Below are 228,806 nucleotides of genomic sequence, written 5' to 3' on the forward strand. Positions count from 1 at the left end.
TCACGAAGACGCCGATGAACAGCGAATACTGCGCGCCATAGATCAGGCGGGACAGGATGTCGCGGCCGACAGGATCGGTGCCGAGCAGATAGGACGGGTTGCCGCCCTCGGCCCAGGCCGGCGGAAGCAGCGCGAAATCGCGATACTGCTCGAACGGCGAATGCGGGGCGATGAACGACGCGAAGATCGCCACGATGACGAGGGCGACGAAAATGATGAGGCCCAGAACGGCGCCGCGATTTTCGGAAAAGTAGAACCAGAACTCGCGGAGCATCTGGCGGCGCATCGCGGCGCTGGAAACCGGCTCGGCGATCTTGGTAACAGTGGTATCGGCCACGGGATTTTCTCCTTCTTGGTGCCGGTTCAGTGTCGGATTCTGGGGTTGATCAGGCCGTAGAGCAGATCAACGACGAGATTGACGAACATGATGATGGCCGCGATCAGGAGCAGGCCGCCCTGGATGACGGCGTAGTCGCGGCGGAAGACGCTGTCGACCATCCATTTGCCGATGCCCGGCCAGGAGAAGATCGTCTCGGTCAGGATGGCGCCGGCGAGCATGACGCCGATCTGCAGGCCGATCGTGGTGATGACCGGGATCATGGCGTTGCGCAGCGCATGGATGCCGACGACACGGAAGGGCGAGAGGCCCTTGGCGCGGGCGGTGCGGACGTAGTCTTCCGAAAGCACTTCCAGCATGGCGGAGCGCGTCTGGCGGGCGATGACGGCGAGCGGAATGGTCGCAAGCACGATCGACGGCAGCGCAAGATGGCTGATCGCCGAGGCGAAGGCACCCTTCTGTCCCGACAGCAGCGAGTCGATCAGCATGAAGCCGGTGACCGGCGGGAAGAAGAACATCAGCGAGATGCGGCCGGAAACCGGGAACCATTGCAGGGTGCCGGAGAAGAGGATGATCAGCAGCAGGCCCCACCAGAAGATCGGCATCGAATAACCGACAAGCGCGATGCCCATCAGTCCCTGGTCGAAGATCGAGCCGCGCTTGATCGCGGCGATCACGCCGGCCGGAATGCCGAGCGCGATGGCGATGACGATGGCACAGAAGGAAAGTTCGACGGTCGCCGGAAACAGCGCCCAGAACTGGTCGAGGATCGGCTTCTTGGACACGATCGACGAGCCGAAATCGCCGGTCAGCACGCCGCCGAGATAATCGAAATACTGGGTGACCAGCGGCCGGTCCAAACCGAGCTGGGCGCTGATCTGGGCATGCCGCTCCGGCGACATGACGCGTTCGCCGGAAAGAAGTGCAACCGGATCACCCGGCAGAAGTCGGATAAATGAAAAAGCAATGATCGAGACCCCGATGAAAGTCGGGATCAACACGGCGATACGCCGCAACAGGAAGCCAAACATTCGAAACCTTCGTGGTTTTTGGTTCGTGGCCGATTCACGGTTTTGTCAAGCCATGAAGGCGGCAATCGTGGCGTCTGCGCCAAATTTTGGCGTCTCATAAGAAAATGCCGCGGGAAACGCAACGCGTCCCGCGGCAAAATCGTCGTGAAGCAGAAATTACTGCGCGATATCGACCGCTTCGAAGGTGAAGTCGCCGAGCGGGCTCTGGGTAAAGCCGGTCACGCCCTTGCGCATCGGAACGACGGCGAGGGAGTGATCGATGGTTGCCCAGGGAGCGTCCTTCTTGAAGACCGCCTGAGCCTGTTCGTAGAGCTTGGTACGCTCGGCCAGGTCGGAAACGACTTTGGCCTTCTTCACCAGTTCGTCGAATTCCTTGTTGCACCACTGGGCGCGGTTGTTGCCGCCGACGGCGTCGCAGCCGAGCAGCGTGTCAAGGAAGTTGTCCGGGTCGCCATTGTCGCCGGTCCAGCCCATGATGGCGGCGCCGTCACGGTTCTTGTCCTTCGAACGCTGCAGGTATTCGGCCCATTCGAAGGAGACGATCTCGACCTTGACGCCGATCTTGGCGAAATCGTCCTGGATGATTTCGGCAGCGCGGCGGGCGTTCAGCATGTAGGGACGCGAAACCGGCATCGCCCAGACCTTCATGGAAAGATCCTTGACGCCTGCGTCGGCGAGCATCTTCTTAGCCGCTTCGAGGTCGTACGTGTCGTCCTGGGTGGCCTTGCTGTAGGACCACATGGTCGGCGGGATCGGGTTGACGGCGGGTGTCGCCATGCCCTGGAAGACGGCATCGACGATCGCCTTCTTGTTGATCGCCTTGTTCAGCGCCTTGCGGACTTCGACCTTGTCGAACGGAGCCTTGGTCGTGTTGTAGGCAAGGTAGGCGACGTTCAGGCCTTCCTGCTCCAGAACCTGGAGGTTCGGATCAGCCTTCATCGCCTTCACGTCGGCGGCGTTCGGATAGGGCATCAGGTGGCATTCGCCGGCTTTCAGCTTCTGGTAACGAACGGCGGCGTCGGTGGTGATCGCGAAGACGAGATCGTCGATCTTCGGAGCCTTGCCCCAGAAATCGGCGTTCTTCTTGTAGCGGATGACCGCGTCCTGCTGGTAGCCGACGAAGGTGAACGGGCCGGTGCCGACCGGCATCTGGTTCAGCTGTTCCTTCTTGCCGGCCTTCTCGAGGCTGTCGGCATATTCCTTCGACAGGATCGAAGCGAACGGCATTGCGACGTTGGCGAGGAACGGTGCTTCCGGACGGTTGAGGGTGACCTTGACCGTCAGGTCGTCGACCTTCTCGATCGACTTGATCAGCTTCGGAAAGCCCATGCCATCGGCATATTCCCAGGTCGCGCCGGAAATGTACTTGTTCCAGGCATTCTTTTCGTCGATCTGGCGGCCGAGCGAGAAGACGATGTCGTCGGCGTTCAGATTGCGGGTCGGCTTGAAGAAGTCGGTCGTCTGGAACTTGACGTTCGGACGCAGCTTGAAGGTGTAGACGGTGCCGTCAGCGGAAATTTCCCAGCTCTGGGCAAGGGCGGCTTCCGGCTGGGTCGTGCCCGGCTTGAACTCGAGCAGGCGATTGTAGATCGGATGCGCCGATGCGTCGAAGGTCGTGCCGGCGGTATAGATGCCGGGATCGAAGCCTTCCGGAGAACCTTCCGAGCAATATACGAAGGTCTTGGCGCTGGCGGCGCTTGCGAAGAATGTTGCCGACAGCAGCGCTGCGGCAAGGGTGAGTTTGTATTTCATATGGATCTCCCGATGACCTGTGGCCGGCTTATGTGCCGTGCCCGGTGGATGTCTTCAGCTGGAATGGCGCGTATATAGCGCCCAACGACTGGTATTCCCGTGTTCACCTCCTGGCCGGCGATATTTCGCTGCGGCCGGCCTCAAAATGCGTTTCTCCTGGCGGGTCTGCTCCGGCCTTCAGGCCGGGCACGCCCTTGTTCCTTGATTCCGATCAACGGCTGCCGCCGTATCGAATTTCTCGCCCGCTTTATTTTTTAGAAAATTTTCCACAAAATCGGCAAAATTCCCGTGCATTTTTATTCTTTTAGGCTCGTTTCATAGATTTGCCTGCGGGCCATGGCGCGGGAGCATACCGATTATGATCCGGTTGTCGAGATGCTAACATTCGCGTGCCATTCACATCCGCATTCCTTTCGCCCAATCCCTCAGCACAGCCTACTTTTGCTGCAATGCCGCATTGCCATCGGCCAGGAATTGGGTACGGTTCGGGCCTTCCGACCAGCATAGATCTATCGAGGCAACGGTTTCATGACGACAGGCAATTCCAATCTCCCGCTCGTTTGGGATTTCATCGACCGCAAAAAAGAGGTCTTCACGGTACTCGCGGACCGCGTTTGGGAGACGCCGGAAACCTGCTACATGGAGACGCTTTCGGCTGCCGCGCATCGCGAAATGCTGGAGGCGCAGGGCTTCAAGATCACCGAGAACGTCGCCGGCATTCCGACCGCACTGATCGGCGAGGCGGGCGAGGGCGGTCCGGTGATCGCCTTCCTCGGAGAATATGATGCGCTGGCGGGCCTCAGCCAGAAGGCTGGCGTCACCCGGCATGACCCGACGACATCAGGCGCGAACGGTCATGGCTGCGGCCACAATCTTCTCGGTTCCGCATCGCTGCTGGCGGCGACCGCGCTGAAAGACTGGCTGGAGAAGACCGGCACGCCCGGCCGGGTGCGTTATTACGGCTGCCCGGCGGAAGAGGGCGGTGCCGCCAAGGCGTTCATGGTGCGGGCCGGTGCCTTCGAGGATGTCGACATCGCAATCAGCTGGCATCCGAGCAATTTCGCCGGCGTGCAGCGGGAGACTTCGCTTGCCAACTGCCGGATCGACTTCACGTTCGCGGGCCGCGCCGCCCATGCGTCCGCGGTGCCGGAACTTGGCCGCAGCGCGCTCGATGCCGTCGAACTGATGAGCGTCGGTGTCAATTATATGCGCGAGCACATGCCGTCCGAAAGCCGCATCCATTATGCGGTCCTGGATAGCGGCGGCATTTCGCCGAACGTCGTGCAGGCGCATGCCAAGGTGCGCTATGTCGTCCGTTCCGCAGATCTTCCCGGGCTTTTCACGCTGATCGAGCGGGTCAAGAAGGTTGCCGAAGGTGCGGCGCTGATGACCGAGACCAAGGTCGAGAGCACGATCCTGGCCGGCGTTTCCAACCTCGTCGTCAACACACCGCTGATGGACGTCATGCAGGATGTCTGGGACAGCATGGGTCCGCCGCCGTTCGACGCCGCGGATATCGAATTTGCCGAGCAGATCCGTGCCACGCTGACGCCGGAAGACATTGCCGCAAGCTGGAACCAGGAGCGCCTGGAGCAGCGGGATATTCCGCTTGCCGATTTCATCCTGCCGCCGCACACCGAAAACCGCCAGATGGGCGGATCGACGGATGTCGGCGATGTCAGCTGGGTCGTGCCGACCGTGCAGGCTTATGGCGCGACGCTCGCCGTCGGCACCCAGCTTCACACCTGGCAAGTGGTTGCGCAGGGCAAGAGCCCACTTGCCCACAAGGGCATGGTCTCGGTCGCCAAGGCGATGGCCGCGACGGGGCTCGCCGCCATGACCAGCGATCAACTCCGCGAGGCGGCCTGGGCCGATCTCAAGAAGCGGCGCAAGGGACAGGATTACAAAAGCCCTATCCCGGCCGGCGCCGAACCTCCGGTCGCGGCAATGACGCTGAAATGACCAAATAAACTGATCGACGCGTCAACTATTTTGAACGGTCGGCGTCTCTGAAAACGGCGATTTGGGCTGTCCAATATCGCCGTTTCCGCCTATGAAATTTATGCGCCGTTGCGTGTCTCACAGGAGGTCCGTCGTGACTATTCAGCCCAATTCCATCGAAGCCCGGGACAAGGCTTACCAGCTCCACTCCTACACCAATGCCCGCGCGCTGGAGCGTGACGGTTCGCTGGTGATCGACCGCGGCGAGGGCATCTATGTCTACGACGTCAACGGCAACAAATATATCGAGGGCATGGCCGGCCTCTGGAGCGTCGGGGTCGGTTTCGGCGAAAGCCGGCTCGTCGAAGCGGCCGCGAAGCAGATGGCGAAGCTCCCCTATTACCATACCTTCACCCTCCGCAGTCACGGTCCGTCGATCGATCTTGCTGAGAAGCTGATCCAGATGGCGCCGGTGCCGATGTCGAAGGCCTATTTCACCAATTCCGGTTCCGAAGCCAATGATACGGCGATGAAGATGGTCTGGTATCGTTCGAACGCGCTCGGCAAGCCGGAAAAGAAGAAGATCATTTCGCGCATCAAAGGCTATCACGGCGTGACGATCGCCAGCGCCAGCCTCACCGGCCTGCCGAACAACCACCGCTCGTTCGACCTGCCGCTGGCCGGCGTCTTCCACACGACCTGCCCGCATTACCGCGCCCTCAGCGAAGAAAACGAGACGGAGACGGCCTTCGTCGAACGCTGCGCCAAGGACCTCGAAGACCTGATCCTCAAGGAAGGTCCAGAGACGGTCGCCGCCTTCATCGGCGAGCCGGTCATGGGCGCTGGCGGCGTCATCGTTCCGCCGGCCGGTTACTGGGATGCGATCCAGAAGGTGCTCAGGAAATACGACATCCTGCTGATCGCCGACGAGGTGATCTGCGGCTTCGGGCGCACCGGAGAGATGTTCGGCACCACGACCTATTCCCTGCAGCCGGATATCATGACGCTGTCGAAGCAGATTTCGTCGTCCTATCAGCCGATCTCGGCGCTGCTGATCAACGAGAACGTCTACGGACCGCTTGCCGATGAATCGGCAAAGATCGGCACGTTCGGTCATGGTGTGACCGCGGCCGGCCATCCGGTCGCCGCAGCAGTTGCGCTCGAAAACCTGGCGATCATCGAAGAGCGCGATCTAGTGGGCAATGTCCGGGCGCTGGCGCCGAAGTTCCAGAGCCGGCTGAAGGCGCTGGAAAGCCATCCGCTGGCGATCGAAGCCCGCGGCGTCGGCCTCATCGGCGCCCTCGAACTGAAGCCACGCGACGGTTTCGCGGCCGGCCAGCTCGGTCCAAAGCTGCTGGCGATCATGCTCGAAAAAGGCCTGATCTCGCGGGCGATCGGCGACTCGCTGGCGCTCTGCCCGCCAATGATCATCAACGAGCAACAAATCGATACGATCTTCGACACGTTCGAAGCCTCGCTCGAAGTCTTCGCGAAGCAGCTCGCGGCCTGATATCCTCCCGGAGCCGCGCTAACCTATTGGTGCGGCTCCGATTGCGCTTGGGCCATGCGCGCCTATATTGCTCGCCATGCTGGATGTCATCGAACCCTATTGGCCGCATATCCTCTTCGTTTTGTCGGTCCTGATGGGGGCCGCAGCTGCGATTCACGCGGCGATGACCAAGGAAGAGGTCCGCTCCGCGATCGGCTGGGTCGGCGTCATCGTTCTGTCTCCGATCGTCGGCGCGCTGCTTTATCTTGTCGCCGGGATAAATCGCATCCGCCGTTCGGTGATCAGCGATCGCCGGGCGCTACTGCAGGGGGAAATCCGGGCGCATGTGGTTTCCTACGACGCGACCAACGACCTGATCATCGAGGAATTCGGGCATCGCTTCCGGGCGATGAAGACGCTCGGCGACCGGGTGACGCGCCACCGGCTGACGACCGGCAATACGATCGTCGCGCTCGATACCGGCGACGAAGCCTATGGGGCGATGCTGAAGGCGATCGCCAAGGCGAAACGCAGCCTCATCCTCGAGACCTATATCTTCGACCGGGACAGGATCGGTACCCGGTTTGCGGATGCGCTGACTGCCGCGGTCAAGCGCGGCGTCGAAGTGCGTGTGCTGATCGATGCGGTCGGCGCCCGATATTCGGTGCCGAGCGTGCTCGGCACGCTCAGAGAGGGCGGGATCACGGCCGATGTCTTCAATGGCAACGTCATCATGGGGCTGCGGCTGCCTTATGCGAACCTGCGCACCCATCGGAAGATCCTGGTCATCGACGGGCGGGTGGCGTTTACCGGCGGCATGAATATCCGCGAAGGTTTTTCGAGCGAATTCAGCGGCAACAACTGTTCGTTCGACACGCATTTCAAGGTAACCGGGCCGGTCGTCGCCGACCTGTTCGCGATCGCCGCCGCCGATTGGCGATATGCGGCCGACGAGGCATTGGAGGGCGAGGCCTGGGCGCTGCAGGCGCCGGAGACGAACCCCGGTTCGCCTGTCGTCATGCGCGCCGTTTCCTCCGGCCCCGACCGCAGCGTCGAGACCAACCACAAGATGCTGATGGGCGCGTTTTCCGTGGCGCGTTCCTCGATCCGCATCGTATCGCCTTATTTCCTGCCGGACCGCGAACTGATCACCGCGCTCGTCACCGCCGCCCGGCGCGGGGTTGAGGTCGATATCGTCGTGCCGACCGCCAACAATCTCGTCCTGGTCGACCGGGCGATGACCGCGCAGTTCGACCAGATGCTGAAGAATTACTGCCGGATCTGGCGGGCGTCCGGGCCGTTCAACCATTCCAAGCTTCTGGTGGTCGACGGGCGCTGGGCCTATGTCGGCTCATCGAACCTCGATCCGCGATCACTCCGGCTCAATTTCGAGGTCGATCTCGAAGTTCTGGATTGTCCCTTCGCGGAAGCGTTGGAACGAAGGATAGATCTGGCGATTTCTTCCGCAACCGAAGTGACGCTCGATGGGTTGATGGCAAGACCCTTCCTCGTGCGCCTCATCGAACGGGTGTTCTGGCTGGGGTCCCCCTATCTCTAGTTGCTGGATAGATAGGCAGCTTGCCTTATAGATTTCATTGATCGGCGAATAGTCAAAAGAACCATGCGGGAAAAACGCCCCAATCTTCCGAAAAGCATTCTGGCTTCCATCCGGGCTCGAAGGAACCGCGGTGCCGGAACGCATGAGGAGCGAGAACGCGGACACGGCATGCTGATCGCTTCCTACAACGTGCACAAATGCGTCGGCATCGACGGAAAGTTCGATCCCGCCCGCACCAGCCACGTGATCCGGGAAATCGGTGCCGATGTGATCGCGCTGCAGGAGGCGGACTCCCGGTTCGGCGAGCGGCGTGGCCTCCTCGATCTTGCCTGGATGGAGCGGGAGACGGGTCTTTTCCCGGTGCCCGTCTCGGGTGTCGCCAAGGCGCATGGCTGGCATGGCAACGTTGTTTTCTTCCGCGAAGGTCTCGTGCGCGACGTCCACCAGGTCAAGCTGCCGGGGCTCGAGCCGCGGGGCGCTCTGATCACCGAACTGGAGCTCAAGGACGGCAGTGCGTTCCGGATCATCGCCGCCCATCTCGGCCTGCTCAACCGTTCGCGGCAGCAGCAGGCCCGTATGATCCTCGATATCCTGCGCTCGCGTGACGAGCAGCCGACCGTGCTCATGGGCGATCTCAACGAATGGCGGCTTGGTGACCGCTCCTCCCTGAATACGCTCGCGACCGTGTTCGGTCTCCCGGCTGCGGTGCCGAGCTTTCCGTCGCGCCTGCCTGTCCTGGCGCTCGACCGCATCATGGCGAACCAGCCCGGGCTGATCGATGCCGTCGAAACCCATGACAGCCCGCTTGCGCGGCTTGCTTCCGATCACCTGCCCATCAAGGCGGTGGTGAAGCTCGGTTCCCTGCCGTTGTCTCAAGGGACGGAAGCCGGCTGAGCCGATCCTTTTCCGGCCTTTACCGAAACGGAAACCGCCGATAGGTTTGTGGCCTCACCGCCTCGCCCTCCGAATGGAATTTCCCGCATGACCGATATCGCCATGATCGAAGCCGCCCGTGTCCGTCTCGATGGCCACGTGCGCCGCACCCCGCTGCTGTCTTCGCCCTTTCTCGACGACATCGCCGGGCGGCGTATCTTCGTGAAGCCGGAATGCCTGCAGCACACGGGTTCGTTCAAGTTTCGCGGCGCCTGGTCGGCGATTTCGGCACTGTCGCCCGACGTCCGGGCCAAGGGCGTGATCGCTTTCTCCTCGGGCAACCATGCTCAAGGCGTGGCGCTGGCGGCGAGGATGCATGGCATCCCGAGCGTGATCATTATGCCGTCCGATGCGCCGCGCATCAAAATCGAGAATACCCGCGCTTATGGCGCGGATGTCGTGCTCTATGACCGCCTCAACGAGGATCGCGATGTGATCGGCGCGCGGCTGTCGCAGGAGCGCGGCCTGACGCTGATCAGGCCGTTCGACGAGCCGCTGGTGATCGCCGGCCAGGGCACGACCGGGCTCGAAATCGCCGAACAGGCCAAGGAGGAAAGAATAGAGAAGGCCGATGTGCTGGTGCCGACCGGCGGCGGCGGCTTCATTTCCGGCGTTGCGCTGGCCTTGAACGCCAAGGCCCCTGGGTTTCTCGTGCACCCTTGCGAGCCGCAAGGCTTTGACGACGTGACGCGCTCGCTGGCTTCCGGACGGATCGAGCGCAATGCCACCCAGGGCGGTTCGCTCTGCGATGCGATCGTCACGCCGCAGCCCGGCAACATCACCTTCCCGATCATGTCGAAGCTCTGCGGCGCAGGTCTCGTGGTGACCGACGATGAAGCGTTGCATGCGGTGGCGCTTGCCTTCAGCCGGCTGAAGATCGTTGTCGAACCCGGCGGGGCGGTGGCATTGGCGGCCGCTCTTTTCCATGGCGAGACGCTGGGCGATACGGTGATTGCCGTCTGCTCGGGCGGCAATATCGACCCGGATATCTTCCGTCTGGCGCTGGATCGTTTTGGCGCCTGAAGGGCTCGCGAGGGGCCTGGGTATAATAAACCGTTAAACACCCGGAAGGGCCGTTAAGAAAAAAGGATTTTCTACGGAACTGGTGGCAGGTTGGAACATTATCTCTATCGGCTTGGTAGAGATAAGCTAGGATAGGTTAAACGTCCGAAAAGGGCGAAAGCAGAACCCGGGAGACATCCAATGCGTCATATAGAGCATCAGACACGGTCTTTCCCAGTCCGCAGCGCCGCGGGCAAATGGCAGTGGGCGGCGCATACCGCCCTGGTGACGGCAGCGTTCATCTTTGTCGGCGCTGTCACGCTCGGCCTTTTCCCCTGAGCCTTTCAGGTTTCGCCTTTTCAAATCGGGCTTGGTTCTCCCAAGACCGAAACACCTCCCGCGCTTGCCGCTCGGGAGGTGTTTTCGTTTCGGGCTTATCTCGTCGGAAGATAGGCTTCGGCAAGCTCTACCCAGAAGCTGGTTCCGATCGGCAGCGCGTCGTCGTTGAAGTCGAAACGGGGGTGGTGCAGCGGCGGATCGCTGTCGGTGCGCCTGGTGCCGAGCAGGAAATAGGTGCCCGGCCGCTCCGCCAGCATATAGGCGAAGTCCTCGGCACCCATGGACGGGCGGGGCAGATCGATGACCTTGTCCTCGCCGACGACGCGGCGGGCGAGGTCGCGGACGAAATCCGTTTCCGCCTTGTGATTGATGGTCGCCTCGTAACCCCGCTTGTAATCGAGCGTGACGCTCATGCCGTAACTGGCGGCCTGGCCTTCGGCGACCATCCGGATGCGCCTTTCCAACTCGTTGCGGACGTCCGGATCGAAGGAGCGGATGGTGAGCAGCATTTCCGCCCGCTCCGGAATGACGTTGCTCGCCATGCCGGCATGGAAGGCGCCGACGGTGATCACCATCTGGTCGAGCGGGTGGATGTTGCGCGAGGCGATCGTCTGCAGCGCCATGATGATGCTCGCGCCGCAGACGATCGGATCCGACGTATCCTGCGGCTCGGCGCCATGGCCGCCGCGGCCATTGACCGTGATGCGGCATTCGTCGACCGCCGCCATCATCGGGCCTTCCTTTACGCCGATCTGGCCGAAGGGCAGGCTGGGGTCGTTGTGCAGCCCGAACACGGCATCGCAGGGGAAACGCTCGAAGAGGCCGTCCTCGATCATCAACCGGGCGCCGCCGAAATTTTCCTCCGCCGGCTGGAAGATCAGGTGGATCGTGCCATCGAAATTCCTCCTCTCGGCAAGGATCCTAGCCGCACCCAGCAACATCGCGGTGTGGCCGTCATGGCCGCAGGCGTGCATCAGGCCTTTGTTCCTGCTGGCATATTCGGCGCCGGTTTCCTCCTCGATCGGCAGCGCATCCATATCGGCACGGATGCCGATCGACCGGCCGCCGGTGCCGTTCTTCAAGGTGGCGACAACGCCCGTCTTGCCGAGGCCGCGGGTGACTTCGTATCCGAGACCGATGAGCTGAGCGGCGACGAAATCGGATGTGTTGAACTCCGACAGGCCGAGTTCCGGATGTTGATGAAGGTAACGGCGAGTGGCCACCACTTCGGCCATATAGTTGGAAAACTGGATCGTCATCGTTCAAAACACCGAAGGTTCGATTGGACCGGTCGCGGGCACGACGAGATCGCCCTTGCGTCCACGATGAATATCAGCCGGGCCTCCGGAAGGTAAACCCTTGCCGATTAAATTTCGCCGTTCCCGCTACCGCAAGGCGCTCGGAGAGGCCCGCCGCGCCGGCTCGAAATTCATCGCGTTATCAATGGGGTGCTTCCGTTCAGGTTCCATTCAGGCGAGCCTCGATAGAGCCGGAACATGTGTCAATCCGCAGGAAGTGAGCAATAGATTTCAGTCAGTCGTTTGCAATATCCGGACTGCTCTCTATTTCCCATCCTCGCGGGTTTGCATCCGGCTGGTCACCATAATCCAAATGATGACTGGCGCTTCCGATGCAGGCCGAGTAAGGCGAGGCCGACAAACCCTTAAAGTTTTCAGCAGAAGCCCGTATCCATGTCATTTCACACTCCGCCGTCAGCTTCCTCGCGCGAAACCGAAGCCAAGCAGATCGATCATAACGACTCGATCCGCTCGACCTATTTCAACATCGATGCATTGCGGGAATGCGGCGAGAAACTCGGCAAGGAGGGCACGCCCAGCCTGCCGGGCTTGATGGCGTTCGAGTTCTTCAAGCGGCACGAGGAGAACGAGAAGGAAATCCTTCGGGTCTACCGGGCGACGGCTACCGATGTCGATGCCGGCGCCTCGATTACGCCCGCCGCCGAATGGCTGCTCGACAACTATTACATCGTCGAAGAGGCGATCCAGGAAGTCCGCCGCGACTTCCCGAAGAAATTCTTCCGCCAGTTGCCGACGATGACGGTCGGCGGCCAGGAATTGCCGCGCGTCCTGGCGCTCGCCTGGCTCTATGTCGCCCATACCCACAGCAGCATTTCCCGCGAAGCGCTGGCCTCCATGGTCCAGGGTTTCCAGGTCAAGGAACCGCTCGAGATCGGTGAACTCTGGGCGCTGCCCTCGTTCATCCGTTTCGTGCTGATCGAGAACCTGCGCCGCATCGCCACCCGTGTCGACCGCTCGCGCAACATGCGCCGCCGCGCCAACGAGACGGCCGACGAGATCATCCGCCTCAATAACGAGGAGGCGAGCGCCGATGTCCTGAAGGGCATCGAGAACCTGACGAACGACAACACGTTTACGGCGCAGTTCCTCTATCGCCTTCGCAATGCCTCACAGACCTCGGGTTTTGCCGTCGCCTGGCTGGAGCAGCGTCTCGAACAGGCGGGCACCGGCGTCGAAGAGGTGATGCTCGCCGAACAGAACCGTCTGTCGTCCGGCAACGTGACGATGGGCAACATCATCAAGAGCCTGCGCGAGATCGACGACACGGAGTGGAGCGTCTGGTTCGAAGACGTTTCGCAGATCGACAAGATCTTCCGGGAGCGCACCGATTACCAGGCGCTCGATTTCGGTTCGCGTAACGCCTATCGCAACCGTATCGAACAGATCGCCCGCCGCTCCCGCAAGAGCGAGGCCGAGGTGGCGGAAGCCGCCATCCAGCTCGCCGAAAAGGCGTCTGCGGAAGAAAATGCCGATCCGCGCGAGACCAATGTCGGCGCTTTCGTCGTCGGCCGCCGCCGCCGCGAACTGGAAGCGGCAGTCGGCTACGATCTGCTGTTCGTCCAGAGATTTGTCCGCCTCGTCCGCCGCCTCAACTGGTTTGCGATCGCCGGCCCGGTCATCCTGATCACCGTTCTCGCCATGGCGATTGCCGGCTGGTTCCTGGTGCAGGCGGATATTCCGCTGCCGGTCGTCTTCTGCTTCCTGCTGATGTTTGCACTGCCGGCTTCCGAAGGCGCGACCGGCCTGTTCAATACGCTGGTGACCTATGTGGTGAGGCCAGCCCGGCTGGTCGGCTACGAGTTCAAGGAGGGCATTCCGGAAGCGGCAAGAACGCTGGTTGCCGTACCCTGCCTGATCACCGATCGCGATACCGTGGACGAACTCGTCCGCAACCTCGAGGTCCATTATCTCGCCAATCACCACGGTGAAATCTACTTCTCTCTGCTCAGCGACTGGCGCGACAGCAAGTTCGAAGAGACCGATACCGACCTCGAAATCCTCGACTATGCGAAGCGCGAGATCGCAGCGCTCAACGCCAAGTATGGGGAGGATGACAAGGCGCGCTTCTATCTGCTGCATCGCCGCCGCCTATTCAATCCCGCCGAAGGCGCATGGATGGGCTGGGAGCGCAAGCGCGGCAAGCTGCATGAGCTCAACATGTTGCTGCGCGGTGATCGCGACACCAGCTATCTTCCGGGTGCCAATATCGTTCCGCCGGACGTCCAATACGTCATGACGCTCGATGCCGATACGCGCCTGATGCGCGATGCGGTGACCAAGCTCGTCGGCAAGATGCACCATCCGATCAACCAGCCGGTGCTCGATCCGAAAACCAATCGCGTCATCCATGGTTATGGTCTGATGCAGCCGCGCGTGACGCCGTCGCTGACGACCGGCAAGGAAGCCTCGGTCTTCCAGCGCGTCTTCTCCGTCGGCCGCGGCCTCGACCCTTACGTCTTCACCGTCTCCGACGTCTACCAGGACCTGACCGGCGAAGGCAGCTTCACCGGCAAGGGCCTCTATCACGTCGATGCCTTCGAGGCCTCGCTCAAGGGCCGGATCGACGAGAATTCGGTTCTCTCGCATGACCTTCTCGAAGGTTCGTTCGCACGCTGCGCTCTCGTGACCGACGTGGAACTGGTCGAAGACTTTCCGGTCCGCTACGAGGTCGAGGTTTCGCGTCAGCATCGCTGGGCTCGTGGCGACTGGCAGCTCCTGCCCTACATCCTTGATCCGAAGCGGGGCGTGACTGCGCTTGGCCGCTGGAAGATGATCGACAACCTGCGCCGGTCGCTGACCCCGATCGCCTGGTTCTTCGCTTCCGTGCTCGGCTGGTACTTCATGGATCCGCTCGGCGCGCTGATCTGGCAGATCCTGCTGATCTTCTCGCTGTTCGTCGCTCCGACCCTCAGCCTCGTCACCGGCCTGCTGCCGAGCTCCACCGATATCGTTCCCGGCGCGCATTTCTATTCCGTCTGGTCGGACATGCGTTCCGCCAATGCGCAGGTCGCCCTCCGCGTCGTCTTCATCGCGGATTCCGCCTGCATCATGACCGATGCGATCGCCCGGTCTCTCTACCGCCTGTTCTTCAGCCGCAAGCTGATGCTGGAATGGCGCACCGCCGCCTCGATCCAGTCGAGCGCGCAAGGGAGCCCGCAGGATTATTACAAGACGATGTGGCATGCGCCGGCAATCGCCGTGCTCAGCATCATCCTGTCGGCCATGCCGGGCGACAATGCATTCCTGGTCGGTATTCCGTTCGCCGTGCTGTGGATCTTCTCGCCGCTCGTTGCCTGGTATGTCAGCCAGTCGGCCGAGACCGAAGACCGGCTGTTCGTGCCGGAACCCGTGTCTATCGAACTGCGCAAGATCGCCCGCCGCACCTGGCGGTATTTCGAGACCTTCGTGACCGCGGAGCAGAACTACCTGCCGCCGGACAATTTCCAGGAGAGGCCGAACCCGGTCATCGCCAAGCGCACGTCGCCGACCAATATCGGCGTCTACCTGCTGTCGACGATCTCGGCGCGGCATTTCGGCTGGATCAGCTTCACCGACACGATCGAGCGCATCGAGCAGACGATCTCTGCGGTTGAAAGAGCCGACAAGTTCCGCGGCCACATGTACAACTGGTATCATACCGATACCCTGCAGCCGCTGATGCCGCGCTACGTCTCGTCGGTCGACAGCGGCAACTTCGCCGGCCATCTGATCGCCATCTCGTCGGCGTTGCGCATCTGGGCCGAGGCCCCTTCCGCCCATCTTCAGGGCAATCTTGACGGCATCGGCGACGTCTGCGGCATTCTGGCGGAAACGCTGAAGGCTCTGCCGGACGACCGCAAGACCGTGCGCCCGCTGCGTCGCCGTCTGGAGGAGCGTATCGCCGGCTTCGGCAATGCGCTTGCCGCGGTCAAGCGCGAGCATGAATTCGCGTCGATCCGGATCATCAACCTCGCCGTGCTTGCCCGCGACATCCAGAAGCTCGCGGTCAACCTCGATCAGGAAGTCCGTTCGACACAGAGCGACGAAGTTACCCGCTGGTCGGCATCTCTCGTCGCCGCCTGCGAGGCGCATATCGCCGATAGCGTCTTCGACAATGCCAATATCGAATCGCTGCGGGAGCGGCTCGGCGTGTTGCGCGACCGAACCCGCCGCCTCGCTTTCGCGATGGATTTCAGCTTCCTGTTCCGCAAGGAGCGTCGTCTTCTGTCGATCGGCTATCGTGTCGAAACCAACGAGATCGACGAAGCCTGCTATGACCTCCTCGCATCCGAAGCGCGTCTGACCAGCCTGTTCGGGATCGCCAAGGGCGACCTGCCGACCGAGCACTGGTACAAGCTCGGCCGCCAGGTGGTGCCGATCGGTGCGCGCGGCGCGCTGGTCTCCTGGTCCGGCTCGATGTTCGAATACCTCATGCCGCCGCTCGTCATGCAGGAGCGCCAGGGGGGCATCCTCAACCAGACCAACAATCTGATCGTCAAGGAACAGATGAATCATGGCCGCCGCCTCGGCACGCCATGGGGTATCTCGGAAGCGGCATTCAACGCTCTCGACCATCAGATGTATTATCAATATTCGAACTTCGGGGTACCGACGCTCGGCCTCAAGCGCGGTCTCGGGCAAAACGCCGTCATCGCTCCCTATGCGTCGATCCTGGCCAGCCAGTACGATCCGATCGCTGCCTCTGAAAACCTGACCGAACTGCGCTCGCTCGGAGCGCTTGGGGTGTTCGGTTTCTACGATGCGGTGGATTTCACGCCGACCCGCGTGCCGGAAGGCAAGCGCTGCGCGGTGGTGTTCAACTATTATGCCCACCACCACGGCATGTCGATCGCCGCAATCGCCAACGTCGTGATGAACGGCCTGCTGCGCGAACTCTTCCATTCCGACCCGACCATCGAGGCCGCCGAACTGCTGCTGCAGGAAAAGGCGCCGCGCGATATTCCGGTGATGAGCGCCAAGCACGAAGAAACCCCCGGCAAGGGTCAGGGCGAACTGTTGCGTTCGGAAATCCGCACCATCACCAACCCGGCCACCAAGGACCGGGAGCTGGCGCTGCTCTCCAACGGTCATTACTCGGTCATGCTCACCGCGACCGGCTCGGGATATTCCCGCTGGAATGGACTGTCTGTCGCCCGCTGGAAGCCCGACCCGACCGAAGATCGCTGGGGCCAGTTCTTGTTCCTGCGCGACACCACGAACGGCGAATGGTGGTCCGCCACTGCCGAGCCGCGTCGTATCGAAGGTGAAAAGACCAGGGCGATCTTCTCCGACGAACGGGCTGAATTCCACAAGACGATCGGCGACCTCACGAGCACGGTTGAATGCATCGTCGCCAGCGAACACGATGCCGAAGGCCGCCGCCTGACGCTGCTCAACATGGGTACCGAGGATCGCTTCATCGAAGTGACCTCCTATATGGAACCCGTGCTGACCACCGAGGACGACGACAACGCCCACCCGGTCTTCCAGCGGATGTTCGTCCGCACCGAAATCGGCCGCCGCGGCGACGTCATCCGCGCGTGGCGCAACAAGCGCGCGCCGAACGAGCCGGACATGATCATCGCCCATCTGGCGGCCGACAATGCCGGTTCGGCTCGCCCGACCGAATTCGAGACCGACCGCCGCAAGTTCCTCGGCCGCGGCCGCACGCTTTCGGAAGCTGCAGCCTTCGATCCCGGCGCGACGCTGTCGGGTACCGACGGCTTCACGCTCGATCCCATCCTGTCGCTGCGCCGCGTCGTGCGGGTGCCGGCCGGCAAGAAGGTGAGCGTCATCTTCTGGACGATCGCAGCGCCCAAGCGCGAGGAGCTCGACCAGGCGATCGAACGCTATCGCCATCCGGATGCCTTCCAGACCGAGCTCACGCAGGCCTGGACGCGCACGCAGGTACAGATGCGCCATCTCGGCGTCTCGTCGCAGGATGCGGCGGCGTTCCAGCACCTGGCGCGCTACCTCATCTATCCGGACATGCAGCTTCGCGCCGACCAGGCGACCATACACGCGGGCATGCAGCCGCAATCGTCGCTCTGGCCGTCGTCGGTTTCCGGCGACTTCCCGATCTTCACGCTGCGCATCAACGACGACAACGACATGCCGGTCGCCAAGGAGGCGATGAGCGCCCAGGAATATCTGCGCTCGCGCGGCGTCGTCACCGACCTCGTGATCTTCAACGAGCGGGCGGCTTCCTATGCGCAGGAAATGCAGCAGGCGCTGGAACATCTCTCAGAGAGTTCCCGCCGCCTCAGCCAGCAGGAGGGCCAGCGCCAGCACGTCTTCTCGCTGCGCCGCGACATCATGGACGACGAGGGTTCGGAAGGCTTGATCGCCGCATCCCGCGTGGTTCTGCATGCCCGCAACGGCAAGATCAGCGACCAGCTCAACCGCACGGCGACGATCTTCGCGCCGCCGAAGGATCAGCAGATCGAGATCGACCGTCGCCCGCTGCTGAACGGCGAGATCTTCCAGCCTCCGGCTCCGATCGAGGCACCGGCGGATCTCGACTTCTGGAACGGTTTCGGCGGTTTCACCAAGGACGGCAGCGAGTATGTTGTGCGCCTGCACGGCGGCCAGTCGACGCCGCAGCCGTGGATCAACATCATCTCCAACGACAAGTTCGGCTTCCACATTTCGGCGGAAGGCTCAGGCTTCACCTGGGCCAAGAACTCCCGCGACTATCAGCTGACGACCTGGACCAACGACATGGTCATCAACCGTCCCGGCGAGGCGTTCTACGTCGCCGACCGGGACAGTGGTGCGGTCATGACCCCGTTTGCGGTTCTGTCGCGCAAGCCGGAAGTCAAGTTTGAAACCCGCCACGGCCTTGGCTACTCCGTCTTCTCGAGCGAAGAAGAAGGCCTGAAGATCAAGCTGACCCAGACGGTCGACCGGACACGGGCCGCAAAGCTCTCGTCCATCCTCGTCCATAACGGCGGCTCGGAAACACGCAGGCTGCGTATCTACGGTTATGTGGAATGGCTGCTCGGCGCCAATCCGGCCCGGTCCATCCCGTTCATCCTCTCCAGCCGAGACGAGGAGACGGGAACACTTTTCGCCACCAACTCCTACAGCATCGACTACCGCCGTTTTGCCTTCATGGGCATGAAGGAGACGCCGGTCGGCTTCACGGCGAGCCGCCGCGAATTCATCGGCCGCTTTGGTTCGGTCCAGATGCCGGCGGCGGTGATGTCCGCTTCGGCGCTGAGCAACGCCCTCGATCTCGACGGCGATCCCTGCGCGGCACTCGCCTACGACATCGAGCTCGCGCCGGGCGAAGAGCGGACGGTCACCTTCTATCTCGGCGATGCCGATACCAAGGAAGAGGCTCAGGCGCTGGTCGCCCAGCTGCGCGGCGAGGAGTTCGCTCCGATCCTTGCGGCGAACCGTGACTTCTGGACCGGCTTCACCGGCCGCCTGAAGATCTCGACGCCGGACAAGTCGCTCGACAACATGGTCAACCACTGGCTGCCCTACCAGGCGCTCGGCTGCCGCATCATGGCCCGCACCGCCTTCTACCAGGCATCCGGCGCCTTCGGTTTCCGCGACCAGCTGCAGGACACGTTGGCTTTCCTGGTGCACGAGCCGTCGCTCGCCCGCCGCCAGATCGTCAATGCAGCCTCGCGGCAATTCAAGGAAGGCGACGTGCTGCACTGGTGGCTGCCCGGCTCCGGCGCCGGTGTCCGGACGATGATCTCCGACGACGTCGTCTGGCTCGCCTACGGTATCCACCAGTATGTCTCGGTGACCGGCGATGCATCGCTGCTCGACGAGGAACTGGCGTTCATCGACGGTCCAGTGCTCGAAAAGAACAAGCACGACTCCTTCTTCCAGCCGACGGTGTCGACCGATACCGCAACTGTCTACGAGCATGCGGCAAGGGCGCTGGACCTGGCGATCACGCGCACTGGCGACAAGGGCCTGCCGCTCATCCTCGGCGGCGACTGGAACGACGGCATGAACCGCGTCGGCATCGGCGGCCGCGGCATGAGCGTCTGGCTCGGCTGGTTCCTGGCCGCGGCACTGCGCAACTTCCTGCCCTATGCGGAGGCCCGTAAGGACAAGAAGCGCATCCAGCGCTGGACCGACCATATCGAAACGCTGAAGCAGGCGCTCGAAAAGGCCGGCTGGGACGGCACCTACTACCGGCGCGGTTATTTCGACGATGGTTCTGCGCTCGGCTCGAGCACCAGCGACGAATGCCGCATCGACTCGCTTGCCCAGTCCTGGAGCGTGCTCTCGGGCGAAGGCGATCCGGAACGCGCCGCCCAGGCGATGGATGCGGTGCTTGAAAAACTGGTCGACAGCCAAGCCGGCATCATCCGCCTGTTCACGCCGCCGTTCCAGGATACCCGCAAGGACCCGGGCTATATCAAGGCCTATCCGCCGGGTGTTCGTGAAAACGGCGGCCAGTATACCCATGCGGCGATCTGGGTCGTGCTGGCGCTGGCAGCGCTGAAGCGGGGCGACGACGCCTGGAAGTGCTTCCAGATGCTGAACCCGATCAACCACGCGCTCGACCAGGACGCGGCCGAGACCTATCGCGTCGAACCTTATGTGGTCGCGGCCGATGTCTATGGTCACGGTTCCCATACCGGCCGCGGCGGCTGGACCTGGTATACGGGTTCTGCGGGCTGGCTCTATCGTGCGGCCACCGAGGGCATCCTTGGCATCCGCCGCCAGGGCGACCGGCTGTTCGTCAACCCGGCACTGCCGACCGACTGGAATGGCTTTACCGCCGAACTGACCATCGACGACACGGTGCACAAGATCACTGTCGAGGGCGACAAGGTCACGATCGACGGTCAGGCGGTCAATGAAACGGAAGGTTTCCTTCTCGACGGAACCGCTGCGAAGCGACTGCCGGAACCGGCCGATAGCTGAGACCTCCGATCATCGGAAACCGACAAAAGAAAACCCGCCGCCATGCGAATGGCGGCGGGTTTTTTCGTTGGGCTTCGGGATCGACCGGTCAGGCGGGCTGCGCCTCCGATGTCGTGTGATCCTTCGCTTCGTCGTCGGTCAGGATGCCGCTTGCCTTCAGCAGCGAGGCAAAACGTCCGCCGCTCTCGCTGAGTTCGTCATAGCTGCCCATCTCGGCGACGCGGCCGTTCTCGAGGAAGATCACCTTGTTCGCATCGCGAACGGTCGAAAGCCGGTGGGCGATGATGAAGGTGGTGCGGTTCTCGCGAAGGCGGTCGATGGCCGTCTTGACGCGAGCCTCGGTCTCGACGTCCAGCGCACTGGTCGCCTCGTCGAGGACAAGGATCGGCGCATTCTTGAGGATGGCGCGGGCAATGGCGATGCGCTGGCGCTCGCCGCCGGACAAGCGGTTGCCGCGCTCGCCGACAGGCGTCTCATAGCCGTTCAGCCGGGTTTCGATGAACTCGGCGGCCGCGGCGGCTTCCGCCGCCTTGGCGATTTCCTCTTCGCTCGCCCCTTCGCGGCCGAGGCGGATGTTTTCGCTGATCGACCGGTTCAGGAGACCGGCGTCCTGGAAGACGGTGGCAATGGAATGGCGCAGCGATTTCCGCGTTACCTTGCCGATATCGACGCCATCGATGAGGATCTTGCCTTCCTGGGGATCGTAGACACGCTGCAGGAGGTTGATAAGCGTCGTCTTTCCGGCACCGGTCGGGCCCACGATGGCAACCGTCTCCCCGGCTTTTGCGGTGAAGGAAACGTTGTGGACGCCCTGGCTCGTACTGGCGAAACCGAAGGAGACGTCGCGGAATTCCACCTCGCCGCGAACCTCGCCGAGGTCGGCAGCATCGGCCGGCTCGGCACGCTCTTCGACGGAATCCTCAAGGGTGAAGAAGTCTTCGAGCTTGGCGCGCGCTTCGAAAATCTGGGTCGCGAACTGGCGCAGCAGATCGAGACGGCCGATCAGCAGGTTGGCGAAGCCGATGAAAGCCACGACATCGCCGACCCGAATTTCACCCCGCTGGACCAGAAGCGTACCGATGACGAGGATGACGCCCATAGATACTGTCGAGGCAGTACGGTTGAGCGCGCCCGCCAAGGCCCACCAGTCGAGCACCGGATATTGGGCTGCGAGCAGATCTTTAGTATAGTCCTTGAGCGCCAGGGTCTCGGCTTCGATGCGGTTATAGCTGTGCAGCACCGACACGTTGCTGATCGCGTCGCTCACATGCGAGAAGACAGTGTGGTAATGGTTCTCGACCGAGGCTTGGCCCTCTTTGGTGCGGTTCATCACCGTAACGCCGATGATCCAGTAGAGGATGCTCAGCACCAAAAGGACGAGGCTGAGTCGCCAATCCATGGAGATTGCGGTCGGGATCAGCAGAACAAGCGCCACTGCGGTGGCGAGGTGAGTGCGCATGAATTCGAGCCACAGGCCGAACAGGCTCTCTGCGGCACGCAGCAGGGTATGCAGCGCATTGGAGGTGCCGCGGGTGTGGTGCCAGGCAAGCGGCATGGAGATGATGCGTCCGAAAGCCTCGGTCAGCAGCGACGCGCGTCGGCCATGGGCGAGCCTGTCGGCCTCGCGGGAGACAAGCACGTAGGCGACGGTATTGAAGACGCCGAAACCGGCCCATAAAATCAAGACCGGAGTAACAGTACCGCCGGATGAAATGGCGTCGATGATGCGGCCGAACAGGATCGGTTCGGCAATGGTGATGACGGCCAGCACGATATTGGCGACGACGACGGCACCGACGCGCCATTTGTTCTTGGCCAGATATCTGAGAGCTCGTGCGTAAACCTGGAACAGCGTCAACTGGCGCAACCTTTTTCATGTGGAGCCGCCATGGCAGCGGCATCGGTAATCTAATGATCGTAAACGGCAATTCCGCGACGGATGCCGGAGATAATACCCTTCTGCCAGAAATGTTTCATGGAGGGCAAGACTTCCCGTATTCGGTGTCTCGAACCAGCTCACAGCTTCTCACAGAAAGCCGTCAAGGGCTAGATTTCGCGGTATACCTTCAACGAATGATAACTATGCTAATCGATTGTGAATAAGGGAAGTCACTGAAATTTAATACAAAGAAAAGAAGCGCCCGGAAAGAGCGCGGCGGGAGCAAGTCGTGAACATTCAGCTGGTCGTGCAACTCTTGGTACTCGTTGGGGAAGTCAAGACCGAGGCGGAGCTGACGGCTCAGCTCGAATCCCTGCTGAAAGCCTATGGTTTTGAATATTACGGACTGGTTATCCGGCCACGCTCTCACCAGGGGCCGGCAGGCTTGTCCCTCGCCGAACGCTGGCCGGAAGGCTGGCAAGAAATCTACGAGAGCCGCAAATACGTGCTGGTCGACCCGACCATCCGGATGCTCAGCATCGCGCAAAGACACTTCCGCTGGCGGGACGCGGCCCTCAGGCTCCGCAACGATCCGCACCGGCAGCGCATGCAGCGGATGATGCAGGAGGGGATGCGTTACGGTCTCCAGGACGGCTACATGTTTCCGATCCATGGCCGCAACGGCTTGCTCGGCAACATGACCATCGGCGGGCGCCCCGTGGATCTTTCGCCCGCTGAAACGGCGCTGTTCGATGCCGCCGCCAAGAGGACGTTCTGGCGCTTTCTGGAGCTGCGCGGGCAGGCAGAAGAACTGGAAGCTGTCGCAAAAGTGGACACCCAGCTTACCCGCCGCGAGATGGAAGTCATCGTGCTGCTGGCTGAGGGCCTGACCTCCAACGAGATTGCAAAGTCGCTCGATATCTCCAGTCACACGGTCGACTGGTACATCAACGGGCTTCAGGAGAAGCTGCGCGCCAAGAACCGCCAGCATGTCGTCGCTTCGACGTTCCGCCTCGGTCTCGTCACCTAGAAACCAGCCCCCATTCGTCCGACATAAATTTGTCATCCGGCCTTCCGATAAATTGCGCTTGCTTGATTAAGACGATACTGATTTCTTTGCAGTGCAGCATTTTTCTCGATGGCGCGTGGGGAGATCCGTCTTGTCGATTTCGAAGATACTGGTTGCCAATCGTTCGGAGATCGCCATTCGCGTCTTCCGTGCCGCCAACGAGCTTGGCATCAAAACCGTTGCGATCTGGGCGGAGGAGGACAAGCTCTCGCTGCATCGGTTCAAGGCCGACGAGAGTTATCAGGTCGGTCGCGGCCCGCATCTTTCCAAGGATATGGGGCCGATCGAGAGCTATCTGTCCATTCCCGAAGTGATCCGCGTCGCCAAGCTTTCCGGCGCCGATGCCATCCATCCGGGATACGGCCTTTTGTCGGAAAGCCCGGAATTCGTCGAGGCGTGCAACGAGGCAGGCATCATCTTCATCGGCCCGCGGCCGGATACAATGCGCCAGCTCGGCAACAAGGTTGCGGCCCGCAATCTCGCCATCTCGGTCGGCGTGCCGGTAGTGCCGGCAACGGAGCCGCTGCCGGACGATATGGCGGTCGTTGCGAAGATGGCCGAGGAAATCGGTTATCCGGTGATGCTGAAAGCGTCCTGGGGCGGCGGTGGGCGCGGCATGCGCGCCATCCGCGATCCGAAGGATCTGGCCAAGGAAGTCGTGGAAGCCAAGCGCGAGGCGATGGCTGCCTTCGGCAAGGACGAAGTCTATCTCGAAAAGCTGGTCGAGCGTGCCCGCCACGTGGAGAGCCAGGTGCTCGGCGATACGCACGGCAATGTCGTGCACCTCTTCGAGCGCGACTGTTCGATCCAGCGCCGTAACCAGAAGGTCGTCGAACGCGCGCCCGCACCCTATCTGTCGGAAGAGCAGCGGGCCGAGCTTGCCGCCTATTCGCTGAAGATCGCGGCGGCGACCAATTATGTCGGTGCCGGCACGGTCGAGTACCTGATGGATGCCGATACCGGCAAATTCTACTTCATCGAGGTGAACCCGCGCATTCAGGTCGAACACACGGTGACCGAAGTCGTCACCGGCATCGACATCGTCAAGGCGCAGATCCATATCCTCGAAGGTTTTGCGATCGGCACGCCCGAATCCGGCGTACCGGCCCAGGAAGACATCCGCCTCCACGGCCACGCGCTGCAATGCCGGATCACCACCGAGGATCCGGAACATAATTTCATCCCGGATTACGGCCGCATCACCGCCTACCGCTCGGCGGCCGGTTTCGGCATCCGTCTCGACGGCGGCACGGCCTATTCGGGCGCGGTGATCACCCGTTATTACGATCCGCTGCTGGTCAAGGTGACGGCCGCCGGCTCGACGCCGCAGGAAGCGATCAGCCGGATGGATCGTGCGCTGCGCGAATTCCGCATCCGCGGCGTGGCGACCAATCTCACCTTCCTCGAAGCGATCATCGGCCACCCGAAATTCCGCGACAACACCTATACGACGCGGTTCATCGATACGACGCCGGAACTGTTCGAGCAGGTGAAGCGGCAGGACCGCGCCACCAAGCTCTTGACCTACCTCGCCGACGTCACCGTCAACGGCCATCCGGAAACCAAAGGCCGGCCGGTGCCATCCGAACATAGCGCCAAACCGGTGCTGCCTTATATCAACGGTCCGGTCCCGGACGGGACCAAGCAGCTTCTCGATACGCTCGGCCCGAAAAAGTTCGGCGAATGGATGCGCAACGAAAAGCGCGTGCTGATGACCGACACCACGATGCGCGACGGTCATCAGTCGCTGCTGGCCACCCGCATGCGCACCTATGACATCGCGCGGGTCGCCGGCGTCTATGCGCGGGCGCTGCCGAACCTGTTCTCGCTGGAATGCTGGGGCGGCGCGACCTTCGACGTCTCCATGCGCTTCCTCACCGAAGACCCGTGGGAGCGCCTGGCGATGATCCGCGAGGGTGCACCGAACCTGCTTCTGCAGATGCTGCTGCGCGGCGCCAACGGCGTCGGCTACAAGAACTATCCCGACAACGTCGTCAAATTTTTCGTTGCCCAGGCCGCCAGGGGCGGCATCGACCTCTTCCGTGTCTTCGACTGCCTCAACTGGGTCGAGAACATGCGCGTCTCGATGGATGCGATCAACGAAGAGAACAGGCTCTGCGAGGCGGCGATCTGCTATACGGGCGATCTCTTGAATTCGGCGCGCCCCAAATACGACCTCAAATATTACGTTTCCCTGGCCGAGGAGCTGGAGAAGGCGGGCGCCCATATCATCGCGCTGAAGGACATGGCCGGCCTCTTGAAGCCGGCTGCGGCGCGGGTGCTGTTCAAGGCGCTGCGCGAGGCGACCTCGTTGCCGATCCATTTCCACACCCACGACACGTCCGGCATTTCGGCCGCGACCGTGCTTGCCGCGGTGGACGCGGGCGTCGACGCGGTCGACGCGGCAATGGATGCGGTGTCCGGCAATACGTCCCAGCCCTGCCTCGGCTCGATCGTCGAAGCGCTGTCCGGCTCCGAGCGCGACCCGGGCCTTGATCCGGAGTGGATCCGCCGTATCTCCTTCTATTGGGAAGCGGTGCGCGGCCAGTATGCGGCCTTCGAAAGCGACCTCAAGGGGCCGGCCTCGGAAGTCTATCTGCATGAAATGCCGGGCGGCCAGTTCACCAACCTCAAGGAACAGGCCCGCTCGCTCGGGCTTGAAACCCGCTGGCACAAGGTCGCCCAGACCTATGCGGACGTCAACAAGATGTTAGGCGACATCGTCAAGGTGACGCCGTCGTCCAAGGTGGTCGGCGACATGGCGCTGATGATGGTCTCCCAGGACCTCACTGTCGCCGACGTCGAAAACCCGGCGAAGGATATCGCCTTCCCGGATTCGGTCGTATCGATGCTGAAGGGCGATCTCGGCCAGCCCCCCGGCGGTTGGCCGCAGGCGCTGCAGAAAAAGGCGCTGAAGGGCGAGACGCCCTACACGGCCGTGCCCGGCTCGCTTCTACCCCCGGCGGATCTCGCCGCGGAGCGCAAGGTCATCGAGGACAAGCTGGAGCGCAAGATCGACGATTTCGAGTTCGCTTCCTACCTGATGTATCCGAAGGTGTTTACCGATTTTGCGCTGGCTTCGGACACTTACGGCCCGGTCTCCGTTCTGCCGACACACGCCTATTTCTACGGTCTCAACGACGGCGAGGAACTGTTTGCCGACATCGAGCGTGGCAAGACGCTGGTTGTCGTCAACCAGGCGATGAGCGGCACGGATGCGCAGGGCATGGTCACCGTGTTCTTCGAACTCAACGGCCAGCCGCGCCGCATCAAGGTGCCGGATAGGGCGCATGGCGCTTCCGGCAGTGCGGTGCGCCGCAAGGCCGACATCGGCAATGCCGCTCATCTCGGCGCGCCGATGCCGGGCGTCATTTCCCGCGTCTTCGCGACAACCGGCCAGGCGGTCAAGGCCGGCGACGTGCTGCTGTCGATCGAGGCGATGAAGATGGAAACCGCGCTGCATGCGGAAAAAGACGGCACGGTGGCCGAAGTCCTCGTCAAGGCCGGCGACCAGATCGACGCCAAGGATCTGCTGATCGTTTATGGCGGCTGAGTACAGCCGCTTTTCCCGGCTACCCGGACTTTCTGGCCGAGTCCTTCGCAGAAAATGATCATCAGGCCGGCGCAATTGTTCAGGATTGCGCCTGGGCCTCGTGCTGGCCGGCGGCGAATGGCATGGTGCGAACATTTTTCCGCGTTGCAGGTTTCGCCTCGATACAATTTGTGAGAGGGAGGGTTTCTTCGCGGCGTTGCAAATTCAATCGATTTAAATATGTTCGCGACGATCGAAAGGAACCTATCCATGGACAGTCGCGCACCCTCAAACGCTTCCTCCAGCTCCCGAGCTTTCTTCACCCGCGAAAGGGCGGGCGTGTCGCTGCTCTTCCTGATGAACGGCTTCATGATCGGCGCCTGGGCACCGAAAATCCCGGAATTTGCGAGCCGCCTGGGCTTGAGCGAAAGCTCGCTCGGATTGATGATCCTGACGTTCGGTCTCGGATCGCTGCTGATGATGCCGATTGCCGGCAGCCAGATCGCCCGCTTCGGATCGAGCCAGGTCGCCAAGTACACCTCGGTGCTCTTGACGCCGACATTGCTCCTTCTCACCTGGGTCGGCAGCATCTGGTCCGGCGCTGTGGCAATCTTCCTGTTCGGCGGCCTGATCGGGGCCATGGACGTGGCGATGAATGCCAATGCCGTGTCGGTCGAGAAAAGCATGCGCCGGGCGATCATGTCGTCCTGCCACGCCTTCTGGAGCCTCGGCGGTTTGATCGGCTCGTCGACGGGCGGTTTCCTGATCGAACATATCGGTGTTTCCGCGCATGCCATCCTGGTCACGGTGCTGGCCGCGGTGATGATCATTGCTGCCTGGCCGACCGTTTTGCATGATGCGCCGCATCCGGACGAAGCCAAGCACGGCGGAAGCCGCCTGCCGCTTTCGCCGCTGCCGTGGCTGATCGGCATCATGGCGCTGTTCTGCATGATCCCGGAAGGCGCGATCCTCGATTGGGGTGCGCTTTACCTCCGCAATGAGTTGGCGGCTTCCGTCACCCTCTCCGGCTTCGCGTTCGCTGCGTTCTCGCTTACCATGGCGGCGATGCGTTTTGCCGGCGACCTGATCCGCGACCGTTTTGGCGCGGTCAAGACGCTGCGGGTCTGCGCCGTCATCTCGATCTTCGGCCTCTTGCTGATCGGCTTTGCCCAGAATGCACCGATGGCGATCGCCGGTTTTGCGCTGACGGGCATCGGCATTTCCAATATCGTGCCGATCGCGTTTTCGGCGGCTGGCAACCTGCCGGGAATGGCGGCCGGCGTCGGCCTCTCGGTGGTCACGACCATGGGCTATTCCGGCATCCTGGTCGCTCCATCGGCGATCGGCTTCATCGCCGAACACACGGGGCTGGCGGCGATCTTTGCAGGGCTTTCGGCGCTCATCATCGTGGTGCTGGTCCTCTCGCCCTTGGCCAGACATGCCGACACGGCGCATCATTAGGTGCGTCAGCCTGCCGGGCTGGAACGGGAAAGGCCTGTGCTATAAAGTGAGTGTCGCGGCGGTTGACAAGCCGCGAGCCATACGCCACCTGAAAGGCGCTTCATTCCCAAGGCGACGAGACTTCCGATGACCGCACCCATCGATTACGATCCGAAACCGCGCCGCGCCACGGTCGCCGTCGATGTCGGCGGGGTCATCGTCGGCGGAGGTGCGCCTGTCGTCGTGCAGTCGATGACCAATACGGACACGGCCGATATCGACGCAACGGTCGCCCAGGTCGCGGCGCTCCACAAGGCAGGCTCCGAGCTGGTGCGCATCACCGTCGACCGCGACGAGAGTGCTGCCGCGGTGCCAAAAATCCGCGAGCGGCTGCTGCGTCTCGGCATGGACGTGCCGCTGATCGGCGACTTCCATTATATCGGCCATAAGCTGCTCGCCGACCATCCGGCCTGCGCCGAGGCGCTGGCAAAATATCGCATCAATCCCGGCAATGTCGGTTTCAAGGACAAGAAGGACAAGCAGTTCGCCGACATCATCGAGATGGCGATCCGCTACGACAAGCCTGTGCGCATCGGGGTCAACTGGGGTTCGCTCGACCAGGACCTGCTGACCACACTGATGGACCGCAACGCGGCAGACGGTTCGCCGCTGTCGGCCCGCCAGGTCATGCATGAGGCGATCGTCCAGTCGGCGCTGATTTCCGCCGAGCTCGCCGAGCAGATCGGCCTGCCGCGCAACCGCATCATCCTGTCGGCCAAGGTCAGCCAGGTGCAGGACCTGATCGCCGTCTATTCGATGCTCACAGAGCGCTCCAACCATGCGCTGCATCTCGGCCTCACCGAGGCCGGCATGGGCTCCAAGGGCATCGTCGCCTCGTCGGCTGCGATGGGCTACGTGCTGCAGCACGGGATCGGCGACACGATCCGCGTTTCGCTGACGCCGGAGCCGAACGGCGACCGTACCCGTGAAGTGCAGGTGGCGCAGGAACTGCTGCAGGTCATGGGTTTTCGCCAGTTCGTTCCCGTCGTCGCCGCCTGTCCGGGCTGCGGGCGGACGACCTCAACGGTGTTCCAGGAGCTCGCTCAGAACATCCAGAACGACCTGCGCAAGAACATGCCGGTCTGGCGCGAGAAATATCCGGGCGTCGAAGCGCTCAACGTCGCGGTGATGGGCTGCATCGTCAACGGTCCGGGCGAGAGCAAACATGCCGACATCGGCATTTCGTTGCCGGGGACCGGGGAAACGCCGGCTGCCCCTGTGTTCATCGACGGCAAGAAGGCGCTGACCTTGCGCGGCGTGAACATCGCCGCCGATTTCGAGAAGCTGGTCATCGACTATATCGAGCAGCGTTTCGGCCAACGCACGGCCGCTGAGTAAATCATGAGCCGATACTGGTCGCCGATCGTCAGCCGGCTTTCGCCCTATGTCGCGGGCGAGCAGCCTCGTATCCAGAACCTCGTCAAGCTCAATACCAACGAAAACCCCTACGGGCCTTCTCCGAAGGCCATCGCCGCAGTCCAAGCGGCGGCGGATGATGCCCTGCGGCTTTATCCAGATCCATCGGCAACCGCATTGCGCGAAGCGATCGCTGTACGTTTCGGCGTGCAATCGGATCAGGTCTTTGTCGGCAACGGTTCGGACGAGGTGCTGGCGCACACGTTCCAGGCGCTCTTGAAGCATGACAAGCCGCTGCTCTACCCGGACATCACCTACAGCTTCTATCCGACCTATAGCCGGCTCTACGATATCGACGTCGTCGAAATCCCGCTCGATGAAGGCTTCCGGATCAAGCTTTCCGACTACGACCGGCCCTGCGGCGCGATCATCATTCCGAACCCGAATGCGCCGACCGGAATCGGCCTTGCTCTCCCGGAAATCGAGGCCCTGGTTGTCGCGCATCCCGACGTACCGGTCGTGGTGGACGAAGCCTATATCGATTTCGGCGGCGAGACGGCTACGAGCCTCATTGCCCGCTATCCAAATCTCCTCGTCATCCAGACGCTGTCGAAATCCCGTTCGCTGGCTGGGATGCGCGTCGGTTTCGCGCTCGGCCAGCGGCATCTGATCGATGCCCTGGAACGGGTGAAGGACAGTTTCAATTCCTACCCACTCGACCGGCTGGCTCAGGTTGCCGCGACGGCTGCGATCAAGGATGTCGCATGGTTCGAGACCTGCCGGCAGAAGATCATCGCGACGCGCGACCGCGTCAGCGGCGAATTGCAGGCGATGGGTTTCGATGTACTGCCGTCGCAGGCGAACTTCGTCTTCGCCAGGCATCCGGCTCTATCGGGCGCCGCAGTCTATTCGGCCTTGCGGGCCGAGGGCGTGCTGGTGCGCCACTGGAACAAGCCGCGCATAAACGACTATCTGCGCATCTCGATCGGCACGGATGCCGAATGTGACCGGCTGCTGGACGTCTTGAAGACCCTGCCCGCCGCCGGCTGATCGCGGCTCTTCTTTCGCTGCATCGGATCTCTTTGCGGGGTGTCTTGATCGGCCCGGTTCCGGCCGTCCTTGTGGTCAATGACGAAGATATGCCGGCCTCCTCGCTATTGCCGCAATTCATGGTAAATGAGGTTGCACCACTGACGACGGGGACATCGATTTACATGCTCAAGAAAATTGCAATCGTCGCACTTTGCGCGACCTATCTTTCCGCCTGCACCACGACCGACCCCTATACTGGGGAACAGAAGATTTCCAACACCACCGGCGGCGCCGCCATAGGTGCCGGCCTTGGCGCACTTGCCGGCGGCTTGACCGGCGGACGCCATGCGGGCCGCAATGCGCTGATCGGTGCCGGTATCGGCGCGCTCGCCGGTGGCGGCATCGGCGCCTACATGGACAATCAGGAAGCAGAACTGCGCGCCCAGCTGCAGGGCACCGGCGTTTCCGTGACCCGCGTCGGCGACCGCATCATCCTCAACATGCCGTCGAACATCACATTTGCCACGGATCAGGACCAGGTCATCCCGCCGTTCTACCGGACGCTGGATTCCGTCGCGATCGTGCTGAACAAGTTCAACCGCACCCTGATCGACGTCAACGGCCATACGGACTCGACCGGCAGCTTGCAGCATAACCAGGCTCTTTCCGAGCGTCGCGCCGCTTCTGTTGCCAACTATCTCGGCAGCCGCGGCGTGGATCAGCGGCGCATGTCGACGATGGGTTTTGGGCCGTCGCAGCCGGTCGCCACGAACGCGAGCCCGGACGGCCGCGCCCAGAACCGCCGCGTCGAAGTGGCGATCGCGCCGATCACCCAGGGCTGATCAAGAAAATCGGATGAAGAAGGCGAGCCGCTCAGATGCGGCTCGTCAGCAGCTTCAGGCCGGCGACGCTATAGAAAACCGCCATCGTGCCTTCGACCCAGCGTCGTGCGGCCTTGTAGCCGCGCAGCGCATGGGATGTCGAAAACACCATCGCATAGGTCGTGAAGATCAGCAGGCTCGAGCTCATGCAGACGCCGATGATCAAAAGGATCGCCGAGGTCGGCGCATTTTCCGGCAGGCCGAGCGAAATGATCGCCAGCCATGCAAAGATAGCCTTCGGATTGGTGACGTGGACCGCGTAGCCGCGCAGCCAGAGCTGGCGGGCGGTGTAGTTGGTTTTCGCATTGCCGAGAGCGACCTTGGAATCCGGCAGGCGCGCGGATTTGTAGGCCTTCCAGGCCAGATAGATCAGGTAGATCCCGCCGAGCACCTTCATGATCTCCAGCGCGATCGCATAGTTGCGCAGCAAAGCCGCGAGACCGAGAGCCGCGGCGGTCGCCCAGGTGAGAGAACCGCTGGCGATGCCGAGCGCGGTGATCAGGCCGGCGCGGCGGCCTTGGGAGATCGAGGTGCCGATGATCGCGAAATTGGCCGGGCCGGGGCTCGCGACGTTGATGACATAGGCGACGTAGGCCGGCCACATGTAGGGCAGATAGCTGAGGGCGTCCGGCATTCTCGTTTCCTATCCCTGTTTAGTTTTCCCGGCTGGCGATGAAGCGCGCCGTCTCCTGCAGAACGGACGCCTTTTCGCCGTAGGGCGCAAGCAGTTCCACGGCCTCGGCCGTCAAAGCATCCAGCCGGTCCTCCGCCCAGGTTATGCCATGCAGGGCCACGAGTGTGCCCTTGCCGCGGCCGGCGTCCTTGCCGGTTGCCTTGCCCATGGTTTCGGCATCCGAAGTCAGGTCGAGCAGATCGTCGGCGAGCTGGAAGGCAAGACCGATCTTCTGGCCGAAGAGCCGCAGCCGCTGGCGATGTTCCGGCTCAGAGCCGGCGATGATCGCGCCCGCCTCGCAGGCAAACCGCAGCAGCGCACCTGTTTTCATCGCCTGCAATGTGGTGATCCCGATCTCGTCGGGCGGCGATTTTTCCGCGGCGAGATCGAGCGCCTGGCCGCCCGCCATACCCCCCGGTCCGGCGGCGCGGGCAAGCGACAGGACGAGTTCCGTTTTCAGCCGGTCGGCCAGCATGGTTTCCGGCGCGGCGATGATGTCGAAGGCATAGGTCAGCAGGCTGTCGCCGGCAAGGATGGCGGTCGCTTCGTCGAAAGCCTTGTGGACGGTCGGCTGGCCACGGCGCAGGTCGTCGTCGTCCATGGCGGGCAGGTCGTCGTGGATCAGTGAATAACAATGCAGGCACTCGAGCGCAACGCCGACCCGAAGTGCCACATCGGCCGGGCCACCAAGCAGGGCCGCACTCTCGCGGACGAGAAAGGGCCTCAGCCGTTTCCCGCCGTTCAGCGATCCGTGCCGCATGGCGGCCATCAGATGCGCCGGGCGGGTCGTCTCGTCGGAAAGAGGGGTATCGGACAGGAGAGACGAAAGCAGTGCTCCCGTCTCGGCGGCGCTCTGCCGCAGGCGTATTTCGAATGCCGTTTTCGCGTCCGTCATGGCCGCTGTTTGGCATGCCGATGGTTGGCTGGCAACGGCGATTCACCCAGACATGCGAAGTTTTCGGCGCCGGACTCGCCTTGGCCACGTTGAGCGGTTATGAAACTCAAAACGAGGGACGAGTGGGATATTGGACTTCACACCCGAACAGCAGGTGCAGGAGGAGGAGCCCGTGAGGGCCGGCTGGAGACGGCGCCCGGTTTCGGGCAATCTGATCCGCCGGATCGTGCTGATCGCGATCGCGCTGGTGGTGTTGCCCTATCTGTTGATCTTCGTCTACGCGCTTCCGTTCACCCGCCCCGTTTCGACACTGATGTTATCGGAACTGGCGCTGTTTCATGGATACGACCGGCGCTGGGTGAGCCTCGACCAGATCTCGCCCAATCTCGTCCGTTCGGTGATGATGTCCGAAGACGGCCAGTTCTGTTTTCATGGTGGCGTGGATTGGAACCAGATGCGCGGCGTGGTCGAGGATGCGCTCGACGGCGAGGCGACACGGGGCGCCAGCACCATTCCGATGCAGACCGCCAAGAACCTGTTCCTCTGGAACGGCCGCTCGTTCATCCGCAAGGGGCTGGAGCTGCCGCTGGCGCTCGGCGCAGACCTCGTCTGGTCGAAACGCCGGATGATGGAGATTTATTTGAACATCGCCGAATGGGGGCCGGGCATCTATGGTGCGGAAGCGGCGGCGCAATATCATTTCAAGGTGCCGGCCTCGAAACTGAGCGCCCGGCAGGCGGCACTTCTGGCCGTAGCACTTCCCAATCCGATCACGCGGGTCGCCAGCAAACCGAGCCGCGGCGTTCAGCAACTGGCCGTGCTCGTCGAGCGCCGGGCGCGGGGATCCGGCGATTACATCAAATGCATTTATGATTGAGGTCTATCGATTTCATTGGTCGTCTCCTGGCAAGGCCATTATGAGGCTCATAAACCAACCGGAGAGTGGCCCATGGAAAAGCTTACCCTTTATATCGGCAACAAGAATTATTCCTCTTGGTCCTTCCGCCCCTGGATTGCGCTGACGGCGGCCGGCATTCCCTTCGAGGAAGTGCTGATCCCCTTCGATTTTCCGGCCGGCAATCCGAAATTCAAGACGATCTCGCCGACCGGCAAGGTGCCGGTGCTGCACCAGGGCGATATCCGCGTTTGGGAATCGCTTTCGATCATTGAATACGCCGCTGAGCTTTTTCCGGACAAGGGCATCTGGCCGAAGGCTGCCGCCGACCGCGCGGTGGCGCGTTCCGTCTCGACGGAGATGATTTCCGGCTTCGGCGCGCTGCGCAACGCCTGTCCGATGAACATGCGCCGTCCGAAGGCGAGGCTCGCTGTCGCCGACGGCGTGATGGACGATGTCGCTCGCATCGAGACGATCTGGCGCGAGCTCCGGGCAAAATCCGGCGGCCCCTTCCTGTTCGGTGTATTCTCCGGAGCGGATGCGATGTTCGCGCCGGTCGTCAGCCGTTTCGACGTCTACGATCTCACGACGGATCCGGAAACGCTCGCTTATATCGCGGCAATGAAATCGCATCCGGCTTGGCTCAAGTGGCAGGACGCAGCCCTTGCCGAAACCTGGATCGTGCCGGAAGACGAAGTTTGAGCGGGAATTCCGAAAAAATAGGCTTGGGGACTGGTCAAAGCCCTGGGGGGCATGTATAAGCCGCCCAAATTTCCGAGATCGAGACATGTCCAATCGGCCTCAGTTCCGGCCGGGGATTATGTTTTGCACGCAAGTGGAGTAACGAAAATGGCTGTACCGAAGAGAAAAACGAGCCCGTCGAAGCGCGGTATGCGCCGCTCCGCAGACGCACTCAAGGCTCCGACCTATATCGAAGACAAGAACTCCGGCGAACTGCGCCGTCCGCACCATGTCGATCTGAAGACCGGCATGTATCGCGGTCGTCAGGTTCTGACGCCGAAGGAAAGCGCATAAGCGTTCCTGACTTCTATTGCATCAAAGGTCGGCTCTGCCGGCCTTTTTTGTTGCGCGAAGACTTGGTTTGCTGCGCTGAAGACTTGCGAAAGCAAGGCAAGCACGTACAGTCCGGCCATATCGAATGGAGTCCGAGACCATGCTTGCCGCATTGCCGCTGATGATCATCCCGTTCATTCTCTACAATCTCGCCATGCTCGGCATTCTGGGCGGCGGCGGGGTTGGGTCGCTCGGCACCGTCATCAGCTCGCTTCAGATGCTGTCGGGTGCCGTCTGGACCATGACGCTCGGCGACGTGATCATCGTCGTCTCGCTGGTCTTCCTGTTCGTGGAAATCCTGAAAGCCAGCCGCAATGGCCGCGGCTCGCTGATCAACCACATGCTGTCGATGCTGGTTTTCATCGCCTATCTGGTCGAATTTCTGCTGGTGCGGGATGCCGCGACGCAGATTTTCTTCATCCTGATGACGATCACCTTCGTCGACGTCATCGGCGGCTTTGCGGTAGCAATCCGTTCGGCCGGCCGCGACGTGTCGATCGGGCTCTGACGGCCCATCCAGATTTTAAAGATTGTCGAGGCGGCTCTGCAGGTTGCGGAGCTGTTCCTTCAACTCGTCGATGTCCTTGGCGTCGGTCTTCTTGGCGGCAGGTGCCTGGGGCTGGCCCGCAAACGGCGAGAACATCTGCATGGCCTGACGGAACATGTCCGTGTTGCGGCGCACTTGTTCTTCCATCATCTGGATCGGCATCTGCAGGTTCTTGCTGAGCGGCGTATCGCCGAAGGCGCGGGTCATCTGTTCGCGCATCTGAACCTGCTGGTCCGTAAAAGCCTTCATCGAGTGTTCGAGAAAGGTTGGCACCACCATCTGCATCTGGTCGCCGTAGTAGGAAATCAGCTGTCTCAGGAACGAAATCGGCAGCAGCGTGTTGCCGGTCTTGGATTCCTGCTCGAAAATGATCTGCGTCAGAACCGAATGGGTGATGTCATCGCCGCTCTTGGCGTCCTGAACGGTGAATTCCTCGCCCTTCTTCACCATCTTCGCCAGGTCTTCCAGCGTCACGTAAGTGCTGGTGCCCGTGTTGTAGAGGCGCCTGTTGGCATATTTCTTGATTATGATTTCGCCTTCGGTCTTCGCCATGATTGCCTCCTGCTCCCGTCAATATGGTTTGGTCACTATCGATTGGCATGCTTCTCCCAACAGGAATGTAAGCCTAAATGACGAGGACTTACAAACGATTTGTGCGGCGCGGTGATTGCTTTGTTGCGCAGCAAACCCGTGAAATCTAACGGGCATTTTCGAAACGCCCGATGGGTTGGCAGCGGCGTTCGGCTGCCGTTTGACTCTCGGCTCAAGCTTTGCCAGTCTCGCAGACAAATAACGGATAAGAGGAAACGTCCATGACCAATCCATCTATCGTGATCGCAGCCGCAGGCCGTACCGCGGTTGGCTCCTTCAACGGCGGCTTTGCCAATGTGCCGGCCCATGAGCTGGGTGCGGCGGCGATCAAGGGTGCGCTCGCGCGCGCCGGCGTCGAGGCGGCGGAAGTGGACGAGGTCATCCTCGGCCAGGTCCTGCCGGCGGGCGAGGGCCAAAACCCGGCCCGACAGGCGGCCATGAAGGCCGGCGTGCCGAAGGAAGCCACCGCCTGGGGCGTTAACCAGCTCTGCGGCTCGGGCCTGCGCGCCGTCGCACTCGGCATGCAGCAGATCGCGCTTGGCGACGCCAAGATCATCGTTGCCGGCGGCCAGGAATCGATGTCCATGGCGCCGCATTGCGCGCACCTTCGCGGCGGCGTGAAGATGGGCGACTTCAAGATGATCGACACGATGGTCAAGGACGGCCTGACCGACGCGTTCTACGGCTACCACATGGGCATCACCGCGGAAAACATCGCCCGCCAGTGGCAGCTCTCCCGCGAAGAGCAGGACCAGTTCGCCGTCTCCTCCCAGAACAAGGCGGAAGCTGCGCAGAATGCCGGCCGCTTCAAGGACGAGATCATCCCCTACATCATCCAGACACGGAAGGGTGACGTGACCGTCGAGAACGACGAATACATCCGTGCCGGCGCGACGCTCGATTCGATGGCCAAGCTGCGTCCCGCCTTTGACAAGGAAGGCACCGTGACCGCCGGCAATGCGTCCGGCCTCAACGACGGCGCGGCGGCTGCCGTGCTGATGACGGAAGCCGAAGCCGCCCGCCGCGGCATCACGCCGATGGTTCGCATCGTTTCCTGGGCGACCGCCGGCGTCGATCCGCAGATCATGGGCACCGGCCCGATCCCGGCTTCCCGCAAGGCGCTCGAAAAGGCAGGCTGGAAGGTCGGCGATCTCGATCTCATCGAGGCCAATGAAGCCTTTGCTGCGCAATCCTGCGCCGTCGTCAAGGATCTGGGTTTCGATTCGTCGATCGTCAACGTCAATGGCGGCGCAATCGCGATCGGCCATCCGATCGGCGCGTCGGGTGCCCGCATCCTCAACACGCTCCTCTTCGAGATGAAGCGCCGCGGCGCCAAGAAGGGTCTTGCTACTCTGTGCATCGGCGGCGGCATGGGCGTCGCCATGTGCCTTGAGGCCATGTGATATTTTAGAAGATTGTGGATAATCCCGCCGGCGTTGCAAAACTTCGTGGCGGGACTATCTCCCCGATGAAAGCATGTCAAAATAGGTAAGTATCCGGTCACACAGAAGGATCGGATCACAACGCAAAAGGGGACGGCCGCATGAGCAGGGTTGCATTGGTTTCGGGAGGAACGCGTGGGATCGGGGCAGCCATCTCCGTCGCGTTGAAGGCGGCAGGTTATCGTGTCGCGGCAAATTTTGCGGGCAATGAGGAAAAGGCGAAAGCCTTCCACGACGAGACCGGGATTCCGGTGTTCAAGTGGGATGTCTCCAGCTATCAGGCCTGCGTCGATGGCATCGCAAAAGTGGAGGCCGAACTCGGCCCGATTGAGGTGCTCGTCAACAATGCCGGCATTACGCGTGACGGCATGTTCCACAAGATGACGCCTGAACAGTGGAACGAGGTGATCGGGACCAACCTGACCGGCCTGTTCAACATGACCCATCCCGTCTGGAATGGCATGCGCGACCGCGGGTTCGGCCGGGTCGTCAACATTTCGTCCATCAACGGCCAGAAGGGCCAGATGGGCCAGGTGAACTATTCGGCGGCCAAGGCCGGCGATCTCGGCTTTACCAAGGCACTGGCGCAGGAAGGTGCTGCAAAGAACATCACCGTCAATGCCATCTGCCCCGGCTATATCGCCACCGAAATGGTGCGGGCGGTGCCGGAAAAGGTGCTGAACGAGCGGATCATTCCGCTGATCCCGGTCGGGCGCCTCGGCGAACCGGAAGAGATTGCCCGCTGCGTCGTCTTCCTTGCCTCCGATGATGCCGGTTTCATCACTGGCTCGACGCTGACGGCGAATGGCGGCCAATTCTTCGCCAGCTGATTTGCGGCATTAACTTTTGAGCGGGTTTCGGCGCATAATGCTGCGCCGAAATGGCTTATCCATATGGTTAACGAGTTGTTTTTCCACGAGATGTTGCGGTGAACAAAGCGGGAAACAGGCGATGTCGCCGATTCGTCGGCGATTCGTTCCGCCTTTGGCCAAAGGTTAACGCCGACAGTCTCCTGGAGGCAAAACAAAACCGGCGCCGATTGTTCGGGCGCCGGTCCTGAGGGACTGGATTATAGTCCGCGATTAGCGGCAACGGGCCTCATAGCGGCGGCCGTAACGGTCGCGATAGATGCAGTATCCGCGGCGCTCCGAGGAGTGACCGATTGCAGCGCCGACAAGACCGCCGGCGACTGCGCCGACTGCTGCGCCACCCCAGCTGTTCGACACTGCGCCACCAATGACGGCACCGGTGCCGGCACCGATCGCCGTGCCGCGTTCAGTCGCGGTGCAGGAGGCGAGCGTGCCGATCATGCAGCCCGCAATCAAGATCTTCTTCATCATGTTAGTTTTCCCTTCCCTTGGTACACACGGCTACGCCGCTTTTAAATCCTGCCCATCAGCAGCAGGATAATGATGATAAGGACTACAAGGCCCAATCCGCCCGACGGACCATAGCCCCAGCCCCGGCTATATCCCCAATTCGGCAAGGCGCCAATGAGCAGCAGAATGAGGATAACGAGCAATACGGTTCCGAGCATGATCTTCTACTCCGCTAGACAATCCGAGATGGATTTGGCGAGGAAACGTAGCGCCGCGATTTTTGTTCCATGGCTTGCAAACGTGTGCTCTCACATGTGGTTAAAGTGCGTTAGCCAATGTTAATGGCACCTGAACGATTCGCTTTTGAGGTTTCTACCACGACGATTTTCTTGCGGGTCTCTCGCGGTGACACCTACCATATCTTGTGAGAACAAATGGCGAAGACATGGATGTCTGTGATTCGTCGGTGATTCGTTCCGCCTTTGGCCTGAATCTTAATTCCGTGCTCGAAGGAGCGTGGGACGGCCTGAATCGATTGATAAAACGTTAACCATATCAATGGATTGACTCTTCCGATTCTTCGTGAAAGCGCAGCTTCGGGATGAATCCTTCGGTTGCATGCACCCAATCCTGATGCAGATTCAGGATGTCGTGGGGAAGGCGAGAGTCGCATCAACATATAGCGGTGAACAAAAGCTGAATCTTCTTGAGTCTGCGATTCGTCTCCGATTCGTTCGCGTCTGTTCCTTTGCATTTAAAATTCGAATCGCCGAGCCTCGATTTGCCGCCTTCAGCGATCGTCCTTCGGCCGCAAAAGCCATTCTTGAGGCTTGCGTTTGCCCGCCGAGATCGCCATGTGTTGCGTGGCTTTGAGTTTTGGGTGAAGACGCCAAACTCCGAGCCTTATGTGATGCATGGAACCAGGCTTTGAATTTCCAGCCCATGATCCTCAGCGGGCGCGGCGTCACCGCCGTCCTCGGACCCACCAATACCGGCAAGACCCATTATGCCATTGAGCGAATGGTGGCGCATGGTACCGGCGTGATCGGCTTGCCGCTCCGGCTGCTGGCGCGCGAGGTCTACACGCGTCTTGTCGAAAAGGTTGGCCTCTCCCAGGTGGCGCTGGTCACCGGCGAGGAAAAGATCACTCCGCCGAATGCACGCTTCTCCGTCTGCACCGTCGAGGCCATGCCGCGCGAGACGAAAGCCTCTTTCGTGGCGATCGACGAAGTGCAGCTCGCCGGCGATCTCGAGCGCGGCCATATCTTCACCGACCGAATCCTGCACCTGCGCGGGCGCGATGAAACGCTGCTCCTGGGGGCTGCGACCATGCGGCCGATCCTCGAGAGGCTTCTGCCGGGAATAACCATCGTCGAGCGGCCGCGCCTCTCGCAGCTCTTTTATGCGGGCCAGAAAAAGATCACCCGCCTGCCGCAGCGTTCTGCGATCGTGGCGTTTTCGGCCGACGAGGTTTATGCGATCGCCGAGCTCATTCGCCGTCAGCGCGGCGGCGCGGCGGTGGTGCTCGGGGCACTCAGCCCCCGCACCCGCAATGCGCAGGTCGGCCTCTACCAGTCCGGCGACGTCGAATATCTCGTCGCGACGGATGCGATCGGCATGGGTCTCAACCTCGATGTCGATCACGTGGCGTTCGCCCAGGATCGCAAATTCGACGGTTACCAGTTCCGCAGCCTCAATCCGGCCGAGCTTGCGCAGATCGCCGGACGCGCCGGGCGGCATGTGCGGGATGGGACATTCGGCGTGACCGGCCAGGTCGCGCCTTTCGAAGACGAGTTGGTCGAGCGAATCGAAAGCCACCACTTCGATCCGGTCAAAGTGCTGCAGTGGCGGTCGAAAAACCTCGATTTTTCGTCGCTCAAAGCCCTGCGGGAAAGCCTGGATGCTGCGCCGACCCTTCTGGGCTTGACGCGGGCGCTTCCTGCGACCGACAGCCAAGCCTTTGATTATCTTTCGCGTTATCCCGAAATCAAGGACATAGCGACCACCCCGCAGCGGGTCGAAAAACTCTGGGAGGCCTGTGCCCTGCCAGACTACCGACGAATTGCGCCGGCGCAGCACGCCGACCTTATTTCGACTCTTTTTTCCGATCTTGTGCGCTTCGGGACGGTGAACGAAGAATTCATGGCGGAACAGGTCCGCCGCGCCGACCGCACCGATGGTGAAATCGACACATTGTCGGCCCGCATAGCGCAGATCCGGACCTGGACCTACGTCTCTAATCGCCCTGGTTGGCTTGCCGATCCGACACACTGGCAAGAAAAGACACGGGAAATAGAGGATAGGTTATCGGACGCGCTACATGAAAGGTTGACGAAACGCTTTGTTGATCGCAGGACATCTGTGCTCATGAAGCGCCTGAGAGAGAATGCGATGCTGGAAGCTGAAATCAGTGTGAATGGCGATGTCTTTGTAGAGGGACATCACGTCGGGCAATTGGCCGGTTTCCGGTTCACGCCCGTTTCGGGAACCGAGGGGCCCGACGCCAAGGCGGTGCAAGGTGCCGCCCAGAAAGCGCTGGCGCTCGAATTCGAGGCGCGGGCGGCAAGGCTTTATGCATCGGGCAATAACGACCTGGCGGTCGGATCCGATGGTTTCGTGCGCTGGCTCGGCGAGCCTATCGCCCGTCTTGCGGCGAGCGACCATGTCATGCGTCCGCGCGTCATCCTGCTTGCCGACGAGCAGCTGACCGGTCATGCCCGCGAACATGTGCTCGCCCGTCTCGAGCGTTTCGTCAATCATCACATCGCGACGGTTTTGAAGCCGCTCGACGATCTGTCGCGTGCTGAAGACCTTCAGGGCCTCGCCAAGGGGCTCGCCTTCCAGCTCGTCGAAAACCTCGGCGTGCTGTTCAGGCGCGACGTGGCCGACGACGTGAAGTCGCTCGATCAGGATGCGCGCGCTTCGATGCGTCGCTACGGCATCCGTTTCGGCGCCTATCACGTGTTCATGCCCCTGCTTCTGAAGCCGGCACCGGCCGAGCTCATCACGCTGCTCTGGGCGCTGGGGAACGACGGTCTCGACAAGCCCGGCTATGGCGATCTCATTCCGGCTCTGGCCGCGGGGCGCACGTCGGTCGTCGCCGATCCGACATTCGAGAGGATGTTCTACAAACTCGCGGGTTTCCGTTTCCTCGGCAAGCGCGCCGTGCGTATCGACATTCTGGAGCGCCTTGCCGATCTCATCCGTCCGCTCCTGCAGTGGAAACCTGGCTCGACGCCGCGTCCGGAAGGCGCGTATGACGGGCGCCGCTTCACGGCCACGACCGCCATGCTCTCCATTCTCGGCGCTACGCCGGACGATATGGAAGAAATCCTCAAGGGTCTCGGGTATCGGGCCGACGCCGTGAAGGCGGAAGAGGCACAGGCATTTCTCGCAGGCCACGATGCAAGTTCCGTGAACGCCGCGGCTGCTCCGGCTTCGGCAGGAGATGCACCGGAAGTCTCCGAAACAGATGACGCCGATGCGAGTGACGCTCCGGTCGAGACTGCAACGGAAGCCGCTCCGGCCGAAAATGCGACGGAAACAGCTCCCATCGAGGCCGTGGCCGAGGCTGCGCCGGCTGAGACGGCTACCGCAGAACCGGTTGCTTCGGAAGAAGCTCCCGCGGAGCAGGCTCCGGCTGGCGACGTGACCGACGAGGCAAAGTCTGCCGAGGCTGGAGAGCCGAAGCCGGTCCTGTTGTGGCGCCCGGGCGGCGGCCGTGAAAACAACCAGCGTGGCGGACGTCCGCAACACGGCGATCGTCGTGGTCACGGCGGCCAACGCAATAACGCCCCTGGCGAGGCGGGTCAGCCGGCCCAGGGTCGTCGTGATGACCGTCGCGACAACGGCGGCGAGCGGCGTGAGGCACGTCCGAACGGCGAACGCAGCGGGGGTGACCGCAGGGACGGCAGCAAGCCGAACCGCGACAACAATCGCCGGCCGGACAACAATAACAACAGCAGCAATAACAATAACCGCGGGGGCGATCGCCCGAACCGTGGGGAGCGCCACGAAGGCGGTCCTCGCCCGGACCGCAACGACCGCGGCAAAGGGCCGCAGCCGGCTCGCTTCGAGGCAAAGCCGCCACGCAAGGAAAAGCCGCTCGATCCGGATTCGCCCTTTGCAAAGCTTGCAGCTCTCAAGGAGCAGATGAAGAAGTAAGGCCCATGACGGAAAAACAGCCACAATCCGGTTCGCGCCAGCGCATCGACAAGTGGCTGTTTTTTGCCCGCATGGCAAAGTCCCGGTCGATTGCCCAGGATCTCATCCGCTCCAACCACGTGCGGGTGAACGGCGATCTGGTGTCCCAGCCGAGCTCCCAGGTGAAGCCGGGTGACCGCATCGATCTCAAGCTTGAGCGTCGCGATCTCGTGCTGGTGGTGAAGACCGGCGGGGAGAGGCGAGGGCCTTTCGAGGAGGCTCGGCTGCTCTATGAAGATCTCAGTCCTCCTCCCGAAGAGACCAAAAGGCTGACGCTGTTCGAACAGGCGCAGCGCGCGCAGGGAAGCGGGCGACCGACCAAGAAGGAGCGCCGGGAGACCGATCGGCTGTTTCCGGGGATCGACGCGGACCTAGATTAGAAAAAACGACCCGCTACGTTTGGGTTTTCAGCACGGATATCCTTGCTAAGCAAAGCCAAAGGCTTTACCTGACTGTCGAAAAGCCGGATCGCCTACCTCCTGTCATTTTCGCAGTTGGGTTTTCGCCTCTCCCGGCTTTCCGGTGTGCCGGCGCTCCTCATCCGTCGACGTGCCGCTGATCCGCGATGGTTCCTGGAGTGCCGCATGACGTATGTCGTGACCGACAATTGTATCCGCTGCAAATATACCGACTGCGTCGAGGTCTGCCCGGTCGACTGTTTTTATGAAGGTGAAAACTTCCTCGTCATCCATCCCGACGAGTGCATCGACTGCGGCGTCTGCGAACCGGAATGTCCTGCCGAGGCGATCAAGCCGGATACGGAACCGGGTCTCGACAAATGGCTCAAGATCAATACGGAATTCGCTCAGATGTGGCCCAACATCACGGTCAAGCGCGACGCGCTGCCCGAGGCCAAAGAGATGGATGGGGTCGCCAACAAATACGAGCAGTATTTCTCAGCCGAACCCGGCAAGGGCGATTGAGATTTGCCGTGACGGCATGGCTCGGAGCCGTTTCGAATCGCTTTGCCTTTTTGTTGGGCAGAGCGTGGATAAAGCGCTCTGTGCACGTGCAAAAGCAAATTATTGATTTCCGCACTTTTTTGTGGTAGACAACAAGAACTGTTCCACAAGGCGGCACGTGTGTGCCCAAAAAACATCACGAAAGCAACAGACCACCCAAAGCGCGGTTTCCGTGACATTGCAACGCTTGAATGTTGTCGGTCGCAGTTCGCGAAGGGGTGTTTTTTCGCTCGCGTTGGTCGGACCAGTATGGAGTGACCCGACGGTTTCCCCCGTCTCATCCGGGCCTGACAGACCCGGTTCCCCCGACCCGACAACGGGTGAGTAACAGGGAGTTTGTGAAACGAATGACGACTCAGCAGAAAAAGACTTCTCCCGCACGCCAGGGCTTCAAGACTGGTGAATCGATTGTATACCCCGCTCATGGCGTAGGCACTATCTCTGCGATTGAAGAGCAGGAAGTTGCCGGCATGAAGCTCGAGCTTTTCGTAATCGATTTCGAAAAGGACAAGATGCGCCTCAAGGTGCCGGTCGCAAAGGCCGTCAGCATCGGCATGCGCAAGCTGTCCGAAACGGATTTTGTCGAACGCGCTCTCAAGGTTGTTCAAGGCAAGGCCCGCGTGAAGCGCACCATGTGGTCGCGCCGCGCCCAGGAATATGATGCAAAGATCAATTCCGGCGATCTGATTTCGATCGCGGAAGTGGTTCGCGACCTCTATCGCGCCGAAAACCAGCCGGAACAATCCTATTCCGAGCGCCAGCTTTACGAAGCTGCCCTCGACCGCATGGCTCGTGAAATCGCTGCCGTGAACAAGATGTCCGAAACTGAAGCCGTCCGCCTTATCGAGGTCAATCTCGCCAAGGGCCCCAAGCGCGGCAAGAACGTCGAGGAAGATGAGGCGCAGGAAGAAGCGGCCTGATCATCCCACCATAATTCTCTCAAAAACCCGGCCTTCGAGCCGGGTTTTTTATTGGAACTTTTTGCCTGCCTCCGCGTTAACCCGCCGGAACGGCGAACTGATGTGCGTCGGTTTGCGTTCGGACAGCTAAGTGCGGGGCGGAAGATCGGTCTATCGAGCCGATGTGAATCCCCGGCAGAACTCAAGACGAGGGGAGCAAAGGCGGCAGGAATATCACCCATCATCGTTCGGGCTTGTCGCGTGCACGGTGTTTTCGGTTTGTGCCTCGCTGTCTTTGTCGGATCAGACCGTTCACGGAGAACACCATGACAGCCATGTCCGCAGACCGCACGATGATCAAGATAGCAATGTCCGCTCCATATCTCGCCCGGGAGGAGGAGCGCGATCTGGCGGTCCGCTGGAAGGACGATCAGGACCAGGATGCCCGAAACCAGATTGCCCTTGCGCATATGCGTCTGGTTATCGCCATGGCTTCGAAGTTTCGTGGCTTCGGTTTGCCGATGAGCGACCTCGTACAGGAAGGCTATGTAGGGCTGCTCGAAGCGGCGGCAAGGTTTGAACCGGCTCGCGATGTGCGTTTTTCCACTTATGCCAGCTGGTGGATCCGCGCTTCGATGCAGGATTATATTCTTCGGAACTGGTCGATCGTGCGGGGCGGCACCAGTTCGGCGCAGAAAGCGCTGTTCTTCAATCTCCGCCGGCTGCGCGCCAAGCTCGCCCGCGGCGATTCCAATCTCACTGCCCGTGCCATTCACGAAGAGATCGCAGTGGCGCTCGGCGTCAGCGTCGCCGATGTCCAGACCATGGATGCCCGGCTTTCCGGCAATGATTCTTCGCTGCAGGCGCCGTCGATCGCCGGCGATGCGGATAGCGGCGAACGGCTCGACATGCTTGCCAGCGCCGAGCCGCTGCCGGACGAACAGGTCTCCGGGATGATCGACGGCGAGCGCCGCCTGAAATGGCTGCAGGGCGCGCTCACCAAGCTCAACGACAGGGAGAAGAAGATTATCCGCGCTCGGCGTCTGACCGACGATGGCGCGACGCTCGAAGCGTTAGGGGCGGAGCTCGGTATCTCCAAGGAACGCGTGCGGCAGATCGAAAGCCGGGCGATCGAAAAGCTCAAGTCGGCGCTGGTTTCAGCCAATCCGCAGATGGCTGCGGCCGCCTGCTAAGGCGACCTCTCACCCTCATTCCGCGATGATCTTGAACTTCTGGCCGGGCGAGATCGTCGCGCCGACCGGCAATGCATTAATCAGCTTGAAAAGATCGAGCTTGCGATCCGTACCCATCATGCGGGCCGAAAGCGAAGCGACGGTATCGTCCTTGGTCGCTGTGACGATCCGTATCCTCAGCGGCTTCAATGCTGCTATTTCCTGAGGTGTCATTTTGCGGAAGGTCGAGCGCAACGTTTCGGCGGCCGTCGCGAGTGCCGGGCTTCCTTTCGGTACTGCCGTCAGGAAACGGAAAATCTGAGTGTCGACGCGGATGACGGTCACGTCGAAATCCCAGCGTTCGGCGGAAGCCCGCGCGGTCGCCGCGGGCATGCCATTCACCTGGATCTCGCGCACCGTTTCCGGCTGCAGGCCGGCGACCCAGCCGCTCGTCAGATAATTCGACAGGTTATCGTTATCGCCGGCGGCGACGCCGTCGAAACGGATCGCCGTCTCGCCAGGGCCGGTCGCGAGGACTGCTTCCACCTTGTTGTCGATACGGAAATCCGGCGGCACGTCGAAACGGATGCCAAGGTTACCGTGCATAAAAGTCTGGCCGCGGACATAACCTTCCTGCGGGCTGTCGCCGTAAAGCAGGCCATCGATGCCGGCGATGTAATAATCGCGGCCCTTGTCGCCGACGGTGCCTTCCTGACCGAAATTACGGGCATGGCGGCGGGCAAGATCGACACGCTGGGCGGAGTTCGGGTGGCTCGACAGGAAGTCGAGGCTCTGGTCGTTGTCCGGGTCGACCGCAGAATAGCGGGCATAGGCCGCCATCGAATCCAGGAAACGTGCCGCGGCATAGGGGTCGTAACCGGCTTCGCCGAGCATCCGCACGCCGATCACATCGGCCTGCAGTTCCTGCTGGCGCGAGAAGGCGGCGAGCCTGAGCTTGCCGCGGGCAAGCGCCTGTTTCCCGGCAAGATCGCTGGAGAGGACTTCGGCGACGACGCGGCTCGCAATCACTTCCGCCTCTTCGCGGCGCTGGCGTTCGATGCCGTGGTTTGCAGTGACGTGGCCCATCTCATGGGAAAGCACGGCCGCGACTTCCGATGCATCATTGGCAAGCGCCAGAAGGCCGCGCGTCACGTAGAGATAACCGCCCGGCAGCGCGAAAGCGTTGATCGCCGGCGAATTCAGGATGGTGATGCGGAAGGACTGGTTGGGGTTTTCCGAAACTGCCGTCAGCGCGCCGGCAATGCGGGCGACCAGCCGCTCGGTCTTGGCGTCGCGATATTCGCCGCCGTAGCTTGCGACGATACGCGGATGCTCGCGCGCCCCCATCTGAGCCCGCGGATCGTTCTTCTGTACCTCGTCGACGATCTGTGGCGAGTCGGAGGGAGAGACATTCGGAGTATAGGCCTGATCGAAGAGCGACTGGCAGCCGGAAAGGACCGCACCGCTGAACAGCAGGGCGCCCACGGTCCGCCAACCGGGCAGCGCACGGACAATCGTCCAGACAGCCGGGATCGCCGTGTCGCGCCTCATCGTCCTCGTCTTCCGCACCATCATTCCCAAGGTCCGCCATCCAGCTTGGCTGAGGTCCTCTCGATCCAAGCTGGCTCCTTCTCTATGTCGCTTAGCGATTTTCGCGTCGAATGCACAGATGCTCTTATTGAAATATGCCTTGCTGGTGCGTTTGCAATGAAAATCCCCGCTGCCTTTCCGCGATGCCATCGTGGCACGTCCAAATTGTGGCGAGTTCTATAACGGTCCGGCAGCGCTCGTCGCCAAACGTGATCACGAAAATAGTGACTTGCAAATTGCAAGTTACATATGCCACAAGGCTGCGTCTCGCCGGGGAAGAAACCCATGAAACGAACAGGTCCTATCGATACCGGATGCCCGGTGTTGCGCAGTCTCAAACACGTCGGCGAGGTCTGGAGCTTCCTGATCCTGCGCGATGCACTGGCAGGTGCAACACGTTTCGACGAATTCCAGCGCAACCTCGATATTGCCCCGAACATCCTGACCAGCCGGCTGAAGTCGCTCGTCGAATCCGGGCTGATGGAACGGCGGCGCTATTCCGAACGGCCGCCGCGGGACGAATACCACCTCACGCAGCGCGGCCGCAACTTCAAGCCTGTGGTGCAGGCGCTGCTTGTCTTCGGAAACCAGCATTTCGCGCCGGAGGGCGAAAGCGTGGTGATCGTCAACAGGGAGACCGGCGAGCAGGCCGAACCGGTGATGATCGACCGCCGCAGCGGCCGGCCGCTGAGCGATCCGGTCTTCACCAGCGTGGCCGGCCCGGCGGCGAGCGAGCGCATCCGCCGTCGTTATCGATCCGTGAACCAGTTATTGCCACATAGAGAGGCTGATCGATGAGTGCCGTGACCACCGAAGCCGTCGAGGCGGCGCCTACCTTCGACGACGCCACCGCGGCGCCGATCAATCCGCGGACCCGGGAGCTGCTGCAGGATCCGATCCTGCCGATGCTGATCCGGCTCGCATGGCCGAATATCCTGATCATGCTCGCCCAGGCCTCGACCGGTCTCATCGAAACCTGGTGGGTTTCGCATATGGGCACCGCGGCGCTGGCGGGCATGGCCCTCGTCTTTCCGGCCGTGATGCTGATGCAGATGATGTCTGCCGGCGGTTTCGGCGGGGCGATCTCGTCTGCCATCGCCCGTGCGCTCGGCAGCGGCCGGCGCGGGGATGCCGACCTGCTTGCCTGGCATGCCGTCGTCGTCAATGTCCTGCTCGGACTGCTGTTTTCGGCGATCATGCTCGCCTATGGCCGGCCGATCTATCGGGCGCTCGGCGGCGAGGGGCCGGAACTCGAGGCGGCCCTCATCTATTCCAACGTGGTATTCGGCGGCATGATCTTCGTCTGGCTGATGAACGGCCTGGCGAGCGTGGTGCGCGGCACGGGCAATATGCTGTTCCCGGCGCTGGTTACCTGTGTCGGTGCCGCACTCCTCGTGCCCGTATCGCCGCTTCTCATTTTCGGCTTCGGTCCGTTCCAGGGGCTCGGCATCGCCGGCGGCGGTCTGGCCCTGGTGCTCTACAGTTTCGGCAGCACCGCGGTGCTTGCCTGGTACATCCTCTCCGGCCGCAATCTCGTGCGCTTCGGCGTCGGTCCGCTCCGCTGGACGATGTTCCGGGATATCGTCCGCCTCGGCGCTGCCGCGGCGATCAATTCCGTTCTCACCAATGTGACCATCGGCATCGCCACGGCTCTGGTCGCGACCAAGGCGGGTGTTTCGGCAGTGGCTGGGTTCGGTACCGGCGCGAGGCTCGAATATCTGCTGATTCCGGTAATCTTCGGCATCGGTGCGCCGATGGTGGCGCTTGTTGGCACCAACATGGGCGCCGGCCAGAAAGACCGGGCGATGCGCATCGCGTTCACCGGTGCTGCGATCGCTTTCGTCATCACCGAAGTGATCGGCCTGATCGCGGCGATCTTCCCCGTCGCGTGGATTTCGCTGTTCAGCGAGGAGCATGGAGCGATAGATGCGGGAGTCGCCTATCTGCAGATCGTCGGGCCGGTTTATGGTTTCTTCGGCGGCGGGCTGGCGCTCTATTTCGCCTCTCAAGGCGCGGGCCAGCTACTCTGGCCACTTGCCTGCGGTTTTCTGAGACTCGCCATTGCAGGTCTCGGGGGCTGGCTGGCGCTGGAATTTACCGGATCGCTCAACGGTTTGTTCTTCGCGCTGGCAGTTGGTCTGGTTGCCTATGGCGGGATCCTGTTCCTCGCCATCCGCTCCGGTGTCTGGTTCCGCGGAAAGGCCGCCTGATCAGCCGGAAAGAAATTCGGCGAGTGCGGGAATATCGCGCCGGGCGAGGAATTCCTCGGCCGGCGCCTGCAGCAGGATCTGGCCGTGGTCGATGAAGATCGCATGGTCGGCCAATCGGCCCACCTCATCCGGGTCGTGGGTCACGATCAGCACCGTATTGCCCGTCTCGCGATGCAGGTCGATGAGCAGGCTGGCCATCGAAAGCCGGAGGCCGGGATCGAGTGCGGCGAATGGCTCATCCATCAGCAGAACCGGTTTTTTGCGCACCAGAGCCCGGGCGAACGCGGCACGCTGCCTTTCGCCGCCGGAAAGCGTCCCCGGCGTCCGTTTTTCAAAGCCGCTCAAGCCCACGCGTTCCAGCGCCTGCGATATCGCGGCCCGGTCACTGCCGGAAAGCTTCAGCGACGGGCTGATGCCGAGGCCGATATTGGTGGCGAGGTTCAGATGGGCGAAGAGGTTATTATCCTGAAAGACCAGCGATACGGGACGCTCGGAGGGATGTTTCTCCGTCACGTCCTCGCCGGCGATCAGGATACGGCCGCGATCGGGCGTCCCGAAGCCGGCAACGAGGTTGAGGAAGGTCGATTTGCCGGAGCCGGATGGGCCGGTAATCGCCGTCACGGCGCCGGCTGGCAAAGCACAGTCGAGGTGGAGTTCCTTGGTGCCGAGCTTCAACTCAACCTTGTCCAGCGTGATGCCGTCAGTCATGGCTCGTTTCCTTGCGGCCAGCCGTGCCGATCATCGTCAGCGCCAGGCAGATGATGCCGAGGATGAGCGCCAGTCCGTCCGCGTCATTGGTTCGATAGCTGGATAGCCGGCTATAGACAAGCCAGGGGAGGGTGGTGAGCTCGCTGGAGCCGAACAGCGCCACCGCGCCGAGATCGCCCAGCGACAGCGCCATGGCGAAGGACAGCGCCGTCAGCAGCGGCCTTGCCAGAACCGGCAGGTCGATCCTCCATGCCCGTGAAAAGCCGGAGAGGCCGAGGCTTGCCGACAGCCTGCCTGTCCGCTTGCGGTGTGTTTCGACGGCCGGGGCCAAAACGCGCATCACGAAGGGAAGCGCCATCAGCATGTTGATGATCGCCACCAGTGCCGGGGCGAAGCGCGCCACATCGCCGAACGGGCGCAGCATCAGGAACCAGCCGGTACCGAGCACGACCGGCGGAACGAGCAGCACCAGCGAGGACATCCCACCCAAGGACAGGGAAAACGCCCTGGCAGTTCCGGCGGGCCTCTTCATGTCGGCTATTGCCCCGCGTCCGGCAATGATAGCCAGGGAGGTCAGGACGGCAAGCAGGCCTGCGGAAAGCGCGATCGTGAAACTGGTCCAGGCGGCGCGCAGGAAGGCGGGGCTGGTGGCGAGGCTCCAGAGATTGGCCTGGGCGCCGGCACCGACGATCGAGGCAAGCGGCAGGATCAGGAATATCGTTGCAAGCAGGATAGACAGCACATCCCAAAGCCGTGCGGGCAAGGTCCGGCCATCGAACCGGCGTGTCGCCCGGCCGGCCGTGATGCCAGCGTCGTCAGGGGCTGGAAAAAGCGAAATCCCAATCAGGATCAGCGCCGTAATGCCGATCTGCAGCAGCGACAGCGCTATGGCGCGGGGCGGATCGAAATCGAAACGCAGCGACTGGTAGATCGCCACTTCGAGCGTGGTCGCAGCCGGCCCGCCGCCGAGCACCAGGACGAGCGTGAAGCTCGTGGCGCACAACATGAAGATCAGGCCGGCAATGCCGGGGATGACGCGGCGGGCCGCCGGCCACTCGATGAAACGGAAAACAGAGAAGGGCTTCATCCCGAGGCTGGAGGAGAGCAGCCAGTATTCCGCCGGCAGGCGCTCCAGCGCGGCAAGCAGCAGCCGCGCGGCGAGCGGCAGGTTGAAGAACACATGTGCCAGCAATATGCCGGAAAGCCCATAAATGCTGACCGGCTGTTCGAAACCAAGCTTCAATAGTAGGCTGTTCATCACCCCTTGCCGGCCCCAGATGCCGATCAGGCCGAGCGCGCCGATCAGCACCGGCAGGCCCATCGGCAATGCCATGAGCCGGATGACCCATACACGGCCAGGAAAGCGCGGGCGGCGGGCAAGCGCGAGTGCGACGGGAAGGGCGAAGACGACCGATAGCAGCGTCGAAAGAACCGCCTGCAGCAGGGTGAAGTGCAGGATCCGCCAGGTATAGGCGGTGAACAGCCGGCTTTGGGTGTTGCCGGCGTCCCAGGAGAGAAGGGCGGCAACCGCGATGCCGACGAAGAGGGCGATGCCGGCGAGGCTCAGCAGCCCCCAGCCTATCCCGCGTCTCCGCTCGGCCCTCGTCAGCATCGGATCAGTTCAGGCTCATGGCGGTCAGCCACTCGTCGATCCAGGCCTGCCGGTTCTTGGCCACCTCCTCCGACCCCATCAGGAAAGTTTTCGTTGGCTGCACCAGTTTGTTGAACGCATCCGGTAGCGGCTGGGAGGTCTTGACGGCCGGCATCATCCAGTTGGTGGTCGGGATGACGTCCTGGAAGGCCGGCGAGACCATGAACTTCAGGAACTGTTTCGCCAGGTCCTTTTCATTCGCCCCCTTCAGCATGCCGGCGACCTCGATCTGGATATAGTGGCCTTCGGAGAAGGAGGCGGCCTGATAGCGGTCCGTCTTCTCCTCGACCATGTGATAGGCGGGCGAGGTCGTGTAGGAAAATACCATCGGCACTTCGCCCTTGGTGAACAGGCCATAGGCCTCCGACCAGCCGGGCGTGACGGTGAGCACGCGTTTCCTGAGCTTCGCCCAAGCCTCTGGCGCCTGGTCACCATAGACCGATTTCACCCACAGCAGCAGGCCGAGACCGGGGGTCGAGGTGCGCGGGTCCTCGATGGCGATCTTCTGCGCCGGATCGCCGTCCACCAGTTCCTTGAGGCTTTTCGGCGGGTTCTTCATCGCCTGCATATCGTAGACAACGGCGAAATGGCCGTAATCGTAGGGGATGAACGTGTCGTCGCTGTAATTGCCGGGGACCTTGGCGGCCGAGACGTCGAGCCCGTGCGGCTCGAACAGACCGGTCGCCTTCGCCTCGGAGATCAGGTTGGTATCGAGGCCGAGCGCGATATCGGCCTCGGTGCCTTTGCCTTCCAGCTTCAGCCGCGTGAGAAGTGCCACGCCATCGGCGACACCGACGAAATTGAGCTTGCAGGCGCAGGTCTTTTCGAACGCCTCTTTCACCTTGGGACCCGGGCTCCAATCGGAGATGAAGCTCTCGTAGGTGTAGACGGTCAGCGTCTTTTGCTGCGCTTCGGCCGGCGCGGAAAGGGAAAGGGCGGCAGCGGCCGCGAATATTGAAAGAATGGTCCCACGCATCAGCGTCTCCTCGTTTGGTGACAAAGGGGAATAGGCGCTGATGAAGAGCCGTCTAATCCCTCCGCCGGTGTTAACCGGATCAGGTTCCGCGGGTTGGCCAGAGGCCTCTCAGCCGCACGAAAACGTGCGGCACCCCGTTAGAGCAGGATCAGATTTAGCGGCGAGGCGAATGGCTGGCAAGAGGCGGTCTGCGGCCGGCTCAAGGCGCATTCGGCGGGAGCACCATGGCTCAGTGGTTTTGCGGAAACACTTTCAGTTCACGCGGGACGATGGCCATGCCGCCGAGCCGGTTGGCGACGGCGTAGTCGATCGTCTTCTCGACTACGTCAGGCATAACCGGTTTGGTGAGGACGCCGAGCGAGCCTTTGACACCGTCCTCCACATCCTCCGGATTACCGGTCATGAAGACGACGGTGATGCCATATTGCTCGGCAAGCTCCCGGCCGATCTCCGGACCGGTCCGGCCGTCCGAAAGATTGACGTCGACCAGGGCGATATCGGCATAGGCGGCGAGCGCCAGGGCATGTTTGCGGGCATTGGCAAAACCGGCGACTTTCAGGCCCATGGCTTCGATCGTCTCGGCAACATCGAGCGCGATCAGAAACTCGTCTTCGACAATCATAACTCTTTGATTCATCGCCTCAGTGGCCAGCCGACGACGCGTAACATTTGTCAGCATTGGATGTCCCCATTCGGTTGATCGGTTCCTGGCAGGCCGATCCGTCCCCGGGACATTTCGACCACTACTCACACCCCAGAACGCCCCGGGACATCATATGTTCCGCTCCGCGACAAATATTTTTTCAGCTAACTATCTGTTAAGCTTAACAAATCGCAAACTAGCCTTCAATTTCCTCACGCAGCATCTCAAGTTCCAGCCATTCTTCTTCCATTTTGCTGATACTTTGGCGCAGCTTTTCCATCTCCGCAGCCAGCGTGTTGAAGGCGGCGGGATCCTTGGTGAAGAGGTTGGGATCGGCCATTTTCTTCTCGCGGGCGGCGATCTCGGCCTCGGCCTTCGCCATTTCCTTAGGCAGGTTCTCGAGCGCGAATTTCTGCTTGAAGGAAAGCTTGCCTTTGCCCTTGGGCGTGCCGGAAACCGATGCCGCGGTATCGGTTTTTGCCCTGTCAGCTTTTTCCGTGCGGCGCCTTTCCTCCAGCGCACCCTTCCGCTGCGCCAGCATATCCGTGTAGCCGCCGGCATATTCGATCCAGCGGCCGTCCGGAGCGTCCGGATTTGCGGGCGCGATGGTAGAGGTCACGGTGCGGTCGAGAAAGTCGCGGTCGTGGCTCACGAGGATGACGGTGCCGGTATAGCCGGCGACGATTTCCTGCAGCAGGTCCAGCGTCTCGATGTCGAGGTCGTTGGTCGGTTCGTCCAGTATCAGGAGGTTGGAAGGCCGCGCCATGATGCGGGCGAGCATCAGCCGGGCGCGCTCGCCGCCCGACAGGTTCTTGATCGGCGTCCTGATCTGCTCCGGCTGGAACAGGAAGTCCTTCATGTAACCTGCGACATGCCGCTGCTCGCCGTTGACAAGCAGCGTCTCGCCGCGGCCATCCGTCAGATAGTGGGACAGGGTGTCCTCGGGGTCCAGGTCTTCGCGCTTCTGGTCGAGCGTTGCAATTTCCAGGTTGGTGCCGAGCTTGACGGTGCCGGTGTCGGGCGCCAGCTGGCCGGTCAGCATTTTCAGGAGCGTGGTCTTGCCGGCGCCGTTCGGGCCGACGAGACCGATGCAGTCGCCGCGATGCACGCGGATCGAGAACGGCGCGACGATGATCCGCTCGTCGTAGCTCTTGGTGATGTTTTCGGCCTCGATGACCAGCTTGCCGGATTCACGGCCTTCGCTGACGCTCGCCTGCACCGTGCCCTGCGGTCCCTTGTGGCCGCGGTAATTGCCGCGCATCGTCTGCAACTCGCCGAGGCGGCGCATGTTGCGCTTGCGGCGGGCGGTCACGCCGTAGCGCAGCCAGTGTTCCTCGCGCTCGATCGCCTTGCCGAGCTTGTGCTGCTCCAGCTCTTCCGCCTCCAATACCTCGTCGCGCCAGGCTTCGAATTCGCCGAAACCGCGGTTGAGACGTCGTGATGTACCGCGGTCGAGCCAGACCGTGGCGTTCGAGACCTTTTCGAGGAAACGACGGTCATGCGAGATCACCACGAGCGCGCTTCTCGTCTTGCGCAACTCGTCTTCCAGCCATTCGATAGTCGGCAGGTCAAGGTGGTTGGTGGGCTCGTCGAGCATCAGGATGTCCGGCTCGGGCGCCATGACCCGGGCAAGTGCTGCGCGTCGGGATTCTCCGCCGGAGAGCGTGTTCGGGTGTTCCTGGCCGGTGAGGCCCAGATGTTCGAGCAGGTAGGTGACGCGATAGGGATCGTCGCCCGGGCCGAGGCCCGCTTCGGCATAGGCCTGCACCGTCGAATAATCGGCGAAATCCGGCGCCTGTTCGAGATAACGGATGGTCGAGGAGGGATGGCGGAACACCTCGCCCGACTGGGGCTCGACCATGCCGGCGGCGATCTTCATCAGCGTCGATTTGCCGGAACCGTTGCGGCCGACAAGGCAGATGCGGTCGCCCGGCTCTACCTGCATGCCGGCGCCGGCGAGAAGCGGCGCGCCGCCGAAGCTCAGGAAAATATCGTCAAGTTTCAGAATTGGGGGCGCCAACAGTCAGGCTCCTGTAAAGTCGTGGGGGCGGGCAAGGATCATCGCCCTGCCGCTCTTTAGATGGAATTCTACTGGGCCTTCTGCAACGTTCGAGACGGTGCGCGAAGAGCCGAAGGGAAGTGAGAAGTTGTCGAGCGGATACCGTGCGCCGATGATATCGAGCCCTTCCAGGTCGGAAAAACCTATGACCGAAAACAGCGAACCCTTCGGCAGGTCCAGTGTCCTTGTGCCCGGCAGCAGCGGCACGGCCTCCTCGTCACCCGACGTCAGCAGGATATCGAGGTCGCGTTCGGCCAGGCTCATGGCATGAAAGAGGTGCTGAAGCGCATGGTCGCTGCGCTCGCCACCGAGCGCGCCGGCAAGGATCAGCCTCGTCGCGCCGCGTTCGATCGCTTCCGCCGTCGCGATCTCGCCGTCCGTCTCGTTCTTGGTCGGCGGAAAGGCCTGCCGCTCGACCTGCGGGAACTGCGCGATCAGCGCGGCGTCGGAGGAGTCGAAATCACCGACCCAGAGTTCCGGCTTCACGCCGAGTGCTGCCGCATGGCGCATGCCGCTATCTGCCGCGATGAAGCGGCTGCCGGCGATCGTGTCCCGCAAGCGGTCGGTGACGCGCAAGTTGCCGCCGAGCAGAATGGTGAAGGTCGAATGGGTCATGCGCATTGCCCATAGCGCAAAGCCGGTGGAAAGGGAAAGCTGTTGCACCGCCTCGGGCGAGCTTTTAGTTTGCGGCGCGTTCACCGATCGGGATCACGAGATGCAGTTTCAGGGTACAGCGGACTATATTGCCGACAAGGATCTGATGGTGGCCGTCAATGCTGCGATCCGGCTCGAACGTCCGCTGCTGGTGAAAGGCGAGCCCGGCACCGGCAAGACCGAGCTGGCGCGGCAGGTGGCTGCCGCCCTCGGGCTCGATCTGATCGAGTGGAACATCAAGTCCACCACCAAGGCGCAGCAGGGGCTCTACGAATACGATGCCGTCTCGCGGCTGCGCGACAGCCAGCTCGGCGACGAACGCGTCCATGACGTGGCCAACTATATCCGCCGCGGCAAGCTGTGGCAGGCCTTTGCCGCCGACAGGAAGCTCGTCCTATTGATCGACGAGATCGACAAGGCCGACATCGAGTTCCCGAACGACCTGCTGCAGGAACTCGACCGCATGGAATTCCATGTCTACGAGACCGGTGAAATGGTGCGCGCCAAGGTCCGGCCGATCGTCATCATCACCTCCAACAACGAAAAGGAACTGCCGGACGCCTTCCTGCGCCGCTGTTTCTTCCACTATATCCGCTTCCCGGACGTGGATACGCTCGCCCGCATCGTCGAGGTCCATTATCCCGGCATTAAGCAGACGCTGGTGCGCAATGCGCTCACCCAATTCTACGAAATCCGCGAGATGCCGGGGCTGAAGAAGAAGCCCTCGACCTCCGAAGCGCTCGACTGGATCAGGTTGCTGGTCTCCGACGATGTCGATCCGTCGGACCTGCGCGGCGACGTCAAGAACGCGCTGCCGAAGCTGCATGGCGCTCTCCTCAAGAACGAGCAGGACGTGCATCTCTTCGAGCGGATGGCCTTCATGGCGCGGCGGGAGCGCTGAGCGGAAGATTATGCTCCCATTGACGCCGGTCGTAGCAAGGCGTATTTGAACTCCCGAGAATTCGTGGTGATTTGGCCGGCCGGCTTGCAGCCACGTTAAAAAAGTCGCTAAAGGGCCGCGAGAAGATGTCTTCCCACGGACCGGTCGCGATTTATCTTGCCGCCGGTTTTATTTTTGTTGGGTTGAGACATGCCGATCAAGATTCCCGATACGCTGCCCGCATACAGCACCCTCGTTTCCGAGGGCGTCCGGGTGATGACCGAAACCATGGCGGTGCGGCAGGACATTCGTCCGCTGCAGATCGGGCTGCTCAACCTCATGCCGAACAAGATCAAGACCGAGCTGCAGATGGCGCGCCTCGTCGGCGCCTCGCCGCTGCAGGTCGAATTCTCGCTGATCCGCGTCGGCGGCCACAAGGCCAAGAACACGTCGGAGGATCATCTCCTTTCCTTCTATGAAACATGGGAAGAGGTGAAGCACCGCAAGTTCGACGGTTTCATCATCACCGGCGCGCCGATCGAGATGCTTCCCTTCGAGGACGTCACTTATTGGGACGAGATGAGACAAATCCTCGACTGGACCGCGACCAACGTGCATTCGACCATGAATGTCTGCTGGGGCGCGATGGCAGCGATCTACCATTTCCATGGCGTGCCGAAATACGAGCTCAAGGAAAAGGCGTTCGGCGTCTATCGCCACCGCAATCTCGTGCCGTCCTCGATCTATCTCAACGGTTTTTCGGACGATTTTCAGGTTCCGGTATCGCGCTGGACGGAAGTCCGCCGCGCCGACATCGAGAAGAACCCCAACCTCGAAATCTTGATGGAATCCGAGGAAATGGGTATCTGCCTGGTGCACGAGAAGGCCGGCAAGCGGCTCTATATGTTCAACCATGTGGAATACGACTCCACCTCGCTGGCTGACGAGTATTTCCGGGACGTCAATGCCGGCGTACCGATCAGGATGCCGCATAACTACTTCCCGCATAACGACGACACGCTGACGCCCTTGAACCGTTGGCGCAGCCATGCACATCTTCTGTTCGGCAACTGGATCAACGAGATCTACCAGACCACCCCCTATGATCCGGAGAAGATCGGTACTGAGTAGGTTTTCGACGCGATGTTCATTCCCTTCTTCCTTCACCTCAAAGAAGCGAAGATCCCGGTAACACTCCGGGAATTCCTCGACCTTCTGGAAGGGGTGGAAGAAGGGATCGCGGATTTCGATGTCGAGGCCTTCTATTTCCTCGCCCGCACGGCGCTGGTGAAGGACGAGCGGCATATCGACAAGTTCGACCGGGTCTTTTCGTCCTATTTCCGCGGGCTGGAAATGGTCTCCGGGGAGCCTGGCCTGGATGTCGCCAGCATTCCCGAAGAATGGCTGCGCAAACTCACCGAAAAGCATCTGACCGACGAAGAGAAGAAGCTCGTCGAGTCGCTCGGCGGGTTCGAGAAGCTGATGGAGACCCTGCGCCAGCGGCTCGAGGAGCAGAAGGGTCGGCATCAGGGCGGCTCGAAATGGATCGGCACCGGCGGCACGTCACCTTTCGGCGCTTATGGCTATAATCCGGAAGGCGTGCGGATCGGCCAGGACCAGTCCCGCCACCGCCGGGCGGTAAAAGTGTGGGACAAGCGGGAGTTTGCCGATTTCGACGACAAGGTTGAGCTCGGCACCCGCAACATCAAGCTGGCTCTGAAGCGGCTGCGCCGCTGGGTGCGGGAAGGGGCGGTCGAGGAGTTCGATCTGCCGGGCACGATCCGCTCTACGGCCGAGCACGGTTATCTCGACGTCCAGACCCGGCCGGAACGGCGCAACGCGGTGAAGCTGCTGATGTTCTTCGATGTCGGAGGCTCGATGGACGACCATATCCGGGTGGTCGAAGAACTGTTCTCGGCCGCCCGCGCCGAGTTCAAGCATATGGAGCATTTCTACTTCCACAACTGCCTCTATGAAGGCGTGTGGAAGGAAAACGGCCGGTCGGAGCGGACGCCGACGCTCGATCTGATCCGCAGCTATGGCGCCGACTACAAGGTGATCTTCGTAGGCGATGCGTCGATGAGCCCCTACGAGATCACCCATGCGGGCGGTTCGGTGGAGCACTGGAACCAGGAGCCCGGCGAGTCCTGGATGAGGCGCGTCACCGAGCATTTCCGCCGCTGCGTCTGGCTCAATCCGGTGCCGCAGGATCATTGGAGCCATACGACCTCGATCGGCGTCATGCGGCAACTGATGACCGAGCGCATGTTCTCGCTGACGCTCGGTGGATTGGAACAGGCGACGCGCGCGCTCACGCGATAGAGCCTTTTTTCTTCTCCGCGGCGTTGCGGGCCGCCGCCAAATCGCGCAGGTTGCCGCAAACATATCGGTGGAGGAGCCATCTCATGGCGGATCAGAATTTCGAAGTTTTCGGCACCACGGAAAAGGGCGAAACCGTCTATCGTGTCCGGATTTCAGGCGGCGGGCTCACCGCTAACGTCATCACCTGGGGCGCGGTGATCCAGGACCTCAGGCTCGACGGCCATCAGCCGCCGCTTGTGCTCGGTTTCGAGCGGTTTGAGGACTACCTGAACCATTCCCCATATTTCGGCGCGACGCCCGGCCGTTCGTCCAACCGTATCGGCGGTGGCCGTTTCACGCTGGATGGGAAGCAATATCAGCTGGAACTGAACGAACGGGGCGTGACCCATCTCCATGGCGGCTCGGACGGCATCGGCCGCAGCAACTGGACGATCGTCGAGCATGCTGCCGACAAGGTGGTGCTGCGGATCACCGATCCCGATGGCCGTGCCGGTTATCCGGGAAACTGCACGATCACGGCAACCTACCAACTCAAGAATGACGGCGTTCTTTCCGTCGTCTACCAATCCACCACGGATCAGCCGACGCTCGCCAATATCTGTCAGCATACCTATTTCAATCTCGACGGCCGCGAGGATGCGCTCGATCACGACATCATGATTGCCGCCGACCATGTGCTCGTCTTTGACGACAAGCAGGTCCCGACCGGCGAACTGATGGCGGTCGCGGGCACGCCTTTCGACCTGCGCGACATGGGGCCGATGAAGCGGTTCGACGGCGACGCCCAGGTCCTGTTCGATCATAACTTCTGCCTGTCGCCGGAGCGAACGGCCAAGCGTTCCGTGGCTTTGGCGCGCAGCATCCATTCCGGCGTGTCGATGGAAGTTCGCACCACCGAGCCGGGCGTACAGCTCTATGCGGCCTTCAAGCTGTCGCAGATCCCGGCAGAGGGCCTCGATGGACGCCGGTATGGGGCTTTTGCCGGGTTCTGCCTGGAAACCCAGGTCTGGCCGGATGCCATCAATCACGCCAACTTCCCGAATGCGGTGCTGCGGCCGGGCGAGGTGCTGCTGCAGGAAACGGACTATGTCTTTTCAAAGCAATGACGACGGTGGGCGGCGCCGGAGCCCAGCTCACGCCTCCATGTCAAAATAATTCCCGGCGTTCAGACGGGCTTGCTTCGGTCTCCATGTAAAATCGGTGAGTTCAGTTGTAACTCTACCGCGGCGCACGCCGAAGCAAAGTTATTGCTTCTCGTTTTACATTGTGGAACGCAATGGCATTTTGACATTAGTTAAATTTCAACCGATTTCGACATAGTTTTCTTCAGGATTGGCATTGCCGCCCGCCGGGCGGCTGCCCTCTGCTTTTGCAGGGCGCAATTTCGAGGGACATATGAACGAGATCAGCATCAGGAAGCCATTGTCGAGACGGCTTACCTTCTTCGGTTTTGCAGCGGTGCTTTTCGCGAGCGTGGTAATCGGCTGGCTTGCATGGGAACGCCAGTCGAGCATGACCGAGCAGGCGCTGCAGACCGAGCTTGATAACGATCTCGCGGCAATCCAGGACGACATGGCCGCCCAGGGGCGTGCGGCCTCCGCGCTGGCGCTGACGATCGCCTCCCTGCCGGAAACCTCCCCGCTCATTCTTGCCAACGATCGGCAGGGCGTGCTCTCCCGCTTCGCCAGTCTGAAGAGCGTCAAGGACGCGAGCGGGCTTGAAATGATCACCTTCAGCTCCGCAGCGGCCGATGCGGTTGCCCGCGTGCATGATCCGGATGTCTTCGGCGACAATATCAAGGCGCGCCGCAAGATGGTGGCGACTTCACTGAGCGACAAGAAACTGGTGGTCGGCATCGAGACCGGCCGCACCGCCGTCAGCCTGTTTGCAACCGCCCCGGTCGTCACGGACGGCAAGGTCGTCGGCGTGGTGGATGTCGGGCTTAAGCTCGTCGATGCCTATTTCTCCCGTCTGACCAAGAAAGCGAACGCTTATGTCACGCTCTACACCAAGGGCGCCGACAAGTTCGACAAGCAGGCGTCCACCTATGGCGGCAATCCGATCCTGAGCGGCGCTGAGCTTCAGGAGGCCTATGACAAGGGCTCGGTGCGGCGTTATGCCGATATCGGCGGCAAGCACTATGCCGTCGAGGCGGTGCCGCTCCTCGACTTCTCGGGCGCCAAGGTCGGCGTTCTCGAAATCGCCTCTGATATTACGCCGCTGGTCACGGCCAGCGAGACGGCGCTGTGGATGACCGCACTCGGCACCGTCGTCGTTTCGATCCTGTCGCTGATCGGCTTCCTGATCTTTGCCCGCTCGCTCGGAGGCACGGTCCGTCGCTTGACCGTGACAATGACGAAGCTTGCCGGCGGCGATCTCGGCGCCAAGGTGGAAGGCCAGGAGCGCCAGGACGAGATCGGCGCCATGGCGCGTGCCGTCCAGGTCTTCAAGGCATCCGCCGAGGAGAATGTCCGGCTGGAGCAGCAGGCATCTGAGGCCCGCGAGGCGCAGGAACATCAGCGCCAGCGCCAGTCGGCGATCGACAGTGCCAAGGGCGAGGATCTGCGCGCTTTCGTCCATGCGATCGAGGAGGGCTTCAACCGGCTTGCCGGCGGCGATCTGACGGTCCGCATGGACGGTGCCGTCGCCGCAGAATTCGAGCCGATCCGCGCCAAGTTCAACAGTTCGGTCGGCAATCTCGAGGAGGCGATCGGCTCGGTCGTCGGAGCCGTCGGCACGATCCGCGCGGGTCTGCAGGAAATCTCGATCGCCTCCAACGATCTCGCCAAGCGCACGGAACAGCAGGCCGCAAGCCTTGAAGAGACGGTTGCCGCTCTCGGCCAGGTGACCTCGGCCGTCAACGACAGCGCCAGCGGCGCAAGCCGCGCCCAGGGTGTCGCATCGCTTGCGCAGCAGAAGGCCCAGCGCGGCGGTGAGATCGTCGCCAGTGCGGTCGCCGCCATGGCTGCCATCGAAGGCTCGGCCGAGCAGATCAGCCGGATCATCGGCGTGATCGACGACATCGCCTTTCAGACCAACCTTCTCGCCCTCAACGCAGGGGTCGAAGCCGCCCGCGCCGGCGAGGCCGGTCGCGGGTTCGCAGTCGTCGCCCAGGAAGTCCGCGGGCTCGCCCAGCGTTCGGCCGATGCCGCCAAGGAGATCAAGACGCTGATCTCGACATCGTCCGCGCAGGTCAAGCAGGGCGTCGAGCTCGTCACCGCTTCCGGCAAATCGCTCGACGACATCGTCGGCGAAGTCGCGCAGATGAGCACCTTCGTCAACACGATCAGCTCGAGCACCAGCGAACAGGCGATGAGCCTGCGCGAAGTGGCGGCCTCCGCCGACCAGATGGACAAGGTGACCCAGCAGAACGCCGCGATGGTGGAAGAAACCACCGCCGCTGCCCAGAGCCTGACGCAGGAAACCGACAGCCTCGCCGACATGATGGCGCGCTTCAAGACGAATGGCGGTGCACCTTCCCAGACCTATGCTTCCGGCGGTTATCGCTCGCGTGCGGCCTGATCGGGCTTTTCGGAATTGACGACGCCGCTGGCCGAAAAGCCGGCGGCGTTTTCCGGTCACGTCGGTTGACGGATGCGGCGCAGTTCACCTTCCAGCAGCGTCATGTTCACTGGTTTTCGGATGGTCGTCCGGTTTTTGAAGCCGTGGTGATCGTCGAGCTGCTCGTATCCGGTGCAGAACAGGAAGGGCACGCCATGGGTCTGCAGCCATTCCGCGAACGGATAGACGGGGGTTCCCCCGAGGTTGACATCGAGGACGGCGACGTCGGGAAGCTGCGAGGCGCCGACCAGGCGCATGGCTTCATCGGTAGTTGCCGCTGGTCCGACGACTTCCCAGCCGCGCGATTCAAGCTCGCTGCAGAGCTCCATGGCGATAAGGGTCTCGTCCTCGACGACAAGTATCCGCCCCGCCGAACCGGCCTCAGACGACTTGAGCGCGACCTCCTCGCCGGAAACCGAGCCGGTTGAAATGTCGGGCCGATAGACGGATCGGGGCAGCGTCGCGACCAGGCACATACCGGTTGGCGGCCAGCTGATGTCAAGTTCGCCCGCCAATTGACGGGTGGCGACTTCCATCACCAAGGTTGAGCCGAAGCCCCTGGACTCCGGCTTCTGCACCGCCGGGCCGCCGGTCTCGGTCCAGCGGAGCTCCAGTTCGAAAGACGGCAGGATGCGCCAGGAGACATCGACGCGCCCTTCCGTGACCGACAATGCCCCGTATTTGACGGCGTTGGTGGCAAGCTCGTGGATGAGGAGGCTGACCGGCTGCACTGTATTGGGGGTGAGAGTGACTGAAGGCCCGCCGATCATCAGCTGGTTGACGCTCTGATAGGCCCGGGTTTCCTCGGTGAGGACCGCTGCGAGATCTCCGCCCTCCCACCGGTTCTGGGCGAGCAACGAATGGGCGCGGCTCAGCGCCGAAACGCGGCCTCGAACTGCAACGATGAAGGCCTCCTTGGTTTCGGCACGGGTCAGGGAGACCAGCGCCTGCACCACCGCCAGGGCGTTCTTGGCTCGGTGATCGACCTCGCGGGCCAATAGCTGGCGGGAATCCTCGTTGGCTTTGCGTTCGGTGATGTCGCGCAAGATGACCGTTGCCAGCTTTCCATCGCCAATCTGGACCTGCGAAATCGACGCCTCGACGGGGAATTCCTCGCCATTGGCGCGCAGGCCGCTGATCGCCCCCAATGCGCCCATCCGGCGGTTGGTAACGCCGGTCTCTTTGAAGAGGCGGATATGTTCGCCATGCCCATGCCGAAACCGCTCCGGGATGAAACGTTCGATCGGCGAGCCGATCGCATCTTTGCCGGCGATGCCAAACATGCGCTCGGCGGCCGGGTTGAACAGCACGATTCGCTGACCTTCATCGACGGTAATCAGGGCGTCCATCGCCGATTCCACAATCCCTTCCATGCGTCGCCGGCTTTCGAGCAGAGCATCCTCGGCGGCCTTTCGCTCGGTGATGTCGCGCAGGATGACAGTCGCCAGACGCTCGCCGCCGATCTCGACCTGCGAGATCGACGCCTCGATCGGAAATTCTTGGCCGTCCGCGCGCAGACCGCTGATCGCACCGAGTGATCCCATCTGGCGGGTGGTCACGCCGGTTTCGGTGAAACGATGAATGTGCGCCGCATGGGTCGGACGATGGCGTTCCGGCATGAAACGGGAGATGTGCTGGCCAAGTGCCTCGCTGGCCGGCAGGCCGAACATGCGCTCGGCGGCCGGATTGAACAGGATCACCCGTTGCTCGTCATCGATGGTGATGATCCCGTCCATCGCCGAAGCGACAATGCCCTCGAGCCGTTGCATGGTCTCAACGGCGGTTTTCTGGCTCAGTTTCTGGTGGTGTGGGCGAGATTCCATGACGGCACATCTCCATTCAACCACCGAATCACTGGTGCGATCGCATGAGCGGTTGCAACTAATATGCCATCTCGCGCATTCGGTGAACATGCGGGAATCATTAAATTCATGGGGAAAGGGTAATGGAGGGGCAGGCGCCCGCTTTGCATTTGCGAACGGGGCGACGCTGTCGAGCGCCTTCGCCCTGTGGCCGGGCTGGTAGAGTATAGTCTTGAAAGGAAAATTTGGAGCGGGCGAAGGGATTCGAACCCTCGACCCCAACCTTGGCAAGGTTGTGCTCTACCACTGAGCTACACCCGCTCATCAATCCATCGGTCCGTGGTAGTAAAGCTTGACCGTGGCGTCGTGGCTCGTTGCCGGCGACGGGCGCTATATGGCCCAGTCCTTTTTCAAATGCAACAGGGAAATGACGATTGGCGCCAAGAAAAATTGCGATCCCGTCAAAGCCCTTGCAAACCGCCGGTTCCGGCCGGAACCGGCGGTCGCTTCATTCTCAGGAGGCCGGGCAGGCCGCTCCGGATTTCACCCAGGCGCTGATCAGCTCGCCGAACTGGGCCTGCGTGCCCGGCACCGGTTCCCGCCCTGCACCCGGCTTCCAGCCCCAGCCGACCAGTTCGTCATGCGCCATGTGCTCGGCGATCTGATCCATAGTCTTGCCGCCGTTGCGGGCCGGGTCCTTGATCTGCTGGCAGATCTGGGCGAGCGACTTGCCGACCCAGGCCATTTCGATCGGCGCCAGATGCCAGGCGGGATTGCCCGGTATGCTCTTGATCGTATCGGCCTGGCCGACGACCGGCGTGTTTTCCGCGCTGTGGCAGGTGGTGCACTGCATGCCGGGCAGGCCCATGCCGCCGTCGCCACGGAAGACCGGCGGCTGGTGCGGGTGCATGTTGGCGCCCTGCAGCGGCCGGTCGGTCGCCGGGTGACAGTTGACGCAGCGCGGGTGCTGGATGACCTTGCCCGCCTCCTGGAAGAGCGCCACGGAGCGTTCCCGCTCGTTGGCGATCGACTGGAAGGAAGCGGCGGGCTTCAGCGTCTTGGCGTCGATCTTGGCGTCCTGGGCGACCGAGGCGGGCGACAGCAGCGTGCCGGCGCCCACGAACAGACAGAGGGCGGCCACGCCGGTGGTAGCGAGTTTCCAATTCATCGGGATTTGATCCTCAGGCCGAAACGATGTTGACGATAGGCAGCTGCCGGACCGGTGCTCCGGTCAGGCGCCGCCAGGCATTGGCAACCGCCGGGCCGACGGGCGGCACGCCGGGTTCGCCGACGCCGCTCGGCTTTTCGCTCGACTTGATGATCTCCACCGCCACATCCGGCATCTCGTTGATGCGGATCGACCGGTAGTCGTGGAAGTTCGACTGCACGATCTTGCCGCCCTTGGCGAGCGTCACCGCATCGAAGAGGACTGCGCCGAGGCCGTAGCCGATGCCGCCTTCCATCTGTGCCTTGATGACGTTCGGATTGACGGCGACGCCGCAATCGACCGCACACCAGACCTTGTGGACACGCGGTGCGCCTTCCGGGCCGACCGAAATTTCGACGATCTGGCCGACGAAGGTGTTGAAGCTTTCGACCACCGCAACGCCGCGGGCGCGGCCTTCCGGCAGAGGCGAGCCCCAGTTCGCCATTTCGGCCGCCTTCTTCAGCACGCCCGCATGGCGTGGCTTTTCGCCAAGCAGCGCAAGTCGCCCTTCGACCGGATCCTTGCCGATCTTCTGGAACAGCTCGTCCACGAAGGTCTCGACTGCAAAGCCGGTATGGGTGTGGCCGACCGACCGCCACCAGAGCGGCGGGATGGAGAGCTGGACGTTGTGGGCGCTGACCTTCAGGTTCGGGATCGTGTAGGGCAGGTTGGAGGCGCCTTCGACCGAGGTCTCGTCGAGATCGGCCTTGCCCATGATCGATTGTCCGACGATCACCTGTTCCCAGGCCGTGATCTGGCCCTGCGCATTGATGGCGCCGCGCATCCTGTGGGCATACATCGGGCGGTAATAACCGCCGCGGATGTCATCCTCGCGGGTCCACATGTGCTTCAAGGGACGGCTGCGATCGGTTGCGGCATAGACGGCTGCCGCTTCCTGTATGTAGGGCGAGCCGAACTGCGCCTTGCGGCCGAAGCTGCCGCCAGCGAGCTGGGTGTTCACCCTGACCTTCGTTTCGTCGAGCCCGAGGATCTTGGCGGCGACCGACTGGTCCATGCCCGGGAACTGCGCGCCGTTATAGATATCGACCGATCCGTCATCCGCCTTGATGAAAACCGCGTCGAGCGGTTCCATCGGCGCATGCGCGAGGAAGGGGAAGACGATCTCGGCTTCCACCGTCTGCAGGCCCGGTGCCTTGAAAGCGTCGTCGACATTGCCGTTGTTGGCCGCGTCCAGCCCCTTTTCGCCGAAGAGCTTTCGGTAGTCGGCAGCGAGCTCCTCCGACGAGCGGGTCTCGGCCTTGGAGAGATCCCATTCGATGCTCAGCGCATCGCGGCCCTTGAGCGCTGCGAACGTGTTGTCCGCATAAACGGCGACGCCCGACGGCACCTGTTTCACGTCGACCACACCCTGCACCTTGCGGGCTTCTGTATCGTTGAAGCTCTTCACCGTCGCACCGAAATGTTCCGGATGGGCAACGACGGCGATCAGCAGGTTGTCAGGCGTGATGTCGAGCGTGAAGATCGCCGTGCCGTTGGTCTTGCCATGGGTGTCGAGTTTCGGCAGTTCGGTGCCGATCAGCACGAAATCCTTCGGATCCTTGAGTTTCGGTTCCGCGGGCGGCGTCTGGCGGGCCGCCTTTTCGGCAAATGCGCCAAAACCGCTCTCCTTGCCGGAACCGGCGTGCTTGATTCGTCCTTTCTGGACGGTGATCTCGGAGGCAGGCACCTTCCAGTCCTCGGCGGCTGCCGCGACCAGCATTGCCCGCGCGGTGGCGCCGGCCTTGCGCATCTGCTCATAGGAATTGGCAATGGAGCTCGAACCGCCGGTTCCCTGCAGGCCGAACATCAGGTTGGCATAGACCTTGTTGTCGGTCGGCGAGTGGACGGCGCGCATCTGGCTCCAGTCGGCGTCGAGTTCTTCGGCGACGAGCGTGGCAAGGCCCGTGAACGGTCCCTGGCCGAATTCGATGTGCTTGGCGAGCACCGTCACCGTGTCGTCGGTACCGACCTTGACGAAGGCATTCATCGGGGCCAGCGCCGGATCGCCGCCGGCATGCACGCCGGTCGGTGCAGCGGGGAGCATTCTGGGCGCAATCGCGACGCCGATGACAAGGCCGGAGCCGGCGAGGAAAGCGCGGCGGGTGCTGTTGATATCCTGGATTGTCATGGCTCAACCCTCCATCGAGCTGGCGGCATTGTGGATCGCCGCACGGATGCGATGGTAGGTGGCGCATCGACAGATATTGCCGGCCATCGCGCCGTCGATATCGGCATCCGTCGGCTTCGGCACCATCTGCAGCAGGGCGACCGCCGACATGATCTGCCCGGACTGACAGTAACCGCATTGCGGCACGTCGAGGCCGGTCCAGGCGGTCTTGACCGCATCGGCTTCCGTGCCGGAAACGCCCTCGATAGTGACGACCTCCGAGCCTTCGATCGTGGCGATCGGGGCCACGCAGGAACGCCGCGGCATGCCGTCGAGATGAACCGTGCAGGCGCCGCACTGGGCGACGCCGCAACCGTATTTGGTGCCGGTGAGCTTTTCGAAATCGCGGATGACCCAGAGAAGCGGAGTGTCGGGGTCGCCGTCGAACGTTCTTTCCTGTCCGTTGAGCGTGAAGGTGACCATGAGGCAGACCTTTCCGTTAAGAAGCCGGGCGCTGCGCCGGCACTGGAGATTGAGCGGCAGTTATTGGCCGGGGCCGGTATCGAGAGGCGCGAAAAGCCGCGCGGAATAAACTTGAGTTAACTGGAGTAGTTATTATTTATCAATTGGCTACAGGCCGCCGACCGAATAGTCGGAGGCCGGTTCTCCATGTCTGTTTAAATGGTCGCCCATCATTCTGGGTCAAGCGCTTCACGAGATCGTGTGCGCTTCCCTTGGCCGAGGGCAACATTGTGGTTATGGTTGCGTCTCAACCGCCCGCCAACAGAGCCAATCCATCAGCATGACCGAGACAGAGCCGAAAACCGCCGAGGATCTTTTCCGTTTCCTCGACAGCCTGAACATTGCCCATTCGACCAAGACGCACCCGCCGGTCTTCACGGTTGCCGAGTCCGAAAGCCTGCGTGACGAGATCCCCGGCGGCCACACCAAGAACCTGTTCGTGAAGGACAAGAAGGACCAGTATTTCGTCCTGACGGTCGAGGAACGCGCGACGGTCGACCTGAAGACCGTGCACAAGGTGATCGGAGCGTCGGGCCGCGTCTCGTTCGGGCGGCCCGAAATGCTTCTGGACTATCTCGGCGTGGTTCCCGGCTCGGTGACGGTATTCGGTGCCTTCAACGATACGGGACGCAATGTCACCTTCGTGCTCGACGAAGACCTGATGAAGCACGACACCATCAACGGCCATCCGCTGTCGAACGATGCCACCACGTCGATCGGGCGCGACGATCTCATCCGTTTTCTGGAAGCGACCGGCCATCCGCCGCTTGTCTTGAAAGTGACAGACTGACATACGATCTTTGCAGCCTATATGGCAAAGATGCGAAAGCGTTCCCGGGAGAACATTCATGAGCGGCAGCAATAACCCCTATGGCGGTTCTTACGGCGGACAGATGACCGCCTCGGCGAGTTTTGGCGCGGCACCCGCCACGTCGGCGCCTGCAGGGAGTTACGTGTCCGATACGAGCACGGCCGGTTTCACCAAGGATGTTCTGGAAGAATCGCGCCGCCAGCCGGTTCTCGTCGATTTCTGGGCGCCGTGGTGCGGTCCCTGCAAGCAGCTGACGCCGGTGCTCGAAAAGGTCGTCAACGAAGGCCAGGGTCGGGTCAAGCTCGTCAAGATGAATATCGACGATCATCCGTCGATCCCCGGTCAGCTCGGTATCCAGTCGATCCCGGCGGTGATCGCCTTTGTCGATGGTCGTCCGGTCGACGGTTTCATGGGTGCGGTGCCGGAAAGCCAGGTGCGCCAGTTCATCGACAAGCTTGCCGGACCTCCCGGCGCAGAAGATGCGGCCGAGATCGAAGGGGCGCTCGCCGAAGCGGAGGCCTTCCTGGTCGCCGGCGATATCCAAGACGCGGCCCAGCTTTACGGCGCCGTCCTGCAGGCCGATCCGGAAAATGCCAAGGCCGCCGCCGGGATGATGCAGTGCCTGATCGCCATGGGCGAGACGGCTCGCGCCAGCCAGATGCTCGCCTCCCTTCCGGAAGAGCTTGCCAAGGATCCGGCGATCCAGGCGGTCGCCAAGAAGCTCGAGCAGATCGATGAAGCCCGCAAGCTTGGCGATCCCGTGGCTCTCGAGCGCCAGCTCGATGCCAATCCGGACGACCACGACGCCCGCCTGAAGCTTGCCAAGATCCTCAACGTTCAGGGCGAACGGGACAAGGCCGCCGAGCACCTGCTGACGATCATGCGCAAGGATCGCACGTTCGACGACGACGGTGCCCGCCGCCAACTCCTGGCGTTCTTTGATGTCTGGGGACCGAAGGATCCGGCGACCATCGCGGCCCGCCGCCGCCTCTCCTCCATCCTGTTTTCGTAGACAGAGCCCGTTTTCGTGAACACGGGCCTGTGTTCGCAAGCAAGGCCGATCCTCAAGGATTGGCCTTGCGTTCTCCGGTGGGTGCCCCACATTACTTCAATCAGCGAATCTTTGGTCTGAGCCGGTGGTCGTCTGGGAGGTGTCGGACCCATGCATGTGGGAAATGCGAGATATCTGAAGCGCGAGGATCTGCCGGAGACGGTTCCTGTCTTTCCTCTTACCGGCGCATTGCTTCTGCCGGGCGGACAGCTGCCGCTCAACATCTTCGAGCCGCGTTATCTTGCCATGTTCGATGCGGCGCTTGCAGGTAACCGGCTGATCGGTATCGTACAGCCATCGCTGCTTGAATCCGGCGAGGCAGTCGAAGGCCCGCGGGCTCCGCTCTCGACGGTCGGCTGCATCGGCCGCATCACATCGCTTGCCGAAACCGGCGATGGCCGGTACATCACCTCGATCAGCGGCATCTGCCGGTTCCGGCTCATCGAAGAGGTGGGCCACGGCCATCCCTATCGCACCTTCAAGATCGCCCCGATGATGACGGACCTCTCCACCGAGGACGACGAGAGCACGGTCGACCGCACCGAGCTGTTGCGCGTCTTCCGCGCTTATCTTGACGCCAACAAGCTGGAGGCGGATTGGGAAAGCGTCGAGCGCGCCGGCAACCGGACGCTCGTCAACTCCCTGTCGATGATGTCGCCCTTCGGACCTGCGGAGAAACAGGCTCTCCTCGAAGCGCCGGACCTGCGGACCCGCGCTGAAACGCTGATCGCGATCACGGAAATCCTGCTGGCGCGGGATTTTGGCGATTCCGACACCATGCTCCAGTAAGGCCCAAGTCCATGGACGAGAAACTCAGCAAGGTCGATCCCAAACTGCTCGACCTGCTCGTCTGCCCGCTCTCCAAGAGCCGGCTGTCCTTCAACCGAGAGACCAACGAGCTCATCTCCCAGAAGGCGCAGCTCGCCTACCCGATCCGTGACGGTATTCCGATCATGCTGATTTCCGAGGCGCGCAAGATCGAGGACTAACAGGCTGGCTGTTGCCCCTCATCCGCCTGCCGGCACCTTCTCCCCGCTTGCGGGGCGAAGGAGGAACGCGGCGAACTTCCCGCTCTGTTTCCGACGTCGCCACAAGCCGCTTAAGATCGTTCCTTGAGGAGGCCGGCGCGGCATAACCCCTTCGCCCCGCTTGCGGGGAGAAGGTCGCGGCAGCGGGATGAGGGGCTGTGGGCGCGTGCTTAAATCGCCTCGCCCGCCAGCAGCTTCGGGCCGTCTTCGCCGCTCTTTCCCGCCGCTTGGTCGATGAAGAAGCTTTTCAGCTTCGGCATTCGTTCGACAATGCCCAACCCGAAGTCGCGGGCGATGCGGATGGGCGTGATGTCGTTGGAGAACAGCCGGTTCAGCACGTCAGTCGTCACACCCATGCGGAACGTGTCGAAACGCCGCCAGGACTGGTAACGCTCCAGCACGTTGAGTGCGCCGATATCGAGGCCGAGACGATCGGCTTCAACCACCGTTTCGGCGAGCGCCGCGACGTCCTTGAAGCCGAGATTGAGGCCCTGGCCGGAAATCGGGTGAATACCGTGCGCCGCATCGCCGGCAAGGGCGATGCGCGGCGCCACGAAGGCGCGGGCGAGGGTCAGGCCGAGCGGGAAGGCGCGTTTGTCGCCGACCACCGTCAGTTCGCCGAGCTTGTGGCCGAAGCGGCGCTGCAGTTCCTCCTCGAACACCAGGTCGTCGGAGGCAACCAGTCGATTGGCCTCAGTCGTGCGCTCCGTCCAGACGAGCGAGGAGCGGTTGTTGGTGAGCGGCAGGATGGCAAACGGGCCGGACGGCAGGAAATGTTCTTCCGCCACACCTTCATGCGGCCGCTCGTGAGCAACCGTCGCGACGATGCCCGACTGGCCGTAATCCCAGGTGACGGTCTTGATGCCGGCCATGTCGCGCAGTTTGGAGCGCACGCCGTCGCAGGCGACCAGAAGGCGGGTTTCGACGGCCGAACCGTCGGAGAGCGACACGGTGCAGCGGGTGCTGCCGGACTGGAAGCCGGTGGCGGAAAGTCCGTGGCGGATGGCAATCCCGAGGCGTTCGGCGGCGCCGCGCAGTGCCCGCACCATGGCGACGTTCGGCACCATATGGGCGAACGGCCTGCCTTCCTCGATTTCGCCGTCGAAGGTGAGGAAGACCGGGCGCACCGGATCGGACGTGCGGCTGTCGGTGACAACCATCCGGTTGATCGGCTGAGCGTCCACGGCAATCTCGTTCCAGACGCCGATGACGTCCAGCATGCGGGTTGCGGCGGCGATGATGGCGGAGGCTCGCTCGTCCTTTTCCCAGACGCCGGCAGGAGCCGCCTCGATCACCTCGACCTGCAGATGCGGCGCTGCCTGCTTGACCGCGACAGCGGCGGCGAGACCCACATAACCGCCTCCTACAACCAGCATGTCCAGCATTTGCCTAAACTCCCGTGAGACTTGAGAATATCATGTGGTGGATATAGATCATCCGACAGCCGCTTCCTATCGCCGGAGTTCGTCATAATGTCGCGCCAGACCGAATCCCCCTCCGCCATGGAACAGCTGATCGCGACTCTCGACCTCGAAAAGCTCGAGGAGAACATCTATCGCGGCACCAGTCCCGATGTAGGGTGGCAGCGGGTTTTCGGCGGACAAGTGATCGCCCAGGCCCTGATGGCCACCCAGCGGACCGTCGCGGCCGATCGTTTCGTGCATTCGCTGCATGCCTATTTCATGCGTCCCGGCGATCCTTCCGTTCCGATCCTCTATCAGGTGGAGCGCATCCGCGACGGGTCAAGCTTCACCACTCGGCGGGCGGTGGCGGTGCAGCACGGTAAGGCGATCTTCGCCATGTCTGCTTCGTTCCAGGTGGAGGAGGACGGTTATGATCACCAGATCGACATGCCTTCGGTGACGCAGCCGGAAGATCTGATGGGGGAGAAGGAGTTCAAGGAACTCTTCCTCAAAAAGGCGCCGGAGAATGTGCGTCGCTACTGGAGCCGGGAGCGGCCGATCGAAGTGCGTCCGACCTCGCTCGTGCACTATCTCACCAGGGACAAGCTCGAACCGCGGCAGGACATCTGGGTTCGCACCGTCGGGCAGGTGCCGTCCGACCGTCACTATCAGGCCGCCGTGCTCGCCTATCTTTCCGACATGACGTTGCTCGACGCATCGCTCTATCCGCACGGCACGTCGATCTTCGATCCGACACTTCAGGCGGCGAGCCTCGACCATGCGATGTGGTTTCATCGGCCCGTCACATTTGACGACTGGCTCCTCTACACGCAGGACAGTCCCAGCGCCTCCGGCGCCCGCGGAATGACCCGCGGCAGCATTTACACCCGTTCTGGCACACTGATCGCCTCAGTCGCCCAGGAAGGATTGATTCGGAAAAAGGCAAATGATTAATAGTTGTGCAATTTTTCAAATTTGCACAAGTTTTGGACGTGATTGCGCCATCCAAATGCCCGTTTTTTGAGACCGGCTGTTTAGTTCTTTACATTTCAATAACTTATACGGTGTCTCGAAACTGGCACGCCCCTTGAATGTATCTGGCCAGTCGCTGTCATGATCTGACGTCGATGAGGAGAGTCGGCCTTGGCCGAGGACAAACAAAGGATGGGAAAGCCAGATGAAAATCGTGATGGCCATTATCAAGCCGTTCAAGCTGGATGAGGTGCGCGAAGCCCTCACGGCTGTCGGTATCCAGGGCCTGACCGTAACCGAAGTCAAAGGTTACGGTCGCCAAAAGGGACATACCGAAATCTATCGCGGTACCGAATATGCCGTAAGTTTTCTGCCAAAACTGAAGATCGAAATCGCAGTCCCCTCCGACCTCGTCGAAAAGGCCGTGGATGCGATCGCTTCGGCCGCCAAGACCGGCCAGATCGGCGATGGCAAGATCTTCGTGTATTCGATCGAGCAGGCCGTGCGCATCCGTACCGGCGAAACCAACACAGAAGCGCTTTGAAGCACGGTTGACAGGGGAGTTTTTTAGCTATGCAATTTAACAGGATTTCCACTCTGGGACGCGTGGGTGCCGCCGCCGCGGCGCTTCTTGCGCCCGCCGTCGCTTTTGCGCAGACGGCCGCCGCACCGGCTGCTGCTGCCGCCGCTGCTCCGGCCATGACGATGGACAAGGGTGACAACACCTGGATGCTCATCTCGACCATTCTCGTCCTGCTGATGACCATTCCGGGCCTCGCGCTCTTCTACGGTGGTCTCGTCCGCGCCAAGAACATGCTGTCCGTGCTGATGCAGGTCTTCATGATCACGGCCGTCGTGATGATCATCTGGGTCACCTACGGCTATTCGCTCGCCTTCACCAACGGCGGTTCGCTGAACAGCTTCGTCGGCGGCTTCTCCAAGATGTTCCTTGCCGGCGTCACCACGTCGTCGCTTGCCGAGACCTTCACCAAGGGCGTCGCCATTCCGGAACTGACCTTCGTCTGCTTCCAGATGACGTTTGCCTGCATCACGCCGGCCCTGATCGTCGGCGCCTTTGCCGAGCGCATCAAGTTCTCGGCCGTCATGCTCTTCGTCATCCTGTGGGTCACGTTCATCTATTTCCCGATGGCGCACATGGTCTGGTTCTGGGGTGGCCCGAGCGCCTATGCGGATCCGTCCGGCCTGATCTTCTCCTATGGAGCGATCGATTTTGCCGGCGGCACCGTCGTACACATCAATGCCGGCATTGCGGGCCTCGTCGGCGCGATCATGCTCGGCAAGCGCACCGGCTACAAGAAGGACATCATGGCTCCGCACTCCATGACCCTTACCATGGTCGGCGCTTCGCTCCTCTGGGTCGGCTGGTTCGGCTTTAACGCCGGCTCCAACCTCGAAGCCAACGCCTACGCATCGCTCGCCATGATCAACACCTTCGTCGCGACGGCTGCCGCCGCCGTGTCGTGGTGCCTGGTTGAAACCTTCTCCCGCGGCAAGGCCTCCATGCTGGGTGCTGCCTCGGGTGCGGTTGCCGGTCTCGTCGCCGTCACCCCGGCTGCCGGTTTTGCCGGCCCGATGGGCTCGATCGTTCTCGGCCTCATCGTATCGCCGGTCTGCTACTTCTTCGTCGACGTGGTGAAGAACAAGTTCAACTACGACGACTCGCTTGATGTCTTCGGCGTCCATTGCGTCGGCGGCATCCTCGGCGCCATCGGCACCGGTATCCTCGTCAACCCGGCACTCGGCGGTGCAGGCATCGTCGATTATTCGACGGCCGACTTCGCTGCCTCCTATTCCGGCACCGCGACCCAGGTCTGGGCACAGTTCAAGGGCGTCCTAACCACCCTCCTGTGGTCGGGCATCGGTTCGGCGATCCTCTACAAGGTCGTCGACCTGATCGTCGGCCTGCGCGTCACCGTCGAAGCCGAACGCGAAGGTCTCGACCTCGCGACCCACGGCGAAGCGGCGTATCACGCGTCCTGATCTACGGCTCGCGGCGGCGGGTGACCGCTGCCGCAGCACGTTGTATCGTGGTTTTTGTTCAAACTGCATTGGCCCGGGTTTCGACCCGGGTTTTTTATTCATGTTTTCAGCCTCCGCCAGACCCGTTGTGGTTAAAGGGACATTAACCACCATCGCGCTATTCTCCGCTGGAATTGCGTGAATCAGCTCTCAGGTTGCCGATTCGCGCTTGTAGTTGCGTTCAAGGACGGCGGGCAGACACGATGGGCAGAAGCAGTTCAGCGGCTATGGCAAACCGGTCCACCCGCCTGGTGCTCACCGCCTTCGTGTGGCGCCAGGCGCTGGCGCTCGCCGGTTTCGGGATATTCTTCGCGCTGGCGCTGGCGGTTGCCGCACTGGCAACCTGGAACGTCGCCGACCCAAGCTTCTCCTATGCGACCGACAATGCGCCGACCAATCTCCTGGGCTTCCCGGGGGCTGCCTTCGCTGACCTGATGATGCAGTTCCTCGGCCTTGCAAGCCTCGTCGCCCTGCTGCCGGTGCTCGCCTTCGCTCTGGCTTTGATCGCGGGGCGTAAATACGACCGCGTTCCGGCGCGCCTTGCGGCCTGGGGCGGCGGCACGCTGCTGGCGTCTGCGACATTGGGCTGCTTTCCCGCACCGCTCACCTGGCCGATCCCGAACGGCATCGGCGGCGTCATCGGCGATATGATCCTGCGGTTCCCGGCATTGTTCGTCGGCGCCTATCCGACCGGTACCGTGGCGGTCGTCCTCGGCTGCATCTTCACCGTCCCCTGCGCCTGGCTGATGCTGTTTGCATCGGGCCTGGTCGGCGAAGCCTTCGAGGACGACGCCGAGGATGACGATCAGCCTGTTGCCGCCGCCAAGACCCGCTCCAAGCGCGAGGAGATCGAGGAAGAGGACGACGAGGACCGGTTTGCTGGTTTCCTGGCGTTCGGCGCTCTTGCTCACTACTGGTATATCGCCCAGGCGCGGTTACGCCGTCTCGCCGGCATCAAGCCGCGCCGCCGGATGGAATTCGACCAACCCTACGATTTCAACGAGGACGAATTCGGGACGCTGAACGAGCCGGTCCGCGCGAGATCGGCGCCTGTCGTGCCCGGCCGTCGCATGGAACCTTCGCTTGACGGTCCGGCCGAGCGGGTCACCTCGCCGCGCCGGGTGGTGGCCGCTCCGCCGATTTCCAGCCATGACGAAGACGACGATTACGATCCGCCGTTCGACCGGGACGACATGCCGCCGCGCCCCGCGGGCATCTTGGCCGATGACGACGAGGACGATGATGCGCCGTTCGTCGCCTCGCGCGCACCGCAGACCGTCAATGGCGTCCGCGTCCAACAGCGCGTCGCGCCCTCGGCCACGCCGCCGAGACCGAGCGCTCGTGTCGCCCGCGAGGCCCAAGGCTCGTTCATAGCGCCTGACGGGTTCCAGCTTCCATCCGTGCACCTCCTTAGCGAACCGAAGGCCGTTGCCCGCGACGCCTCGCTGTCCGCCGATGCGCTGGAACAGAATGCCCGCCTTCTGGAAGGCGTTCTCGAAGATTTCGGCGTCAAGGGCGAGATCATCCATGTCCGCCCCGGCCCGGTCGTCACGCTTTACGAACTCGAGCCTGCACCGGGCATCAAGTCGTCGCGCGTCATCGGCCTTGCGGACGATATTGCCCGTTCAATGAGCGCGATCGCCGCCCGCGTCGCCGTCGTTCCCGGCCGCAACGCGATCGGTATCGAACTGCCGAACCGCACCCGCGAGACGGTCTACCTGCGCGAAATGATCGGCAGCAAGGATTTCGAAAACAGCAAGGCGAAGCTCGCCATGGCGCTCGGCAAGACGATCGGCGGCGAGCCCGTCGTCGCCGACCTTGCCAAGATGCCGCATCTGCTCGTCGCCGGCACCACCGGTTCGGGTAAATCGGTCGCCATCAACACCATGATCCTGTCGCTTCTCTACCGCTACACGCCGGAGAAGTGCCGCCTGATCATGATCGACCCGAAAATGCTCGAACTCTCCGTCTATGACGGCATCCCGCACCTCCTGTCGCCTGTGGTCACCGACCCGAAGAAGGCTGTCGTTGCGCTCAAGTGGACCGTCCGGGAGATGGAAGAGCGCTACAAGAAGATGTCGAAGATCGGTGTGCGCAACATCGACGGCTTCAACAGCCGCGTCGAGCAGGCGATGGAAAAGGGCGAGGTACTGACCCGCACCGTGCAGACCGGTTTCGACCGTCATACCGGTGAGGCCATGTACGAGACGGAAGAATTCGATCTCGCACCGATCCCCTACATCGTCGTGATCATCGACGAAATGGCCGACCTGATGATGGTCGCCGGCAAGGATATCGAAGGCGCCGTGCAGCGCCTGGCGCAGATGGCGCGTGCCGCCGGCATCCATGTGATCATGGCGACGCAGCGCCCTTCGGTCGACGTCATCACCGGCACGATCAAGGCGAACTTCCCGACCCGCATTTCCTTCCAGGTCACCTCGAAGATCGACAGCCGCACCATTTTGGGCGAGCAGGGCGCCGAACAGTTGCTCGGCATGGGCGACATGCTCTACATGGCCGGTGGCGGCCGCATCCAGCGCGTCCACGGGCCCTTCGTCTCCGATACGGAGGTCGAAGACATCGTCGCCTACTTGAAAACTCAAGGGCACCCCCAATATCTCGATGCGATCACGGCCGATGACGACGAGGACGGCGACGGTTCCGGCCCGGCCGGCATGTCCAACCTCGCGGAGTCGGACGATCCCTATGATCAAGCGGTGGCGATCGTGCTGCGGGACGGCAAGGCGTCGACGTCCTATGTCCAGCGCCGTCTCGGCATCGGCTACAACCGTGCCGCCTCGCTCATCGAGCGGATGGAGCAGGAAGGGCTGATCGGGCCGGCCAACCATGCCGGCAAACGCGAAATCCTGGTGCCGACCGAGGGCGACATCCTCGAACGGTAAGGCTTTCGTGATCGCCACGGGCGCGGCCATCAAGCCGCCGCCTTTGGTGCGGAGGAATAACGAAAGGAGACTAGAATGAAGAACGAAAAGACCATCCTTTCAAACATCAATTCCAGCGCGCTCGGCCGCCGGCAGTTTTCGCTGGGGCTTGCGGGCCTGGCAGCGGCTGCCTTTGCGCCGAACGTCGGCTTCGCCCAGAGCGCCGGCAGTGCTGCGGCTCAGAAGATCGCCGACCACTTCTCGTCGGTCAAAACCATGATGGGCGAATTCGTGCAGTTCGGCCCGCGCGGAGAGCAGACCGGCGGCAAATTTTTTATCGAGCGACCCGGCAAGCTGCGCTTCAACTTCGAGGATCCGTCGCCGATCCGTGTCATTGCCGACGGCAAGAACGTTGTCATCGGCAATATGAAGCTCAAGACCTGGGATATCTATCCGCTTTCCAAGACGCCGCTCAGCCTGCTTTTGGCGAGCCGTATCGACCTTGGCAACCAGATGGTCCGCGACGTCAAGGAAGAGTCCGATCTGACCACCATCGTACTCGGCAACAAGACCGTCTTCGGCGATTCGACCATTACCATGATGTTCGATTCCAAGACCTACGACCTGCGCCAATGGACGATCACCGACGCCCAGAACAAGGATACGTCGGTGATGATCTACAACGTCCAGAACGGCGTGAACCTGGACGAAAAGGTCTTCACCATCCCCTATGAGGACGTCCGCAAGGGCTGACCTCGGCAGGGCCTGAACTGAATAAGGGGCTGCGCTTCATTGCGCGGCCCTTTTCGCTTCTCAGGGGTCGCAAAATTTCCTAAAGCTCGCGGGCGAAGCCCGAGGGATATCATGACATTTTCGATCACGACCTGGAATATCAACTCCGTGCGGCTGCGCATGCCGATCGTCCAGCAGTTCCTCGTCCGCTACAAGCCGGACATTCTCTGCCTGCAGGAAATCAAGTGCCAGGAGCCGGAGTTTCCGCTGCAGCCGCTGAAGGATCTCGGTTACCAGCACATCATCATCCACGGCCAGAAGGGTTATCACGGCGTTGCCATAGCCTCGAAGGTGCCGCTCCTTGAAGACCATCGTCAGAACTACTGCAATGTCGGCGATGCCCGGCACATCTCGGCGATCTTCGAGCGCGGCTCGCGGCGGATCCGCCTGCATAATTTCTACGTGCCCGCCGGCGGCGACGAGCCGGACCGGACGATCAACCCGAAATTCGGCCACAAGCTCGATTTCGTCGAGGAGATGAAGGCATTGAAGGCCGATGCCATGCCCGGCATCTCGTCGATCCTCGTCGGCGATCTCAACATCGCGCCGCTGGAGCACGACGTCTGGTCACACAAGCAGCTCCTGAAGATCGTCAGCCACACGCCTGTCGAGACCGATGGCATGAAGGAGATCATCGCCAAGGGCGGCTGGCTCGACCTGATGCGCCAGCACACGCCGGAGCCGGAGAAGATCTATACGTGGTGGAGCTACCGCGCCAAGGACTGGGAAGCGGCAAACAAGGGCCGCCGGCTCGACCATATCTGGTCCTCGCCCGACCTCGGGCCGTTCCTCGACCGCATCGACGTGCTGAAGGAAGCCCGCGGCTGGAACCAGCCTTCGGACCATGTGCCGGTGACGGCGGTGTTCAAGTTCTGAGATAGGTAGATTATCCGTCGCGATATGCTGCGGGACTGTGGCCCCCTCATCCGCCTACCGGCACCTTCTCCCCGCTGGGGAGAAGAGATATGCCGCGCCGCGGCTGTTCTTCCTCTCCCCTCGGGGAGAGGATGGCCGAGCAAAGCGGAGGCCGGGTGAGGGGGCTGCGGGCCCGGTTAAATTAATAGGAAGCCTCAGGCAAACCGATCCTGCATCGCCGCCGCCGCCTTGGCGAGGCTGGCGATATTGTCGCGGATGCGGCTTTCGATCACCCGGCCGACCTGCGGATATTCCTCCAGCAGGCGGTGGAACAGCGAGCGGCTGATCTTCAGGGCCTCGGAGTCCTCGATCGCCACGGCGGTGAACTTGCGCTCCACCATGGTCACGAGCGCCAGCTCCGACAGAAGGGTACCGGGACCGACCGTCGCTTCCACCTTCATCTCGCCACTGCGGTCCGCCATCAGCAGTTCGAAGCGACCCCTTGCGACGATGAAGGCCGATTCCGCCGGGGATTTCTCCCGAAACAGCTGCTGGCCGGTCGTCACCTGCCGCCGCTCGGCACCGAAGGCGACGAGGCGCAGCTGGTCGTCGTTCATGTCCCGGAACAGCGGGACCTGCGAAAGCAGGCGGATATCTTCGGTCAGCGACATCAGGGGCCTTTACGGTACGATCTTGTAGCCGCCGTTTTCGGTGACCAGGATTTCGGCGCTCGACGGATCGCGCTCGATCTTCTGGCGAAGACGGTAGACATGGGTTTCCAGCGTATGCGTAGTGACGCCGGAATTATAGCCCCAGACTTCCTCCAGGAGGACGTCGCGCGTCACTACCTTCTGGCCGGCGCGATAGAGGTAGCGGATGATCGCCGCTTCCTTTTCGGTCAGGCGGATCTTCTTGCCGTCCTCGGTGGTCAGCAGCTTCTGGCTCGGCTTGAAGAGATAGGGGCCGACCGTGAAGGTGGCGTCCTCGCTCTGCTCGTACTGGCGAAGCTGGGCACGGATGCGGGCAAGCAGCACGGCGAAGCGGAAGGGCTTCGTCACATAGTCGTTGGCGCCGGCTTCGAGGCCGAGAATGGTGTCGGAATCGGTGTCGTGGCCGGTCAGCATGATGATCGGCGCCTTGAAACCGTTCTTGCGCAGCAGTTTCACCGCCTCGCGGCCGTCCATGTCCGGCAGGCCGACGTCCATGATCAGCAGGTCGATCTGGGCATTCTTGGCTGTCTGCAGCGCCTTGGCCGCATTCGCCTCCTGGAGGATTGTGAACTCGTCGTAGAACGACAACTGCTCGACAAGCGTCTCGCGCAGATCATCGTCGTCGTCCACCAGGAGTATCGTGCGCGCTGCCATGCGTTCTTGCCTTTCGTCTCGCCGTTGCGTCCAGACTGCTGTTGCAGCCAATCGAAGCGCATTTAGGGCTCCTCGATCTAAATCCCTACAGCATCGACCCAAAAATCGGAATCGATTTTCGGAAAGTACGATGTCTCGATTCAATATGCGCAGCGCTTTAGTGTGCTATGAATTCAAACGAAATCATATTCAAAGCAAAACCTTGTGAGAGAAATGCAGCGTTTTCGCGAGGGAGATCACAAAAAGACTGCCGTCGTCACCGTTCGCACCGCGCCGCGCGACCGGCGCCGGGCGATCGTCGCCTTCGGCGGTATCACCGTGCTGGCGGCGCTCGGGCGATCCGGCACCTCTCCCTTCAAGCGGGAAGGGGATGGTGCAACGCCGATCGCGCCGATGCGCCTTCTCAGCGGTTATGTCCGTGGGGACCGCGTGACGCTGCCCCCGACGCCGCTTTCGATCGCGCGCATCGATAAAGACCTGCTGTGGTGCGACCAGCCGGAGCACCCGTCGTACAATCGACCGGTGAAGGCGCCGTTCCGGCCAAGTCATGAAGAGATGATGCGCGCCGACGGGCTCTACGACATCTGCCTCGTGCTCGACTGGAACGTCACCTCGCGAGCCCGCAACCGCGGCTCGGCGATCTTCTTCCACCTGATCAAGCCCGGCTACCAGCCGACCGCCGGCTGCATCGCCGTCAGCCTTCCCGACATGAAACGGCTGATCCGCTTCATGCGCAAGGGTACGGTGGTGAGGGTGATCGGCTAAGGCCTGCAACGAAAATGCCCGGCGCTGAGGCCGGGCATCTCGAAGTCAGAATTGAAAGACGTTTACTTCCACTCGCGGATGTCGACGAAGTGGCCGGCGACCGCGGCTGCGGCGGCCATGGCCGGCGAGACGAGATGCGTGCGGCCCTTGTAACCTTGGCGGCCCTCGAAATTGCGGTTGGAGGTGGAGGCGCAGCGCTCGCCCGGCTTCAGGCGGTCGTCGTTCATCGCCAGGCACATCGAGCAGCCCGGCTCGCGCCATTCGAAACCGGCATCCTTGAAGATCTTGTCGAGGCCTTCTGCTTCCGCCTGTTCCTTGACGATGCCGGAGCCCGGGACGACCATGGCGGACACGGTCGATGCGACCGTGCGGCCTTCGACAACTTTGGCTGCGGCGCGCAGGTCTTCGATACGGCCGTTGGTGCAGGAGCCGATGAAGACGCGGTCGATGGCGATGTCGGTGATCTTGGTGCCCGGCTTCAGGCCCATATAGTCCAGCGCGCGCCATTTCGAAGTGCGCTTAGTTTCGTCCTGGATATCGTCCGGGTTCGGAACGGAGCCTTCAACCGAGATCACGTCTTCCGGCGAGGAGCCCCAGGAGACAATCGGCGGCAGGTTGGCGGCGTCGAGCACGACGACCTTGTCGAAATGCGCGCCTTCGTCCGTCTGCAGCGTCTTCCAGTAGTCGAGCGCCATATCCCAGGCCTTGCCCTTCGGGGCGCGCGGCTTGTCCTTGATGTATTCGAAAGTCTTTTCGTCCGGCGCGATCAGGCCGGCGCGGGCGCCGCCTTCGATCGTCATGTTGCAGACCGTCATGCGGCCTTCCATGGAGAGTGCGCGGATCGCCTCGCCGGCGAACTCGATGACGTGGCCGGTGCCGCCGGCCGTGCCGATTTCACCGATGATGGCAAGGATGATGTCCTTGGCGGTAACGCCCGGCGGCAGCTGGCCGTCGACGCGCACCAGCATGTTCTTCGCCTTCTTCTGCACCAGCGTCTGGGTGGCGAGCACGTGCTCGACTTCAGACGTGCCGATGCCGTGCGCCAGCGCGCCGAAGGCGCCGTGGGTGGAGGTGTGGCTGTCGCCGCAGACGATGGTCATGCCCGGCAGGGTAAAACCCTGTTCAGGGCCGACGATGTGGACGATGCCCTGGCGAACGTCCTTTTCCGAATAATATTCGACGCCGAAGTCATGGGCGTTCTGGGCAAGCGCCTCCACCTGGATGCGGCTTTCCTCGTTCTTGATGCCTTCGTGGCGGTCGGCAGTGGTCGGCACGTTGTGGTCGACGACGGCAAGCGTCTTTTCCGGCGCGCGGACCTTGCGGCCGGCGATGCGCAGGCCTTCGAATGCCTGCGGCGACGTCACTTCGTGAACGAGGTGACGGTCGATATAGAGAAGACAGGTGTGGTTCTCATCCTCGGAAACGACGTGGTCGTCCCAGATCTTGTCATAAAGGGTGCGAGGTGCGCTCATGGCTGCTGTCCGTATAGCTGACTGAAACAGGAAATGGGTATCCGGCAGCTTAGGGCTGCCTCAAGCTGAGGAAGGTCAGCTAAGTCGGTCGCAAAGCGCCCCGGATACCCGCGCGAAAAAGCGTGCCGGCAGACGCTTGTGGTCCTGCAGCACGACGATGTGGTTCGCGAGGCATCCGAATTTCGATCCCATGGCCGCTGGAATACCAGTTTCCGAAGAAATCGGCAATCGAATTGCGTTGCGGGAAATCTGTCGCATCTCTGTCATAAAGCTTTCGCGGAAACGTGGTTGATCTCAGTTTCCATAACGGAGGAATGCCAAGATGTCCGAACCCATGCAAGACCAGCTCAGCCGCATCAAGGAAGAGATCGCCGACAGCTTCGATGAAGAGCTGGAAATGCAGATGGAAGAGGACCGGCTCGACGAGCTGGTCGCCGAGGGCATGTCCGAGCCCGCCGAGGCGACGATCGACCGCCGGATCTATTTCCGCGAACTGTTCCGCCTCCAGCACGAACTCGTCCGCCTGCAGGACTGGGTGCAGTACAAGAAGCTGAAGATGGTGGTGCTGTTCGAAGGCCGCGACTCGGCCGGCAAGGGCGGCGCCATCAAACGCGTCACCCAGCGCCTCAATCCGCGTGTCGCCCGCGTCGTCGCGCTGCCGGCGCCAACCGAGCGCGAACAGAACCAATGGTATTTCCAGCGCTACGTGCCGCACCTGCCGACGGCCGGCGAAATGGTGATGTTCGACCGCTCCTGGTACAACCGCGCCGGCGTCGAGCGGGTCATGGGCTTCTGCACCAAGGACGAGCTGGAAGAGTTCTTCCGCTCGGTGCCTGAATTCGAACGCATGCTGGTCCGCTCGGGCATCATCCTCGTCAAATACTGGTTCTCGATCACCGACGAGGAACAGGAGTTCCGCTTCAAGATGCGCATCCACGATCCGCTGAAACAGTGGAAGCTGTCGCCGATGGATCTCGAAAGCCGAGTCCACTGGGAAGAATATACCAAGGCCAAGGAAGAGATGCTCCAGCGCACCCACATTCCGGAAGCGCCGTGGTGGGTGGTGCAGGCCGTCGACAAGAAGAAGGCGCGGCTCAACATGATCTCCCATCTTCTCGCCCAGGTGCCTTACGAGACCGTTCCGAAGGAGCAGATCGACCTGCCGGGCCGCGTCCGGAACGACGACTACATCCGCCATCCGGTGCCGGCGGACATGTACGTCCCGGAAGTGTACTGAACAAAACTGCTGCGCCCTGCCGTCGTTGACGCTGCGTATGGCGCTCGACAGAGACTGAAACGGCGAGGCGGCCTTCGGGCCGCCTTTTGCGTTAGCGCTCTGTCCTTCTCCGCAAACGTGCTTCGATGCCGCGCAGGGCCAGCGACAGGCCGATCGTCAGCAGCAGGTAGATGTAGGTGACGATCGAATAGGTCTCGAAGAAGCGGAAGGAGCCGGCCGCGTAGACCTTGGCCATCTGGGTGATGTCGGCGACGCCGAGTACCGAGACGAGCGAACTATCCTTCACCATCGAGACGAAGTCGTTGGAAAGCGGCGGCAGGATCACCCGCATCGCCTGCGGAAAGACGATCAGCCGGAAACGCTGCCAGCGACTGAAGCCCAGCGCCTTCGCCGCCTCGATCTGGCCGATGTCGACGGCCTGGAACCCGGCGCGAAAGATTTCGGCGATGAAGGCTGCATAACCGATCGTCAGGGCGATGATCGCCCGCCACAAGAGCGAGACGTCGCGCACCAGAAGCGCCTGGACCCAGCCGCGCTCGATCAGCGGCGACAGCGCCCAATTGTAGAGCGTCACGAAGGCCGGTGCGCCGACGAAGGCGATGTAGAAGAGCAGGACGAGGATCGGGATGCCGCGGATGAGCTCGATATAGAAACGCGCCGCCTGCCTCAGCACGACATTGCCGGAAAGCCCTGCAAGCGCGATGCCGAGCCCCAGCAGCGTCGCCAGGAGAAAGGCTGCCAGCGTCACGCCGACCGTGATGCCGATGCCCCTGGCGACGACATTGAAGACCTGGGAATAAAGGTCGTTGAGGGCGATGACTGCCGCCAGGCCGAGGCAAAGTATCGCGAAGGCGACCAGCCACCAGGGGAAATCCTGCGGCTGGGACGTTCTGCGACGCGAAGGCGCCATGCCTTTACTGGCCCATCTTGTAATCGAGGAACCACTTCTTGTTCAGCGCATCGAGCGTGCCGTCAGCCTTCAGCGCGGCGATCGCGGCGTTGACCGGCGCAACGAGATTCGAACCCTTCTTGAAGATGAAGCCGAAATCCTCGGTGCCGAGCGGCGCGCCGATCAGCTTCAAGGAATCGCCGGAGGCCTTGACGTAACCGTCGCCGGCGGTGCTGTCGGTCAGCACCAGATCGACATCTCCCGCCTTCAGCGCCTGCACGGTCGCCCCAAAGGTTTCGAACAGCTTGATCCGCGGGTTCTGCTCGTTGCCGTCGAGGATTTCGTAGACCGCCGTGTAGAACGGGCTTGTTCCCGGCTGGGCGCCGATCAGTCCGGTCGTCAGGACGGCAAAACTCTTTGCGTCGGCGAAGCGTTTTTCATCGCCGCGCACCAGCATCAGCTGCTGTGAGCGCATATAGGGATCGGAGAAGTCGACCTTCTGTTTACGATCATCCTTGATGGTGATGCCGGTCATGCCGATGTCGTATTGCCCGTCGGAAACGGCCTGGATCATCGCGTCCCAGCTGGTGTTCTGGTATTCGAGCTTGAAGTTCAGCCGCCTGGCGATCTCGTTCATCGCATCATATTCCCAGCCGATCGCCTTGCCGCTCTTCGGATCGACGAATTGCAGCGGCGGATAGGCGTTTTCCGTCACCACCACGACGGTTCGGCCGCCGAGATCGGGAAGATCGATGGCAAGGCTCGGGGAGGGGGCAAGAAAGAATGCGGCAAGGCCGGCAATAACGGTGCGGCGGAAAGGCATCAGGACACTCCCGTAAAATGAGAACCGCATTCGACTCTCACGAAACCGGCTCAGATGACAAGCGGCGAAATCGGGTGCGGGGCATCAACTTTCCCGTGCTCCGGAACAAAGCGGCGCATGCGGCCTTTACGAGGCAGCGAAGGTTCCAGTGCGTTCAAGAGCATCAAGCCGCGGGAGGATATGTCTATGGTTTCCGAACAGCAACTGATCTCCAAGATCACCTGGCGGCTGATGCCGTTTCTCGGGGTTCTTTATCTCATCGCCTATATCGACCGCCAGAATGTCAGCTTCGCCAAGCTCGACATGGTATCCGCACTTGGCATGAGCGAATATGCCTACGGGCTCGGCGCGTCCCTGTTCTTCATCGGCTATTTCCTCTTCGAAGTGCCGAGCAACCTGCTTCTCACGCGGTTCGGCGCCAGCCGCTGGTTCGCCCGCATCATGATCTCCTGGGGCATCGTCACCATCGCGCTCGCCTACACCCAGAACGCCACGATGTTCTACATCCTGCGTTTCCTGCTCGGTGTGTGCGAAGCCGGATTCTTTCCGGGCGTCCTCTATCTTCTGACCCTCTGGTTCCCGGAGGATTATCGCGGGCGCATGGTCGGGCTGTTCATGATCTTCAGCGCTCTTGCCAATGCGGTCGGCGCTCCGCTCGGCGGCACGCTGCTCGATCTCGACGGGCTTCTCGGTCTTGCCGGCTGGGAATGGGTTTTCCTTGCGACCGGGGTGCCGGCCGTCATCGCTGGCATCGTCACGCTCTTTTATCTCGACGATACGCCGGAAAAGGCGAAGTTCCTGAACGACGAGGAAAAGAAGTGGCTGCATGATCGGCTTGCCCGGGAGAAATCGGGTATGGACGAGCATTCCGACAACGGCTTCAAAGCGCTCCTGAACCCTCGGGTTCTCGTCATGGCGCTGTGCTATATCGGGTTTCCGCTTRCCGCCTATGGCCTGAGCTATTGGCTGCCGACCATCGTCAAGGGTTTTGGCGTTTCAAACACCGCCAATGGTTTTATCAATATCATTCCGTGGGTGATCGTCGCCGTCGCGCTCTGGGCGGTACCGGCAGCCGCCGACAAGGTGGCCAGGAAGACGCCCTATATCGTCATTCCGGCCTTCGTCGGGGCAATCAGCCTTGCCCTGTCGGCGATCTTCGCCAATCCGACGCTGCAGTTCGTCTTCCTCTGCGTTGCTGCCGCGGGCATCTTCGCCGGGCAGCCGGTATTCTGGAGCCTGCCGTCGCGCTTCCTGAAAGGTGCGGGTGCTGCGGCCGGCATCGCGGCCATCAACTCCGTCGGCAATCTCGGCGGCTTCATCGCGCAGAACGTGGTGCCCTGGATCAAGGACGAGACCGGCAGCAATATCCTGCCGATGTTCTTCCTGGCGGTCTGCCTTGCCGTCGCCGGTGTCCTCGTCATCATCGTGGGGCGAATGTTGGCGGCGAGACAGGCGATCTCCGTCTGACCGGACATTACTGCCATTGGTTCCCTCCGCGGAACCAATGGCGGCAAAACTGCCTGCTTCCGCCTTATCGGCGTTTCTCCTATGTCTTTTGGCACGCCAGATCAAAACGCTTGGAGAATGTCGATGATACGAATCTTTAAACATGCAGCTCTGGGTTTGGCTCTGTTCGGGGCCGCGATGGGCACGCTTACCGCGCCCTCGCTGGCACAGGAGCCGGTGATGGCCGCTCCGGACACAGACGCGCTTTTCACCAGCACGGACCCCAAGCTGCATGCAAACAAGCAGGTTGTCTACGGCATCGTCCGTGACCTGCTGGAAGCCAATCAGTGGGACAAGGCCGATCAGTATCTCACGGAACGTTACATCCAGCACAACCCGAATGCCGCGTCAGGACGCGAGGGGGTGGTACGCTATTTCATCGACGTCCTGAAGCGGAAGCCGAGCCCCATTCCGACCAAGATAAAAACGCCGGTCGCCTTTGTCACAGCGGAAGGCGATCTGGTGACCGTGGGGACGGTGCGCGAAATGAAAGATCCTCGCGATCCTTCGAAGAGCTATACCAGCACCTGGTACGACACATGGCGTATCGTCAACGGCAAGGCCGACGAACACTGGGATTCGGCCGTCAGGAATTAAACCTGTATCGCGCAACAAAAAAGGCGGCTCGAAGGCCGCCTTTTCCGTATTCGATATGAAAAGCTTATTCGGCAGTCGCTTCAGCAGCCTTGGCGGCTTCTGCGGCTTCAGCAGCTTCTGCTGCGGCCTTTGCTTCAGCGGCTTCCGCTGCTGCCTTTTCGGCGGCGAGAGCCTGGGCTGCTGCAACCTTCTCGGCTTCGATACGTGCCTTCTCTTCGGCAACGGCCTGACGCTCGGCGTCGTTCAGCTTGCGGGCGCGAACGCCGGTGTCTTCAACGATACGAGCCGACTTGCCGCGACGATCGCGCAGGTAATAGAGCTTGGCGCGACGGACCTTACCGCGGCGAACGATTTCGACGCTCTCGACCATCGGCGAGTAGACCGGGAATACGCGCTCGACGCCTTCGCCGTAGGAGATCTTGCGAACGGTGAAGCTTTCGTTGATGCCGCCGCCGGAACGGGCGATGCAGACGCCTTCATAGGCCTGTACGCGGGTACGGGTGCCTTCCGTGACCTTCACGTTGACGCGGACGGTGTCGCCAGCGGAAAATTCCGGAAGCGTGCGCTTGGCTGCAATCTTGGCTGCCTGTTCGGCTTCCAATTCCTGGATGATATTCATCGTCTCAAACCTTTGGTTCTTCTGAAACAGCCAGAGCGCTCGAATATTATCCCTTTGGTTCAAGCCTCGGAGATTTGCCTTTTCGGCAGAGCGAATTCACCATTCTTTGTTGCTGGTCGACGGGAGATTTCCCATTTCCGGCTGGGCCAATACACCAAAGACATGGGTTTGTCATCCCGTTGATTGCGATTTTATGACGAAAAAGCCCGCTATTGCCGCGTTTCGCCGAAGCGGCTATCTGATGGCCAGGGATGAGGAAACATCAATGACAATCACAATGATAGCCCTGCTCGCCGCGGCAGGCTTCCTGTCCGGCGCGGTCAATGCGATCGCCGGCGGCGGAACCTTTCTGACCTTCGGGGCGATGACGCTTGCCGGCGTTCCGCCGATCCTGGCCAATGCGACGTCCTCGATCGTTCAGTTTCCGGGCTACGTTACTTCGACGATCGCCTATTGGGACGAGATTTCCAGCCGCTGGCGCAGCGCGCTGGTGCTTGCGCTGGTTTCGGTGGTCGGCGCCGTTGCCGGTGCTTTCCTGCTGCTGTCGCTCGACAATCCGTCCTTCCGCGCGCTGGTGCCCTGGCTGCTGGCGGCTGCGACCGCTGTGTTTGCGGCAGGTCCCTGGCTCAAGCCAAGAGCATCCGCGGAGCGCCCAGCGGGTTCGCCCGGTTCCGTCATCGCCCAGTTTCTGACAGCTATCTACGGCGGGTTCTTCGGCGCCGGCATGGGCATCATGATGCTCGCCGTGCTCGGCGTCACCACCGGCGGCAGCTATCACCACCTCAACGCGCTGAAAAACATGCTGGCGATCCTGATCGCGGCCGTCGCCATCGTCGTCTTCGTCGGCGGCGGCGTCATTGCCTGGCCGGAAGCGATCGTGATGATCCCGGCAGGCGCGCTGGGCGGTTATGCCGGCGTGTGGATGGCGCGGCGGGTGCCGCAGGCAGTGCTGCGCTGGTGCGTGGTGGCCGTCGGAGTGGGGCTGACGATCTATTATTTCGTGACGGGGTGAGCGGCGCCCCCTCACCCGGCCTCCGCTCCGCTCGGCCACCCTCTCCCCAAGGGGAGAGGAGGGAATAGCGAAGTGGCGGCACCAATATCTTCTCCCCTCGGGGAGAAGGTGCCCGAAGGGCGGATGAGGGGGCGCTCTTCGGCTTATAACAAATCCGGCCGCCGCTCCGCCGTCAGCTTCTTTGCTTCTTCCAGCCGCCATTTTTCGATCGCCGCATGATTGCCGGAGGTCAGCACGGCCGGGATCTCGCGGCCTTCGAACACCTGCGGCCTGGTATAGTGCGGGTGTTCGAGCAGCCCGTTCTCGAAGCTTTCATGGGTGCCGGACAGCGCATTGCCCATCACGCCCGGCAGGATGCGCACCACTGCGTCGAGCAGCGTGAGCGCCGCCGGCTCGCCGCCGGAGAGAACGTAGTCGCCGATCGACACCTCTTCGAGATTGCGGGCATCGATCACCCGCTGGTCGACGCCTTCGAACCGGCCGCAGACGATCACCACGCCGTCACCGGCCGCCAGCTCGCGCGCCTTTTCCTGGGTCAGCGGCTTTCCGCGCGGGCTCATCAGAAGACGCCGGCGGCTATCGTTTTCGGAGACGCTGTCGATCGCCTTGGCCAGAATATCCGGCTTCAGCACCATGCCGGCGCCGCCGCCGGCCGGCGTGTCGTCGACGGTGCGGTGCCGGTCCTCGGCAAAATCGCGGATCTGAACCGTGTCGAGCGACCATTGCCCGCGCTCCAGCGCCTTGCCGGCGAGCGAAAAGGCCAGGTGGCCCGGAAACATTTCCGGGTAGAGCGTCAGAATGGTGGCGCGAAACGTCATCGCGCCTACTTGCCTTTTTTGGGGAAACCCGGCGCGGCGCCGTCGTCTTCCGGGTTCTCGGCAAGGCCTGCCGCCTGCGGATCGATGAGGATCTTGCGGCCTTCGAGGTCGATTTCCAGTACCGCAGCTTCGGAGAAGGGGATGAGGGTAGGGCGGCGGCCGGGGCCTTTCAGCTCCAGCAGATCGCCGGCGCCGAAATCATAGACCGCGCTCACCGTGCCGTAGCTCTTGCCGTCCTGATCGACCGCTTCGAGGCCTTCGAGGTCCGCATAATAGAATTCGTCTTCCTCAAGTTCGTCGTCGGGCAGGTTGTCGCGCTCGATGAAGAGTTCGAGGCCGGCCAGCGCCTCGGCCGCATTGCGGTCGTTGATGCCGCGGAAGCGGACGATCGCGATGTTCTTCGCCTCGCGGATTTCGAGGATCTCGAAAATCCGGCCGTCCTCGCTGTGCAGGTTGCCGTATTCGCCGAGCGCCGTCGCATCGGCCGTATACGTGCGCACCCGCACCTCGCCTCTCAAGCCTTGGGCGGCGCCGATGGTCGCCATCAAAATGGGGTTCTCGAGCTTGGTCATGCGGGTCGTGATCTCAGTTGCCGTGCGCTCATTTAAGCGCTGCGCGATTAAAAGCAAACAGCAAAACGGGCAGCGCGTTGCCGCGCCACCCGTCGATTGCGAAGAATTTTTGCAAAGCTTATGCTTCGGCGGCGGCAGCCGCTGCGTCTTCTGCCTTCTGGGCGCGTTCCTTGACGCGTTCCTGGGCCTTCTTGCCCGGCAGTGCCTTTTCCGGGTTGTTCTTGGCAGCGCGCTGGGCAAGGCCGGCTTCAGCGAGGAAGCGCAGAACGCGGTCGGTCGGCTGGGCGCCGTTGTCGATCCAATGCTGGATGCGCTCGGCGTTCAGTTCAACGCGCTTGGCATCGTCCTTGGCGAGCATCGGGTTCCAGGAACCGAGCTTTTCGAGGAAGCGGCCGTCGCGGGGCGAACGGGCGTCGGCAACGACGACGGTGTAATACGGACGCTTCTTGGAGCCGCCGCGGGCGAGACGAATTTTCAGGGCCATTTCATTTACTCCTAGGTTTTCTGGCCGCCGTCAGGCGGGCCGGGTTCTTCTTGAGGCCGCCATCAGGCGGGCTGGTTCAGGCTGTTTTCGTGCCGACGTGTTCGGCGGCGATGGCTTCATGATGCCGGATGACTTCCTTGATGACGAAGTTCAGGAACTTCTCGGCGAAATCCGGGTCCAGATGCGCTTCCTTCGCCAGGCGGCGAAGACGCTCGATCTGGAATTCTTCGCGCGCCGGGTCGGCCGGCGGCAAATCATATTGGGCTTTGAGGACGCCCACTTCCTTGGTGCAGCGAAAACGCTCCGCCAGCATGTGCACGAGCGCCGCGTCGATGTTGTCGATCGACTGGCGATAGCTTGCAAGTTTCGCTTTGACCTCGGGGTCAACCATTGGCGTGTCCTCCCTCACTTCTTCTTGGGCAGGCCCGGTAGACCGGGAAAACCGCCGCCGAGGCCGGGTAGCTTGGCGCCACCGAGACCCGGCATGCCGCCGCCCGGAAGTCCAGGCATGGAGCCGGGCTTCAGCCCCGCCGCCTCTGCCTGCTTCTGCAGCGCTTCGAGCTGTTTCGGATCGAGCTTGGAAAGGTCGGGCATGCCGCCCATTCCACCCATTCCTCCGCCCAGGCCCCCCCCCATGCCACCAAGCCCCATCTTCGAGGCAAGGCCGCCCATCATCTGCTTCATCATGCCGCCCTTGCCCTTGCCGCCCATCATTTTCATCATGTCGGCCATCTGGCGGTGCATTTTCAGAAGCTTGTTGATTTCGGCGGCATCGGTGCCGGAGCCGGCGGCGATGCGCTTCTTGCGGCTGTGCTTCAGCACGTCGGGATTGGCGCGCTCGGCTTTGGTCATCGACTGGATGATGGCGATATGGCGGGCGAACGTCTTGTCGCTCATGCCGGCGGCCGAAAGCTTGTCCTTCATGCCGCTCATGCCGGGCATCAGCCCCATGATGCCGCCCATGCCGCCCAGCGACTGCATCTGCTTCAGCTGTTCGGCGAGATCGTTCAGGTCGAACTTGCCCTTGGCCATCTTCTCGGCCATGGCGCGCGCCTTGTCGGCGTCGATATTCTCCGCGGCCTTCTCGACCAGCGAAACGATGTCGCCCATGCCGAGAATGCGGTCGGCGATGCGGCGGGGATGGAATTCTTCCATCTCCGTCATCTTTTCGCCGGTGCCGATCAGCTTGATCGGCTTGCCGGTGACGGCGCGCATCGAAAGCGCCGCGCCACCGCGGCCGTCGCCGTCCATGCGAGTCAGCACGAGGCCGGTAATGCCGACGCGCTCGTCGAAATTGCGGGCGAGGTTGACGGCGTCCTGGCCGGTGAGACTATCGGCGACCAGCAGGATTTCATGCGGGTTGGAGCGGCGCTTGATCTCGGCCATCTCCGCCATCAGCGGCTCGTCGATATGGGTGCGGCCGGCGGTGTCGAGGATGACGACGTCATGGCCGCCGAGCTTGGCCGCCTGCACGGCGCGGGCTGCGATCTCCACGGGCGACTGGCCGGCAATGATCGGCAGCGTATCGACGCCGGTCTGAACGCCCAACTGGCGGAGCTGTTCCTGGGCGGCCGGGCGGCGCGTGTCGAGCGATGCCATCAGCACCTTCTTGCGCTCGCGTTCGGTCAGCCGCTTGGCGATCTTGCCCGTCGTGGTCGTCTTGCCGGAGCCCTGGAGGCCGACCATCATGATCACCACAGGGGCGACCGCATGCAGGTCGATGCCGACCCCTTCGGAGCCGAGCATCTCGATCAGCTCGTCATGGACGATCTTGACGACCATCTGGCCCGGCTTGATCGACTTCAGGACTTCGGCGCCGACCGCCTTTTCGCGTACCTTGTCGGTAAACGAACGCACGACTTCCAGCGCCACGTCTGCTTCCAGCAGGGCACGGCGAACCTCGCGCAGAGCGGCGGACACATCCGCTTCGCTCAATGCGCCACGGCCGGTCAGTCCACTCAAGATGGAGCCAAGACGGTCCTGGAGGCTTTCGAACATCGTTTCTTCCTTCTCGCGTTTCGGGATCACCGAAACGTCGGGTTCTCATCCGCCAAAAACAAGAGACAAAGCCAAAAAGCACCCGAGGGCGCAACGCGCTGTCGGGTGTTGACCTCCGGGCTCAGTCTATCGGCCCCGGTCGGCGGCTCCAAGTCGTAACTTGTCAGCAGATGGGCGGGCTTAAACAGCAAGCGGCCGGGAAAGTCAAGGCTGGCGCGTCGGCTTGTGCCTCGCGCTTGCAGGGATATTCAATTGCTTTATACTGAATATTCAAACCTGCGGATGGTAGCCATGTCCCTTTATATACGCGACGCCAAAGTGAATGAACTCGCTGAAGAAGTTATGCGCCGGCTTGGTACGAAAACCAAGACGGAAGCCGTGCGGGTGGCGCTGGAGAACGAGTTGAAGCGGGCCGGGGAGAAGCTTTCGCTGGAGGAGCGCATCAGACCTTTGCAGGATCGTATTGCGGCGCTCGGACCAAAAGATCCGAACTTCGATGAAAAGGCCTTCATGGACGAGATGTGGGAAATCTGATGTTTCTCGATGCGTCCGCAATCGTCGCAATTTTGGGTCGGGAACAAGTAGGGGCGTCCTTGCTCGGCAAAATCAGAGCTGCTGAGGCCCCTGTTTATTATTCCTCGATGGTTGTGTTTGAGGCAGTCATCGCTTTGGCCCGTCAGAGAAAGATCGCTGCATATGGCGAGCATGCACCGACGCCGAAATATCTGATCGAAGAGGTGCAGGCGGTTGTCGCTGATTTCTTCGGACAGATCGGTGCTGTCGAAGTCGTTCTTCCATCTGGTCTTCATGACTCGGCACTGGCCGCTGCAAAGATCTATGGCCGCTTCGTCGGCCATCCCGCAAAATTGAACTTCGGCGATTGCTTCTCTTATGCCGCCGCGAAAACACTCCAGTCGCCGCTCCTTTTCGTGGGCAACGATTTCTCCAAAACGGATGTCGAAGTCGCGTAAATGTGTTCTTCGCCCACGCAACGTCTCTTCCCAGGTGTAAGAGCACGCTGATAGACATCTGCCATGAACCGACGAAAATTCCTGAAATGGTCCGGCATCGGCGCGATCGCTGCCCTTGTGGGCGGGTTCGCGGCAAGGGGAGCCATGGCTGCCAACAAGTACTACTCCGGTCCGGCTTCCGATCATTTCGACGGAACGTATTTCTTCAATCCCGGTGGGGAGCAGCCGCGCGGCGGGCTCGACCTGCTGCGCTGGAAGCTCGGCGGCAACAACATTGCCTGGCCGGACAGTTTTCCGAGCCCGTTTCCGCAGGCCGTGCCGGAAACGCGGGTTTCGGGCGACCGGCTGACCGTCACCATGGTCGGGCATGCGGCGATGCTGATCCAGGTCGCCGGCCTCAACATCCTGACCGATCCGGTCTGGGACGATCGCGCCAGCCCGGTGCGTTTCGCCGGTCCGAAGCGGGTCAATCCGCCTGGTATCCGCGTCGGCGACCTGCCGCCGATCGATGTCGTGCTCGTCACACATAACCATTACGACCACATGGACCTCGAGACCCTCTGGGTGCTGCAGGGCCGCGACAAGCCGCATTTCGTCACGCCGCTCGGCAATGACGCGCTCATCCGCTCGCGTATCGCGGATGCGAAGATCACGGTGATGGATTGGGGCGGCCGCGAGGAGATCGCCGCAGATATCGGTCCTGGCATCGTCCTGCATTGCGAGCCCTGCCATCACTGGTCGGCGCGCGGCGTAGGCGACCGGCGCATGGCGCTGTGGGCCGCCTTCGTTTTCGAAACTCCGGCCGGCAAGATCTACCATATCGGCGATACTGGCTTCCACCAGGGCATCAACTACCGCGCCGCGTGGCAAAAGCACGGAGCTTTCCGGCTCGCCAACCTTCCGTTCGGCGCCTACGAGCCGCGCTGGTTCATGCAGGCGCAGCACCAGAACCCGGACGAGGCGGTGGAGGGCATGCTTCTTTGCGATGCGGCTTTCGTGGCCGGCCATCATTGGGGCACGTTCAAGCTGACCGACGAGGGGATCGAGCAGCCGCTGGCGGCGCTTCACGCCGCTCTCGATGCGTGCGGCGTTTCCCGGGAGCGCTTCCGGCCGATGCGGCCGGGCGAAGTCTTCGAAGTGCCGACAATTTCCGTCTGAGCACGCCGGAACTGTTGCGAAAACGCGACAGGCAGCCCCGAAGTGGCGGAAATTTCAGTCTCTGCCGCCGCCAATGCCTGGCTGCCCAACATGCTGATTTCACATTAAAACATGAGTATACTTGTCATCTTATCAGATGATCTTTGGATCCATTCCAAATCATTGATGTTGCGCCGCTTTTTAGGTGGCGCTAAACGCGGAGCCGTTGGTCGGGCAGGTTTCGGCCTTGGGGTTACGGACTTGGACATCAGCCTTATCGAGCAGTTGCAGCAGACCGAGGAGGGGAAGCTGCGGCGGTTCTTTCTTCGGCGCCTGCGCAACAGGGAGGATGCGGCGGACGCGACGCAGGAGACTTTTCTGCGGCTGCTGACGGCATCGCCGAAGGAGGATCTGCGCAATCCGCATGCCTATCTTTTCCAGGTCGCCCGGTCCGTCGCCCATGGCATCACCGCCCGGCTGATGCGCGACAGCGCGCTTTTCGACGATGAGCTGGACCAGACACAGGTTGCCGACGAGGCGCCAGGCCCGGAGCGCGTGGTCGCCGCGCGCCAGCAGCTCGGACTTCTGATCGAGACGATTTCCTCCCTGCCGCCGAAATGCCGGGTCGTGTTCGTGCTCAGCCGGCTCGAAGGACTTTCCAACGGAGAGATCGCAACCAAGCTCGGGATCTCCCGAAACATGGTTGAAAAACACATCATCCGTGCACTCATGGCTTGCCGTCAGGCCCGCCTTGCAGCATTGCCTCCCGCCGGGGGGATTGCGCATGACTAATGTTTCAGACAAGGCGCGCGAGGACGCCATTGCGGAGGAGGCGGCAGGCTGGGTCGCGCGGCTCGGCTCCCATGATGCGACCGATGCGGATCGCCGCCGCTTCGAATTCTGGAGAATGCAGGATCCGGCGCATGCGGCTGCCTTTGAAGAGATGAGCGCTCTCTGGGGCGATCTCGCTGCGGTGCCGAAAACGGTCGTGCCACGCCGGCGCCGGATGGTCGGGGGCGGTATTGCCGCACTGCTTCTGATGGGCTGTCTTGGCATCATCGCCAGCGAGACCGGCCTCATCGCCCGGTATCGTTCGGATTTCTACACGCCGGTCGGCGTCATCCAGCGCATCGACCTCGATGACGGGTCGGTGGTGACGCTCAACACCGATAGCGCGATCAAGGTGCGATACGGCCAGACCGAACGCCGGATCGTGGTCCTGCGCGGCGAAGCATTTTTCGACGTCACCCCGAACCCGGCACGGCCTTTCGTCGTCAGCGGCGACGAAACCCAGGCGATCGCGCTCGGAACCCATTATGCGGTGCGGGTCGGCGAGCGCGACGAGGTGATGGTTGAGGAGGGACATGTGGCGGTGACCGCCGGCTCCGAGCGCGCGGTGCTCGAAACCGGTGGCACCGCCCATCTCGGCGCCGATGGCCGCCTGGCAACCGGCTCCGGCGATGTCGCCGATCTGACGAGCTGGCGCAGCGGCAAGCTGGTCTTCTCCGGCCGACCGCTCGGCGAGGTGCTCGACCGGATCGGCCGTTACCAGCGGGGTCGCATCATGGTGCTCGACGACCAGGCCTCGCAGCTGCGGGTCAGCGGCGTCTTTGCCGTGAACGATGTCGATCAGACTTTCACGGCTCTGCAGGAGAGCCTGCCGATCCGCATCATCCGGCTTTCCGACTGGGTCACGCTGGTCCGTTCGCGCTGAAGATAGGCCGATCGGAAAATTGAGTATTGAAATCATCTTTTTTCGAAAGCCGACATCAGGAGTTGGAGCCCTCTTTCACTCATAACCACCAGGGACCGCGATGAGAGCGGTCACGAGGTTCGAGTGCAGGGGGCTAAATGAATTTGAGGGGACCGCTTTATTCGCGGCATGTCCGGATTGCGCTTGGTTGCGCATCCTTGCTGGGCGGCATGGCTTCGGCCTTCGCACAGCAGCCGGCGCAGGGCGTCCAGTCGCAGCAGGTCGCCGTTTCCATTCCCGCCGGGCCGCTCGAAAGCGCACTTCTCGCACTCGGCCGCCAGACCGACCTGCGTCTCGTCTATCGCAGCGAAATCACTGCCGGAAAGACCACGGGCGGCGTGATTGGTTCGCTGACGCCCTCTGCCGCCCTGTCGCGGCTGCTCTCCGGCACCGGCGTTTCCTTCCGGTCAAGCGGCGGCAATACGGTGACGCTGGAAGCCGGTACGTCTTCGGTCGCAGCGACTGGCGGCGACCCGGATACGACGCTCAAGCCAATTGTTCTGCGCGATGGCGGCAACGGTGGTGCGGCCGACGCGCCTTACGAGACGCCGGGTTCGACGAGCTATATCTCGTCCGAGCAAATCCAACGCTTCCGCGGCTCGTCGGCCGGCGACCTGTTCAAGAACACGCCGGGCATCATCTCCGCCAACAACCACAGCAGCGGTTCCGTCAACGTCAACATTCGCGGCCTGCAGGGCCAGAACCGCGTTCGGGTTGCGATCGACGGTACGCAGCAGACGACGACCACCTGGCGCGGTTACGGCGGCGTCGATGACCGCACCTATATCGATCCGGACCTGATCGGCGGCGTCGGCATTTCCAAGGGACCGACGGGCGGCGCGGTGGGCGCCGGCGTCAATGGCGGCGTGGTGGAGATCACCACGCTGAAAGCCAAGGATATCGTCGAGGAAGGCAGGCAATATGGCGGCCGCATCAAGATCGGTGCCCAGGACAACACGACGAAGGATTTTACGGTCAATTCCTACGACCAGCAGACGGATTCGGCTAAATTCTTCGATTTCACCAATGGCTCGGGCAGCTTTGCGCTCGGTACGGTGCAGGACAATTTCGATTTCGTCATCGCCGGTGCCCGCCGCTATCGCGGTAACTATTTCGCCGGCAAGCACGGCAAGAATTACTACGAGTTCCAAGGCCGCAATCAATTCCTCTCGCTCACCAAGCAGGGTGAGGAGGTCTTCAATTCGTCCAACGAATCCACCTCGTTTCTCGCCAAGGGTACGCTTCGCTTCGATGACGACCAGAGCCTGGAACTGGGCTATATCCGCTATGAAAGCCAGTTCGGCCAGATCATGACCTCGCTTCTGACCTCGGGCGACAACACATTCCGGCAGGCGCCGCTATCCGATGTCACGACCGACACGTTCACCAGCCGTTATCGCTACAATCCCAGCGACCTGATCGATCTCAAGGTCAATGCCTGGCTGAGCATCGTCGACCAGAACTCCATGTCGACGGGTTTCGGTATTTATCTTCCGCAATTCAACATCAAACCGGGTGACGATCCCCGCTACGCCATGACTCATACCTGGGGCGGCGACATTTCGAACACGAGCCTGTTGGACACCGAATACGGGCCCTTCAAGGCCAATTACGGTGTGTCCTACCTGCTCGAGGATATCGATTCCCGGCGCTATTACAGCCGCAGTCAGTCAAACAGCCCAGGGGTCAAGATGGATCCCAGTATGGGCAACCGGTCGATCGCCAGCGTGTTTACCGACGGCCAGTGGGAGGCGACAGACTGGCTGACCCTCAATGCCGGGCTGCGCTATGACGGTTACTGGATGAACGACAAGGGTATCGAATCCAGGACCGGTATCCGCCACAAGGAAGGTGGCCGGTTCAACCCGTCCGTCAGCGTCATCGTGGAGCCGATCGAAGGGCTGCAGTTCTACGCGCTTTATGCCGAAGGCATGCGCCCGCCGACCATGCGCGAAACAATGGGCAATGACGGTAACGTCATCCAGAACCCCTATCTGAAGCCCGAGGTCTCGAAGAACTGGGAAGTCGGCATCAACTACAGCAAGGATGGCCTGTTGCTCGCCGACGACGCGTTGCGCTTCAAGCTGTCCTATTTCAACAACAACTACACCGACTATATTTCTCGCGTACCGTCCAATGCGGGGCCGGGCCAGCCGGTCTTCACCTTCGACAATCTCAGGAGCACCCGGTTCTCCGGTATCGAAATCTCCGGCTCCTACGAGGCCGGCCTGTTCTTCAGCGAAGGATCGCTGACCAAGTACCTGAGCTACGAGTTCTGCCGCACTCTTTCCACCTGCTCGGACTCGACCGTGTCGATGGACTATGCCGCCAACCACATGCCGCCCGAGATCATGGCGAGCCTGACGCTCGGCATGCGGCTCTTCGACGACAGGCTGAGTTTAGGCACCCGCTTCACGCATGGCGGTGCGCGCCTGTCGCCGGTCACACAGGAAGCCCGGATGTATACGGGCATGTGGATTCCCTACACGACCGTCGATGCGTTCGCCACCTACAAGATCACCGACCACTTGACGTTCGATCTCCAGGCGGAGAACCTGACGGATCGATTTTACGTGGATGCGCTCGACGGGTTCACTCCCGCTCCCGGACGGACAATCCGGGCGTTCCTGACAGCCAAATTCTAAAACATATAAGCATCTGGACATTGCACGCATGCAGATCGAACTCGAAACACCCACCGCACCGACCCGGATCCAGCGTCTGAAGGCTCTCACCGATGCCACCCATGAGCGCCTCGACAAGCGCATCATGGCGGCCGATCCCTTCGCCAGCCGCGAGCGTTACGCGCTCTTCCTCGCCGTGCAGCATCATTTCCATGCGGATGTCGACCCACTCTATCTCGATCCGCGGCTCAACCGCGTCGTCCCCGATCTTCCGAGCCGGGTCCGGCTTGAAGCGCTGCGCCAGGATATTGCCGACGTGACCGGAAGCGAGCCGCCGGTCCTCACTGCCGGCACGGGCGGGCTTGGTATCCCGGCCGCACTCGGATGGCTGTACGTTGCCGAAGGCTCGAACCTCGGCGCCGCCTTCCTCCTGAAGCAGGCGGCAAGGCTCGGCCTGTCGGAAGAATTCGGCGCCCGCCACCTCGCCGGCCACCCCGCCGGCCGCGGCCTGCACTGGCGCACTTTCGTTGCTGCTTTCAACGGGTTCGAGATGTCCGAGGTGGAGGAAACGGAAATGGCCGAAGGCGCCAAGTCGGCGTTTCGGAGGGTGCATGCGCTGGTGGACAAGTTTTTCGTCTGAGGGCGTGGCCTGGGTCCCCGGGCTTGACCCCGCGCCACCCACTGGTAATTCCCTGCCTTTTCCGCCATATACAGCCCAATAGGCGGGCATTCGGCCCGGAATGGATTGGCGTCATGATGGAACTGGTGGAATTCGCGCGGATGAACGGGCTTGGCAACAAGATCCTGGTCGTCGACATGCGCGGACGCACCGACAAGGTGACGCCCCAGGCTGCTATCGCACTCAATGCCGATCCGGCCACCCAGTTCGACCAGATCATGGCCATCCACGATCCGAAGGCTCAAGGCACCGATGCCTGGATCGACATCCTCAATTCCGACGGTACGATGGCGCAGGCCTGCGGCAACGGCACGCGTTGCGTGGTGCAGGCGCTGAGCGCCGAGACCGGCCGCAAGACCTTTACCTTCCAGACCGTCGCCGGCATCCTCAATGCCGTCGAGCATGAGGACGGTACGATTTCGGTCGACATGGGCAAGCCGGTCTTCGAGTGGGACCGCATTCCGCTTGCCGAGGAGTTTTTCGATACCAGCCGCATCGAGTTGCAGATCGGCCCGATCGACGCCCCGATCCTGCATTCGCCGTCCGCCATGTCGATGGGCAATCCGCATGCGATCTTCTGGGTCGACCGTGATCCTATGAGCTTCGACCTCGAACGGTTCGGGCCGCTGCTCGAAAACCATCCGATGTTTCCGGAAAAGGCCAATATCACGCTAGCGCAGGTCACGTCGAAGTCGTCGCTGCGCACCCGCACCTGGGAACGCGGCGCCGGCCTGACGCTTGCCTGCGGTTCGGCCGCCTGTGCTGCCGCCGTTTCCGCCGCCCGCACAGGGCGCACCGGTCGTATGGTGACGATTGACGTTGCCTCCAGCCCGATCCGTCAGCCGCTCGTCATCGAATGGCGCGACGACGATCACGTCGTGATGACCGGTCCAGCCGAATGGGAATGGTCCGGCAAGGTGGATCCGACCGTCGGAACCTTCATCCGCGACGACGAGCCAGAGGCCAATGCAATCCAACGGGGCGAGCCGGAGGCCCGGGTCAATTGAGCGGGGTCGAGGTCATCACCTTCGGCTGTCGGCTCAATACCTATGAATCGGAAGTGATGCGGGCGGAGGCCGAAAAGGCCGGGCTCAACAATGCCATCCTCGTCAATACCTGCGCCGTGACCGGCGAGGCCGTGCGCCAGGCCCGCCAGGCAATCCGCCGGGCGCGGCGCGAAAATCCGCATGCGCGCATCATCGTCACCGGCTGCGCCGCCCAGACGGAGAAAGACACGTTTGCGGGTATGGCGGAAGTCGATGCCGTGCTCGGCAACGAGGAGAAGCTGACCAGCGCCTCCTACCGGGCGCTGCCGGATTTCGGCGTCTCGGCGGAAGAGAAGCTGCGCGTCAACGACATCATGAGCGTGCGCGCCACCGCGCCGCAGATGGTGAAGCATATCGACGGCCACGTGCGCGCCTTCATCCAGGTGCAGAACGGCTGCGACCATCGCTGCACCTTCTGCATCATTCCCTATGGCCGCGGCAATTCCCGCTCGGTGCCGATGGGTGCGGTGGTCGACCAGGCCCGGCGGCTGACGGAAAGCGGTTATCGCGAAATCGTGCTGACCGGCGTCGATGCCACCAGCTATGGCGCCGATCTTCCGGGCCAGCCGTCGCTCGGATATCTCGCCAAGACGCTGCTCCGCCAAGTGCCGGAAATCCTGCGCCTGCGCCTGTCCTCGATCGACAGCATTGAGGCGGACAAACATCTCTGGGACCTGATCGCCGACGAGCCTCGCTTCATGCCGCACCTGCACCTGTCGCTGCAGCATGGCGATGACATGATCCTGAAGCGGATGAAGCGCCGCCATTCGCGCGCCGAAGCGCTCGCCTTCGTGCAACAGGCGCGGCGCCTGCGCCCGGAGATCGCCTTCGGGGCGGATATGATCGCCGGTTTCCCGACCGAGACGGAAGAAATGTTCGAGAATGCAGCGACGATGGCGGAGGAGGCCGGCATCTCCTTCCTGCATGTCTTTCCCTACAGCCCGCGTCCGGGCACGCCGGCGGCGCGTATGCCGCAGGTCGATCGGGCTGTCGTCAAGGATCGCGCCGCAAGGCTGCGGGCACGGGGCGAGGTGCTGCATCGTCTCCACCTCGATCGCATGGTCGGCACCGAGCAGGCGATCATCGTCGAGAACAACGGCATGGCGCATACGGAAAACTTTTCGCTGGTGGCGGCGCCGCGCCTTGTTCCTCGCGAGTTCAAGCGCGTTATGATTACCGGCCATAACGGCAAACATCTGGAAATGCAGGTCGCGTCCGCCCTTGTCCCGTCTCGGGCGGCGTAACCGGAACAGGTTCTCATGGCATTGGGCTTCATCAAACGCGTCTTCACCTTCGGCAAACCCTCCGAGGAACCGACACCCGATGCGGTAAGGCCGGAGGACGCCGCCGCCATCCAGGCGGAACTGGAGCCGAAGTCGCGCGACGAAGACCTGCCGGTCTCGCCCGTCGATCCGGTTGCACCGGCCGAGATCGAGACGGCCGGCGGGCCCGTCGCGGATGTGGCGGCTGGGGATGTCGAGCCGGCCGAGCCGGAGACTGCCGAAGAGGATGAGCCGGCGCTGCTTTCGGGTGTCGAGAGCGTGCCGGATATCGGCATGGTGCCGCTTTCGCTGCTGCAGGCGGAAGCAGAGGCCGAGGCAGTCGAAGAGGGCGCGGCATCTCCGGAAGCACCCCCCTCTGCCCTGCCGGGCATCTCCCCCACAAGGGGGGAGATTACGGATGAGCCGTCGGCGCCAGCATCGGACGACAGTACAGCAGGCTCGGCTGAAGTTTTGGGGCAAGGCGCGGGCCACGATTCGATCTCCCCCCTTGTGGGGGAGATGTCCGGCAGGACAAAGGGGGGTGAGGCGCGGTCTGCAGAGCAGAGCAATCGATCCAGTGAATCGATTGCAGCGACGAACGCCCTGAGCCAAAGCGAAGGGCTGGATCGGCCGGCAGAACCCACCCTCCCCAGAGGCTTCTCCACCGCCCGCCCGGAACCGACGCCCGAACCCGTCGCCGCGGCTGCAAAACTCACCTGGTTCCAGCGCCTGCGCGCCGGCCTTTCCCGCACGTCGTCGCAGCTCACCGGCCAGATTGGTGCGCTCTTTACCAAGCGCAAGCTGGACGAAGAAACGCTGGAACAGCTCGAAGACCTGCTGATCCAGGCCGATCTCGGGGTCGAGACCGCCATGCGGGTCACCGGTGCGCTGTCGTCGGAGCGTTACGGCAAGGACGTGACCGGCGAGGACGTGTCACGGATCATGGCCGCCGAGATCACCAGGGTTCTGGCCCCCGTCGCCAAACCGCTGGCGCTCGACCTCAATCACAAGCCGCATGTCATCCTCGTCGTCGGTGTCAACGGTACCGGCAAGACCACGACGATCGGCAAGCTCGCCGCAAAACTCTCCGGCTCCGGCCTCAAGGTCATGCTCGCCGCCGGCGACACGTTTCGCGCGGCCGCCATCGAGCAGCTGAAGATCTGGGCGGACCGCACCGGTTCGACCTTCATCGGCACCAAGCTCGGCGCCGATGCCGCAGGACTTGCCTATGACGCCTACGAGCAGGCGCGCGCCAACAAATCGGATGTATTGATCATCGATACCGCCGGCCGGCTGCAGAACCGCACCGAGCTGATGGCCGAGCTCGAAAAGATCGTCCGCGTGCTTGGCAAGCTCGATCCCGACGCTCCGCACACCGTGCTGCAGACACTGGATGCCACGACCGGCCAGAACGCCATGAACCAGGTCGAGATTTTCCGGAACGTTGCGGGGGTCAGCGGGCTTATCATGACGAAGCTCGACGGCACGGCGCGCGGCGGCATTCTGGTGGCGATCGCCGCCAAGCATAAGCTGCCGGTCTATTTCATAGGCGTCGGCGAGGGTGTCGACGATCTCGAACCCTTCGAGGCGCAGGATTTTGCGCGCGCCATTGCGGGTTTGACGCATTGATGACACAGAATGACGATTTGGCTTCGCCGATAACGGCCTCAAAGTTGGAACCCATGCAGACGATCGAAAGCGACATCACGCCGACCAAGGAAGAAAAGCAGCATCCGATGCTGAAGCTCGCGCTGGAAATCGGGCCGCTCCTGGTGTTCTTCTTCGGCAACCTGCGCGGCGAATGGCTGGTTGCGCAATTCCCGGCGCTTTCGGCGGTCGGCGGCCCACTTCTGGTGGCGACCGCGCTGTTCATGGTGGCCACCGTCGCCTCGCTGATCGCTTCGAAGATCGTCTTCCACCATCTGCCTATCATGCCGATGGTGTCCGGCGTCGTGGTGCTGATCTTTGGTTCGCTGTCGATCTGGCTGCAGGACGAAACCTTCATCAAGATGAAGCCGACCATCGTCAACTCGCTCTTCGGCGTCGCGCTGCTCGGCGGCCTGCTGTTTGGCAAGTCGCTGCTAGGCTACGTCTTCAACGCCGCCTTCCAGCTCGACGAAGCCGGCTGGAAGAAATTGACCCTGCGCTGGGGGATCTTCTTCCTGTTCCTGGCCGTCATCAACGAGGTCGTCTGGCGGAATTTCTCCGATGTGGTGTGGGTCAATTTCAAGGTCTGGGGCACGATGCCGATCACCATCATCTTCACGATCGCCCAGATGCCGCTGATCATGCGCCACACGATCCAGGAACCGGCACCCGAGGCTGAGAAGTGACAGCGGCGGAATTTTCCCCCTCGAGTTCGTCGCCGAAACGCTGGTTTCTTGCCGCGCTCATCCTTTTCCTGCTCCAGATCGCCATCCTCTATGCGATGGGCCGCATTCCGATCTGCGAATGCGGTTATGTGAAGCTCTGGGAAGGCGGCGTGAATACCAGCGGCAATTCGCAGCATCTCTCGGACTGGTATACGCCGTCGCACATCATCCACGGTTTCCTGTTCTACGGTCTCGGCTGGCTGATCCTGCGCCGCGCCCCGATCGCAGCCCGGCTGTCGCTGGCGGTCTTGATCGAAGCTGCTTGGGAACTCCTGGAAAATTCCCCTCTCATCATCGACCGCTACCGCACCGCAACCATGGCGCTCGGTTATACCGGAGACAGCATCCTCAATTCGGCGATGGACACGGTGTTCATGGCAGTCGGTTTTTTTGTCGCCTCGCGCCTGCCGGTCTGGCTGACGATTGCGATCGCCATTTTCTTCGAACTGGCGACCGGCTACATCATCCGCGACAACCTGACGCTCAACGTGCTGATGCTGGTCTGGCCGGTGGATGCGGTGCGTGTGTGGCAAGGTGGGTTGTAGGTCTCCGGCTGGGGGTGGTAGGGGTTTTCACCGGGGATGATTTCCTCGCCCCATGAAAAATGCCCCCAACCTCATCAACGCTTTAGCCATATTCACTTCCCCCTTCATCCCCGCCTCCCGAACCCATCCCATAATCACCCCCGTCATCAGATGGGAAAACCGGGTTCGCGAACCGGCCTCCTCGTCCAAGGGTTTTCGGACCCCGGTTTCCGGTGATGGCTGCAAAGGTGGGTGGCGAGGGCCTGGCAATCCTCGAAAGACCATCGAAACAGTCGGGGCAGGCACAAACACCTACCTCCCACATACTCGATACCGCCTGCCCCATTCCCAAACCAAAACCGCGCTGGACAAGATGTCCCGCGCGGCCAAAACTGCTTGTATTCACGTGGCGGATTTTCGTGCCTGATCAGCCTTTCGCAGACGCCTTCTCGATCGCCGGCATGAGATCCTGCGTCAGGCTGCGCGCGTCGAACGGACCGACCCGCTTGTAGAGGATCGTGCCATCCGGCGCGACCAGATAACTTTCCGGAATGCCGTAGACACCCCAGTCGATCGCCGCCTTGCCGTTCGGATCGATGCCGATTGCCTTGTAGGGGTTGCCGAGTTCGCCGAGGAAACGCAGCGCGTTGTCGTTGCGGTCCTTGTAGTTGATCCCGACGATGGTGAGCCGGCTGTCGTTGGCCAGTTCTTTCAGGATCGGGTGTTCCTGCCGGCAGGGGACGCACCAGGAGGCGAAGACGTTGACCAGCGTCAGCTTGCCGTCAATCGCTGCGGTCGTCAGCGCTGCGGTGTTCGAGCCTTCCAGCGGGGGCAGCGCCAGCGACGGAGCTTGTCTGCCGATCAGGGCCGAGGGGATGGCTGAGACGTCGCGGCCGTTGACGTCCTGGTCGTACAGCATCTTGCCGGCGACGCCGGCAAAACCTAGGAAAATCACCAGCGGGATCAGCGGCAGCGCATAACGCGCCAGGCTTTTGCGTGGGGCGGGTTGGTTTCCGGTCTCGACGCTCATGCTGCGTCACCTGTCGGCTGGGCGGAGCGGCGGCGGATGCCGGAAGCCTCGAGTTCGGCCAGTTCTTTTTGACGCGCGCGCCCGTCCAGCCACGTCCAGGCGATCAGACAGAGGATGACGACGGCCGCTACGGCATAGGACATGGCGATGTAGAACGTGTGGGTCATAGTTCCCTAAGCCTCCCGGCCGGCCAAACGTGCGGCCATGCGGCGCTGGGCGGCGACGCGGCGGCGCCAGATCTCGTTGCGCATCGCCATCACATGCAGGGTGAAGAACAGCAGGGTGAAGGCGATCGCCATGATCAGCAGCGGCCAGAGGAATTCCGGGTCGATAGTCGGGCCGCCCATGCGGATGACGCTGGCAGGCTGGTGCAGCGTATTCCACCAGTCGACCGAGAACTTGATGATCGGGATGTTGACGAAGCCGACGAGGATCAGCACGGCGGAGACGCGGGCCGCCCGCGACGGATCGTCCATGGCGCGGTTGAGCGCGATCAGGCCGAGATACATCAGGAACAGCACGAAGACCGAAGTCAGCCGCGCATCCCACACCCACCAGGTGCCCCACATCGGCTTGCCCCAGAGCGAACCGGTGGCGAGCGCGATCAGCGTGAAGGCGGCGCCGAGCGGGGCGGCGGCCTTGTGGCTGACGTCGGCGAGCGGGTGGCGCCAGACCAGTGTGCCGATCGCTGAAACGGCCATCACCGTGTAGCACATCATCGACAGCCAGGCGGCCGGCACATGCACGTACATGATACGCACCGTCGCGCCCTGCTGGTAATCGCCTTCCGTCGTGAAGCTCAGATAGAGCCCGATCGCAAAGAGGATCACGGTCGCCGCCGCCATCCACGGCAGGATGCGGGCCGCCAGCGCCAGAAATCGCGTCGGGTTGGCCAGCTCGGAGAATTTGCTGATGGCGAGGCTGTCGGTCATGTGCACTTTCTAATATGCGCGCGGAAAAATCAGCTTGATCCTGGTCAATTCGCCGGTCGTCGATCCGACCCCGTTTAATCCGATTCTAGTCAATCGCCGGCATTGCGCAACGCCAGTGCCGCGCCGAGCGGGCCGAGGACGGCAAAAAACATCGTGATCGCCACCAATATCAAGAAAGGCGGCATAAACGGGGCAGGATCCTCGACCGCCGCATAGGAAGCGCTGACCCCGAAGATCAGCACGGGGATCGCGAGCGGCAGGACGAGGATCGAGACGAGCAGCCCGCCGCGCGGCAGGGCGACCGCGACCGCGGCGCCGACCGCGCCGATGAAGGTCAGCGCCGGCGTGCCGACCAGCAGCGTCAGCATGGTGGCGCCGATCGCCACCTCGTCCATGTTCATGAACAGGCCGAGCAGCGGCGAGGCGATGACCAGCGGCAGGCCGTTGCCGAGCCAGTGGGCGAGGCATTTGACCAGCACGGTCAGCACCAGCGGGTGCTCCTGCATCAGCAGCAGGTCGAGCGACCCGTCCTCGCGCTCTGTCTGGAACAGGCGATCGAGGCCGAGCAGGGCGGAGAGCAGCGCGCCGATCCAGACGATCGCGGGGCCGATGCGGGAGAGGAGGTTGAGGTCGGGGCCAACGCCGAAGGGGATGACGGCGACGACGGTCATGAAGAAGAGGACGCCGATGAGGGCGCCTCCGCCGGCGCGCACCGAGAGTTTTAGGTCGCGGAGGAGGAGGGCGGTCATGATTGGACGCCCCGTGTCCGGGGCGCACCCCCCTCTGTCCTGCCGGACATCTCCCCCACAAGGGGGGAGATTGGATGGAGCCGGTGCCCTGCCTCAATCACAGTAGGAGATTGAGTGACATGCCATATCCGTTGCGTGATACGGGCGGGCTCAAGTCGCTCGATAAGGAGCGAGGAGCCGGCGGCTGGCCGATCTCCCCCCTTGTGGGGGAGATGCCCGGCAGGGCAGAGGGGGGTATTCAAGGGCAGGGCGTTCACCATCTCCCCTCCGCCACGCCTGCAAACCCCGTCATCTTCAGTTCCTTTGCATTCTCCAGCCCCAGCGGCTGGTGAGTCGCGGCCAGCACAATGCCACCGGTCGCGAGATGCGCCTTGATCAACTCGGTAAACACCCCCTCCGCACTGACATCCAGCGCCGCCGTCGGCTCATCGAGGATCCAGACCGGGCGATACGCGACCAGCAGCTTGGCAAACGCCATGCGGCGCTGCTGGCCGGCGGAGAGATAACCGAAGGGCAGATGGATGATCCCACCGAGACCCACGGCCTCTGCGGCCTCGCCCGGGGAGATTCCCTTGCCGTCCTCCGCATCGCCGAAAAAGTCTTTCCAGAAGGAGAGATTCTCAAAGACCGTCAGTTCCGCCTTCATCGCGTTGCGGTGGCCGAGATAGTGGCAGGCCTCGGCGGCGCGCATGCCCGATTCGGCTTTGTCCGAAATCCAGGCGACGCGACCGGTCTCCGGGTGCAGCAATCCGGCCACGACGCGCAGCAGCGTCGATTTTCCCGATCCGTTGCGGCCGGTCAGGACGAGGCTTTCACCGGCTCCGAGGTCAAAGGAGATATCCGTGAAAATCAGGTCTTCGCCGCGTCTTGCGCTCAGGTTTTCGGCCAAAAGCCGCATGCTGGAGACCTTCATTAAGATTTTAATCATCGCGATCCGAAAATTTATTCGGAATGGGCGCCAAGCGTCTGGAACCCTTCTTAGAAATTATCTATAAGCACTGCAACCACGCCAGCGGCCGGCGTGATTTCAATCTTCCGCCGAACCTGAAGATCCCAAAAAATCTTCTCGTGCGGACAGCGGAAATGGTCGTACCCGCATCCTGATGTGCATGAAGTGCATAGGCGTCCGCACGCGCGTGTTGGCTCTTTAATCAGCGGGGTTTATTCCGTGGCTAAGTCTCTCGACAGTTTCAATTGTCGCTCCGTCCTTACCGTAGGCGGTAAGGATTACGTTTACTACAGTCTTCCCAAGGCCGAACAGAACGGCCTGGCCGGTGTTTCGAAGCTGCCCTTCTCCATGAAGGTGCTGCTCGAAAACCTGCTCCGCTTTGAAGACGGCCAGTCCGTCACTAAGGAACAGATCCTCACCGTTGCCGAATGGCTGAACAACAAGGGTCTGACGGAAGCGGAAATCGCCTACCGTCCGGCCCGCGTGCTGATGCAGGACTTCACCGGCGTTCCCGCCGTCGTCGACCTTGCCGCGATGCGCGATGCGATGGTGTCGCTCGGCGGCGATCCGGAAAAGATCAACCCGCTGGTTCCCGTCGACCTCGTCATCGACCACTCGGTTATCGTCGACGAATTCGGCACGCCGACCGCGTTCGCCAAGAACGTCGAGCTCGAATACGAGCGCAACGGCGAGCGTTACCGCTTCCTGAAGTGGGGCCAGCAGGCGTTCAAGAATTTCCGCGTCGTTCCCCCGGGCACCGGCATCTGTCATCAGGTCAATCTCGAATATCTCGGCCAGACGGTATGGACCAAGGAAGAGGATGGCGAAACGATCGCCTATCCGGACACCTGCGTCGGCACGGACTCTCACACCACGATGATCAACGGCCTCGGCGTTCTCGGCTGGGGTGTCGGCGGCATCGAAGCGGAAGCCTCGATGCTCGGTCAGCCGGTCTCGATGCTTTTGCCTGAAGTCATCGGCTTCAAGCTCACCGGCAAGCTCAAGGAAGGCGTCACGGCGACCGACCTCGTGCTGACCGTCGTGCAGATGCTGCGCAAGAAGGGCGTTGTTTCCAAGTTCGTCGAATTCTTCGGTCCGGGCATGGACAACATGCCGCTCGCCGACCGCGCGACGATCGGCAACATGGGTCCGGAATACGGCGCGACCTGCGGCTTCTTCCCCGTAGACGGCGAAACCATCAACTACCTGACCATGTCCGGCCGCACGCATGAGCGGATCGCACTGGTCGAGGCCTATTCCAAGGTCCAGGGCATGTGGCGCGAAGGCGATGGTTCCGACCTCGTCTTCACCGACACGCTGGAACTCGACCTCAACGACGTCGTGCCGTCGATGGCCGGCCCGAAGCGTCCGGAAGGCCGCATCTCGCTCGACAAGATCGCATCCGGTTTCGCCGGTTCGCTCGATACCGAATACAAGAAGCCTGGCCAGCTCGACAATCGCTACCCTGTCGAAGGCACGGATTTCGATCTCGGCCATGGCGACGTGGCAATTGCCGCGATCACCTCCTGCACCAACACCTCCAATCCGTCGGTGCTGATCGCTGCCGGCCTTCTTGCCCGCAACGCGGTTGCCAAGGGCCTGAAGTCCAAGCCGTGGGTGAAGACTTCGCTTGCACCGGGATCCCAGGTCGTCGGCGAATATCTTGCCAAGTCCGGTCTGCAGGCCGATCTCGACAAGCTCGGCTTTAACCTTGTCGGTTTCGGCTGCACCACCTGCATCGGCAATTCCGGCCCGCTGCCGGCGCCGATCTCGAAGACGATCAACGACAAGGGCCTGATCGCCGCCGGCGTGCTCTCGGGCAACCGCAACTTCGAAGGCCGCATCTCGCCGGACGTCCAGGCGAACTACCTCGCTTCGCCGCCGCTCGTCGTTGCTTATGCGCTCGCCGGTTCGGTCCAGAAGGACCTGACCTCCGAGCCGCTCGGCGAAGACCAGAACGGCAACCCGGTCTTCCTCAAGGACATCTGGCCGACCTCGAAGGAAGTCCAGGAATTCATCCTGAAATACGTCACCCGCGAACTCTACGAAACCAAGTATGCGGACGTGTTCAAGGGCGACGAGAACTGGCAGGCGGTCAAGGTTCCTCCGGGTCAGACCTATGCCTGGGACGACGATTCGACCTATGTGCAGAACCCGCCCTACTTCGTCGGCATGGGCAAGACCGGTTCGGGCCTCAAGAACATCAAGGGCGCCCGCGTCCTCGGTCTCTTCGGCGACAAGATCACCACCGACCACATCTCGCCTGCCGGTTCGATCAAGGCCGCTTCGCCGGCCGGTGCATACCTGACGGGTCACGGCGTCGGCGTTGCCGACTTCAACCAGTACGGCACGCGCCGCGGCAATCATGAAGTGATGATGCGCGGCACGTTCGCCAATATCCGCATCCGTAATTACATGCTCGGCCCGAACGGCAAGGAAGGTGGCTTCACCTTCCACTATCCGTCCAAGGAAGAGATGTCGATCTACGACGCGGCCATGCAGTACAAGGCGGAGGGCGTTCCGCTCGTCATCTTCGCCGGCGTCGAATACGGCAACGGTTCGTCGCGCGACTGGGCTGCCAAGGGCACCAACCTGCTCGGCGTCAAGGCGGTCATCGCCCAGTCCTTCGAGCGTATCCACCGCTCGAACCTGGTCGGCATGGGCGTCGTTCCCTTCGTCTTCGAAGAGGGCACGACCTGGGCCAGCCTCGACCTCAAGGGCGACGAGACTGTCGAGATTCTCGGTCTCGAAGGCGACATCAAGCCGCGCGAATGGAAGACCGCCAAGATCACCTACGGCGATGGCACGGTGAAGGAAATCAACATCCTCTGCCGCATCGATACGCTCGACGAGGTCATCTACATGAACAATGGCGGCATTCTGCAGACCGTTCTGCGCGACCTCGCAGCCTAAGCGACAAATGGCAATCATCCGCCGGAGTGAAAAACTTCGGCGGATTTCCTTCCGATAACCGATGCTTCTCCAAATCTGCCAGGGGCGTCGTTCTGCCTCTTAAGGTGCCTGTTCCTTGACCGTCGTCATCCTCACCGGAATGGCCGTCACCGTTTTCCTGACATCGTTGCTTTCGGGAATTTTTGGCATGGCGGGCGGGCTGATCCTGCTCTGGGTGCTGCTTTTCCTTTATCCCGTCGGTACTGCGATCGCCTTCCACGGCATCATCCAGATGGTGTCGAACGGATCGCGCGCCTGGTTTTCCCGCGCCTATATCGACTACCGTATCCTCGGCATCCTCTGCCTCGGCGTCGCCGTTTCGGCGGCGGTGCTGTTCTCGGTCAATTACGCGCCGGACCTGGTCGTCGTGCTGATCGGAGTGGGGCTGATGCCGATCCTGGTCTGGCTGCCCGTCAAGCGACTGCAGCTCGATGCGTCAAAGCCGCTGCATGCTTTCATCTGCGGGCTGTTTTCCGGCGCACTGACGATCAGCGTCGGCGTCGCGGGGCCGACGGTCGATATCTTCTTTATCCGCACCCAGATGGACCGCCGCAAGATCATCGCCACCAAGGCGTCGATCCAGACGCTTTCGCATCTCACGAAGGTCGCCTTCTATTGGAACGCGGCTTCCGGCCTGCCAGCCTCCGACTGGATTTCGATCCTGCTCGCCGCGCCGATCGCCATCCTCGGCGCGCATGTCGGCAATGGCATCCTGCAGAAGATGACCGACCAGAATTTCCGCGCCTGGACGCGCTGGGTCGTCACCGGCGTGGGTGCCGTTTATTTTACTCAGGGCTTGCTTAAACTGATTTGACCTCAGCGTATTTTTCGCCAAGTTTGGCGCCCAACGAAACGCATTCGGGAACCGATCAATTATCCGGTCTTCACCCCTTCGTGACTTTCTCTTGAAGGTGCCCGGTGGTTACTTTCCGCCATCCAGTGCATTCGGCCTTGATCGCCGCGAGCAATCGTGGATAACAGTTGCCCTGATAAAAAGGTCCGCCACCCATGCCCTTTCGTTTTCGCTCCGTACTCCTTGTTGCGGGCCTGTTTTATGCGGGCGCTGCATTGGCGGGAGAGGTGAGAGCGCCGAAGGGCGTGATCGAGCTTTTCACCTCTCAGGGGTGTTCTTCCTGCCCGCCGGCCGACGCCGCGCTGGGCGAGCTGGTGGCGCAGGGTGACATGGTCGTGCTCTCCTACCACGTCGATTACTGGAACTATCTCGGCTGGACCGATACACTGAGCTCCAAGGAAAATACCGAGCGGCAATATGGTTATGCCAAGACGTTCGGACGAACCGGCGTCTATACTCCGCAGGCCGTCATCAACGGCCGCGATCATGTCAAGGGCACGGACCTCACGGTCATCAACGACAAGGTGAAGGTGCTCGGCCAGAACGGCAAGGGGCTAGACGTTCCGGTGACCGCTGCGATGCGCGGCGACGAGATCGAGATCGAGATCGGCGGCGGCAAGGGACAGGCAGACGTTGTCGTCGCCTATTTCACCAAACGCCAGCAGGTGGATGTCACCAAGGGTGAAAACAGCGGCAAGAACATGGAATATTGGCACGCCGTCTATGACGTCCAGTCGGTCGGCACCTGGAACGGCCAGAGCATGAAGCTGACCCTGCCAGGCAAGCTGATGGGCAAGTCCAAGAAGGACGGTTGCGCGATCCTGCTGCAGACCTCCGGTCCGGGCGGCGAACCGGCAGCCATTCTCGGCGCGACGGTATTGATGGTGGGTCGCAAGAACTATTGACCGCAGGCGCGGTTCCGGGCTGGCTGACTGTATGAGAACTTGTTGGCGGCCCGATCCAATAACATTGGGGGGCTGGGGGTAAGGGTCAATGCACCAGACCGGGCCATATGGCGCTGAAAACGGCGCCAACCAACATCGTCAATTTCGCTTCGAAATCGGGCACTCTTTTGTTCGAAATGGGGCAACAATAAAATCGTGCGGTTCGCTCCCCGCGAAATTGCCGGGGTTGATTTTTGCAGCCTCTCGGGCAAACTGTCATGTCTCTGACATTTGACGATTTGGGAGTCTTGATGACAGATCAGCCGGATTTGCCGGGGGGCCAGAGATCCCGGGACACAGCCGTCGTCGTCGATCTCAGTGAATATAGGCAGAATCTCGATCCTGCACCGGTCACCTTCCACCGGCGCGAACTCGACGCGATCCTGAGGATTTACGGCCGTATGGTCGGTGAAGGAGAATGGAAGGACTATGCCATCGATCACCTCAAGGATCGGGCGGTGTTTTCCATTTTCAAGCGCTCGGGCGAGACGCCGCTGTTCCGAATCGAGAAGAACCCGAAGCTTGCCGCCAAGCAGGGCGCCTATTCCGTGACGAACACCCACGGGCTGATCATGAAGCGCGGCCATGAGCTGCCGCAGGTGCTCAAGGTGTTCGACAAGGTGCTGAAACTGATCGACTGACGCTGATCGCTACCCGGTAAACAGCGAACCCGGATAGACGCTGGGATCCGGATCGGTTTCGTTGCCTTCGCCGAGGGCTGCCTGCATCAGCACGGTATCCTGCCATTTTCCGTGTTTGAAGCCGGTGCCCTTCAGGGTGCCGGTCAGTTCGAAACCGAGGCCGCGATGGAGCGCCACGGAGGCAGGGCTGGCGCCGCCGATGACGGCGACCATCTGGCGGAAACCCAGCGCCTCGCAACGCACCAGCAGTTCTTTCAGCAGCGCCTTGCCCACGCCCTTGCCGCGCGCTTCCGGCGCCAGGTAGATCGAATCCTCGACCAGCCAGCGATAGGCGGGGCGGGTCCGGAAGGCGGACGCGTAGGCATAACCGAGCAGGGTGCCGTCTTCCTGTTCCGCCGCGATATAGGGATACCCCTTGGTACGAATTGCCTCGAAGCGAGCCGTCATCTCAGCCTGGTCCGGGGGTAAAATCTCGTAGCTTGCGGTGCCGTTCAGCACGCTGTCGCGATAGATCTCGGTGATGGTCGGAAGATCGGCGGGGGAGGCGTCGCGGAGATGGAATGTCATTGAGGCAGGCCGTTGAAAGGAATAGCCAAGCCTATGCCGCAACGCGAAGCCGGGCAACAAAAAAGGCGACCCGGAGGCCGCCTTTTTCCTGTTCGAATTCCTCGGAGATTAGTTGTTCCGGTTGCCCAGGAACTGGAGGAGGAACGTGAAGAGGTTGATGAAGTCGAGGTAAAGGGTCAGAGCGCCCATGATGGCCTTGCGGCCAGCAACCGCGACGTCGTCGCCGTCAAAGTACATTTCCTTGATCTTCTGTGTATCGTAGGCGGTGAGGCCCGCGAAGATCAGAACACCGATGACCGAGATCGCCCAAGCGAGGGGGGCGGAGCCCAGGAAGATGTTGACGATCGAGGCGATGATCAGGCCGAACAGACCCATGATCAGGAACGAGCCCATGCCCGACAGGCTTCTCTTCGTCGTGTAGCCGTAAAGCGACAGGGCGCCGAAGGAGGCAGCGGTGATGAAGAACGTCTGAACGATGCTCTGGGCGGTGTAGACCAGGAAGATCGACGACAGCGACAGGCCCATCAGGGCCGCATAGGCCCAGAAGGTGCTCTGCGCAGCGCTGACGCTCATCTTATGAACGCGGAAGCTCAGGAAGAACACCACCGCGAGCGGTGCGAGCATGACGACCCAGCGAAGCGGCGAACCGTAGATCGCAGCGCCAAGGCTGGTCAGCAGGATGCCGTTCGGAAGCCGGGCGACAGCTGCGGCTGCATCCGTCGTCGTTGCGAGGGCCGAGATACCATAAGCAGCGATACCGGTGATAGCCAAGCCGACAGCCATCAGGTTGTAGACCTTGAGCATGTAGGCGCGCAGGCCTTCATCGATCATCGCGCCGGACTGGGCGCGACCCTGCGCCGCCCGGGTCTGGTAGTTGTTAAAGTCAGCCATTGTTTCCTCTTTAAGCTCCGGAATTATTCACGGTGTCGGGCCCCCTTTTTTACGGACCCAGGCGCCGCTGCGGAGCTCCAGCAAGCCTGCGCATAAATATGATGCGAGATCGCTTCACATACAAGAGGTGCGCCAAGCGAAAAACGCAAGCCACAGGCGCTATTTAGCAACCTATGGGACGTTCTGACGGGAATTTGATCCGAGAGTTAACACGAAATACTACCTCTGGACGAATTAGAGCTCGCGCAGCACAGGTGCGGCCTTCTGCCCTAATATGCGCCAGGTGCCGGCAAGCCCTATTCCGACCGTCAGCACCAGCGAAACGGCGAGCGTCAGCACCGCAACATCAGGCAGGAAGACCGATTGGAGCCGCATGATGCGGCTGACCACGAACCAGGCGGAGAGGCCACCGGCGACGAGCGCAAAGAGCGCGGTCGCAGCACCCAGGATCATATATTCGTAGCTGAAGGCGCGCATCAGCATGCCGCGCGTGCCACCGAGCGTCTTCAGGATAACGGCGTCATGGGTGCGAGCCCGATTGCCGGCGGCGAGCGCACCGGCAAGGACCAGCACCGAGGCGATCAGCGCAACAGCGGCGGCGGCCCGGATCGCGGTCGCGAGCTGGCCGACGAGCTGGTCGACGATGTCGATCGCATCCTTTACCCGAACGCTGGTGATGGTCGGATAGGCGTTGGTGACGGCACGCAGGATCGAGGCTTCCTGTTGGGCGGTGGCCGAAGGATCGCTCAACGTCGCGAGCCAGGCATGCGGCGCGCCGCGGAAGGTATTGGGCGAGAAGATCATCACGAAATTGATCGACAGCGATTCCCACTGAACCTTGCGGAAATTGGCGATGCGGGCGGTGATGTTGCGGCCGAGCACGTTGACGGTGACGGTATCGCCGATCTTCAGGCCAAGTTCGCCGGCCTCTTCGGCCGAGAAGGACACCAGCGGCTCGCCGGTGTAGTCTGCACCCCACCATTGCCCGGCGGTGAGCGCCGAATTGGAAGGAAGCTTCTCCTCATAGGTGATGCCGCGGTCGCCGCGCAGCACCCAGCGGCCGGCCGGCGGCACGCTCATCTGGGTGACGTCCTGGCCGTTGAAGGCGAGGATTCTTCCGCGCAGCATCGGCACCTGGGTGATCGCCCCCTCCGGCGCCTGCTGTTTCAGGATGTTGACGAAGCCTTCGCGCTCCGATCCCTGGATATCGACGAAGAAGAAATTCGGCGCCTGCTGCGCAATGCTGCCGGTCAGCTGGCGGCGCATGTTGCCGTCGATCAGGGCGAGCGTCACAAGCAAGGCAAGGCCGAGGCCGAGCGACAGCACGACCGAGGGCGTTAGTGCGCCCGGCCGGTGGATGTTGCCGATCGCCAGCCGCAGCGCCGGCGAATTGACCCGCGGACTTCTTTTCGCAAGGGCGGCGATGAGGGCCGCGACAAGGCGCAAGAGCACGAAGGCACCGGCGACGGCGGCCAGAAAAACGGAGGCGATGAAACGTTCTTCCGCCGAGACGATCGCAAGCGCCGCCAGGGCGGCGAGTGCCAGGCCGGCGGCCAGAAGATAGGGCCAGGAGGGAAGGCGGGTATTGTCGAAACTCTGTTCGCGGAAAAGCGCGGTCGCAGGCACTTCGCGGGCATGACCGAGCGGCAGGACTGCGAAGGCGAAGGTGATCAGGATGCCGAACAGCGCGGCAAGCGCCAGCGCTGAGGGGTAGAAGGTGACTTCTTTCGGTACCGGCAGCACGCCTTCGAGGAATTGCAGCGCCACGAAGGGCGAGATGGCGCCGATGACGAGACCGATCAGGATGCCGACCACTGCAAGCAGCATGATCTGGATGAGATAGATCATCGTCACCACCGAGGCCGGTGCGCCCAGGCACTTGAAGGTGGCGATGGTGGTGCGCTTGGCATCGAGGAAGGCGCGCACGGCATTGGCGACGCCGACGCCGCCGACGATCAAGGCGGTCAGGCCGACCAGGGTCAGGAATTGCGAGAAGCGGTCGACGTTTTCGGTGAGCGAAGGAGCCGCGCGGTCGCTGGTGCGGATGGACCAGCCGGCACTCGGAAATTCGCGATTGGCGCGGGTGGTCAGCGTCGAACGGGTCGCCGGATCATTGAGCCGGATCTTATAGGCATGTTCGACGAGGCTGCCGGTGGTGATCAGGCCGGAAGCGGTGAGCGCTTCGCGGCTGACGATCAGGCGGGGCGCAAAGCCGAAACCGTCGGAAAGCGCGTCCGGTTCGGCGGTGATCGTGCCGCGCAATGTCAGCCTGGCATTGCCGAGCAGAAGCTGATCGCCGTCCTTGAGGCCGAGGCGTTCCAGCAGCAGCGGGGCTGCAAGAGCACCAAACGTCTCTCCCTGCTTGCCAAGCAGGTCAGGAAGCGGTGCCGCCGGTTCGGCGCCAAAGCTGCCATAGAGCGGATAGGCGTCGTCGACCGCCTTGACCTCGACCAGCGCCTGTTCGGAACCGTCAGGCTTGCGGGCCATGGAGCGCAGGCTGGTGGACAGGGAGACCTTGCCGAGGCTCGCCAGGAACACGCTTTCCTGGTCGGTGGCTTCGCGGTTGTTCAGTTCGAAACGGATGTCGCCGGCAAGGATCTCCTGTCCCTGTGAGGCGATGGCGCCGGTGATGGCGCGCGATACCGAATTGACGGCTGCGATCGCCCCGGTGCCGAGCGCGATACAGGCGAGGAAGATGTAAAAGCCGGCCAGGCCGCCACGCATTTCGCGTAGCGCCAGGCGAAAGGAAATCGAAAGGCGCGGAAAGGCCGACCTCATGCGGAGACCGCCTGGACGGACAGGTGGGCGGTGGCGCTGTCGCCGACGATCTCGCCGGAGCGGACGCGGATCTGGCGGGAGCAGCGGGCGGCAAGCGCGTTGTCATGGGTGACGAGCAGCATGGTCATGCCGCGCTCGGCCTGTTTCGAAAATAAGAGGTCGGCGATCTGCCGGCCGGTCTCGGTGTCGAGATTGCCGGTCGGTTCGTCGGCGATCAGCACGGAGGGCGAGGGGGCAAGGGCGCGGGCAATCGCCACGCGCTGCTGCTCGCCGCCGGAAAGCTGGCCTGGATAGTGGCTCAGCCGCTCGCCGAGGCCGACGGCGGTCAGTTCCCGCTTGGCGATCTCGAAGGCGTCCTTCACATTGGCGAGTTCGAGCGGCACGGCGACGTTTTCGAGCGCCGTCATGTTGGCGATCAGGTGGAAGGACTGGAAAACGATGCCGATATTGCGGCCGCGGAAATCGGCAAGCCTGTCTTCGGAAAGGGCGTGAAGGGGTGCGTCGTTGATGACGATCTCGCCGCTGTCGAGGCGTTCGAGGCCGGCCAGAACCATCAGCAGCGTCGATTTTCCCGAGCCCGAAGGCCCGACGATGCCGACGGCTTCGCCTGCACGGATTTCGAGGTCGATCTGCTTCAGCACATGCACCGAGGCCGCCGCGCTGCCGAGCGTCAGATCGGCTTTCTTCAGCGTGATGATGGTTTTAGTCAAATCGAACCGTCCTATATAGGCGTGAAGCGTAACCCGAACACCGCGTTGCGGTAGCGCCCAATCTAGGAGACGGATCGTGAGTTTTAAAGCAAGCCTGCTTCACTTCATCGTCATGTCCGCGCTGGCGCTGGCCGCACTGCCGGCCGCTGCGCAGGACAGGGCGATCCAGCTCGTCGGTTTCGGCGACAGCCTGATGGCGGGTTACCAGCTTGCGCCTTCCGAATCCTATACGGCCCAGCTCGAGGCGGCGCTGAAGGCCGATGGGCAGAATGTCGTGGTCACCAACGCGGGCGTTTCGGGCGATACGACAGCAGGAGGGCTTTCGCGCATCGACTGGTCGGTGCCCGACGGCACTGACGGCGTGATCCTCGAGCTCGGCGCCAACGATGCGCTGCGCGGCATCTCCCCCGAGCAGTCGGAAAAGAACCTCGATGCGATCCTGGCGCGGCTGAAGGAACGGAAGATCCCGGTGTTCCTGGTCGGCATCCTGGCGCCACCGAACATGGGCGGCGATTATGCCGAAAAGTTCAACCCGATCTACAAGCGGCTGGCGGAGAAATACGTGGTGCCGCTCTATCCATTCTTCCTGGATGGGGTCGCGACCATTTCCAGCCTGCAGCTCTCCGACGGCATGCATCCCAACACCAAAGGGGTCGCGGTGATGGTCGAAAAGACCATCGAACCTGTCAAAAGCTTCCTGGGGGCTATTAAGGATAAGGGAAAATAACAGCTTGCGCGGAACTCCGTTGCATGATTCGCTGTTTGCATCTGCAAAAGATTCGAGGAGGTCCCTATGCCGAGACTTTTCACCGCCCTCGAAGTTCCGCGCAATGTAGCGATGAGTCTGTCTCTCCTGCGCGGCGGGATCCCCGGTGCCCGGTGGATCGACGTGGAGAATTATCACATCACTCTACGCTTTATCGGCGATGTCGACGGCCGCACCGCCGACGAGATCGTCGACCGGCTGGACCGCATCGACCGACCGGAATTTCAGGCGACGCTGACCGGGATCGGCTCGTTCGGATCGAAGAAACCGCATTCCATCTGGGCCGGCGTTTCACCCTCGCCGGAGATCTACGCGCTGCAGGCGGAGATCGAACGGATCTGCCAGCGTATCGGTCTGCCGCCGGATCCCCGCAAGTTCACGCCGCATGTGACGCTCGCACGGCTCAAGAACTGCCGCCTGGACGACGTGGTTCACTATCTTGCCGGCCGCGGCAATTTCCACACGGCACCCTTCACCGTCCCCCGTTTCGTGCTGCTGTCGTCGAAGGAGTCGGTCGGAGGCGGACCGTATCTGACGGAGGAAATCTTCCCGCTGCAGGAGGCAAGCTACGGCACTGCCTATGCCGGCGACATGGAGCCGGCGAAGAGCCTCCTTTAACCGGAAGGCGCCCCTTTAGTCCGAAGGAAGGTTGGACGATGAACTACGAAAAGCTGGATGCGGCTGCCGTCGTGCGTGAACTCGCGACGCTCGATGGCTGGGAGCTGAAGCCGGAAGGCGACGCGATCTTCAGGAGCTTCAAGTTCAAGACCTTCATCGAGGCCTTCGGTTTCATGGCCGAATGCGCGCTGTCCGCCGAGAAGCTCAACCATCACCCGGAATGGTCGAACGTCTATTCGCGGGTCGACGTGCTGCTGACCACCCACGCGACAAAAGGGCTGACCGACATCGACTTCAAGCTTGCCCGGGCGATGGACAAGGCATCCTCGCGCCGCAATTGAACTTCATGGTCGAGAGCCCATATTGGGTGGGCACACGTTGAGCGAACGGAGCGACCATGGACGACGTGAAGATCGGCGAAATTCTGCTGCCGGGTGACGAGGATACACAAGGCCGCCGCGAGCGGCAGGTGCGGACTAAGTTCTGGCCGACTCTGAAGCGGGCCGTGCGGCAGGTCCCGTTCAGCCGCGACCTGATCGCCGCCTATTACTGCGCGATCGACCGGCGGACTCCGACCCGCGTCCGGGGCGTGCTGCTTGCCGCGCTCGCCTATTTCGTGATGCCGATCGATTTCGTGCCGGACATGTTCGTCCTTGTCGGCTTCACCGACGATGTCGCCGTGCTCGCAGCAGCTTTCCGGATGATCCAGGGCCATATCGCCGACCGCCATTACGAGGCTGCCGATCTGGCGCTTGCGGACAATCCGGACATCGCCGAGGGCGTGCGCGGCAAATAGTCTCACGGGGCGTCATTCCCCCGAAGGATCGTCGAGAACTCTTCGCAAGCGCTCGAATGCAAGCCGGATTCGTGACTTCACCGTCCCGAGCGGCAGGCCCGTGGACGAGGCGATTTCCGAATGGGACTGGCCGAGGAAGAAGGCCGCCCGCACCATTTCCATCTGTTCGCCGGGGATGTCGGCAAGGGCTGCACGCACCTGCGCATCCCGTTCCTCGCCTTCGAAAATCGTATCGGCGCCCGGCGCCTCGGTCACGAAGAACAGGGGTTCGTAGACATCCAGATACTTGTGCCTCGCCCGCCGTTCCGCATCGATGCGACGGTTGCGGGCGATGCGAAAAAGCCAGGTGGACAGGGAGGATCGCGTCGGATCGTAGAGGCCGGCGCGGTGCCAGAGAACGGCCATCACCTCCTGGACGAGTTCCTCCGCATCGTCGGGCCGCATCGACCGTTTCATCAGCCAGGATTTCAGACGCGGCGCATAATGATCGAACAGCACGGTAAAAGCTGCCTGATCGCGCTCATCGGCCACTGCCCTTACCAAGCCGGCGAAGTGGTCTCTTTCGTCTACATCCATTTACGCTGCGCACAGTTTCCGATGAGATTCGCGTCATATTCGACCATTCTAATGTCATTGTGAGAGTTAGGAAAAGGACAAACTCTTGCCCCAATCCTTGTGTCACTGATTGACGAAACGCATGGAAATTCTGCTGGTTGGCTCTTTGGAGGCATGGCGGGGAGTGCTATCTCCACGCACCTACGCGCCCAGGCAGGAGATTCAGAAGATTCTAATAATCTGGTTGACGGTTTGGTAACCAGGATCAAGTCAAAATGCACCGAATCAGGATCATGCCTGGCAAGGCTTGCCCGCTCGGGCCGTTGAACGAACAAAACCGGCAGGAGACCATGTCTGTAAGAACAATCGCAACCGCATTGGCAATCTTGGCTGCAAGCGCCGGCCTGGCATCGGCTCAGGCGCCGAAGGCCACTGCCCCGGCCAAGCCACAGCAGGCCCAGGCGCCGGCACCGGCCGCCGCAGGTCCCACCCGCATCCAGCAGTTCAAGGCGTGGGGCGCCTATTCCTACAAGTCGGGCGCCAGCAACGTCTGCTACGTGCTTTCGGTGCCGACCACCAAGGAACCGGCCAGCGTCGATCACGGCGATATCTTCTTTATCGTCTCGCAGCGGCCGGGCCAGAACATTTCCTACGAGCCGCAGGCGATGGTCGGATACGTCCTGCAGCCGAATTCCAAGGTGACGGTGACGATCGACAAGAAGAACTTCACGATGTTCACCAAGGACAAGGCGGCCTGGGTCGAGAACGCGGCCGAGGAGCCGGCGCTCGTCGCGGCGATGAAGACGGGTCACAACATGAGCGTCAGCGCCGTTTCCGGCCGCGGCACCAGGACCTCCTACGCCTATTCGCTGCAGGGCATTGCGGCGGCGCTGAAGCAGATCGAAACCTGCAAGTAGGCGCCCGTGCGCGGCAAGAGTTGGAAGGCCGGTCTTAGGACCGGCCTTTTGCATTTCTTGAAGAATAGTGACGCGGCGGCTATTTGATGATAAAGCCCGCCCCAACGAAGGTCCGGCACATGTGCCCAATGGGCCGATACAGGTTTCACGCATCCAACATGCCCTGACTTTCCCGCTGATCGATCGTGGGAAAGCTGCATGTGTTCGAACGGGATAGAAGAATGTCAGTCTCAGAGGCTCTGGCGCCGCTCGCCATCAAGAAGCCGCTCGTCGCCAATCCGGATCTGTTCGGCACCAAGCCGTCACTGATCGGGCTTTCGCGCGAGGACATGGCGCAGGCGCTGAAGGAAAAGGGCGTATCGGAAAAGCAGGTGCGGATGCGCGTCAGCCAGCTCTGGCACTGGCTCTATATCCGCGGCGTATCCGATTTCGACGCGATGACCAATGTCGCCAAGGATATGCGCGAAATGCTGAAGGCGCATTTCACCATTGCGCGTCCGGAAATCGTCGAGGAACAGGTTTCCAACGATGGCACCCGCAAATGGCTGTTGCGCTTTCCGCCGCGCGGCGCCGGCCGTCCGGTCGAAGTCGAGACTGTCTACATTCCGGAAGAAGGCCGCGGCACGCTCTGCATTTCGAGCCAGGTCGGCTGTTCGCTCACCTGTTCCTTCTGTCACACCGGCACCCAGAAGCTGGTGCGCAACCTGACCGCCGAGGAAATCCTGTCGCAGTTGCTCCTGGCACGTGACCGGCTCGGCGATTTTCCGGGCACCGACACGCCGCCCGGCGCCTTCGTGCCGACCGGCGACCGCAAGGTCACCAATGTCGTGATGATGGGCATGGGCGAGCCGCTCTACAATTTCGAGAGCGTCAAGACGGCGCTGCTGATCGCCACCGACGGCGACGGGCTGTCGCTGTCGAAGCGCCGCGTCACGCTGTCGACCTCCGGCGTCGTGCCGGAAATTTTCCGGACCGGCGACGAGATCGGCGTGATGCTGGCGATCTCGCTGCATGCGGTGCGCGACGACCTGCGCGACATGCTGGTGCCGATCAACAAGAAATATCCGCTGAAGGAGCTGATCGAGGCCTGCCGCAACTATCCCGGTCTTTCGAACGCCCGCCGCATCACCTTCGAATATGTGATGCTGAAGGACGTCAACGACAGCCTGGAGGACGCCAAGGCGCTGATCCAGCTCTTGAAGGGCGTTCCGGCCAAGATCAACCTGATCCCGTTCAATCCCTGGCCGGGCACCAACTACCAGTGTTCGGAATGGGCGCAGATCGAGAAATTCGCCGATTTCATCAACCAGGCGGGTTACGCCTCGCCGATCCGCACCCCCCGCGGCCGCGACATCCTCGCCGCCTGCGGCCAGCTGAAATCGGAATCGGAGCGGATGCGCAAGACCGACCGCCTCGCCTTCGAGGCGATGATGATCGCCGGGCACGGCGAGGACGATTGAATAACGAGGCCGGCTTTTCTGTCAGCGTGCCTGGGTGAAGAAAATCTTGGCCGCGAAGACCGAGAAGACGCCGGCAAAGGTGCAGTCGATGCCGCGCAGGACCTTCGGGTTGGCCTGCAGCCAGTTGGCCAGGCGGTCGGCGGCAAGGACGACGATCACGTTGACCGGCATGCCGATGACGATGAAATAGACCCCTAAGAAAATCAGCTTGCTCGTGACGTCCGGATCGCCGGCGGTGACGAATTGCGGCAGGAAAGTCATGAAGAAGATGATGACCTTGGGATTCAAGAGGTTCACCCAGAAGCCCGTCGAAATGTTGGAAAGTGCGCTCGCCTTGGGCTGGTCGACCTTCTCCACCGACAGTTTTGAGCCGAAGCGGATTGCCTGGATCGCCAGCCAGAGCAGATAGGCGGCGCCGCCGGTCTTGAGGATGAAGAAGGCGGTCGGTGACGCGGTGATCAGCGCCGAGATACCGAACGCGACCAGCAGCGTATGGCAGACGACGCCGAGGCTGGTGCCGAGCACCACGAACAACGCGGGTCGCCGGCCCTGGCCAAGCGCGCGGCTGATCGACAGCGTCATGTCCGGCCCCGGCGTCAGCGCCAGAAGCAGACCAGCAGCCGTGAAGGCGAGAAGGGTGGCAAGGCTCGGCAGGAAATCCATGGGGCGCACGCTCGAATAGCCGGGTAAGGATGGCTCCATTTATCCGGCTTTCGCAGCTATGCCAATCAGGCGCTCAGCGCTTGGAGATGAATTCCTTTGATGCATCCGCAAAGTCCGGATGCCAGCGCGACAGCGGCGGGCGGTTCTCGATGATGTCGCCGATCGCCCAGGCCATGCGGCGTTCGTCTGTCGCCCGATCCACGTCGTTGTCTGGGCAGAGGATATAGAAATCACCGCGCTCCAGGCTCACCAGCATGAACCCGACCGTCTCTTCCGGCGTCCAGGCGCCGGCGGGTTTCTCGATGCGGTCGCCTTTGGTCAGGCCGGTAAACACGAAGCCCGGGATGAGCAGATGCGCCGACACCTGGCAGTTCGGCGTATTGCGAAGCTCGTGCTGCAACGCCTCGGTGAACGTCTTCACGCCGGCTTTGGCGACATTGTAGGCGGGATTGCCGGGCGGTGTCGTGATCCCCTGTTTCGAGCCGGTATTGATGATCAGCGACGGCTCGCCATGGGCGATCATGGCCGGGCCGAACGTCCGCGTGCCGTTGATGACGCCGAGGAGGTTGACGGCGAAAATGCTGTCCCAGTTGACCTGCGGCCCGAATATCGAGCTCCCCGGGCTGATGCCGGCATTGTTCATCAGCACATGCACCCGGCCGAAACGCTGGATGACGGCGCGTTCCAGAGCCTCGATCTCATCCGGCTTCGAAACGTCGGTGCCGATGGCGGCGACATCCGCCTCACCGTCTTCGGCAAGGGCCGCGACCTCGCGGCAAGCTTCCGCAAGCTTGTCGCCCTCCAGATCGGCAAGGACGACGGAAAGGCCCATCCGGGCAAATTCCTTCGCCGCCGCAAGGCCGATACCGGATGCGGCCCCGGTAATCACGGCGACATTGTCCTTTTTCAGAGCGGGATGAGTGATGGTCATGGCAGATCTCCTCTAGGGCGCTGCTGTTCAAAGGTCGGGCGGGATATGGTACCCTCATCAAAACCTGTCAACATGACAAGGGCGTCACAAGTAAGGGCGTCACACCGGAGCCGCTTCATGGGCAAGATGACATCGATCACAGTGGATGAGGAACTGACTGAGTTCATCGACAGGCAGGTGAGCGGCGGCAACTACAGTTCGCCAAGCGAAGTGGTGGAGGCCGCCTTACGGCTTCTGCGTGACAGCGAGGGCGGTATCGAGGCCATTCGCGCGGCGATCGAAGACGGCGAGGCCTCGGGCGAGCCGCAGCCTTTCGACTTCGATGAATTTATCGAGAAAAAGCGAGCCGCACGTGCCGAGCGATGAAAACTCTGATCTTCACGCCCAAGGCTGTCGCGGACATTGATCGCATCTACGACCATACGGAAGCAACCTGGGGAGTCACCCAGGCTGAAGAATATACGTTTGGAATACGGGACTTTTGCAGAGCACTTTCGTCAGGCGAGAGAAGCGGTCGGAAGATCGACGAAATCAAGCGCGGGTATCAATCACTCGCGTACCAGTCCCATTTCATCATTTATCGAGAAGCGTCCAAGAAAATTTCCATCGTCCGCGTCCTGCATCAGCGAATGAACCTCGACCGTCATCTCTGATCGGCTTTGCCGGGTTTTTCTTGCGTGCCTCAGGAAACTCGCTAAAAGTGCCGCAAATCCCGACTTGGCAGTTTCAAGAACCGCTTCCACCCGCAGACGGACGTAAATCGACATGGCAATCCCGAAAGACGTAAAGAAGGTCGTTCTCGCTTATTCCGGCGGCCTCGACACCTCGATCATCCTGAAATGGCTGCAGACCGAACTGAACGCCGAGGTGGTGACCTTCACCGCCGATCTCGGTCAGGGCGAGGAACTGGAGCCGGCCCGCAAGAAGGCCGAGATGCTCGGCATCAAGGAGATCTATATCGAGGACGTGCGCGAAGAGTTCGTGCGCGATTTCGTCTTCCCGATGTTCCGCGCCAATGCCGTCTATGAAGGCGTCTACCTGCTTGGCACCTCGATCGCCCGCCCGCTGATCTCCAAGCACCTGATCGAGATCGCCAAAAAGACCGGTGCCGATGCGATTGCCCATGGCGCCACAGGCAAGGGCAACGACCAGGTCCGTTTCGAGCTCTCGGCCTATGCGCTGAACCCGGACATCAAGGTCATCGCGCCGTGGCGTGACTGGGCTTTCAAGAGCCGTACCGATCTTCTGAAATTCGCCGAGGAAAACCAGATTCCGGTCGCCAAGGACAAGATGGGCGAGGCGCCGTTCTCGGTCGATGCCAACCTGCTGCACTCTTCTTCCGAGGGCAAGGTTCTGGAAGACCCGGCCATCGAGGCTCCCGAATACGTGCATATGCGCACCATTTCGCCGGAAGCTGCTCCGGACAAGGCGACCGTCATCAAGGTCGGCTTTAAGAAGGGTGATGCTGTTTCCATCAACGGCGTCGCCATGTCGCCGGCGACCCTGCTTGCCGCGCTCAATAATTACGGCCGCGACAACGGCATCGGCCGTCTCGACCTTGTCGAGAACCGCTATGTTGGCATGAAGTCGCGCGGCGTCTACGAGACCCCCGGCGGCACGATCCTGCTGGCTGCCCACCGCGCGATCGAGAGCATCACGCTCGACCGTGGTGCCGCGCATCTCAAGGATGACATCATGCCGCGTTACGCGGAGCTCATCTATTACGGCTTCTGGTTCTCGCCGGAGCGCGAAATGCTGCAGGCGCTGATCGACAAGAGCCAGGAGCATGTCGAAGGCGAAGTGACGCTGAAGCTCTACAAGGGCAATGTCATGGTCATCGGCCGCGAGAGCGAAAAGTCGCTTTATTCCGACAAGCTGGTCACCTTCGAGGACGACCAGGGCGCCTACGACCAGAAGGACGCCGCCGGCTTCATCAAGCTCAATGCGCTGCGCCTGCGCACCCTCGCCAAGCGCAATCTCGGCAAGTAATTCCAAACAATCCGATCACCGAAGCCCGCTTGCCCGAAAGGGAGGCGGGTTTTTTCATGCCCTGCGGCTGGCGATCCGGAAACCGATGTAACCGAGCACGGCGATCAGATGCATGGCGGGAATGACGATGCCGAAGGCCGGTAGCGGCGAGCCGATCGAGGCGGCGGCGACGCCGCCCACGAAGCCGGCGCCCATCTGGATGAAGCCCATCATCGCGGACGCTGACCCGGCAATATGCGGGAAGGGGATGAGGCCCGCCGCGGTCATGTAGGGCGATACGAAGGCGATCCCGAAGGCGCACATGGCAACCGGCACCATGACCGACAGAAAGGATGGCGGCAGGTAGTGGATCGAAAGGGCCATGACGAGACCACCGCTGCCGCTGAAAATCAGTCCAACCAGGGGCGCCTGTTCGGCCGGCAACCATCTCGAGATGACGCGGAGGCAGACCGAACCCATCAGGAAGAAACCGGATTGCATCAGCATGCTCATGCCGAACTGGATGGGCGTCAACCCGACCTTCTCGATCAGGATGAACGGCAGCACGGCCGCCTGGGCGTACATGGATCCCACCGCGCCGGCGAGAACGACCGCGGTAAACAGGAAGCGCGGCAAGGCGATGATTTCCGCATAGGCCTGGACGAGCCGCAGCGGCTTCAGCCGGCTGCGATCCGGAATCGTGGTTTCCTTCAGACAGACGGTCGACAGGAAGACCAGCAGGGCGCCGAAGCCGACCATCAGCAGGAATACCGATCGCCAGCCGAACGCGGCCAGCGCGAGACCGCCGACTGTCGGCCCAAGTGACGGCCCGATCGCCAGGATGATGCCCATCGTGTTGATGATCCGGGCCGCGTCGCCGCCGTTGAACTGGTCGCGCACGATGGCGCGCGACACAGTGATGCCGACGGAGGCACCGATACCCTGGATCAGGCGGCCGGCGAGCACCCATTCGACCGTGGGAGCAAAGGCGGCAAGCAGAGAACCGGCCAGATAGACCAGGAGAAAACTCAGCGAGGCGGTCTTGCGACCGAAGGCGTCGGAGACGGGGCCGGCAACCAGCTGGGCCAGCGCGAACCCGGCAAAATAGAGCGACAGCGACATCTTGATCGCTGCCTCCGTGGTCGAAAAGGCATGCACCAGCTCCGGCATGGCCGGCGTGTAGATCGCCATCGAGATCGGTCCGATTGCCGTCAGGAGCGCGCCGATGATCGTGGTTCGGCGCTCGCTCATCCGAGCGGGGACAGGCGGCATGTTATCGGCTTTCATCGAATGCGGTCTGGAGCATGACGGAGGGGGTTGCGGCCTGGAGGTTGGCGTTGAACGCGGCCAATGCCTCGCGCAGGATGCGGCTGTTTTCCTCGCTCAAGCCTTCGGTCGCTTGAGCAAGGATGGCGTTCAGTTCGTGGCGGATCGAGCCGATCATCTCGTCGGAGGTCTTGGTGAGATTGATCCGCTTGACGCGCCGGTCGGCAGAGCATTGCTGCCTTTCGACCAATCCGAGCGTCTCCAGCTTGTCGAGATAGGCGCAGAGCGTCATCGGCTCGACGCCCATGCGGGCAGCGATGTCGAGCTGGCGGCTGCCGTCGACGGTCGCGATGTTCAGGAGCGCCCGCGCCTCGCCGGGCGTTAGTCCGAGGCCGGCCTCGGCGATGCGGCGCTCGAAGGCGGCACGCAGCAATCGGGCACTGTCGGCGATCAGAAATCCCAAACTGTCCATGCCCTCTTCGGCACCTTTCGCCTTTATATGCAAATTTTGTAAGGTACCCTTACTATCTTTCGGGTGTGAGGCAAACGGAAAACGGGGTTCGGTTGCATTGACACCGGCGAAACCTGCGGCGAGATTGTCACAGCCTTCGGACGGAGCCTCTCCATGTCATCATCGCTGCTTGCCGGCGCCTTTTTCGCGGCGCTCGCCTATACGCTCATTCCCGGCCCGGCATTCCTGGCGCTGCTCGGCATCGGTGCCGGACAGGGAAGGCAGGCCGGCGCCTTCTTCATGGGCGGTCACCTGGCGGGAGACATCCTCTGGTCCGGGCTGGCGCTGGTGGCGATCATCGGCGCCAAGACGGTCGGTACCACAGTCTTCGACATACTTGGGGTTTTCTGCGGCCTCTATCTTGGCTGGATCGGCTGGAGCGCGTTGCGGGCTAAGCCGAAGGAGAATGGAGGCGCTCTGGTGACGGTCGAAAAACCGCTGCGGCGCGGGCTGATCTTCGGCCTGACGAACCCCAAGGGGTATCCGGTGGCGCTGGCGACGTTCACCGCGCTGCTTGCAAGTTCTGCCGATGCACTGGATTTCAGCGCGCTGCCGCTTCTTCTCGCCGTGTCACTGATCGGGTTCCTGACGGCCGATCTGGTGCTGATCGGGATTATCGGGGCCGGCGTGGTTCGGCGGTTCTATCGGAAGTATGAAAGGGTGATCGTCCGGCTTTCCGGCCTGCTGTTCATCGGTTTTGCGATGCAGGCGCTCTGGCATTCGGCACCAGGCCTGTTCGGCTACCGGCGTGCCTGAGCGACTACGCTTTCCGATCAGACTTCGATGAAGGCCATCACCGCGCGAAGGACGTTGGCGCGGGGCATATCGCCAAGCGACATGGCGATTTCGAGCTGATTGCGGTAATAATCGTGGAAATTGAAGCCGGTTTCGTCTGTGACCTGCGACAGGTCCATCAACTGTCCCTGAGCATCGACGGCGTGCGTTGGAAGTTCTTCGGACAGCGTGATGTAAGTGTCCTGGTCGATCCTGCCCGCCTGATAGTTTTCAAGCGCGAGCGCACGCAGATCCCGCGGGGTGATCGCCGAAAAATCGATCGGCGATTCATCCGTGTCGGGCACCTGAAAGGTGATCTGGCTCTGCCGACTTCCATGCTCCGATGACTTCTCGACTTTATTGTTTCGAGAATGGTCTCTTTGCAGTAAGTTGGTAGACCAGCGCAAGGAACTGATTTCCATGGCTATATCCTGATTCATCGGATACTGGCCAAAAGTACCTTTGATTACTGCACTGCGTCAAATGGTTAATAACCGTTAATTGTTATGTATGATTTCTTGCCGGAAATCGAAAATGGACAGGCGCATACCCATTCCCGCCGGCTTCTCCTATATGAATGGCGATGCATCGTTAGGAAGGATATTTGCATGTCTTCTAATCTTCTGGTGAACCCCGCTCTCGTGGACTGGAACGGCCATCACGGCCTGCCGCGTTTCGATCAGGTGAAGGACGAGGACTTCGCTCCCGGTTTCGACGCGGCACTTGGCATCCACGAAGCGGAGATCGAGGCGATCGCCAGCAATCCGGAAGAGCCGACCTTCACCAATACCGTCGTTGCGCTGGAGACCGCGGGCGACGAGCTGTCGCGCGTTTCGTCACTGTTCTGGGGCAAGGCTGGTGCGCATACCAACGAGAATATTCAGGCGCTTGAGCGCGAGATCGCGCCAAAAATGTCGCGCCATTATTCGAAGATCGGCATGAATGCGGCGCTGTTTTCCCGCATCGATACGCTTTGGGAAAAGCGCAAGGAGCTTGGCCTTACGCTCGAGGAAGAACGCGTGCTGGAACGTCACTGGAAGGGCTTCGTCAAGGCCGGTGCCAAGCTTGCCAAGGCTGAGCAGGAGCGGCTTGCCGATATCAACGAGAAGCTCGCCGGGCTTGGCGCCAAGTTCGGCCAGAACGTGCTCGGTGACGAGAAGGGCTGGTCGCTGAAATTGTCCGGCGAGGCTGAACTGGACGGCCTGCCGGCCTTCCTGCGCGATGCCATGGCGTCCGCGGCCCGCGAACGCGGCGAGGCGGACGGCTATATGGTGACGCTGTCCCGCTCGATCATCGAACCGTTCCTCACCTTCTCGACCCGCCGGGACCTGCGCGAACAGGCGTTCAGGGCCTGGGCTGCGCGCGGACAAAACGGCGGCGAGACCGACAATCTCGGGATTGTGCGCGAAACGCTGGCGCTGCGGGCGGAAAAGGCAAAGCTGCTCGGATACGAGAATTTCGCCGCCTACAAGCTCGACAATACGATGGCGAAGACCGCGGACGCGGTGAATTCCCTGCTCCGCAAGGTCTGGGACAAGGCGCGCTCCAAGGCGCTGGAGGAGGAGGCGAGCCTTGGCGGGCTAATTGCCGAGGAGGGCAAGAACCATGAGGTCATGCCCTGGGACTGGCGGCATTACGCCGAGAAGCTGCGCCAGCGGACCTTCGATTTCTCCGAGACCGAGCTAAAGCCCTATCTGCAGCTGGAAAAGATCATCGAGGCCTGCTTCGACGTCGCCGAGCGCCTGTTCGGTATCAAGGCGGTCGAAGTGAAGGGTGTGGCGGCCTATCATCCGGATGTACGGGTGTTCGAAGTCCGCGACAGGGATGGTTCGCTGAAGGCGCTGTTCCTCGGCGATTATTTCGCCCGCTCCTCGAAGCGCTCCGGCGCATGGATGAATTCCCTGCAGTCGCAGCACAAGCTGCCGCTGAAGAACGGTGCGACAGGCGAACTGCCGATCATCTACAATGTCTGCAATTTCGCCAAGCCCGCCGAAGGCAAGCCGGCACTGCTGTCGCTCGACGATGCCCGCACGCTGTTCCACGAATTCGGCCACGCGCTGCACGGCATGCTGTCGGATGTCACCTATCCGTCGGTCTCCGGCACCGGCGTGTCGCGCGATTTCGTCGAACTGCCGTCGCAGCTCTACGAGCACTGGCTGACCGTGCCGGAAATCCTCGAAAAATACGCGGTCCATCACGAGACCGGAAAGCCGATGCCGAAGGCGCTGCTCGACAAGGTGCTGGCGGCGCGCACGTTCAACGCCGGGTTCGCGACGGTGGAATTCACCTCCTCGGCGCTGGTCGACATGGCGTTCCACACCCGCGGAGCGGTCGAGGATCCGATGGCGGTTCAGAAGGAGGTGCTTGACGAGCTCGGCATGCCGGCCTCGATCGTCATGCGCCACGCGACACCGCATTTTCAGCACGTGTTTTCGGGCGACGGTTATTCGGCCGGCTACTATTCCTACATGTGGTCGGAAGTGCTCGATGCGGACGCCTTCTCGGCCTTCGAGGAAACCGGCAATGCCTTCGATCCGGTCATGGCCCGCAAGCTCAAGAACAACATCTATTCGGTCGGCGGCTCTATCGACCCGGAAGAGACCTACAAGGCCTTCCGTGGCAAGCTGCCGGACCCGCAGGCGATGCTGAAGAAAAAGGGCCTTGCGATGGTCGAGGAGCTGTCCGGCAGCGACGCCTGAGCGCGTTGTGATCCCAGTCTCAAGGGGTGCGGCATGCCGGTGATTCATCAATCATCGGCCTGTCATTCGGCCGTCATAAAACCGTAACACCACTGTCATGAAACCTTAATAGGAAACCGGCATCGCCTCCAACCGATGCCGGTTCCCCATGACCTTTCAGCCCCCAGCGACACATGCCGCCGTCTCGACGGCCGGGGTGGAATTGCATTACGGCGCGACGCCGGTTCTCAAGGGCATCGATATCTCGCTTTCGAAGGGCAAGACGCTTGCTCTGCTCGGCCCCTCCGGCTGCGGAAAGACCACGCTTCTGCGCCTCGTCGCCGGATTGCTGGCGCCGACCAAGGGTTCGATCTCGATTGCCGGCCAGGTGGTTGCGGATGCTGCCGCGAATACATTCTCCCCGCCCGAAAAGCGCAATCTCGGCATGGTCTTTCAGGATTACGCGCTCTGGCCGCATCTGACGGTCGGCGGCAATGTTTCCTTTCCGCTCGAGATGCGTGGCCTCGGCAAGGCCGAATGCCAGTCTCGCACGATGCGGGCGCTGGAGCGTGTCGGTCTCGGTGCCTATGCGGACCGCCGTCCAAGCGATCTGTCCGGCGGCCAGCAGCAGCGCGTGGCGATCGCCCGCGCGATCGTCGCCGAGCCGCAGCTGATCCTTTTCGACGAGCCGCTTTCCAACCTCGACCGTGAACTGCGCGAAAACATGGTCGGCGAACTTGCCGAGCTGATCGCAACGCTCGGGCTGACCGCCATCTATGTCACCCACGATCATGCGGAAGCGCTGACGCTTGCCGACGACGTCGCGGTGATGCGCGGCGGGCTGATCGAACAGCTCGCATCCCCCGACCAGCTGATCGATAAGCCGGCGACGCCTGAAGTGGCGGACTTCCTGCGCCTCGGCGGCATCGCCGATCTCGACTATCGCGACGGGCTGTGGGTCTTCAAGGGCAGCGACGTGGCGCTGCTGCGGGATGCCGCCGTTGCCGGCACGAGCGCCCGCGTGCTCATCCCGGTCGGCGCGATCTCGATCGGCGATATCGGGCCGGGGCTGCTTGCGGCAACCGTGCTGCGCTCGCAGTTCCGCGGCGACGGGCACCTGGCGACGGTTTCGCTCGTCGGCCCCACCCATATGGAATTGCAGGTTCTGAGCCGCGTCAAGCTTCGGCCGGGCGATGGTGTCGGCCTTTCGATCGACACCGACCAGGTCCGCTGGTTTTCGCCCAAAATTCATTCGTCCAAAAGGGAGACTTTGGAACATGTTTAAGTCATTGAAGAGCATTACCTTCGGCGTCGTTGCCGCAGCACTTATGGCTGGCGTCGCCCATGCCGACGTCACCGTCTACACCGCCGGTCCGCAGAGCCTGATCGACAAGCTGTCGTCCGGTTTCACCAAGCAGACCGGCATCAAGGTCAACGTCTTCCAGGCAACGACCGGCAAGGTCATGGCTCGTATCGAAGCCGAGGCTGCAAACCCGGTCGTCGACGTTCTCGTTTCGGCTTCCTGGGATACCGCGACCGATTTCGCCAAGCGCGGCTGGCTCGTCAAGTATTCGAGCCCGAACGCCGCCAAGGTTCCGGACTTCCTGAAGACGGAAAGCGCTGTAGCCCAAGGTATTTCGGCTCTCGGCATTGCCTGGAACACCAAGAGCGGCACCCCGAAGCCGACCGAATGGGCCGACCTGACAAGCAAGGAATACAAGGACCTCGTCAACATTCCGGATCCGGCGCAGTCCGGCTCGTCGTTCGAACTGACCGCTGCCCTTGCCGGCCAGGACAGTTTCAAGCTCTTCAACGACCTGAAGGCCAATGGCGCGATCATCGCCGGCGCCAATGCCGACGCTCTGAACCCGGTCTTGCAGGGTGCCAAGGCGGCCGTCTTCGGCGCCGTCGATTACATCACGCTCGCTGCCAAGGCGAAGGGTGAATCGATCGACGTGATCTTCCCGGCTTCCGGCACGGTCATCGCACCGCGCCCGGCGATGATCCTCAACTGGTCCAAGAACCAGGACGACGCCAAGAAGTTCATCGACTACATGCTGTCAGACGAAGGCCAGAAGGCCGTTGCCGACGAAATGCTGATGCCGGCCCGCACCGATATCCCGGCTAACCGTCCGCTGATCAGCGACCTGAAGCTGCTGAAGTACGATACCGCCACCGTCTACGGCAAGCGCAAGGAAACGCTGGCCGAGATTACCAAGATCTACGGCGGCAAGTAAGGAACAGGCGCATGAAGGCGAACGGCATCGGCGGCGCGGCTCCGGCCGCCTGGCTCGCGATCGCGGGACTGGTCCTCGTCGTCGCCATTCCCTTCATCGCCGTGGTGCTGCAGGGCATCTTCCCCAATCTTGGACAGGGCTCGTTCGCGGGCCCTTTCTCCTCTCTTTTCTCGACGCTTGCCGATAGCGAGCTGATCGGCATGGCCGGCAATACGCTGCTGCTCGGCTTCTGCGTGGTGCTCGCCTCGGCCGTGGTCGCTGTGCCGCTCGGCGTGTTCCGAGCGCTCTACCGCATTCCCTTCGCCCCGTTCTGGGATGTGGTCCTGCTCGTTCCCTTCATGATCCCGCCCTATATCGCGACGCTCGGCTGGATCATGACGCTGCAGCCCCGCGGTTATCTGCAGCAGCTGGTCGGCTTCAATCTCGCACCCTTCCTGTTCTCGCTGTTCGGCATGACGCTGGTCATGGCCTTCAACACTTTCCCGATCGTTTATTTCGCGGTGTCGCGCACGGTGGAAGCCGTTGGCTCCCGTTACGCCGATGTCGGCCGCGTCTTCGGTGCGACGCCGGCGCGGGCTTTCTGGCGGATCACGCTGCCGTTGTCGGCTCCCGGCCTTGCCGCCAGCCTGATGCTGGTATTCGCAGCCGCCATCGAGGAATACGGCACACCGGCAGCACTCGGCCGTCGTGCCGGTTTCCAGGTGCTGGTGACCGGCATCGACCTTCGCATCACCGACTGGCCGATCGATCTTCCGGGTGCAGCGATCCTGTCGCTGCTGCTGGTCGCCATGTCCCTCGTCACATTCCTGCTGCAACGCTGGATCCTTTTGCGGCGCTCCTACCAGACGGTGGGCGGCAAGCCGAGCGCCAAGGACAAACGGCCGCTCGGCGCCCTGAAGGTGCCTGTGATGATCGCCTTCTCAGTGGTGGCGTTCCTGGCGACCGGGGTGCCGCTGCTGGCGATCCTGGCGACGGCGCTGTCGCGGACGATTTCCGGCGGGCTGGCGCTCGGCAATCTCAGCCTCAACAATTTCATCCTAGTGTTCAGCAACAGCGCCGGCGCGGTCGGGGCACTGGTGAACAGTTTCTCGCTCGGCATCGCCACGGCGCTGATCACCGGGCTGATCGGCGTGACCGCAGCCTACACGGTGGTCAAGACGCGGATGCGCGGCCGCACGGCGATCGACATCATGACCATATTGCCGAACGCGCTGCCCGGCATTGTCGTGGCGGTCGGGCTGATCCTTGCCTGGAACATGCCCTGGCTGCCGGCGACGCCCTACAACACCGCCTTTATCCTGCTGCTTGCCTATTGTTGCATCCTGCTGCCGCAGCCTGTACGCTATACCACGGCGGCCTTCCAGCAGATCGGTGACAATCTGGAGGCAGCGGCCCGCGTGTTCGGTGCCAGCAGCATCACGGCCTTCCGGCGCATCCTGCTGCCGCTGGTCTTTCCAAGCCTTGCATCGGCCATGCTGCTGGTCTTTGCGCTCGCTTCCCGCGAGCTGGTCGCCTCTGTCGTCGTCGCACCGGTCGGCATGCAGACGATCGCCACATTCATCTGGCGGCAGTTCGAACAGGGGTCGATCGGTCTCGGCATGGCCATGGCCTTCATCGCGATCGTGATTACCACCCTGCTGCCGCTCCTCCTGCTGACGCTGTTGAGGCGCAGCGGGCTGGTGGCGGAATAGCCGTCAACCATCATCGCGCTCACCCCTTTCGCAAATGCGAAAAACAGGGTATGAGGCCGCAAAACGAATTGGGTGCCGCCTCCCGTCGCCGCGCCAAAGCTCAGAGATTCAAAACATGAAAATGCGCAATATCGCGATTATCGCACACGTTGACCATGGGAAGACCACCCTCGTTGACGAACTTCTGAAGCAGTCCGGCTCGTTCCGCGACAACCAGCGCACCACCGAGCGCATGATGGACAGCAACGATCTCGAAAAGGAACGCGGCATTACCATCCTTGCCAAGGCGACCTCGATCGAGTGGAAGGGCGTTCGCGTCAACATTGTCGACACGCCCGGCCACGCCGACTTCGGCGGCGAAGTGGAGCGCATTCTCTCGATGGTGGACGGCGCGATCGTTCTCGTCGATAGCTCCGAAGGTCCGATGCCGCAGACCAAGTTCGTGGTCGGCAAGGCGCTGAAGGTCGGCCTTCGCCCGATCGTCGCGATCAACAAGATCGACCGTCCGGACGGCCGCCACGAAGAAGTCATCAACGAAGTCTTCGACCTCTTCGCCAATCTCGACGCCACCGACGAACAGCTCGATTTCCCGATCCTTTACGGTTCCGGTCGCGATGGCTGGATGAACGTCAATCCGGAAGGCCCGAAGGACCAGGGTCTCGCCCCGCTTCTCGATCTGGTGCTGAAGCACGTTCCCGAGCCGAGCGTCGGTGAAGAAGACGGCGCGTTCCGGATGATCGGCACGCTGCTCGAAGCCAACCCCTTCCTCGGCCGTATCATCACCGGCCGTATCCATTCCGGCTCGATCAAGCCGAACCAGGCTGTCAAGGTTCTGAGCCAGGACGGCAAGACGGTCGAAACCGGCCGTATCTCCAAGATTCTCGCCTTCCGCGGCATCGAGCGTACGCCGATCGACGAAGCGCATGCGGGCGATATCGTCGCGATCGCCGGCCTCTCCAAGGGCACGGTCGCCGACACGTTCTGCGATCCCTCGGTCACCGAGGCGCTGCACGCACAGCCGATCGACCCGCCGACCGTCACCATGTCCTTCCTCGTCAACGACTCACCCCTGGCCGGCACCGAAGGCGACAAGGTCACCTCGCGCGTCATCCGCGATCGCCTGTTCAAGGAAGCCGAAGGCAATGTCGCGCTGAAGATCGAGGAATCGGACGGCAAGGATTCGTTCTTCGTGTCCGGCCGTGGCGAATTGCAGCTCGCCGTGCTGATCGAAACCATGCGCCGCGAAGGCTTCGAGCTTGCCGTGTCGCGTCCGCGCGTCGTCATGCACAAGGCCGAGGACGGCACGCTGATGGAGCCGATCGAGGAAGTCGTCATCGACGTCGATGAAGAACATTCCGGCGTCGTCGTGCAGAAGATGTCCGAGCGCAAGGCGGAAATGGCCGAGCTGCGTCCGTCCGGCGGCAGCCGCGTCCGCCTGGTATTCTTTGCGCCGACCCGCGGCCTGATCGGCTACCAGTCGGAACTTCTGACCGATACCCGCGGCACGGCGATCATGAACCGCCTGTTCCACGACTATCAGCCCTACAAGGGTGAAATCGGCGGCCGCACCAACGGCGTGCTGTTGTCCAACCAGGCCGGCGAAGCCGTCGCCTATGCGATGTTCAACCTGGAAGACCGCGGCCCGATGATCATCGAGCCGGGCGAGAAGGTCTATGCCGGCATGATCATCGGCATTCACAGCAGAGACAACGACCTTGAGGTCAATGTCCTCAAGGGCAAGCAGCTGACCAACATCCGCTCTGCCGGCAAGGACGAAGCCGTTCGTCTGACCCCGCCGATCCGCATGACGCTCGACCGCGCTCTCTCCTGGATCCAGGACGACGAACTGATGGAAGTGACGCCGAAGAACATCCGTCTGCGCAAGACCTATCTCGATGCCAACGACCGCAAGCGCTTCGGCAAGGCGAAGATCGCCTGATTTCGGCTACATGCTCTGAGCCTTTCAAAACCCCGGCAGAAATGCTGGGGTTTTTTCTGTGCCTACGACCTGCCCGGCCTTGTCGCAAAGGTTAAAAACACGTTAACGTTGCCTCGTTGTCCACATGAGAAGTCTGTGGGCAATCCGCTCTACACACATTGGTGGAATGGCGGATTGCCGACATCAGGGCCTAGAGTAAACGTTATGAAGACGTTATCGATCGATGTCCGGCGGGCCGAACCGCAAGACGCCCGCGCCATTTCCGAGGCGCACCGCCAGGCATGGACCCAGGCCTATGCAGGCCTCATTCCCTACAAGCCGCTGACCCAGATGCTGGAGCGCCGGGGCGAGACCTGGTGGCGCAAGGCGACGCGCGGTCCGGCCACACTGCTGGTGCTCGACGTCGCCGACCAGGTCGCCGGTTATGCGACGATCGGCCTCAATCGCGCCCGTGCCCTGCCTTACGACGGCGAGGTCTACGAGATCTATCTGCGTCCGGAATTCCAGGGCATCGGCCTTGGCCGCCGCCTGTTCGGCGAAAGCCGCCGGCTCCTGAAGTCACTCGGCTGCGAAGGCCTGGTCGTCTGGTGCCTTGAGGACAGCGAGCATGCGGCGCGTTTCTTCCGCCGGCACGGCGGCGTGGATCTCGCCGAAGGCATGGAAGATTTCGGCGGCACGCAGCTTCGCAAGATCGGTTTTGTCTGGCCTTGAACGGTCAGGCTTGAAGACCTTGAATTTAAACGCTTTCTAATGTTTCGGCGCGCAGCGCGGTTCAATATTGGCGTCAAAGCCTTGTTGCCTTGCAGCATGATTCCCGCTATCGACGCTTAACTTTGTCGAACCTCATCGGGGACTAGAATGCGTATCGATGCAATTTCCGTTGGCAAGAATCCGCCTGAAGACGTCAACGTCATCGTTGAAGTGCCGGTCGGCGGCCAGCCGATCAAGTACGAAATGGACAAGGAAGCCGGCGCTCTTGTCGTCGATCGCTTCCTCTACACGCCGATGACCTATCCGGGCAATTACGGCTTCGTACCGCATACGCTCTCTGAAGACGGCGACCCGATCGACGTCCTTATCTGCAACACACGTCCGCTGGTTCCCGGCTGCGTCATCAACGTGCGCCCGATCGGCGTGATGATCATGGAAGATGATGGCGGCAAGGACGAGAAGATCATCGCCGTGCCGGTTCCGAAGCTGACCCAGCGCTACGACAAGATCAAGAACTACACGGATATGCCCGAGATCACGCTGAAGCAGATCGAGCATTTCTTCGAGCACTACAAGGATCTGGAGCCCGGCAAGTGGGTGAAGATAGGCGGGTGGCAGAATGTCGACGTGGCCAAGACGCTGATCATCGAAGCCATCGAGCGTTACAAGGCAAGCAAGTAAGCCGTCAGGCTTTCAGGAATTTTTTGAATTTCTCTTCCAAGTCCTCCGGGTCGCCATCGATCCGGAGGATTTTTTTGCGCGCGGTTTCGCCCGACAGGATCGAAATGGAGGATTTGGGGAGACGGAACGTATCGGCCAGCAGCAGGATCAGCGCCTTGTTGGCCTTGCCGTCCTCCGGCACGGCGGTGACGCGTGCCTTCAGGAAGATGTCGCCATCGGCGGCGGTCTCCAGGCCCTCGACAGCATTGCGGCCCGAATTCGGCGTGAGCCGGATTGCGAGCCGCAGATGATCGGAATGCCTGCTAAAAGGACCGCTCACGCAAACAGCGGATAGATCGACGTCCACATCAGCGAGCGGATGAAGAAGATGATGAGGAGCAGGACGACTGGCGAAATGTCGATGCCGCCGAGATCCGGCATGATGCGGCGGATAGGGCGCAGCACCGGTTCGGTGACGTTGAAGAGGAAACGACCGACCGCATCGACGAACTGGTTTCGCGAATTGATGACGTTGAAGGCAAAGAGCCAGGAAAAGATGGCGCTGGCAATCAGCACCCAGGTATAGAGGTTCAAGGCCAAATCGATGGTCTGAAACAGGGCGAGCATTAACGTCTCCATTTCTTTGTTGACAGACATGTAGACATTGGCGAACTAACGGGCAAGTGCCGCGCCCGTGCCTCATCCGATTCATGTTTAACGGGCGACAGGCACGCTGCCGGCTTCCGGCTCCGCTGAAAGTGCTGCCTTATGTCCATTCCCGCCTCGGGCGATCGTTTCGCCGCCTTCCGGCACTCATCCTATACTCGCTTCTTCTTTTCCCGGCTTTTCTCGGCTTTCGCGATCCAGATCATCAGCGTCGCAGTCGGCTGGCAGATGTACGACGAGACCAGCAATCCGCTCTATCTCGGTCTGATCGGGCTTTTCCAGTTCCTGCCGTCGCTGCTCCTGATCCTTGTCACTGGCTCCGTCGCCGACCGCTATAACCGGCGCGCGATCGTAGCGGCCTGCATGGTGGTCGGAGCGCTGTGCGCCGGTGCCCTGCTGGCACTCACCGTCACGCATTCGTTTTCGCCCTGGCCGGTGTTCGGCATCCTGATCGTGTTCGGGATCGAGCGCGCCTTCATGGGGCCGGCGGTGCAGTCGCTCGGGCCGAACCTGGTGCCGGAACAGGACCTGCCGAATGCGGTCGCCTGGAACTCCTCGTCATGGCAGACGGCGGCGATCCTCGGTCCGGTTGCCGGCGGTCTGCTGTACGGCGTCAGTGCGATCGCTGCCTATTCGGTCGCCTTCGCCTTTCTCATCCTCGCCGCCATTCTGGTATTCATGATCCCGAAGCCTACGCAGCGCAATGCTGTGGAGAAGGTGAGCTGGGGCCAGATTCTCGCCGGCTTCCACTTCATCTCGCAGGAAAAGATCGTCCTCGGGGCGATCTCGCTCGATCTCTTCGCGGTGCTTCTCGGCGGCGCGGTGGCGCTGATGCCGATCTTTGCGCGCGATATTCTGGAGCTCGGGCCCTGGGGGCTCGGCATGCTGCGGGCAGCACCGGGCGTCGGCGCGATCATCGTCGCGATCTATCTTGCCTTCTACCCGATCCGCCACCATGCCGGCATCGCGATGTTCATCGGCGTCGGACTGTTCGGGGTGGGCACGCTGGTCTTCGGTCTCTCAGCGACGCCCTGGCTGTCGATTTCGGCGCTGATGCTGATGGGAGCGTCGGACATGATCTCCGTCTATGTGCGCGAGACGCTGATCGCGCTCTGGACGCCGGACGAAGTGCGTGGCCGGGTCAATGCGGTCAACATGGTGTTCGTCGGCGCGTCCAACGAACTCGGGGAATTCCGGGCAGGTACGATGGCCTCGATCTTCGGGGCGATGCCGGCCGTGGTCATCGGCGGTGTCGGCACGCTGGCGGTCGCGATCATTTGGTCCATGGGTTTCCCGAAGCTGCGCCGGATCGACAGCCTCGAGGCACCGGAGCGGGAAGAGAAATCGGCTCAGCCGGCCTGAAGCGCCGGTTGACGGCGCAGCATGGCGAATATCTCAAGCGTCGTGGCTGGTGGAAGCATCGGCATCGGGGACCGTCAGTCTTCTCCCCGGTCTCCCAAGGTTGCACGGGCGGCGGCCTGCTGGCGCTCCAGAACCCTGTCGCGCGCCGAAACGCCCAGAAGATCGGCGATCCTCCAGATCACGTGATCTTCGATTTCGCTGCGCTGGCCGTCGGCATAAACGATATCCCAGAGGATGCCGAGCAGCTCGACACGGTCTTCTTCATTGACGAGATGTTTTCTAAGATCGGACGTGAAGCGGTAATAATCGACCGCCTCGCTCCCGGCCTGGTGGCCGACCTCGATCAGCACCTTGAGGCGGTCCTCGCTCAAGTCGTACCGTTCGCGCAGCAGATCGCGAAACTTCTGCTGTTCCTGATCGGAAATATTGCCGTCCGCCTCCATGACCTGGAAACATAGCGCCACGAACGCCACCCGCGGATCATCGGGCGCGAATTCCTGTGTATGGTGAGACCCTGTCAGAGTGTGGAGGAAAGCCTGAATGCGATCTAACATCTATCTCCAGGCCCTCGCCATTCTAGAACAACCGGAGCCTCGTTGCAGGCTGCCCGGCATCGGGATCTTTCACACCCGGATCATCCGGCGGGCGGCCGAAAAAGGGAACGGGCTCCTCCCTATTTTCAGGGGTTTTTCCGTCCTTTGACGTCACATTCGCAGGCGCTGGTGTTTTTGCTGCAACAGCTAACTCCTTCGGAGCCGGCTTTGCCTCCTGCGGAACGGGCTTGACCGGAACCACGATCGGCCGCGGCGCTTCCTCGGCGCGAGACTCGGCCTTCGGGGTGAAAGCCGGCACCTCGGTGACGGGCGGCAGGCTGGCGATCGCCGTGTCGGCTGCGAGCGAACCTTCCTCGACCGGGCCTTCGAGCTGGTCGAACGGCGCCTTCCATTCGAAGGCGTCGAGCCTGCCGGTGACCGGGGAAATTGGCAGCCATTTTTCCGAGACGTGTCCGTCGGCCACCCAGGCCGGATCGCGGGGTGCTCGCAGCGCCTGCGCCATCCAGTGCCGGACGCGGCCCTGATCGCCGGTCTCGGCCTCCTCGATATCGGCGAGCAGCAGGTAGACGGCCTCGCGGGGCTCCATCCGGGCGGCGGCCTCCGTCTTGGCGCGGGCCTTCCTGAACTCCTGCGCATCGAGCGCCGCCTGGGCGACGGCCAGCAGCGATTCGACATTGTTGGGTCGCATCGCTTCGAGCTTTTCGGCGCGTTTCAGCCGGTCGACGGTGCTGTCGCCACTGCGGGCACGGACATAGGCGCGGGCGATTTCCGGATGGGGCCCGAGCTTCCAGACTCCTTCGAGGACCGATGCGGCCTTGCGGACATTGTCCTCACGCAGCCAGGCCTTGGCGGCGATGACGGCGGCGGGCACCAGATCCTTGGCGAGCTTCAAAGCCGCCATGGCGTCGTCGCGGGCGCCCTTCGGATCGCCTTCCAGCCGGTCGTTTGCCTTGGCCGTCAGGAGCACGGCCTTCCAGCGTTCGGCCTTCGGCTTTTCAAGAATATTGGCCATGCGCTGCTGGTCGAGCAGGCGGATCGCATCGTCCCAGCGACCGGACTGGCTGCGGGATTCGAGCGTTGCCTGGGCGGCCCAGGGCAGGTAGGGCGCGTGTTCGACGGCCTTTTCCGCATATTGGCGGGCGGCCTCGTTGGCGCCGAGCCGGCGGGCTTCCATGTAGAGGCCGCGCAGGCCGAGTTCCCGGGTTTCCGGATCCTCGGCCATCTGCTCGAATTTCTTGCGCGCTTCGTCGTGCTTGCCTTCGATGAGGGCGGCCTGTGCTTCGAGGAGATGGATCAGCGGCTCCTGGTCGGCGCTGATCAGCCCGCGGGTGCGAAGACTCATCTTGCGGGCGAGCAGAGCATTGCCGGCGCCGGCGGCGATCAGGCCGGTCGACAGCGCCTGATAGCCGCGATCCCGCTTGCGGGCGCGAAAATAACGGCGGACGGAATAGGGCGAGGTCCAGATCACCCCGACGATCCACCAGAGGATCATGGCAAAGCCGACCAGCGCGACCACGGCGGTGGCGGCCACCATCAGGCTGGTTTCGATCAGGTGGTCCTGCCAGGTGATGGAAATCAGGCCGGGGCGATCCGCGAGCCAGGAGAAACCCCAGCCGAGAGCCAGCACCACAACGAGAAAAATGAAAAGTCTGACCATCCGGTTCTTCCGTCCTCAGCCTTGGGTGCCGGCGACGGCACGCGTCAGCGTTCCGCCCACGAGATTTTCCACCTGAATGCGGGCATCGAGCTTCTGCTTGAAATCGCGCGAAACGGCTTTTGCCGGTTCCGGCAGCGCGTCCCATTCGCGAGCGGAGGCCTGGAGATTGCCGTTGCGCAGCGCCTCTTCCATGCGGGCGACGATCGCATCCGGCGTCGCGCCCTGGACGTCGCCGACGCGGCGGACCTTGACCACCGACATGGCGGAGGCAAGCAGCCGGCCGGCAATGCCCTGGTTGGGATCGGGCTGGGCGGTCGCTTCCAGCATGGCATCGGCAATGCGGGGGAAGTCACGCTGCAGCTCGGCGCGGGCGGGCACGCCGGCGGACGCGAACTTTTGCAGGTCGGCGACGGCGGGATCGTCGCCGGCGACGCTCACGAAGGTCTGCAGTTCGGTTTCGAACGGACCGCCGCGATCGATGCCGGCCTTGAGGGCGGCGGCTGCGACGGCGCGGGCGACCTGCTGTTCCGGGCCGCGATCGTTCAGCTTGGCCTCGGCCTGGTCGAGGCGCTGGGCGAGACCGGAACCGGCGCTCGCCGCCGACTGGACGGTGGCGCGAAGCCGGTCGAGATCGGCCTTCAGCGCGGCAAGCGCCTGATCGCTGGCGCCGCTTGATGCCTTGGGCGCGGTTTCAAGGGCTGCGACGCGATTGGCGAGCGCTGTATCCGGCGCTGCTGCGGTGGTGGGACGGTTTTTGAGGGCCGCAATTTCCTGGCGCAAAGCGGTGATCTCGGAGGAGAGGCCGGCCGTGTTGGAGGCGGCCGGAGCTGGCGTGGCACCGGGCAGGTAACCGGCATATTGCATGCTGCCGGCCAGCAGCAGCGCGACGATGCCGCCGAAAATGCCGGCTGCGATCAGCGTCGACGTGGCAGGGCTCGGGCGTTGGGGCGCGGCGGGCGTCGGCTCCGGTTCGGGCGCCACGGTCGCGGGCTGCGGTTCGCTCCGGGCGGCGGCAGACCAGGGGTCGTCATAACGCGGCTCGTCCGCGGCCGAGGGGCTGGACGCCAGTTCTTCCGTGGACTCGGGCTTGGCCGGCTCTTCGACTGTTGCAGAAACGTCCTCGGTGGGCTCGGTCGTGCTCACCGCTTCGTCGGTGTCGTTGCTGCGGACAGGTTCGGCGACGACATCGGACTGCTCGGCGGTTAGGTCGATCGTGACCGGCTCCTTGTCCGTCTTGGATCGGCGGGGTGGTTGTTCCGGTGCCATCTCGACCTCTTTTTGCATGCGCTCACAGGAAACTAGTGGGTGGGTCTTAGGAAAGAAAGGGGCGGTGGGGATTTTGGCGCCACACCTCGACTAAAGGAGTGCCAATACCCCATCCTCGTCAGGGTGGCTGGCGATCTTGATATTTCTATGGAATTCCCGGGGAATGATTTCGGCGACATTGTCGCTGAGGCAGAGGAACTGCAGGGACACGAGTTCCTGAAGGTGCGGCGCAGCGAAATCGCAGAAAAGCCGGGCATTTTCCCGCGAGTAGAGAAGCACGGCATCCGCCGGCTGATCGAGGAGAGTGCCGCGGATAAGAGCTTCATCGTAGGCTATGGGTTCCATTTCGTAGATTTCGGCGGTGACGAACGGCACCGCCGCCGCGTGCAGGCCATCTTCGAATTTTGTCGAGCGCGGCCTCCCGGCAAGATAGAGCAGCGGAGTGTCGAACGAAGGTGCATCGCTTGCGATGAGTTCAGCAAGTTCGGCGCCTGTGCCGGGGCCACGGCGAATGTCCCGGAAGCCGGCATCTTCGGCCGCCTTTGCCGTTGTTTCTCCGACAGCATAGAGGGTTTGGCCGAGAAACAGGGTCAGGTGGTCGCCCAACGCGGACAGCACGCGCAGGGCTTCGGCGCTGGTGACGGCCAGCGCCGAATGGGGGCTGGCGAGCGAGGCCTCGGCAATTTTCGGATGATGGATCGCCCTGGTCAGCGGCAGCAGGACCGGCTGATGGCCGAGGTTCTGCAGCCGTTCGGCGGTCCGGCGGGCCGAGTTTTCGGGGCGGGTGACGACGACCCGCATCGCGTTACGACCAGCCTTCGAAGAAATCGGAACCGGCCGCCGCGCGAACGGCTTCGCCCGCCTGCCTGCCGAGCTTTTCGGCGTTTGCTCGTTTGCCCTCGGTCTCGATCGAATGTTCCTTGCGGCCATCGGGCGTCAGGATCAGCCCTGAGAATTTCAGATGGTCGCCCTCGCAGATCGCGTAACCGCCGATCGGGGTGCGGCAGGAACCGTCGAGTGCGGCCAGGAAGGCGCGTTCGCAGGAGACCGCGTCATAGGTTGGGCGGTCGTTGATCGGGTCGAGAAGCGCGTCGATGCGGGCGTCACTGACACGGCTTTCGACGCAGATCGCGCCCTGCGCCGGTGCCGGGGGGAAGTCCTGCGGGTCGAGCAATTCGGTGACGACATCCTGCTTGCCGAGGCGCTTCAGGCCGGCATAGGCGAGCAGGGTCGCATCCACCTGGCCTTCGCTGAGCTTGCGCAGCCGCGTTTCGACGAGGCCGCGGAAGGTGATGACCTCGATGTCCGGACGGATGCGGCGGATCAGCGCCTGGCGGCGCAGCGACGAGGAGCCGACGGTGGCGCCATCCGGAAGTGCGGCGAGCGTATGGGCCGTGCGGCCGATGAAGGCGTCGCGAAAATCCTCGCGGGGCAGGTAGGCGGCGAGACGCAGGCCCTCGGGCAGTTTGGTCGGCATGTCTTTCGAGGAATGAACGGCGAAATCGAGATCGCCGGAGATTAGCCCTTCCTCCAGTTCCTGGGTGAACAGGCCCTTGCCGCCGAGCTCGGTCAGCGCCCGGTCGGTGATGCGGTCGCCGGTGGTCGACAGCACGACAATCTCGAACATGTCCTCCGGCAGGCCATGCGCCGTCATCAGCCGTGCGCGCGTTTCGGAAGCCTGGGCGAGCGCCAGCGGGCTGCCGCGCGTGCCGATCCGGAAAGGTTTTGTTTGCATCCGCGTCATTCCATTGTTACCGGAAGCTTTCGTAAACCGGTTTATCCGGCATCGCAATTATCGATAGGCGTATGGCGACCTTTCTTCGCATCCTCGGCATTGAAACTAGCTGCGACGAGACGGCGGCTTCCGTCGTCGCGCGCCATGAGGACGGCCGCGGCGAAATCCTCTCCGATATCGTGCTGTCGCAGCTCGATGAACACAGTGCCTATGGTGGCGTCGTGCCGGAAATCGCGGCGCGTGCGCATGTCGAGGCGCTGGACGGGCTGATCGAGGAAGCGCTCACCCGCGCCAATGTGTCGCTCGACGAGATCGATGCGATTGCCGCGACATCCGGGCCTGGCCTGATCGGCGGCCTGATCGTCGGGCTGATGACCGCCAAGGCGATCGCGCGGGCGGCCGGCAAGCCGCTGATGGCGATCAACCACCTCGAAGGCCATGCCTTGACGGCACGGCTGACCGACGGGCTTTCCTTTCCCTACCTGATGCTGCTCGTGTCCGGCGGCCATACCCAGCTGGTTCTGGTGCGCGGCGTCGGGGAATACGAGCGCTGGGGTACGACGATCGACGATGCGCTTGGCGAGGCGTTCGACAAGACGGCAAAACTGCTCGGCCTGCCCTATCCCGGTGGGCCGGCTGTCGAGAAGGCGGCTTTGAAAGGCAATCCGGACCGGTTCTCGCTGCCGCGGCCGCTGGTCGGCGAAGCGCGGCTCGACTTTTCCTTCTCCGGCCTCAAGACGGCGGTGCGCCAGGCGGCGACCGAGATCGCGCCGCTCAGCGAGCAGGATGTCGCCGATATCTGCGCCTCGTTCCAGAAGGCGATTTCCCGGACGCTGCGCGACCGCATCGGCCGCGGGCTGGCCCGCTTCAAACAGGAGTTCGCGCATCTCGATGTCGACCGGGCGCTGGTCGTTGCCGGCGGGGTTGCCGCCAACCAGGAAATCCGCCGGACGCTGCAGGCGCTCTGCATCGAGAACGGCTTCCGCTTCATCGCACCGCCGCTGCGCCTCTGCACCGACAATGCGGCGATGATCGCCTGGGCGGGGCTCGAGCGGATGGCGGAGGAACTGCCGACCGACGGTCTCGACGTGGCGCCGCGCTCGCGCTGGCCGCTCGACAAGGACGCCAAGACCCTGCTTGGATCCGGCAAGCGAGGAGCCAAGGCATGAGCGGTGCGGAAAAAATCGTCGTCATCGGCGCCGGCGCCTTCGGGACCGCGCTTGCTGCCGTGATTTCGCTGGAAGGCCGACATCCGGTGACCCTGATCGGCCGCGATCCTTCGCTGATGAGCGATCTGCGCGACGACCGGGTGCATGATGCGGCCCTTCCCGGCGTGCCCCTGCCGGATGCGCTGGAGTTTTCCGCCGAGCCGGATGCGATCGGCGAGGCAAGCCTCGTGCTCTTCGCCATGCCCTCGCAGGCACAAGCGGATGCGGCCCGGCATTACGGTCCCTATCTTGCCGGCGGCGCGGTGGTCGTCACCTGCGCCAAGGGCATCGACAAGTCTTCCGGCCGGTTGCTGACCGAGCTGCTGGAGGCGGAATTGCCGCATCATCCGGTCGCGGTGCTTTCGGGGCCGGGTTTTGCGGCGGATATCGCCCGCGGCCTGCCGACGGCGATGGCGATTGCGGCGGGGGATGAGGCATTGGCGGAACGGCTCGCCAACGCGCTCTCCAGCCGTACCTTCCGCCTCTATGCTTCCACCGATCGGATCGGTGTTCAGCTCGGCGGCGCGCTGAAGAACGTGCTGGCTATCGCCTGCGGCATCATCGAAGGCGCCGGGCTCGGCGAATCGGCGCGCGCCGCACTGATCTCGCGCGGTCTTGCGGAAATGTCGCGGCTGGTCGAGGCGATGGGCGGCAAGGCGGATACGGTGCGCGGATTGTCGGGCCTCGGCGACCTGGTGCTGACCGGCACCAGCCATCAGTCGCGCAACCTGCGTTTCGGCATCGCGCTCGGCAGAGGCGAGGGCACTCAGGCCGGCGGACCGCTGGTCGAAGGGGCGTTTGCGGCATCCGTCGCGGCGCGTCTTGGCGAGAAATTTTCGGTCGAACTGCCGGTCACCAACGCGGTGGCCGATATCATCGACGGCAAGCTCGATATCATGACGGCCATGGAACAACTGATGACCCGGCCGATCACCACCGAATAAGATCATTTCCCCAATAGGATCATGCAAGGAGAGACTGATGCTGTTTGCGTTTCTGTGCACCGACAAGCCCGGCCATCTGAACGTCCGGATGGAAACCCGCCCGACCCATCTGGATTATCTGAACAAGCTCAATGCAGAGGGCGTGCTGAAGTTCGCAGGCCCGTTCCTCGATGACGACGGCAAGCCGAACGGCAGCCTCGTGGTCGTCGAAGCCGCCGACATGGCCGCCGCTCGCCTGGTCGCCGAAGCCGATCCCTATTACCTGGCCGGCCTCTTCGAGAAGGTCGAAGTGAAGGCCTGGAACTGGGTCTTCAACAAGCCGGAGTGAGGCGACAGATGGCATATTGGCTTTACAAATCCGAACCGTCGGCCTGGTCCTGGGAACAGCAGAAGGCGGCGGGCGAAAAGGGCACCGAATGGACCGGCGTGCGAAACTACCTGGCGCGCAATAACATGCGGGCCATGAAGATCGGCGACAAGGGCTTCTTCTACCACTCGAATGACGGGCTGGAGATCGTCGGCATCGTCGAGGTCTGCGCCCTGTCGCATCCCGATTCCAGCGCCAAGGGCGATCCAAAGTGGGATTGCGTCGACATCCGCGCGGTGACCGACATACCGACGCCGGTGACGCTGAAGGATATCAAGGCGAACCCGAAGTTCGAGAAGATGTCGCTGGTGACGTCGATGCGGCTTTCGGTGCAGCCGGTGACCGACGAGGAATATTTCGAGATCTGCAAGCTCGGTGGTCTCGACAACCCGCCGCGTTAACCTAAAGTGGCGGTTGTGCGGAGTATTGGCTGCATGCCAAGCGATTTTAGGGGGCTTCAATGGGGTCGTTCAGCATTTGGCATTGGTTGATAGTCATTATTTGGTTGGTTGTGTTTGGTTGGCCAATCGCGAAAATTCTGAGGCGAATGGGCTTTTCAGGCTGGTGGACCGTCATCGCATTTGTTCCGCTGGTCAATATCATTGGCTTGTGGGTCGTTTCTGTCGCCCGTTGGCCCGTCATAGACAGGCAATAAGCGGAAAAATTGAAGACTGATCCCCGGACATTCATCCTTCAAAACACGGATATCGCCGCGCCGCCGCATGTGCCGGAAATCCGGCTGCATCTGGCGAGCGAGGCGCATGACCTCTGGCTGAAGACGGAAGAGGATCTGGAGGAAATCGGCCTGCCGCCGCCGTTCTGGGCTTTTGCCTGGGCGGGCGGGCAGGGGCTTGCGCGCTATATCCTCGATCATCCGGGAACGGTCGCGGGCAAAGAGGTGCTGGATTTCGCCAGCGGCTCCGGTCTGGTGGCGATTGCCGCGCAGCTTTCCGGCGCCGCCGACGTGTTGGCGGCGGATATCGATCCTTGGGCTGCGAGCGCCATAGCGCTGAATGCCGCGGAGAACGGGGTGGTAATCCGCTCCACAGCCGACGATCAGATCGGCAAGGTGGTCGGGGCGGATGTCATCCTGGCTGGCGATGTCTTCTACGACCGGGATTTTGCGGCGGCCTTGATCCCGTGGTTCACGCGGCTTGCGGAGGAGGGGAAACTGGTCCTGATCGGCGATCCGGGCCGCAGCTATCTTCCGAAGGACCGGCTCGAATCGCTGGCGGTCTACCAAGTGCCGGTCACCCGGGCGCTGGAAGACAGCGAGGTGAAGAAAACGACCGTCTGGCGGTTTGTTTAGCTTGGAGCAGGTAATGCCGCGTTTCAATTCCCGCCGCGGATGACACAGACGCCGGCTCCGTAGGAGCAGGCATTTCCGAAGCCGCGCAGGCCCGTGCCGACATCGATGATCTTGGCCCTGGGGGCAAGCACCACGCGACCTTCTTCTCCCTGCCAGTAGCCTTCCGAAAAGTAGCGTGAAAAATGAATGCCGAAGTCGGGGATCGGGGGAGCCTGCAGCGGTCCGCTGAAAATGCCGAGCCTGCGGACGAACGATGCCGTGCCGGTGTAGAAAACCCGGAAGCTTTCCACGTTGGGTGCGCCATCGCCCTGTTCGACCCAGTGATTGCCGCCAAGGCGGTAGACGCTGCCGTCGGCACCGCTCCGGCCGTCGCGGGCATTGGCGGCGGATGCGAGCGACGCAAAAAGCGCCGCAGCGACCAGGACAGGCTTGATGCGATTCGCGATCATGGCGAAACTCCGGAGAACATGATTAACGAAACGTTACCATAAAACGGCTCGTCGCGTCCCGGCGGCAACGAATTCTTTCGAAATCCTGGTTAATGTGACCGCCGGGTTTGAACCGCACCAGCCACGAGAAAGACACAATCGATTAAATTGAAAATCGGTTTGAATTGTTCTTGTCGTCCGACATCCGTGCGATTAAACCACGCCAATGATGCAATGCACATTTCTTCGGCACCGTGCATTGCTGGGCGCCCGCCCTTGATACCGCATACGACGCCGCGAGGTTCTGATGGCGAATGTGACAAATAACCGGCCTCTGTCGCCGCATCTGCAAATCTACAAGTTCATTCCCACCATGGCGATGTCGATCGTCCACCGCATTACCGGTGGTGCACTCTACGTCGGCACGTTGCTGGTCGCCGCCTGGCTGATCGCGGCCGCATCCGGCGAGCAATATTTCAACCAGGTCAACTGGCTGTTCGGCTCGATCATCGGACAGATCGTGCTGTTCGGCTATACCTGGGCCCTTCTTCACCATCTGCTCGGCGGCCTGCGCCACATCATGTGGGACATCGGCTACGGTTTCGAGAAGGAATTCTCGACCATGCTGGCCAAGGCCAATCTCGTGGCTTCCATCGCGCTGACCGTTCTGGTCTGGGCGATCGTGCTCATCGTTCGCTGAGGAGATCGATCATGGATATGCGCACTCCTCTCGGAAAAGTCCGCGGTCTCGGCTCGGCCAAGAGCGGCACGGAGCATTTCTGGCGTGTCCGGACGACCGCGGTCGCACTCGTGCCGCTCCTCCTCTTCTATGTCGTCTTCCTGATCATCTATGCAGGCAAGCCTTATGCCGAGGTGGTGGGCGCGCTGGCCAATCCCTTCGTCGCCACGATCAACGGGCTGACGGTCGTCGCCAGCATCATCCACATGCGTCTCGGCATGGAAGAGATCATCCAGGACTACATCCATTCCGAAGCCACGAAGATCGTTCTTCTGATCCTCAACGCCTTCTTTTCCCTCGCGGTGGGCGGCCTCTGTCTTTTCGCCGTCCTGAAAATCGCATTTGCAGGATAACCCCGTCATGGCATCCGTCACACCCATCGCCCAGAACGGCAAGGCCTATACCTATGTCGACCATTCCTATGACGTGATCGTCGTCGGCGCCGGCGGCGCGGGCCTGCGTGCCACGCTCGGCATGGCCGAACAGGGTTTCAAGACCGCCTGCATCACCAAGGTCTTCCCGACCCGTTCGCACACCGTCGCAGCACAAGGCGGCATTGCAGCTTCGCTGCAGAACATGACGCCGGATAGCTGGCAGTGGCACCTTTACGACACGGTCAAGGGCTCCGACTGGCTCGGCGACGTCGATGCCATGCAGTACATGGTCATGGAAGCGCCGAAGGCCGTCTACGAACTCGAGCATTACGGCGTGCCCTTCTCGCGTAACGAGGAAGGCAAGATCTACCAGCGCCCGTTCGGCGGCCACATGCAGAACTTTGGCGCCGGCCCGCCGGTGCAGCGCACCTGCGCCGCGGCAGACCGCACCGGCCACGCCATCCTGCACACGCTCTACGGCCAGTCGCTGAAGAACAATGCGGAATTCTTCATCGAATATTTCGCGCTCGACCTGATCATGTCGGATGACGGACGCTGCACCGGCGTCGTCGCCTGGAACCTTGACGACGGCACGATCCATCGTTTTGCCGCCAAGATGGTGGTGCTGGCGACCGGCGGCTACGGCCGCGCCTATTTCTCGGCGACATCAGCCCATACCTGCACCGGCGACGGCGGCGGCATGGTGGCTCGCGCCGGCCTGCCTTTGCAGGACATGGAATTCGTACAGTTCCACCCGACCGGCATCTACGGCTCCGGCTGTCTGATCACCGAAGGCGCGCGCGGCGAAGGCGGTTACCTCGTCAATTCCGAGGGCGAGCGCTTCATGGAACGTTATGCGCCGTCGGCGAAGGACCTCGCCTCGCGCGACGTCGTTTCGCGCTGCATGACGCTGGAAATCCGCGAAGGCCGCGGCGTCGGCAAGAACAAGGATCACATCTTCCTGCATCTCGACCATCTCGATCCGGCCGTTCTGCACGAACGCCTGCCGGGCATTTCCGAGAGCGCCAAGATTTTTGCGGGCGTCGACGTGACGCGGGAGCCGATCCCGGTCCTGCCGACCGTGCATTACAACATGGGCGGCATCCCGACCAATTTCTGGGGTGAAGTGCTCAACGCCGACAGCAACAATCCGGAACGTCTGCTGCCGGGCCTGATGGCGGTCGGCGAAGCGGGCTGCGCCTCGGTTCACGGGGCCAACCGCCTCGGCTCCAACTCGCTGATCGACCTCGTGGTGTTCGGCCGCGCCGCCGCGATCCGCGCCGGCGAGGTGATCAACAAGGCCGAGCCGATCCCGGCGCTCAACGTCGCTGCCTGCGACAAGATCATGGACCGCTTCGACCGCCTGCGGAACGCCAATGGCGGCACGCCGACCGCGGTGCTGCGCGACAAGATGCAGCGCACCATGCAGGACGACGCCGCCGTGTTCCGCACCCAGGAATCGCTGGAATCGGGCTGCAAGCGCATGTCGGCGATCTGGGGCGAGCTGAAGGACATCAAGGTCACCGACCGTTCGATGATCTGGAACTCGGACCTGGTCGAGACGCTCGAACTCGAAAACCTGATGGCAAATGCAATTGCCACGGTGGTCGGCGCGGAAGCCCGCAAGGAAAGCCGCGGCTCCCACGCCCGCGAGGACTACACATCCGGCCCGTTCGGCGGCCGCGACGACGAGAACTGGCGCAAGCACACGCTTGCCTGGGTCAGCGACAACGGCGACGTCAAGCTAGACTATCGCCCGGTTCACACCGAGCTCATCGCCGAAGGCATCGATCCGCACAAGATCGAGCCCAAGGCACGCGTGTACTGATCTGAGGGAACTGGACCATGGTTGAACTCGCTCTCCCCAAGAACTCTCAGATGACCGAAGGCAGGACCTGGCCGAAGCCGGCCGGTGCCAAGAACGTCCGGGAATTCCGCATCTACCGCTGGAACCCGGATGACGGCCAAAACCCGCGCATCGACACCTATTATATCGATGTCGACGATTGCGGCCCGATGGTTCTCGACGGTCTGCTCTACATCAAGAACAATATCGACCCGACGCTGACGCTGCGCCGCTCCTGTCGCGAGGGCATCTGCGGCTCCTGCGCCATGAACATCGACGGTACCAACACGCTCGCCTGCACCAAGGGGATGGACGACGTGAAGGGCACCGTGAAGGTCTATCCGCTGCCGCACATGCCTGTGGTCAAGGACCTGGTTCCGGACCTCACCAACTTCTACGCCCAGCACCGCTCGATCGAACCCTGGCTGAAGACGGTTTCGCCGCCGCCGGCCAAGGAATGGAAGCAGAGCCACGAGGACCGCCAGAAGCTCGACGGCCTCTACGAGTGCATCCTGTGCGCCTGCTGCTCGACCTCCTGTCCGAGCTACTGGTGGAACGGCGACCGTTATCTCGGCCCGGCCACTTTGCTGCAGGCCTATCGCTGGCTGATCGATAGCCGCGACGAAGCCAAGGGCGAGCGCCTCGACAATCTCGAAGATCCCTTCCGGCTCTATCGCTGCCACACGATCATGAACTGCGCCCAGACCTGCCCCAAGGGTCTGAACCCGGCCAAGGCGATCGCCGAGATCAAGAAGATGATGGTCGAGCGCCGCGTCTGAAGCATTCCCGACAGTCGATGCCTTATCGGGCCCCTGCGTTGGCGGGGGGCTGAGGGCATTGCAGCATTTCTCTTGCGCGGACATGCCAAATTGTTCCGGTACGACTTGATTAACCAAGGTGGTTTACGATAATTCGGTCTCAATTCAGTGGCATCGGTGGCGGGTCAAGCTGAAAGCAGGAGTTAATGATGCAGTTCAGATACGTGGCGACGGGACTTGTTCTAGCCTTGGCACTGGCGGGTTGCCAGCGCACTTCGTATAGCCCCTACAGCGATCTGCCTGCCCAACCCTCTCAGCCTGCTCCGCTTCAGGCGCAGCCCGTGCCGTCTGTTCAGGGCGGCCAGCTGCCGCCGCCTCCCGGCACCGCGGGTTCCTCCCAGTTCCCGAGCGCGCCCGGCGCAAATCCTGCCATGGCTTCGGCCAATCCGGCCGCACCGCCTGCGAGTGCGCTCGACGTCAAGAAGGAAGCGATGGTCGGCAACTGGCGCGTTTCCAACGGCGGTTCGTCCTGCGACATGTTCCTGACGCTCACCAATCTCGGCGGCGGTTCGCGCGGCGGTACCCGCGGCTGTGCCGGCGAATTGACGGCAATGGGCTCGTGGGAAGTGTCCGGCAAAATGGTCCAGTTCAAGAACCGGGCCGGCGACGTGATCGGGCGCGTCTACAAGAGTGCCGAGAACCGCTTTGACGGAACGATGAATTCCGGTCAGCAAGTCAGCCTCAGCCGTTAAGCGGCCCCCGTAATTTCGAGGGCGTCCGGTTGGAACCCATCCCCGAATACACGACGAGTGTCGGTGAAGAGCTGAGAGCCCTCACCGCATCCGGCGTGTTGACCGCCGATCGGGCCCAGCTCTCGGTTGCCGCCAAACTCGACCATCTGCTGACCTGCCTTCGCGAGACGAGGCCGGCGAAGAAGAAAAGCGCGCTCGGCTGGCTTTTCGCCAAGGGCGGCGGCCGGCCGCGCGAAATCCGCGGGCTCTACGTGCATGGCAGCGTCGGGCGCGGCAAGACCATGCTGATGGACATGTTCTTCAAGAAGGCCCCGACGACCAAGAAACGCCGGGCGCATTTCCACGAATTCATGGCGGATGTGCACAACCGCATCCACGACCATCGCCAGAAGCTGAAACGCGGCGAGACCAAGCAGGCGGATCCCGTGCCGCCGGTCGCCGCGGCGCTGTTTGCGGAAGCCGAGCTTCTCTGCTTCGACGAGTTTTCGGTGACCGACATCACCGATGCGATGATCCTGGCGCGGCTGTTCACGGAGCTGTTCGGGCTGGGCTGCGTTCTCGTCGCGACCTCAAACGTCGCGCCGGACGATCTTTACCGGGACGGGCTGAACCGCGGCCTCTTCCTGCCGTTCATCGCGCTGCTCAACCAGTATGTCGACGTGGTCACCCTCGATTCACCCAACGACTACCGCATGCAGAAGCTCGCAAGCCTTCCGGTCTACGTGACGCCCCTCGATGCGCGCGCCGACGCGGCGATGGAATCCGCCTGGCATCAGGTGACCGAGGGCAAGAAGGCGGCGCCTGCGGAGATCCCGATGAAGGGCCGCAGCATCCACGTGCCCGCCGCTGCCGGACGGGCGGCGCGCTTCGATTTCAGGGACATCTGCGGCAAACCGCTGGGTGCGTCGGACTATCTGGCGCTCGCCGACCGTTTCGATGCCATCTTCGTCGAGCATGTTCCACAACTCGGACCTGAGAAGCGCAACGAAACCAAACGGCTGATCAATCTCGTTGACGCGCTCTACGACCACACGGTCCGGCTTTACGTGTCCGCAGCGACTGCACCGGAAGACATCCTCCTGGAACGAAAAGGCACAGAGGGCTTCGAGTTCGACCGGACCGTCTCGCGTCTTTTTGAGATGCGCAGCCCCGATTATCTTGCACTGCACCAGGAAAAGCGCCGCGCACTTTAACGGTTTGGTGACAGAAGCTCTTACGTTTACGTAAGAGTTTTAATATCTAACCGATTGAAAAAGTTGAGTGGAAAATAATCGATTGCCATTTTGAGCGGATGGGGCTATGCGGTCTGGCATATTGGTAGGCGAGCCGTAGTCTGCCATGCATTCGGATCTCGAAAGGAAGCTTTTCGATGGCGCGCAAGAAGATCGCACTTATTGGTTCTGGCATGATTGGTGGCACGCTGGCGCATCTCGCCAGCCTGAAGGAACTGGGCGACATCGTCCTCTTCGACATTGCCGACGGCATCCCGCAGGGCAAGGGCCTCGATATCGCCCAGTCCGGCCCGGTCGAGGGCTTCAATGCCAAGCTTTCCGGCGCCAGCGACTACGCGGCCATCGAAGGCGCCGATGTCTGCATCGTCACCGCCGGTGTTGCCCGCAAGCCGGGCATGAGCCGCGACGACCTGCTCGGCATCAACCTCAAGGTCATGGAACAGGTCGGCGCCGGCATCAAGAAATATGCCCCGAACGCCTTCGTGATCTGCATCACGAACCCGCTCGACGCGATGGTCTGGGCTCTCCAGAAGTTCTCCGGCCTGCCGAAGAACATGGTCGTCGGCATGGCCGGCGTGCTGGACTCGGCTCGCTTCCGTCTCTTCCTCTCCGAAGAATTCAACGTTTCCGTCCAGGACGTCACGGCCTTCGTTCTCGGCGGTCATGGCGACACGATGGTGCCGCTCGCCCGTTACTCGACCGTCGGCGGCGTTCCGCTCACCGACCTCGTCAAGATGGGCTGGGTCACCAAGGAGCGTCTCGAAGAAATCATCCAGCGCACCCGTGACGGCGGCGCCGAAATCGTCGGCCTGCTGAAGACCGGTTCGGCCTATTACGCTCCGGCCGCTTCGGCGATCGAAATGGCCGAATCCTTCCTCAAGGACAAGAAGCGCGTTCTTCCGGCTGCCGCCTATCTCTCCGGCCAGTACGGCGTGAAGGACATGTATGTCGGCGTTCCGACGATCATTGGTGCCGGTGGCGTCGAGCGCATCATCGAGGTTGAGTTCAACAAGGACGAGGAAGCCGCCTTCCAGAAGTCCGTCGGCGCCGTTGCCGGTCTCTGCGAAGCCTGCATCAACATCGCCCCGGCTCTCAAGTAATCGACGCGCCGAACTCATCGAAACAGGGATAAACCCATGAACATTCATGAATATCAGGCCAAGGCTCTGCTGAAGGGCTATGGCGCGCCGGTTGCGGAAGGTGTCGCGATCCTCAAGGCTGACGAGGCCGAGGCTGCTGCGAAGTCGCTGCCGGGTCCGCTTTACGTCGTCAAGAGCCAGATCCATGCAGGCGGTCGCGGCAAGGGCAAGTTCAAGGAACTCGGTCCTGACGCCAAGGGCGGCGTTCGTCTGGCCTTCTCGATCGAAGAAGCAAAGGCGCATGCCAAGGAAATGCTCGGCAACACGCTGGTGACCGCGCAGACCGGTGAAGCCGGCAAGCAGGTCAACCGCCTCTACATCGAAGACGGTGCCGACATCGCCCGCGAACTCTATTGCTCGCTGCTGGTCGACCGCTCGGTCGGCCGCGTCGCATTCGTGGTTTCGACCGAAGGCGGCATGGACATCGAAGCCGTCGCCCACGATACGCCTGAAAAGATCCACACGATCGCCATCGATCCGGAAGCCGGCGTAACGGCTGCGGACATTGCTGCGATCTCCAAGGCCTTAGAACTCGACGGCGCTGCCGCCGAAGATGCCAAGTCGCTCTTCCCGCTGCTCTACAAGGCCTTCAACGAGAAGGACATGGCTCTTCTCGAGATCAATCCGCTGATCGTCATGAAGAACGGCCACCTGCGCGTTCTCGACGCGAAGATGTCGTTCGACGGCAACGCGCTCTTCCGTCACGACGACGTCAAGGCGCTGCGCGACGAGACTGAAGAAGACGCCAAGGAAATCGAGGCCTCCAAGTGGGACCTCGCTTACGTGGCTCTCGACGGCAATATCGGTTGCATGGTCAACGGCGCCGGTCTCGCCATGGCGACGATGGACATCATCAAGCTCTACGGCAAGGAGCCGGCTAACTTCTGCGACGTCGGCGGCGGCGCCGGCAAGGAGAAGGTGGCTGCGGCCTTCAAGATCATCACTGCGGACCCGAAGGTCGAGGGCATCCTCGTCAACATCTTCGGCGGCATCATGCGCTGCGACGTCATCGCCGAAGGCGTTGTCGCGGCGGTGCAGGAAGTCGGCTTGAAGGTTCCGCTCGTGGTGCGCCTCGAAGGCACCAATGTCGAACTCGGCAAGAAGATCCTCAACGAGTCCGGTCTCGCGATCACTGCGGCTGACGACCTTGACGACGCGGCGAAGAAGATCGTCGCGGCGATCGAAGCCTAACCTGGAAGGACCGGAACCAATGTCTATTCTCGTCAACAAAGACACCAAGGTCATCGTCCAGGGCCTGACCGGCAAGACCGGCACCTTCCACACGGAGCAGGCGCTCGCCTACTACGGCACCAAGATGGTAGGTGGCGTTCATCCGAAGAAGGGCGGCGAATCGTGGTCCTCCGGCGTCGACGGTACGGCGCTGCCGATTTTCACCTCTGTTGCCGAAGCCAAGGAACGCACGGGCGCCGATGCGACCGTGATCTACGTTCCGCCGGCAGGCGCAGCTGACGCGATCATCGAGGCGATCGAAGCCGAAGTCCCATTCATCACCTGCATCACCGAAGGCATTCCGGTCATGGACATGGTGCGCGTCAAGGCTCGCCTCGACCGTTCCAAGTCGCGACTGCTCGGCCCCAACTGCCCGGGCATCCTGACCCCGGAAGAATGCAAGATCGGCATCATGCCGGGCTCGATCTTCCGCAAGGGCTCGGTCGGCATCGTTTCCCGCTCGGGCACGCTCACCTATGAGGCCGTGTTCCAGACGTCCAACGAAGGCCTCGGCCAGACGACGGCTGTCGGCATCGGCGGCGACCCGGTTAAGGGCACCGAGTTCATCGACGTCCTGGAAATGTTCCTCGCCGACGACGCCACCACCTCGATCATCATGATCGGCGAAATCGGCGGTTCGGCGGAAGAAGACGCGGCGCAGTTCCTCAAGGACGAAGCCAGACAAGGCCGTAGCAAGCCGATGGCCGGCTTCATCGCAGGTCGTACCGCTCCGAAGGGTCGCACCATGGGTCACGCCGGTGCTGTGGTTTCCGGCGGCAAGGGTGACGCGGAATCGAAGATCGCGGCCATGGAATCGGCAGGCATCAAAGTGTCGCCGTCCCCGGCCCGTCTCGGCAAGACCTTGGTTGAAGTCCTGAAGGGCTGACGCCACATAAAGGACACTCGCCACCCCCAGATAGATAGGTGGCGATTGATCCGACAAGCTTCGGACAGGCGAAGCGCCACATTGTTTCGCCTGTCCATGTTCTGCGTCTCTTAATCTTAGGGGACGTGTGACCGCCAAGGGCGGTTCGGTACCAAGACGAAGACCAAGAAAATGCGGAGGCCAGAGATATTTTCCGGCTCCGATTACGTCAGGAGGCGGGCGCGGCGCCCGCAGATAACCATGGCACGGCAAGAAGCCAACGAGCAGTTCCTCATCACCTCTTTCCTCGACGGACAGAACGCGGCCTATATCGAGCAGCTTCATGCGCGGTATGAGGACGAACCGACATCCGTCTCGCCGGAATGGCAGGCCTTCTTCAAGGCGCTCGCCGACAATCCGGACGATGTGAAGGCGGCCGCCAAGGGAGCCTCGTGGCAGCGCAAGAACTGGCCGATCACGGCCAACGGCGAACTGGTGTCGGCACTCGACGGCAACTGGCCGATCGTCGAAAAGGCGATCGAAACGAAGGTCAAGGCGAAGGCGGAAGCGACTGCTGCCGCGACCGGCAAGCCGGTCAACGAAACCGATGTGCTGCAGGCGACGCGCGATAGCGTCCGCGCCATCATGATGATCCGCGCCTACCGCATGCGCGGCCACCTGCATGCCAAGCTCGATCCGCTCGGCATTGCCAGCGCGGTCGAGGACTATAACGAGCTGTCGCCGTCCGCTTACGGCTTCACCGAAGCCGATTACGACCGCAAGATCTTCATCGACAACGTGCTCGGCCTCGAATACGCGACGCTGCGCCAGATGATCGAGATTCTGGAGCGGACCTATTGCTCGACGCTCGGTGTCGAGTTCATGCATATTTCCAATCCGGAAGAAAAGTCCTGGATCCAGGAGCGCATCGAAGGCCCTGGCAAGGGCGTCGAGTTCACGCCGGAAGGCAAGAAGGCGATCCTTTCCAAGCTGGTCGAGGCTGAAGGTTACGAACAGTTCCTCGACGTCCGGTTCAAGGGCACCAAGCGCTTCGGCCTCGACGGCGGTGAATCGTTGATCCCGGCGCTCGAACAGATCATCAAGCGCGGCGGCCAGGAAGGCCTTGAAGAAGTCGTTCTCGGCATGCCGCACCGCGGCCGCCTGAACGTGCTCACCAACGTCATGCACAAGCCGCATCGCGCGGTGTTCCACGAGTTCAAGGGCGGTTCGTTCAAGCCGGACGAAGTCGAAGGTTCGGGCGACGTTAAGTACCATCTCGGCGCTTCGTCGGACCGCGAATTCGACGGCAACAAGGTCCATATGTCGTTGACGGCCAACCCGTCGCATCTGGAAATCGTCAACCCGGTCGTCATGGGCAAGGCTCGCGCCAAGCAGGACATGCTCGCCAAGGCCTGGGACGGCGATATCATTCCGCTGAAGGAACGCTCCAAGGTCCTGCCGCTGCTGCTGCACGGCGATGCCGCGTTTGCGGGCCAGGGCGTAGTGGCCGAAATCCTCGGCCTGTCGGGTCTGCGCGGCCACCGCGTTGCCGGCACGATGCACGTCATCGTCAACAACCAGATCGGCTTCACCACCAACCCGGCCTTCTCGCGTTCGTCGCCCTATCCGTCCGACGTCGCAAAGATGATCGAGGCGCCGATCTTCCACGTCAATGGCGACGATCCGGAAGCGGTCGTCTATGCCGCCAAGGTCGCGACCGAATACCGGATGAAGTTCCACAAGCCGGTCGTCATCGACATGTTCTGCTACCGCCGCTTCGGTCATAACGAGGGCGACGAGCCGGCGTTCACGCAGCCGAAGATGTACAAGGTCATACGCGCCCACAAGACGGTCGCGCAGATCTATGCCGACCGCCTGATCGCCGAAGGCCTCGTCACCGATGGTGAATTCGAGAAGATGAAGGCCGACTGGCGCGCCAATCTCGAAACCGAGTTCGAGGCCGGTCAGAGCTACAAGCCGAACAAGGCCGACTGGCTGGACGGTCAGTGGTCGGGCCTGCGCTCGGCCGACAATGCCGACGAACAGCGCCGCGGCAAGACTGCGATGCCGATGAAGGAACTGAGGGAAATTGGCCGCAAGCTGGCGACCATTCCGGAAGGCTTCAACGCGCACCGCACCATCAAGCGGTTCATGGAGAACCGTTCGCAGATGGTCGAGACCGGCGAAGGCATCGACTGGGCCATGGCGGAAGCCCTGGCATTCGGCTCGCTTGCCGTCGAAGGCACCAAGATCCGCCTGTCCGGTCAGGATTGCGAACGCGGCACGTTCTCGCAACGTCATTCGGTTCTCTACGATCAGGACACCGAAGAGCGTTACATCCCGCTCGCCAACCTGTCGCCGACCCAGGCCCGTTACGAAGTCATCAACTCGATGCTTTCGGAAGAGGCGGTACTCGGCTTCGAATACGGTTATTCGCTTGCCCGTCCGAATGCGCTGACCCTCTGGGAAGCCCAGTTCGGCGACTTCGCCAACGGTGCGCAGGTCGTGTTCGACCAGTTCATCTCGTCTGGTGAACGCAAGTGGCTGCGCATGTCCGGTCTCGTCTGCCTTCTGCCGCACGGTTATGAAGGCCAGGGTCCGGAACACTCTTCGGCACGCCTGGAGCGTTGGCTGCAGATGTGCGCCGAAGACAACATGCAGGTCGCCAACGTCACGACGCCGGCCAACTACTTCCACATCCTGCGCCGCCAGACGAAGCGCGACTTCCGCAAGCCGCTGATCCTGATGACGCCGAAGTCGCTGCTGCGCCACAAGCGGGCCACCTCGACGCTTGCCGAAATGGCCGGCGAATCGGCCTTCCATCGCCTCCTCTGGGACGATGCGGAGGTCATCAAGGACGGTCCGATCAAGCTGCAGAAGGATGCCAAGATCCGTCGCGTCGTGCTCTGCACCGGCAAGGTCTATTACGACCTTCTCGAAGAGCGCGAAAAGCGCGGCATCGACGACATCTACCTGCTGCGCATCGAACAGCTCTATCCGTTCCCGGCCAAGGCCCTGATCAACGAACTTTCCCGCTTCCGCAATGCGGAAATGGTCTGGTGCCAGGAAGAGCCGAAGAACATGGGTGCGTGGTCGTTCATCGACCCGTATCTGGAATGGGTTCTGGCGCATATCGATGCCAAGTATCAGCGTGTCCGGTATACGGGCCGGCCGGCAGCGGCCTCGCCTGCAACGGGCCAGATGTCGAAGCATCTCGCACAGCTCGAAGCCTTTCTCGAAGACGCGCTCGGCGGCTGATTCCCAGCCGCTCCTTCACTTTTCACAGACACAACCTGACAAACACGGAAACAGATCATGGCCACCGAAATCCGCGTCCCCACTCTCGGCGAGTCCGTCAGCGAGGCAACTGTCGGCACCTGGTTCAAGAAGGTCGGCGATACGGTCAAGGCCGACGAGCCGCTCCTCGAGCTCGAAACGGACAAGGTGACCGTCGAGGTTCCGTCGCCGGCCGCCGGCGTTCTGACCGAGATTGTCGCCGCCAATGGCGAGACCGTCGGCCTCGGCGCCCTGCTCGGCCAGATCGCCGCAGGTGCTGCCGGTGCCGCGACCGCTGCTCCGGCTGCAAAGCCCGCCGAAGCCGCGCCTGCCAAGGCTGCCGAACCGGCTGCTCCCGCCCCGGTCGCTGCCGCCGCCAGCGCCTCTGCTGCCGCCACCTCGATGCCGCCGGCTCCGGCTGCTGCAAAGGTCGCTGCGGACAACAACATCTCGACTGCCGATATCGATGGTTCGGGCAAGCGTGGCCAGGTTCTGAAGGGCGACGTGATCGCCGCCGTCGCCAAGGGCATTTCGGCTCCGGCCCAGGCACCCGCTGCTCCGGCGGCACCGCGTCCGGTTTCCTCGGCCGATGACGCATCCCGCGAAGAGCGTGTGAAGATGACGCGCCTGCGCCAGACGATCGCCCGCCGCCTCAAGGATGCCCAGAACACCGCTGCCATGCTGACCACCTATAACGAGGTGGACATGAAGGCGGTCATGGACCTGCGCAACCGCTACAAGGACGTGTTCGAGAAGAAGCATGGCGTCAAGCTCGGCTTCATGGGCTTCTTCACCAAGGCCGTGACCCACGCGCTGAAGGAACTGCCGGCCGTCAACGCCGAGATCGACGGCACCGACATCATCTACAAGAACTACTGCCATGTCGGCGTCGCCGTCGGCACCGACAAGGGCCTCGTGGTGCCGGTCGTGCGCAATGCCGACCAGATGTCGATCGCCGAAATCGAGAAGGATATCGGCCGCCTCGGCAAGCTCGCCCGTGACGGCGCGCTCTCGATGGCCGACATGCAGGGCGGCACGTTCACCATCTCGAACGGCGGCGTCTACGGTTCGTTGATGTCTTCGCCGATCCTCAACGCCCCGCAGTCCGGCATTCTCGGCATGCACAAGATCCAGGATCGTCCGGTCGTCATCGGCGGCCAGATCGTCATCCGCCCGATGATGTATCTCGCGCTCTCCTACGATCATCGCATGGTCGACGGCAAGGAAGCCGTGACCTTCCTGGTGCGCGTCAAGGAAAGCCTCGAAGATCCGGAACGCCTGGTTCTCGATCTCTAAGACGGGAACGAACCTCATGGAAACGCTCGGGGTTACCGCAACGCCATACATGACGCTGCTGGCCTTGAGCGTTGTCCTTCTTGTGTTCCATGTTCTGCTGCAGGGTACGCTCTCCACCCGCGAGCTCGGTCGTGAATGGAACGCAGGGCCGCGGGACGAGGGATTGGCGCCGAGGGATAAGTTCGCGGGGCGTGCCGCGCGCGCTTCGAAGAATTTCCAGGAGACCTATCCGGCTTTCGTGGGCCTGCTGCTCGGCGTTGCCTTTGCTCGAGACGCGTCCGGCTGGGGGCTGATCGGAGGCTGGATCTGGCTGCTCTCTCGGGTCGTCTATATCCCGCTCTACATGGGAGGGGTGCCCTATATCCGCTCCCTCGTCTGGACGGTGAGCCTGATCGGGCTTCTCGCCATGACCATCGCGCTGTTCCGGTGACGCCATGACCGCATCCTTGAAAACATGGCTTCCGATATTCTGCCTGGTGCCGGGGATGGCGCTGGCTGCGGAGCGATGCGCGATCGAGAAGGCGTTGTTCGTCGAAGCGACTGCCGGAACCGTGCTTGCGTTCAAGCCGGTCGGTTCGGATGCCGCGGTGGTCAGCCATCTCTTTACTGTCACCGGGGGCAAGCTGAAGCTCGACGGCAACGTCATGTATGACGACGAGTCCAAGCGTCCCGGCGGCATGGTGACGAACAATTGCCCGCAGGGCGATGCGACGGGCGCGGAACTTCGGGCCTGCACGGTCTGGACCGGTGTGCCGTATGCCCTTGATGTGGCGACCGGCCATATCGACATACTGGGCGCCGCGAATGCCCCGGCACCGGACGCGATCCTGATGCCGGGCTTCGGCCCGGCGATCCGCCATTCGACGCTGTGGGGCAAGAGCGGTCTGAAACAGGTCCCTTGGGACCTGTACGAGTTCAAGGAATGCAACGCATGAGCGAAATCCCTGTTCTCCTGGTGACCGGCGGAAGCCGCGGCATCGGTGCGGCGGTCTCGCTCATGGCCGCCAGCCATGGCTGGCGCGTGGCGGTGAACTACGCGGCCAATCGGCAGGCGGCCGAGAAGGTGGTTTCGGAAATCGAGGCAGCCGGCGGTGAGGCGATCGCGGTCCAGGCGGATGTCGGCAATTCGGCCGAGATCGTCGCGATGTTTCAGGCGGTCGACAGACGTTTCGGGCGGCTGGACGGGCTGGTCAACAATGCCGGGATCGTCGACATGCCGCAGCGCATCGACGAGATGAGCGCCGAACGCATCGAGCGGATGATGCGGATCAATGTCACGGGTTCGATCCTCTGCGCCGGGGAAGCGGTGCGCCGCATGTCGACGAGACATGGCGGCAAGGGTGGCGCGATCGTCAATATCTCATCGATGGCCGCCAAACTCGGCTCTCCGGGGCAATATGTCGACTACGCGGCCTCGAAGGCAGCGATCGACGCGTTGACCGTCGGCCTGGCGCGCGAAGTCGCGACCGAAGGCGTGCGCGTCAACGCCATCCGGCCGGGCATTATCGACACGGATATCCATGCGTCCGGCGGGCTGCCGGACCGGGCGCGCGACATGGCGCCCAGCGTTCCCATGCAACGGCCGGGCAGGGCGGAAGAGGTGGCGGATGCCGTCCTCTATTTTCTGTCGCCAGCGGCTTCCTACGTAACCGGCGCCATACTCGACGTGAGCGGCGGGCGCTAAGAGATGAAGAGAAGGAAAAAGAACTATGGCATATGATCTCGTCGTCATCGGAAGCGGCCCCGGCGGTTACGTCTGCGCGGTGAAGGCTGCCCAGCTCGGCCTCAAGGTCGCGGTCGTGGAAAAGCGCGCCACCTATGGCGGGACCTGCCTCAACATCGGCTGCATCCCTTCCAAGGCGCTGCTGCACGCTTCCGAAATGTTCGCCCACGCCGCCCATGGCATGGATGCGCTCGGCGTCGAGGTTTCCGCGCCAAAACTCAATCTTGAAAAGATGATGGCCCACAAGGACGCGACGGTGAAGTCGAACGTCGACGGCGTCTCCTTCCTGTTCAAGAAGAACAAGATCGACGGCTTCATCGGCACCGGCAAGATCGTCTCGGCCGGCAAGGTCTCGGTGACCGGCGATGATGGCAAGATCCAGGAACTTGAGGCCAAGAACATCGTCATCGCCACCGGGTCCGACGTTGCCGGCATTCCGGGCGTCAATGTCGAGATCGACGAAAAGGTGATCATCTCGTCGACCGGCGGCATCGCGCTCGAAAAGGTGCCGGCGCACCTGATCGTGGTCGGCGGCGGCGTCATCGGCATGGAGCTCGGTTCGGTCTGGTCACGCCTCGGCGCCAAGGTCACCGTGATCGAATATCTCGACAAGCTGCTCGGCGGCATGGACGGCGAAGTCTCCAAGCAGTTCCAGCGCATGATGGCCAAGCAGGGCATGGACATCCGCACGGATGCCAAGGTCACCGGCGTCGAAAAGACCGCCAATGGTGCCAAGGTCACCTACGAGCCGGTCAAGGGCGGTGAGGCCCAGACGCTGGAGGCCGACGTGGTGCTGATCGCCACCGGGCGCAAGCCCTACACGGCAGGCCTCGGCCTGGAAGAAGCGGGCGTCAAGCTCGACAACCGCGGCCGCGTCGAGATCGACGGGCACTTCAAGACCAATGTCGAAGGCATCTATGCGATCGGCGACGTGGTCAAGGGACCGATGCTTGCCCACAAGGCGGAAGACGAAGGTGTGGCGATGGCGGAAATCCTCGCCGGCCAGCACGGCCATGTGAACTACGACGTCATCCCGAGCGTCGTCTATACCCAGCCGGAAGTGGCGTCCGTGGGCAAGACCGAGGAAGAGCTGAAGGCTGCGGGCATCGCCTACAAGGTCGGCAAGTTCCCGTTCACGGCGAACGGCCGCGCTCGCGCCATGCTGGCGACGGACGGTTTCGTGAAGTTCCTGGCCGACAAGGACACCGACCGGGTTCTCGGCGGCCATATCGTCGGTTTCGGCGCCGGCGAAATGATCCACGAGATTGCCGTGCTGATGGAATTCGGCGGTTCGTCGGAAGACCTCGGCCGCACCTGCCATGCCCATCCGACCATGTCGGAGGCCGTCAAGGAAGCCGCGCTCGCGACCTTCTTCAAGCCGATCCATATGTGAGCGCGTCCAGCGCTTTCATGCCGATACGATAAGGAAGGGTGGGACATCGTCCTGCCCTTTCGCCGTTTGTGAGGCCTACCCTTCGAAACGGCCCGTGGCATCACGATCGTGCTCGTATCGCCTGGCGAGCGGAAACGGCGGTAACCAGGACTCCCGGCGGATGATCCAGCTTTCGTAGGTTGGCGTCAGCTGGTCGGGAGCATCCAGGGATCCGAGGTTGACTTCGATCTCGTCCGCCGTGCGTGCGAAAACCGAGGAGCCGCAGCGGGGACAGAAAAACCGGCCGGCGTAATCACGTGTCTCGCCATCGACCGTCACCGCGTCCTGGGGAAATATCGCGGAAGCGTGGAAAAGCGCTCCATGATGTTTGCGGCAGTCGAGACAGTGACAGATGCCGACCCGGTACGGCAGTCCCGACGCCACAATTCGCACGTTGCCGCACAGGCAACCGCCGGTAAATCGATCCATATCGCGTCTCCTCCAAGATCAAACGGCGGAAATTTTTACACCGACCAGCGCCTTCGGTGCAATTGCCGTCACCGGGCGATAATGATCCTCATTTCCAGCCGAACACCTGGCCTGGAATTATGATTGGTCAATTCCAGGATTAAATCTTGGACAGGGTTGCCGCTTTTGCTTGAGCCTCCGGCAAACGAACCTAGACTGGATTCCATCACTCTAACCTTCTGAAAAAGGTCAAGAAAATGGCTTCCTCCTTCACAGTTCCGCAGCGTATCCTACATTGGCTGATGGCGGCGCTGATCCTGTTCAACCTGCTTTTCACCGACGCCATGGAGACTGCCGGGCGGCTGATGTTCCGCGGTCAAACACTGACGCCGGAGCAGGTGAGCTCGGCGAATATCCATGTCTATGTCGGCATCGGAGTGCTGGTTCTCGGCCTGATCCGGCTCTGTCTGCGGTTGGTGCAAGGTGTTCCGCCGGAGCCGCGGCAAGAGCCTCCGTTCCTGCGGGCAGTGGCGAAGATCAGCCACTGGGCTTTTTACGCGCTCTTTATCGCCATACCGCTGGCTGGCATCGGCGCGTGGTATTTCGGAAACAAGACTGCCGCCTTTGCTCATACGGGGCCGCTGAAAATTTTGATGTGGGCATTGATCGTCGCCCATATCGGCGGGGCGCTGGTGCATCAGTTCTACTGGAAGACCGATGTGCTGAAGCGGATGACGAGTGGCCGATGAAGGATGGACGGCGTCAGTTGATCGCCGTCACCTTGAAGCCCTGTTTCCGGAAGAGCTCGACAAGGCCTTCCTCGCCCGGCAGGTGAAGGGCGCCGACCGCCATGAAGGCGCCGCCCTGGCCGAGGATTGGAGCCGCCCGATCGGCCATCACGTGGTTGCGTTTGCTGACGACGAGGTTTTCGAAGTCGCCGTAACCGGCTTCGTCCTCGGTGCCGTCGGGTACCACGGCTTTCAGCATCGGCATGGCAAGGCCAATATTGCCTGAGAGATAGACGTCGGTCAGCGTCTCGAAAACGTCGTCGACGCGCCGGCCGAGCTTGATGGTTTCGATCAGCGACTTGAGGTGAAGCTCGATCGGGATGGCGTTCAGTGCCGCCGCCTGTTCTTCGAGCGTTTCCAGGCCTTTGACCGGTTTGCCCTCGGCGGTGGCCTGTTCGGCGATCTTCTTGTCGAGAAAGGCGATGTTCTGTGCCTTGCGGGCGAGCTCGCAAGCCGGCACGGAAACGAGCGCCATCAGCATCCACGGCCGCATGCGTGAAACGGCCGAAAGCGGCACGCCGCGTGCCTTCAGATCGGTTTCGAGCAGCGCGACATCGTCCTTCGGCAAGAGCGAATCGATCGTGCTGCCGTTCGTCAGCATCATCAGTTCCGGTTTGGCCAGCATCTTGGCCATGGCCTTCTTTTCGTCGATGACCTCGTCGGATTCGATGATGATGGTCTTCGCCTTGGAATGGGCTTCGGCAGCGCCGAGCGGCATTTTCAGCACCCGCGGGTCGGAGACGTGCATGGTGCCGAGCAGGTAAGAGGGTTGAAGCCCGTCCTTCTCGATCTTCCAGAAGGTGCCCTTGCCGTTCGGCACCTTGGCGCCCTCGGCGACGATCTGGTCGTAGAGCGGCGATTTTTCGGCCTTCATCTCTTCGAGAAGGTTCTTGCCGTCACAGGCCGGCGTTTCCGCCCGTGCAGGGGACAATGAGCCGAGGATGAGAAGCAGAGAGGCGAGCGCTGCGACATGCGCGGCCGCGATCAGCCACAGCATGAAACCTTGGGCGTGCTTCATCAAAGCGCCGGTGGGGGAGGCAAAGGCGGGAGTCATCATGTCATCCGTCTGAAAGTTGCCGGCATATTAGCGATGGCGGCTGCACAAGCGCTTAACGCAACTGGTTAAAACTTCGTTCAGGCAGATTTAGGGGCTAAGCACGGGGATGGGCGCGGTCGTAGACTTCCAGCAATCTGGAGGAGTCGACGCCGGTATAGACCTGGGTTGTCGAGAGGCTCGCATGGCCGAGCAGTTCCTGGATGGTGCGCAAATCCCCGCCGCCGGCAAGCAAATGCGTTGCGAAGGAATGCCGCAGCGCATGTGGGGTTGCCGTCTCCGGCAGGCCGAAGGCGCTCCGGAGCTTCTGCATTTCCCGCTGGATGATCGCCGGCTGCAGCGGACCGCCGCGGGCGCCCCGGAAGAGCGGCTTTTCGGCTTCCAGATGGTAGGGGCAGAGTTTCTTGTAGGTCTCCACGGCGTCGAAAACGATCTGGAGCAGCGGCACGAGGCGAGTCTTGCCGCCCTTGCCGGTGATCCGCAGCGTCGTTGCACCCGGCGTCAGGTCGATGGGGCGGAGGCCGAGCGCCTCCGAGATGCGCAGGCCGCAGCCGTAGAGCAGGGTCAGCACGGCGGCATCGCGGGCGGCGATCCACGGCTCTTCCTGTAGCTGCGCGCCGGTGGTGACGAGATTGAGCGCCTGCCTGTCGGTCAGCGGCTTCGGCAGGGATTTTGGCTGCTTCGGAGCGCGGATTGCACCGGCGGCCGCGGCGTTCACCAGGCCCTTGCGCTCGAGATAACGAAGAAATGAACGAAGCCCGGCAAGATGCCGGCCGAGCGACCGCGCGCCCGAACCCTCGCGGCGGCGGGCTGCCAGGAAGGCGCGCAGGTCGGCCGGACGCAGGGTGTGGATATCTGAGATTTTCGCCGGACCTGCCAGATGTCCGGTTAGAAACGTCAAGAACTGCCTCGTGTCGCGCTCATAGGCATCGAGCGTGTTCTGCGAAAGCCGGCGCTCGCTCGCCAGGCCCTCCAGCCATTCCTTGCGTTTTTCGGTCAGATCCGGCGCGGCGATAATCAGCAGTTCGTTCAAGATCTGACCCGTTGAATTTCGAGAGGTTGCGCCCCAGATTGCTCTGGACGGCGTTACGAAATCCCTAAACCTGCCTTAGTCCTGGGTAACGATGTCATCGTTCGATCATACGGGGCTGCGATACCAAGCAGGTCCTGCCTGCGGGAGTTTCTATGGCGCGCCGTGATTCTACGACCACTCTTGGACAGTTCGCGGAAACAATCGCCCTCGTTTCACAAGGCAGACCCGGTCACATCGTCGACACGCTGATCGCCGAACGCGGCCAGCGGATCGTTCAGAACCCGCTCTGGCCGGTGATGCGGCCGTTTCTCTACACGCTGTTGCGTTATGGACGGGCGATCAAATTCGCCAACGACATCTCCACGCTCAACGGCTTCCAGTGCTTCGAATACATGAGCAACCTCCTGAAGCTGGATGTCACGGTCGCCAATGCCGAGCGCATTCCCGAAAAGGGCGGCTTCATTCTCGTCAGCAACCATCCGACCGGGATTGCCGACGGGGTTGCCGTCTTCGACCTCCTGAAGGCGCGGCGTCCGGACATGATGGTTTTTGCCAACCGTGATGCGGTGCGCGTCAATCCGCGTTTTTCCGAGATGATCATTCCCGTTGAATGGCGGGAGGAGCACAAGACCAAACTCAAGGCGCGCGAGACGCTGGTTCTCACCAACAAGACCGTCGAGGACGGCAAGGTGATGGTGCTGTTTCCTTCGGGGCGCATCGCCTACTGGGCGGAGGGCAAACTGAACGAGCGTCCGTGGAAGACATCCGCCGTCAGCCTGGCGCGTAAATACAACATGCCGATCCTGCCGATCCACATGCGGGCGCGCAATTCCGGCCTGTTCTACTGGTTTGCCAAATGGTCGACGGAGCTGCGCGACATGACGGTGTTCTACGAACTCCTCAACAAGAAGGGCGACCATTTCGATTTCACCGTGGGTCAGATGATCCCGCCGAGCGCGCTGGATGGCGATATGACGGAGGTCACCAAGGCGCTTGAACAGCACACGGTGTTCGAGCTTGCGGCTGATGGCGACGCGACGTTCAAGCCTGCCGAGAAATCGCAGACGGCTTCGGCGGCATGAAGGACATGCGCCCCGCGGATACAGCTCCACTGGAGATAGGCGTGGTGGTTGCTCCGCTAGGCAACCCGCTCGCGGGCGATATCGTGATGCTCGCCGAGACCGCCAGGCAGGACGGTTATAATCACATCCTGCGGATCGCCGAGGAATGGTCTGCGGGGATCAATCGCTTCGAGCGACGCGGTGAAAGCCTGCTCGGCGCCCATGATCAGGGGCGGCTGATCGCGGTCGGCGGGATGACGGTCGAGCCGTCGCGCGCCGACTGGCTGCGGATGCGCCGCTTTTATGTGTCGCGGCAATACCGGGGCAGGGGGATTGGCAGGCGTCTTGCCGAACACCTGCTCGAACACGCCCGCTCCTTCGCGCCGGTGGTGACGGTCCACGCCGGCAGCGACGATGCCATCAGTTTCTGGCAGGCCATGGGGTTTCAGGCGCTGACGGGCGAGAGCTATACGCATACCCTGAGCCTGAGCGACGTTTTTCCCGCCATTCTTCGGCTAGACCCGTTCTCCGACTAGGAATGGAGCATGCTGCTTCGCTCGATGTTTGCCGCCAACTACCGCTCTCTGCGCTCGATCCGCATGGATCTGGCCGGCGTGAACCTGTTCATCGGTGAGAACGGTGTCGGAAAATCCAATCTCTACCGTGCCCTGCAGCTGGTGCAGGCGGCTGTTCGCGGCAATCTTGCCTATGAGATCGCAGCCGAAGGCGGCATGGCCTCGGCGCTCTGGTCCGGTCAGCGCCGGCAGGAGAAGAATTTCCGCATCAAGCTTGAGGTCGAGGTTCTTGACGAAGAGCGGGCGGTGACGTTCCACTACCGGGTCGAGGCAGGGCTTCGTCCGCCTATCGATGCGGCGGGCTTTGCCTTCGAGCCGCAGGTGAAGGAAGAGGAGCTTATCGTTGAAACCGGTGCGCGGCCCGTGACGATGATAAAACGTACCGGGCCGGGGATCATGGTGCGTGGGACAAGCGGTCGCATGGAGGAGTATCCCGAAAAGGCGATGACCTCGGAAACGGCAATCGCGCTGCTCGGCGATGCCGGCCACTATCCGGAAGCAGGGGCTTTTCGGCGATTGATCGACGGCTGGCGGTTCTTCCATGGTTTTCGAACGGATCGCGATTCCACCCTGCGGCAGCCCTGCCTTGCCGTTACCTCGCCGCTGCTGGATCAGGACGGAGGGAACATGGCGGCGGTGTTCGCGACACTCGTCCACACCCGCGGGGATACGGTGGAGCTCGACCGCGCCGTTGCTGCGGCTCTGGGCGGGGCGAAACTGCATGTGCTTGAGCCAGGCGAATATGCGGAATTCGGCCTGATCTTTCCGGATCTCCCCAAACGGGTGTTTCAGCCGCGCGAGCTTTCCGACGGGCAGATCCGTTTTCTCGGGCTTGCGGCCGCGTTGATGTCCTATCGCCAGCCGCCGCTGATTGCGCTCAACGAGCCGGAGGCGAGTCTGCATCCGGATATGCTGGCGCCGCTGGCGGACATGATCGCCCAGGCCGCTCGCTACAGCCAGATCTGGATCGTTACTCATTCGGAGCCGCTTGCTTCCGCCATCGAGGAACGTTGCGGCACGCGGCCGCGGCGGGTGATACGAAAGGATGGTGCGACCTGGATCCAGGGCATGCGGCTGACCGGCGTCATCGATGACGACGAGGACGATGAGTAGTCCTGTTTAGGGTTCACTTTTGTTCCGCATTTGGGCATGGTCCCGCCCATGGGCATAGATTCGTCCGATCTCTTCGGTTCACTGTTCGAAGCGCCGTCATTGGCAAGGGTGGTGCCGGTCCTGGTGCCGCTGCCGGTGCCGGGCGCCTATAGCTATGCCGTGCCGGAGGGCGTGCATGTGGAGCCCGGTTCGGTCGTGCAGGTGCCGGTTGGCCCGCGGCAGCTGATCGGCGTCGTCTGGGACGGGGACAACGACGACAGGCTCGACCCGAAGAAGCTGAGGCCGATCACGCTGGTCTTCGATTGCCCGCCGCTCTCCAAGGAAATGCGCGACTTCGTCGACTGGGTGGCGAGCTATACGCTGTCGCCGCCGGGCCTCGTGGCGCGCATGGCGATCCGCGCGCCGGCGGCGCTCGATCCGGAGCCGATGGTCGAAGGCCTGCGTTATCTCGGCGGCCAGCCGGAGCGGTTGACACCGGCGCGTGCCCGGGTGCTCGATCTCGCGGGCGAGGAGGAAATTCCGTGGACGCGCAGTGGGCTGGCGCATGCCGCCGGCGTCTCGATGAGCGTTGTCGACGGGCTAACGGCCCAGGGCATATTCGAGACTGTCTTCCTGCCCCCGCCGCCGGTCGTCGCGCTACCCGATCCGGATTATATTACTCCGCGCATCGAGGGGCCGCAGAAACAGGCGTCCGTGGATATCCTCGACTCAATCCGGGCCGGCGGGTTCTCCGCCTCGCTGATCGATGGCGTGACCGGTTCGGGCAAGACGGAGGTCTATTTCGAGGCGATCGCCGAAACGCTGCGGCGTGGAAAGCAGGTGCTGATTCTGCTGCCGGAAATCGCGTTGACCTCGAGCTTCCTCGAGCGCTTTCAGGAGCGGTTCGGCGCCAAGCCAGGCGAATGGCATTCGGACCTTGCCCCCCGCATGCGCGAAAAGGTCTGGCGCGGCGTGGTGACCGGCGAGGTGAAGGTGGTGGCCGGTGCGCGTTCGGCGCTGTTCCTGCCGTTCGAGGATCTCGGCCTGATTATCGTCGACGAGGAGCACGACCCTGCCTACAAGCAGGAGGATCGGGTCTTCTACAACGCGCGCGACATGGCGGTGGTGCGAGCCCGGATCGGCGATTTTCCGATCGTGCTGGTTTCCGCGACGCCTTCGGTGGAGAGCCAGGTCAACGGCTTGGCCGGCCGCTACAACACGGTGCACCTGCCGACCCGTTTCGGCGACGCGGCGATGCCGGACCTGCATCTGATCGACATGCGGCGCCACCCGCCGGAGCGCGGCGGCTTCCTGTCGCCGGTGCTTTTGCGCGCCATGAAGAAAACCCTGGAGCGGAAGGAGCAGTCGCTGCTGTTCCTCAATCGCCGTGGTTATGCGCCGCTGACCCTCTGCCGCGTCTGCGGCCACCGGTTCCAATGCCCGCAATGTTCGAGCTGGCTGGTGGAGCACCGGTTCAAGAGCCAGATCCAGTGCCATCAATGCGGTTATTCGGAGCGCACGCCGGAAGCGTGTCCCGAATGCGGGACCTTCGACCACCTCGTCGCCTGCGGCCCGGGTGTCGAGCGGATTGCCGAGGAAGTCGAAAAGCATTTTCCGGAAGCGCGGACGATCGTCATGTCGTCGGACCTGCTCGGCGGCGTCAAGCGCATGCGGCTGGAGCTGGAGGCGATCGCCAAGGGCGAAGCGGACATCGTCATCGGCACCCAGCTAGTCGCCAAGGGGCACAATTTTCCGCTGATGACGCTGGTCGGCATCGTCGATTCCGATCTCGGCCTTTCGAACGGCGATCCGCGCGCCGCCGAGCGCACCTTCCAGCTTCTCTCCCAGGTGACGGGGCGTGCCGGGCGAACCGGCCTCAAGAGCCATGGCCTGCTGCAGACCTTCCAGCCGCAGCATCCGGTGATGCAGGCGATCGTCTCCGGCGATGCCGGCGCTTTCTACGAGCGGGAGATTGCCGAGCGCGAGAAGGCGATCCTGCCGCCGTTCGGCCGGCTTGCCTCGCTGATCGTCTCCGCCGATACCCGGGCGGATGCTGAAACCCATGCGCGGGGCCTGAGGGCCGCCGCGCCAAAAGTCACCGGCATTTCGGTGCTCGGTCCGGCGGAAGCGCCGCTGGCGCTGGTGCGCGGCCGGCACCGCTTCCGGCTTTTGGTGCATGGACGGCGCAATTCCGACATGCAGGCGTTTCTGCGGGCTATGCTGGAAAACGGCCCGAAACAGCGCGGGTCCGTTCAGATCCAGCTCGATATCGATCCGCAGAGCTTCCTTTAGCGGAATGGCTCAGCCCGGCGGCAGGCCGCCGAGATAGAGGATGCTGCGGTTCTGCAGCTTGTCGAGCAGGGCATGCAGGGCCGGATCGGGAAAACGTTTTTCGAAGGGTTGCGCCCAGGCGATGTCGTCGGCATGGAGCTTGATCTCCTCCTGCTTCACGCCGGCTTTTGTATCGAATGCCTGGGGGTTGTCGATGCTGGCGGCGGCGGTTTTCACCAGTCGGCCCAGCGCCGCGTTGCGCTCGGCATAGAGATCCTTGCCGTTGGCCGCGGCGAGCTCGGCAATGCTGACGAGCGGGGCCGCGGCGAAGAGATGGTAGTGGAGGGCGCGGGCGCGGCGGTCCATTTCGAGCGGCAGCGTGCCGTCCGGGCGGATCTGGGCGATGCCGACACGGAAACTCTCCATGCCCCAATCGGTCAGGTCCTCGCGGTTTGCGGCAATGCCGGCAGCCATGGCCGCAAAACCGCTCCAGTAACGATGGTTGTTGCGGCCATCCATCTTGTTATCGCGATCATCGTAATAGGTCATGTTCCGCTCGGCGATCCTCGCCAGCCAGTGCGGAACGGCGTCGGTCGCGGAAGCCGGCACCCCGCGCGCGGAGCGGACTTTAAGCCAGGCCACCGAAAACGCACCCAGCATCCAGCCCTGCACGTAAACCGCCTGGTTGCTGGACATCGGACCGGAGAGAACTCCGGAACGGGCGAGCGTCGAAAGCCAGGATGCGGCGCAGACGGCGGAGGATGCATCACCCGTCGTGCGATACCGGTCGGCCATCGCCTCGATCTTCCGTGCGGCGGCCTGCAGGGGCTTCACCGCATCGTCATAGGCCTGCTTGCGGGCGGGATCGATGACCGAGTGGGCCTTGTCGCTATAGTAGTCTGCCGTCTCAAGGCCGGCCGGGAGGTTCGGCGCCGGCCCGCATTTCTCCGGGGTTGTGGCCGCCGCCGCGGGCGGATTGTCCCAGGGGCTTTTTACCATCTGGTCGGCGAGGGCAGGCGAGAGGCGTGAGACCGCGATCGCGACAGCCAGGGCCGAGAGCCGGAAAATTCTTGTCGTCGTCGTCATTCCGTTTCTCCTGATCGGCTGCCGCATCGTCTAACCGGCCCGAGAATTCGCCGTTTTTCGACTTGTTTATCCAAATGGTTATAATCGAACGAATCGAATGAAACGAGGGCCGGATGGAACTCTATTTTCCCACGGAATTCGGCGAACGGGTCGCCTTTGTCTGTGCGGCGGTAACCGCCGCGCTCGGTCTTCTCGTTTTCCTGTTTCCCGCTTTCGTCCTGCGCCTGACCGCATTCCAGATCGGCGAGGTGCGGCCGGAAGGTTATGCCGCGGTCCGCTCCGCCGGCGCCCATCATCTGGGCTTCGGTCTGGCGGCGATCATGCTCGCCCAGGACTGGATCTACATGACGCTTGGCATTGCGCTCGGATTTGCCGCCCTGGGGCGGTTGCTGTCCTGTGCCCTGGATCGAGGCTTCACCCCCAGAAATATAGCGTTTTCCCTACTTCAGGTTGCGCTTGCCGGCGGGCCGCTCGCCTATGTCTTCGGCTATATCTGACGCATAATTCGAAGATTGCAGGCGGTTGCCTGCCGAAAATCCCTCCGCTTCCGGTATAAAATCGCTCTCAGCCCTTGCGTGTCCGGCTTTTTCCGTTATCAGGCGTGTTGCGAGTCCTTACAGCCTATGCTAGACGGACCGCGAAAGTCGGAAAGGGTAGGGCGCAAGCTCTGCAGGTTCTGAGAAAAAATCAAACGATTTCAAGCTCTTGCTTCACCTCTCCCGTAGGGTCTGGCGCTTGGATGGCAATACAGGGAAACTGTGCCCGTGGCTGACACGTCCCAGCTTATTTCCGGTGTAGCGGAGCGTTATGCTTCCTCGCTTTTCGAACTGTCCCTCGAGGCTGGTTCGATCGACAAGGTCGGTGCCGATCTTGATCGTTTTCAGGCGCTGCTGGATGAGAGTGAAGACCTGCGACGCCTGGTCGCAAGCCCGGTATTTTCCGCCGAAGATCAGCAGAAGGCCGTGCTCGCCGTTGCCGAGCGAGCTGGCATTTCCGGTCTCGTCGCCAATTTCCTGAAGGTGGTCGCCGGCAATCGTCGTCTTTTCGCGATGCCTGGCATGATCCGCGCCTTCCGCCAGATCGCCGCAGAGCATCGCGGTGAAATCACTGCCGAGGTCACCTCGGCGCATGCGCTTTCCCAGGCGCAGGAAAATGAACTCAAGTCGGCGCTGAAGGGCGTAACCGGCAAGGATGTGACAATCGCCGTGACCATCGACCCGTCGATCCTCGGCGGCCTGATCGTCAAGGTCGGTTCTCGTCAGATCGATACTTCCCTTCGCACCAAACTTTCCACCCTTAAGCTTGCACTGAAAGAGGTTGGCTGATGGATATCCGCGCCGCGGAAATTTCCGCAATTCTGAAAGACCAGATCAAGAACTTCGGCCAGGAGGCTGAGGTTTCCGAAGTCGGACAGGTTCTGTCCGTCGGCGACGGCATTGCCCGCGTCTACGGTCTGGACAACGTCCAGGCCGGTGAGATGGTCGAATTCCCGGGCGGCATCCGTGGTATGGCGCTGAACCTCGAAGCCGACAACGTCGGCGTCGTCATCTTCGGTTCCGACCGTGCGATCAAGGAAGGCGACACCGTCAAGCGGACCGGCGCCATCGTCGACGTTCCGGTTGGTCCGGAACTGCTCGGCCGCGTCGTCGACGCACTCGGCAACCCGATCGACGGCAAGGGCCCGATCAACGCGACCCGCCGTTCGCGCGTCGACGTCAAGGCTCCGGGCATCATTCCGCGCAAGTCGGTTCATGAGCCGATGTCGACCGGCCTCAAGGCCATCGATGCGCTCATCCCGGTCGGCCGCGGCCAGCGCGAGCTGGTCATCGGCGACCGCCAGACCGGCAAGACCGCGATCATTCTCGACACGATCCTCAACCAGAAGGCCATTCACGACAACGGCCCGGAGTCGGAAAAGCTGTTCTGCGTCTACGTCGCTATCGGCCAGAAGCGCTCGACGGTTGCCCAGTTCGTGAAGGTTCTCGAAGAGCGCGGCGCCCTGCCGTACTCGATCATCGTTGCTGCGACCGCTTCCGATCCGGCTCCGATGCAGTATCTCGCACCGTTCGCCGGTTGCGCCATGGGCGAATACTTCCGCGATAACGGCATGCATGCCCTGATCGGTTACGACGACCTTTCCAAGCAGGCCGTCGCCTACCGCCAGATGTCGCTTCTGCTGCGCCGCCCGCCGGGCCGCGAAGCCTATCCGGGCGACGTTTTCTACCTGCATTCCCGTCTTCTGGAGCGCGCTGCAAAGCTCTCCGACGAGCGCGGCAATGGTTCGCTGACGGCTCTGCCGGTCATCGAAACCCAGGGCAACGACGTTTCGGCCTTCATTCCGACCAACGTGATCTCGATCACCGACGGCCAGATCTTCCTTGAAACCGACCTGTTCTATCAGGGTATCCGCCCGGCCGTTAACGTCGGCCTGTCGGTTTCCCGCGTCGGCTCGGCTGCGCAGGTCAAGGCGATGAAGCAGGTTGCCGGCTCGATCAAGGGCGAACTCGCCCAGTATCGCGAAATGGCTGCCTTCGCCCAGTTCGGCTCCGACCTCGACGCCTCGACGCAGCGCCTCTTGAACCGCGGTGCACGCCTGACGGAACTTCTGAAGCAGCCGCAGTTCGCGCCGCTGAAGACGGAAGAGCAGGTTGCGGTGATCTTCGCTGGCGTCAACGGCTACCTCGACAAGATAGCGGTTGCCCAGGTCGGCAAGTTCGAACAGGGCTTCCTGTCGTACCTCCGCTCCGAAGGCAAGGCTATCCTCGATGCGATCCGCACCGACAAGCAGCTTTCCGACGACACCCGCGCGAAGCTGAAGGCCGCTCTCGACAGCTACGCCAAGTCTTTCGCCTGAGAACGGATCAATCTCGAGGACCGATAACGGATGCCTTCACTTAAGGATCTGAAAAACCGGATCGCCTCCGTCAAGGCGACGCAGAAGATCACCAAGGCGATGAAAATGGTCGCCGCGGCGAAGCTGCGCCGTGCTCAGGAGGCGGCCGAGGCCGCCCGTCCTTACGCGGAACGCATGACCAAGGTGCTGGCAGGCCTCTCGGCCGCCAATGCCGGCAATGCGGAAGCGCCGCTCCTGCTTTCGGGCACGGGCAAGGATCAGGTTCATCTCTTGATCGTCGCGACCGGCGAACGCGGTCTGGCCGGGGGCTTCAATTCCTCGATCATCCGTCTCGCCCGCGATCACGCGCTGAAGCTGCTTGCCCAGGGCAAGACGGTGAAGATCATCACCGTCGGCCGCAAGGGCAACGACATCCTGCGCCGCACGTTCAAGGACAACATCGTCGATTACGTGACGTTCCGCGAAATCAAGCAGCTCGGTTTCGCCCAGGCCGACGAGGTGGCACACAAGGTGCTCGCGCTCTACAATGCCGGCGAATTCGACATCGCGACGCTGTTCTACGCACGTTTTCAGTCGGTGATCTCGCAGGTGGCGACCGCCTCGCAGATCATCCCGGCCAAGTTCGACGCGACGCAGGCTGCGGATGCCTCCTCGGCGCTCTACGAATACGAGCCGAGCGAAGAGGAAATCCTCGAAGACCTGCTGCCGAAGAACGTCGCTGTGCAGATCTTCCGGGCGCTGCTCGAAAACAACGCTTCCTTCTATGGCGCGCAGATGTCCGCGATGGACAACGCGACGCGCAATGCCGGTGACATGATCAACAAGCTGACGCTCTCCTACAACCGTCAGCGTCAGGCGCAGATCACCAAGGAACTCATCGAAATCATTTCGGGCGCGGAAGCGCTCTGAGGTAAAGAAAGAGGGTAAGAATCATGGCTACCGCAACGGGCACGTCCCTCGGCAAGGTGACCCAGGTTATCGGCGCTGTCGTCGACGTCGCTTTCGACGGCGAACTGCCGGCGATTTTGAACGCGCTTGAAACCGACAACAACGGCAACCGCCTCGTTCTCGAAGTCGCGCAGCACCTCGGCGAAAGCGCCGTCCGCACCATCGCGATGGACTCGACCGAAGGTCTGGTTCGTGGTCAGCGGGTCACGGATACCGGAGCTCCGATCACCGTTCCGGTCGGTCCGGAAACGCTCGGCCGCATCATGAACGTCATCGGCGAGCCGGTCGACGAAGCAGGTCCGCTCGTCACCTCCGGCAAGCGCGCCATCCACCAGGAAGCGCCTTCCTACGTCGAGCAGTCGACCGAAGGCCAGATCCTGGTCACCGGCATCAAGGTCGTCGACCTTCTCGCGCCTTACGCAAAGGGCGGCAAGATCGGCCTCTTCGGCGGTGCAGGCGTCGGCAAGACGGTTCTGATCATGGAACTCATCAACAACGTCGCGAAGGCACACGGCGGTTACTCCGTGTTCGCAGGCGTCGGTGAGCGTACCCGCGAAGGCAACGACCTTTACCACGAAATGATCGAATCGGGCGTTAACAAGCATGGCGGCGGCGAAGGCTCCAAGGCCGCTCTCGTCTACGGCCAGATGAACGAACCGCCGGGCGCCCGCGCTCGCGTCGCTCTGACGGGTCTGACGATCGCTGAAGACTTCCGCGACAAGGGCCAAGACGTTCTGTTCTTCGTCGACAACATCTTCCGCTTCACCCAGGCAGGTTCGGAAGTGTCGGCTCTGCTCGGCCGTATTCCTTCGGCTGTGGGCTATCAGCCGACGCTCGCCACCGACATGGGCCAGATGCAGGAACGCATCACCACCACGACCAAGGGCTCGATCACCTCGGTTCAGGCCATCTACGTTCCCGCCGACGACTTGACCGACCCGGCGCCGGCAACCTCGTTCGCCCACTTGGATGCAACGACTGTTCTGTCGCGTTCGATCGCCGAAAAGGGCATCTATCCGGCCGTCGACCCGCTCGACTCCACCTCGCGCATGCTCGACCCGCTGGTCGTCGGCGAAGAGCACTATGATATCGCCCGCAAGGTGCAGACGACCCTGCAGCGCTACAAGTCTCTTCAGGACATCATCGCCATCCTCGGCATGGACGAACTGTCCGAAGAGGACAAGATGACCGTCCAGCGCGCCCGCAAGATCGAGCGCTTCCTGTCCCAGCCGTTCTTCGTCGCAGAAGTCTTCACCGGTTCGCCGGGTAAGCTGGTTGCACTCGAAGACACGATCAAGGGCTTCAAGGGCCTCGTCAACGGCGACTACGACCATCTTCCGGAAGCTGCCTTCTACATGGTCGGCTCGATCGAAGAAGCCGTCGAAAAGGCCAAGAAGCTGGCCGAAGCCGCCTGATCTTGAACGAGGACGGCGCGCGGGAACTTTTCCGGCGCGCCTTTCCTGCATAAAACACGCGGGCTTCTCGGCAAGGAATTGCCTCGATGCCCTGGTGATTTAGTTTTTCGCAATCCCGGACGCAAAACCGCTCTGCACTTTTGCTGGAATTGCTTTGAGGAAGTGGACCTTCATGGCCGAGGCTTTCAACTTTGAACTGGTTTCGCCCGAGCGCCTGCTCGTCTCGGAAAAGGTCACCGAAGTGGTGATCCCTGCGACGCTTGGCGAAATGACGGTGCTTGCCAATCACGCGCCGACGATGACGACCATCAAGCCGGGTGTAGTTTCGGTGAAGCTTGCTTCCGGCCAGGTCAACAAATACGTGGTTTTCGGTGGCTTCGCCGACATTCTGCCGACCGGCTGCACGCTGCTTGCCGAATCTGCGGTTCCGGCGAGCGAGCTGACCCACGCGACGCTGCAGAAGCGGATCGAGACGACGCAGGCCGAGATCAACCACGCGCAGAGCGACGAGCACAAGACCAAGCTCGAGCAGTTCCTGGCGGAACTGACGCACCTGAACGGCGTCGTCAATCCGGCCTGATACGTCAAAATTCTCTGCGAAAGAGCAAGGCGGTCCGAAAGGCCGCCTTTTTCTTTGGGCGGTGGTTAGTTCCTCTGGCGGCTACCGTTGTGACCGGATGGCCGCTTGTATGTGCCGCGCCATCTTGTTAGCCCTTGTCGGCGGAGGAACGCGATGATCGACAAGCTGGAATTTTTCATTGCCCTGGCGCGCGAAAGCCATTTCGGCCGGGCGGCGGAGGAATGCGGCATCTCGCAGCCGTCATTGTCGGCCGCCATCCGCCAACTCGAAGAACAGCTCGGCGTGCAGCTGGTGGTGCGCGGCTCGCGCTATCAGGGCCTGACACCGGAAGGCCAGCGGGTGCTGGAATGGGCAAAACGCATCGTCGGCGATGCGCGCACCATGCGCGAGGAAATGCGGGCCGCCCGCAAGGGTCTTGCCGGTCATATCCGGCTTGCGTCGATCCCGACGGCGCTGGCGATGATCCCCAGGCTGACCGAACCCTTCCAGGCCAAGCATCCGGACGTCACCTTTTCCGTCGTCTCGCGCAATTCCCTGCAGGTGCTTTCGCAGCTCGACAATTTCGAAATCGACGCGGGCATTACCTATCTCGACAACGAGCCATTGGGGCGGGTGACGAGCGTGCCGCTTTATGCGGAGCGCTATAATCTGGTGACGGCCGAGGGCGCGCCTTATGCGGACCGGGAAAGCGTCACGTGGAAGGAGATGGCCGATCTTAGGCTCTGTCTATTGACGCCCGACATGCAGAACCGCCGGATCATCAACCAGCACCTCGCGCAAGCCGGCGTGACAGTGAAGCCGATGCTCGAATCGAACTCGATGGTGGTGCTGCTTTCGCATGTGGGCACCGGGCGCTGGGCGAGCATCATGCCGCGCAACGTGGCGCGATCCTTCGGATTTGCCAAGCAGATCCGGACAATCCCGCTTGTCGAGCCGGAAGCCAGCCACATCGTCGGGCTTGTCGCGACCCACCGCGAGCCCTTCACGCCGCTAGTCTCGGCTCTGCTTCACGAGGCGCGGAGCCTTACCCCCGCCGCCATGGCTTGATAGCTTTTTTCTATCGCGTAACCGATCTCCTTTATTGACGGTTGCGGCCCCGGTTGCGACATTCCATTCCCAGTAGGCGAAGTACGATTGTCGGACAACTTCGTCAGCTTTCTGATCCGCATACGGGCATGGTGGCGCCGACGCCACCGGGCCGGAAACGGGTCAGCCGGGAGGCTATGACATATGAATATGCGTATTTCCGCTGGTGAGTTCACCGAGCGGTCGCTTCAGATCATCAGGGATCTGAAGCATCTGGAAGGCCCGATGCTGCCGATCCTGCATGCGATCCAGGCGGAGTTCGGTTATGTGCCGGAAGAGGTGAAGCCGGTCATCGCCAGCGAACTCAACCTGTCGCGCGCCGAAGTGCATGGGGTCGTGACCTTCTATCATGAATTCCGCGACCACCCGGCGGGCAGGCATGTGCTAAAGCTCTGTCGCGCCGAAGCCTGCCAGTCGATGGGAAGCGACCGCATGGCGGACCACGCCCGGCAGCTTCTCGGGATCGACTTCCATCAGACGACGCTCGATGGTTCGGTGACGCTGGAAGCCGTGTACTGTCTCGGGCTCTGTGCCTGCGCGCCGGCCGCGATGCTCGATGGCGAAGTTTTTGGCCGCGTCGACGAACTCTGTCTTAGCGAAATCATTGCGGAGGCACGTCGATGACGGTGACGATTTTTGTTCCGCGCGATGCCGCAGCGCTCGCACTTGGTGCCGAAAAGGTGGCGAACGCGATTGCCCAGGAGATTGCAGCCCGCGGCTTGGATGCAAAAGTCGTGCGCAACGGCTCGCGTGGCATGTTCTGGCTGGAGCCATTGATCGAGGTGAGTACCGAACACGGGCGTATCGCCTATGGGCCGGTCAAGGCCGGCGACGTCAAGGGACTGTTCGATTCGGGTTTTCTGGAGGGTGGACAGCATGCTTTGCATCTCGGGCCGACCGAGGACATTCCATTCCTGCGCCAGCAGACGCGGCTGACCTTCTCCCGTTGCGGCGTCACGGATCCGCTGTCGCTGGATGACTATCGCCAATATCAGGGCCTCAAGGGCCTTGAGACTGCGATCGCCATGACTGGCGCCGAGATCGTCGCCCAGGTCACCGACAGTGGTCTTCGCGGGCGCGGCGGCGCCGGCTTTCCGACCGGGATCAAGTGGAAAACGGTGATGGATGCGGCGGCCAGCCAAAAATACATCGTCTGCAATGCGGATGAGGGCGACAGCGCCACGTTTGCGGACCGGATGATCATGGAGGGCGATCCCTTCGTGCTGATCGAAGGCATGATCATCGCCGGCATCGCGACGGGCGCCACCAAGGGTTACGTCTATACCCGGTCTGAATATCCGCATGCCATCGCGACGATGACTGAGGCCGTTGAGATCGCCCGCGCGGCCGGCATTCTCGGCCCGTCGGTGATGGGTTCAGAGTTCGCCTTCGACATGGAGATCCGCTCCGGCGCCGGCGCCTATGTCTGCGGCGAGGAGACATCGCTGCTGAATTCGCTGGAAGGCAAGCGCGGCATCGTGCGCGCCAAGCCGCCGCTGCCGGCGCTGCAAGGGTTTCTCGGCCGCCCGACGGTCGTCAACAACGTCATCTCGCTTGCATCGGTGCCTGTGATCATGGATCGCGGCGCTGCGTTTTATCGCGACTTCGGCATGGGACGTTCACGGGGCACGATCCCGATCCAGATCGCCGGCAATGTCAAATACGGCGGCCTTTATGAGACGGCCTTTGGCCTGTCGCTCGGCGAGATCGTCGACCATATCGGCGGCGGCACGGCGACCGGACGGCCGGTGAAGGCGGTGCAAGTGGGCGGGCCGCTTGGGGCCTATTTCCCGCGCGCGCTGTTCGATACGCCGTTCGACTATGAGGCTTTCGCGGCTCGGGACGGGCTGATCGGCCATGCCGGCATCACCGTGTTCGACGATAGTGCCGACATGCTGAAACAGGCGCGGTTCGCGATGGAATTCTGCGCCATCGAGAGCTGCGGCAAGTGCACGCCCTGCCGCATCGGTTCGACCCGCGGCGTCGAAACGGCCGACAAGATTGCGCAAGGGATCGAGCCGGAGAAGAACAAGGCGCTGCTCGCCGACCTCTGCAACACGATGAAGTTTGGCTCGCTCTGCGCGCTCGGCGGGTTCACGCCCTATCCGGTGATGAGCGCGATGAACCACTTTCCGGAGGATTTTTCTCCGGCGCCGATGGTGGAGGCGGCGGAATGATAGCCCTGCGCGCGTCAGCTCCGGCTGAACTCCGGAGCACCCCCCTCTGCCCTGCCGGGCATCTCCCCCTCAAGGGGGGAGATCGGCTGGGGGCTTGCTCACCACTGACGATTTCACGCCTCATTTTCCGCGACGCATTCTCTGAAGCGAAGGTCGTGCCGCTGGTGATCTCCCCCCTTGAGGGGGAGATGGCCGGCAGGCCAGAGGGGGGTAATCTCGCCCGCCGTGCGTCGCGCAATTTCACTTCCATACAGGAGACACACAATGTCCCTCGTTCATGAAATCGACTACGGCACGCCGGCCTCGCGCTCGGAAGCGCAGGTGACACTCACCATCGATGGCCGCGCCATCACCGTGCCGGAAGGCACCTCGATCATGCGCGCTTCGATGGAGGCCGGCATCAAGGTGCCGAAACTCTGCGCCACCGACATGGTCGACGCCTTCGGGTCCTGCCGCCTCTGTCTCGTCGAGATCGAAGGCCGCAACGGCACCCCGGCCTCGTGCACCACGCCGGTCATGCCGGGCATGGTCGTGCACACGCAGACCGGCCGGCTGAAGGACATCCGCAAAGGGGTCATGGAGCTCTATATCTCCGACCACCCGCTCGACTGTCTCACCTGCGCCGCCAACGGTGACTGCGAATTGCAGGACATGGCCGGCGCGGTGGGCCTTCGTGATGTTCGTTACGGCTACGAAGGCGACAATCACGTCAAGGCTCGCAACGACGGCGCGATCAACGCCAAGTGGATGCCGAAGGACGAGTCGAATCCCTATTTCACCTATGATCCTTCGAAATGCATCGTCTGCTCGCGCTGCGTCCGCGCCTGCGAAGAAGTGCAGGGCACGTTCGCGCTGACGATCGAGGGCCGCGGGTTCGAAAGTCGCGTTTCGCCCGGCGCCCACGAACATTTCCTCGATTCCGAATGCGTCTCCTGCGGCGCCTGCGTGCAGGCCTGCCCGACGGCGACGCTCACCGAAAAATCGGTGATCGCGATCGGCCAGCCGGAACATTCGGAAGTGACCACCTGCGCCTATTGCGGCGTCGGCTGCTCCTTCAAGGCGGAAATGCGCGGTGAAGAGCTTGTGCGCATGGTGCCGTGGAAGGACGGGCAGGCGAACCGCGGCCATTCCTGCGTCAAGGGCCGCTTTGCCTATGGCTACGCAACCCACAAGGACCGCATCCTCAACCCGATGATCCGCGAGAATATCTCCGATCCGTGGCGGGAAGTGACCTGGGACGAGGCCTTTTCGCACGTGGCCTCGGAATTTCGCCGCATCCAGTATCAGTACGGCCGGGAATCGATCGGCGGCATCACCTCGTCGCGCTGCACCAATGAAGAAACCTTCCTCGTCCAGAAGCTGATCCGCGCCGGCTTCGGCAACAACAATGTCGATACCTGTGCCCGCGTCTGCCATTCGCCGACCGGTTACGGTCTCGGCCAGGCGTTCGGCACGTCTGCCGGCACGCAGAATTTCGACTCGGTCGAGCATACCGACGTCGCCATCGTCATCGGCGCCAACCCGACCGACGGCCATCCCGTGTTCGGTTCGCGCTTGAAGAAGCGGCTGCGCCAGGGCGCCAAGCTAATCGTCATCGATCCGCGGCGCATCGATCTCGTCCGCACACCGCATGTGGAGGCCGATTATCACCTGCCGCTGCAGCCGGGCACCAATGTTGCCGTACTGACGGCGCTCGCCCATGTCATCGTCACCGAAGGCCTCTTCGATGAGAAGTTCATCCGCGAACGTTGCGACTGGTCCGAGTTCGAGGACTGGGCCGGCTTCGTTTCGGAAGACGCACACAGCCCGGAGGTGACCGAGAAATATACCGGCGTGCCGGCGGACCTCGTGCGCGGTGCGGCCCGGCTTTACGCCAAGGGCGGCAACGGGGCGATCTATTACGGCCTCGGCGTCACCGAGCACAGCCAGGGTTCGACCACGGTCATGGCGATCGCCAACCTTGCGATGGTCACCGGCAATATCGGCCGTCCGGGCGTCGGCGTGAACCCGCTGCGCGGCCAGAACAATGTCCAGGGTTCCTGCGACATGGGTTCGTTCCCGCACGAACTGCCGGGCTATCGCCATATCTCGGACGATGCGACCCGCGACACGTTTGAAAAACTGTGGGGCGTGACGCTCAACAACGAACCGGGCCTGCGTATTCCGAATATGCTGGATGCGGCCGTCGAGGGCACGTTCAAGGGAATCTACATCCAGGGCGAGGACATCCTGCAGTCCGACCCGGACACCAAGCACGTCTCGGCCGGTCTTGCCGCAATGGAATGCGTCGTCGTCCACGATCTTTTCCTCAACGAGACCGCCAATTACGCGCATGTCTTCCTGCCAGGTTCGACCTTCCTCGAAAAGGACGGCACGTTCACCAATGCCGAGCGCCGCATCAACCGCGTCCGCAAGGTGATGAGCCCGAAGAACGGTTATGCCGACTGGGAGGTCACCCAGAAGCTCGCCCAGGCGATGGGGCTTGCCTGGAACTATGCCCATCCGTCCGAGATCATGGACGAGATCGCCGTATCGACGCCGAGCTTCGCGCTGGTTTCCTATGACTATCTCGATAAGATGGGCTCGGTTCAGTGGCCGTGCAACGAGGCGCATCCGGTCGGTTCGCCGATCATGCATGTCGACGGTTTCGTGCGCGGCAAGGGCAAGTTCATCCGCACCGAATATGTCGCGACCGACGAACGTACCGGTCCGCGGTTCCCGCTGCTGCTGACGACAGGTCGAATTCTCTCGCAGTACAATGTCGGCGCCCAGACGCGCCGTACCGAAAATGTCACCTGGCATGCGGAAGACCGGCTGGAAATCCATCCGCACGATGCCGAACAGCGCGGCATCAAGGAAGGCGACTGGATCAAGCTCGCCAGCCGTTCGGGCGATACGACGCTCAGGGCGCTGATCACCGATCGCGTCGCGCCGGGCGTGGTCTATACGACCTTCCACCACCCGAACACGCAGGCAAACGTCATCACCACCGACTTCTCCGACTGGGCGACTAACTGCCCGGAATACAAGGTGACGGCGGTGCAGGTATCGCCCTCCAACGGTCCAACCGAGTGGCAGAGCGATTATGACGAGTTGTCGCGGCGGTCTCGTCGGATCGCGGGGAAACTGGAGGCTGCTGAGTGATGCAATTGCTTGGCGTGCTTCGCGTTACCCCCCTCTGCCTGCCGGCATCTCCCCCACAAGGGGGGAGATCGGCAAGACGCGCCGCCGGTATTCTTCAGCATTGGAAATACGTTTGCTCACTCGATTACGTTGATAGTGGGCTGGACATCGCCACATCCGATCTCCCTCCTTGTGGGGGAGATGCCCGGCAGGGCAGAGGGGGGTATTCCTGCCCCGACGTTCGATGACCTTATTCAACACCACCGCCACAGCCCCCGAGATCGCGCGCCGTAACGGCGTGACCCGCGCCGGCTCGCGGGTGGTTCCGGAAGAAGTGGCGATCGCCTTTTCCTATGGCGGGTCGACCCATGCGGTGATGATGGGTACGCCTGCCGATCTCGAGGATTTCGCGGTCGGTTTCAGTCTGACGGAAGGCATCATCGCGTCTATTGCGGAGATCGAGAGCATCGCCGTCGTCGAGGAGGGTGCCGGTCTCGATGTCCAGGTGACGCTTGCCGAGGATAAGGAAGACGCGTTGCGCGCCCGCCGGCGGCATATGGCTGGGCCGGTCGGTTGCGGACTGTGCGGCATCGAATCTATTGAGCAGGCCATGCGCCCGGTACCGGATGTTTCCGCGGTGACGATGGCGCTCAGCCCGAAAGAGGTGAGCGAAGCTGTCGCGGCGCTCAACAGTGCGCAGCCGCTGCATCGGCAAACCCATGCGGTTCACGGCGCCGGCTTCGTCGTGCCAGGCAAGGGACTGGTTGCCGTGCGCGAGGATGTCGGCCGCCACAATGCGCTCGACAAGCTTGCCGGAGCGGTCATCGCCAAGGGCCTCAAGGGTTCTGAGGGCGTCGTGGTCGTTACCAGCCGGATTTCGGTCGAGATGGTGCAGAAAACGGCGATCCTCGGCAGTCCAGTGCTGATCGCCATTTCCGCGCCGACAGCACTTGCCATCCGAACGGCGGAGGCGGCGGGCATGACCCTGATCGCGCTGACCCGCGGTGAGGATTTCGAGATTTTTACGCGTACCGATCGCATAACCACTGGAGTTGTCGCCGATGTCGCATGACCAAAGCCCCGAGCAACTGGTGCTCGACAAGCTGGTCCGGATGGCCAACCAGATCGCCACCTTCTTTCTGTCGCAGCCGGAAAGTGTCCGCGCGGAGGGCGTTGCGACGCATATCAACAAGTTCTGGGAGCCGCGCATGCGCCGGCATCTTTTCGAGCATCTCGACAATGGCGGGGCGGGACTGCTGCCGCTCGTGGTCGAGGCGTCGACGCTGATCCGCCGGCCGGAAGCCAAGGTTGGGTCGAGTGTCGGCGTCGGCCAGGATGCGAGGCAGGGCGCGCCGGGTGGCAAGGGGCCCGCTGAGGGAGAATCGCTGTCCGAGCCGAGCATTCCGGAGAGCGCCGCATGAATTCATCCATCCGGCAAGTGAGGGGCTGGAGGAGGAATAGAGCATAGCCGTCATCCAGAGGGAGGATATTTTTTAATGGCAATTGCAGACACGACGAACGAGGGCCTGACAGGCAATGTCGGGCTCCTCGATAGGGAACGTATTATCGCAAAACCGGGCTTCAATCGCTGGCTGGTGCCGCCGGCAGCTTTGGCTATTCACCTTTGCATCGGCATGGCATATGGCTTCAGCGTCTTCTGGCTGCCGCTGTCCCGCGCCCTAGGTACCACGCAGGACCCGTCCTGCGCCAGCCTCAACCTCATCTCGGCCCTGTTCACGACAAGCTGCAACTGGCGTGTCGCGGACCTCGGGTGGATTTACACGCTGTTTTTCGTGCTGCTCGGTTGCTCGGCGGCGATCTGGGGCGGCTGGCTGGAACGGGTCGGTCCGCGCAAGGCCGGTTTCGTCTCGGCCTGCTGCTGGTGCGGCGGCATTATCGTCGCGGCCATCGGCGTCATGACCCATCAGCTGTGGCTGATGTGGATCGGCGCCGGCGTCATCGGCGGTGTTGGCCTCGGTCTCGGCTATATCTCGCCGGTCTCGACGCTGATCAAATGGTTCCCGGACCGCCGCGGCATGGCGACCGGCATGGCCATCATGGGCTTTGGAGGCGGCGCGATGATCGGTGCTCCGCTTGCCAACCTGCTGATGAACTATTTCAAGACCGGTACTTCGGTCGGCGTCTGGCAGACCTTCATCTGCATGGCGGTCATCTATTTCTGCTTCATGATGGGCGGCGCCTTTGGTTACCGCATCCCGCCGGCCGGCTGGCGTCCCGAAGGCTGGACGCCTCCGGTCTCCAAGACGACGATGATCACCGCCAGGCATGTCCATCTGCGCGACGCACACAAGACCAAGCAGTTCTGGCTGATCTGGGCGGTGCTTTGCCTGAACGTTTCGGCTGGCATCGGCGTTATCGGCATGGCCTCGCCGATGCTGCAGGAAATCTTCGCCGGATCGCTGATCGGCCTGCCGAACCTGACCTTCTCGCAGCTCGATGCGAGCCAGAAGGCACAGATCGCCACGATTGCCGCCGGCTTTGCCGGGCTTCTATCGCTCTTCAATATCGGCGGGCGCTTCTTCTGGGCGTCGCTCTCCGACAAGATCGGCCGCAAGAACACATATTATACGTTCTTCGTTCTCGGCATCGTGCTCTACGCACTTGCTCCGACGCTTGCCGACATGGGCAACAAGGCGCTCTTCGTACTCGCCTTCGGCATCATCCTGTCCATGTATGGCGGCGGCTTTGCGACCATCCCCGCCTATCTCGCGGATATCTTCGGCACCCAGTTCGTCGGCGCGATCCACGGTCGCCTGCTGACGGCATGGGCGACCGCCGGCATCCTCGGGCCGGTCGTCGTCAACTACATCCGCGAAGCGCAGCTCACCGCTGGCGTTCCCGCCGGACCGGCGCTCTATACCGGCACGATGTATATCCTTGCCGGTATGCTGGTGTTGGGTCTGGTCGCCAACGCGCTGGTGCGTCCGCTTGCCGACAAATGGTTCATGTCGGACCACGAAGTTGCTTCGCTGCAGGCAAAGACGGCTGCCGCGAATGCCGGTCCGACCGGCTCCTTCGGCATCGGCACCGGCGGGCTGGATGCCAAGGCGGCGATCGCCTGGGCCGTGGTCGGCATTCCGCTCCTCTGGGGCGTCTGGGTGACGCTGCGGAGCAGTCTGGTGCTGTTCGGCTGACATTCGGCAACAGGAATGACGAGGGGCGGCTTGTCGAAGCCGCCCTTTCTTTTTGCCTTGCACGCAAATGTGAGGATGAAAACGGAGGCGGCTCCGCTTGACCTCGGCCGAATCCGGGCTAGATTGCCTTCCGGAACCCGAGTTCGCATTCTTTGCGAAACGCACGCGCCCGCGTGCCCGATCCGGCTTCCAGCGACTGCTTTATCTCTTCATATCTTCAGTGCACACGGGAGTTCTCCATGCGCTACAATCAATTGGGCAATACAGGTCTTTTCGTCTCCGAACTCTGCCTCGGCACGATGACCTTCGGCGAGAACCAGACGGGCGCCGTCTGGAGTGCGGTCGCCGGTCTCGATCAGGATGCCGCCGACAAGATCGTCGAGCGCTCGCTTGCCGCCGGCGTCAATTTCATCGACACGGCGAATGTTTATTCCCAGGGCCGGTCAGAGGTCATTCTCGGTCAGGCGATCAAGAACCTCGGCGTGCCGCGCAAGGACGTGATCATCGCCACGAAATTCCATGGCCAGATGGGCGACAAGCCGAACGATCGCGGCGCCTCCCGCGGCCATATCATGGACTCGGTGGAGCAGAGCCTCGAACGGCTGCAGATGAACCATATCGATCTCTACCAGATCCATGGCACCGACACGGTAACGCCGATCGACGAGACGCTGCGGGCGCTCGACGATCTGGTATCGCGCGGCCTCGTTCGCTATATCGGCCTCTCCAACTGGGCGGCCTGGCGGATGGCGAAAGCGCTCGGCATTTCCGAGCGCAAGGGTTACGCCCGTTTCGAGACGGTACAGGCCTATTATTCGATCGCCGGCCGCGACCTGGAGCGGGATATCGTGCCGCTGATGCAGGAGGAGAAGCTCGGCCTGATGGTCTGGTCGCCGCTTGCCGGCGGGCTGCTCTCCGGCAAATACGGTCCGGGCGCTCCAGGCAACGGGGAAGGCCGCCGCGCCAACTTCGATTTTCCGCCGGTCGACAAGGATCGTGCGTGGGCCTGCGTCGCGGCCATGCGCGAGGTCGGCGCTAGGCATGGCGCGAGCGTCGCGGAAGTGGCGCTGGCCTATATCCTGGCGAAACCGTTCGTCACGAGTGTCATCATCGGTGCCAAGCGGCTGGAACAACTCGAAGAGAACTTGAAGGCCGTGAAGCTGAAGCTCGACGCGGAGGATGTGGCAAAACTCGACGAGGTGAGCGCGCTTGCTCCGGAATATCCGGGCTGGATGCTGGCGCGCCAGGCTGCCGGACGCCGGCCGGCTCCCTTCGAACCAAAGGAATAATCATGAAAAAAGCCCGCGGCGGTTCAAACGCTGCGGGCTTCAAGGTCACGTGACGGCTTAGAGGTCTTTCCAGCCAACCGCCTTGGCCTTGAGGTGGTGCTGCAGGCGTGGCAGGTGCTTTGCCTCGCCTGTCAGAAATCAGGCAGCCAGATCGTCGGCCTCGGTGCCCTTGAACATCTTGGCAAGGTTCAGGAAGCAGATCATGCCGTTCTCGTTGGCGATGATGCCTTCGGAGAAGGACTTGTCGAAGGACGCGGAGATTTCCGGAACCGGCTGAACCTGGCTCGAAGGGATCGTCAGGATGTCCGACACGCGGTCGACGAGCATGCCGATGACCATGTTGTGGACTTCCGCGACGACGATGGCGCTGCGCTCGTTGGCAACCGTGCTCTTCATGCCGAGCTTGTAGGCAAGGTCGATGATCGGGATCACGGAACCGCGAAGGTTCATGACGCCGATGACATCGGCCGGGGCGTGCGGGATCGGCGTCGAAGGCGCCCATCCGCGAATTTCGCGGATCGTCGTCGTCTTGACGCAGAATTCCTGGTCATGGAGACGGAAGGCGATGATTTCCAGCGTTTCGCCGCTGTAGCTTGTGGAGTTGATCGTCGTAGCCATCAGAATTCTTCCCAACTATCCGTTGCCTGAGCGGCAGCGGCGGCACCCGTTGTGGTCCGCGCGACCGTTGCCATGAGTTTGCGTGCCGGCGATGCAACGGGTCGTGCATCAGGTCGCGCTATTTCAATCTTACGCGAAGAATGTTGCGCAAATCTAAACCGTCCCAGGAGATCCCGCAGGGTTTCGGCTTCGCGCGCCAGGCTGTGGCTGGCAGCGGTCGTTTCCTCGACCATGGCAGCGTTCTGCTGCGTGTTCTGGTCCATGGAATTCACGGCCTTGCTGATCTCCTTGATGCCCGTCGACTGTTCGCGGGCCGCCTCGACGATCGCTGCGACATTGCCGTTGATCTCGTCCACCTGAGACATGATCTCATCAAGCGCCTTGCCGGTTTCGCCGACCAGCGCGACGCCGCGCTTCACCTGTTCCGAAGAGGTCGAGATCAGCGTCTTGATCTCCTTGGCCGCACTGGCGGAACGTTGCGCGAGTTCGCGGACTTCCTGGGCAACAACCGCAAAACCCTTGCCGGCTTCGCCTGCTCGGGCCGCCTCGACGCCGGCATTCAGCGCCAGGAGGTTTGTCTGGAAAGCAATCTCGTCGATTACGCCGATGATATTGGAGATTTCCCTGGACGACGTCTCGATCTGGCCCATCGCACTCACCGCGTTGCGGACCACGGCGCCGGAATGTTCGGCGCTTTTTTTAGCATGCGAGACGAGGCTGCCGGCTTCTTCGGCGCGCTTGGCGCTGTCGATCACGGTGCGGCTGATTTCTTCAAGAGCCGCGGCGGTCTCCTCGACTGCCGCCGCCTGCTGCTCGGTGCGCTTGGCAAGGCTGTCGGAAGCCTGGCGAATCTCGCTGGAGCCGCCCGCAATCCCCTCGGCATTATCCCCGACCGTGCGCATGGCATCCGCCAGCGTTGTGATGGCTCCATTGAAATCGAGGCGGATCTGCTCAAGCGTCGAAATGAAAGGCTTCTCGATGCGGATGGTCAGGTCGCCGTTTGAAAGAGACGTCAGGCCATCGGCGATGTCATCGACCGCGCGGACGCGTTCGGTGATATCTGTCGCAAACTTGACCACCTTGAAGACCCGGCCGTCGGCGTCGAAGATCGGATTGTAGGACGCCTGGATCCAGGCAGCCTTGCCGCCTTTGCCGATGCGCTTGAACTCGGCGGCAATCGCTTCGCCACCGGCGAGCTTCTTCCAGAATTGCGGGTATTCGGCGCTGTCACGGAACGACGGCTCGCAGAACATGCTGTGATGTTTGCCGGTGATTTCCGAAAGTTGATAGCCGAGGCAGGCGAGGAAATTTTCGTTGGCGGTCAGGACATCGCCATTGGGAGTGAACTCGATAATGGCCTGCGTGCGCGAGATGGCGTTGATCTTGCCTTCGTCCTCGGCGGATTTGAGTTTTGCGGCGGTGATGTCGGTTGCGAATTTGACGACCTTGTAAGGCTTGCCGCCCGAGGCCACCGGATTGTAGGAAGCCTGGATCCAGATCTCGCGACCACCCTTGCCGATGCGCTTGTAGGCGGCCGCGTCATATTTGCCGCTGCCGAGATGCGCCCAGAAATCCTTGTAGGCCTGCGACTTCACATAGGCCGGATCGCAGAACATGCTGTGGTGCTTGCCGACGATCTCGGAAAGAGCGTAGCCGAGCGTCTTGCAGAAGTTCTCGTTGGCCGTGAGGACTTTTCCGGACAAATCAAACTCTATGATAGCCTGGGATTTATTGAGCGCTGCAAGTACTGCTTTCGCGTCAGCACCTGGAAGTGAAAGTATGGACATCTGGCTTGCCTGCCCCCATCTGTAAGGTCCCGAACCGCTCAATTTTGCCTGCCGCCTAACGAGGTAATCTCTCGTCGCCGGGACACTGAGTTCTGCTAAAAATAGCATTGAGGACTTAACGGAAGGTCAATAATTCTTTTCGGCTCAAGTCAGGGGAAATACGTATCTGTTCTGTGTTTTGTCAAATTCCGGATGATGTGTATTTGTGCCGCAGTAACCCCAGCTTTCGATGTATGTTCGGGACTTCCGAGAAGTAATTTCGATCGATATTTTAAATATAAACTTAGGCCGCATATCAGGCGCTGGGCGACTAGGCACGCGTTTTGCGGAGGTACGCCGATCGATGTGATGTCCTCGGAGGTCAGGTTTTTCTCCCGAGCAAGCAGGAACCAATGGATATGGGAGATTAGTATTCGCGCTCATAAAAGATGCCGGCCTTGCCGCCTTCGGTGCCGGCGCCGGCCTTGAGCTTCACACCGCGACCGACGTCGAGGTTGATCGTCGCTTCGGCGCCGCCCTCGCCGCCCTGTTCGACCTGGATATAGGTGCGGTTGTTGATGTAGCGGCCGACCGAAACGGTGGTCTGGCCGGTCGCATCGGTGTTGATATCGAGATCGTCGACACCGAGATTGTTGCGCAGCGTTTCGAGCAGCGATGTGGAGCCGCCGCCGGCGAGTTGCGCGACGGCGTCGGCCAGCTGGGCGATCTGCAGCGGTGACAGCCGCGACATCGACTGGCCGAAGATCAGCCGCGCCAGAACCTCGTCCTGGGGCAGGGCGGGCGAGGAGGAGAATGCGATCGTCGGGTCGTTGGCGACGCCGGTGACTTTCACCGTGATCGTCGTCGCGGCGGAGGTCGTGTTCGCTTCCATGTTGAGAACCGGGATCAGGCCGCCGCCGAAGGTGATGTCGCCATCGGTAAAATCCAGCCGTTTGGCGAGGATGACGATACGGCCGCGGCGCATCTGGAAGCCGCCGGCGACGACCGGCGCGACCGCCGTACCCGTCACGGTCAGGTCGCCGCCGAGCTCGGCGTCGATGCCTCGCCCGCGAACGAAAATGCCGTTCGGCGCACTGATCTGGAGGTTGAGCGCGATCGGGTTCGAACTGCCGCCGGCACTCTTCGGGCGCAGTTTTTCCATCTGCCGCAGCACGTCGGGCGGTGCGTTGCGGTGGCGGATATCGATGGCGGAAAGCGAAGTCGGCAGGCGGGCCGGTACGGTAATAGCAGCCTTGGTCAGCGTTACCTTGCCACCGAGGATGGGGCCGGAGGTCAGCGGGCCGGTGATCGTCAGGGCGCCGTCGGTGGTTGCAGCAAACAGCGTGCCGTCGGCATAGGATGCCTGAGCAAGCGTGATCCTGAGATCGGCTGGAAATCCGGAGCCGGGTGTGATGCCGACCGAGCCCTGGACCGAGACCGTGCCGCCACCCGAGAGCTTGGCCGTGAGCCTCGAAATATTGGCGCTCTTGCCATCGAAGGCGACATTGGCCGCGAGATCCGTCAGGGCGAGGTTACGGCGAACATCTACCAGGCGGGCGCCGGAGGAGGATGCCGTGCCGGTGATCGCCGGCGCTGCCGCGGTGCCGCCGATCGCAAGATCGACATTGCCGGTGCCTTCCAGCACGAACCCTTGAGCGGCCATCTGCCCTGCAAGGATGGAGAAGGGCAGTTTCCCGCTGAATTTCAGATTGAGCGGCTTTTCGCCCGCAAGCGAGACGGAGCCGCCGCCCGATAACGAGACGCCGCCACCGCCCGAAAGGCGGGTATCGACGGTGACGGTGCCGTTCTGAAACGTGCCGCCGGCGGTGATGTTGAAGGCAGCGACCCCGGCGGAGGTGGTCTGCGCGACGCCGGCATCGGCCCAGCGCAGATCATAACGGACGGCCGGGGCTTGCGGGGTTCCCGTCGTAGTCACCGTGCCGGAAATCGTGCCGCGGGCGTCGAGGCCCGGCGCAAAGGCGTTGACCAGGCTGGCGGGCACGGCATTGGCGCGGGCGTTTATGTCGAGCGCGGGAATGCCGTCCTTGAGGATAACCTTGCCCGCGGCGGACAGGTCGAGACCGCCGGAGCCCGTCAGCCGCGTCTTGTCTAATGTGACTGTCCCGTTGGCGAAGCTGCCGCTTGCTTGGACTCGAAACGGACTGATGCCAGCGTCGCGCGACTGGCGAAGCTGTGCATCACTCCATTCTAAATCGTAACGTATGGCAGGGGCAGATGCGGCGCCGGTGGCGTTGATCGTGCCGGAAATCGTGCCGGCAGCGTTGATCGCGGGCACAAAAGCGTTGATGAGATTGGCGGGCAAGGCCTTGATATTGGCGGTCAAGTCCAGCGCCGAGCCAGCCGTGCCGTTGACGGTGACGCTGCCGGTGCCGGTTGCGATGGTGAGGTCAGCAAGCCGCGCACCGCCGTTTGCGACCGCAATGCGGGTCGGCGCGGCAAGCCGGACTGCGATGCTGCGGGGCGCGGCGGTGAAGCTTTCGATGCCGACCGAGATATCGGAACCGCTCTGGATATCGCCGATCGCAGTGAGGGGTGCGTTGTCATATTGGGCGGCGAGGTTGAAGTTGGTCCGGTTGCCGCCCTGGCTGACGCCGAGGTTGACGTCGTTGATGCCGACCGAGCCGGCGCCGATGCGGGTGGCGCGGACGGTGCCTTCGGCCGCGATCGCCTTGATGTCGGGAATGGCAAGATCGATATTCGGCTGGGCGATCTCCATCGTGCCGCGGCGAAGGGCACTGCCGGATGCCCGGATCGCAGCGCCTGCCTTGCCGCCGGTATTGCTGAACATCACCGTTCCCTTGAGATCGCCCTGGGCCTGCTGGGCCGCGAGCGCCGCAAGCAGGGAGACATCCGGGAAATCGAAGGTGAGCTGGCCTTCCGGCAGGAAGGCAGGGGAGAAGTTCAGGGCGCCGGAGAGCTTGTTCGGGCCGATCTCGGCGGTGATCGCCGGCGCGCTGGTGCGGCCCTGGACGGAGGCGACGTCGGCATTGACGCGGATCGGCTGGCCATCGAGCGAACCCGTGCCGGTCAGCTTGCCCTTGGGAGCGTTCGGATCGGCGGTGCCTTCGAGGATGAAGCTCATGTCCTGGAGCTTGCGGCCGACCAGCCGAGCGTCGGCGGAATTGACCACGGCCCTGACGCCCATTGCGGCGAGCGGCCCCTTGGCGGAAATATCGAAACCTGCGGCACCTTCGGCCTCGGGCAGCCAGCGCTTGAGATCCGGCACGCGGCCGGCGAGGCGGCCGGTGACGGTCTGGTTTTCGAGCAGCATGTTGCCATGCGCCTCGATCGCGTTCGACCGCATCACGAAGTTCTCGAGGCTGACGCGACCGCCGCTCACCATGTTGACATAACCTTCGGCGGACAGCTTGCCGTCGAATTTCGAAACCAGCCCCGGCGGCAGAACGGCGGGATTGGCGAAAACCCGGAAATTGCCGGTGACGGCCTGCTTCGACATATCATAGGCGCCGGACAGCGTGCCGTTCACATTGCCGCTGTCGAAGGTCGCCGCATCGAGGCCGATCGCCGGCGGCGCCAGCCTTAGCGGCGCATCGAGCGTCACCGGCCCGCGGATCACCCGGTCGAGGTCGTCATTGGTGAAATGCGTGCGAGCCACAGTGAAGCGGCTGCGGATGCTGCCGGAGCGGTTGATGAGGTTCAGATCTTCGCTTTCCGCCTGCAGGCGGATCTGGCCGAAGCGCCCCTGCGGCAGTTCCGCGGCGCTGAGTGCTGCCGTCGCGTTGAAGCGCGCCGAGGCGGCCGCTCCGGTCAGCGTAAAGTTGATGCTTTCGAAGGAGAAGCGGCTCTCCTGCCCGTTGATCGGCCAGACGAAGTCGACCGGACCCTTTACGCCGTTGAGGCTGGCGGTGAGGCTGTTGTCGCCCGTCTGGTCCCAGGCCCCCTTGGCAGCGATCTTCACGGCTCCGGAGGTGAGATCACCGCGTTCGATATCCACGCGGCCGGAAGGCGCATAGACTGCGGCGATGTTGATATCGGTCGTGCCGCCGAACAGCGGACGAAAGGCGGGCGGGAGAAGCGTCGAGAGCTGACCGCCGCCGGTCACCTCCACTCTGTGCCTGCCGTTTGCGACCAGCATATGCTTGCCATCGACCGAGATGACGGGAGTGCCGCCGACGCTGCCCTGCAACTTGCCGGCCCAGTCGGAAAGAGGTCCTTCGCCATCGAGGGCGAGCTGGACCGCCGGGGTGCCGGGTAGACGCAGAACCCGGGCGAGCAGGCCACCCTGCGGCTCGGACACGGCAGCCTTGAGCGTCAGGCGATTTTCGGACGGCGCGTAGACCACGTCGGCAGATGCCCTGGCATCCGGCTCGTCCTTGCGGGTTGCCTGCAGGTCGAGCGAAATGTCAGGTCCGGTCGCATCGATCGATCCCTTCACCGAAAGTGAGAAATCCCGTCCCGAAAGTGCCTGGGAGAGATTGATGTCCGGCAGGTCGATCTGCGCGACGCGGATACCGACGGGCAACGGCGACCCGGAGGAGTTGGTCGTCTGCGTCGTCGCGGGCGCTTTCGGCGGCCGCGGCGCACGGATGAAATTGACGGTGTCCGCGGAAATGTGCTCGGCGCGGAAAACACCGGTCACCAGGGATGTCGGCGACCAGTCGATCTTGATGCCGCCGATCTGGGCATAGGGGCCCATGTCGTCGGACAACGTGAGGGCATCGATACGCAGATCGCCCGTCAGAAGGCCTTCCGGCCGCGTGAAAGAGATGCCGCGGTCAGGCGTGGAGACGATGGCGGAAATCCGGTCCGCGGCAACGCGTCCGCCGACCGGGGTGAGGGCGACGAAAAGGACAACGCCCAGGGCCATGACGAACAGGATCGCGACCACGCCAAGCGCGGCCTTCAAGATCCATTTCAACAGGCGTACCATCAGCATCATGCCTTAAACGCTACCCTTCACTGCCTTTCAGAATGCCTGTCCTATGCCCGCATAGATACCGTACTGGCTACCGCCGTCATAGCGCTGCAACGGAATTGCAACGTCCAATCTCAGCGGTCCAAAAGGCGTGGCATATCTCACGCCGATCCCTGCGCCAGCACGTATATCAGAAAAATCGGGCACGATTCCGGTCGATACCGTACCAATGTCGACAAAAGGTACAATGCCTATATTTTCTGACACTTTTACCCTCACTTCGAAAGATCCCAGCGTATAAGAACGCCCGCCCGTGGCTTCATCGGCGCTGTTATAGGGCGAGATTTCCCGATAGGCGTAACCGCGCACCGATCCGCCGCCGCCGGCGAAGAATCTGCGTGTCGCCGGGATTCTTTCAAGGTCGCTTCCGCCGACCAGTGTTCCAGCGGCCAGACGGGCAGCCAGCACGATCCGATCCTCTTGCCCGAGGCCGAGATAACCCGAGATCGAGCCCTCGAACGACGAGAAGATCGTGCCGTCCATCAGCTCGTAGCTCGGCTTGGCCGACAGCGTCGCGTAATATCCCTTGGTCGGGTCGAGCTTGTTGTCGCGCGCGTCGCGCTCGAAGCTGATCGGCAGGCTGAGGGTGAGATATTGATTGTTGCCGAAGGCATCGTCGGCATCGATATAGGCGATTTCCCCACCGCCCTTAAGCTTGTCGGTCTCGTTCAGCTCATAGGTGATGCCGGCCGAATAGATGATGGTCTGCGCCTCGTAGACGTCAGGCGTCTCGCTCTTGGCTTCCAGGCGGGACTCGAAGGTCGCTTCCGGCACGAAAGCGCCGGGCTTGGTAAAGATGATGCCGGCGGAATAGTCGAAGGTGGTGACGTCGGTTGTCGCGCCGATGCCGGACACCTTGCCTTCGATGCGCAGCGACTCGGCTTCCCCGAAGAGGTTGCGGTGGCCCCAGTATCCTTCGAGACCGGCGCCGTCGATTGAGGAATATTCGGCGCCGAAGCCGAAATAGCGGTGCTTGCCTTCCGATACCTCGATTGTCAGGGGCAACGAACCGTCCGGTGCAAGCTTCTCCGCCTCGTGGATCGTCACACTCGAAAAGACGCCGAGTTCGCGCAGGCGGTCGTTCGCCTTCTTCAACTGCTCGGGCGAATACTGTCCGTGTTTGTCGAGCCGCGAATAACGGCTGATGAAGGCGGCATCGACGGTGCGCGATCCCTTGACGGCGACGGTGCCGAACGGCGCGACCGGACCGCCGACGGCACCGAGCACGACGTCGATCGTGTCGGTGCGATGATCGGCTGTCACCTGCCGACGGGTCAGTTTCGCGAGCGGTCGTCCTTCGTTCTTCAGATCGACCAGAAGCTGTTCGCCCGCTTTGAGGATCAGCCGCGAACCCGCCTTTCCGCCGGCAACGAGATCGTATTTTCCCGGATCGTGGCCGGCGGCATCGCCTTCGAAACGAACCGAGCCGAGCTTGAAAACCGGGCCGGGATCAATGCTGACGGTGACCGGCACGGGCGCCGCGTGGTCGAATATGGGGTTAGGCGGCAGGCGGTCGATATCGGTGCCGGCGACGGAGATGTTGACGGTGCCGCCGTAACGGGCCTCTTCGTAAAGCACGGCGATCAATCGGTCGCGGTCCTCGCGTGCCTTGATGATCACCCCGAGGTCGCCCGAGACCGGCTGTTTTTCGTCCGTGATCAGGGAAGCCGCCGATTCGAGGCGCTTCTTGAGATCCTTATCGGCGCTGCCGGTTTGGAGCGTCGCATCGTAACGGACGGGATCGATGACCTCGACCTTGTCTTCATCGCCGCCGAACAGGGTGATGCCAAAGAGTTTAAAGGCGTAAGCCTTGCCGGAAAGCGGCGGGGAAACAAGAAGTATAGCGGCAAGCATCGCAGCTGCGCCTGCCCCCCTCAACCTCCGTTTTTCTGTCCGCCCAGTGTTTTCGTTCCGCATACGCAAACTGCTGTGGATTCCCCCGGCTGGAAGCCGTCATAGCGTCCGACGAAGCGAACTATCTAACTGCAAAAGACGAAGCCGGGTACCCCCGATCGCTCTTCGCAATGATTTCATGACAGAAAAAGCCCCGGAGAGTGCTCCGGGGCCACAGTTTTTTCTGCAATCCACGCGGTTATCAGTAACGGCGCGGGCAGCTGTCGATATAGCGGCGGCCATACCGGTCGCGGTAGTAACATTGACCCGGCTGTTCGGCGACAGAGCCGATCAAGGCACCGGAAACGCCCCCGATCGCAGCACCTACGGCTGCGCCGCGGACGTTGCCGGTGGCGAGGCCGCCGATCACGGCGCCGGATGCTGCGCCGATGCCGGCGCCCTGTTCAGTTGCCGTGCAGCTCGCGAGCGAAGCGCCGACCATCAAAAGCACCAAGGCTTTTCTCATGAGATCCTCCTGTTTGTTCTTTGTTTTGCCCGGCCGTCTCGCAGACTCCGAACGTTTCCGCGGGTCAATTCAACAGCCATCAATGGGAACAATAGGTCGCGGCGCACAAGAGTCCATATGACCTCAATATTTTTAAGCGCCGATTTTGTTTGAATTGTCGATAGTTACTCGAAATCCGAGAAGATCGGAGGACGATGGCTTGACCGGTGGCCGGTCAAATTATTGCCGTTTCCGTAGAAAGTAGCGGTTGATCCCCTAAGTAAAAAAGCAAATGATGTCGGGCATGTCCGGGAGGGACATGAGGAGGATCATATGACGAAAGTGACGCTGACCGTGAACGGCCGCGCGATGAGCGGCGAGTGCGAGGACCGCACCCTGCTCGTGCATTTCATCCGCGAAAAACTTGGTCTGACGGGCACGCATGTGGGCTGCGATACGACCCAGTGCGGCGCCTGCGTCGTTCATATGGACGGCCATTCGGTGAAGAGCTGTTCGATCCTGGCGGTGCAGGCATCCGGCTCGACGATCACGACGATCGAGGGTCTCGCCGGCCAGGGCGAATTGCATCCGGTTCAAGCGGCCTTCAAGGAGCATCATGGCCTGCAATGCGGCTTCTGCACGCCCGGCATGGTGATGACGGCAGTCGACCTGATCAACCGCGAAGGCGGGACGCTGACCGAAGAGACAGTCCGTGCCGGGCTCGAAGGCAATATCTGTCGTTGCACCGGCTACCACAACATCGTCAAGGCGATCCTTGCCGCCGATGCCGAAATGGCTGGCAGCCGGCAGGCCGCGGAGTGAGTGGTCAGTAGTCGTTAGTGAGCAGCGGTTCACACGGCGTTTCCGCTCTTGAACCGCTCACTGCCGACTAATTCCTACTCACTAACCAAAACCAATCACCATCTCGGGAGGAGATGAACATGGGTGTTGAAGGAATCGGTGCACGCGTTACTCGCAAAGAGGACAAGCGTTTTCTGACCGGCAAGGGCCGTTACACGGACGACATGACCGTCCCCGGCATGAAATATGCCTATTTTGTCCGCAGTCCTTATGCACATGCGAAGATCAGGAACATCGATGCGACCGCGGCGAAAGCCATGCCGGGCGTCATCGACGTGCTCGACGGCAAGCAGCTGCAGGCGGATGGCATCGGCAATCTCATCTGCGGCTGGATGATCCATTCGAAGGACGGAACGCCGATGAAGATGGGCGCCTGGCATCCGCTCGCCGTCGATACCGTGCGCTATGTGGGCGATGCGATCGCGATCGTGGTTGCCGACTCCTCTGGTGAAGCCCGCGATGCCGCGGAAGCCGTGGTCGTCGATTACGAGCAGTTGCCGGCTGTGGTCGAGGCCGTCGCGGCACTTGCCTCCGGCGCGCCGCAGATCCATCCGGAAGCGCCCGGCAACCTGATTTTCGACTGGCAGATCGGTGAGCCGGATGCGGTGGACAAGGCGATTGCAGCGGCTGCGCATGTCACCGAAATCGAGATCCTCAACAACCGCCTGTCGCCTAACCCGATGGAGCCGCGCGCCACGCTCGGCATCTACGATACGGCGGAAGATCACTATACCTGCTACACGACCAGTCAAAACCCGCATGTGGCGCGACTGGTGATGAGTGCCTTTTATAATGTGGCGCCCGAAAACAAGCTGCGCGTCATTGCGCCTGATGTCGGCGGCGGTTTCGGTTCGAAGATCTATATCTACCCGGAAGAGATCATCTGTCTCTGGGCGTCGAAGAAGACCGGCGTGCCGGTGAAATGGACATCGGACCGCACCGAGGCCTTTCTGACCGACGCCCATGGCCGCGACCACGTCTCGAAGGTGAAGATGGCCTTCGACGCCAACAACCGGATCACGGCGCTGAAGGTCGATACGATCGCCAATCTCGGCGCCTATATGTCGCTGTTCTCCTCGGCCGTGCCGACCTATCTCTATGCGACCCTTCTGTCCGGCCAGTACGATATTCCGGCGATCCATGCCAATGTCCGAACCGTCTATACCAATACGGTGCCGGTCGACGCCTATCGCGGCGCCGGTCGTCCGGAAGCGACGTATCTCCTGGAACGGACCATGGAGACGGCCGCGCGTGAACTCGGCGTCTCGCCGGCGGAACTGCGCCGGGCGAATTTCATCCGCACCTTCCCCCACCAGACACCGGTCATCATGAACTATGACGCGGGCGATTACGAAGCCTCGCTGAATGCCGCGATGCAGGCCGCCGACTGGAACGGTTTTGCCGCCCGGCGGTCGCAATCCGAAGCCAAAGGCAAAAAGCGCGGCATCGGCATGAGCTGCTATATCGAGGCCTGCGGCATTGCGCCGTCGGCAGCGGTCGGTTCGCTCGGCGCCGGCGTCGGCTTGTGGGAATCGGCGGAAGTGCGGGTCAACGCCGTCGGTACGATCGAGGTGCTGACCGGCTCCCACAGTCACGGCCAGGGCCATGAAACGACCTTCGCGCAGCTCGTCGCCGGCCGTCTCGGCGTGCCAATCGAAAGCATCAACATCGTCCATGGCGATACCGACAAGGTGCAGATGGGCATGGGCACCTACGGCTCACGCTCCGGCGCGGTCGGCATGTCGGCGGTCGTCAAGGCACTCGACAAGGTCGAGGCTAAGGCGAAGAAGATTGCCGCGCACCTGATGGAAGCCTCCGAGGAGGATATCGTCATTGAGAACGGCGAGCTCAAGGTCGCAGGCACCGACAAGTCGGTGCCGTGGTTCCAGGTGGCGCTCGCCTCCTACACCGCCCATAACCTGCCTTCGGGCATGGAGCCGGGCTTGAAGGAAACGGCCTTCTACGATCCCTCCAACTTCACCTTCCCGGCCGGCTGCTACATTGCCGAGGTGGAGATCGATCCGGATACCGGCGAGACGGATATCGTCCAGTTTGTCGCGGCGGACGACTTCGGCAACATCATCAACCCGATGATCGTCGAGGGCCAGGTGCATGGCGGCATTGCCCAGGGCATTGGCCAGGCTCTGCTCGAGAACGTGCAGTACGACGAGAACGGCCAGCTTCTGACGGCAAGCTACATGGATTATGCCATGCCGCGCGCCGACGACCTGCCGTCGTTCAAGCTGTCGCACCAGAACACGCCTTGCCCGGGCAATCCGCTCGGCATCAAGGGCTGCGGCGAGGCGGGTGCCATCGGTTCGCCGCCGGCGCTAATCAACGCCATTACCGACGCGATCGGCCACAACAAGCTCACCATGCCGGCGACCCCGATGAAGGTCTGGCAGGCACTGCATCCGGCTCACTGAGGAGAACAGACATGTACGCTACCAGCTATCATCGTGCATCCTCGGTGGAAGATGCCGTCAAGCTCAAGTCCGCCAACGAGGAGGGCAAATACCTTTCCGGCGGCATGACCTTGATCGCCACCATGAAACAGCGGCTCGCCGCGCCGAGCGACCTGATCGACCTTCGCCATATCCCGACGCTGCGCGGGATTTCGATCGACGGCCGCAAGGTGACGATCGGGGCTGCCACGCCGCATGCGGATGTGGCGGCTTCGCGCGAGCTTGCGGCCATCTGTCCGGCGATCTGCAAGCTTGCGGGCCATATCGGCGATCCGCATGTGCGCCACATGGGCACGATCGGCGGTTCGATCGCCAACAACGACCCGGCGGCGGACTATCCCGCCGGCCTGCTCGGGCTCGGCGCGACAATCGTCACCGACCGGCGTTCGATCTCGGCCGACGATTTCTTCACCGGTCTCTTCGAGACCGCACTGGAGGAGGGCGAGATGGTGACCTCGGTCACCTTCAATGCACCGGAAAAGGCCGGCTACGCCAAGTTCAACAATCCGGCCTCGCGTTTTGCAATGACCGGCGTGTTTGTCGCCAAAACCGCTGGCGGCGTGCGTGTCGCGGTGACGGGCGCCGGCTCATCGGGCGTTTTCCGTCATCCCGGCTTTGAACAGGCGCTTGGTTCGAACTGGTCGGCAGATGCGCTGAGCAATGTCGCGGTCGACGCCTCCAACCTGATGGCGGACATGCACGCGAACGCGGAATACCGCGCCAACCTCGTGAAGGTCATGGCGAAAAGGGCGGTGGCGTCTGCCGGTTGAGGCGAATCGAGATCGCCGATAAAAACCTGGAAGAGCGGCGGAACCGCTCTTCTTTTTGCTGCTTGACGTGGATCAATTCTCACATTTTCGAAATCGCTTACCTTTTTATTGGAATAATTCAAAAAAAGCGGGCCTTTTGCCGCAGGTTGGTTCTATTCGCGCGGTCCGGGGTTGACGAAAAGCGTGGCTGAAACCAAAACCGAGGTAGGTTCTGGAGTGTGAGCATGGACTTCGAGGCATTTTTCAAGAGCGAACTGGACGGCCTTCACGGGGAAGGCCGTTATCGTGTGTTCGCCGATCTGGAGAGGCATCGCGGCAATTTTCCCCGCGCCACGCGTCATACTCCCGATGGTCCGAAGGAAGTGACCGTCTGGTGTTCCAACGACTATCTCGGCATGGGCCAGCATCCCGCCGTGATCGAGGCGATGAAAGAAGCCATCGATCACTGTGGCGCGGGTGCGGGAGGCACCCGGAATATTTCTGGCACGACGCACTATCACGTGGTTCTTGAACAGGAACTGGCGGACCTGCACGGCAAGGAAGCGGCGCTGATCTTCAATTCCGGCTATATGTCGAACTGGGCGACGCTCGGCACGCTCGGCCAGAAAATCCCCGGCCTGATCATCTTCTCCGACGCGCTGAACCACGCGTCGATGATCGAAGGCATTCGCTACGCCAAGTGCGAGCGGGTGATCTGGAAGCACAACGACCTCAATGACCTCGAAGCAAAGCTGGCGGCAGCCGATCCGAATGCGCCGAAGCTGATCGCCTTCGAAAGCATCTATTCAATGGATGGTGACATTTCGCCGATCAAGGAAATCTGCGACCTCGCCGATAAATACGGCGCGATGACCTATCTCGACGAAGTGCATGCGGTCGGCATGTACGGCCCGCGCGGCGGCGGCATTGCCGAACGCGAAGGCCTGATGGACCGCCTGACGATCATCGAAGGCACGCTCGGCAAGTCCTTCGGCGTGATGGGCGGTTATATCGCCGCTTCGACTGCGCTCTGCGACTTCATCCGTTCTTTCGCCTCGGGTTTCATCTTCACGACCGCCCTGCCGCCGGCTCTGGCAGCCGGGGCGATTGCCTCGATCCGGCATCTGAAGGCAAGCCCGTTCGAGCGCGCCCGCCATCAGGACCGTGTCCGCAAGCTGCGCACGATGCTGGATCAACAGGGCATTCCGCATATGCACAACCCGAGCCATATCGTGCCGGTCATGGTCGGCGATGCGGCCAAGTGCAAGTGGATCTCGGATATCCTGCTCGATACCTGCGGCGTTTATGTGCAGCCGATCAACTATCCGACCGTGCCGCGCAAGACCGAACGCCTGCGCATCACCCCGACGCCGCTGCATAGCGACGCCGATATCGAACACCTGGTCGGCTCGCTGCACCAGCTTTGGTCGCGTTGCGCGCTGGCGCGGCACGTGGCTTGAACGATCAACAAAGATCCGAATAACGCATGGCCGCGCTCACGCGGCCATTTCTTTTTGCGCGACGATCTTTCCGGCGCGGCGCCGCGCCTCGGCATCGGCCGCAAATACCCCATCCATCGTCGTTGCGGGCGGATAGCCCACCATTTCATCCATCACCTGTTCGGCAATATCAGCCATGTTGAGAAAACCGATGCGGCCGGCGCAGAAGGCGTGGAAGGCGATCTCTTCGGCGGCGTTCATGACCGCACCCTGTACGCCACCGCGTTCGAGGGCGGTGCGCGCCAGCCTTAGCGCCGGAAAACGAACCTCGTCAGGGGCCTCGAAATCCAGCCTTGCGAGCTTTGCGAAATCCAGCCGTTCGACGTCGAGCTTCGAGCGGTTCGGGTAGCTGAGCGCATAACCGATCGCAGTGCGCATGTCCGGACAGCCGAGCTGGGCCAGCACCGAGCCGTCGGCATAACCGACCATGGAATGGATGACCGACTGCGGATGGATGATCACCTCGATCTGGTCCGGGCGCAGATCGAAGAGATGTTTCGCCTCGATCATCTCCAGTGCCTTGTTGAACATCGAGGCGCTGCCGATCGAGATTTTCAGGCCCATCGACCAGTTGGGGTGGGCGCGGGCGATATCCGCGGTGACGCCCGCCATCTGCTCGCGCGTCCAGGTGCGGAAGGGGCCGCCGGAGGCGGTGAGCACGATGCGCTCGACCGCGTGGTGCTGGTCGTCTTCGAGCGATTGGAAGATGGCGCTGTGTTCGCTATCGACCGGGATCAGCCGCCCGCCGCCCTCAGTGACCGCCCTGACGAACAGTTCGCCGGCCGAGACCAGGCATTCCTTGTTGGCGAGCGCGATATCGGCGCCACGTTCGGCGGCGGCCAGCGTCGGGGCAAGGCCGGCCGTGCCGACGATCGCCGCCATCACCCAGTCGGACGGGCGCGCGCCCGCCTCGATCAGCGCCTCGCGGCCGGCCGCAACTTCGATGCCGCTCCCGGCAAGCGCATCCTTCAGCGCCGCATACTGGCGGTCGTCGGCGGTAACCGCGAGTTTCGCGCCGCAGGCCTTCGCCTGGTCCGCCAGAAGCGCGATATTACTGTTGCCGGTGATGGCGACGACCTCGAAGGCTTCGCGGCCGCCGAGCTGGTTCACCACATCCAACGTATTGACGCCGATCGAGCCGGTGGAACCGAGGATGCTGATACGGCGCTTGCCGGTTTCGGCCATGCTGTTTTCCATTTCCTAAAGCTGCCGTTGGTCTACAAGCGAAAGCCACGGCTCACAAGAGCGGGCTTGAATTCGGCCCGGCTGCGACCAAGTGCAGCTTGCACAACGGGTACTCTTGGCGCGAAGTGGGACGATGAGCGAACACCGTGAAATCCAGACGACTTGCGTGATCGCCGGCGCCGGCCCGGCGGGGCTGATGCTCGGCCTCCTGCTGGCGCGCGCCGGAGTCGATGTCACGGTCGTCGAAAAGCACGCGGATTTCCTGCGCGATTTCCGCGGCGACACGATCCATCCCTCGACGCTGGAGGTGATGCACGAACTTGGCCTGATCGACGAATTCCTGACGCTGCCGCATACGCGGGCGCCAAAACTCTCCGCCGAAATGGGTGGGAAGACGATCACCATCGCGGATTTTTCGCGACTGCCGGTCAGGAACCGCTTCATCGCCTTCATGCCGCAATGGGATTTTTTGAGCTTTCTAGCCGAGAAGGCACAGGGCTATCCGAACTTCCGGCTGATCATGCGGGCGAAGGTGGTGGACGTGCTGGAGGACCGAGGCGCAATTTCGGGCCTCATCCTGGAGACGCCGGAAGGAGAGCTCACCATCCGCTCGACGCTTGTCGCCGGTGCCGACGGCCGCAATTCGGTCGTGCGGGAAAGGGCCGGGCTCGATGTCGAGAGTTTCGGCATGCCGAGCGAAGTCGTCTGGATGAAGCTGTCGAAACAACCGGGCGATCCCCACGAGGTGATGGGTCATGCCGGTCCGCGCCAGGGTTTCGTGCTGATCGACCGCGGCGACTATTGGCAATGCGGTTATGTCATCCGCCGCACCACGTTCGCCGACATCCGCGAGAGGGGCATCGAGGCTTTTCGGCAGATGGTGATCGACGTTTCGCCGCTGCCGGCCGAGCGGGCGCAGGAGGTCCGCAGTTTCGAGGATACCAACCTGCTGACGGTGCGGATCGACCGGCTGAAGCAATGGTGGCGGACGGGGTTGATCTGCATCGGCGACGCGGCGCATGCGATGTCGCCGATCGGCGGCGTCGGCGTCAATCTGGCGATCCAGGATGCGGTAGCGGCCGCCAATATCCTGGCCGCACCGCTGCGCGACAAGCGTCTGACCGACGCGGATCTCGCAGCCGTCGAAAAGCGGCGCAGTTTTCCAACCAGGGCAACGCAGAAGCTGCAGTTGATGATGCGCAGCAGCCGGCGCACTGATGAGGGAGACGACCGGAAGCGCCGGGGCCCGCCGGCCTTCATCCGGGGGATCGCCCGTTTTCCGCTGCTTGCCCATCTCGCCGGCCGGCTGATCGGCCTCGGTTTCCGCATGGAGCATGTGCGGGTGAAATGAGGCAACCTTTGACGGCCCGGCATCGTTGATCGGCAAAACAATCGAGGTTTTGCCATGCTTATGCTTGGACGAATGCTGACGATGGCGATGGCGCTGCTTGGCGGGATCTTCTTTTCCCAGGCGCCGGAATTCGCGCAGCAATACCGCCAGCGGATCGGCGGAGCGCTCGATGAGCTCAAGATCATGATCTCGGAATTCGACGCCCAGGCCAACCATAACGGCCTCGACCGCCAGGAAGCACTCAACATCTATTCCGTCTCGCCGCAGATCTTCCTGCGCAATCAGGGCGACGCGATGCGGCGGACCTTTTCGCGTTACGAGATGCTCGCCGAGCAACAGAAAGAGCTGACCCTGGCGCCGCCGTTCACCAAGCCGTTCGTGGTGATGCGCAATCCTGATTCGACGACGTTTGCGAATGCCTGGCGTGATTTCGTGCCGGGTGTGCCGGTCGATTTCGCAGGCCTCACCTGGGCCGCGGCTGGGCTCTTCTGCGGCTGGCTGATCGCGGCACTTCTCGGCGCCGCCCGCCGCGGCGTCGTTCGCTTGGTAAGGCGGCCGAAACGGACGGACCAGACGTCGACGATTGCGCGATAAAAGAGGGTGGTGATCCCAGATGGATTCGAACCATCGGCCTCAGGATTAGGAATCCTGCGCTCTATCCTGCTGAGCTATGGGACCACGTGAGGAATTCCATACAAAAGGCGAGGCGTTTAGCCAAGCCTTTTCCTCTGCCTCATTCCGTCAACCGCTGTTCGGCGAGCCGAACCCAGTAGGAAATGCCGTAGGAAATCGCCTCGTCGTCGAAATCGTAATGCGGGTTGTGCAGCGCTGCCGTATCGCCGTTGCCGATGAAGATGAAGGCGCCGGGGCGGCGTTTCAGCATGAAGGCGAAATCCTCGCCGGCCATGGTTGGCTCGACATTGGTGTCGACATTCGCGGCGCCGACTACTTCCGTGGCGACCCCGATCGCATGCTCCGTTTCGAGGTCATGATTGAAGGTAACCGGGCACTGGCGGTAATAATCGATCTCCGCCTCGGCGCCGTGGGCACTGACGATACCCTCGACGATCTGGCGGATGCGGTTTTCGGCAAGGTCGCGGGTCGCCTCGCTGAGCGTCCGGACCGTGCCCCAGAGCGTCGCCTGGTCGGGAATGATGTTATAGGCCGTGCCGGCGTCGAAGCGGGTCACCGAAATGACGACCGAGTGGACCGGGTCTGCGTTGCGGGCGGCGATCGCCTGCAGGCTGCCGACCAGCTGCGAGCCGATGAAGATCGGGTCGATGGTCCTGTGCGGCTGGGCCGCATGGCCGCCGCGACCCTTGATGGTGATGGTGAAGCGGTCGGGTGCCGCCATGATGCCGCCCTTGCGGATGGCGAACTGGCCGAGCGGAATGCCGGGCATGTTGTGCATGCCGTAGACTTCCTCGATGCCGAAACGCTCCATCATGCCGTCCTCGACCATCGCCAGCGCGCCAGCGCCGCCCTCTTCGGCGGGCTGGAAGATGAGTGCCACGGTGCCGTTGAAATTGCGGGTTTCCGCGAGGTATTTCGCCGCACCGAGGAGCATCGACGTGTGGCCGTCGTGGCCGCAGGCGTGCATCTTGCCGGGCGTCTTCGAAGCCCAGGGTTTGCCGGTGATTTCGGTGAGCGGCAGCGCGTCCATGTCGGCGCGGAGCCCGATCGTGCGGCCGCCCGGGCCCTTTCCGCGAATGATGCCGACGACGCCGGTGCGGCCGATGCCCGGCACCACTTCGTCGACGCCGAATTCCTTCAGCTTCTGTTCCACGAAGGAGGCGGTGTTCTCGACCTCGTAAAGAATCTCAGGATTTTCATGAAGATATCGTCGCCACTCGCTGACTTCGCCCTGAAGTTCGGCGGCTCGGTTCAAAATCGGCATAATGTTCCCTGTTGCTGGCTGGTCACGCGGTTATGACAAGTCCTCCCGGCCGGAGTGTGCCTGTCATGATTGACGTAATCAATCTTCTTTGCCATTGCTTGGCCACATACGCCGCATATGCGCCACACTCGTTAAAGCCGTAACAACGAGGGAAACCCTTGCCGACTTCAAGCCTCCGATCCGTGTCTGCCACCTGGTTGATTTCTGCCGTGACGGCCATTGGGCTTTTCGTATCCGCGGGCAGCGCAGCCGCCAATCCGAAGATCGTTGTCGATGCGAAGACCGGCAAGGTGATCGCCCATGAGGACGCCTTCCTGAAATGGTATCCGGCGTCGCTGACCAAGCTGATGACCGCCTACGTCGCCTTCAAGGCCCTGAAGAGCGGCAAGCTCTCGCTCGAGACGCCGGTGGTGATGAGCAAGTGGGCGACCGACCAGCCGGCGAGCAAGATGTATTTCACGCCCGGCACGACGATGACGATGGACAACGCGCTGAAGATGATGCTCGTGAAATCGGCCAATGACATGGCGGTCGCGGTGGCCGAGGCTGTCGGGGGCACGCAGGAGCAGTTCGTGGCAATGATGAATGCCCAGGCCAAGGCGCTCGGCATGACTTCGACCCAATACATCAATCCGCATGGCCTGCCGGGCAAGGGGCAGTTCTCGACCGCCCGGGATCTCGCGCTGCTGACGCTGAGGCTCAAGCAGGATTTCCCCGAATATCAGAGCTATTTCTCGCTTGAGGGCATCGATACCGGCACCAAGCAATATCCCAATTTCAACACGCTGATCGGCCGGTTCGACGGCGCCGACGGCATGAAGACCGGCTTCATCTGTGCCTCCGGGTTCAACCAGATCGGCTCCGCGACGCGGGATGGCCGCTCGGTGATTTCCGTGGTGCTGGGTTCGGATAGCCTCGCCGGCCGAGCCGACGACACCGCCAACCTGCTGCAACAGGGACTGACCTCGACGACGGCCGGGGGCGTGGCACTGCCGGCGCTCGCGCCCTATGGCGACACGGCTGAGGTCAACGACGTCAGCGCCGAGATCTGCAATCCGAAGGCCGCAAAAGTGCGCAGCGAAACGCGTGACGATGCGGGCCGCACCATCCAGCATTCGCCCTATATCCATGAAATGGCACAGCCGCCGGTCTATACGCCCCTGACCTTACTTTCCGGCGGCGAGGCTCCCCCGCCGCCGCCCAAGGGCGCCAAGAAGGCAGCGGTTGCCGCAAATGCCCTCAATGTGCCGATCCCGCAGCCGCGTCCGACATTCTGAACGAGAATAGATCATGTCCTCTGCCCGCAACCGGATTCCCGTCTCCATCCTCACCGGGTTTCTCGGCGCAGGAAAATCGACCCTGCTGAACCGCATCCTGAAGGATCCGGGCACCAGTGATACGGCCGTGATCATCAACGAGTTCGGCGAGGTCGGGATCGACAACTTCCTGGTCGAAGCGTCCGGCGATGCGCTGCTGGAGATTGCCAATGGCTGCCTCTGCTGCACGGTGCGCGGCGAACTGGTGGATTCGCTCGCTTCGATCATGGACGGCATCCAGACCGGCCGCCTGAGGCCGATCCGCCGCATCGTCATCGAAACGACGGGCCTTGCGGATCCTGCGCCGGTCATGCAGTCGGTGATGGGTAACCCGGTCATCGCGCAGAATTTCGAGCTCGACGGCGTCATCACGGTGGTTGATGCGGTGAACGGCGTCTCCACGCTCGACCGTCATCAGGAGGCGGTGAAGCAGGTGGCGGTGGCCGACCGGCTGATCATCTCCAAACAGTCAATGGCGGACGCTTCCCAGCTGGCGGCGCTGAAAAGCCGGCTCGCCGCGCTCAATCCGCGGGCGCTGGTCGTCGATGGAGACAGTGAGGAGGCCGGCACGGCCACCATTCTGGTGAACGGCCTCTACGACCCGGCGACGAAGATCGCCGATGTCGATCGCTGGCTGCACGACGAGATGGCGAGCGATGCCAAAGAGCATCATCATCACGATCATGGTCATGACCACCACGATGATCATCACCATGGCCACGAGCACCACGGGCATGGCCATCACCACCATCATCATGACGTGAACCGCCACGGCGACGACATCCGCTCCTTCTCGATCATCCACGAGAGGCCGATCGATCCGATGGCGATCGAGATGTTCATCGACCTGCTGCGCTCGGCGCATGGTGAGAAGCTGCTCCGGATGAAGGCGATCGTGGCACTATCGGATGATCCCGATCGTCCGCTGGTGCTGCACGGGGTGCAGAGCGTCTTCCATCCGCCGCAGCGCCTGCCGAAATGGCCTGACGGCTCCGACCGGCGCACCCGCATGGTGCTGATCACTCAAGGGTTGGAAGAAGCTTTCGTCTCGGATCTTTTTGCCGCATTCACCGGCCAGCCCCGCGTCGACCGGCCGGACCGCGCGGCGCTGGAGGACAATCCGCTTGCCGTTCCCGGCCTTCGGATGTAGGCCCGCTCAACCCTTGCGGATCAGAAACCGGTGTCCCGTCTCGGTTTTTTCCGAGCGGACCAGTTCGTGGCCTTCCTGATTGCAGAAATGCGGGATGTCGATGCCGGCCAGGGGATCGGTGGTTTCGATCGCAAGCTCTGCGCCGCTTGGCATGCCTTTCAGCCGGCGCCGCGTCTTCAGCACGGGCAGGGGACACTTCAGGCCTCTCAGATCGTAGAGGCCTGCGGTCTCAAAGCTCATTCCTGGCTCCAGAATTTCCAGAACGGCTTTTTCTTTTCCTCGCTGATCGGCGGTGCCGCATAGGCGAGCGGGTTCTGAGCCGGGATCGGAACCGTGGCGGTGGTGCCCTGCGCCGTCGTGACGGTCGGGACCGTACCGGTGCTCTGTGCGCCCGCCGCCGGCAAGCGGTCCTGCTTCATGCGATCGGCGGCGGAACCGGCGCGGAAGGTGACGGGCGAGGCGGAGGCAAGCACGGTATTGGCCGGCTTGTTCTGGGAGGCCATCCGCTTTTCCATCATCTGCTGGAATTCCGACTGGCTCAGCAGCTTGCCGGCTTCGAGCGAGGTTCCGGTCGGCGCATAGGCGATATCGCGGCCCTTGCGCTTGTCGGCGACGACTGCCTTGCGTTCGGCTTCGGTCGGCTCGTACCAGACCTTGCCGTCGAACTTCTCCAGCGCCTTCGCGTAAGTCACCTGGTAGGTCTTTTCGTAGGAGGTGAGCGCAGCCGAGAGGGCCGGCGGAGTGGACATGGGCGGGCAGGCTGAGGCGGGAGCGAAGGTGCCGTTGCTATCGGCCTGCTGGTTGAAGACATACTTCTTTTCGCAGACGTTGACTTCCGGCGGACGCTTGGTGACCTCGAAATGATCGTAGCCGGTCTTCAGCATCTTCCAGAAGTCGAAATTCTGGCTGTCGCGGTGACGCGCCATGTTTTCGGCGGTCATGCGGAAGGGAAGCGCCTGCAACTGCACCGAGGTCTGGCCGCCCTTGAAGGCGTCACGGGCGAAGGCATAGATTTCCAGGACCTGTTCGTCGGTCATCGAATAGCAGCCGGAGGATGAACAGGCGCCGTGGATCATCAAGTTCGATCCGCTGCGGCCGTTGGCGGCATCGTAGCGGTTCGGGAAGCCGGTGTTGATGGCGAGGTAATATTTGGAATTCGGGTTCAGATGCGCCGGCGTCAGGTTATAGAAGCCCTCCGGAGCCTGGCGGTCGCCTTCCTTGACCTTGGGGCCGAGCTTCCCGGACCAGGCGCAGATGTCGTAGCTCTTGATCACCTCGAAGCGGTTGTCAGCTCTCGCCTTCCAGACCTCCAGCTTGCCCTCTTCCTTGAGGATGCGGATCATGATCGGCGAATTGCGCGGCATGTCCTTCTTCTGCATCTCGGCGAGAATGCTTGAAGGCAGGGGCTGCTCGACCTTGTTCTTGACGCTCTTCAGGTCGACGCTCGCGGAATCGAGCGTATCGTTGCAGCCCGTCAGGGCTGTTGCCACGAGGAGAGTGAAAGCGATGTGTTTCAGGCGCATCGAGACGGACCACATAGACTTGGAACGACGAACGAATTCGGTACAGGACTTCTAGGAATAAAGCGGTAATCTTTACATATTCTTAACCGCTTGCGCCGGCCTGTCCAGCAAAACCGCCCAGGCCCCAATGTTATCAGCAATATGGCCAAATTTGGCTATTTGAGCGGCGGACAGCCGGAGATCACAGATTACGGCCGATATCGAGGAATTTCTGCCGGCGTGCAGCCCGGACTTCCTCGCCCGAAAGCCTGCCGAGATCTTCCAGCGCCGAAGCGATGACCTTGCCCGTCGCGGTGATGACGGCCTCGGGCTCGCGATGCGCCCCGCCGACCGGCTCCGGGATGATGTCGTCGATGATGCCGAGACCCTTCAGGTCTTCGGCGGTGATCTTCATGTTGGTCGCAGCCTCGCGGGCGCGGGTCGAATCGCGCCAGAGGATCGATGCAGCACCTTCCGGGGAGATGACCGAATAGATCGAATGTTCGAGCATGTAGACGCGGTTGCCGGTGGCAATCGCAATCGCGCCGCCGGAGCCGCCTTCGCCGATCACGACCGAAACCATCGGCACCTTCAGGCCCAGGCACATTTCAGTCGAGCGCGCGATGGCCTCCGCCTGGCCGCGTTCCTCGGCGCCGACGCCGGGATAGGCGCCTGCAGTGTCGATGAGGGTGATGACCGGCAGGTGGAAACGATCGGCCATTTCCATGACGCGGATTGCCTTGCGATAGCCTTCCGGACGCGCGCTGCCGAAATTGTGCTTGAGACGCGTCTTGGTGTCATGGCCCTTTTCCTGGCCGATGACGGCGACGGGCATGCCGTTGAAGCGGGCAAGGCCGGCCTGGATGGCGGCGTCCTCGCCGAAATTGCGGTCGCCGGCGAGCGGCGTGAAATCGGTGAACAAGTGGGCGGAGTAATCGAGGAAATGCGGTCGCTGCGGATGGCGCGCGACCTGCGTTTTCTCCCAGGCGCCAAGCTTGGAATAGATTTCCCTTGTGGCTTCCCTGACCCGGGTCTCCAACCTGCCGATTTCCTCGGACGTATCGATGCTTTCGTCCTCGGAGGCGAGCTTTTTAAGCTCGTGAATCTTGCCTTCGAGATCCGAGATTGGCTTTTCGAAATCGAGATAAGTCTGCATGAGAGCCGGTTTCCGGTTGTTTTATCTCAGGAACACGGAGTTCCCATTTTGTGTTTGGGGCCTCTAATCCCGGTTTTTGGCCTGTTTTGCAAGAGGGTGGTGTGTTTGAACCAGCTCTCGCAGCCTTTCTTCCAGTACATGCGTGTAGATTTGAGTGGTGGAAATGTCGGAATGGCCGAGCAGTTCCTGCACAACACGAAGGTCTGCCCCGTTCTGGAGGAGGTGGCTTGCGAAGGCATGGCGCATCACATGGGGAGATATCGCGGTAGCCCTAAGTCCGGCGCGCGCCGCCAGACCCTTGAGGTCGCGGGCAAACACCTGCCTCGGCAGATAGCCCCCTTTGCCGGCCGAAGGAAACAGCCACGGGCTGTCGTCGGTCTTTGCGAGTGCCAGCCGCCGGACCTCGCCATAGGATGCGACGGCCGCGATCGCCGAACGGGAAAGCGGCACGAGGCGCTCCTTGTTACCCTTGCCGCGGATGATCAGGAAACGGCCCTCCTGGTCGAGAACCTTGATCGGCAGCGATACCAGTTCGCTGACGCGCATGCCGGTCGCGTAGAGCAGTTCGAGCAGCGCCAGCATTCTGAGACGCCCGAGCTGGTCCGGCCCGGGTTCGCCGGCCTCCTTGGCAGCGAGGTCCAGCAGGCGCGTCACCTCGTCCTCGCTCATGATCTTCGGCAGCGAACGGCCTTTTTTCGGCGCGTCGAGGATCGCGGTCGGGTCATCGCCGCGCAGGCCCTCGGCATAGAGGAATTTGTAGAACTGCCGCATCGCCGACAGTTTTCTTGCCTGGGACGAAGCGGCAAAACCCTGGGCGCCGAGATGGGCGAGATAGGCGGAGAGACTGGCGCTTTCAGCCGTCAGGGCCGAGGTGTTGCTGGCAACGAGGAAGGACTGCAGATCTTCGAGATCGCGTTCGTAAGAGGTGAGCGTGTTGCCGGCGGCTCCCCGCTCGGCGCTCATCATTTCGAGAAAGGCTTCGATATGAGCTCGGGAAAGATCGGCCATGTTCCCTGCCGTTATTGTTTCGGCGCTGCCGGGTTCAACCTCTCGGAAGGAATGCGCACCGTCACATCGCGCTCGTGTGGGTCCACCAGCATGACGAGAGCCACCATGCTTCCATAAACGATGCCTGCGATCGCCGCCAGCACGAAGAGGAAACGGAAAAGGGTGGGCATTCACGACTCCTGGGGTTGCGTCGCAATATATCGATAAAGGTTTACATATCGGCAAGAACAAACAATCCCCCGCATTCTTTGAGGGTTGCGACGGCTTGACGCTGCCGATGCATTTGTCGATACCGTTTTCTCGAAACGGACCTAACGATGACAGAAGCCGCAACCTCCGCCGCACCCGCCCTCAGCGAAAAGGCGCGCGCCGTTCTCGGCAAGCGCAACCTGATCTTCGTCGGGCTGATGGGGGCAGGCAAATCGGCGATCGGCCGGCTGGTGGCGCAGAACCTTTCGATTCCCTTCATCGATACGGATGCGGAGATCGAGAAGGTTTCCCGCATGACCATCAGCGAACTTTTTGCGGCTTACGGCGAGACGGAGTTCCGGGCATTGGAAACCCGGGTCATCGAGCGGCTGCTGAGGGGCGGCCCGCGCGTGGTTTCGACCGGCGGCGGCGCCTTCATCAATGAGAACACCCGCCACCAGATCAAGATCGGCGGCATTTCTATTTGGCTGAAAGCAGACCTCGACGTTTTGTGGGAACGGGTGAACAAACGCGACCACCGGCCGTTGCTGAAGACCGAGAACCCGAAGCAGACGCTCGAAAATCTGATGATCCAGCGTTATCCGATCTATGCCGAGGCCGATGTAACGGTGCGGTCCGAAAATGTCCGCAAGGACGTAGTGGTCAACGAGGTGCTCTCCGCGGTGGCCAATCTGTCCGGCGAAGATGAATTGCCCAGCGAAGGTGAATTGCAATGAACATGTCTTCCCGATCCGAGGACCGTAACGCCGAGCGTTTGGTGCACGTGCCGCTCGGCGAACGGGCCTATGACATCCTGATCGGCCCCGGCTTGATCACGCGTGCCGGCGGCGAGATCACCGCGCGGCTGAAGGGCCGCAAGGCAGCCATCGTCACCGACGAGCACGTCGCGCCGCTTTATCTCGAAGCGCTGATGGACAGCCTGCAGACGGACGGGATCGAAGCCGTGTCGCTGACGCTTCCGGCCGGCGAAAAGACCAAGAGTTTCGAACATCTGGCAACGGTCACCGACATGGTGCTGTCGGCCCGTATCGAACGCAACGACGCGGTGATAGCGCTCGGCGGCGGCGTGATCGGCGATCTTGCCGGTTTTGCGGCCGGCATCGTGCGGCGCGGCGTACGCTTCGTGCAGATCCCGACCTCGCTTCTGGCGCAGGTCGATTCGTCTGTCGGCGGCAAGACCGGTATCAACACCCGCCACGGCAAGAACCTGCTCGGCGTCTTCCATCAGCCGGACCTCGTTCTCGCCGATACCGCGGTGCTTGATTCGCTCTCCCATCGCGAATTCCGGGCCGGTTATGCGGAAGTAGCGAAATACGGACTGATCGACCAGCCGGATTTCTTCGCGTGGCTCGAAAAGAACTGGAAAGCCGTATTTGCCGGCGGTCCGGAGCGGATCGAGGCGATTGCCATCAGCTGCCAGGCGAAATCCGACGTGGTGGTCGAGGACGAGCGCGAGACCGGCCGGCGGGCGTTGCTCAATCTCGGCCACACGTTCGGCCACGCGCTGGAGGCTGCAACGGAATACGACAGCAGCCGTCTGGTGCACGGTGAGGGCGTGGCGATCGGCATGGTGCTGGCACATCAGTTCTCGGCGCGCCTGAACCTTGCAAGCCCGGACGACGCGGCGCGGGTGACGGCCCATCTCAAGGCCGTCGGCCTGCCGACGTCGATGAGCGATATTCCCGGAAAACTGCCGCCGACCGAAAAGCTGCTCGATGCAATTGCGCAGGACAAGAAAGTGATGAGCGGCAAGCTCACCTTCATCCTCACCCATGGCATCGGCCAGTCCTTCGTCGCCAACGACGTGCCGTCGTCCGAGGTCTTGAGTTTCCTGGAGGAAAAACGGCCGAAATGACGTCCAAACAGGGCCTCAAGTCGCGTGCTGTCAACGCGGTGATCCGCGGGTTTCTTCGCGCGCTCGGCGTTTCCCTGTCGGAACAGACCCTGGCGCTTTCCAGCCATGACGATCTGCACGCCGCTCTCGATATCGTTCATCGCGACGGAAATTTCGAAAAACAGGACCGCGACCGCCTGAACGGCCTCTTCGAACTCGAGGAGCTCGAAGTCTCCGACGTGATGCGGCACCGCACGGTCATGCGGGCGGTCAATGCCGACGACCCGCCGGAAGTGGCGGTGCGCACCGTCCTCGAAAGCCCCTATACGCGCATGCCGCTCTGGCGCAATTCGACCGAGAACATCATCGGCGTCGTCCACGCCAAGGATCTGCTGCGGGCGCTCGCCGAGCCGAATGTCGAGCCGGAAAACCTCGACATCGTCAAGATCGCCCAGAAGCCGTGGTTCGTGCCGGACAGCACCAGCCTCAAGGACCAGCTCAGCGCCTTCCTGCGACGCAAGGGGCATTTCGCGGTCGTCGTCGACGAATATGGCGAGGTACAGGGCATCGTCACGCTCGAAGACATCCTTGAGGAGATCGTCGGCGACATTGCCGACGAACACGATATCGAGATCCAGGGCGTGCGCCAGGAGGCGGACGGTTCGATCGTCGTCGACGGTTCGGTGCCGATCCGCGATCTGAACCGCGCACTCGACTGGAGCCTGCCGGATGAGGAGGCGACGACGATCGCCGGCCTCGTTATCCACGAATCGAAGCTGATCCCGGAGGAGCGGCAGGCGTTTACGTTCTATGGCAAGCGCTTCACGGTCATGAAACGGGAGAAGAACCGGATTACGAGGCTGAGGATACGCCCGGCTGAAGATGTGTCGCTGCCGGCGGAGTAGCTTTCGTGTTGCGAAAGGCTTTCAAGCGCTGGAATTGCCGGCTTTCCGCCCTAGGCAGACTTCGGCAACGTTGATGATTTGGCTTGCCACCCTGTCGAAATCAGCAGGTCTTCGCGCTCGTTGACCGGCATGGCGCGAATCCGCTGCCGCGCGGTGAGACGTATTGTAGCAAATCCGGCTATGGATAGAACCACTTTGCTGGCAATTCCAAAGATCGTCATGGTCAGGGCCCAGGTTGCCACGTCTTTGCTCACCGCCAGATAAGCATTCAACATGGCGGAGATAAACATGAGACCTGCCCACGCGAAACCCACATAAGTCGCGATATCGGAGGCGACAGCCCTTGCAATCGGAGGCAGGTAGCGGTTCATCCAGCCGGGCCTCAGCATCACAATGCCGATGATCGCGTAAATCGCGCTTGGCTTGAACAGGACAAAGCGCGGGTCGTCCGTCAACACCGTTGCGGTGCCTGACGCGATTACTAGGAAAAGGCTGACCCATTCCATGACGTCGATCGGCTTCCGCCGGGCAAACTGCACCGCGATCTGAATAAGTCCAAGCAACATTCCGAGGCAAGCCGAAAGAACGGCATTATGGGTCAGGGAGAACAGGACGAGAAAGAGCAGGCTTGAGGCCAGATCGCTGAGCAACAATCTGATCGTTTGCAGGAAAGCTTTCATTGGCTGCTGGCCCTTGTGACGACTGCTGCAGAAAATGTCGCCTGTTGGCGCAGCGCCTCATTCCCCAATGCAGATCTCAAATATCCTTTTGCTTCAGAAGGAGCAATGTCAGCTTCTGGGCGTCAATCGACCGCTGCCTCGTCAGCTATCGGGAAGCGGTGCAGGTCGGCCAAAGCGATATCCCACAATGCGTGATGCCCGTACCTTGGCCTCTCGCTCCGCCATCCCTATCTAAGCCCTGTCACCAGCGCGTCGGTTCGCCCGGTGCCGAGGCTTCGACCGCCAGCGCGTGGAGGCCGGCGTCGAGTTCCGGCTTCAGCAGGGCATTCACCGTCCGATGCCGGTCGATCCGGCTCATTCCGGAAAATTTTTTCGAAACGATGCGGACCCGCATATGGGTTTCGCCGGTTCCGGTGATGTCGGGCTGATGGCCGGCGTGCTGATGGCTTTCATCGATGACGACCAGCCGTTCCGGCTCAAGATTGTCGGTAAGCGTGATTTCGATTCGGGATTTGACGGACATCGCGGTCTCCGTTGCGACGCAAAAGGGCATCTCACAAACCAGTAAGAAAGGATTTTGTCAATTCTTGCCGCGCCCTCTTCGTCGCCCCATAATGAGGGCCTTATGAAACTAGATTCCAAATATTTCGACCGCATCCGTACGCGCAAGAACAGGCAGCAGGAAGCTGTGCCTGAAGCGCCTACTTGCCAATGGGACGGGTGCGACAAACCCGGCGTCCATCGTGCACCCGTTGGCCGCAACGCGGAAGGCCAGTTCTTTCTGTTCTGTTTCGAACACGTCAGGGAATACAACAAGGGCTACAACTATTTTTCCGGCCTCTCGGACAGCGAGATCGCCCGTTACCAGAAGGAGGCGATCACCGGCCATCGTCCGACCTGGACCGTCGGCGTCAACAAGGCCGCCAAGGATGCCCCGCTTCATTCGACGGCGCGTTCGGGGGCTGCCGGCGCCACCGGCGCCCAGCAGCGCTTCAGGGATCCGTTCGGCTTCGTGTCCAGTGCGCGGGCGGCGGGCCCCCGTTTCCAGACGCAGGGGCGCAAGCTGAAGACATTGGAAGCCAAAGCCTTCGATACGATGGAGTTGGCGGCCAATGCGTCCGCGGCGGAGATCAAGACCCGCTACAAGGAACTGGTCAAGAAACACCATCCGGATGCGAATGGCGGCGACCGCGGTTCGGAAGAACGTTTTCGTGCCGTCATTCAAGCATATCAGTTGTTGAAGCAGGCGGGTTTCTGCTAAGCCGTAAAAATTATGGCAGTAAGGATGACGGCCGGGCGGCGGCTCGCGCCTTGGAGAGACGATGAGTAAGATTGATCTAGATATTTCCAACCTTCCCGACACCACCGTTTCGGTCAGGGAAGTCTTCGGCATCGACAGCGATATCAGGGTTCCGGCATATAGCAGCGGCGACCCCTACGTACCGGATCTCGACCCGGACTACTTGTTCGACCGCGATACGACGCTCGCCATTCTCGCCGGCTTTGCACATAACCGACGCGTCATGGTGTCCGGCTTCCACGGCACCGGCAAGTCCACCCATATCGAGCAGGTTGCAGCTCGCCTCAACTGGCCGTGCGTGCGTATCAACCTCGACAGCCATGTCAGCCGTATCGATCTCGTCGGCAAGGACGCGATCGTGCTGAAGGATGGCAAGCAGGTCACCGAATTCAAGGACGGCATCCTGCCCTGGGCCTACCAGCACAATGTCGCGCTCGTCTTCGACGAATACGATGCCGGCCGCCCGGACGTCATGTTCGTCATCCAGCGCGTTCTGGAATCCTCCGGCCGCCTGACCCTGCTCGACCAGAGCCGTGTCATCCGTCCTCACCCGGCATTCCGCATCTTCGCGACCGCCAACACGGTCGGCCTCGGCGATACGACCGGCCTTTACCACGGCACGCAGCAGATCAACCAGGCGCAGATGGACCGCTGGTCGATCGTGACGACGCTGAACTATCTGCCGCACCAGAAGGAAGTCGACATCGTCGCCGCCAAGGTCAAGTCCTTCGGTCGCACGGCCGAGGGTCGCGAGACGGTGTCGAAGATGGTGCGCGTCGCGGATCTTACCCGTTCGGCGTTCATCAACGGCGATCTCTCGACCGTCATGAGCCCGCGTACCGTCATCACCTGGGCGGAAAACGCCGAGATCTTCGGTGACATCGCGTTTGCTTTCCGCATCACCTTCCTCAACAAGTGCGACGAACTGGAACGCACGCTGGTCGCCGAACAGTACCAGCGTGCCTTCGGCGTCGAGCTGAAGGAAAGTGCCGCCAACATCGTTCTCGGAGCCTAAGCGGA

General features: G+C 62.1%; 205 protein-coding genes, 2 tRNA genes, 2 pseudogenes and 2 riboswitches (1 of these 211 running past the window's edge). Of the genes and pseudogenes, 132 read left to right on the forward strand and 77 right to left on the reverse strand.

Going from position 1 to position 228,806, the window contains the following annotated elements; all coding sequences use genetic code 11:
* The 3 genes from AC1DLT_RS15405 to AC1DLT_RS15415 form a co-directional block, all read right to left on the reverse strand.
* On the reverse strand, positions 1–286 hold the beginning of the coding sequence (locus AC1DLT_RS15405; protein WP_477487448.1) for an ABC transporter permease subunit. 581 nt of this gene lie to the left of the window's left edge; the window shows 286 of its 867 coding nt (coding positions 1–286); its start codon is at positions 284–286; the stop codon falls past the left edge of the window.
* Between the two features lie 77 nt (positions 287–363).
* On the reverse strand, positions 364–1,368 hold the full coding sequence (locus AC1DLT_RS15410) for an ABC transporter permease subunit (protein WP_038546848.1): 1,005 nt from the start codon (positions 1,366–1,368) through the stop codon (positions 364–366).
* A 156-nt stretch (positions 1,369–1,524) separates the two neighbouring features.
* Entirely contained in the window at positions 1,525–3,120 is a 1,596-nt protein-coding gene (locus tag AC1DLT_RS15415; RefSeq protein ID WP_477487322.1) for an ABC transporter substrate-binding protein, read from the reverse strand.
* Positions 3,121–3,648: 528 nt separating this feature from the next.
* Here AC1DLT_RS15415 and AC1DLT_RS15420 point away from each other — a divergent pair.
* The 6 genes from AC1DLT_RS15420 to AC1DLT_RS15445 all read left to right on the forward strand — a co-directional run bounded on the left by AC1DLT_RS15420 (position 3,649) and on the right by AC1DLT_RS15445 (position 10,382).
* Complete coding sequence (locus AC1DLT_RS15420; RefSeq protein ID WP_477487323.1) at positions 3,649–5,082, forward strand: M20 family metallopeptidase; 1,434 nt, start codon at positions 3,649–3,651, stop codon at positions 5,080–5,082.
* Between the two features lie 133 nt (positions 5,083–5,215).
* Positions 5,216–6,571, forward strand: coding sequence for an aspartate aminotransferase family protein (locus AC1DLT_RS15425; protein ID WP_477487324.1), 1,356 nt, complete (start codon positions 5,216–5,218; stop codon positions 6,569–6,571).
* Positions 6,572–6,647: 76 nt separating this feature from the next.
* On the forward strand, positions 6,648–8,108 hold the full coding sequence (gene cls, locus AC1DLT_RS15430) for a cardiolipin synthase (protein ID WP_477487325.1): 1,461 nt from the start codon (positions 6,648–6,650) through the stop codon (positions 8,106–8,108).
* A gap of 63 nt (positions 8,109–8,171) precedes the next feature.
* On the forward strand, positions 8,172–9,002 hold the full coding sequence (locus AC1DLT_RS15435) for an endonuclease/exonuclease/phosphatase family protein (RefSeq protein ID WP_477487326.1): 831 nt from the start codon (positions 8,172–8,174) through the stop codon (positions 9,000–9,002).
* An 87-nt stretch (positions 9,003–9,089) separates the two neighbouring features.
* Positions 9,090–10,064, forward strand: a complete 975-nt coding sequence (locus AC1DLT_RS15440) for a threonine ammonia-lyase (protein WP_477487327.1) — start codon at positions 9,090–9,092, stop codon at positions 10,062–10,064.
* Between the two features lie 180 nt (positions 10,065–10,244).
* Positions 10,245–10,382, forward strand: a complete 138-nt coding sequence (locus AC1DLT_RS15445; protein ID WP_157885188.1) for a hypothetical protein — start codon at positions 10,245–10,247, stop codon at positions 10,380–10,382.
* Between the two features lie 95 nt (positions 10,383–10,477).
* Here AC1DLT_RS15445 and AC1DLT_RS15450 read toward each other — a convergent pair whose 3' ends face one another.
* Positions 10,478–11,641 (reverse strand): M20 aminoacylase family protein, encoded by a 1,164-nt coding sequence (locus AC1DLT_RS15450; protein ID WP_477487328.1) that lies wholly within the window; start codon positions 11,639–11,641, stop codon positions 10,478–10,480.
* 432 nt (positions 11,642–12,073) lie between these two features.
* On the opposite strand from AC1DLT_RS15450, the gene AC1DLT_RS15455 reads away from it, so the two are divergent.
* Positions 12,074–20,578 carry a glycoside hydrolase family 94 protein gene (locus AC1DLT_RS15455; protein WP_477487329.1) on the forward strand — a complete coding sequence of 2,835 codons (8,505 nt, stop codon included), beginning with the start codon at positions 12,074–12,076 and terminating at the stop codon, positions 20,576–20,578.
* Between the two features lie 88 nt (positions 20,579–20,666).
* Here AC1DLT_RS15455 and AC1DLT_RS15460 read toward each other — a convergent pair whose 3' ends face one another.
* Entirely contained in the window at positions 20,667–22,436 is a 1,770-nt protein-coding gene (locus AC1DLT_RS15460; RefSeq protein ID WP_038546831.1) for a glucan ABC transporter ATP-binding protein/ permease, read from the reverse strand.
* 310 nt (positions 22,437–22,746) lie between these two features.
* Between AC1DLT_RS15460 and AC1DLT_RS15465 the strand changes: the two genes are divergently transcribed.
* The 6 genes from AC1DLT_RS15465 (at position 22,747) to AC1DLT_RS15490 (ending at position 31,788) form a co-directional block, all read left to right on the forward strand.
* A complete protein-coding gene (locus AC1DLT_RS15465) occupies positions 22,747–23,487 on the forward strand; it encodes a LuxR family transcriptional regulator (protein WP_247136836.1) in 741 nt (246 codons plus the stop codon).
* A 130-nt stretch (positions 23,488–23,617) separates the two neighbouring features.
* Positions 23,618–27,079, forward strand: coding sequence for a pyruvate carboxylase (gene pyc, locus AC1DLT_RS15470; RefSeq protein WP_477487330.1), 3,462 nt, complete (start codon positions 23,618–23,620; stop codon positions 27,077–27,079).
* A 249-nt stretch (positions 27,080–27,328) separates the two neighbouring features.
* A complete protein-coding gene (locus AC1DLT_RS15475; RefSeq protein ID WP_477487331.1) occupies positions 27,329–28,519 on the forward strand; it encodes an MFS transporter in 1,191 nt (396 codons plus the stop codon).
* Positions 28,520–28,645: 126 nt separating this feature from the next.
* Positions 28,646–29,896, forward strand: a complete 1,251-nt coding sequence (gene ispG, locus AC1DLT_RS15480; RefSeq protein ID WP_247033960.1) for a flavodoxin-dependent (E)-4-hydroxy-3-methylbut-2-enyl-diphosphate synthase — start codon at positions 28,646–28,648, stop codon at positions 29,894–29,896.
* 3 nt (positions 29,897–29,899) lie between these two features.
* Entirely contained in the window at positions 29,900–30,964 is a 1,065-nt protein-coding gene (hisC, locus tag AC1DLT_RS15485) for a histidinol-phosphate transaminase (protein WP_477487332.1), read from the forward strand.
* 164 nt (positions 30,965–31,128) lie between these two features.
* Positions 31,129–31,788 (forward strand): YiaD family glycine zipper/OmpA-like lipoprotein, encoded by a 660-nt coding sequence (locus AC1DLT_RS15490; RefSeq protein WP_247033956.1) that lies wholly within the window; start codon positions 31,129–31,131, stop codon positions 31,786–31,788.
* A gap of 31 nt (positions 31,789–31,819) precedes the next feature.
* On the opposite strand, the gene AC1DLT_RS15495 is transcribed toward AC1DLT_RS15490, so the two are convergent.
* On the reverse strand, positions 31,820–32,461 hold the full coding sequence (locus AC1DLT_RS15495; RefSeq protein WP_477485007.1) for a LysE family translocator: 642 nt from the start codon (positions 32,459–32,461) through the stop codon (positions 31,820–31,822).
* Positions 32,462–32,480: 19 nt separating this feature from the next.
* The gene (locus AC1DLT_RS15500; protein WP_477487333.1) at positions 32,481–33,395 is read right to left on the reverse strand and encodes a polyprenyl synthetase family protein; all 915 of its coding nucleotides are present in this window, start codon (positions 33,393–33,395) and stop codon (positions 32,481–32,483) included.
* Between the two features lie 211 nt (positions 33,396–33,606).
* On the opposite strand from AC1DLT_RS15500, the gene mtgA reads away from it, so the two are divergent.
* The 4 genes from mtgA (at position 33,607) to AC1DLT_RS15520 (ending at position 35,872) form a co-directional block, all read left to right on the forward strand.
* Positions 33,607–34,272, forward strand: coding sequence for a monofunctional biosynthetic peptidoglycan transglycosylase (mtgA, locus tag AC1DLT_RS15505; RefSeq protein WP_477487449.1), 666 nt, complete (start codon positions 33,607–33,609; stop codon positions 34,270–34,272).
* A 72-nt stretch (positions 34,273–34,344) separates the two neighbouring features.
* Entirely contained in the window at positions 34,345–34,992 is a 648-nt protein-coding gene (locus tag AC1DLT_RS15510; protein ID WP_247138912.1) for a glutathione S-transferase family protein, read from the forward strand.
* Between the two features lie 147 nt (positions 34,993–35,139).
* The gene (gene rpmF / locus AC1DLT_RS15515; RefSeq protein ID WP_038546808.1) at positions 35,140–35,325 is read left to right on the forward strand and encodes a 50S ribosomal protein L32; all 186 of its coding nucleotides are present in this window, start codon (positions 35,140–35,142) and stop codon (positions 35,323–35,325) included.
* A 139-nt stretch (positions 35,326–35,464) separates the two neighbouring features.
* On the forward strand, positions 35,465–35,872 hold the full coding sequence (locus AC1DLT_RS15520) for a hypothetical protein (protein ID WP_477487334.1): 408 nt from the start codon (positions 35,465–35,467) through the stop codon (positions 35,870–35,872).
* A 15-nt stretch (positions 35,873–35,887) separates the two neighbouring features.
* Here AC1DLT_RS15520 and phaR read toward each other — a convergent pair whose 3' ends face one another.
* Positions 35,888–36,463: a polyhydroxyalkanoate synthesis repressor PhaR gene (gene phaR / locus AC1DLT_RS15525; protein WP_038546804.1), complete on the reverse strand. Its 576-nt coding sequence runs from the start codon at positions 36,461–36,463 to the stop codon at positions 35,888–35,890.
* Positions 36,464–36,723: 260 nt separating this feature from the next.
* Between phaR and AC1DLT_RS15530 the strand changes: the two genes are divergently transcribed.
* Positions 36,724–37,905, forward strand: a complete 1,182-nt coding sequence (locus AC1DLT_RS15530) for an acetyl-CoA C-acetyltransferase (protein WP_038546802.1) — start codon at positions 36,724–36,726, stop codon at positions 37,903–37,905.
* Between the two features lie 140 nt (positions 37,906–38,045).
* Positions 38,046–38,774, forward strand: a complete 729-nt coding sequence (gene phbB, locus AC1DLT_RS15535; protein WP_477487335.1) for an acetoacetyl-CoA reductase — start codon at positions 38,046–38,048, stop codon at positions 38,772–38,774.
* A 252-nt stretch (positions 38,775–39,026) separates the two neighbouring features.
* Here the strand turns inward: phbB and AC1DLT_RS15540 are convergent, their stop codons facing one another.
* Both AC1DLT_RS15540 and AC1DLT_RS15545 read right to left on the reverse strand, forming a co-directional pair.
* Entirely contained in the window at positions 39,027–39,284 is a 258-nt protein-coding gene (locus AC1DLT_RS15540; RefSeq protein WP_038546799.1) for a YMGG-like glycine zipper-containing protein, read from the reverse strand.
* 41 nt (positions 39,285–39,325) lie between these two features.
* Entirely contained in the window at positions 39,326–39,481 is a 156-nt protein-coding gene (locus AC1DLT_RS15545; RefSeq protein ID WP_007775119.1) for a DUF3309 family protein, read from the reverse strand.
* A 724-nt stretch (positions 39,482–40,205) separates the two neighbouring features.
* Here AC1DLT_RS15545 and AC1DLT_RS15550 point away from each other — a divergent pair.
* The 5 genes from AC1DLT_RS15550 to AC1DLT_RS15570 all read left to right on the forward strand — a co-directional run bounded on the left by AC1DLT_RS15550 (position 40,206) and on the right by AC1DLT_RS15570 (position 46,520).
* Positions 40,206–43,427, forward strand: a complete 3,222-nt coding sequence (locus AC1DLT_RS15550; RefSeq protein ID WP_477487450.1) for a helicase-related protein — start codon at positions 40,206–40,208, stop codon at positions 43,425–43,427.
* 5 nt (positions 43,428–43,432) lie between these two features.
* Complete coding sequence (locus AC1DLT_RS15555; protein WP_038546793.1) at positions 43,433–43,846, forward strand: RNA-binding S4 domain-containing protein; 414 nt, start codon at positions 43,433–43,435, stop codon at positions 43,844–43,846.
* A gap of 204 nt (positions 43,847–44,050) precedes the next feature.
* A complete protein-coding gene (gene fdxA, locus AC1DLT_RS15560) occupies positions 44,051–44,389 on the forward strand; it encodes a ferredoxin FdxA (RefSeq protein ID WP_038549803.1) in 339 nt (112 codons plus the stop codon).
* A gap of 386 nt (positions 44,390–44,775) precedes the next feature.
* Positions 44,776–45,348, forward strand: coding sequence for a CarD family transcriptional regulator (locus AC1DLT_RS15565; RefSeq protein ID WP_038546790.1), 573 nt, complete (start codon positions 44,776–44,778; stop codon positions 45,346–45,348).
* A 305-nt stretch (positions 45,349–45,653) separates the two neighbouring features.
* Positions 45,654–46,520: an RNA polymerase factor sigma-32 gene (locus AC1DLT_RS15570; RefSeq protein ID WP_007771992.1), complete on the forward strand. Its 867-nt coding sequence runs from the start codon at positions 45,654–45,656 to the stop codon at positions 46,518–46,520.
* A 15-nt stretch (positions 46,521–46,535) separates the two neighbouring features.
* Here the strand turns inward: AC1DLT_RS15570 and AC1DLT_RS15575 are convergent, their stop codons facing one another.
* A complete protein-coding gene (locus tag AC1DLT_RS15575; RefSeq protein WP_080719295.1) occupies positions 46,536–48,050 on the reverse strand; it encodes a M48 family metalloprotease in 1,515 nt (504 codons plus the stop codon).
* A 324-nt stretch (positions 48,051–48,374) separates the two neighbouring features.
* Between AC1DLT_RS15575 and AC1DLT_RS15580 the strand changes: the two genes are divergently transcribed.
* Complete coding sequence (locus tag AC1DLT_RS15580; protein WP_477487336.1) at positions 48,375–48,887, forward strand: winged helix-turn-helix transcriptional regulator; 513 nt, start codon at positions 48,375–48,377, stop codon at positions 48,885–48,887.
* Positions 48,884–50,299, forward strand: coding sequence for an MATE family efflux transporter (locus tag AC1DLT_RS15585; protein ID WP_477487337.1), 1,416 nt, complete (start codon positions 48,884–48,886; stop codon positions 50,297–50,299). Before AC1DLT_RS15580 ends, AC1DLT_RS15585 begins: the two co-directional genes overlap by 4 nt.
* Here the strand turns inward: AC1DLT_RS15585 and AC1DLT_RS15590 are convergent, their stop codons facing one another.
* The 6 genes from AC1DLT_RS15590 to AC1DLT_RS15615 all read right to left on the reverse strand — a co-directional run bounded on the left by AC1DLT_RS15590 (position 50,300) and on the right by AC1DLT_RS15615 (position 56,957).
* Positions 50,300–51,007, reverse strand: coding sequence for a thiamine ABC transporter ATP-binding protein (locus tag AC1DLT_RS15590; protein ID WP_477487338.1), 708 nt, complete (start codon positions 51,005–51,007; stop codon positions 50,300–50,302). It abuts the gene before it with no gap.
* Positions 51,000–52,619 carry a thiamine/thiamine pyrophosphate ABC transporter permease ThiP gene (gene thiP / locus AC1DLT_RS15595; RefSeq protein WP_477487339.1) on the reverse strand — a complete coding sequence of 540 codons (1,620 nt, stop codon included), beginning with the start codon at positions 52,617–52,619 and terminating at the stop codon, positions 51,000–51,002. The genes AC1DLT_RS15590 and thiP overlap by 8 nt, the downstream gene beginning before the upstream one ends.
* Before the next feature lie 4 nt (positions 52,620–52,623).
* Complete coding sequence (gene thiB / locus AC1DLT_RS15600; RefSeq protein WP_477487340.1) at positions 52,624–53,634, reverse strand: thiamine ABC transporter substrate binding subunit; 1,011 nt, start codon at positions 53,632–53,634, stop codon at positions 52,624–52,626.
* A 39-nt stretch (positions 53,635–53,673) separates the two neighbouring features.
* A riboswitch (TPP riboswitch) is annotated at positions 53,674–53,781 on the reverse strand.
* 82 nt (positions 53,782–53,863) lie between these two features.
* Positions 53,864–54,313 carry a response regulator gene (locus tag AC1DLT_RS15605; protein ID WP_038546776.1) on the reverse strand — a complete coding sequence of 150 codons (450 nt, stop codon included), beginning with the start codon at positions 54,311–54,313 and terminating at the stop codon, positions 53,864–53,866.
* Between the two features lie 160 nt (positions 54,314–54,473).
* Positions 54,474–56,297: an ABC-F family ATP-binding cassette domain-containing protein gene (locus AC1DLT_RS15610; protein WP_477487341.1), complete on the reverse strand. Its 1,824-nt coding sequence runs from the start codon at positions 56,295–56,297 to the stop codon at positions 54,474–54,476.
* A gap of 3 nt (positions 56,298–56,300) precedes the next feature.
* On the reverse strand, positions 56,301–56,957 hold the full coding sequence (locus AC1DLT_RS15615) for a thiamine diphosphokinase (RefSeq protein WP_477487451.1): 657 nt from the start codon (positions 56,955–56,957) through the stop codon (positions 56,301–56,303).
* Positions 56,958–57,051: 94 nt separating this feature from the next.
* On the opposite strand from AC1DLT_RS15615, the gene AC1DLT_RS15620 reads away from it, so the two are divergent.
* From AC1DLT_RS15620 to AC1DLT_RS15640, 5 genes are all read left to right on the forward strand, one after another.
* Positions 57,052–57,891: an AAA family ATPase gene (locus AC1DLT_RS15620; protein WP_477487342.1), complete on the forward strand. Its 840-nt coding sequence runs from the start codon at positions 57,052–57,054 to the stop codon at positions 57,889–57,891.
* 53 nt (positions 57,892–57,944) lie between these two features.
* A riboswitch (SAM riboswitch) is annotated at positions 57,945–58,022 on the forward strand.
* 58 nt (positions 58,023–58,080) lie between these two features.
* The gene (metA, locus tag AC1DLT_RS15625) at positions 58,081–59,001 is read left to right on the forward strand and encodes a homoserine O-acetyltransferase MetA (protein WP_477487343.1); all 921 of its coding nucleotides are present in this window, start codon (positions 58,081–58,083) and stop codon (positions 58,999–59,001) included.
* A 12-nt stretch (positions 59,002–59,013) separates the two neighbouring features.
* Positions 59,014–60,192 (forward strand): vWA domain-containing protein, encoded by a 1,179-nt coding sequence (locus AC1DLT_RS15630; protein ID WP_477487344.1) that lies wholly within the window; start codon positions 59,014–59,016, stop codon positions 60,190–60,192.
* 83 nt (positions 60,193–60,275) lie between these two features.
* Positions 60,276–61,298, forward strand: coding sequence for an aldose epimerase family protein (locus AC1DLT_RS15635; protein WP_477487345.1), 1,023 nt, complete (start codon positions 60,276–60,278; stop codon positions 61,296–61,298).
* A 289-nt stretch (positions 61,299–61,587) separates the two neighbouring features.
* Positions 61,588–63,714: a methyl-accepting chemotaxis protein gene (locus AC1DLT_RS15640; RefSeq protein ID WP_477487346.1), complete on the forward strand. Its 2,127-nt coding sequence runs from the start codon at positions 61,588–61,590 to the stop codon at positions 63,712–63,714.
* Positions 63,715–63,770: 56 nt separating this feature from the next.
* Here the strand turns inward: AC1DLT_RS15640 and AC1DLT_RS15645 are convergent, their stop codons facing one another.
* The 5 genes from AC1DLT_RS15645 to AC1DLT_RS15665 form a co-directional block, all read right to left on the reverse strand.
* Complete coding sequence (locus AC1DLT_RS15645; RefSeq protein ID WP_477487347.1) at positions 63,771–65,576, reverse strand: PAS domain S-box protein; 1,806 nt, start codon at positions 65,574–65,576, stop codon at positions 63,771–63,773.
* 225 nt (positions 65,577–65,801) lie between these two features.
* Positions 65,802–65,876 (reverse strand) — tRNA-Gly (locus AC1DLT_RS15650).
* A gap of 193 nt (positions 65,877–66,069) precedes the next feature.
* Positions 66,070–66,723 carry an Isoquinoline 1-oxidoreductase subunit gene (locus tag AC1DLT_RS15655; protein ID WP_477487348.1) on the reverse strand — a complete coding sequence of 218 codons (654 nt, stop codon included), beginning with the start codon at positions 66,721–66,723 and terminating at the stop codon, positions 66,070–66,072.
* A gap of 13 nt (positions 66,724–66,736) precedes the next feature.
* Positions 66,737–68,890: a xanthine dehydrogenase family protein molybdopterin-binding subunit gene (locus AC1DLT_RS15660; RefSeq protein ID WP_477487349.1), complete on the reverse strand. Its 2,154-nt coding sequence runs from the start codon at positions 68,888–68,890 to the stop codon at positions 66,737–66,739.
* Positions 68,891–68,893: 3 nt separating this feature from the next.
* The gene (locus tag AC1DLT_RS15665; protein WP_477487350.1) at positions 68,894–69,352 is read right to left on the reverse strand and encodes a (2Fe-2S)-binding protein; all 459 of its coding nucleotides are present in this window, start codon (positions 69,350–69,352) and stop codon (positions 68,894–68,896) included.
* A 319-nt stretch (positions 69,353–69,671) separates the two neighbouring features.
* Here AC1DLT_RS15665 and AC1DLT_RS15670 point away from each other — a divergent pair, with 319 nt between their 5' ends.
* From AC1DLT_RS15670 to AC1DLT_RS15685, 4 genes are all read left to right on the forward strand, one after another.
* Positions 69,672–70,181: a prolyl-tRNA synthetase associated domain-containing protein gene (locus tag AC1DLT_RS15670; RefSeq protein ID WP_477487351.1), complete on the forward strand. Its 510-nt coding sequence runs from the start codon at positions 69,672–69,674 to the stop codon at positions 70,179–70,181.
* Between the two features lie 58 nt (positions 70,182–70,239).
* Entirely contained in the window at positions 70,240–71,214 is a 975-nt protein-coding gene (trxA, locus tag AC1DLT_RS15675; RefSeq protein ID WP_477484986.1) for a thioredoxin, read from the forward strand.
* A gap of 150 nt (positions 71,215–71,364) precedes the next feature.
* On the forward strand, positions 71,365–72,042 hold the full coding sequence (locus tag AC1DLT_RS15680; protein WP_477487352.1) for an LON peptidase substrate-binding domain-containing protein: 678 nt from the start codon (positions 71,365–71,367) through the stop codon (positions 72,040–72,042).
* Positions 72,043–72,053: 11 nt separating this feature from the next.
* Positions 72,054–72,242 carry a Trm112 family protein gene (locus tag AC1DLT_RS15685; RefSeq protein WP_038546737.1) on the forward strand — a complete coding sequence of 63 codons (189 nt, stop codon included), beginning with the start codon at positions 72,054–72,056 and terminating at the stop codon, positions 72,240–72,242.
* Between the two features lie 209 nt (positions 72,243–72,451).
* Here the strand turns inward: AC1DLT_RS15685 and AC1DLT_RS15690 are convergent.
* A pseudogene (locus AC1DLT_RS15690) lies at positions 72,452–73,669 on the reverse strand (ubiquinone biosynthesis hydroxylase); the annotation flags it as partial.
* A gap of 84 nt (positions 73,670–73,753) precedes the next feature.
* Here AC1DLT_RS15690 and tesB point away from each other — a divergent pair.
* The 6 genes from tesB to AC1DLT_RS15720 all read left to right on the forward strand — a co-directional run bounded on the left by tesB (position 73,754) and on the right by AC1DLT_RS15720 (position 81,246).
* Entirely contained in the window at positions 73,754–74,638 is an 885-nt protein-coding gene (gene tesB / locus AC1DLT_RS15695) for an acyl-CoA thioesterase II (protein ID WP_151044898.1), read from the forward strand.
* Between the two features lie 223 nt (positions 74,639–74,861).
* Complete coding sequence (locus AC1DLT_RS15700) at positions 74,862–75,200, forward strand: P-II family nitrogen regulator (RefSeq protein WP_007773854.1); 339 nt, start codon at positions 74,862–74,864, stop codon at positions 75,198–75,200.
* 29 nt (positions 75,201–75,229) lie between these two features.
* Entirely contained in the window at positions 75,230–76,657 is a 1,428-nt protein-coding gene (locus AC1DLT_RS15705) for an ammonium transporter (protein WP_038590973.1), read from the forward strand.
* A gap of 242 nt (positions 76,658–76,899) precedes the next feature.
* Positions 76,900–79,599, forward strand: a complete 2,700-nt coding sequence (locus tag AC1DLT_RS15710) for an FtsK/SpoIIIE family DNA translocase (protein ID WP_477487353.1) — start codon at positions 76,900–76,902, stop codon at positions 79,597–79,599.
* Positions 79,600–79,674: 75 nt separating this feature from the next.
* Positions 79,675–80,331: an outer membrane lipoprotein carrier protein LolA gene (locus AC1DLT_RS15715; protein WP_247035523.1), complete on the forward strand. Its 657-nt coding sequence runs from the start codon at positions 79,675–79,677 to the stop codon at positions 80,329–80,331.
* Between the two features lie 111 nt (positions 80,332–80,442).
* A complete protein-coding gene (locus AC1DLT_RS15720; RefSeq protein ID WP_477487354.1) occupies positions 80,443–81,246 on the forward strand; it encodes an exodeoxyribonuclease III in 804 nt (267 codons plus the stop codon).
* Positions 81,247–81,440: 194 nt separating this feature from the next.
* On the opposite strand, the gene AC1DLT_RS15725 is transcribed toward AC1DLT_RS15720, so the two are convergent.
* Both AC1DLT_RS15725 and AC1DLT_RS15730 read right to left on the reverse strand, forming a co-directional pair.
* Positions 81,441–81,896, reverse strand: a complete 456-nt coding sequence (locus tag AC1DLT_RS15725; protein WP_247035524.1) for a cyclic nucleotide-binding domain-containing protein — start codon at positions 81,894–81,896, stop codon at positions 81,441–81,443.
* Between the two features lie 9 nt (positions 81,897–81,905).
* Positions 81,906–82,589 carry a response regulator transcription factor gene (locus AC1DLT_RS15730; protein WP_247137241.1) on the reverse strand — a complete coding sequence of 228 codons (684 nt, stop codon included), beginning with the start codon at positions 82,587–82,589 and terminating at the stop codon, positions 81,906–81,908.
* Positions 82,590–82,802: 213 nt separating this feature from the next.
* Here AC1DLT_RS15730 and AC1DLT_RS15735 point away from each other — a divergent pair, with 213 nt between their 5' ends.
* The gene (locus AC1DLT_RS15735) at positions 82,803–83,354 is read left to right on the forward strand and encodes a L,D-transpeptidase family protein (RefSeq protein ID WP_477487355.1); all 552 of its coding nucleotides are present in this window, start codon (positions 82,803–82,805) and stop codon (positions 83,352–83,354) included.
* A 62-nt stretch (positions 83,355–83,416) separates the two neighbouring features.
* Here AC1DLT_RS15735 and leuC read toward each other — a convergent pair whose 3' ends face one another.
* Positions 83,417–84,826 (reverse strand): 3-isopropylmalate dehydratase large subunit, encoded by a 1,410-nt coding sequence (gene leuC / locus AC1DLT_RS15740; RefSeq protein WP_477487356.1) that lies wholly within the window; start codon positions 84,824–84,826, stop codon positions 83,417–83,419.
* 322 nt (positions 84,827–85,148) lie between these two features.
* Here leuC and ppk2 point away from each other — a divergent pair, with 322 nt between their 5' ends.
* Positions 85,149–86,063 (forward strand): polyphosphate kinase 2, encoded by a 915-nt coding sequence (gene ppk2, locus AC1DLT_RS15745; RefSeq protein WP_105403853.1) that lies wholly within the window; start codon positions 85,149–85,151, stop codon positions 86,061–86,063.
* A 91-nt stretch (positions 86,064–86,154) separates the two neighbouring features.
* Here ppk2 and AC1DLT_RS15750 read toward each other — a convergent pair whose 3' ends face one another.
* Positions 86,155–86,973, reverse strand: a complete 819-nt coding sequence (locus AC1DLT_RS15750; protein ID WP_477487357.1) for an amino acid ABC transporter permease — start codon at positions 86,971–86,973, stop codon at positions 86,155–86,157.
* A 4-nt stretch (positions 86,974–86,977) separates the two neighbouring features.
* Positions 86,978–87,775, reverse strand: a complete 798-nt coding sequence (locus AC1DLT_RS15755) for a transporter substrate-binding domain-containing protein (protein WP_477487358.1) — start codon at positions 87,773–87,775, stop codon at positions 86,978–86,980.
* A gap of 186 nt (positions 87,776–87,961) precedes the next feature.
* Here AC1DLT_RS15755 and AC1DLT_RS15760 point away from each other — a divergent pair, with 186 nt between their 5' ends.
* Both AC1DLT_RS15760 and AC1DLT_RS15765 read left to right on the forward strand, forming a co-directional pair.
* On the forward strand, positions 87,962–89,242 hold the full coding sequence (locus AC1DLT_RS15760) for an MFS transporter (RefSeq protein ID WP_477487452.1): 1,281 nt from the start codon (positions 87,962–87,964) through the stop codon (positions 89,240–89,242).
* Between the two features lie 123 nt (positions 89,243–89,365).
* A complete protein-coding gene (locus tag AC1DLT_RS15765) occupies positions 89,366–89,878 on the forward strand; it encodes a nuclear transport factor 2 family protein (RefSeq protein ID WP_477487359.1) in 513 nt (170 codons plus the stop codon).
* Between the two features lie 64 nt (positions 89,879–89,942).
* Here the strand turns inward: AC1DLT_RS15765 and rplS are convergent, their stop codons facing one another.
* Positions 89,943–90,497 (reverse strand): 50S ribosomal protein L19, encoded by a 555-nt coding sequence (gene rplS / locus AC1DLT_RS15770; protein ID WP_038594211.1) that lies wholly within the window; start codon positions 90,495–90,497, stop codon positions 89,943–89,945.
* Between the two features lie 265 nt (positions 90,498–90,762).
* Here rplS and AC1DLT_RS15775 point away from each other — a divergent pair, with 265 nt between their 5' ends.
* The gene (locus AC1DLT_RS15775) at positions 90,763–91,509 is read left to right on the forward strand and encodes a sulfite exporter TauE/SafE family protein (protein WP_247137249.1); all 747 of its coding nucleotides are present in this window, start codon (positions 90,763–90,765) and stop codon (positions 91,507–91,509) included.
* 143 nt (positions 91,510–91,652) lie between these two features.
* Here the strand turns inward: AC1DLT_RS15775 and trmD are convergent, their stop codons facing one another.
* From trmD to ffh, 5 genes are all read right to left on the reverse strand, one after another.
* Positions 91,653–92,327, reverse strand: a complete 675-nt coding sequence (gene trmD, locus AC1DLT_RS15780; RefSeq protein WP_477487360.1) for a tRNA (guanosine(37)-N1)-methyltransferase TrmD — start codon at positions 92,325–92,327, stop codon at positions 91,653–91,655.
* Positions 92,328–92,332: 5 nt separating this feature from the next.
* Positions 92,333–92,899, reverse strand: a complete 567-nt coding sequence (rimM, locus tag AC1DLT_RS15785; RefSeq protein WP_038546686.1) for a ribosome maturation factor RimM — start codon at positions 92,897–92,899, stop codon at positions 92,333–92,335.
* Positions 92,900–93,017: 118 nt separating this feature from the next.
* On the reverse strand, positions 93,018–93,383 hold the full coding sequence (rpsP, locus tag AC1DLT_RS15790) for a 30S ribosomal protein S16 (RefSeq protein ID WP_038546684.1): 366 nt from the start codon (positions 93,381–93,383) through the stop codon (positions 93,018–93,020).
* Between the two features lie 76 nt (positions 93,384–93,459).
* Positions 93,460–93,774, reverse strand: coding sequence for a chorismate mutase (locus AC1DLT_RS15795; RefSeq protein ID WP_038546681.1), 315 nt, complete (start codon positions 93,772–93,774; stop codon positions 93,460–93,462).
* A 14-nt stretch (positions 93,775–93,788) separates the two neighbouring features.
* Positions 93,789–95,381: a signal recognition particle protein gene (gene ffh, locus AC1DLT_RS15800; RefSeq protein WP_477487361.1), complete on the reverse strand. Its 1,593-nt coding sequence runs from the start codon at positions 95,379–95,381 to the stop codon at positions 93,789–93,791.
* A 252-nt stretch (positions 95,382–95,633) separates the two neighbouring features.
* Between ffh and AC1DLT_RS15805 the strand changes: the two genes are divergently transcribed.
* From AC1DLT_RS15805 to AC1DLT_RS15860, 12 genes are all read left to right on the forward strand, one after another.
* Positions 95,634–95,915: a type II toxin-antitoxin system VapB family antitoxin gene (locus AC1DLT_RS15805; RefSeq protein ID WP_477487362.1), complete on the forward strand. Its 282-nt coding sequence runs from the start codon at positions 95,634–95,636 to the stop codon at positions 95,913–95,915.
* Entirely contained in the window at positions 95,915–96,352 is a 438-nt protein-coding gene (locus AC1DLT_RS15810) for a type II toxin-antitoxin system VapC family toxin (protein ID WP_247137252.1), read from the forward strand. The genes AC1DLT_RS15805 and AC1DLT_RS15810 overlap by 1 nt, the downstream gene beginning before the upstream one ends.
* 63 nt (positions 96,353–96,415) lie before the next feature.
* Positions 96,416–97,510, forward strand: a complete 1,095-nt coding sequence (locus AC1DLT_RS15815; protein ID WP_477487363.1) for an MBL fold metallo-hydrolase — start codon at positions 96,416–96,418, stop codon at positions 97,508–97,510.
* 165 nt (positions 97,511–97,675) lie between these two features.
* The gene (locus AC1DLT_RS15820) at positions 97,676–98,281 is read left to right on the forward strand and encodes an RNA polymerase sigma factor (protein ID WP_477487364.1); all 606 of its coding nucleotides are present in this window, start codon (positions 97,676–97,678) and stop codon (positions 98,279–98,281) included.
* Entirely contained in the window at positions 98,274–99,203 is a 930-nt protein-coding gene (locus AC1DLT_RS15825; RefSeq protein WP_477487365.1) for a FecR family protein, read from the forward strand. The genes AC1DLT_RS15820 and AC1DLT_RS15825 overlap by 8 nt, the downstream gene beginning before the upstream one ends.
* 137 nt (positions 99,204–99,340) lie before the next feature.
* The gene (locus AC1DLT_RS15830; protein ID WP_477487366.1) at positions 99,341–101,887 is read left to right on the forward strand and encodes a TonB-dependent receptor; all 2,547 of its coding nucleotides are present in this window, start codon (positions 99,341–99,343) and stop codon (positions 101,885–101,887) included.
* 28 nt (positions 101,888–101,915) lie between these two features.
* The gene (locus AC1DLT_RS15835; RefSeq protein WP_038546663.1) at positions 101,916–102,506 is read left to right on the forward strand and encodes a biliverdin-producing heme oxygenase; all 591 of its coding nucleotides are present in this window, start codon (positions 101,916–101,918) and stop codon (positions 102,504–102,506) included.
* A 113-nt stretch (positions 102,507–102,619) separates the two neighbouring features.
* Positions 102,620–103,552: a diaminopimelate epimerase gene (gene dapF, locus AC1DLT_RS15840; RefSeq protein WP_038546660.1), complete on the forward strand. Its 933-nt coding sequence runs from the start codon at positions 102,620–102,622 to the stop codon at positions 103,550–103,552.
* Positions 103,549–104,835, forward strand: a complete 1,287-nt coding sequence (gene mtaB / locus AC1DLT_RS15845; protein ID WP_477487367.1) for a tRNA (N(6)-L-threonylcarbamoyladenosine(37)-C(2))-methylthiotransferase MtaB — start codon at positions 103,549–103,551, stop codon at positions 104,833–104,835. Before dapF ends, mtaB begins: the two co-directional genes overlap by 4 nt.
* Positions 104,836–104,850: 15 nt before the next feature.
* On the forward strand, positions 104,851–106,482 hold the full coding sequence (gene ftsY, locus AC1DLT_RS15850) for a signal recognition particle-docking protein FtsY (RefSeq protein ID WP_477487368.1): 1,632 nt from the start codon (positions 104,851–104,853) through the stop codon (positions 106,480–106,482).
* Positions 106,483–106,535: 53 nt separating this feature from the next.
* The gene (locus tag AC1DLT_RS15855; protein ID WP_038549787.1) at positions 106,536–107,186 is read left to right on the forward strand and encodes a septation protein A; all 651 of its coding nucleotides are present in this window, start codon (positions 106,536–106,538) and stop codon (positions 107,184–107,186) included.
* Positions 107,183–107,770, forward strand: coding sequence for a DUF2585 domain-containing protein (locus tag AC1DLT_RS15860; RefSeq protein ID WP_477487369.1), 588 nt, complete (start codon positions 107,183–107,185; stop codon positions 107,768–107,770). The genes AC1DLT_RS15855 and AC1DLT_RS15860 overlap by 4 nt, the downstream gene beginning before the upstream one ends.
* A 406-nt stretch (positions 107,771–108,176) precedes the next feature.
* Here the strand turns inward: AC1DLT_RS15860 and AC1DLT_RS15865 are convergent, their stop codons facing one another.
* The 5 genes from AC1DLT_RS15865 to ccmA form a co-directional block, all read right to left on the reverse strand.
* Positions 108,177–108,779 carry a DsbE family thiol:disulfide interchange protein gene (locus tag AC1DLT_RS15865; RefSeq protein WP_477487370.1) on the reverse strand — a complete coding sequence of 201 codons (603 nt, stop codon included), beginning with the start codon at positions 108,777–108,779 and terminating at the stop codon, positions 108,177–108,179.
* Entirely contained in the window at positions 108,776–108,946 is a 171-nt protein-coding gene (gene ccmD, locus AC1DLT_RS15870; protein ID WP_038546646.1) for a heme exporter protein CcmD, read from the reverse strand. Before ccmD ends, AC1DLT_RS15865 begins: the two co-directional genes overlap by 4 nt.
* 6 nt (positions 108,947–108,952) lie before the next feature.
* Positions 108,953–109,711 (reverse strand): heme ABC transporter permease, encoded by a 759-nt coding sequence (locus AC1DLT_RS15875; RefSeq protein WP_477487371.1) that lies wholly within the window; start codon positions 109,709–109,711, stop codon positions 108,953–108,955.
* Positions 109,712–109,800: 89 nt separating this feature from the next.
* Positions 109,801–110,460: a heme exporter protein CcmB gene (ccmB, locus tag AC1DLT_RS15880; RefSeq protein ID WP_037081467.1), complete on the reverse strand. Its 660-nt coding sequence runs from the start codon at positions 110,458–110,460 to the stop codon at positions 109,801–109,803.
* 253 nt (positions 110,461–110,713) lie between these two features.
* Positions 110,714–111,358 (reverse strand): heme ABC exporter ATP-binding protein CcmA, encoded by a 645-nt coding sequence (gene ccmA, locus AC1DLT_RS15885; RefSeq protein WP_477487453.1) that lies wholly within the window; start codon positions 111,356–111,358, stop codon positions 110,714–110,716.
* A gap of 270 nt (positions 111,359–111,628) precedes the next feature.
* Between ccmA and acnA the strand changes: the two genes are divergently transcribed.
* The 4 genes from acnA (at position 111,629) to AC1DLT_RS15905 (ending at position 116,799) form a co-directional block, all read left to right on the forward strand.
* Positions 111,629–114,322: an aconitate hydratase AcnA gene (acnA, locus tag AC1DLT_RS15890; protein ID WP_477487372.1), complete on the forward strand. Its 2,694-nt coding sequence runs from the start codon at positions 111,629–111,631 to the stop codon at positions 114,320–114,322.
* Between the two features lie 115 nt (positions 114,323–114,437).
* Positions 114,438–115,175 (forward strand): sulfite exporter TauE/SafE family protein, encoded by a 738-nt coding sequence (locus tag AC1DLT_RS15895; protein WP_038546634.1) that lies wholly within the window; start codon positions 114,438–114,440, stop codon positions 115,173–115,175.
* 194 nt (positions 115,176–115,369) lie between these two features.
* Entirely contained in the window at positions 115,370–116,119 is a 750-nt protein-coding gene (locus AC1DLT_RS15900) for a DUF1223 domain-containing protein (protein WP_247137632.1), read from the forward strand.
* Between the two features lie 290 nt (positions 116,120–116,409).
* Positions 116,410–116,799 (forward strand): DUF2794 domain-containing protein, encoded by a 390-nt coding sequence (locus AC1DLT_RS15905; protein WP_038549783.1) that lies wholly within the window; start codon positions 116,410–116,412, stop codon positions 116,797–116,799.
* Positions 116,800–116,808: 9 nt separating this feature from the next.
* Here AC1DLT_RS15905 and AC1DLT_RS15910 read toward each other — a convergent pair whose 3' ends face one another.
* From AC1DLT_RS15910 to AC1DLT_RS15925, 4 genes are all read right to left on the reverse strand, one after another.
* Positions 116,809–117,366, reverse strand: a complete 558-nt coding sequence (locus AC1DLT_RS15910) for an N-acetyltransferase family protein (protein ID WP_477487373.1) — start codon at positions 117,364–117,366, stop codon at positions 116,809–116,811.
* A 108-nt stretch (positions 117,367–117,474) separates the two neighbouring features.
* Positions 117,475–118,257: a Bax inhibitor-1/YccA family protein gene (locus AC1DLT_RS15915; protein WP_477487374.1), complete on the reverse strand. Its 783-nt coding sequence runs from the start codon at positions 118,255–118,257 to the stop codon at positions 117,475–117,477.
* Positions 118,258–118,491: 234 nt separating this feature from the next.
* The gene (locus AC1DLT_RS15920) at positions 118,492–121,035 is read right to left on the reverse strand and encodes an ABC transporter permease (RefSeq protein WP_477487375.1); all 2,544 of its coding nucleotides are present in this window, start codon (positions 121,033–121,035) and stop codon (positions 118,492–118,494) included.
* On the reverse strand, positions 121,032–121,745 hold the full coding sequence (locus tag AC1DLT_RS15925; protein WP_247035595.1) for an ABC transporter ATP-binding protein: 714 nt from the start codon (positions 121,743–121,745) through the stop codon (positions 121,032–121,034). Before AC1DLT_RS15925 ends, AC1DLT_RS15920 begins: the two co-directional genes overlap by 4 nt.
* A 76-nt stretch (positions 121,746–121,821) precedes the next feature.
* On the opposite strand from AC1DLT_RS15925, the gene AC1DLT_RS15930 reads away from it, so the two are divergent.
* From AC1DLT_RS15930 to AC1DLT_RS15945, 4 genes are all read left to right on the forward strand, one after another.
* Entirely contained in the window at positions 121,822–122,472 is a 651-nt protein-coding gene (locus AC1DLT_RS15930) for an arylesterase (RefSeq protein WP_477487376.1), read from the forward strand.
* Between the two features lie 66 nt (positions 122,473–122,538).
* Positions 122,539–123,129, forward strand: coding sequence for an RNA 2',3'-cyclic phosphodiesterase (gene thpR, locus AC1DLT_RS15935; protein WP_038546616.1), 591 nt, complete (start codon positions 122,539–122,541; stop codon positions 123,127–123,129).
* Between the two features lie 38 nt (positions 123,130–123,167).
* Positions 123,168–123,470 (forward strand): 4a-hydroxytetrahydrobiopterin dehydratase, encoded by a 303-nt coding sequence (locus AC1DLT_RS15940; RefSeq protein WP_038546613.1) that lies wholly within the window; start codon positions 123,168–123,170, stop codon positions 123,468–123,470.
* A gap of 56 nt (positions 123,471–123,526) precedes the next feature.
* The gene (locus tag AC1DLT_RS15945; RefSeq protein ID WP_038546611.1) at positions 123,527–123,925 is read left to right on the forward strand and encodes a YkvA family protein; all 399 of its coding nucleotides are present in this window, start codon (positions 123,527–123,529) and stop codon (positions 123,923–123,925) included.
* A 12-nt stretch (positions 123,926–123,937) separates the two neighbouring features.
* Here the strand turns inward: AC1DLT_RS15945 and AC1DLT_RS15950 are convergent, their stop codons facing one another.
* Positions 123,938–124,501, reverse strand: coding sequence for a sigma-70 family RNA polymerase sigma factor (locus AC1DLT_RS15950; RefSeq protein WP_477487377.1), 564 nt, complete (start codon positions 124,499–124,501; stop codon positions 123,938–123,940).
* 329 nt (positions 124,502–124,830) lie between these two features.
* On the opposite strand from AC1DLT_RS15950, the gene AC1DLT_RS15955 reads away from it, so the two are divergent.
* Both AC1DLT_RS15955 and rlmN read left to right on the forward strand, forming a co-directional pair.
* Positions 124,831–125,397, forward strand: a complete 567-nt coding sequence (locus tag AC1DLT_RS15955) for an invasion associated locus B family protein (protein ID WP_477487378.1) — start codon at positions 124,831–124,833, stop codon at positions 125,395–125,397.
* A 221-nt stretch (positions 125,398–125,618) separates the two neighbouring features.
* On the forward strand, positions 125,619–126,857 hold the full coding sequence (rlmN, locus tag AC1DLT_RS15960; RefSeq protein ID WP_477484695.1) for a dual-specificity RNA methyltransferase RlmN: 1,239 nt from the start codon (positions 125,619–125,621) through the stop codon (positions 126,855–126,857).
* 21 nt (positions 126,858–126,878) lie between these two features.
* Here rlmN and AC1DLT_RS15965 read toward each other — a convergent pair whose 3' ends face one another.
* Together AC1DLT_RS15965 and AC1DLT_RS15970 are read right to left on the reverse strand one after the other, a co-directional pair.
* Complete coding sequence (locus AC1DLT_RS15965; RefSeq protein WP_477487454.1) at positions 126,879–127,520, reverse strand: LysE family translocator; 642 nt, start codon at positions 127,518–127,520, stop codon at positions 126,879–126,881.
* Between the two features lie 73 nt (positions 127,521–127,593).
* Positions 127,594–128,451 carry an SDR family NAD(P)-dependent oxidoreductase gene (locus AC1DLT_RS15970; protein WP_477487379.1) on the reverse strand — a complete coding sequence of 286 codons (858 nt, stop codon included), beginning with the start codon at positions 128,449–128,451 and terminating at the stop codon, positions 127,594–127,596.
* Positions 128,452–128,568: 117 nt separating this feature from the next.
* Between AC1DLT_RS15970 and AC1DLT_RS15975 the strand changes: the two genes are divergently transcribed.
* Positions 128,569–128,817, forward strand: a complete 249-nt coding sequence (locus AC1DLT_RS15975) for a type II toxin-antitoxin system ParD family antitoxin (protein WP_247035602.1) — start codon at positions 128,569–128,571, stop codon at positions 128,815–128,817.
* Positions 128,814–129,104 (forward strand): type II toxin-antitoxin system RelE/ParE family toxin, encoded by a 291-nt coding sequence (locus AC1DLT_RS15980; protein WP_247035603.1) that lies wholly within the window; start codon positions 128,814–128,816, stop codon positions 129,102–129,104. Before AC1DLT_RS15975 ends, AC1DLT_RS15980 begins: the two co-directional genes overlap by 4 nt.
* On the opposite strand, the gene AC1DLT_RS15985 is transcribed toward AC1DLT_RS15980, so the two are convergent.
* On the reverse strand, positions 129,000–129,218 hold the full coding sequence (locus AC1DLT_RS15985; protein ID WP_247035612.1) for a hypothetical protein: 219 nt from the start codon (positions 129,216–129,218) through the stop codon (positions 129,000–129,002). The two genes, AC1DLT_RS15980 and AC1DLT_RS15985, sit on opposite strands and share 105 nt — an antisense overlap.
* On the opposite strand from AC1DLT_RS15985, the gene AC1DLT_RS15990 reads away from it, so the two are divergent.
* The gene (locus tag AC1DLT_RS15990; protein ID WP_247035604.1) at positions 129,217–130,440 is read left to right on the forward strand and encodes an argininosuccinate synthase; all 1,224 of its coding nucleotides are present in this window, start codon (positions 129,217–129,219) and stop codon (positions 130,438–130,440) included. The genes AC1DLT_RS15985 and AC1DLT_RS15990 overlap by 2 nt on opposite strands.
* Before the next feature lie 54 nt (positions 130,441–130,494).
* Here the strand turns inward: AC1DLT_RS15990 and AC1DLT_RS15995 are convergent, their stop codons facing one another.
* Both AC1DLT_RS15995 and AC1DLT_RS16000 read right to left on the reverse strand, forming a co-directional pair.
* Positions 130,495–131,691 (reverse strand): multidrug effflux MFS transporter, encoded by a 1,197-nt coding sequence (locus AC1DLT_RS15995; protein WP_477487380.1) that lies wholly within the window; start codon positions 131,689–131,691, stop codon positions 130,495–130,497.
* Between the two features lies 1 nt (position 131,692).
* Entirely contained in the window at positions 131,693–132,157 is a 465-nt protein-coding gene (locus AC1DLT_RS16000) for a MarR family winged helix-turn-helix transcriptional regulator (RefSeq protein ID WP_477487381.1), read from the reverse strand.
* A 153-nt stretch (positions 132,158–132,310) separates the two neighbouring features.
* Here AC1DLT_RS16000 and AC1DLT_RS16005 point away from each other — a divergent pair, with 153 nt between their 5' ends.
* Entirely contained in the window at positions 132,311–132,952 is a 642-nt protein-coding gene (locus AC1DLT_RS16005; protein ID WP_477484689.1) for a LysE family translocator, read from the forward strand.
* A 17-nt stretch (positions 132,953–132,969) separates the two neighbouring features.
* Here the strand turns inward: AC1DLT_RS16005 and AC1DLT_RS16010 are convergent, their stop codons facing one another.
* Positions 132,970–133,392 carry a hypothetical protein gene (locus AC1DLT_RS16010; protein ID WP_247138160.1) on the reverse strand — a complete coding sequence of 141 codons (423 nt, stop codon included), beginning with the start codon at positions 133,390–133,392 and terminating at the stop codon, positions 132,970–132,972.
* A gap of 186 nt (positions 133,393–133,578) precedes the next feature.
* On the opposite strand from AC1DLT_RS16010, the gene AC1DLT_RS16015 reads away from it, so the two are divergent.
* The 7 genes from AC1DLT_RS16015 (at position 133,579) to ppa (ending at position 142,907) form a co-directional block, all read left to right on the forward strand.
* On the forward strand, positions 133,579–135,669 hold the full coding sequence (locus AC1DLT_RS16015; protein WP_247138161.1) for a M3 family metallopeptidase: 2,091 nt from the start codon (positions 133,579–133,581) through the stop codon (positions 135,667–135,669).
* Between the two features lie 148 nt (positions 135,670–135,817).
* Positions 135,818–136,933 carry an ABC transporter ATP-binding protein gene (locus tag AC1DLT_RS16020; RefSeq protein ID WP_477484688.1) on the forward strand — a complete coding sequence of 372 codons (1,116 nt, stop codon included), beginning with the start codon at positions 135,818–135,820 and terminating at the stop codon, positions 136,931–136,933.
* Positions 136,926–137,885: an ABC transporter substrate-binding protein gene (locus AC1DLT_RS16025; RefSeq protein ID WP_477484687.1), complete on the forward strand. Its 960-nt coding sequence runs from the start codon at positions 136,926–136,928 to the stop codon at positions 137,883–137,885. Before AC1DLT_RS16020 ends, AC1DLT_RS16025 begins: the two co-directional genes overlap by 8 nt.
* Positions 137,886–137,896: 11 nt before the next feature.
* A complete protein-coding gene (locus tag AC1DLT_RS16030; RefSeq protein ID WP_477487382.1) occupies positions 137,897–139,576 on the forward strand; it encodes an ABC transporter permease in 1,680 nt (559 codons plus the stop codon).
* Positions 139,577–139,691: 115 nt separating this feature from the next.
* The gene (typA, locus tag AC1DLT_RS16035) at positions 139,692–141,515 is read left to right on the forward strand and encodes a translational GTPase TypA (RefSeq protein WP_046600800.1); all 1,824 of its coding nucleotides are present in this window, start codon (positions 139,692–139,694) and stop codon (positions 141,513–141,515) included.
* A 204-nt stretch (positions 141,516–141,719) separates the two neighbouring features.
* Entirely contained in the window at positions 141,720–142,226 is a 507-nt protein-coding gene (locus AC1DLT_RS16040; protein WP_038590844.1) for a GNAT family N-acetyltransferase, read from the forward strand.
* A 147-nt stretch (positions 142,227–142,373) separates the two neighbouring features.
* A complete protein-coding gene (gene ppa / locus AC1DLT_RS16045; RefSeq protein WP_038546562.1) occupies positions 142,374–142,907 on the forward strand; it encodes an inorganic diphosphatase in 534 nt (177 codons plus the stop codon).
* 4 nt (positions 142,908–142,911) lie between these two features.
* On the opposite strand, the gene AC1DLT_RS16050 is transcribed toward ppa, so the two are convergent.
* Together AC1DLT_RS16050 and AC1DLT_RS16055 are read right to left on the reverse strand one after the other, a co-directional pair.
* Positions 142,912–143,226: a DUF167 domain-containing protein gene (locus tag AC1DLT_RS16050; RefSeq protein ID WP_247138165.1), complete on the reverse strand. Its 315-nt coding sequence runs from the start codon at positions 143,224–143,226 to the stop codon at positions 142,912–142,914.
* Positions 143,223–143,513, reverse strand: a complete 291-nt coding sequence (locus AC1DLT_RS16055; RefSeq protein ID WP_038546555.1) for a YggT family protein — start codon at positions 143,511–143,513, stop codon at positions 143,223–143,225. The genes AC1DLT_RS16050 and AC1DLT_RS16055 overlap by 4 nt, the downstream gene beginning before the upstream one ends.
* A gap of 141 nt (positions 143,514–143,654) precedes the next feature.
* Between AC1DLT_RS16055 and AC1DLT_RS16060 the strand changes: the two genes are divergently transcribed.
* The gene (locus AC1DLT_RS16060) at positions 143,655–144,914 is read left to right on the forward strand and encodes an MFS transporter (protein ID WP_247138166.1); all 1,260 of its coding nucleotides are present in this window, start codon (positions 143,655–143,657) and stop codon (positions 144,912–144,914) included.
* 74 nt (positions 144,915–144,988) lie between these two features.
* Here AC1DLT_RS16060 and AC1DLT_RS16065 read toward each other — a convergent pair whose 3' ends face one another.
* The 5 genes from AC1DLT_RS16065 to hemC all read right to left on the reverse strand — a co-directional run bounded on the left by AC1DLT_RS16065 (position 144,989) and on the right by hemC (position 150,126).
* Positions 144,989–145,468: a tellurite resistance TerB family protein gene (locus tag AC1DLT_RS16065; RefSeq protein WP_247138167.1), complete on the reverse strand. Its 480-nt coding sequence runs from the start codon at positions 145,466–145,468 to the stop codon at positions 144,989–144,991.
* Between the two features lie 22 nt (positions 145,469–145,490).
* Positions 145,491–147,125 (reverse strand): heme biosynthesis HemY N-terminal domain-containing protein, encoded by a 1,635-nt coding sequence (locus AC1DLT_RS16070; RefSeq protein ID WP_477487383.1) that lies wholly within the window; start codon positions 147,123–147,125, stop codon positions 145,491–145,493.
* Between the two features lie 15 nt (positions 147,126–147,140).
* Entirely contained in the window at positions 147,141–148,391 is a 1,251-nt protein-coding gene (locus AC1DLT_RS16075; RefSeq protein ID WP_477487384.1) for a COG4223 family protein, read from the reverse strand.
* A 90-nt stretch (positions 148,392–148,481) separates the two neighbouring features.
* The gene (locus AC1DLT_RS16080) at positions 148,482–149,192 is read right to left on the reverse strand and encodes a uroporphyrinogen-III synthase (protein WP_477487385.1); all 711 of its coding nucleotides are present in this window, start codon (positions 149,190–149,192) and stop codon (positions 148,482–148,484) included.
* A gap of 4 nt (positions 149,193–149,196) precedes the next feature.
* On the reverse strand, positions 149,197–150,126 hold the full coding sequence (gene hemC / locus AC1DLT_RS16085; RefSeq protein WP_247139146.1) for a hydroxymethylbilane synthase: 930 nt from the start codon (positions 150,124–150,126) through the stop codon (positions 149,197–149,199).
* Positions 150,127–150,197: 71 nt separating this feature from the next.
* Here hemC and tsaD point away from each other — a divergent pair, with 71 nt between their 5' ends.
* The 5 genes from tsaD (at position 150,198) to AC1DLT_RS16110 (ending at position 153,954) form a co-directional block, all read left to right on the forward strand.
* Entirely contained in the window at positions 150,198–151,295 is a 1,098-nt protein-coding gene (tsaD, locus tag AC1DLT_RS16090; protein ID WP_477484679.1) for a tRNA (adenosine(37)-N6)-threonylcarbamoyltransferase complex transferase subunit TsaD, read from the forward strand.
* The gene (locus AC1DLT_RS16095) at positions 151,292–152,278 is read left to right on the forward strand and encodes an NAD(P)H-dependent glycerol-3-phosphate dehydrogenase (RefSeq protein WP_477487386.1); all 987 of its coding nucleotides are present in this window, start codon (positions 151,292–151,294) and stop codon (positions 152,276–152,278) included. Before tsaD ends, AC1DLT_RS16095 begins: the two co-directional genes overlap by 4 nt.
* A 37-nt stretch (positions 152,279–152,315) precedes the next feature.
* On the forward strand, positions 152,316–152,606 hold the full coding sequence (locus AC1DLT_RS16100; RefSeq protein WP_247038809.1) for a YciI-like protein: 291 nt from the start codon (positions 152,316–152,318) through the stop codon (positions 152,604–152,606).
* An 8-nt stretch (positions 152,607–152,614) separates the two neighbouring features.
* Complete coding sequence (locus AC1DLT_RS16105) at positions 152,615–153,046, forward strand: EVE domain-containing protein (protein ID WP_105427922.1); 432 nt, start codon at positions 152,615–152,617, stop codon at positions 153,044–153,046.
* Positions 153,047–153,309: 263 nt separating this feature from the next.
* On the forward strand, positions 153,310–153,954 hold the full coding sequence (locus AC1DLT_RS16110; protein WP_477487387.1) for a class I SAM-dependent methyltransferase: 645 nt from the start codon (positions 153,310–153,312) through the stop codon (positions 153,952–153,954).
* Between the two features lie 23 nt (positions 153,955–153,977).
* On the opposite strand, the gene AC1DLT_RS16115 is transcribed toward AC1DLT_RS16110, so the two are convergent.
* Positions 153,978–154,403, reverse strand: coding sequence for a hypothetical protein (locus AC1DLT_RS16115; protein ID WP_477487388.1), 426 nt, complete (start codon positions 154,401–154,403; stop codon positions 153,978–153,980).
* A gap of 286 nt (positions 154,404–154,689) precedes the next feature.
* On the opposite strand from AC1DLT_RS16115, the gene sdhC reads away from it, so the two are divergent.
* From sdhC to lpdA, 15 genes are all read left to right on the forward strand, one after another.
* Positions 154,690–155,082, forward strand: coding sequence for a succinate dehydrogenase, cytochrome b556 subunit (sdhC, locus tag AC1DLT_RS16120; protein WP_247138992.1), 393 nt, complete (start codon positions 154,690–154,692; stop codon positions 155,080–155,082).
* An 11-nt stretch (positions 155,083–155,093) separates the two neighbouring features.
* Positions 155,094–155,474, forward strand: a complete 381-nt coding sequence (gene sdhD, locus AC1DLT_RS16125) for a succinate dehydrogenase, hydrophobic membrane anchor protein (protein ID WP_038546523.1) — start codon at positions 155,094–155,096, stop codon at positions 155,472–155,474.
* A 7-nt stretch (positions 155,475–155,481) separates the two neighbouring features.
* Positions 155,482–157,323: a succinate dehydrogenase flavoprotein subunit gene (sdhA, locus tag AC1DLT_RS16130; protein ID WP_477487389.1), complete on the forward strand. Its 1,842-nt coding sequence runs from the start codon at positions 155,482–155,484 to the stop codon at positions 157,321–157,323.
* Positions 157,324–157,340: 17 nt separating this feature from the next.
* Complete coding sequence (locus tag AC1DLT_RS16135) at positions 157,341–158,120, forward strand: succinate dehydrogenase iron-sulfur subunit (RefSeq protein ID WP_477487390.1); 780 nt, start codon at positions 157,341–157,343, stop codon at positions 158,118–158,120.
* Positions 158,121–158,308: 188 nt separating this feature from the next.
* The gene (locus tag AC1DLT_RS16140) at positions 158,309–158,851 is read left to right on the forward strand and encodes a protease inhibitor Inh/omp19 family protein (protein WP_247138527.1); all 543 of its coding nucleotides are present in this window, start codon (positions 158,309–158,311) and stop codon (positions 158,849–158,851) included.
* Between the two features lie 29 nt (positions 158,852–158,880).
* Complete coding sequence (gene zapE / locus AC1DLT_RS16145; protein WP_477487391.1) at positions 158,881–160,044, forward strand: cell division protein ZapE; 1,164 nt, start codon at positions 158,881–158,883, stop codon at positions 160,042–160,044.
* A 176-nt stretch (positions 160,045–160,220) separates the two neighbouring features.
* Complete coding sequence (mdh, locus tag AC1DLT_RS16150) at positions 160,221–161,183, forward strand: malate dehydrogenase (RefSeq protein ID WP_007757753.1); 963 nt, start codon at positions 160,221–160,223, stop codon at positions 161,181–161,183.
* Positions 161,184–161,219: 36 nt separating this feature from the next.
* Complete coding sequence (sucC, locus tag AC1DLT_RS16155; protein WP_038546514.1) at positions 161,220–162,413, forward strand: ADP-forming succinate--CoA ligase subunit beta; 1,194 nt, start codon at positions 161,220–161,222, stop codon at positions 162,411–162,413.
* 19 nt (positions 162,414–162,432) lie between these two features.
* Positions 162,433–163,338 (forward strand): succinate--CoA ligase subunit alpha, encoded by a 906-nt coding sequence (gene sucD / locus AC1DLT_RS16160; RefSeq protein ID WP_038546513.1) that lies wholly within the window; start codon positions 162,433–162,435, stop codon positions 163,336–163,338.
* A 240-nt stretch (positions 163,339–163,578) separates the two neighbouring features.
* Complete coding sequence (locus AC1DLT_RS16165; RefSeq protein WP_038546511.1) at positions 163,579–166,575, forward strand: 2-oxoglutarate dehydrogenase E1 component; 2,997 nt, start codon at positions 163,579–163,581, stop codon at positions 166,573–166,575.
* A gap of 57 nt (positions 166,576–166,632) precedes the next feature.
* Positions 166,633–167,889, forward strand: coding sequence for a 2-oxoglutarate dehydrogenase complex dihydrolipoyllysine-residue succinyltransferase (gene odhB, locus AC1DLT_RS16170; RefSeq protein ID WP_477484672.1), 1,257 nt, complete (start codon positions 166,633–166,635; stop codon positions 167,887–167,889).
* Positions 167,890–167,905: 16 nt separating this feature from the next.
* Positions 167,906–168,319: an MAPEG family protein gene (locus AC1DLT_RS16175; RefSeq protein ID WP_477487392.1), complete on the forward strand. Its 414-nt coding sequence runs from the start codon at positions 167,906–167,908 to the stop codon at positions 168,317–168,319.
* A 4-nt stretch (positions 168,320–168,323) separates the two neighbouring features.
* On the forward strand, positions 168,324–168,824 hold the full coding sequence (locus AC1DLT_RS16180; protein ID WP_477487393.1) for a hypothetical protein: 501 nt from the start codon (positions 168,324–168,326) through the stop codon (positions 168,822–168,824).
* A complete protein-coding gene (locus AC1DLT_RS16185) occupies positions 168,821–169,573 on the forward strand; it encodes an SDR family oxidoreductase (RefSeq protein ID WP_477487394.1) in 753 nt (250 codons plus the stop codon). The genes AC1DLT_RS16180 and AC1DLT_RS16185 overlap by 4 nt, the downstream gene beginning before the upstream one ends.
* 25 nt (positions 169,574–169,598) lie before the next feature.
* Positions 169,599–171,005 carry a dihydrolipoyl dehydrogenase gene (gene lpdA, locus AC1DLT_RS16190; protein ID WP_477487395.1) on the forward strand — a complete coding sequence of 469 codons (1,407 nt, stop codon included), beginning with the start codon at positions 169,599–169,601 and terminating at the stop codon, positions 171,003–171,005.
* 75 nt (positions 171,006–171,080) lie between these two features.
* On the opposite strand, the gene AC1DLT_RS16195 is transcribed toward lpdA, so the two are convergent.
* Entirely contained in the window at positions 171,081–171,473 is a 393-nt protein-coding gene (locus AC1DLT_RS16195) for a GFA family protein (RefSeq protein WP_247138821.1), read from the reverse strand.
* A 236-nt stretch (positions 171,474–171,709) separates the two neighbouring features.
* Here AC1DLT_RS16195 and AC1DLT_RS16200 point away from each other — a divergent pair, with 236 nt between their 5' ends.
* The gene (locus AC1DLT_RS16200; protein WP_477487396.1) at positions 171,710–172,201 is read left to right on the forward strand and encodes a cytochrome b; all 492 of its coding nucleotides are present in this window, start codon (positions 171,710–171,712) and stop codon (positions 172,199–172,201) included.
* Between the two features lie 13 nt (positions 172,202–172,214).
* Here the strand turns inward: AC1DLT_RS16200 and AC1DLT_RS16205 are convergent, their stop codons facing one another.
* Positions 172,215–173,294 (reverse strand): TraB/GumN family protein, encoded by a 1,080-nt coding sequence (locus AC1DLT_RS16205; protein WP_477487455.1) that lies wholly within the window; start codon positions 173,292–173,294, stop codon positions 172,215–172,217.
* Positions 173,295–173,391: 97 nt separating this feature from the next.
* Positions 173,392–174,327, reverse strand: a complete 936-nt coding sequence (locus AC1DLT_RS16210; RefSeq protein ID WP_477487397.1) for a tyrosine recombinase XerC — start codon at positions 174,325–174,327, stop codon at positions 173,392–173,394.
* 152 nt (positions 174,328–174,479) lie between these two features.
* Between AC1DLT_RS16210 and AC1DLT_RS16215 the strand changes: the two genes are divergently transcribed.
* Genes AC1DLT_RS16215 through AC1DLT_RS16230 form a run of 4 tightly spaced genes read left to right on the forward strand, consistent with a single transcriptional unit; the run spans position 174,480 to position 179,347 of the window.
* Positions 174,480–175,409, forward strand: a complete 930-nt coding sequence (locus AC1DLT_RS16215; RefSeq protein ID WP_247137222.1) for a GNAT family N-acetyltransferase — start codon at positions 174,480–174,482, stop codon at positions 175,407–175,409.
* Between the two features lie 44 nt (positions 175,410–175,453).
* Positions 175,454–175,924, forward strand: coding sequence for a GNAT family N-acetyltransferase (locus tag AC1DLT_RS16220; RefSeq protein ID WP_477487398.1), 471 nt, complete (start codon positions 175,454–175,456; stop codon positions 175,922–175,924).
* 9 nt (positions 175,925–175,933) lie between these two features.
* Positions 175,934–177,076, forward strand: a complete 1,143-nt coding sequence (locus AC1DLT_RS16225; RefSeq protein WP_477487399.1) for an AAA family ATPase — start codon at positions 175,934–175,936, stop codon at positions 177,074–177,076.
* Between the two features lie 48 nt (positions 177,077–177,124).
* On the forward strand, positions 177,125–179,347 hold the full coding sequence (locus AC1DLT_RS16230) for a primosomal protein N' (protein ID WP_477487400.1): 2,223 nt from the start codon (positions 177,125–177,127) through the stop codon (positions 179,345–179,347).
* Between the two features lie 9 nt (positions 179,348–179,356).
* Here the strand turns inward: AC1DLT_RS16230 and AC1DLT_RS16235 are convergent, their stop codons facing one another.
* Positions 179,357–180,412: an alginate lyase family protein gene (locus tag AC1DLT_RS16235; protein WP_477487401.1), complete on the reverse strand. Its 1,056-nt coding sequence runs from the start codon at positions 180,410–180,412 to the stop codon at positions 179,357–179,359.
* A gap of 113 nt (positions 180,413–180,525) precedes the next feature.
* On the opposite strand from AC1DLT_RS16235, the gene AC1DLT_RS16240 reads away from it, so the two are divergent.
* The 14 genes from AC1DLT_RS16240 to AC1DLT_RS16305 all read left to right on the forward strand — a co-directional run bounded on the left by AC1DLT_RS16240 (position 180,526) and on the right by AC1DLT_RS16305 (position 197,039).
* Positions 180,526–180,909, forward strand: coding sequence for an AGROH133_08824 family phage infection protein (locus AC1DLT_RS16240; protein WP_477487402.1), 384 nt, complete (start codon positions 180,526–180,528; stop codon positions 180,907–180,909).
* A gap of 261 nt (positions 180,910–181,170) precedes the next feature.
* A complete protein-coding gene (locus AC1DLT_RS16245; RefSeq protein WP_080950990.1) occupies positions 181,171–181,737 on the forward strand; it encodes a F0F1 ATP synthase subunit delta in 567 nt (188 codons plus the stop codon).
* Entirely contained in the window at positions 181,737–183,266 is a 1,530-nt protein-coding gene (gene atpA, locus AC1DLT_RS16250) for a F0F1 ATP synthase subunit alpha (protein ID WP_105440268.1), read from the forward strand. The genes AC1DLT_RS16245 and atpA overlap by 1 nt, the downstream gene beginning before the upstream one ends.
* Before the next feature lie 30 nt (positions 183,267–183,296).
* Positions 183,297–184,175: a F0F1 ATP synthase subunit gamma gene (locus AC1DLT_RS16255; protein WP_038590766.1), complete on the forward strand. Its 879-nt coding sequence runs from the start codon at positions 183,297–183,299 to the stop codon at positions 184,173–184,175.
* A gap of 23 nt (positions 184,176–184,198) precedes the next feature.
* Complete coding sequence (gene atpD, locus AC1DLT_RS16260; RefSeq protein ID WP_436110975.1) at positions 184,199–185,629, forward strand: F0F1 ATP synthase subunit beta; 1,431 nt, start codon at positions 184,199–184,201, stop codon at positions 185,627–185,629.
* A 172-nt stretch (positions 185,630–185,801) separates the two neighbouring features.
* A complete protein-coding gene (locus AC1DLT_RS16265; RefSeq protein WP_038546471.1) occupies positions 185,802–186,209 on the forward strand; it encodes a F0F1 ATP synthase subunit epsilon in 408 nt (135 codons plus the stop codon).
* Between the two features lie 153 nt (positions 186,210–186,362).
* The gene (locus AC1DLT_RS16270) at positions 186,363–187,256 is read left to right on the forward strand and encodes a LysR family transcriptional regulator (protein ID WP_477487403.1); all 894 of its coding nucleotides are present in this window, start codon (positions 186,363–186,365) and stop codon (positions 187,254–187,256) included.
* A 183-nt stretch (positions 187,257–187,439) separates the two neighbouring features.
* A complete protein-coding gene (locus tag AC1DLT_RS16275; RefSeq protein WP_477487404.1) occupies positions 187,440–187,919 on the forward strand; it encodes a formate dehydrogenase subunit gamma in 480 nt (159 codons plus the stop codon).
* Positions 187,916–189,472, forward strand: coding sequence for a formate dehydrogenase beta subunit (locus tag AC1DLT_RS16280; RefSeq protein WP_247137210.1), 1,557 nt, complete (start codon positions 187,916–187,918; stop codon positions 189,470–189,472). The genes AC1DLT_RS16275 and AC1DLT_RS16280 overlap by 4 nt, the downstream gene beginning before the upstream one ends.
* A gap of 264 nt (positions 189,473–189,736) precedes the next feature.
* Positions 189,737–192,616 carry a formate dehydrogenase subunit alpha gene (gene fdhF / locus AC1DLT_RS16285; protein WP_477487405.1) on the forward strand — a complete coding sequence of 960 codons (2,880 nt, stop codon included), beginning with the start codon at positions 189,737–189,739 and terminating at the stop codon, positions 192,614–192,616.
* Between the two features lie 223 nt (positions 192,617–192,839).
* On the forward strand, positions 192,840–193,667 hold the full coding sequence (fdhD, locus tag AC1DLT_RS16290; RefSeq protein ID WP_247137208.1) for a formate dehydrogenase accessory sulfurtransferase FdhD: 828 nt from the start codon (positions 192,840–192,842) through the stop codon (positions 193,665–193,667).
* Positions 193,657–194,016, forward strand: a complete 360-nt coding sequence (locus AC1DLT_RS16295; protein WP_477487406.1) for a formate dehydrogenase subunit delta — start codon at positions 193,657–193,659, stop codon at positions 194,014–194,016. The genes fdhD and AC1DLT_RS16295 overlap by 11 nt, the downstream gene beginning before the upstream one ends.
* A gap of 75 nt (positions 194,017–194,091) precedes the next feature.
* On the forward strand, positions 194,092–195,750 hold the full coding sequence (locus tag AC1DLT_RS16300) for an OFA family MFS transporter (RefSeq protein ID WP_038546450.1): 1,659 nt from the start codon (positions 194,092–194,094) through the stop codon (positions 195,748–195,750).
* A gap of 239 nt (positions 195,751–195,989) precedes the next feature.
* The gene (locus tag AC1DLT_RS16305) at positions 195,990–197,039 is read left to right on the forward strand and encodes an aldo/keto reductase (protein WP_477487407.1); all 1,050 of its coding nucleotides are present in this window, start codon (positions 195,990–195,992) and stop codon (positions 197,037–197,039) included.
* Positions 197,040–197,177: 138 nt separating this feature from the next.
* Here the strand turns inward: AC1DLT_RS16305 and AC1DLT_RS16310 are convergent, their stop codons facing one another.
* From AC1DLT_RS16310 to AC1DLT_RS16330, 5 genes are all read right to left on the reverse strand, one after another.
* Positions 197,178–197,657 (reverse strand): chemotaxis protein CheW, encoded by a 480-nt coding sequence (locus AC1DLT_RS16310; RefSeq protein WP_038546443.1) that lies wholly within the window; start codon positions 197,655–197,657, stop codon positions 197,178–197,180.
* Positions 197,657–199,444: a methyl-accepting chemotaxis protein gene (locus AC1DLT_RS16315; RefSeq protein WP_477487408.1), complete on the reverse strand. Its 1,788-nt coding sequence runs from the start codon at positions 199,442–199,444 to the stop codon at positions 197,657–197,659. The genes AC1DLT_RS16310 and AC1DLT_RS16315 overlap by 1 nt, the downstream gene beginning before the upstream one ends.
* Before the next feature lie 406 nt (positions 199,445–199,850).
* Positions 199,851–204,344 (reverse strand): translocation/assembly module TamB domain-containing protein, encoded by a 4,494-nt coding sequence (locus AC1DLT_RS16320; RefSeq protein ID WP_038546439.1) that lies wholly within the window; start codon positions 204,342–204,344, stop codon positions 199,851–199,853.
* A 27-nt stretch (positions 204,345–204,371) separates the two neighbouring features.
* Positions 204,372–206,297 (reverse strand): autotransporter assembly complex protein TamA, encoded by a 1,926-nt coding sequence (locus AC1DLT_RS16325; RefSeq protein WP_477487409.1) that lies wholly within the window; start codon positions 206,295–206,297, stop codon positions 204,372–204,374.
* 178 nt (positions 206,298–206,475) lie between these two features.
* A complete protein-coding gene (locus AC1DLT_RS16330) occupies positions 206,476–206,739 on the reverse strand; it encodes a glycine zipper domain-containing protein (RefSeq protein ID WP_038546432.1) in 264 nt (87 codons plus the stop codon).
* A 312-nt stretch (positions 206,740–207,051) separates the two neighbouring features.
* Here AC1DLT_RS16330 and AC1DLT_RS16335 point away from each other — a divergent pair, with 312 nt between their 5' ends.
* The 4 genes from AC1DLT_RS16335 to hemA all read left to right on the forward strand — a co-directional run bounded on the left by AC1DLT_RS16335 (position 207,052) and on the right by hemA (position 212,253).
* On the forward strand, positions 207,052–207,540 hold the full coding sequence (locus tag AC1DLT_RS16335) for a (2Fe-2S)-binding protein (RefSeq protein WP_038546429.1): 489 nt from the start codon (positions 207,052–207,054) through the stop codon (positions 207,538–207,540).
* A gap of 119 nt (positions 207,541–207,659) precedes the next feature.
* Entirely contained in the window at positions 207,660–210,005 is a 2,346-nt protein-coding gene (locus AC1DLT_RS16340; protein WP_477487410.1) for a xanthine dehydrogenase family protein molybdopterin-binding subunit, read from the forward strand.
* Between the two features lie 11 nt (positions 210,006–210,016).
* Positions 210,017–210,814 carry an FAD binding domain-containing protein gene (locus AC1DLT_RS16345; RefSeq protein WP_477487411.1) on the forward strand — a complete coding sequence of 266 codons (798 nt, stop codon included), beginning with the start codon at positions 210,017–210,019 and terminating at the stop codon, positions 210,812–210,814.
* A 224-nt stretch (positions 210,815–211,038) separates the two neighbouring features.
* On the forward strand, positions 211,039–212,253 hold the full coding sequence (hemA, locus tag AC1DLT_RS16350; RefSeq protein ID WP_038546420.1) for a 5-aminolevulinate synthase: 1,215 nt from the start codon (positions 211,039–211,041) through the stop codon (positions 212,251–212,253).
* Positions 212,254–212,289: 36 nt separating this feature from the next.
* Here the strand turns inward: hemA and dxr are convergent, their stop codons facing one another.
* Complete coding sequence (gene dxr, locus AC1DLT_RS16355) at positions 212,290–213,477, reverse strand: 1-deoxy-D-xylulose-5-phosphate reductoisomerase (protein ID WP_477487412.1); 1,188 nt, start codon at positions 213,475–213,477, stop codon at positions 212,290–212,292.
* 133 nt (positions 213,478–213,610) lie between these two features.
* On the opposite strand from dxr, the gene AC1DLT_RS16360 reads away from it, so the two are divergent.
* Together AC1DLT_RS16360 and AC1DLT_RS16365 are read left to right on the forward strand one after the other, a co-directional pair.
* A complete protein-coding gene (locus AC1DLT_RS16360; RefSeq protein WP_477487413.1) occupies positions 213,611–214,828 on the forward strand; it encodes an FAD-dependent oxidoreductase in 1,218 nt (405 codons plus the stop codon).
* Positions 214,829–214,882: 54 nt separating this feature from the next.
* The gene (locus AC1DLT_RS16365) at positions 214,883–215,422 is read left to right on the forward strand and encodes a DUF2937 family protein (protein WP_477487414.1); all 540 of its coding nucleotides are present in this window, start codon (positions 214,883–214,885) and stop codon (positions 215,420–215,422) included.
* A gap of 7 nt (positions 215,423–215,429) precedes the next feature.
* Here the strand turns inward: AC1DLT_RS16365 and AC1DLT_RS16370 are convergent.
* Positions 215,430–215,506, reverse strand: a tRNA-Arg gene (locus AC1DLT_RS16370).
* 55 nt (positions 215,507–215,561) lie between these two features.
* On the reverse strand, positions 215,562–216,725 hold the full coding sequence (locus AC1DLT_RS16375; protein WP_477487415.1) for a M20 aminoacylase family protein: 1,164 nt from the start codon (positions 216,723–216,725) through the stop codon (positions 215,562–215,564).
* Between the two features lie 200 nt (positions 216,726–216,925).
* Here AC1DLT_RS16375 and AC1DLT_RS16380 point away from each other — a divergent pair, with 200 nt between their 5' ends.
* A complete protein-coding gene (locus AC1DLT_RS16380) occupies positions 216,926–218,002 on the forward strand; it encodes a D-alanyl-D-alanine carboxypeptidase family protein (protein ID WP_477487456.1) in 1,077 nt (358 codons plus the stop codon).
* Between the two features lie 13 nt (positions 218,003–218,015).
* On the forward strand, positions 218,016–219,191 hold the full coding sequence (locus AC1DLT_RS16385; protein ID WP_477487416.1) for a CobW family GTP-binding protein: 1,176 nt from the start codon (positions 218,016–218,018) through the stop codon (positions 219,189–219,191).
* Between the two features lie 6 nt (positions 219,192–219,197).
* On the opposite strand, the gene AC1DLT_RS16390 is transcribed toward AC1DLT_RS16385, so the two are convergent.
* From AC1DLT_RS16390 to AC1DLT_RS16410, 5 genes are all read right to left on the reverse strand, one after another.
* Positions 219,198–219,431 (reverse strand): sulfurtransferase TusA family protein, encoded by a 234-nt coding sequence (locus tag AC1DLT_RS16390; RefSeq protein WP_247136370.1) that lies wholly within the window; start codon positions 219,429–219,431, stop codon positions 219,198–219,200.
* On the reverse strand, positions 219,428–220,714 hold the full coding sequence (locus AC1DLT_RS16395) for a L,D-transpeptidase family protein (protein WP_477487417.1): 1,287 nt from the start codon (positions 220,712–220,714) through the stop codon (positions 219,428–219,430). The genes AC1DLT_RS16390 and AC1DLT_RS16395 overlap by 4 nt, the downstream gene beginning before the upstream one ends.
* A 181-nt stretch (positions 220,715–220,895) precedes the next feature.
* Positions 220,896–221,849: an acetyl-CoA carboxylase carboxyltransferase subunit alpha gene (locus AC1DLT_RS16400; protein ID WP_038546395.1), complete on the reverse strand. Its 954-nt coding sequence runs from the start codon at positions 221,847–221,849 to the stop codon at positions 220,896–220,898.
* A 63-nt stretch (positions 221,850–221,912) separates the two neighbouring features.
* Entirely contained in the window at positions 221,913–222,857 is a 945-nt protein-coding gene (gene xerD / locus AC1DLT_RS16405; protein WP_477487418.1) for a site-specific tyrosine recombinase XerD, read from the reverse strand.
* Between the two features lie 11 nt (positions 222,858–222,868).
* Positions 222,869–223,027, reverse strand: a complete 159-nt coding sequence (locus AC1DLT_RS16410; protein WP_038546390.1) for a hypothetical protein — start codon at positions 223,025–223,027, stop codon at positions 222,869–222,871.
* 147 nt (positions 223,028–223,174) lie between these two features.
* On the opposite strand from AC1DLT_RS16410, the gene AC1DLT_RS16415 reads away from it, so the two are divergent.
* The 3 genes and pseudogenes from AC1DLT_RS16415 to AC1DLT_RS16425 all read left to right on the forward strand — a co-directional run.
* Positions 223,175–223,783, forward strand: a complete 609-nt coding sequence (locus tag AC1DLT_RS16415; RefSeq protein WP_038546387.1) for a shikimate kinase — start codon at positions 223,175–223,177, stop codon at positions 223,781–223,783.
* Complete coding sequence (gene aroB / locus AC1DLT_RS16420; RefSeq protein WP_477487419.1) at positions 223,780–224,922, forward strand: 3-dehydroquinate synthase; 1,143 nt, start codon at positions 223,780–223,782, stop codon at positions 224,920–224,922. The genes AC1DLT_RS16415 and aroB overlap by 4 nt, the downstream gene beginning before the upstream one ends.
* Positions 224,923–224,933: 11 nt before the next feature.
* Positions 224,934–225,806, forward strand: a pseudogene (locus AC1DLT_RS16425) (HlyC/CorC family transporter); the annotation flags it as partial.
* Between the two features lie 50 nt (positions 225,807–225,856).
* Here AC1DLT_RS16425 and AC1DLT_RS16430 read toward each other — a convergent pair.
* Positions 225,857–226,486 (reverse strand): inner membrane-spanning protein YciB, encoded by a 630-nt coding sequence (locus tag AC1DLT_RS16430; RefSeq protein ID WP_477487420.1) that lies wholly within the window; start codon positions 226,484–226,486, stop codon positions 225,857–225,859.
* 241 nt (positions 226,487–226,727) lie between these two features.
* A complete protein-coding gene (locus AC1DLT_RS16435) occupies positions 226,728–227,009 on the reverse strand; it encodes a BolA family protein (RefSeq protein ID WP_477487421.1) in 282 nt (93 codons plus the stop codon).
* 102 nt (positions 227,010–227,111) lie between these two features.
* On the opposite strand from AC1DLT_RS16435, the gene AC1DLT_RS16440 reads away from it, so the two are divergent.
* Entirely contained in the window at positions 227,112–227,747 is a 636-nt protein-coding gene (locus AC1DLT_RS16440) for a J domain-containing protein (protein WP_038546382.1), read from the forward strand.
* Positions 227,748–227,808: 61 nt separating this feature from the next.
* The gene (gene cobS, locus AC1DLT_RS16445; RefSeq protein ID WP_038546380.1) at positions 227,809–228,801 is read left to right on the forward strand and encodes a cobaltochelatase subunit CobS; all 993 of its coding nucleotides are present in this window, start codon (positions 227,809–227,811) and stop codon (positions 228,799–228,801) included.
* Positions 228,802–228,806 lie beyond the last annotated feature (5 nt).

It is taken from the genome of Neorhizobium sp. 05N33 (assembly GCF_056397445.1).

Excerpts from the sequence above, each read along its gene's own strand:
- AC1DLT_RS15410 (WP_038546848.1), bottom strand. The coding sequence starts at position 1,368 with ATGTTTGGCTTCCTGTTGCGGCGTATCGCCGTGTTGATCCCGACTTTC.
- AC1DLT_RS15415 (WP_477487322.1), bottom strand. The coding sequence starts at position 3,120 with ATGAAATACAAACTCACCCTTGCCGCAGCGCTGCTGTCGGCAACATTC.
- AC1DLT_RS15420 (WP_477487323.1), top strand. The coding sequence starts at position 3,649 with ATGACGACAGGCAATTCCAATCTCCCGCTCGTTTGGGATTTCATCGAC.
- cls (WP_477487325.1), top strand. The coding sequence starts at position 6,648 with ATGCTGGATGTCATCGAACCCTATTGGCCGCATATCCTCTTCGTTTTG.
- AC1DLT_RS15435 (WP_477487326.1), top strand. The coding sequence starts at position 8,172 with ATGCGGGAAAAACGCCCCAATCTTCCGAAAAGCATTCTGGCTTCCATC.
- AC1DLT_RS15440 (WP_477487327.1), top strand. The coding sequence starts at position 9,090 with ATGACCGATATCGCCATGATCGAAGCCGCCCGTGTCCGTCTCGATGGC.
- AC1DLT_RS15445 (WP_157885188.1), top strand. The coding sequence starts at position 10,245 with ATGCGTCATATAGAGCATCAGACACGGTCTTTCCCAGTCCGCAGCGCC.
- AC1DLT_RS15450 (WP_477487328.1), bottom strand. The coding sequence starts at position 11,641 with ATGACGATCCAGTTTTCCAACTATATGGCCGAAGTGGTGGCCACTCGC.
- AC1DLT_RS15455 (WP_477487329.1), top strand. The coding sequence starts at position 12,074 with ATGTCATTTCACACTCCGCCGTCAGCTTCCTCGCGCGAAACCGAAGCC.
- AC1DLT_RS15475 (WP_477487331.1), top strand. The coding sequence starts at position 27,329 with ATGGACAGTCGCGCACCCTCAAACGCTTCCTCCAGCTCCCGAGCTTTC.
- ispG (WP_247033960.1), top strand. The coding sequence starts at position 28,646 with ATGACCGCACCCATCGATTACGATCCGAAACCGCGCCGCGCCACGGTC.
- hisC (WP_477487332.1), top strand. The coding sequence starts at position 29,900 with ATGAGCCGATACTGGTCGCCGATCGTCAGCCGGCTTTCGCCCTATGTC.
- AC1DLT_RS15490 (WP_247033956.1), top strand. The coding sequence starts at position 31,129 with ATGCTCAAGAAAATTGCAATCGTCGCACTTTGCGCGACCTATCTTTCC.
- AC1DLT_RS15495 (WP_477485007.1), bottom strand. The coding sequence starts at position 32,461 with ATGCCGGACGCCCTCAGCTATCTGCCCTACATGTGGCCGGCCTACGTC.
- AC1DLT_RS15500 (WP_477487333.1), bottom strand. The coding sequence starts at position 33,395 with ATGACGGACGCGAAAACGGCATTCGAAATACGCCTGCGGCAGAGCGCC.
- AC1DLT_RS15510 (WP_247138912.1), top strand. The coding sequence starts at position 34,345 with ATGGAAAAGCTTACCCTTTATATCGGCAACAAGAATTATTCCTCTTGG.
- rpmF (WP_038546808.1), top strand. The coding sequence starts at position 35,140 with ATGGCTGTACCGAAGAGAAAAACGAGCCCGTCGAAGCGCGGTATGCGC.
- AC1DLT_RS15520 (WP_477487334.1), top strand. The coding sequence starts at position 35,465 with ATGCTTGCCGCATTGCCGCTGATGATCATCCCGTTCATTCTCTACAAT.
- phaR (WP_038546804.1), bottom strand. The coding sequence starts at position 36,463 with ATGGCGAAGACCGAAGGCGAAATCATAATCAAGAAATATGCCAACAGG.
- AC1DLT_RS15530 (WP_038546802.1), top strand. The coding sequence starts at position 36,724 with ATGACCAATCCATCTATCGTGATCGCAGCCGCAGGCCGTACCGCGGTT.
- phbB (WP_477487335.1), top strand. The coding sequence starts at position 38,046 with ATGAGCAGGGTTGCATTGGTTTCGGGAGGAACGCGTGGGATCGGGGCA.
- AC1DLT_RS15540 (WP_038546799.1), bottom strand. The coding sequence starts at position 39,284 with ATGATGAAGAAGATCTTGATTGCGGGCTGCATGATCGGCACGCTCGCC.
- AC1DLT_RS15545 (WP_007775119.1), bottom strand. The coding sequence starts at position 39,481 with ATGCTCGGAACCGTATTGCTCGTTATCCTCATTCTGCTGCTCATTGGC.
- AC1DLT_RS15550 (WP_477487450.1), top strand. The coding sequence starts at position 40,206 with ATGATCCTCAGCGGGCGCGGCGTCACCGCCGTCCTCGGACCCACCAAT.
- AC1DLT_RS15555 (WP_038546793.1), top strand. The coding sequence starts at position 43,433 with ATGACGGAAAAACAGCCACAATCCGGTTCGCGCCAGCGCATCGACAAG.
- fdxA (WP_038549803.1), top strand. The coding sequence starts at position 44,051 with ATGACGTATGTCGTGACCGACAATTGTATCCGCTGCAAATATACCGAC.
- AC1DLT_RS15565 (WP_038546790.1), top strand. The coding sequence starts at position 44,776 with ATGACGACTCAGCAGAAAAAGACTTCTCCCGCACGCCAGGGCTTCAAG.
- AC1DLT_RS15570 (WP_007771992.1), top strand. The coding sequence starts at position 45,654 with ATGACAGCCATGTCCGCAGACCGCACGATGATCAAGATAGCAATGTCC.
- AC1DLT_RS15575 (WP_080719295.1), bottom strand. The coding sequence starts at position 48,050 with ATGAGGCGCGACACGGCGATCCCGGCTGTCTGGACGATTGTCCGTGCG.
- AC1DLT_RS15580 (WP_477487336.1), top strand. The coding sequence starts at position 48,375 with ATGAAACGAACAGGTCCTATCGATACCGGATGCCCGGTGTTGCGCAGT.
- AC1DLT_RS15585 (WP_477487337.1), top strand. The coding sequence starts at position 48,884 with ATGAGTGCCGTGACCACCGAAGCCGTCGAGGCGGCGCCTACCTTCGAC.
- AC1DLT_RS15590 (WP_477487338.1), bottom strand. The coding sequence starts at position 51,007 with ATGACTGACGGCATCACGCTGGACAAGGTTGAGTTGAAGCTCGGCACC.
- thiP (WP_477487339.1), bottom strand. The coding sequence starts at position 52,619 with ATGCTGACGAGGGCCGAGCGGAGACGCGGGATAGGCTGGGGGCTGCTG.
- thiB (WP_477487340.1), bottom strand. The coding sequence starts at position 53,634 with ATGCGTGGGACCATTCTTTCAATATTCGCGGCCGCTGCCGCCCTTTCC.
- AC1DLT_RS15605 (WP_038546776.1), bottom strand. The coding sequence starts at position 54,313 with ATGCTGACAAATGTTACGCGTCGTCGGCTGGCCACTGAGGCGATGAAT.
- AC1DLT_RS15615 (WP_477487451.1), bottom strand. The coding sequence starts at position 56,957 with ATGCGCATGACCCATTCGACCTTCACCATTCTGCTCGGCGGCAACTTG.
- AC1DLT_RS15620 (WP_477487342.1), top strand. The coding sequence starts at position 57,052 with ATGCAGTTTCAGGGTACAGCGGACTATATTGCCGACAAGGATCTGATG.
- metA (WP_477487343.1), top strand. The coding sequence starts at position 58,081 with ATGCCGATCAAGATTCCCGATACGCTGCCCGCATACAGCACCCTCGTT.
- AC1DLT_RS15630 (WP_477487344.1), top strand. The coding sequence starts at position 59,014 with ATGTTCATTCCCTTCTTCCTTCACCTCAAAGAAGCGAAGATCCCGGTA.
- AC1DLT_RS15635 (WP_477487345.1), top strand. The coding sequence starts at position 60,276 with ATGGCGGATCAGAATTTCGAAGTTTTCGGCACCACGGAAAAGGGCGAA.
- AC1DLT_RS15640 (WP_477487346.1), top strand. The coding sequence starts at position 61,588 with ATGAACGAGATCAGCATCAGGAAGCCATTGTCGAGACGGCTTACCTTC.
- AC1DLT_RS15645 (WP_477487347.1), bottom strand. The coding sequence starts at position 65,576 with ATGGAATCTCGCCCACACCACCAGAAACTGAGCCAGAAAACCGCCGTT.
- AC1DLT_RS15655 (WP_477487348.1), bottom strand. The coding sequence starts at position 66,723 with ATGAATTGGAAACTCGCTACCACCGGCGTGGCCGCCCTCTGTCTGTTC.
- AC1DLT_RS15660 (WP_477487349.1), bottom strand. The coding sequence starts at position 68,890 with ATGACAATCCAGGATATCAACAGCACCCGCCGCGCTTTCCTCGCCGGC.
- AC1DLT_RS15665 (WP_477487350.1), bottom strand. The coding sequence starts at position 69,352 with ATGGTCACCTTCACGCTCAACGGACAGGAAAGAACGTTCGACGGCGAC.
- AC1DLT_RS15670 (WP_477487351.1), top strand. The coding sequence starts at position 69,672 with ATGACCGAGACAGAGCCGAAAACCGCCGAGGATCTTTTCCGTTTCCTC.
- trxA (WP_477484986.1), top strand. The coding sequence starts at position 70,240 with ATGAGCGGCAGCAATAACCCCTATGGCGGTTCTTACGGCGGACAGATG.
- AC1DLT_RS15680 (WP_477487352.1), top strand. The coding sequence starts at position 71,365 with ATGCATGTGGGAAATGCGAGATATCTGAAGCGCGAGGATCTGCCGGAG.
- AC1DLT_RS15685 (WP_038546737.1), top strand. The coding sequence starts at position 72,054 with ATGGACGAGAAACTCAGCAAGGTCGATCCCAAACTGCTCGACCTGCTC.
- tesB (WP_151044898.1), top strand. The coding sequence starts at position 73,754 with ATGTCGCGCCAGACCGAATCCCCCTCCGCCATGGAACAGCTGATCGCG.
- AC1DLT_RS15700 (WP_007773854.1), top strand. The coding sequence starts at position 74,862 with ATGAAAATCGTGATGGCCATTATCAAGCCGTTCAAGCTGGATGAGGTG.
- AC1DLT_RS15705 (WP_038590973.1), top strand. The coding sequence starts at position 75,230 with ATGCAATTTAACAGGATTTCCACTCTGGGACGCGTGGGTGCCGCCGCC.
- AC1DLT_RS15710 (WP_477487353.1), top strand. The coding sequence starts at position 76,900 with ATGGGCAGAAGCAGTTCAGCGGCTATGGCAAACCGGTCCACCCGCCTG.
- AC1DLT_RS15715 (WP_247035523.1), top strand. The coding sequence starts at position 79,675 with ATGAAGAACGAAAAGACCATCCTTTCAAACATCAATTCCAGCGCGCTC.
- AC1DLT_RS15720 (WP_477487354.1), top strand. The coding sequence starts at position 80,443 with ATGACATTTTCGATCACGACCTGGAATATCAACTCCGTGCGGCTGCGC.
- AC1DLT_RS15725 (WP_247035524.1), bottom strand. The coding sequence starts at position 81,896 with ATGTCGCTGACCGAAGATATCCGCCTGCTTTCGCAGGTCCCGCTGTTC.
- AC1DLT_RS15730 (WP_247137241.1), bottom strand. The coding sequence starts at position 82,589 with ATGGCAGCGCGCACGATACTCCTGGTGGACGACGACGATGATCTGCGC.
- AC1DLT_RS15735 (WP_477487355.1), top strand. The coding sequence starts at position 82,803 with ATGCAGCGTTTTCGCGAGGGAGATCACAAAAAGACTGCCGTCGTCACC.
- leuC (WP_477487356.1), bottom strand. The coding sequence starts at position 84,826 with ATGAGCGCACCTCGCACCCTTTATGACAAGATCTGGGACGACCACGTC.
- ppk2 (WP_105403853.1), top strand. The coding sequence starts at position 85,149 with ATGTCCGAACCCATGCAAGACCAGCTCAGCCGCATCAAGGAAGAGATC.
- AC1DLT_RS15750 (WP_477487357.1), bottom strand. The coding sequence starts at position 86,973 with ATGGCGCCTTCGCGTCGCAGAACGTCCCAGCCGCAGGATTTCCCCTGG.
- AC1DLT_RS15755 (WP_477487358.1), bottom strand. The coding sequence starts at position 87,775 with ATGCCTTTCCGCCGCACCGTTATTGCCGGCCTTGCCGCATTCTTTCTT.
- AC1DLT_RS15765 (WP_477487359.1), top strand. The coding sequence starts at position 89,366 with ATGATACGAATCTTTAAACATGCAGCTCTGGGTTTGGCTCTGTTCGGG.
- rplS (WP_038594211.1), bottom strand. The coding sequence starts at position 90,497 with ATGAATATCATCCAGGAATTGGAAGCCGAACAGGCAGCCAAGATTGCA.
- AC1DLT_RS15775 (WP_247137249.1), top strand. The coding sequence starts at position 90,763 with ATGACAATCACAATGATAGCCCTGCTCGCCGCGGCAGGCTTCCTGTCC.
- trmD (WP_477487360.1), bottom strand. The coding sequence starts at position 92,327 with ATGACGTTTCGCGCCACCATTCTGACGCTCTACCCGGAAATGTTTCCG.
- rimM (WP_038546686.1), bottom strand. The coding sequence starts at position 92,899 with ATGACCAAGCTCGAGAACCCCATTTTGATGGCGACCATCGGCGCCGCC.
- rpsP (WP_038546684.1), bottom strand. The coding sequence starts at position 93,383 with ATGGCCCTGAAAATTCGTCTCGCCCGCGGCGGCTCCAAGAAGCGTCCG.
- AC1DLT_RS15795 (WP_038546681.1), bottom strand. The coding sequence starts at position 93,774 with ATGGTTGACCCCGAGGTCAAAGCGAAACTTGCAAGCTATCGCCAGTCG.
- ffh (WP_477487361.1), bottom strand. The coding sequence starts at position 95,381 with ATGTTCGAAAGCCTCCAGGACCGTCTTGGCTCCATCTTGAGTGGACTG.
- AC1DLT_RS15810 (WP_247137252.1), top strand. The coding sequence starts at position 95,915 with ATGTTTCTCGATGCGTCCGCAATCGTCGCAATTTTGGGTCGGGAACAA.
- AC1DLT_RS15815 (WP_477487363.1), top strand. The coding sequence starts at position 96,416 with ATGAACCGACGAAAATTCCTGAAATGGTCCGGCATCGGCGCGATCGCT.
- AC1DLT_RS15820 (WP_477487364.1), top strand. The coding sequence starts at position 97,676 with ATGTTGCGCCGCTTTTTAGGTGGCGCTAAACGCGGAGCCGTTGGTCGG.
- AC1DLT_RS15825 (WP_477487365.1), top strand. The coding sequence starts at position 98,274 with ATGACTAATGTTTCAGACAAGGCGCGCGAGGACGCCATTGCGGAGGAG.
- AC1DLT_RS15830 (WP_477487366.1), top strand. The coding sequence starts at position 99,341 with ATGAATTTGAGGGGACCGCTTTATTCGCGGCATGTCCGGATTGCGCTT.
- AC1DLT_RS15835 (WP_038546663.1), top strand. The coding sequence starts at position 101,916 with ATGCAGATCGAACTCGAAACACCCACCGCACCGACCCGGATCCAGCGT.
- dapF (WP_038546660.1), top strand. The coding sequence starts at position 102,620 with ATGATGGAACTGGTGGAATTCGCGCGGATGAACGGGCTTGGCAACAAG.
- ftsY (WP_477487368.1), top strand. The coding sequence starts at position 104,851 with ATGGCATTGGGCTTCATCAAACGCGTCTTCACCTTCGGCAAACCCTCC.
- AC1DLT_RS15855 (WP_038549787.1), top strand. The coding sequence starts at position 106,536 with ATGCAGACGATCGAAAGCGACATCACGCCGACCAAGGAAGAAAAGCAG.
- AC1DLT_RS15865 (WP_477487370.1), bottom strand. The coding sequence starts at position 108,779 with ATGAGCGTCGAGACCGGAAACCAACCCGCCCCACGCAAAAGCCTGGCG.
- ccmD (WP_038546646.1), bottom strand. The coding sequence starts at position 108,946 with ATGACCCACACGTTCTACATCGCCATGTCCTATGCCGTAGCGGCCGTC.
- AC1DLT_RS15875 (WP_477487371.1), bottom strand. The coding sequence starts at position 109,711 with ATGACCGACAGCCTCGCCATCAGCAAATTCTCCGAGCTGGCCAACCCG.
- ccmB (WP_037081467.1), bottom strand. The coding sequence starts at position 110,460 with ATGACCGCCCTCCTCCTCCGCGACCTAAAACTCTCGGTGCGCGCCGGC.
- ccmA (WP_477487453.1), bottom strand. The coding sequence starts at position 111,358 with ATGCGGCTTTTGGCCGAAAACCTGAGCGCAAGACGCGGCGAAGACCTG.
- AC1DLT_RS15900 (WP_247137632.1), top strand. The coding sequence starts at position 115,370 with ATGCCCTTTCGTTTTCGCTCCGTACTCCTTGTTGCGGGCCTGTTTTAT.
- AC1DLT_RS15905 (WP_038549783.1), top strand. The coding sequence starts at position 116,410 with ATGACAGATCAGCCGGATTTGCCGGGGGGCCAGAGATCCCGGGACACA.
- AC1DLT_RS15910 (WP_477487373.1), bottom strand. The coding sequence starts at position 117,366 with ATGACATTCCATCTCCGCGACGCCTCCCCCGCCGATCTTCCGACCATC.
- AC1DLT_RS15915 (WP_477487374.1), bottom strand. The coding sequence starts at position 118,257 with ATGGCTGACTTTAACAACTACCAGACCCGGGCGGCGCAGGGTCGCGCC.
- AC1DLT_RS15920 (WP_477487375.1), bottom strand. The coding sequence starts at position 121,035 with ATGAGGTCGGCCTTTCCGCGCCTTTCGATTTCCTTTCGCCTGGCGCTA.
- thpR (WP_038546616.1), top strand. The coding sequence starts at position 122,539 with ATGCCGAGACTTTTCACCGCCCTCGAAGTTCCGCGCAATGTAGCGATG.
- AC1DLT_RS15940 (WP_038546613.1), top strand. The coding sequence starts at position 123,168 with ATGAACTACGAAAAGCTGGATGCGGCTGCCGTCGTGCGTGAACTCGCG.
- AC1DLT_RS15945 (WP_038546611.1), top strand. The coding sequence starts at position 123,527 with ATGGACGACGTGAAGATCGGCGAAATTCTGCTGCCGGGTGACGAGGAT.
- AC1DLT_RS15950 (WP_477487377.1), bottom strand. The coding sequence starts at position 124,501 with ATGGATGTAGACGAAAGAGACCACTTCGCCGGCTTGGTAAGGGCAGTG.
- AC1DLT_RS15955 (WP_477487378.1), top strand. The coding sequence starts at position 124,831 with ATGTCTGTAAGAACAATCGCAACCGCATTGGCAATCTTGGCTGCAAGC.
- rlmN (WP_477484695.1), top strand. The coding sequence starts at position 125,619 with ATGTCAGTCTCAGAGGCTCTGGCGCCGCTCGCCATCAAGAAGCCGCTC.
- AC1DLT_RS15965 (WP_477487454.1), bottom strand. The coding sequence starts at position 127,520 with ATGGATTTCCTGCCGAGCCTTGCCACCCTTCTCGCCTTCACGGCTGCT.
- AC1DLT_RS15970 (WP_477487379.1), bottom strand. The coding sequence starts at position 128,451 with ATGACCATCACTCATCCCGCTCTGAAAAAGGACAATGTCGCCGTGATT.
- AC1DLT_RS15975 (WP_247035602.1), top strand. The coding sequence starts at position 128,569 with ATGGGCAAGATGACATCGATCACAGTGGATGAGGAACTGACTGAGTTC.
- AC1DLT_RS15980 (WP_247035603.1), top strand. The coding sequence starts at position 128,814 with ATGAAAACTCTGATCTTCACGCCCAAGGCTGTCGCGGACATTGATCGC.
- AC1DLT_RS15990 (WP_247035604.1), top strand. The coding sequence starts at position 129,217 with ATGGCAATCCCGAAAGACGTAAAGAAGGTCGTTCTCGCTTATTCCGGC.
- AC1DLT_RS15985 (WP_247035612.1), bottom strand. The coding sequence starts at position 129,218 with ATGTCGATTTACGTCCGTCTGCGGGTGGAAGCGGTTCTTGAAACTGCC.
- AC1DLT_RS15995 (WP_477487380.1), bottom strand. The coding sequence starts at position 131,691 with ATGCCGCCTGTCCCCGCTCGGATGAGCGAGCGCCGAACCACGATCATC.
- AC1DLT_RS16000 (WP_477487381.1), bottom strand. The coding sequence starts at position 132,157 with ATGGACAGTTTGGGATTTCTGATCGCCGACAGTGCCCGATTGCTGCGT.
- AC1DLT_RS16005 (WP_477484689.1), top strand. The coding sequence starts at position 132,311 with ATGTCATCATCGCTGCTTGCCGGCGCCTTTTTCGCGGCGCTCGCCTAT.
- AC1DLT_RS16010 (WP_247138160.1), bottom strand. The coding sequence starts at position 133,392 with ATGGAAATCAGTTCCTTGCGCTGGTCTACCAACTTACTGCAAAGAGAC.
- AC1DLT_RS16015 (WP_247138161.1), top strand. The coding sequence starts at position 133,579 with ATGTCTTCTAATCTTCTGGTGAACCCCGCTCTCGTGGACTGGAACGGC.
- AC1DLT_RS16020 (WP_477484688.1), top strand. The coding sequence starts at position 135,818 with ATGACCTTTCAGCCCCCAGCGACACATGCCGCCGTCTCGACGGCCGGG.
- AC1DLT_RS16025 (WP_477484687.1), top strand. The coding sequence starts at position 136,926 with ATGTTTAAGTCATTGAAGAGCATTACCTTCGGCGTCGTTGCCGCAGCA.
- AC1DLT_RS16030 (WP_477487382.1), top strand. The coding sequence starts at position 137,897 with ATGAAGGCGAACGGCATCGGCGGCGCGGCTCCGGCCGCCTGGCTCGCG.
- typA (WP_046600800.1), top strand. The coding sequence starts at position 139,692 with ATGAAAATGCGCAATATCGCGATTATCGCACACGTTGACCATGGGAAG.
- AC1DLT_RS16040 (WP_038590844.1), top strand. The coding sequence starts at position 141,720 with ATGAAGACGTTATCGATCGATGTCCGGCGGGCCGAACCGCAAGACGCC.
- ppa (WP_038546562.1), top strand. The coding sequence starts at position 142,374 with ATGCGTATCGATGCAATTTCCGTTGGCAAGAATCCGCCTGAAGACGTC.
- AC1DLT_RS16055 (WP_038546555.1), bottom strand. The coding sequence starts at position 143,513 with ATGCTCGCCCTGTTTCAGACCATCGATTTGGCCTTGAACCTCTATACC.
- AC1DLT_RS16060 (WP_247138166.1), top strand. The coding sequence starts at position 143,655 with ATGTCCATTCCCGCCTCGGGCGATCGTTTCGCCGCCTTCCGGCACTCA.
- AC1DLT_RS16065 (WP_247138167.1), bottom strand. The coding sequence starts at position 145,468 with ATGTTAGATCGCATTCAGGCTTTCCTCCACACTCTGACAGGGTCTCAC.
- AC1DLT_RS16070 (WP_477487383.1), bottom strand. The coding sequence starts at position 147,125 with ATGGTCAGACTTTTCATTTTTCTCGTTGTGGTGCTGGCTCTCGGCTGG.
- AC1DLT_RS16075 (WP_477487384.1), bottom strand. The coding sequence starts at position 148,391 with ATGGCACCGGAACAACCACCCCGCCGATCCAAGACGGACAAGGAGCCG.
- AC1DLT_RS16080 (WP_477487385.1), bottom strand. The coding sequence starts at position 149,192 with ATGCGGGTCGTCGTCACCCGCCCCGAAAACTCGGCCCGCCGGACCGCC.
- hemC (WP_247139146.1), bottom strand. The coding sequence starts at position 150,126 with ATGCAAACAAAACCTTTCCGGATCGGCACGCGCGGCAGCCCGCTGGCG.
- tsaD (WP_477484679.1), top strand. The coding sequence starts at position 150,198 with ATGGCGACCTTTCTTCGCATCCTCGGCATTGAAACTAGCTGCGACGAG.
- AC1DLT_RS16095 (WP_477487386.1), top strand. The coding sequence starts at position 151,292 with ATGAGCGGTGCGGAAAAAATCGTCGTCATCGGCGCCGGCGCCTTCGGG.
- AC1DLT_RS16100 (WP_247038809.1), top strand. The coding sequence starts at position 152,316 with ATGCTGTTTGCGTTTCTGTGCACCGACAAGCCCGGCCATCTGAACGTC.
- AC1DLT_RS16105 (WP_105427922.1), top strand. The coding sequence starts at position 152,615 with ATGGCATATTGGCTTTACAAATCCGAACCGTCGGCCTGGTCCTGGGAA.
- AC1DLT_RS16115 (WP_477487388.1), bottom strand. The coding sequence starts at position 154,403 with ATGATCGCGAATCGCATCAAGCCTGTCCTGGTCGCTGCGGCGCTTTTT.
- sdhC (WP_247138992.1), top strand. The coding sequence starts at position 154,690 with ATGGCGAATGTGACAAATAACCGGCCTCTGTCGCCGCATCTGCAAATC.
- sdhD (WP_038546523.1), top strand. The coding sequence starts at position 155,094 with ATGGATATGCGCACTCCTCTCGGAAAAGTCCGCGGTCTCGGCTCGGCC.
- sdhA (WP_477487389.1), top strand. The coding sequence starts at position 155,482 with ATGGCATCCGTCACACCCATCGCCCAGAACGGCAAGGCCTATACCTAT.
- AC1DLT_RS16135 (WP_477487390.1), top strand. The coding sequence starts at position 157,341 with ATGGTTGAACTCGCTCTCCCCAAGAACTCTCAGATGACCGAAGGCAGG.
- AC1DLT_RS16140 (WP_247138527.1), top strand. The coding sequence starts at position 158,309 with ATGCAGTTCAGATACGTGGCGACGGGACTTGTTCTAGCCTTGGCACTG.
- mdh (WP_007757753.1), top strand. The coding sequence starts at position 160,221 with ATGGCGCGCAAGAAGATCGCACTTATTGGTTCTGGCATGATTGGTGGC.
- sucC (WP_038546514.1), top strand. The coding sequence starts at position 161,220 with ATGAACATTCATGAATATCAGGCCAAGGCTCTGCTGAAGGGCTATGGC.
- sucD (WP_038546513.1), top strand. The coding sequence starts at position 162,433 with ATGTCTATTCTCGTCAACAAAGACACCAAGGTCATCGTCCAGGGCCTG.
- AC1DLT_RS16165 (WP_038546511.1), top strand. The coding sequence starts at position 163,579 with ATGGCACGGCAAGAAGCCAACGAGCAGTTCCTCATCACCTCTTTCCTC.
- odhB (WP_477484672.1), top strand. The coding sequence starts at position 166,633 with ATGGCCACCGAAATCCGCGTCCCCACTCTCGGCGAGTCCGTCAGCGAG.
- AC1DLT_RS16175 (WP_477487392.1), top strand. The coding sequence starts at position 167,906 with ATGGAAACGCTCGGGGTTACCGCAACGCCATACATGACGCTGCTGGCC.
- AC1DLT_RS16180 (WP_477487393.1), top strand. The coding sequence starts at position 168,324 with ATGACCGCATCCTTGAAAACATGGCTTCCGATATTCTGCCTGGTGCCG.
- AC1DLT_RS16185 (WP_477487394.1), top strand. The coding sequence starts at position 168,821 with ATGAGCGAAATCCCTGTTCTCCTGGTGACCGGCGGAAGCCGCGGCATC.
- lpdA (WP_477487395.1), top strand. The coding sequence starts at position 169,599 with ATGGCATATGATCTCGTCGTCATCGGAAGCGGCCCCGGCGGTTACGTC.
- AC1DLT_RS16195 (WP_247138821.1), bottom strand. The coding sequence starts at position 171,473 with ATGGATCGATTTACCGGCGGTTGCCTGTGCGGCAACGTGCGAATTGTG.
- AC1DLT_RS16200 (WP_477487396.1), top strand. The coding sequence starts at position 171,710 with ATGGCTTCCTCCTTCACAGTTCCGCAGCGTATCCTACATTGGCTGATG.
- AC1DLT_RS16205 (WP_477487455.1), bottom strand. The coding sequence starts at position 173,294 with ATGACTCCCGCCTTTGCCTCCCCCACCGGCGCTTTGATGAAGCACGCC.
- AC1DLT_RS16215 (WP_247137222.1), top strand. The coding sequence starts at position 174,480 with ATGGCGCGCCGTGATTCTACGACCACTCTTGGACAGTTCGCGGAAACA.
- AC1DLT_RS16225 (WP_477487399.1), top strand. The coding sequence starts at position 175,934 with ATGCTGCTTCGCTCGATGTTTGCCGCCAACTACCGCTCTCTGCGCTCG.
- AC1DLT_RS16230 (WP_477487400.1), top strand. The coding sequence starts at position 177,125 with ATGGGCATAGATTCGTCCGATCTCTTCGGTTCACTGTTCGAAGCGCCG.
- AC1DLT_RS16235 (WP_477487401.1), bottom strand. The coding sequence starts at position 180,412 with ATGACGACGACGACAAGAATTTTCCGGCTCTCGGCCCTGGCTGTCGCG.
- AC1DLT_RS16240 (WP_477487402.1), top strand. The coding sequence starts at position 180,526 with ATGGAACTCTATTTTCCCACGGAATTCGGCGAACGGGTCGCCTTTGTC.
- atpA (WP_105440268.1), top strand. The coding sequence starts at position 181,737 with ATGGATATCCGCGCCGCGGAAATTTCCGCAATTCTGAAAGACCAGATC.
- AC1DLT_RS16255 (WP_038590766.1), top strand. The coding sequence starts at position 183,297 with ATGCCTTCACTTAAGGATCTGAAAAACCGGATCGCCTCCGTCAAGGCG.
- atpD (WP_436110975.1), top strand. The coding sequence starts at position 184,199 with ATGGCTACCGCAACGGGCACGTCCCTCGGCAAGGTGACCCAGGTTATC.
- AC1DLT_RS16265 (WP_038546471.1), top strand. The coding sequence starts at position 185,802 with ATGGCCGAGGCTTTCAACTTTGAACTGGTTTCGCCCGAGCGCCTGCTC.
- AC1DLT_RS16270 (WP_477487403.1), top strand. The coding sequence starts at position 186,363 with ATGATCGACAAGCTGGAATTTTTCATTGCCCTGGCGCGCGAAAGCCAT.
- AC1DLT_RS16275 (WP_477487404.1), top strand. The coding sequence starts at position 187,440 with ATGAATATGCGTATTTCCGCTGGTGAGTTCACCGAGCGGTCGCTTCAG.
- AC1DLT_RS16280 (WP_247137210.1), top strand. The coding sequence starts at position 187,916 with ATGACGGTGACGATTTTTGTTCCGCGCGATGCCGCAGCGCTCGCACTT.
- fdhF (WP_477487405.1), top strand. The coding sequence starts at position 189,737 with ATGTCCCTCGTTCATGAAATCGACTACGGCACGCCGGCCTCGCGCTCG.
- fdhD (WP_247137208.1), top strand. The coding sequence starts at position 192,840 with ATGACCTTATTCAACACCACCGCCACAGCCCCCGAGATCGCGCGCCGT.
- AC1DLT_RS16295 (WP_477487406.1), top strand. The coding sequence starts at position 193,657 with ATGTCGCATGACCAAAGCCCCGAGCAACTGGTGCTCGACAAGCTGGTC.
- AC1DLT_RS16300 (WP_038546450.1), top strand. The coding sequence starts at position 194,092 with ATGGCAATTGCAGACACGACGAACGAGGGCCTGACAGGCAATGTCGGG.
- AC1DLT_RS16305 (WP_477487407.1), top strand. The coding sequence starts at position 195,990 with ATGCGCTACAATCAATTGGGCAATACAGGTCTTTTCGTCTCCGAACTC.
- AC1DLT_RS16310 (WP_038546443.1), bottom strand. The coding sequence starts at position 197,657 with ATGGCTACGACGATCAACTCCACAAGCTACAGCGGCGAAACGCTGGAA.
- AC1DLT_RS16315 (WP_477487408.1), bottom strand. The coding sequence starts at position 199,444 with ATGTCCATACTTTCACTTCCAGGTGCTGACGCGAAAGCAGTACTTGCA.
- AC1DLT_RS16320 (WP_038546439.1), bottom strand. The coding sequence starts at position 204,344 with ATGATGCTGATGGTACGCCTGTTGAAATGGATCTTGAAGGCCGCGCTT.
- AC1DLT_RS16325 (WP_477487409.1), bottom strand. The coding sequence starts at position 206,297 with ATGCGGAACGAAAACACTGGGCGGACAGAAAAACGGAGGTTGAGGGGG.
- AC1DLT_RS16330 (WP_038546432.1), bottom strand. The coding sequence starts at position 206,739 with ATGAGAAAAGCCTTGGTGCTTTTGATGGTCGGCGCTTCGCTCGCGAGC.
- AC1DLT_RS16335 (WP_038546429.1), top strand. The coding sequence starts at position 207,052 with ATGACGAAAGTGACGCTGACCGTGAACGGCCGCGCGATGAGCGGCGAG.
- AC1DLT_RS16340 (WP_477487410.1), top strand. The coding sequence starts at position 207,660 with ATGGGTGTTGAAGGAATCGGTGCACGCGTTACTCGCAAAGAGGACAAG.
- AC1DLT_RS16345 (WP_477487411.1), top strand. The coding sequence starts at position 210,017 with ATGTACGCTACCAGCTATCATCGTGCATCCTCGGTGGAAGATGCCGTC.
- hemA (WP_038546420.1), top strand. The coding sequence starts at position 211,039 with ATGGACTTCGAGGCATTTTTCAAGAGCGAACTGGACGGCCTTCACGGG.
- dxr (WP_477487412.1), bottom strand. The coding sequence starts at position 213,477 with ATGGCCGAAACCGGCAAGCGCCGTATCAGCATCCTCGGTTCCACCGGC.
- AC1DLT_RS16360 (WP_477487413.1), top strand. The coding sequence starts at position 213,611 with ATGAGCGAACACCGTGAAATCCAGACGACTTGCGTGATCGCCGGCGCC.
- AC1DLT_RS16365 (WP_477487414.1), top strand. The coding sequence starts at position 214,883 with ATGCTTATGCTTGGACGAATGCTGACGATGGCGATGGCGCTGCTTGGC.
- AC1DLT_RS16375 (WP_477487415.1), bottom strand. The coding sequence starts at position 216,725 with ATGCCGATTTTGAACCGAGCCGCCGAACTTCAGGGCGAAGTCAGCGAG.
- AC1DLT_RS16385 (WP_477487416.1), top strand. The coding sequence starts at position 218,016 with ATGTCCTCTGCCCGCAACCGGATTCCCGTCTCCATCCTCACCGGGTTT.
- AC1DLT_RS16390 (WP_247136370.1), bottom strand. The coding sequence starts at position 219,431 with ATGAGCTTTGAGACCGCAGGCCTCTACGATCTGAGAGGCCTGAAGTGT.
- AC1DLT_RS16395 (WP_477487417.1), bottom strand. The coding sequence starts at position 220,714 with ATGCGCCTGAAACACATCGCTTTCACTCTCCTCGTGGCAACAGCCCTG.
- AC1DLT_RS16400 (WP_038546395.1), bottom strand. The coding sequence starts at position 221,849 with ATGCAGACTTATCTCGATTTCGAAAAGCCAATCTCGGATCTCGAAGGC.
- xerD (WP_477487418.1), bottom strand. The coding sequence starts at position 222,857 with ATGGCCGATCTTTCCCGAGCTCATATCGAAGCCTTTCTCGAAATGATG.
- AC1DLT_RS16410 (WP_038546390.1), bottom strand. The coding sequence starts at position 223,027 with ATGCCCACCCTTTTCCGTTTCCTCTTCGTGCTGGCGGCGATCGCAGGC.
- AC1DLT_RS16415 (WP_038546387.1), top strand. The coding sequence starts at position 223,175 with ATGACAGAAGCCGCAACCTCCGCCGCACCCGCCCTCAGCGAAAAGGCG.
- aroB (WP_477487419.1), top strand. The coding sequence starts at position 223,780 with ATGAACATGTCTTCCCGATCCGAGGACCGTAACGCCGAGCGTTTGGTG.
- AC1DLT_RS16430 (WP_477487420.1), bottom strand. The coding sequence starts at position 226,486 with ATGAAAGCTTTCCTGCAAACGATCAGATTGTTGCTCAGCGATCTGGCC.
- AC1DLT_RS16435 (WP_477487421.1), bottom strand. The coding sequence starts at position 227,009 with ATGTCCGTCAAATCCCGAATCGAAATCACGCTTACCGACAATCTTGAG.
- AC1DLT_RS16440 (WP_038546382.1), top strand. The coding sequence starts at position 227,112 with ATGAAACTAGATTCCAAATATTTCGACCGCATCCGTACGCGCAAGAAC.
- cobS (WP_038546380.1), top strand. The coding sequence starts at position 227,809 with ATGAGTAAGATTGATCTAGATATTTCCAACCTTCCCGACACCACCGTT.